This window comes from Dehalogenimonas sp. NIT-SK1, assembly GCF_055384165.1.
Map to the genome: position 1 here is coordinate 396,319 of NZ_AP042352.1, position 224,041 is coordinate 620,359.

General features: G+C 51.0%; 237 protein-coding genes, 2 tRNA genes, 1 pseudogene and 3 riboswitches (2 of these 243 running past the window's edge). Of the genes and pseudogenes, 137 read left to right on the forward strand and 103 right to left on the reverse strand.

The genetic code is table 11. The features are described 5' to 3' along the window. The 3 genes in view from ACZ48S_RS02110 to ACZ48S_RS02120 are tightly spaced (at most 53 nt apart) and all read right to left on the reverse strand, a layout consistent with a single transcriptional unit that may run on beyond the window. A protein-coding gene (locus ACZ48S_RS02110) for a GspE/PulE family protein (RefSeq protein ID WP_464213591.1) crosses the window boundary here: on the reverse strand, positions 1 to 311 show its start. The gene continues 2,095 nt to the left of window position 1, outside the view; the window shows 311 of its 2,406 coding nt (coding positions 1-311); its start codon is at positions 309 to 311; its stop codon lies beyond the left edge, outside the window. A 53-nt stretch (positions 312 to 364) separates the two neighbouring features. Further along, entirely contained in the window at positions 365 to 1,060 is a 696-nt protein-coding gene (locus ACZ48S_RS02115) for a LuxR C-terminal-related transcriptional regulator (protein WP_464213593.1), read from the reverse strand. Position 1,061: 1 nt separating this feature from the next. Further along, on the reverse strand, positions 1,062 to 1,301 hold the full coding sequence (locus ACZ48S_RS02120; RefSeq protein WP_464213595.1) for a helix-turn-helix domain-containing protein: 240 nt from the start codon (positions 1,299 to 1,301) through the stop codon (positions 1,062 to 1,064). Between the two features lie 188 nt (positions 1,302 to 1,489). On the opposite strand from ACZ48S_RS02120, the gene ACZ48S_RS02125 reads away from it, so the two are divergent. Next, the gene (locus ACZ48S_RS02125) at positions 1,490 to 2,479 is read left to right on the forward strand and encodes a tagatose 1,6-diphosphate aldolase (RefSeq protein ID WP_464213597.1); all 990 of its coding nucleotides are present in this window, start codon (positions 1,490 to 1,492) and stop codon (positions 2,477 to 2,479) included. A gap of 33 nt (positions 2,480 to 2,512) precedes the next feature. Here the strand turns inward: ACZ48S_RS02125 and ACZ48S_RS02130 are convergent, their stop codons facing one another. Beyond that, positions 2,513 to 3,604, reverse strand: a complete 1,092-nt coding sequence (locus ACZ48S_RS02130) for a hypothetical protein (RefSeq protein WP_464213599.1) — start codon at positions 3,602 to 3,604, stop codon at positions 2,513 to 2,515. Positions 3,605 to 3,746: 142 nt separating this feature from the next. Then, a complete protein-coding gene (locus ACZ48S_RS02135; protein ID WP_464213601.1) occupies positions 3,747 to 3,962 on the reverse strand; it encodes a hypothetical protein in 216 nt (71 codons plus the stop codon). Positions 3,963 to 4,063: 101 nt separating this feature from the next. Here ACZ48S_RS02135 and ACZ48S_RS02140 point away from each other — a divergent pair, with 101 nt between their 5' ends. Together ACZ48S_RS02140 and ACZ48S_RS02145 are read left to right on the forward strand one after the other, a co-directional pair. After that, positions 4,064 to 4,384 carry a Smr/MutS family protein gene (locus ACZ48S_RS02140; protein WP_464213603.1) on the forward strand — a complete coding sequence of 107 codons (321 nt, stop codon included), beginning with the start codon at positions 4,064 to 4,066 and terminating at the stop codon, positions 4,382 to 4,384. 571 nt (positions 4,385 to 4,955) lie between these two features. Then, positions 4,956 to 5,195, forward strand: coding sequence for a hypothetical protein (locus ACZ48S_RS02145; protein ID WP_464213605.1), 240 nt, complete (start codon positions 4,956 to 4,958; stop codon positions 5,193 to 5,195). Positions 5,196 to 5,245: 50 nt separating this feature from the next. On the opposite strand, the gene ACZ48S_RS02150 is transcribed toward ACZ48S_RS02145, so the two are convergent. Beyond that, positions 5,246 to 5,821: a deoxyuridine 5'-triphosphate nucleotidohydrolase gene (locus ACZ48S_RS02150; protein ID WP_464213607.1), complete on the reverse strand. Its 576-nt coding sequence runs from the start codon at positions 5,819 to 5,821 to the stop codon at positions 5,246 to 5,248. Here ACZ48S_RS02150 and ACZ48S_RS02155 point away from each other — a divergent pair. Beyond that, a complete protein-coding gene (locus ACZ48S_RS02155) occupies positions 5,820 to 7,076 on the forward strand; it encodes an MFS transporter (RefSeq protein WP_464213609.1) in 1,257 nt (418 codons plus the stop codon). The two genes, ACZ48S_RS02150 and ACZ48S_RS02155, sit on opposite strands and share 2 nt — an antisense overlap. On the opposite strand, the gene ACZ48S_RS02160 is transcribed toward ACZ48S_RS02155, so the two are convergent. Continuing rightward, positions 7,054 to 7,695: a YqaA family protein gene (locus tag ACZ48S_RS02160; protein WP_464213611.1), complete on the reverse strand. Its 642-nt coding sequence runs from the start codon at positions 7,693 to 7,695 to the stop codon at positions 7,054 to 7,056. The genes ACZ48S_RS02155 and ACZ48S_RS02160 overlap by 23 nt on opposite strands. A 63-nt stretch (positions 7,696 to 7,758) precedes the next feature. Here ACZ48S_RS02160 and ACZ48S_RS02165 point away from each other — a divergent pair. Both ACZ48S_RS02165 and ACZ48S_RS02170 read left to right on the forward strand, forming a co-directional pair. Further along, positions 7,759 to 7,831: transfer RNA gene (locus ACZ48S_RS02165), tRNA-Glu, on the forward strand. 185 nt (positions 7,832 to 8,016) lie between these two features. Continuing rightward, the gene (locus ACZ48S_RS02170) at positions 8,017 to 8,610 is read left to right on the forward strand and encodes a VTT domain-containing protein (protein ID WP_464213613.1); all 594 of its coding nucleotides are present in this window, start codon (positions 8,017 to 8,019) and stop codon (positions 8,608 to 8,610) included. Positions 8,611 to 8,968: 358 nt separating this feature from the next. Here the strand turns inward: ACZ48S_RS02170 and hpt are convergent, their stop codons facing one another. From hpt to ACZ48S_RS02200, 6 genes are all read right to left on the reverse strand, one after another. After that, the gene (gene hpt / locus ACZ48S_RS02175; protein WP_464213615.1) at positions 8,969 to 10,393 is read right to left on the reverse strand and encodes a hypoxanthine phosphoribosyltransferase; all 1,425 of its coding nucleotides are present in this window, start codon (positions 10,391 to 10,393) and stop codon (positions 8,969 to 8,971) included. A gap of 219 nt (positions 10,394 to 10,612) precedes the next feature. Beyond that, the gene (locus ACZ48S_RS02180) at positions 10,613 to 10,984 is read right to left on the reverse strand and encodes an ASCH domain-containing protein (RefSeq protein WP_464213617.1); all 372 of its coding nucleotides are present in this window, start codon (positions 10,982 to 10,984) and stop codon (positions 10,613 to 10,615) included. Next, positions 10,962 to 12,563: a PIN domain-containing protein gene (locus tag ACZ48S_RS02185; RefSeq protein ID WP_464213619.1), complete on the reverse strand. Its 1,602-nt coding sequence runs from the start codon at positions 12,561 to 12,563 to the stop codon at positions 10,962 to 10,964. Before ACZ48S_RS02185 ends, ACZ48S_RS02180 begins: the two co-directional genes overlap by 23 nt. A 357-nt stretch (positions 12,564 to 12,920) precedes the next feature. Further along, on the reverse strand, positions 12,921 to 16,043 hold the full coding sequence (locus ACZ48S_RS02190; protein ID WP_464213621.1) for an Eco57I restriction-modification methylase domain-containing protein: 3,123 nt from the start codon (positions 16,041 to 16,043) through the stop codon (positions 12,921 to 12,923). Beyond that, positions 16,012 to 19,395 carry a helicase-related protein gene (locus ACZ48S_RS02195; protein ID WP_464213624.1) on the reverse strand — a complete coding sequence of 1,128 codons (3,384 nt, stop codon included), beginning with the start codon at positions 19,393 to 19,395 and terminating at the stop codon, positions 16,012 to 16,014. Before ACZ48S_RS02195 ends, ACZ48S_RS02190 begins: the two co-directional genes overlap by 32 nt. Positions 19,396 to 19,638: 243 nt before the next feature. Further along, a complete protein-coding gene (locus tag ACZ48S_RS02200) occupies positions 19,639 to 21,120 on the reverse strand; it encodes a DUF2779 domain-containing protein (RefSeq protein ID WP_464213626.1) in 1,482 nt (493 codons plus the stop codon). Positions 21,121 to 21,303: 183 nt separating this feature from the next. Between ACZ48S_RS02200 and ACZ48S_RS02205 the strand changes: the two genes are divergently transcribed. Beyond that, entirely contained in the window at positions 21,304 to 22,281 is a 978-nt protein-coding gene (locus tag ACZ48S_RS02205) for a helix-turn-helix transcriptional regulator (RefSeq protein ID WP_464213628.1), read from the forward strand. A 71-nt stretch (positions 22,282 to 22,352) separates the two neighbouring features. Here the strand turns inward: ACZ48S_RS02205 and ACZ48S_RS02210 are convergent, their stop codons facing one another. Continuing rightward, positions 22,353 to 23,516: a pyridoxal phosphate-dependent aminotransferase gene (locus ACZ48S_RS02210; protein WP_464213630.1), complete on the reverse strand. Its 1,164-nt coding sequence runs from the start codon at positions 23,514 to 23,516 to the stop codon at positions 22,353 to 22,355. Between the two features lie 173 nt (positions 23,517 to 23,689). Between ACZ48S_RS02210 and ACZ48S_RS02215 the strand changes: the two genes are divergently transcribed. From ACZ48S_RS02215 to ACZ48S_RS02225, 3 genes are all read left to right on the forward strand, one after another. Next, positions 23,690 to 24,418 carry an NAD(P)H-hydrate epimerase gene (locus ACZ48S_RS02215; RefSeq protein WP_464213632.1) on the forward strand — a complete coding sequence of 243 codons (729 nt, stop codon included), beginning with the start codon at positions 23,690 to 23,692 and terminating at the stop codon, positions 24,416 to 24,418. Between the two features lie 109 nt (positions 24,419 to 24,527). Then, on the forward strand, positions 24,528 to 26,537 hold the full coding sequence (locus tag ACZ48S_RS02220) for a thioredoxin domain-containing protein (protein ID WP_464213634.1): 2,010 nt from the start codon (positions 24,528 to 24,530) through the stop codon (positions 26,535 to 26,537). 14 nt (positions 26,538 to 26,551) lie between these two features. Next, positions 26,552 to 27,298 (forward strand): Vms1/Ankzf1 family peptidyl-tRNA hydrolase, encoded by a 747-nt coding sequence (locus ACZ48S_RS02225; protein ID WP_464213636.1) that lies wholly within the window; start codon positions 26,552 to 26,554, stop codon positions 27,296 to 27,298. Positions 27,299 to 27,321: 23 nt separating this feature from the next. Here ACZ48S_RS02225 and ACZ48S_RS02230 read toward each other — a convergent pair whose 3' ends face one another. Beyond that, positions 27,322 to 29,106 carry a hypothetical protein gene (locus tag ACZ48S_RS02230; protein WP_464213639.1) on the reverse strand — a complete coding sequence of 595 codons (1,785 nt, stop codon included), beginning with the start codon at positions 29,104 to 29,106 and terminating at the stop codon, positions 27,322 to 27,324. Between the two features lie 162 nt (positions 29,107 to 29,268). Then, positions 29,269 to 29,946, reverse strand: a complete 678-nt coding sequence (locus ACZ48S_RS02235) for a class I SAM-dependent methyltransferase (protein WP_464213641.1) — start codon at positions 29,944 to 29,946, stop codon at positions 29,269 to 29,271. 146 nt (positions 29,947 to 30,092) lie between these two features. On the opposite strand from ACZ48S_RS02235, the gene ACZ48S_RS02240 reads away from it, so the two are divergent. From ACZ48S_RS02240 to ACZ48S_RS02265, 6 genes are all read left to right on the forward strand, one after another. Continuing rightward, positions 30,093 to 30,944 carry a GAF domain-containing protein gene (locus ACZ48S_RS02240; protein ID WP_464213643.1) on the forward strand — a complete coding sequence of 284 codons (852 nt, stop codon included), beginning with the start codon at positions 30,093 to 30,095 and terminating at the stop codon, positions 30,942 to 30,944. 111 nt (positions 30,945 to 31,055) lie between these two features. Further along, positions 31,056 to 31,361 (forward strand): metal-sensitive transcriptional regulator, encoded by a 306-nt coding sequence (locus tag ACZ48S_RS02245; RefSeq protein ID WP_464213645.1) that lies wholly within the window; start codon positions 31,056 to 31,058, stop codon positions 31,359 to 31,361. Between the two features lie 15 nt (positions 31,362 to 31,376). Beyond that, positions 31,377 to 31,592 carry a heavy-metal-associated domain-containing protein gene (locus tag ACZ48S_RS02250; RefSeq protein ID WP_464213647.1) on the forward strand — a complete coding sequence of 72 codons (216 nt, stop codon included), beginning with the start codon at positions 31,377 to 31,379 and terminating at the stop codon, positions 31,590 to 31,592. 35 nt (positions 31,593 to 31,627) lie between these two features. After that, positions 31,628 to 34,174 carry a heavy metal translocating P-type ATPase gene (locus tag ACZ48S_RS02255; protein WP_464213649.1) on the forward strand — a complete coding sequence of 849 codons (2,547 nt, stop codon included), beginning with the start codon at positions 31,628 to 31,630 and terminating at the stop codon, positions 34,172 to 34,174. Continuing rightward, positions 34,171 to 34,365 (forward strand): hypothetical protein, encoded by a 195-nt coding sequence (locus ACZ48S_RS02260; RefSeq protein WP_464213651.1) that lies wholly within the window; start codon positions 34,171 to 34,173, stop codon positions 34,363 to 34,365. The genes ACZ48S_RS02255 and ACZ48S_RS02260 overlap by 4 nt, the downstream gene beginning before the upstream one ends. A gap of 191 nt (positions 34,366 to 34,556) precedes the next feature. Beyond that, complete coding sequence (locus ACZ48S_RS02265; protein WP_464213653.1) at positions 34,557 to 34,997, forward strand: fibronectin type III domain-containing protein; 441 nt, start codon at positions 34,557 to 34,559, stop codon at positions 34,995 to 34,997. A 64-nt stretch (positions 34,998 to 35,061) separates the two neighbouring features. Here ACZ48S_RS02265 and ACZ48S_RS02270 read toward each other — a convergent pair whose 3' ends face one another. Further along, positions 35,062 to 35,724, reverse strand: coding sequence for a SurA N-terminal domain-containing protein (locus ACZ48S_RS02270; protein ID WP_464213655.1), 663 nt, complete (start codon positions 35,722 to 35,724; stop codon positions 35,062 to 35,064). 150 nt (positions 35,725 to 35,874) lie between these two features. Next, positions 35,875 to 36,669, reverse strand: coding sequence for a prepilin peptidase (locus ACZ48S_RS02275; protein ID WP_464213657.1), 795 nt, complete (start codon positions 36,667 to 36,669; stop codon positions 35,875 to 35,877). Between the two features lie 343 nt (positions 36,670 to 37,012). Here ACZ48S_RS02275 and rpsL point away from each other — a divergent pair, with 343 nt between their 5' ends. From rpsL to rpsI, 37 genes are read left to right on the forward strand one after another with little or no spacing between them, the layout of a single operon-like run. Next, positions 37,013 to 37,438, forward strand: a complete 426-nt coding sequence (rpsL, locus tag ACZ48S_RS02280; protein ID WP_464213659.1) for a 30S ribosomal protein S12 — start codon at positions 37,013 to 37,015, stop codon at positions 37,436 to 37,438. A gap of 37 nt (positions 37,439 to 37,475) precedes the next feature. Then, positions 37,476 to 37,949, forward strand: a complete 474-nt coding sequence (gene rpsG / locus ACZ48S_RS02285) for a 30S ribosomal protein S7 (RefSeq protein WP_464213661.1) — start codon at positions 37,476 to 37,478, stop codon at positions 37,947 to 37,949. Positions 37,950 to 37,989: 40 nt separating this feature from the next. Further along, positions 37,990 to 40,080, forward strand: coding sequence for an elongation factor G (fusA, locus tag ACZ48S_RS02290; protein WP_464213663.1), 2,091 nt, complete (start codon positions 37,990 to 37,992; stop codon positions 40,078 to 40,080). Between the two features lie 16 nt (positions 40,081 to 40,096). Continuing rightward, positions 40,097 to 40,405, forward strand: a complete 309-nt coding sequence (rpsJ, locus tag ACZ48S_RS02295; RefSeq protein ID WP_464213665.1) for a 30S ribosomal protein S10 — start codon at positions 40,097 to 40,099, stop codon at positions 40,403 to 40,405. An 11-nt stretch (positions 40,406 to 40,416) separates the two neighbouring features. Next, complete coding sequence (gene rplC, locus ACZ48S_RS02300) at positions 40,417 to 41,040, forward strand: 50S ribosomal protein L3 (RefSeq protein ID WP_464213667.1); 624 nt, start codon at positions 40,417 to 40,419, stop codon at positions 41,038 to 41,040. Beyond that, the gene (rplD, locus tag ACZ48S_RS02305) at positions 41,041 to 41,673 is read left to right on the forward strand and encodes a 50S ribosomal protein L4 (protein ID WP_464213669.1); all 633 of its coding nucleotides are present in this window, start codon (positions 41,041 to 41,043) and stop codon (positions 41,671 to 41,673) included. Positions 41,674 to 41,683: 10 nt separating this feature from the next. Beyond that, complete coding sequence (locus tag ACZ48S_RS02310) at positions 41,684 to 41,968, forward strand: 50S ribosomal protein L23 (protein ID WP_464213671.1); 285 nt, start codon at positions 41,684 to 41,686, stop codon at positions 41,966 to 41,968. A 2-nt stretch (positions 41,969 to 41,970) separates the two neighbouring features. Continuing rightward, positions 41,971 to 42,798: a 50S ribosomal protein L2 gene (gene rplB, locus ACZ48S_RS02315; protein WP_464213673.1), complete on the forward strand. Its 828-nt coding sequence runs from the start codon at positions 41,971 to 41,973 to the stop codon at positions 42,796 to 42,798. 8 nt (positions 42,799 to 42,806) lie between these two features. Beyond that, on the forward strand, positions 42,807 to 43,088 hold the full coding sequence (gene rpsS, locus ACZ48S_RS02320) for a 30S ribosomal protein S19 (RefSeq protein ID WP_464213675.1): 282 nt from the start codon (positions 42,807 to 42,809) through the stop codon (positions 43,086 to 43,088). Positions 43,089 to 43,102: 14 nt separating this feature from the next. Beyond that, positions 43,103 to 43,441, forward strand: a complete 339-nt coding sequence (gene rplV / locus ACZ48S_RS02325) for a 50S ribosomal protein L22 (protein WP_464213677.1) — start codon at positions 43,103 to 43,105, stop codon at positions 43,439 to 43,441. Further along, the gene (gene rpsC, locus ACZ48S_RS02330) at positions 43,441 to 44,370 is read left to right on the forward strand and encodes a 30S ribosomal protein S3 (RefSeq protein ID WP_464213679.1); all 930 of its coding nucleotides are present in this window, start codon (positions 43,441 to 43,443) and stop codon (positions 44,368 to 44,370) included. Before rplV ends, rpsC begins: the two co-directional genes overlap by 1 nt. A 27-nt stretch (positions 44,371 to 44,397) precedes the next feature. Next, on the forward strand, positions 44,398 to 44,835 hold the full coding sequence (rplP, locus tag ACZ48S_RS02335) for a 50S ribosomal protein L16 (RefSeq protein WP_464213681.1): 438 nt from the start codon (positions 44,398 to 44,400) through the stop codon (positions 44,833 to 44,835). Between the two features lies 1 nt (position 44,836). Further along, complete coding sequence (gene rpmC / locus ACZ48S_RS02340) at positions 44,837 to 45,034, forward strand: 50S ribosomal protein L29 (protein ID WP_464213683.1); 198 nt, start codon at positions 44,837 to 44,839, stop codon at positions 45,032 to 45,034. A gap of 6 nt (positions 45,035 to 45,040) precedes the next feature. Then, entirely contained in the window at positions 45,041 to 45,331 is a 291-nt protein-coding gene (gene rpsQ / locus ACZ48S_RS02345; protein WP_464214522.1) for a 30S ribosomal protein S17, read from the forward strand. Positions 45,332 to 45,333: 2 nt separating this feature from the next. Beyond that, positions 45,334 to 45,702: a 50S ribosomal protein L14 gene (gene rplN, locus ACZ48S_RS02350; protein ID WP_464213685.1), complete on the forward strand. Its 369-nt coding sequence runs from the start codon at positions 45,334 to 45,336 to the stop codon at positions 45,700 to 45,702. Between the two features lie 8 nt (positions 45,703 to 45,710). After that, a complete protein-coding gene (rplX, locus tag ACZ48S_RS02355) occupies positions 45,711 to 46,022 on the forward strand; it encodes a 50S ribosomal protein L24 (protein WP_464213687.1) in 312 nt (103 codons plus the stop codon). Beyond that, positions 46,023 to 46,568: a 50S ribosomal protein L5 gene (gene rplE, locus ACZ48S_RS02360; RefSeq protein WP_464213689.1), complete on the forward strand. Its 546-nt coding sequence runs from the start codon at positions 46,023 to 46,025 to the stop codon at positions 46,566 to 46,568. Between the two features lie 8 nt (positions 46,569 to 46,576). After that, a complete protein-coding gene (locus ACZ48S_RS02365; RefSeq protein WP_464213691.1) occupies positions 46,577 to 46,762 on the forward strand; it encodes a type Z 30S ribosomal protein S14 in 186 nt (61 codons plus the stop codon). 42 nt (positions 46,763 to 46,804) lie between these two features. Beyond that, positions 46,805 to 47,197, forward strand: coding sequence for a 30S ribosomal protein S8 (rpsH, locus tag ACZ48S_RS02370; protein WP_464213693.1), 393 nt, complete (start codon positions 46,805 to 46,807; stop codon positions 47,195 to 47,197). Between the two features lie 21 nt (positions 47,198 to 47,218). Next, positions 47,219 to 47,767 (forward strand): 50S ribosomal protein L6, encoded by a 549-nt coding sequence (gene rplF / locus ACZ48S_RS02375; protein ID WP_464213695.1) that lies wholly within the window; start codon positions 47,219 to 47,221, stop codon positions 47,765 to 47,767. Continuing rightward, positions 47,767 to 48,132, forward strand: coding sequence for a 50S ribosomal protein L18 (gene rplR, locus ACZ48S_RS02380; RefSeq protein WP_464213697.1), 366 nt, complete (start codon positions 47,767 to 47,769; stop codon positions 48,130 to 48,132). Before rplF ends, rplR begins: the two co-directional genes overlap by 1 nt. A 23-nt stretch (positions 48,133 to 48,155) precedes the next feature. Next, the gene (gene rpsE, locus ACZ48S_RS02385; RefSeq protein ID WP_464214524.1) at positions 48,156 to 48,668 is read left to right on the forward strand and encodes a 30S ribosomal protein S5; all 513 of its coding nucleotides are present in this window, start codon (positions 48,156 to 48,158) and stop codon (positions 48,666 to 48,668) included. Next, positions 48,661 to 48,843, forward strand: coding sequence for a 50S ribosomal protein L30 (rpmD, locus tag ACZ48S_RS02390; RefSeq protein ID WP_464213699.1), 183 nt, complete (start codon positions 48,661 to 48,663; stop codon positions 48,841 to 48,843). Before rpsE ends, rpmD begins: the two co-directional genes overlap by 8 nt. Next, positions 48,843 to 49,286, forward strand: a complete 444-nt coding sequence (gene rplO, locus ACZ48S_RS02395; protein WP_464213701.1) for a 50S ribosomal protein L15 — start codon at positions 48,843 to 48,845, stop codon at positions 49,284 to 49,286. Before rpmD ends, rplO begins: the two co-directional genes overlap by 1 nt. Then, complete coding sequence (secY, locus tag ACZ48S_RS02400) at positions 49,286 to 50,602, forward strand: preprotein translocase subunit SecY (RefSeq protein ID WP_464213703.1); 1,317 nt, start codon at positions 49,286 to 49,288, stop codon at positions 50,600 to 50,602. Before rplO ends, secY begins: the two co-directional genes overlap by 1 nt. 9 nt (positions 50,603 to 50,611) lie before the next feature. Beyond that, on the forward strand, positions 50,612 to 51,256 hold the full coding sequence (locus ACZ48S_RS02405; RefSeq protein ID WP_464213705.1) for an adenylate kinase: 645 nt from the start codon (positions 50,612 to 50,614) through the stop codon (positions 51,254 to 51,256). After that, positions 51,256 to 52,008, forward strand: a complete 753-nt coding sequence (map, locus tag ACZ48S_RS02410; RefSeq protein ID WP_464213708.1) for a type I methionyl aminopeptidase — start codon at positions 51,256 to 51,258, stop codon at positions 52,006 to 52,008. Before ACZ48S_RS02405 ends, map begins: the two co-directional genes overlap by 1 nt. A 13-nt stretch (positions 52,009 to 52,021) precedes the next feature. Next, positions 52,022 to 52,243 (forward strand): translation initiation factor IF-1, encoded by a 222-nt coding sequence (gene infA, locus ACZ48S_RS02415; RefSeq protein WP_338738068.1) that lies wholly within the window; start codon positions 52,022 to 52,024, stop codon positions 52,241 to 52,243. A 19-nt stretch (positions 52,244 to 52,262) separates the two neighbouring features. Beyond that, positions 52,263 to 52,376 carry a 50S ribosomal protein L36 gene (gene rpmJ, locus ACZ48S_RS02420; RefSeq protein WP_464213712.1) on the forward strand — a complete coding sequence of 38 codons (114 nt, stop codon included), beginning with the start codon at positions 52,263 to 52,265 and terminating at the stop codon, positions 52,374 to 52,376. A 9-nt stretch (positions 52,377 to 52,385) separates the two neighbouring features. Continuing rightward, complete coding sequence (gene rpsM / locus ACZ48S_RS02425; protein WP_464213714.1) at positions 52,386 to 52,775, forward strand: 30S ribosomal protein S13; 390 nt, start codon at positions 52,386 to 52,388, stop codon at positions 52,773 to 52,775. Positions 52,776 to 52,814: 39 nt separating this feature from the next. Then, positions 52,815 to 53,207, forward strand: a complete 393-nt coding sequence (gene rpsK, locus ACZ48S_RS02430; protein WP_464213716.1) for a 30S ribosomal protein S11 — start codon at positions 52,815 to 52,817, stop codon at positions 53,205 to 53,207. A gap of 6 nt (positions 53,208 to 53,213) precedes the next feature. Beyond that, on the forward strand, positions 53,214 to 53,837 hold the full coding sequence (gene rpsD / locus ACZ48S_RS02435; RefSeq protein ID WP_464213718.1) for a 30S ribosomal protein S4: 624 nt from the start codon (positions 53,214 to 53,216) through the stop codon (positions 53,835 to 53,837). 24 nt (positions 53,838 to 53,861) lie between these two features. Next, the gene (locus tag ACZ48S_RS02440; protein WP_464213720.1) at positions 53,862 to 54,872 is read left to right on the forward strand and encodes a DNA-directed RNA polymerase subunit alpha; all 1,011 of its coding nucleotides are present in this window, start codon (positions 53,862 to 53,864) and stop codon (positions 54,870 to 54,872) included. Positions 54,873 to 54,895: 23 nt separating this feature from the next. Then, positions 54,896 to 55,237, forward strand: a complete 342-nt coding sequence (rplQ, locus tag ACZ48S_RS02445) for a 50S ribosomal protein L17 (protein ID WP_464213722.1) — start codon at positions 54,896 to 54,898, stop codon at positions 55,235 to 55,237. Between the two features lie 6 nt (positions 55,238 to 55,243). Then, on the forward strand, positions 55,244 to 56,029 hold the full coding sequence (gene truA, locus ACZ48S_RS02450) for a tRNA pseudouridine(38-40) synthase TruA (protein WP_464213724.1): 786 nt from the start codon (positions 55,244 to 55,246) through the stop codon (positions 56,027 to 56,029). Then, positions 56,016 to 56,447 carry a 50S ribosomal protein L13 gene (gene rplM, locus ACZ48S_RS02455; protein WP_464214526.1) on the forward strand — a complete coding sequence of 144 codons (432 nt, stop codon included), beginning with the start codon at positions 56,016 to 56,018 and terminating at the stop codon, positions 56,445 to 56,447. Before truA ends, rplM begins: the two co-directional genes overlap by 14 nt. Positions 56,448 to 56,465: 18 nt before the next feature. Then, complete coding sequence (rpsI, locus tag ACZ48S_RS02460) at positions 56,466 to 56,861, forward strand: 30S ribosomal protein S9 (RefSeq protein ID WP_464213726.1); 396 nt, start codon at positions 56,466 to 56,468, stop codon at positions 56,859 to 56,861. A gap of 128 nt (positions 56,862 to 56,989) precedes the next feature. Here the strand turns inward: rpsI and ACZ48S_RS02465 are convergent, their stop codons facing one another. The 8 genes from ACZ48S_RS02465 to mtnP all read right to left on the reverse strand — a co-directional run bounded on the left by ACZ48S_RS02465 (position 56,990) and on the right by mtnP (position 66,092). Continuing rightward, complete coding sequence (locus tag ACZ48S_RS02465) at positions 56,990 to 58,057, reverse strand: bifunctional phosphoglucose/phosphomannose isomerase (RefSeq protein ID WP_464213728.1); 1,068 nt, start codon at positions 58,055 to 58,057, stop codon at positions 56,990 to 56,992. A gap of 1 nt (position 58,058) precedes the next feature. Further along, complete coding sequence (locus tag ACZ48S_RS02470; RefSeq protein ID WP_464213730.1) at positions 58,059 to 59,489, reverse strand: phosphoglucomutase/phosphomannomutase family protein; 1,431 nt, start codon at positions 59,487 to 59,489, stop codon at positions 58,059 to 58,061. A gap of 41 nt (positions 59,490 to 59,530) precedes the next feature. After that, the gene (metK, locus tag ACZ48S_RS02475) at positions 59,531 to 60,718 is read right to left on the reverse strand and encodes a methionine adenosyltransferase (protein ID WP_464213732.1); all 1,188 of its coding nucleotides are present in this window, start codon (positions 60,716 to 60,718) and stop codon (positions 59,531 to 59,533) included. Between the two features lie 20 nt (positions 60,719 to 60,738). Then, positions 60,739 to 61,995, reverse strand: coding sequence for an adenosylhomocysteinase (locus ACZ48S_RS02480; RefSeq protein WP_464214528.1), 1,257 nt, complete (start codon positions 61,993 to 61,995; stop codon positions 60,739 to 60,741). Positions 61,996 to 62,030: 35 nt separating this feature from the next. After that, positions 62,031 to 63,599 (reverse strand): bifunctional aminoglycoside phosphotransferase/ATP-binding protein, encoded by a 1,569-nt coding sequence (locus tag ACZ48S_RS02485; protein WP_464213734.1) that lies wholly within the window; start codon positions 63,597 to 63,599, stop codon positions 62,031 to 62,033. 10 nt (positions 63,600 to 63,609) lie between these two features. Next, entirely contained in the window at positions 63,610 to 64,065 is a 456-nt protein-coding gene (locus tag ACZ48S_RS02490; protein WP_464213736.1) for a hypothetical protein, read from the reverse strand. A 42-nt stretch (positions 64,066 to 64,107) separates the two neighbouring features. After that, the gene (locus ACZ48S_RS02495) at positions 64,108 to 65,133 is read right to left on the reverse strand and encodes a uroporphyrinogen decarboxylase/cobalamine-independent methonine synthase family protein (protein ID WP_464213738.1); all 1,026 of its coding nucleotides are present in this window, start codon (positions 65,131 to 65,133) and stop codon (positions 64,108 to 64,110) included. 83 nt (positions 65,134 to 65,216) lie between these two features. Further along, positions 65,217 to 66,092, reverse strand: coding sequence for an S-methyl-5'-thioadenosine phosphorylase (gene mtnP, locus ACZ48S_RS02500; RefSeq protein ID WP_464213740.1), 876 nt, complete (start codon positions 66,090 to 66,092; stop codon positions 65,217 to 65,219). A 371-nt stretch (positions 66,093 to 66,463) separates the two neighbouring features. Here mtnP and ACZ48S_RS02505 point away from each other — a divergent pair, with 371 nt between their 5' ends. Continuing rightward, positions 66,464 to 67,849, forward strand: a complete 1,386-nt coding sequence (locus ACZ48S_RS02505; protein ID WP_464213742.1) for a reductive dehalogenase — start codon at positions 66,464 to 66,466, stop codon at positions 67,847 to 67,849. Between the two features lie 61 nt (positions 67,850 to 67,910). Here the strand turns inward: ACZ48S_RS02505 and mtnA are convergent, their stop codons facing one another. Both mtnA and ACZ48S_RS02515 read right to left on the reverse strand, forming a co-directional pair. Beyond that, positions 67,911 to 68,915, reverse strand: a complete 1,005-nt coding sequence (gene mtnA / locus ACZ48S_RS02510; RefSeq protein WP_464213744.1) for an S-methyl-5-thioribose-1-phosphate isomerase — start codon at positions 68,913 to 68,915, stop codon at positions 67,911 to 67,913. Further along, positions 68,912 to 69,676 carry a class I SAM-dependent methyltransferase gene (locus ACZ48S_RS02515; RefSeq protein ID WP_464213746.1) on the reverse strand — a complete coding sequence of 255 codons (765 nt, stop codon included), beginning with the start codon at positions 69,674 to 69,676 and terminating at the stop codon, positions 68,912 to 68,914. Before ACZ48S_RS02515 ends, mtnA begins: the two co-directional genes overlap by 4 nt. A 302-nt stretch (positions 69,677 to 69,978) precedes the next feature. Here ACZ48S_RS02515 and ACZ48S_RS02520 point away from each other — a divergent pair, with 302 nt between their 5' ends. From ACZ48S_RS02520 to ACZ48S_RS02535, 4 genes are all read left to right on the forward strand, one after another. Further along, positions 69,979 to 71,400 carry a reductive dehalogenase gene (locus tag ACZ48S_RS02520; protein ID WP_464213748.1) on the forward strand — a complete coding sequence of 474 codons (1,422 nt, stop codon included), beginning with the start codon at positions 69,979 to 69,981 and terminating at the stop codon, positions 71,398 to 71,400. Between the two features lie 37 nt (positions 71,401 to 71,437). After that, entirely contained in the window at positions 71,438 to 71,722 is a 285-nt protein-coding gene (locus tag ACZ48S_RS02525; protein ID WP_464213750.1) for a dehalogenase, read from the forward strand. Positions 71,723 to 71,849: 127 nt separating this feature from the next. Beyond that, positions 71,850 to 73,859, forward strand: coding sequence for an excinuclease ABC subunit UvrB (gene uvrB, locus ACZ48S_RS02530; protein WP_464213752.1), 2,010 nt, complete (start codon positions 71,850 to 71,852; stop codon positions 73,857 to 73,859). Between the two features lie 132 nt (positions 73,860 to 73,991). Continuing rightward, complete coding sequence (locus tag ACZ48S_RS02535) at positions 73,992 to 74,570, forward strand: class I SAM-dependent methyltransferase (RefSeq protein ID WP_464213755.1); 579 nt, start codon at positions 73,992 to 73,994, stop codon at positions 74,568 to 74,570. 49 nt (positions 74,571 to 74,619) lie between these two features. On the opposite strand, the gene ACZ48S_RS02540 is transcribed toward ACZ48S_RS02535, so the two are convergent. Further along, positions 74,620 to 75,489, reverse strand: coding sequence for a universal stress protein (locus ACZ48S_RS02540; RefSeq protein WP_464213757.1), 870 nt, complete (start codon positions 75,487 to 75,489; stop codon positions 74,620 to 74,622). 140 nt (positions 75,490 to 75,629) lie between these two features. Between ACZ48S_RS02540 and ACZ48S_RS02545 the strand changes: the two genes are divergently transcribed. Further along, positions 75,630 to 76,061: a YkgJ family cysteine cluster protein gene (locus ACZ48S_RS02545; RefSeq protein ID WP_464213759.1), complete on the forward strand. Its 432-nt coding sequence runs from the start codon at positions 75,630 to 75,632 to the stop codon at positions 76,059 to 76,061. On the opposite strand, the gene ACZ48S_RS02550 is transcribed toward ACZ48S_RS02545, so the two are convergent. Further along, positions 76,054 to 77,145, reverse strand: a complete 1,092-nt coding sequence (locus ACZ48S_RS02550; protein ID WP_464213761.1) for a type IV pilus twitching motility protein PilT — start codon at positions 77,143 to 77,145, stop codon at positions 76,054 to 76,056. The genes ACZ48S_RS02545 and ACZ48S_RS02550 overlap by 8 nt on opposite strands. Positions 77,146 to 77,342: 197 nt before the next feature. Between ACZ48S_RS02550 and ACZ48S_RS02555 the strand changes: the two genes are divergently transcribed. Then, complete coding sequence (locus ACZ48S_RS02555; protein WP_464213763.1) at positions 77,343 to 78,884, forward strand: MFS transporter; 1,542 nt, start codon at positions 77,343 to 77,345, stop codon at positions 78,882 to 78,884. Here ACZ48S_RS02555 and acpS read toward each other — a convergent pair. The 4 genes from acpS to nuoE are packed head-to-tail and all read right to left on the reverse strand — an operon-like array spanning position 78,881 to position 84,275. Next, positions 78,881 to 79,243 (reverse strand): holo-ACP synthase, encoded by a 363-nt coding sequence (gene acpS, locus ACZ48S_RS02560; RefSeq protein WP_464213765.1) that lies wholly within the window; start codon positions 79,241 to 79,243, stop codon positions 78,881 to 78,883. The genes ACZ48S_RS02555 and acpS overlap by 4 nt on opposite strands. Beyond that, positions 79,240 to 81,915, reverse strand: a complete 2,676-nt coding sequence (fdhF, locus tag ACZ48S_RS02565; protein ID WP_464213767.1) for a formate dehydrogenase subunit alpha — start codon at positions 81,913 to 81,915, stop codon at positions 79,240 to 79,242. Before fdhF ends, acpS begins: the two co-directional genes overlap by 4 nt. Before the next feature lie 3 nt (positions 81,916 to 81,918). Beyond that, entirely contained in the window at positions 81,919 to 83,787 is a 1,869-nt protein-coding gene (locus ACZ48S_RS02570) for an NADH-ubiquinone oxidoreductase-F iron-sulfur binding region domain-containing protein (RefSeq protein ID WP_464213769.1), read from the reverse strand. After that, positions 83,778 to 84,275: an NADH-quinone oxidoreductase subunit NuoE gene (gene nuoE, locus ACZ48S_RS02575; RefSeq protein ID WP_464213771.1), complete on the reverse strand. Its 498-nt coding sequence runs from the start codon at positions 84,273 to 84,275 to the stop codon at positions 83,778 to 83,780. The genes ACZ48S_RS02570 and nuoE overlap by 10 nt, the downstream gene beginning before the upstream one ends. 156 nt (positions 84,276 to 84,431) lie before the next feature. On the opposite strand from nuoE, the gene ACZ48S_RS02580 reads away from it, so the two are divergent. Further along, a tRNA-Met gene (locus ACZ48S_RS02580) sits at positions 84,432 to 84,506 on the forward strand. A gap of 61 nt (positions 84,507 to 84,567) precedes the next feature. On the opposite strand, the gene thyX is transcribed toward ACZ48S_RS02580, so the two are convergent. After that, entirely contained in the window at positions 84,568 to 85,182 is a 615-nt protein-coding gene (gene thyX, locus ACZ48S_RS02585) for an FAD-dependent thymidylate synthase (protein ID WP_464213773.1), read from the reverse strand. A 115-nt stretch (positions 85,183 to 85,297) separates the two neighbouring features. Between thyX and ACZ48S_RS02590 the strand changes: the two genes are divergently transcribed. Beyond that, positions 85,298 to 85,516 (forward strand): hypothetical protein, encoded by a 219-nt coding sequence (locus ACZ48S_RS02590; RefSeq protein WP_464213775.1) that lies wholly within the window; start codon positions 85,298 to 85,300, stop codon positions 85,514 to 85,516. Positions 85,517 to 85,527: 11 nt separating this feature from the next. Continuing rightward, positions 85,528 to 85,902, forward strand: a complete 375-nt coding sequence (locus ACZ48S_RS02595; protein ID WP_464213777.1) for a metallopeptidase family protein — start codon at positions 85,528 to 85,530, stop codon at positions 85,900 to 85,902. Between the two features lie 6 nt (positions 85,903 to 85,908). On the opposite strand, the gene thiE is transcribed toward ACZ48S_RS02595, so the two are convergent. Continuing rightward, complete coding sequence (gene thiE / locus ACZ48S_RS02600; RefSeq protein ID WP_464213779.1) at positions 85,909 to 86,559, reverse strand: thiamine phosphate synthase; 651 nt, start codon at positions 86,557 to 86,559, stop codon at positions 85,909 to 85,911. A 6-nt stretch (positions 86,560 to 86,565) separates the two neighbouring features. Then, positions 86,566 to 87,627 carry an AIR synthase family protein gene (locus tag ACZ48S_RS02605; RefSeq protein ID WP_464213781.1) on the reverse strand — a complete coding sequence of 354 codons (1,062 nt, stop codon included), beginning with the start codon at positions 87,625 to 87,627 and terminating at the stop codon, positions 86,566 to 86,568. An 82-nt stretch (positions 87,628 to 87,709) separates the two neighbouring features. Further along, positions 87,710 to 87,814: riboswitch (TPP riboswitch) on the reverse strand. A 105-nt stretch (positions 87,815 to 87,919) separates the two neighbouring features. Between ACZ48S_RS02605 and ACZ48S_RS02610 the strand changes: the two genes are divergently transcribed. The 3 genes from ACZ48S_RS02610 to ACZ48S_RS02620 all read left to right on the forward strand — a co-directional run bounded on the left by ACZ48S_RS02610 (position 87,920) and on the right by ACZ48S_RS02620 (position 89,123). Next, complete coding sequence (locus ACZ48S_RS02610) at positions 87,920 to 88,294, forward strand: YtxH domain-containing protein (RefSeq protein ID WP_464213783.1); 375 nt, start codon at positions 87,920 to 87,922, stop codon at positions 88,292 to 88,294. 30 nt (positions 88,295 to 88,324) lie between these two features. Beyond that, positions 88,325 to 88,579: a YtxH domain-containing protein gene (locus tag ACZ48S_RS02615; protein ID WP_464213785.1), complete on the forward strand. Its 255-nt coding sequence runs from the start codon at positions 88,325 to 88,327 to the stop codon at positions 88,577 to 88,579. A gap of 196 nt (positions 88,580 to 88,775) precedes the next feature. Next, a complete protein-coding gene (locus tag ACZ48S_RS02620; RefSeq protein WP_464213787.1) occupies positions 88,776 to 89,123 on the forward strand; it encodes a nitrous oxide-stimulated promoter family protein in 348 nt (115 codons plus the stop codon). Between the two features lie 15 nt (positions 89,124 to 89,138). Here the strand turns inward: ACZ48S_RS02620 and ACZ48S_RS02625 are convergent, their stop codons facing one another. From ACZ48S_RS02625 to ACZ48S_RS02645, 5 genes and pseudogenes are all read right to left on the reverse strand, one after another. Continuing rightward, positions 89,139 to 89,513, reverse strand: a complete 375-nt coding sequence (locus ACZ48S_RS02625; RefSeq protein ID WP_464214530.1) for a PDZ domain-containing protein — start codon at positions 89,511 to 89,513, stop codon at positions 89,139 to 89,141. Then, a pseudogene (locus ACZ48S_RS02630) lies at positions 89,487 to 89,615 on the reverse strand (glutaredoxin family protein); the annotation flags it as partial. The pseudogene ACZ48S_RS02630 and the gene ACZ48S_RS02625, both read right to left, overlap by 27 nt. A 203-nt stretch (positions 89,616 to 89,818) precedes the next feature. After that, positions 89,819 to 90,961 (reverse strand): GuaB3 family IMP dehydrogenase-related protein, encoded by a 1,143-nt coding sequence (locus ACZ48S_RS02635; RefSeq protein ID WP_464213789.1) that lies wholly within the window; start codon positions 90,959 to 90,961, stop codon positions 89,819 to 89,821. A gap of 131 nt (positions 90,962 to 91,092) precedes the next feature. Beyond that, complete coding sequence (locus tag ACZ48S_RS02640; RefSeq protein WP_464213791.1) at positions 91,093 to 92,685, reverse strand: FMN-binding glutamate synthase family protein; 1,593 nt, start codon at positions 92,683 to 92,685, stop codon at positions 91,093 to 91,095. Positions 92,686 to 92,891: 206 nt separating this feature from the next. Beyond that, positions 92,892 to 93,260, reverse strand: a complete 369-nt coding sequence (locus ACZ48S_RS02645; protein WP_464213793.1) for a methionine-R-sulfoxide reductase — start codon at positions 93,258 to 93,260, stop codon at positions 92,892 to 92,894. Between the two features lie 73 nt (positions 93,261 to 93,333). Between ACZ48S_RS02645 and ACZ48S_RS02650 the strand changes: the two genes are divergently transcribed. Further along, a complete protein-coding gene (locus ACZ48S_RS02650; protein ID WP_464213795.1) occupies positions 93,334 to 94,536 on the forward strand; it encodes a MalY/PatB family protein in 1,203 nt (400 codons plus the stop codon). 6 nt (positions 94,537 to 94,542) lie between these two features. Here the strand turns inward: ACZ48S_RS02650 and ACZ48S_RS02655 are convergent, their stop codons facing one another. Then, entirely contained in the window at positions 94,543 to 95,484 is a 942-nt protein-coding gene (locus ACZ48S_RS02655) for a diacylglycerol/lipid kinase family protein (protein ID WP_464213797.1), read from the reverse strand. Positions 95,485 to 95,694: 210 nt separating this feature from the next. Between ACZ48S_RS02655 and ACZ48S_RS02660 the strand changes: the two genes are divergently transcribed. From ACZ48S_RS02660 to ACZ48S_RS02675, 4 genes are read left to right on the forward strand one after another with little or no spacing between them, the layout of a single operon-like run. Then, a complete protein-coding gene (locus ACZ48S_RS02660; RefSeq protein ID WP_464213799.1) occupies positions 95,695 to 96,171 on the forward strand; it encodes an HIT family protein in 477 nt (158 codons plus the stop codon). Next, complete coding sequence (locus tag ACZ48S_RS02665) at positions 96,168 to 96,419, forward strand: PLD nuclease N-terminal domain-containing protein (protein ID WP_464213801.1); 252 nt, start codon at positions 96,168 to 96,170, stop codon at positions 96,417 to 96,419. The genes ACZ48S_RS02660 and ACZ48S_RS02665 overlap by 4 nt, the downstream gene beginning before the upstream one ends. Further along, entirely contained in the window at positions 96,397 to 97,332 is a 936-nt protein-coding gene (locus tag ACZ48S_RS02670) for an ABC transporter ATP-binding protein (RefSeq protein ID WP_464213803.1), read from the forward strand. Before ACZ48S_RS02665 ends, ACZ48S_RS02670 begins: the two co-directional genes overlap by 23 nt. After that, on the forward strand, positions 97,329 to 98,090 hold the full coding sequence (locus tag ACZ48S_RS02675) for an ABC transporter permease (protein WP_464213806.1): 762 nt from the start codon (positions 97,329 to 97,331) through the stop codon (positions 98,088 to 98,090). Before ACZ48S_RS02670 ends, ACZ48S_RS02675 begins: the two co-directional genes overlap by 4 nt. A gap of 9 nt (positions 98,091 to 98,099) precedes the next feature. On the opposite strand, the gene ACZ48S_RS02680 is transcribed toward ACZ48S_RS02675, so the two are convergent. Both ACZ48S_RS02680 and ACZ48S_RS02685 read right to left on the reverse strand, forming a co-directional pair. Next, a complete protein-coding gene (locus tag ACZ48S_RS02680) occupies positions 98,100 to 99,497 on the reverse strand; it encodes an MBL fold metallo-hydrolase RNA specificity domain-containing protein (protein WP_464213808.1) in 1,398 nt (465 codons plus the stop codon). Between the two features lie 59 nt (positions 99,498 to 99,556). Then, positions 99,557 to 102,001 (reverse strand): DNA translocase FtsK, encoded by a 2,445-nt coding sequence (locus tag ACZ48S_RS02685; protein ID WP_464213810.1) that lies wholly within the window; start codon positions 101,999 to 102,001, stop codon positions 99,557 to 99,559. Positions 102,002 to 103,060: 1,059 nt separating this feature from the next. Here ACZ48S_RS02685 and ACZ48S_RS02690 point away from each other — a divergent pair. The 3 genes from ACZ48S_RS02690 (at position 103,061) to ACZ48S_RS02700 (ending at position 105,315) form a co-directional block, all read left to right on the forward strand. After that, positions 103,061 to 104,014: an IS110 family RNA-guided transposase gene (locus ACZ48S_RS02690; protein WP_464214532.1), complete on the forward strand. Its 954-nt coding sequence runs from the start codon at positions 103,061 to 103,063 to the stop codon at positions 104,012 to 104,014. Between the two features lie 505 nt (positions 104,015 to 104,519). Further along, on the forward strand, positions 104,520 to 105,101 hold the full coding sequence (gene ruvA, locus ACZ48S_RS02695; protein WP_464213812.1) for a Holliday junction branch migration protein RuvA: 582 nt from the start codon (positions 104,520 to 104,522) through the stop codon (positions 105,099 to 105,101). 22 nt (positions 105,102 to 105,123) lie between these two features. Continuing rightward, positions 105,124 to 105,315 carry a hypothetical protein gene (locus tag ACZ48S_RS02700; protein ID WP_464213814.1) on the forward strand — a complete coding sequence of 64 codons (192 nt, stop codon included), beginning with the start codon at positions 105,124 to 105,126 and terminating at the stop codon, positions 105,313 to 105,315. Positions 105,316 to 105,340: 25 nt separating this feature from the next. Here the strand turns inward: ACZ48S_RS02700 and ACZ48S_RS02705 are convergent, their stop codons facing one another. Further along, positions 105,341 to 105,994, reverse strand: coding sequence for a GyrI-like domain-containing protein (locus ACZ48S_RS02705; protein WP_464213816.1), 654 nt, complete (start codon positions 105,992 to 105,994; stop codon positions 105,341 to 105,343). 233 nt (positions 105,995 to 106,227) lie between these two features. On the opposite strand from ACZ48S_RS02705, the gene ACZ48S_RS02710 reads away from it, so the two are divergent. Together ACZ48S_RS02710 and ACZ48S_RS02715 are read left to right on the forward strand one after the other, a co-directional pair. Further along, positions 106,228 to 106,926 carry a response regulator transcription factor gene (locus tag ACZ48S_RS02710; RefSeq protein ID WP_464213818.1) on the forward strand — a complete coding sequence of 233 codons (699 nt, stop codon included), beginning with the start codon at positions 106,228 to 106,230 and terminating at the stop codon, positions 106,924 to 106,926. Next, entirely contained in the window at positions 106,907 to 108,022 is a 1,116-nt protein-coding gene (locus ACZ48S_RS02715; RefSeq protein ID WP_464213820.1) for a PAS domain-containing sensor histidine kinase, read from the forward strand. Before ACZ48S_RS02710 ends, ACZ48S_RS02715 begins: the two co-directional genes overlap by 20 nt. 563 nt (positions 108,023 to 108,585) lie before the next feature. On the opposite strand, the gene hisI is transcribed toward ACZ48S_RS02715, so the two are convergent. Both hisI and hisA read right to left on the reverse strand, forming a co-directional pair. Then, positions 108,586 to 108,936, reverse strand: a complete 351-nt coding sequence (hisI, locus tag ACZ48S_RS02720; RefSeq protein ID WP_464213822.1) for a phosphoribosyl-AMP cyclohydrolase — start codon at positions 108,934 to 108,936, stop codon at positions 108,586 to 108,588. Between the two features lie 55 nt (positions 108,937 to 108,991). After that, positions 108,992 to 109,699 (reverse strand): 1-(5-phosphoribosyl)-5-[(5-phosphoribosylamino)methylideneamino]imidazole-4-carboxamide isomerase, encoded by a 708-nt coding sequence (gene hisA, locus ACZ48S_RS02725; protein ID WP_464214534.1) that lies wholly within the window; start codon positions 109,697 to 109,699, stop codon positions 108,992 to 108,994. A gap of 205 nt (positions 109,700 to 109,904) precedes the next feature. Here hisA and ACZ48S_RS02730 point away from each other — a divergent pair, with 205 nt between their 5' ends. The 4 genes from ACZ48S_RS02730 to ACZ48S_RS02745 all read left to right on the forward strand — a co-directional run bounded on the left by ACZ48S_RS02730 (position 109,905) and on the right by ACZ48S_RS02745 (position 117,643). After that, the gene (locus ACZ48S_RS02730) at positions 109,905 to 115,283 is read left to right on the forward strand and encodes a PAS domain S-box protein (protein ID WP_464213824.1); all 5,379 of its coding nucleotides are present in this window, start codon (positions 109,905 to 109,907) and stop codon (positions 115,281 to 115,283) included. 66 nt (positions 115,284 to 115,349) lie between these two features. Beyond that, complete coding sequence (locus ACZ48S_RS02735; protein WP_464213826.1) at positions 115,350 to 116,186, forward strand: response regulator; 837 nt, start codon at positions 115,350 to 115,352, stop codon at positions 116,184 to 116,186. Between the two features lie 4 nt (positions 116,187 to 116,190). Further along, a complete protein-coding gene (locus ACZ48S_RS02740; protein ID WP_464213828.1) occupies positions 116,191 to 117,270 on the forward strand; it encodes a cobalamin B12-binding domain-containing protein in 1,080 nt (359 codons plus the stop codon). Continuing rightward, the gene (locus ACZ48S_RS02745; RefSeq protein ID WP_464213830.1) at positions 117,257 to 117,643 is read left to right on the forward strand and encodes a hypothetical protein; all 387 of its coding nucleotides are present in this window, start codon (positions 117,257 to 117,259) and stop codon (positions 117,641 to 117,643) included. Before ACZ48S_RS02740 ends, ACZ48S_RS02745 begins: the two co-directional genes overlap by 14 nt. Before the next feature lie 8 nt (positions 117,644 to 117,651). On the opposite strand, the gene ACZ48S_RS02750 is transcribed toward ACZ48S_RS02745, so the two are convergent. The 5 genes from ACZ48S_RS02750 to ACZ48S_RS02770 form a co-directional block, all read right to left on the reverse strand. Next, positions 117,652 to 118,599: a ribose-phosphate diphosphokinase gene (locus ACZ48S_RS02750; protein WP_464213832.1), complete on the reverse strand. Its 948-nt coding sequence runs from the start codon at positions 118,597 to 118,599 to the stop codon at positions 117,652 to 117,654. Positions 118,600 to 118,683: 84 nt separating this feature from the next. After that, on the reverse strand, positions 118,684 to 119,931 hold the full coding sequence (locus tag ACZ48S_RS02755) for a serine hydroxymethyltransferase (protein WP_464213834.1): 1,248 nt from the start codon (positions 119,929 to 119,931) through the stop codon (positions 118,684 to 118,686). A gap of 99 nt (positions 119,932 to 120,030) precedes the next feature. Next, positions 120,031 to 121,149 carry an HD domain-containing phosphohydrolase gene (locus ACZ48S_RS02760; RefSeq protein WP_464213836.1) on the reverse strand — a complete coding sequence of 373 codons (1,119 nt, stop codon included), beginning with the start codon at positions 121,147 to 121,149 and terminating at the stop codon, positions 120,031 to 120,033. Beyond that, the gene (locus tag ACZ48S_RS02765) at positions 121,146 to 121,526 is read right to left on the reverse strand and encodes a response regulator (RefSeq protein WP_464213838.1); all 381 of its coding nucleotides are present in this window, start codon (positions 121,524 to 121,526) and stop codon (positions 121,146 to 121,148) included. The genes ACZ48S_RS02760 and ACZ48S_RS02765 overlap by 4 nt, the downstream gene beginning before the upstream one ends. After that, the gene (locus ACZ48S_RS02770; protein ID WP_464213840.1) at positions 121,501 to 127,221 is read right to left on the reverse strand and encodes a PAS domain S-box protein; all 5,721 of its coding nucleotides are present in this window, start codon (positions 127,219 to 127,221) and stop codon (positions 121,501 to 121,503) included. Before ACZ48S_RS02770 ends, ACZ48S_RS02765 begins: the two co-directional genes overlap by 26 nt. Positions 127,222 to 127,369: 148 nt before the next feature. Here ACZ48S_RS02770 and ACZ48S_RS02775 point away from each other — a divergent pair, with 148 nt between their 5' ends. Genes ACZ48S_RS02775 through ACZ48S_RS02785 form a run of 3 tightly spaced genes read left to right on the forward strand, consistent with a single transcriptional unit; the run spans position 127,370 to position 129,937 of the window. Further along, positions 127,370 to 128,014, forward strand: a complete 645-nt coding sequence (locus ACZ48S_RS02775) for a uracil-DNA glycosylase (protein WP_464213842.1) — start codon at positions 127,370 to 127,372, stop codon at positions 128,012 to 128,014. 31 nt (positions 128,015 to 128,045) lie between these two features. Next, positions 128,046 to 129,683, forward strand: a complete 1,638-nt coding sequence (locus ACZ48S_RS02780; RefSeq protein WP_464214536.1) for a ribonuclease J — start codon at positions 128,046 to 128,048, stop codon at positions 129,681 to 129,683. Positions 129,684 to 129,724: 41 nt separating this feature from the next. Beyond that, on the forward strand, positions 129,725 to 129,937 hold the full coding sequence (locus tag ACZ48S_RS02785; protein WP_464213845.1) for a hypothetical protein: 213 nt from the start codon (positions 129,725 to 129,727) through the stop codon (positions 129,935 to 129,937). A gap of 72 nt (positions 129,938 to 130,009) precedes the next feature. Here ACZ48S_RS02785 and ACZ48S_RS02790 read toward each other — a convergent pair whose 3' ends face one another. From ACZ48S_RS02790 to ACZ48S_RS02800, 3 genes are all read right to left on the reverse strand, one after another. Beyond that, positions 130,010 to 130,468 carry an Hsp20/alpha crystallin family protein gene (locus ACZ48S_RS02790; RefSeq protein ID WP_464213847.1) on the reverse strand — a complete coding sequence of 153 codons (459 nt, stop codon included), beginning with the start codon at positions 130,466 to 130,468 and terminating at the stop codon, positions 130,010 to 130,012. A 242-nt stretch (positions 130,469 to 130,710) separates the two neighbouring features. Next, on the reverse strand, positions 130,711 to 131,208 hold the full coding sequence (gene ruvC, locus ACZ48S_RS02795) for a crossover junction endodeoxyribonuclease RuvC (RefSeq protein WP_464213848.1): 498 nt from the start codon (positions 131,206 to 131,208) through the stop codon (positions 130,711 to 130,713). Between the two features lies 1 nt (position 131,209). Then, the gene (locus ACZ48S_RS02800; RefSeq protein ID WP_464213850.1) at positions 131,210 to 131,962 is read right to left on the reverse strand and encodes a YebC/PmpR family DNA-binding transcriptional regulator; all 753 of its coding nucleotides are present in this window, start codon (positions 131,960 to 131,962) and stop codon (positions 131,210 to 131,212) included. Positions 131,963 to 132,088: 126 nt separating this feature from the next. Between ACZ48S_RS02800 and ACZ48S_RS02805 the strand changes: the two genes are divergently transcribed. Next, positions 132,089 to 134,731: a valine--tRNA ligase gene (locus tag ACZ48S_RS02805; RefSeq protein WP_464213852.1), complete on the forward strand. Its 2,643-nt coding sequence runs from the start codon at positions 132,089 to 132,091 to the stop codon at positions 134,729 to 134,731. A gap of 10 nt (positions 134,732 to 134,741) precedes the next feature. On the opposite strand, the gene ACZ48S_RS02810 is transcribed toward ACZ48S_RS02805, so the two are convergent. After that, entirely contained in the window at positions 134,742 to 135,158 is a 417-nt protein-coding gene (locus tag ACZ48S_RS02810; protein WP_464213854.1) for a hypothetical protein, read from the reverse strand. Between the two features lie 155 nt (positions 135,159 to 135,313). Here ACZ48S_RS02810 and gatC point away from each other — a divergent pair, with 155 nt between their 5' ends. Further along, entirely contained in the window at positions 135,314 to 135,601 is a 288-nt protein-coding gene (gene gatC / locus ACZ48S_RS02815; RefSeq protein ID WP_464213856.1) for an Asp-tRNA(Asn)/Glu-tRNA(Gln) amidotransferase subunit GatC, read from the forward strand. A gap of 68 nt (positions 135,602 to 135,669) precedes the next feature. Next, a complete protein-coding gene (gene gatA / locus ACZ48S_RS02820) occupies positions 135,670 to 137,124 on the forward strand; it encodes an Asp-tRNA(Asn)/Glu-tRNA(Gln) amidotransferase subunit GatA (RefSeq protein WP_464214538.1) in 1,455 nt (484 codons plus the stop codon). Between the two features lie 12 nt (positions 137,125 to 137,136). Here gatA and ACZ48S_RS02825 read toward each other — a convergent pair whose 3' ends face one another. Next, positions 137,137 to 137,610 (reverse strand): nucleoside triphosphate pyrophosphohydrolase family protein, encoded by a 474-nt coding sequence (locus ACZ48S_RS02825; protein WP_464213858.1) that lies wholly within the window; start codon positions 137,608 to 137,610, stop codon positions 137,137 to 137,139. Between the two features lie 45 nt (positions 137,611 to 137,655). Further along, positions 137,656 to 137,735: riboswitch (ZMP/ZTP riboswitch) on the reverse strand. Positions 137,736 to 137,812: 77 nt separating this feature from the next. Next, positions 137,813 to 138,088, reverse strand: coding sequence for a hypothetical protein (locus tag ACZ48S_RS02830; RefSeq protein WP_464213860.1), 276 nt, complete (start codon positions 138,086 to 138,088; stop codon positions 137,813 to 137,815). 394 nt (positions 138,089 to 138,482) lie between these two features. Between ACZ48S_RS02830 and ACZ48S_RS02835 the strand changes: the two genes are divergently transcribed. The 11 genes from ACZ48S_RS02835 to coaBC all read left to right on the forward strand — a co-directional run bounded on the left by ACZ48S_RS02835 (position 138,483) and on the right by coaBC (position 148,668). After that, positions 138,483 to 139,757, forward strand: a complete 1,275-nt coding sequence (locus ACZ48S_RS02835; protein WP_464213862.1) for a double-cubane-cluster-containing anaerobic reductase — start codon at positions 138,483 to 138,485, stop codon at positions 139,755 to 139,757. Between the two features lie 24 nt (positions 139,758 to 139,781). Further along, on the forward strand, positions 139,782 to 140,606 hold the full coding sequence (locus ACZ48S_RS02840; RefSeq protein WP_464213864.1) for an acyl-CoA dehydratase activase: 825 nt from the start codon (positions 139,782 to 139,784) through the stop codon (positions 140,604 to 140,606). Then, positions 140,607 to 141,185 (forward strand): sulfurtransferase-like selenium metabolism protein YedF, encoded by a 579-nt coding sequence (gene yedF, locus ACZ48S_RS02845; RefSeq protein ID WP_464213866.1) that lies wholly within the window; start codon positions 140,607 to 140,609, stop codon positions 141,183 to 141,185. Between the two features lie 46 nt (positions 141,186 to 141,231). Further along, complete coding sequence (locus ACZ48S_RS02850; protein WP_464213868.1) at positions 141,232 to 141,702, forward strand: YqhA family protein; 471 nt, start codon at positions 141,232 to 141,234, stop codon at positions 141,700 to 141,702. A gap of 68 nt (positions 141,703 to 141,770) precedes the next feature. Then, the gene (locus ACZ48S_RS02855; protein WP_464213870.1) at positions 141,771 to 142,556 is read left to right on the forward strand and encodes a sulfite exporter TauE/SafE family protein; all 786 of its coding nucleotides are present in this window, start codon (positions 141,771 to 141,773) and stop codon (positions 142,554 to 142,556) included. Positions 142,557 to 142,639: 83 nt separating this feature from the next. After that, positions 142,640 to 143,605, forward strand: a complete 966-nt coding sequence (locus ACZ48S_RS02860) for a magnesium transporter CorA family protein (protein WP_464213872.1) — start codon at positions 142,640 to 142,642, stop codon at positions 143,603 to 143,605. Between the two features lie 24 nt (positions 143,606 to 143,629). Further along, a complete protein-coding gene (locus ACZ48S_RS02865; RefSeq protein ID WP_464214540.1) occupies positions 143,630 to 144,307 on the forward strand; it encodes a queuosine precursor transporter in 678 nt (225 codons plus the stop codon). Next, positions 144,304 to 145,080: an MBL fold metallo-hydrolase gene (locus tag ACZ48S_RS02870; protein WP_464213874.1), complete on the forward strand. Its 777-nt coding sequence runs from the start codon at positions 144,304 to 144,306 to the stop codon at positions 145,078 to 145,080. Before ACZ48S_RS02865 ends, ACZ48S_RS02870 begins: the two co-directional genes overlap by 4 nt. Positions 145,081 to 145,098: 18 nt before the next feature. Continuing rightward, positions 145,099 to 146,706: an NAD(P)H-hydrate dehydratase gene (locus ACZ48S_RS02875; RefSeq protein ID WP_464213876.1), complete on the forward strand. Its 1,608-nt coding sequence runs from the start codon at positions 145,099 to 145,101 to the stop codon at positions 146,704 to 146,706. Further along, positions 146,690 to 147,460 (forward strand): type III pantothenate kinase, encoded by a 771-nt coding sequence (locus tag ACZ48S_RS02880; protein ID WP_464213878.1) that lies wholly within the window; start codon positions 146,690 to 146,692, stop codon positions 147,458 to 147,460. The genes ACZ48S_RS02875 and ACZ48S_RS02880 overlap by 17 nt, the downstream gene beginning before the upstream one ends. Before the next feature lie 32 nt (positions 147,461 to 147,492). After that, positions 147,493 to 148,668 carry a bifunctional phosphopantothenoylcysteine decarboxylase/phosphopantothenate--cysteine ligase CoaBC gene (coaBC, locus tag ACZ48S_RS02885; protein WP_464213880.1) on the forward strand — a complete coding sequence of 392 codons (1,176 nt, stop codon included), beginning with the start codon at positions 147,493 to 147,495 and terminating at the stop codon, positions 148,666 to 148,668. A gap of 6 nt (positions 148,669 to 148,674) precedes the next feature. On the opposite strand, the gene ACZ48S_RS02890 is transcribed toward coaBC, so the two are convergent. The 3 genes from ACZ48S_RS02890 to ACZ48S_RS02900 form a co-directional block, all read right to left on the reverse strand. Beyond that, the gene (locus ACZ48S_RS02890) at positions 148,675 to 149,076 is read right to left on the reverse strand and encodes a PLDc N-terminal domain-containing protein (protein ID WP_464213882.1); all 402 of its coding nucleotides are present in this window, start codon (positions 149,074 to 149,076) and stop codon (positions 148,675 to 148,677) included. 219 nt (positions 149,077 to 149,295) lie between these two features. Then, positions 149,296 to 151,281 (reverse strand): hypothetical protein, encoded by a 1,986-nt coding sequence (locus tag ACZ48S_RS02895; RefSeq protein WP_464213884.1) that lies wholly within the window; start codon positions 151,279 to 151,281, stop codon positions 149,296 to 149,298. A gap of 40 nt (positions 151,282 to 151,321) precedes the next feature. Beyond that, positions 151,322 to 152,545, reverse strand: a complete 1,224-nt coding sequence (locus tag ACZ48S_RS02900; protein WP_464213886.1) for an ATP-grasp domain-containing protein — start codon at positions 152,543 to 152,545, stop codon at positions 151,322 to 151,324. A 284-nt stretch (positions 152,546 to 152,829) separates the two neighbouring features. On the opposite strand from ACZ48S_RS02900, the gene ACZ48S_RS02905 reads away from it, so the two are divergent. Continuing rightward, positions 152,830 to 153,177, forward strand: coding sequence for a cupin domain-containing protein (locus ACZ48S_RS02905; protein WP_464213888.1), 348 nt, complete (start codon positions 152,830 to 152,832; stop codon positions 153,175 to 153,177). Between the two features lie 18 nt (positions 153,178 to 153,195). On the opposite strand, the gene ACZ48S_RS02910 is transcribed toward ACZ48S_RS02905, so the two are convergent. The 3 genes from ACZ48S_RS02910 to ACZ48S_RS02920 all read right to left on the reverse strand — a co-directional run bounded on the left by ACZ48S_RS02910 (position 153,196) and on the right by ACZ48S_RS02920 (position 155,946). Then, positions 153,196 to 154,641, reverse strand: a complete 1,446-nt coding sequence (locus ACZ48S_RS02910) for a HAMP domain-containing sensor histidine kinase (protein ID WP_464213890.1) — start codon at positions 154,639 to 154,641, stop codon at positions 153,196 to 153,198. Further along, a complete protein-coding gene (locus tag ACZ48S_RS02915) occupies positions 154,638 to 155,321 on the reverse strand; it encodes a response regulator transcription factor (RefSeq protein WP_464214542.1) in 684 nt (227 codons plus the stop codon). Before ACZ48S_RS02915 ends, ACZ48S_RS02910 begins: the two co-directional genes overlap by 4 nt. Positions 155,322 to 155,439: 118 nt before the next feature. Next, entirely contained in the window at positions 155,440 to 155,946 is a 507-nt protein-coding gene (locus ACZ48S_RS02920) for a DUF2680 domain-containing protein (RefSeq protein ID WP_464213892.1), read from the reverse strand. Between the two features lie 384 nt (positions 155,947 to 156,330). On the opposite strand from ACZ48S_RS02920, the gene rsgA reads away from it, so the two are divergent. Both rsgA and ACZ48S_RS02930 read left to right on the forward strand, forming a co-directional pair. After that, positions 156,331 to 157,431, forward strand: coding sequence for a ribosome small subunit-dependent GTPase A (gene rsgA / locus ACZ48S_RS02925; protein WP_464213894.1), 1,101 nt, complete (start codon positions 156,331 to 156,333; stop codon positions 157,429 to 157,431). A gap of 117 nt (positions 157,432 to 157,548) precedes the next feature. Then, on the forward strand, positions 157,549 to 157,746 hold the full coding sequence (locus tag ACZ48S_RS02930) for a hypothetical protein (protein ID WP_464213896.1): 198 nt from the start codon (positions 157,549 to 157,551) through the stop codon (positions 157,744 to 157,746). A gap of 66 nt (positions 157,747 to 157,812) precedes the next feature. Here the strand turns inward: ACZ48S_RS02930 and ACZ48S_RS02935 are convergent, their stop codons facing one another. Continuing rightward, positions 157,813 to 158,919 (reverse strand): aminopeptidase, encoded by a 1,107-nt coding sequence (locus ACZ48S_RS02935; RefSeq protein WP_464213898.1) that lies wholly within the window; start codon positions 158,917 to 158,919, stop codon positions 157,813 to 157,815. A 160-nt stretch (positions 158,920 to 159,079) separates the two neighbouring features. Here ACZ48S_RS02935 and ACZ48S_RS02940 point away from each other — a divergent pair, with 160 nt between their 5' ends. Continuing rightward, positions 159,080 to 159,694: a hypothetical protein gene (locus ACZ48S_RS02940; RefSeq protein WP_464213900.1), complete on the forward strand. Its 615-nt coding sequence runs from the start codon at positions 159,080 to 159,082 to the stop codon at positions 159,692 to 159,694. Here the strand turns inward: ACZ48S_RS02940 and ACZ48S_RS02945 are convergent. Next, positions 159,686 to 160,321: a nucleoside monophosphate kinase gene (locus tag ACZ48S_RS02945; protein ID WP_464213902.1), complete on the reverse strand. Its 636-nt coding sequence runs from the start codon at positions 160,319 to 160,321 to the stop codon at positions 159,686 to 159,688. The two genes, ACZ48S_RS02940 and ACZ48S_RS02945, sit on opposite strands and share 9 nt — an antisense overlap. A 194-nt stretch (positions 160,322 to 160,515) precedes the next feature. Here ACZ48S_RS02945 and ACZ48S_RS02950 point away from each other — a divergent pair, with 194 nt between their 5' ends. The 3 genes from ACZ48S_RS02950 (at position 160,516) to ACZ48S_RS02960 (ending at position 161,636) form a co-directional block, all read left to right on the forward strand. After that, the gene (locus tag ACZ48S_RS02950; protein ID WP_464213904.1) at positions 160,516 to 160,809 is read left to right on the forward strand and encodes a zinc-ribbon domain containing protein; all 294 of its coding nucleotides are present in this window, start codon (positions 160,516 to 160,518) and stop codon (positions 160,807 to 160,809) included. Positions 160,810 to 160,905: 96 nt separating this feature from the next. Next, positions 160,906 to 161,295: a fluoride efflux transporter CrcB gene (crcB, locus tag ACZ48S_RS02955; protein ID WP_464213906.1), complete on the forward strand. Its 390-nt coding sequence runs from the start codon at positions 160,906 to 160,908 to the stop codon at positions 161,293 to 161,295. After that, complete coding sequence (locus tag ACZ48S_RS02960; protein ID WP_464213908.1) at positions 161,292 to 161,636, forward strand: DUF190 domain-containing protein; 345 nt, start codon at positions 161,292 to 161,294, stop codon at positions 161,634 to 161,636. The genes crcB and ACZ48S_RS02960 overlap by 4 nt, the downstream gene beginning before the upstream one ends. Here ACZ48S_RS02960 and ACZ48S_RS02965 read toward each other — a convergent pair. Further along, a complete protein-coding gene (locus tag ACZ48S_RS02965) occupies positions 161,612 to 162,697 on the reverse strand; it encodes an alpha/beta hydrolase family protein (RefSeq protein WP_464213910.1) in 1,086 nt (361 codons plus the stop codon). The genes ACZ48S_RS02960 and ACZ48S_RS02965 overlap by 25 nt on opposite strands. 178 nt (positions 162,698 to 162,875) lie before the next feature. Between ACZ48S_RS02965 and ACZ48S_RS02970 the strand changes: the two genes are divergently transcribed. Both ACZ48S_RS02970 and ACZ48S_RS02975 read left to right on the forward strand, forming a co-directional pair. After that, positions 162,876 to 163,415: a response regulator gene (locus ACZ48S_RS02970; protein WP_464213912.1), complete on the forward strand. Its 540-nt coding sequence runs from the start codon at positions 162,876 to 162,878 to the stop codon at positions 163,413 to 163,415. A 40-nt stretch (positions 163,416 to 163,455) separates the two neighbouring features. Next, positions 163,456 to 164,973 (forward strand): PAS domain-containing sensor histidine kinase, encoded by a 1,518-nt coding sequence (locus tag ACZ48S_RS02975; protein ID WP_464213914.1) that lies wholly within the window; start codon positions 163,456 to 163,458, stop codon positions 164,971 to 164,973. Here ACZ48S_RS02975 and ACZ48S_RS02980 read toward each other — a convergent pair. After that, complete coding sequence (locus ACZ48S_RS02980) at positions 164,970 to 165,239, reverse strand: DUF167 domain-containing protein (protein WP_464213916.1); 270 nt, start codon at positions 165,237 to 165,239, stop codon at positions 164,970 to 164,972. The genes ACZ48S_RS02975 and ACZ48S_RS02980 overlap by 4 nt on opposite strands. 55 nt (positions 165,240 to 165,294) lie before the next feature. Here ACZ48S_RS02980 and ACZ48S_RS02985 point away from each other — a divergent pair, with 55 nt between their 5' ends. Beyond that, entirely contained in the window at positions 165,295 to 165,777 is a 483-nt protein-coding gene (locus tag ACZ48S_RS02985) for a CinA family protein (protein ID WP_464213918.1), read from the forward strand. A gap of 19 nt (positions 165,778 to 165,796) precedes the next feature. Here the strand turns inward: ACZ48S_RS02985 and rph are convergent, their stop codons facing one another. Beyond that, entirely contained in the window at positions 165,797 to 166,531 is a 735-nt protein-coding gene (gene rph, locus ACZ48S_RS02990) for a ribonuclease PH (RefSeq protein WP_464213920.1), read from the reverse strand. Positions 166,532 to 166,636: 105 nt separating this feature from the next. Beyond that, entirely contained in the window at positions 166,637 to 167,908 is a 1,272-nt protein-coding gene (locus tag ACZ48S_RS02995; protein ID WP_464213922.1) for a glutamate-5-semialdehyde dehydrogenase, read from the reverse strand. Positions 167,909 to 168,032: 124 nt separating this feature from the next. Between ACZ48S_RS02995 and proB the strand changes: the two genes are divergently transcribed. Genes proB through ACZ48S_RS03010 form a run of 3 tightly spaced genes read left to right on the forward strand, consistent with a single transcriptional unit; the run spans position 168,033 to position 169,770 of the window. Beyond that, a complete protein-coding gene (proB, locus tag ACZ48S_RS03000; RefSeq protein WP_464213924.1) occupies positions 168,033 to 169,175 on the forward strand; it encodes a glutamate 5-kinase in 1,143 nt (380 codons plus the stop codon). 14 nt (positions 169,176 to 169,189) lie between these two features. Then, the gene (locus tag ACZ48S_RS03005) at positions 169,190 to 169,462 is read left to right on the forward strand and encodes a hypothetical protein (RefSeq protein WP_464213926.1); all 273 of its coding nucleotides are present in this window, start codon (positions 169,190 to 169,192) and stop codon (positions 169,460 to 169,462) included. After that, on the forward strand, positions 169,459 to 169,770 hold the full coding sequence (locus tag ACZ48S_RS03010) for a hypothetical protein (protein WP_464213928.1): 312 nt from the start codon (positions 169,459 to 169,461) through the stop codon (positions 169,768 to 169,770). Before ACZ48S_RS03005 ends, ACZ48S_RS03010 begins: the two co-directional genes overlap by 4 nt. Before the next feature lie 134 nt (positions 169,771 to 169,904). Here ACZ48S_RS03010 and ACZ48S_RS03015 read toward each other — a convergent pair whose 3' ends face one another. From ACZ48S_RS03015 to ACZ48S_RS03045, 7 genes are all read right to left on the reverse strand, one after another. Further along, positions 169,905 to 170,162 carry an acyl carrier protein gene (locus tag ACZ48S_RS03015; RefSeq protein WP_464213930.1) on the reverse strand — a complete coding sequence of 86 codons (258 nt, stop codon included), beginning with the start codon at positions 170,160 to 170,162 and terminating at the stop codon, positions 169,905 to 169,907. A 21-nt stretch (positions 170,163 to 170,183) separates the two neighbouring features. Beyond that, entirely contained in the window at positions 170,184 to 170,594 is a 411-nt protein-coding gene (nusB, locus tag ACZ48S_RS03020; protein WP_464213932.1) for a transcription antitermination factor NusB, read from the reverse strand. Between the two features lie 25 nt (positions 170,595 to 170,619). Next, on the reverse strand, positions 170,620 to 171,369 hold the full coding sequence (fabG, locus tag ACZ48S_RS03025) for a 3-oxoacyl-[acyl-carrier-protein] reductase (RefSeq protein WP_464213935.1): 750 nt from the start codon (positions 171,367 to 171,369) through the stop codon (positions 170,620 to 170,622). Continuing rightward, positions 171,360 to 172,292, reverse strand: a complete 933-nt coding sequence (gene fabD / locus ACZ48S_RS03030; RefSeq protein WP_464213937.1) for an ACP S-malonyltransferase — start codon at positions 172,290 to 172,292, stop codon at positions 171,360 to 171,362. The genes fabG and fabD overlap by 10 nt, the downstream gene beginning before the upstream one ends. A gap of 35 nt (positions 172,293 to 172,327) precedes the next feature. Further along, the gene (gene rpmF, locus ACZ48S_RS03035; RefSeq protein ID WP_464213939.1) at positions 172,328 to 172,549 is read right to left on the reverse strand and encodes a 50S ribosomal protein L32; all 222 of its coding nucleotides are present in this window, start codon (positions 172,547 to 172,549) and stop codon (positions 172,328 to 172,330) included. A gap of 107 nt (positions 172,550 to 172,656) precedes the next feature. Then, positions 172,657 to 173,076, reverse strand: coding sequence for a YceD family protein (locus tag ACZ48S_RS03040; RefSeq protein ID WP_464213941.1), 420 nt, complete (start codon positions 173,074 to 173,076; stop codon positions 172,657 to 172,659). 177 nt (positions 173,077 to 173,253) lie between these two features. Then, positions 173,254 to 173,619 carry a DUF134 domain-containing protein gene (locus ACZ48S_RS03045; RefSeq protein WP_464213943.1) on the reverse strand — a complete coding sequence of 122 codons (366 nt, stop codon included), beginning with the start codon at positions 173,617 to 173,619 and terminating at the stop codon, positions 173,254 to 173,256. 196 nt (positions 173,620 to 173,815) lie between these two features. On the opposite strand from ACZ48S_RS03045, the gene ACZ48S_RS03050 reads away from it, so the two are divergent. Beyond that, positions 173,816 to 174,964, forward strand: a complete 1,149-nt coding sequence (locus ACZ48S_RS03050; protein ID WP_464213945.1) for an acyl-CoA dehydrogenase family protein — start codon at positions 173,816 to 173,818, stop codon at positions 174,962 to 174,964. A gap of 94 nt (positions 174,965 to 175,058) precedes the next feature. Here the strand turns inward: ACZ48S_RS03050 and purF are convergent, their stop codons facing one another. Beyond that, complete coding sequence (gene purF / locus ACZ48S_RS03055) at positions 175,059 to 176,534, reverse strand: amidophosphoribosyltransferase (RefSeq protein WP_464213947.1); 1,476 nt, start codon at positions 176,532 to 176,534, stop codon at positions 175,059 to 175,061. A 188-nt stretch (positions 176,535 to 176,722) separates the two neighbouring features. Between purF and xerD the strand changes: the two genes are divergently transcribed. The 6 genes from xerD (at position 176,723) to ACZ48S_RS03085 (ending at position 181,894) form a co-directional block, all read left to right on the forward strand. After that, positions 176,723 to 177,634 (forward strand): site-specific tyrosine recombinase XerD, encoded by a 912-nt coding sequence (gene xerD, locus ACZ48S_RS03060; protein WP_464213949.1) that lies wholly within the window; start codon positions 176,723 to 176,725, stop codon positions 177,632 to 177,634. Between the two features lie 29 nt (positions 177,635 to 177,663). Beyond that, on the forward strand, positions 177,664 to 177,939 hold the full coding sequence (locus ACZ48S_RS03065) for a hypothetical protein (protein ID WP_464213951.1): 276 nt from the start codon (positions 177,664 to 177,666) through the stop codon (positions 177,937 to 177,939). Positions 177,940 to 177,951: 12 nt separating this feature from the next. Then, positions 177,952 to 178,512 (forward strand): nitroreductase family protein, encoded by a 561-nt coding sequence (locus tag ACZ48S_RS03070; RefSeq protein WP_464213953.1) that lies wholly within the window; start codon positions 177,952 to 177,954, stop codon positions 178,510 to 178,512. Beyond that, the gene (locus ACZ48S_RS03075) at positions 178,512 to 179,060 is read left to right on the forward strand and encodes a stage II sporulation protein M (protein WP_464213955.1); all 549 of its coding nucleotides are present in this window, start codon (positions 178,512 to 178,514) and stop codon (positions 179,058 to 179,060) included. Before ACZ48S_RS03070 ends, ACZ48S_RS03075 begins: the two co-directional genes overlap by 1 nt. Positions 179,061 to 179,136: 76 nt before the next feature. After that, positions 179,137 to 181,206, forward strand: a complete 2,070-nt coding sequence (gene fusA / locus ACZ48S_RS03080; RefSeq protein ID WP_464213957.1) for an elongation factor G — start codon at positions 179,137 to 179,139, stop codon at positions 181,204 to 181,206. 184 nt (positions 181,207 to 181,390) lie between these two features. Next, positions 181,391 to 181,894, forward strand: coding sequence for a hypothetical protein (locus ACZ48S_RS03085; RefSeq protein ID WP_464213959.1), 504 nt, complete (start codon positions 181,391 to 181,393; stop codon positions 181,892 to 181,894). 75 nt (positions 181,895 to 181,969) lie between these two features. Here the strand turns inward: ACZ48S_RS03085 and ACZ48S_RS03090 are convergent, their stop codons facing one another. The 20 genes from ACZ48S_RS03090 to mobB all read right to left on the reverse strand — a co-directional run bounded on the left by ACZ48S_RS03090 (position 181,970) and on the right by mobB (position 201,532). Then, entirely contained in the window at positions 181,970 to 183,058 is a 1,089-nt protein-coding gene (locus tag ACZ48S_RS03090; protein WP_464213961.1) for an ABC transporter ATP-binding protein, read from the reverse strand. Between the two features lie 3 nt (positions 183,059 to 183,061). Continuing rightward, on the reverse strand, positions 183,062 to 183,778 hold the full coding sequence (locus ACZ48S_RS03095) for an ABC transporter permease (protein ID WP_464213963.1): 717 nt from the start codon (positions 183,776 to 183,778) through the stop codon (positions 183,062 to 183,064). Between the two features lie 9 nt (positions 183,779 to 183,787). Beyond that, positions 183,788 to 184,720: an ABC transporter substrate-binding protein gene (locus tag ACZ48S_RS03100; protein ID WP_464213965.1), complete on the reverse strand. Its 933-nt coding sequence runs from the start codon at positions 184,718 to 184,720 to the stop codon at positions 183,788 to 183,790. 74 nt (positions 184,721 to 184,794) lie between these two features. Next, a riboswitch (molybdenum cofactor riboswitch) is annotated at positions 184,795 to 184,943 on the reverse strand. Positions 184,944 to 184,988: 45 nt separating this feature from the next. Then, entirely contained in the window at positions 184,989 to 185,963 is a 975-nt protein-coding gene (locus tag ACZ48S_RS03105) for an electron transfer flavoprotein subunit alpha/FixB family protein (RefSeq protein WP_464213967.1), read from the reverse strand. Positions 185,964 to 185,973: 10 nt separating this feature from the next. Then, complete coding sequence (locus ACZ48S_RS03110) at positions 185,974 to 186,777, reverse strand: electron transfer flavoprotein subunit beta/FixA family protein (RefSeq protein ID WP_464213969.1); 804 nt, start codon at positions 186,775 to 186,777, stop codon at positions 185,974 to 185,976. 80 nt (positions 186,778 to 186,857) lie between these two features. Further along, complete coding sequence (prmC, locus tag ACZ48S_RS03115; RefSeq protein ID WP_464213971.1) at positions 186,858 to 187,679, reverse strand: peptide chain release factor N(5)-glutamine methyltransferase; 822 nt, start codon at positions 187,677 to 187,679, stop codon at positions 186,858 to 186,860. Further along, on the reverse strand, positions 187,676 to 188,746 hold the full coding sequence (prfA, locus tag ACZ48S_RS03120) for a peptide chain release factor 1 (RefSeq protein WP_464213973.1): 1,071 nt from the start codon (positions 188,744 to 188,746) through the stop codon (positions 187,676 to 187,678). Before prfA ends, prmC begins: the two co-directional genes overlap by 4 nt. A gap of 68 nt (positions 188,747 to 188,814) precedes the next feature. Next, entirely contained in the window at positions 188,815 to 190,395 is a 1,581-nt protein-coding gene (locus ACZ48S_RS03125) for a DUF5305 family protein (protein WP_464213975.1), read from the reverse strand. A gap of 72 nt (positions 190,396 to 190,467) precedes the next feature. Continuing rightward, a complete protein-coding gene (locus tag ACZ48S_RS03130) occupies positions 190,468 to 191,637 on the reverse strand; it encodes a signal peptidase I (RefSeq protein WP_464213977.1) in 1,170 nt (389 codons plus the stop codon). Between the two features lie 45 nt (positions 191,638 to 191,682). Beyond that, positions 191,683 to 192,288, reverse strand: a complete 606-nt coding sequence (locus ACZ48S_RS03135; protein WP_464213979.1) for a hypothetical protein — start codon at positions 192,286 to 192,288, stop codon at positions 191,683 to 191,685. Between the two features lie 66 nt (positions 192,289 to 192,354). Next, positions 192,355 to 193,041, reverse strand: coding sequence for a hypothetical protein (locus tag ACZ48S_RS03140; RefSeq protein ID WP_464213981.1), 687 nt, complete (start codon positions 193,039 to 193,041; stop codon positions 192,355 to 192,357). A gap of 23 nt (positions 193,042 to 193,064) precedes the next feature. After that, positions 193,065 to 193,754 carry a hypothetical protein gene (locus tag ACZ48S_RS03145; protein WP_464213983.1) on the reverse strand — a complete coding sequence of 230 codons (690 nt, stop codon included), beginning with the start codon at positions 193,752 to 193,754 and terminating at the stop codon, positions 193,065 to 193,067. Between the two features lie 265 nt (positions 193,755 to 194,019). Then, positions 194,020 to 194,661: a response regulator gene (locus ACZ48S_RS03150; RefSeq protein ID WP_464213985.1), complete on the reverse strand. Its 642-nt coding sequence runs from the start codon at positions 194,659 to 194,661 to the stop codon at positions 194,020 to 194,022. 16 nt (positions 194,662 to 194,677) lie between these two features. Continuing rightward, complete coding sequence (locus ACZ48S_RS03155) at positions 194,678 to 195,808, reverse strand: sensor histidine kinase (protein WP_464213987.1); 1,131 nt, start codon at positions 195,806 to 195,808, stop codon at positions 194,678 to 194,680. 144 nt (positions 195,809 to 195,952) lie between these two features. Further along, positions 195,953 to 196,513 carry a GTP cyclohydrolase I FolE gene (gene folE / locus ACZ48S_RS03160; RefSeq protein ID WP_464213989.1) on the reverse strand — a complete coding sequence of 187 codons (561 nt, stop codon included), beginning with the start codon at positions 196,511 to 196,513 and terminating at the stop codon, positions 195,953 to 195,955. Between the two features lie 10 nt (positions 196,514 to 196,523). Further along, positions 196,524 to 197,108: a flavin reductase family protein gene (locus tag ACZ48S_RS03165; protein WP_464213991.1), complete on the reverse strand. Its 585-nt coding sequence runs from the start codon at positions 197,106 to 197,108 to the stop codon at positions 196,524 to 196,526. 28 nt (positions 197,109 to 197,136) lie between these two features. Further along, a complete protein-coding gene (thrC, locus tag ACZ48S_RS03170; RefSeq protein WP_464213993.1) occupies positions 197,137 to 198,189 on the reverse strand; it encodes a threonine synthase in 1,053 nt (350 codons plus the stop codon). After that, positions 198,190 to 199,488, reverse strand: a complete 1,299-nt coding sequence (locus ACZ48S_RS03175; RefSeq protein WP_464213995.1) for a homoserine dehydrogenase — start codon at positions 199,486 to 199,488, stop codon at positions 198,190 to 198,192. It abuts the gene before it with no gap. A 21-nt stretch (positions 199,489 to 199,509) separates the two neighbouring features. After that, complete coding sequence (locus tag ACZ48S_RS03180; RefSeq protein WP_464213997.1) at positions 199,510 to 200,799, reverse strand: peptidylprolyl isomerase; 1,290 nt, start codon at positions 200,797 to 200,799, stop codon at positions 199,510 to 199,512. Between the two features lie 67 nt (positions 200,800 to 200,866). Next, complete coding sequence (mobB, locus tag ACZ48S_RS03185; protein ID WP_464213999.1) at positions 200,867 to 201,532, reverse strand: molybdopterin-guanine dinucleotide biosynthesis protein B; 666 nt, start codon at positions 201,530 to 201,532, stop codon at positions 200,867 to 200,869. 124 nt (positions 201,533 to 201,656) lie between these two features. Between mobB and ACZ48S_RS03190 the strand changes: the two genes are divergently transcribed. From ACZ48S_RS03190 to ACZ48S_RS03220, 7 genes are all read left to right on the forward strand, one after another. Then, the gene (locus ACZ48S_RS03190; RefSeq protein ID WP_464214001.1) at positions 201,657 to 202,436 is read left to right on the forward strand and encodes a fumarylacetoacetate hydrolase family protein; all 780 of its coding nucleotides are present in this window, start codon (positions 201,657 to 201,659) and stop codon (positions 202,434 to 202,436) included. A 150-nt stretch (positions 202,437 to 202,586) separates the two neighbouring features. Next, complete coding sequence (locus ACZ48S_RS03195; RefSeq protein ID WP_464214003.1) at positions 202,587 to 203,147, forward strand: cob(I)yrinic acid a,c-diamide adenosyltransferase; 561 nt, start codon at positions 202,587 to 202,589, stop codon at positions 203,145 to 203,147. Between the two features lie 17 nt (positions 203,148 to 203,164). Then, positions 203,165 to 204,256 (forward strand): fructose-1,6-bisphosphate aldolase/phosphatase, encoded by a 1,092-nt coding sequence (gene fbp, locus ACZ48S_RS03200; protein ID WP_464214005.1) that lies wholly within the window; start codon positions 203,165 to 203,167, stop codon positions 204,254 to 204,256. Between the two features lie 131 nt (positions 204,257 to 204,387). Continuing rightward, on the forward strand, positions 204,388 to 205,014 hold the full coding sequence (rdgB, locus tag ACZ48S_RS03205) for an RdgB/HAM1 family non-canonical purine NTP pyrophosphatase (RefSeq protein WP_464214008.1): 627 nt from the start codon (positions 204,388 to 204,390) through the stop codon (positions 205,012 to 205,014). Positions 205,015 to 205,146: 132 nt separating this feature from the next. Beyond that, positions 205,147 to 206,217: a sugar phosphate nucleotidyltransferase gene (locus tag ACZ48S_RS03210; protein WP_464214010.1), complete on the forward strand. Its 1,071-nt coding sequence runs from the start codon at positions 205,147 to 205,149 to the stop codon at positions 206,215 to 206,217. 31 nt (positions 206,218 to 206,248) lie between these two features. Next, a complete protein-coding gene (acs, locus tag ACZ48S_RS03215) occupies positions 206,249 to 208,231 on the forward strand; it encodes an acetate--CoA ligase (RefSeq protein ID WP_464214012.1) in 1,983 nt (660 codons plus the stop codon). Positions 208,232 to 208,334: 103 nt separating this feature from the next. Continuing rightward, entirely contained in the window at positions 208,335 to 208,754 is a 420-nt protein-coding gene (locus tag ACZ48S_RS03220; protein WP_464214014.1) for a rhodanese-like domain-containing protein, read from the forward strand. Between the two features lie 30 nt (positions 208,755 to 208,784). On the opposite strand, the gene ACZ48S_RS03225 is transcribed toward ACZ48S_RS03220, so the two are convergent. The 3 genes from ACZ48S_RS03225 to ACZ48S_RS03235 all read right to left on the reverse strand — a co-directional run bounded on the left by ACZ48S_RS03225 (position 208,785) and on the right by ACZ48S_RS03235 (position 211,609). Next, positions 208,785 to 209,564, reverse strand: a complete 780-nt coding sequence (locus ACZ48S_RS03225) for a carbon-nitrogen hydrolase family protein (RefSeq protein ID WP_464214016.1) — start codon at positions 209,562 to 209,564, stop codon at positions 208,785 to 208,787. 110 nt (positions 209,565 to 209,674) lie between these two features. Then, positions 209,675 to 210,376, reverse strand: a complete 702-nt coding sequence (locus ACZ48S_RS03230) for a response regulator transcription factor (protein ID WP_464214018.1) — start codon at positions 210,374 to 210,376, stop codon at positions 209,675 to 209,677. A 12-nt stretch (positions 210,377 to 210,388) separates the two neighbouring features. Then, positions 210,389 to 211,609, reverse strand: a complete 1,221-nt coding sequence (locus tag ACZ48S_RS03235; protein ID WP_464214020.1) for a PAS domain-containing sensor histidine kinase — start codon at positions 211,607 to 211,609, stop codon at positions 210,389 to 210,391. A gap of 123 nt (positions 211,610 to 211,732) precedes the next feature. Here ACZ48S_RS03235 and ACZ48S_RS03240 point away from each other — a divergent pair, with 123 nt between their 5' ends. The 13 genes from ACZ48S_RS03240 to ACZ48S_RS03300 all read left to right on the forward strand — a co-directional run bounded on the left by ACZ48S_RS03240 (position 211,733) and on the right by ACZ48S_RS03300 (position 223,712). Further along, on the forward strand, positions 211,733 to 211,945 hold the full coding sequence (locus ACZ48S_RS03240; RefSeq protein ID WP_464214022.1) for a hypothetical protein: 213 nt from the start codon (positions 211,733 to 211,735) through the stop codon (positions 211,943 to 211,945). A 219-nt stretch (positions 211,946 to 212,164) separates the two neighbouring features. Next, positions 212,165 to 212,731 (forward strand): manganese efflux pump MntP, encoded by a 567-nt coding sequence (locus tag ACZ48S_RS03245; RefSeq protein WP_464214024.1) that lies wholly within the window; start codon positions 212,165 to 212,167, stop codon positions 212,729 to 212,731. A 288-nt stretch (positions 212,732 to 213,019) separates the two neighbouring features. Further along, the gene (locus ACZ48S_RS03250; protein ID WP_464214026.1) at positions 213,020 to 213,484 is read left to right on the forward strand and encodes a 4Fe-4S dicluster domain-containing protein; all 465 of its coding nucleotides are present in this window, start codon (positions 213,020 to 213,022) and stop codon (positions 213,482 to 213,484) included. A 5-nt stretch (positions 213,485 to 213,489) separates the two neighbouring features. Further along, positions 213,490 to 214,107, forward strand: a complete 618-nt coding sequence (hisH, locus tag ACZ48S_RS03255; protein ID WP_464214028.1) for an imidazole glycerol phosphate synthase subunit HisH — start codon at positions 213,490 to 213,492, stop codon at positions 214,105 to 214,107. After that, on the forward strand, positions 214,104 to 215,396 hold the full coding sequence (locus tag ACZ48S_RS03260; protein ID WP_464214030.1) for an NAD(P)/FAD-dependent oxidoreductase: 1,293 nt from the start codon (positions 214,104 to 214,106) through the stop codon (positions 215,394 to 215,396). The genes hisH and ACZ48S_RS03260 overlap by 4 nt, the downstream gene beginning before the upstream one ends. Before the next feature lie 5 nt (positions 215,397 to 215,401). After that, complete coding sequence (locus tag ACZ48S_RS03265; protein ID WP_464214032.1) at positions 215,402 to 216,544, forward strand: class II glutamine amidotransferase; 1,143 nt, start codon at positions 215,402 to 215,404, stop codon at positions 216,542 to 216,544. Position 216,545: 1 nt separating this feature from the next. Then, a complete protein-coding gene (gene hisF, locus ACZ48S_RS03270) occupies positions 216,546 to 217,304 on the forward strand; it encodes an imidazole glycerol phosphate synthase subunit HisF (RefSeq protein ID WP_464214034.1) in 759 nt (252 codons plus the stop codon). A gap of 11 nt (positions 217,305 to 217,315) precedes the next feature. After that, complete coding sequence (locus tag ACZ48S_RS03275) at positions 217,316 to 218,821, forward strand: glutamate synthase-related protein (protein WP_464214036.1); 1,506 nt, start codon at positions 217,316 to 217,318, stop codon at positions 218,819 to 218,821. A gap of 1 nt (position 218,822) precedes the next feature. Beyond that, the gene (locus ACZ48S_RS03280) at positions 218,823 to 219,587 is read left to right on the forward strand and encodes a GltB/FmdC/FwdC-like GXGXG domain-containing protein (RefSeq protein ID WP_464214038.1); all 765 of its coding nucleotides are present in this window, start codon (positions 218,823 to 218,825) and stop codon (positions 219,585 to 219,587) included. A 21-nt stretch (positions 219,588 to 219,608) separates the two neighbouring features. Continuing rightward, on the forward strand, positions 219,609 to 220,271 hold the full coding sequence (locus ACZ48S_RS03285) for a response regulator transcription factor (protein ID WP_464214040.1): 663 nt from the start codon (positions 219,609 to 219,611) through the stop codon (positions 220,269 to 220,271). 67 nt (positions 220,272 to 220,338) lie between these two features. Next, entirely contained in the window at positions 220,339 to 220,623 is a 285-nt protein-coding gene (locus ACZ48S_RS03290; protein WP_464214042.1) for a DUF503 domain-containing protein, read from the forward strand. A gap of 1 nt (position 220,624) precedes the next feature. Further along, positions 220,625 to 222,946 (forward strand): DEAD/DEAH box helicase, encoded by a 2,322-nt coding sequence (locus ACZ48S_RS03295; RefSeq protein WP_464214044.1) that lies wholly within the window; start codon positions 220,625 to 220,627, stop codon positions 222,944 to 222,946. 52 nt (positions 222,947 to 222,998) lie between these two features. After that, complete coding sequence (locus ACZ48S_RS03300; protein WP_464214046.1) at positions 222,999 to 223,712, forward strand: hypothetical protein; 714 nt, start codon at positions 222,999 to 223,001, stop codon at positions 223,710 to 223,712. Between the two features lie 52 nt (positions 223,713 to 223,764). On the opposite strand, the gene ACZ48S_RS03305 is transcribed toward ACZ48S_RS03300, so the two are convergent. Next, positions 223,765 to 224,041, reverse strand: partial view of a glycerol-3-phosphate acyltransferase gene (locus tag ACZ48S_RS03305; protein WP_464214048.1) — the 3' end only. It continues 350 nt past the right edge of the window; only the last 277 of its 627 coding nucleotides appear in the window; the start codon falls outside the window, past its right edge — the gene reads right to left on this strand; the stop codon is at positions 223,765 to 223,767.

Sequence of the window (224,041 nt, forward strand, 5' to 3'; positions counted from 1 at the left end):
AACTGCTGCACCTCTTTAATAAGACTGGTGGGCAGGATAATGACCCGTTCACTGATGCCAGTGTCATAGGTCTTGTTGGCGAAGGTGAAAATGGCTGATTCGGCCTCTGCCTTATCTTTAAGATCCGCCATCACGGAAAAGGCGATGGTGCGCTGGGTGAAGCCGTCATTGCGGCGTGCCAGCAGGTCAAAATCATGCTCCAGGCCGGAGCGTCCGTTAAGCGCAGCCTGCTCGGTGACCTCATAGCCCTGGCCGCGGAGGTAGGGCGCCAGGCCTTCCGTTATCTTTTTATTTACCGTGGATACTGCCATTAATAAAACCTCTTAAATTAGTTAAACATATTATTTCCGTTGCTCAAAGCCGTTTAGTTTTCGGCCGGCGCACCGGTGTCCTTGCCCAGCGGAATGTAGCCGCGCCGGATGGCCAGCACGGCGGCGTGGGCGCGGTCATTGGCGTTGAGTTTGCGCAAAATGGCCGAGACGTGATTCTTGATGGTCTGCTCGCTTATTTTTAGTTCGGTGGCAATCTGTTTGTTGGTCAGCCCGTCAGTGACGCGGATAAGGATCTGGCGCTCACGGTTGGTCAGCGGCGTTACTACGTCCAGGTCACCGTCGCTTTCGGTCAGTTCCTGGAAGTTCTTCAGTACCTTGTGGGCGATGTTGGGACTGAACAGGCTCTCATTGATGGGGTATTCACCGCGGGAAGCGCGCTGGATGGTTTCCAGCAGCTCATCCGGGGTTGAATTCTTGCGGACGCAGGCCACCGCGGCGGTGCGGATTACCTCAAAAAGCTCGGTGTCGCCGGGGTCCGGTGAGAGGATAATTACCCTTATATTGGGGAAAACCCTCACAATCCGGCGTCCCAGTTCCAGGCCGTTCTGCGAAGTAAGGTCCGAACCAAGCAGAACCACGTCCGGCATGGCGGCTTCAATCTTATCCAGCGGAGAGTCTGAAGGGTCTGACTCTATGATTTCATACTCATCTTTATTGCTGAGGGCATGGGCCACACCGGAACGGAAAAAAGGCTGCTCATCGCAGATCATGACACGAATCTTGTTCATGCTATTCTCCTTGCTCGGCAGAGCCCTGGGCATCATCCGGCTGCCGGGTGTGACCCGACAGGAAGGCGTCAATATCTTCCCGGCGGAAGCGGCGGTCACCCCGGGGGCCCAGCTGGTAGGATTTAAGAGTGCCCTGGCTGCTCCAACGGCGGACGGTGTTGATGTGGACATTCAGGATGACGGCGACTTCACTGGTGGTCAGCATCGGCGTGACCCGGGGTTGATTAGATGTTTGCTCCATAACTCTCCAAACCTTTCTTTAACTCACTAAAAGTGACTAAATAGTACTATACATCAACCCAACCACATAAACAAGACCCTAATTAGTACCAAATAAAAATATTTTTTAATGTTTTTAAGTACCATAGTTTAGATTGTCCGGATTGCCCCGGGGTTGCTTTAAGGGATTGGGCGGGGCATAATCAAGGCATGGATATTAATTTGACCGTTGGCAAGATGAGGGGGCTGCAGCAGATAGCTGATGAGAACGGCCGGTTCATCATGACCGCCATGGACCACCGTGGTTCGCTGGAGAAAAGCCTGTGCGGCACTTCCGGCGAAGACTGCTACCGGTTGATGACCGAGTTTAAGACCGACCTCTGCCGGGCGCTGGCACCGGCTTCCAGCGCTGTGCTGCTGGACCCGATTTACGGCGCCGCCCAGGCGATAAGCCGAGGGGCGCTGCCCGGGGATACCGGACTGCTGGTCAGCGTGGAGGCTACCGGCTATGAGGGTGATAAAACCGCCAGGGTTACCCGCCTGCTGGATGGCTGGGGAGTGGAGAAGATAAAGAGGCTGGGGGCTTCAGCGGTGAAGATGCTGGTGTACTTCCGACCTGATTCCGGGGACCTGGCCTGGCGGCAACTGGCTACGGTGGAGAAGACGGCTTTAGAGTGCCGTAAATACGATATTCCTTTTTTGGTGGAGCCGGTCAGTTACCCGCTGGATGGGGAAGCCGCCGGAGACTATGGGGCCAGAAAGACGGAAATAGTGACAGCTACGGCGGAGATGATGACGGCGCTGCCGATTGACGTGCTCAAGGCGGAATTTCCGGCGGATATGAAGCTAATTATGAGTGATGACGCGCTGCTTGATGCCTGCCGAGCGCTGGACACGGCATCACGAACGCCATGGGTGATACTTTCCGCCGGGGCTGATTTTGATGTTTTCCGCCGCCAGGTGGAACTGGCCTGCCGCGCCGGAGCGTCCGGTTTCCTGGGCGGCCGGGCTATCTGGCAGGAAGCGGTAGAAATAAATGACCGGACGGAACGGCGGCGGTTTTTTGAGACCAACGGACTTGAGCGGCTGGAAGAGCTAATACGGCTTACCAGGCTCTACGGGCGGCCGTGGCAAGAGAAACAGGGAGCATTAAAGGGCGCAAAAGCACCGCTTGACGCCGGCTGGTACCGGTCTTATTAAGATAACCGTTGGGTGATGGTAGTTCTACCTCGGTTACTGCGCTGGTGAACTGAAGGCTACGGCATCCAGGTTGAAAACACCGTCCGAGTGATTGACCCGGGCGACTCCCGGCAGTTCAGACAGCATATCCAGAAGCAGCATGGGGCGCTCCAGTTTCAGCTTGATGACTACGCCTTCGGCGCTGCCGGCCACAGCGGTGAGCATACAGCCTTCCGTGCGATGCAGGGTTTCCCTGAGGGCGGCGACTGCCGGCGCGTTGAAGCCGGTGAGTTTTAGTTTATAGCTGCCCTCGGTAAATTCACGGCCAGCGGCGGGTTCGGACGGAGCCGAGGTTTCGGCTGTGGCAGACGTTGGTTCAATATAAGCCGCGGTTGCCGGTTCCACGGCCGGGACTGGGGATTTTTTAGCGGCCGCTTCCTTGGCCTGGCGCTCGGCCTCTTTTTGCGCCTTCTTTTCTTCTTCAGCTTTTATTTTGACCTGACGCTCGGCTTCTTTTTGGGCCTGCTTCTCAGCTTCGGCCTTTTCCCTGGCTTCCTGCTCCTGGCGCTGTTTATCCAGTTTAGCCTGACGTTCGGTCTCTTTTTGCGCCTTCTTTTCTTCTTCAGCCTTTATCTTAGCTTGTCGTTCAGCTTCTTTCTGGGCTTGCTTCTCGGCTTCTGCCTTTTCCCTGGCTTCCTGTTCCTGACGCTGTTTATCCAGTTTGGCCTGACGCTCGGCTTCTTTTTGAGCCTGTTTTTCTTCTTCAGCTTTTATCTTAGCTTGTCGTTCAGCTTCTTTCTGGGCTTGCTTCTCAGCTTCGGCCTTTTCCCTGGCTTCCTGCTCCTGGCGCTGTTTATCCAGTTTGGCCTGACGCTCGGCTTCTTTTTGCGCTTGTTTTTCTTCTTCAGCTTTTATCTTAGCCTGTCGTTCGGCTTCTTTCTGGGCTTGCTTGTCGGCTTCTGCCTTTTCCCTGGCTTCCTGCTCCTGGCGTTGTTTATCCAGTTTGGCCTGAAGTTCGGCTTCTTTCTGCGTTTTCTTTTCGGCCTCAGCCTTTTCTTTGGCCTCCTGCTCCTGGCGTTTCTTGTCCAGTTTGGCCTGTTGTTCAGCCTCTTTTCGGATGCGTTCTTCTATCTGTTTTTCATCCATAGCGCCTCTCCTTACGGAAATATGCAAGCCGTTTGAATGAAGTATAGGTTGCGGTTATAAGGGTGTCAATACCTTTCCGGTTATGCGTTTCACCCAAGCGCTGCCAGTGGCATGCTTTCTTGCTGGAGACCGGTACGGGTGCCTAGCGGCTGCCCAGGTAACAGTGCCAGTCCAGGTCCGGGGATGATTTTTCGGTACGCAGTTTGTCATCCGCGTTTTCCGGCAAAGGCAACTGAAAACCACTGCCTGACGGAAGCAGGTTAAATACCATCTGGCCGGAAGGGCCGGGCAGCAGCGCAGAAGGCGGATTGGCCGGGCTCAGGGATAATAGTTCCTTATTATCATATTTAGTGGCCATAGCTTTTCCCCTGTAATGAATATTATAAACCCGGGGGAGAGGCAATTGGAATAGGTTATCTAAAAAAAAGCGGCCAGGCGGCGCGGATGTTATAATCAGTCATGGCCCGCAGGAATAACCGCAAAAGCAGAAAACCCTCAGCCGCAGTCGGCAGGCCTTACCGGGATTTGGAAACCGCTCCGGAAGTTGATCTGCATGCCCTGACCGTGGTGGAAGCGCTGCCGGTGCTGGATGGTTTCCTGCATGATTCCTTCCAGGCGGGTCATTACCGGGTGCGGGTTAACCACGGCAAGGGAACCGGGGTGTTACGGACCGAAGTGAGCCGGTATCTCAGCGGGCATCCGCTGGTGCAGGATTACCGTGTCGCGGACCTGTGGCAGGGTGGCTCCGGGGTGACGGTGGTGGACTTGAGTTACAGATAAGGCTCTCTTTGCGGGAATTTCTAATAGCTAAGCGCTATGTAATTTCTAAATCCTAATATCGAATGTCTAAATGCTAAACAATATCTAATACTTAAATTCAAAGGTTCAAAAACGGTTAAGTAGTCAGAGGTTAGTAGTCAGTTTTCAGTTTTCAGTTGTCAGTAGTTTAGAGTTCTCAGTTTGATAAGTTCACAGTTATTAGTTGGCAGTGGTCAGTTACCCAAGTTAATAGTTTTCAGTTATCAGTTATACAAGGAAGTGGATTCCCGGCTTTCGCCGAGAATGACAGAGACGCCGAGCGGGAAATTCTAATATCGAAGCACTATATAATTTCTAAATACTAATATCTAAATCCTAAACAATATCTAATATCAAATGACCGAAAAGGGGAAGCGGGAAAATCTCAAATCTTAAGAACCAAAAAGCAAACAAATCCTAATATCGAATTTCTAAACGCTAAACAATATCAAATACTCAAATTCAAATAACCAAAATAGATACCGAGATTGCTTCGCTGACGCTCGCAATGACGTTGTTGGGGTACCGAGACTGCTTCGGCGGGAGCCTCGCAGTGACGGTATGGGACAGGGACGGGATGACCGAGATTGCTTCGCTGGGGCTCGCAATGACGTTAGACAGATTACCAGACCTGCTTCGGCGGGAGCCTCGCAGTGACGGTATGGGACAGGGACAGGATGACCGAGATTGCTTCGCTGGTGCTCGCAATGACTGGTGTGGTTCAATGACGGGTACGGTGTATGGATTATCCGTTTTCACGGGTAATGACAGAGTGGGGGTTAAGGTAATATAGAAAAAGCGTTTGGATTAGAGTTCTTGGGCTGCTGCGAGGAATCTGTGGGTTCAGGTGTTTTCGTTCAGGTAGATGCCGTTGTAGCCGGTGGTGGTGTTTGAGAGGCGGAAGAAGACCAGCTGCATCAGACGGGCGTTCTTTTCCAGGGTAATGCCGCCGGGGTTATAGACCACCATCAGTGACTGGGAGCGCCCTGAGTAACCGGCGTCCCATACCGCGGTATGGATGGCGGCGCCGCAGCGGAGCAGGCTGGAGCGGGTGCGTCCCAGGGCCATGACGTCTTCCGGCAGGCTGACCACCTCATTATAAGTGATGATATACTGGCCCTCCGCCAGGTGGATGCGCGCGTCTTCATCATAAGGCATAGCTTCAAGGGACGACAATTTACGGCCGGCATTATCCACCGGGATGACGCCGGTGCCCTCGATGCTGAAGACTTCCCGCAGCGTCAGGTCAATGCCGTTTGGCTGCAGCTGGCTTTCAAGGTCAAGATATTCGGAAAGCAAAGATGGAGACCCGCTGATGAGTTCCTTGAGTTCCTGTTGCGTCAAAGCGGTCATAACAGGCAAGTTTAGCATGGCAAGCCCGATTGTGAAAAGCAGGCCGCTCTGATAAAGTGTCGCCATGAAGCGGCTGAGATTTCCGTCACTCCGGGTGAGCGATTACCTGAAAATTACTATTCTCGGCCTGGGGCTGACGGCACTGTCGCAGAGTCTGCACGGGATAATCCTGCCGCTGAGGGTACTGGACTTTGTCGGCGAGACGGAAAAAAACACCGCACTGGGCGCGCTGACTTTTGTCGGGCTGATAATTGCCATGCTGGTCCAGCCGGTGGCCGGCGCTGTTTCCGACGCCACTTCTTCCCGCTGGGGCCGGCGCAAGCCCTACGTGCTGGGCGGCGGCATTGCCGTACTGGTGCTTATTTCCGGCATCGGGCTGGCGGAGAGCCTGACGGTGCTGTTTGTCTTTTACTGCCTGATTCAACTGGCGGCCAACACCGCCCAGGGACCGTACCAGGGCTACATACCGGAGATGGTGGCACCGAATCACCGCGGACGAGCCGCTTCACTAAAATCCCTGATGGAAATACTGGGCGGCGCGGTGGGTGTATTGCTCATCGGCCGGTTGCTTTCCGGCTATTCAGCCGAAGACAGCGGCGGGCTGTGGACGGCGCTGGCGGTGCTTTCGCTGCTGCTTACCGGTATTCTGTTTTATATCTGGCGACGGCTTGATGAACCACCGGTGCCGGTGGCGGTGGCCAAATTCAAAAACCCGCTTTTAAGCTACCGGTTCAACCTGAAGGAGGTACCGGGTTTCGGCTGGTTCCTGGGGTCGCGCTTGCTGGTTCTGATGGCCGGGGCGACCATACAGCAGTTTGCCCTGTATTTTCTGCGCGACGTTATTGGAGTAGCTGACCCGGCCAAAGCTACCGCCGGGTTCCTGGTGGTGGCGGTTGCCGGTATGGGTATTGCCGTCTTCCCCGCCGGCTACCTGGCCGACCGCTACGGCCGGGGAAGGCTTTCGCTCTGGGCGGCGCTGCTGGGCGCGGCGGGGATATTTATCATCCTGATATGGCCGACGATTAGCGCCATGTATATTGCCGCGGCGGTTACCGGTTACGCTACCGGTACTTTTGTGGTAGTCAACTGGGCACTGGCTACCGACCTGGTGGTCAGGGGCGAGGAAGCCCGCTACCTGGCCATCGCCAACATGGCTACCGCTGGCGGGGCGGCACTGTCCCGGCTAATCGGGCCGGTAATTGACTATTTCAACGGGGTTTCATTGAATATGGGCTACCAGGTGATGCTGACGGCGGCCATAGTGTATTTTGTGGCGGGCGGGCTGATGATACTCAAGGTCAGGCAGCCAGCCAGTCAATAACCTTCTCCCAGCCCAGCGCGCCGGCCCAGGCGAGCAGGATATACAGCACGCTGCGGCCGAGGAAACAGGCGACAAAAAACTTGCGCGCCGGAAAGCGTGCCACTCCGGCGGTAATACCGGCCACGTCAAAGACCAGCGGCGCCGCCGAGAGGGCGAAGATGGCCCACATGCCGTAGCGCTCCATCCAGCCGCGGATCCGCTGGTACCAGGCATGATGCTGCGGCACAACCGCCCGTCCGGAGTAGCCGGCCAGATACCCGGTCATTTCTCCGAAGGCCGCCCCGGCCGCGGCCAGCAGCCCGACCAGGGTTGGTGAAGGCAGGGTGGCTCCCAGGGCGGCCAGCACCAGGAAATTGCCAGCCGGCAGCACCACGGTGGCGTTGAGCAGGGCGCTGATGATGAAAGCACCCAGGTAGCCGTATTCCTTGAGCTGCCCGACCAGGTCCGGATTGGTGTTGTAGATGATCAGTACGCCGGCAACTACCGCGACCACGAAAGTTATGGAAAGAACCGGCAGCAGCCGCCGCTGCACCCATGAGCCGTTGGCGGAGGCGGGTACGGCAGCCGGCGGCGATTCTTCCGGTGAATCAGTATTATTCATCGGCTGCCATTTTAGCATAAACGCCGACTACTGTATGTTTGTCAGGCAGCGGTGTTTTTGCTATACTTCTACGGTTGCCTTGCCCCCATCGTCTAGAGGCCTAGGACAGCGGCCTTTCAAGCCGTCAACAGGGATTCGAATTCCCTTGGGGGCGTTCTCTTTTTTTATCCTTTCTTTTTCTTCCAGCCGGGGTTTGATTTCAGGTGATGACGCGCACCCCCGGCTACTGGCTTTTACCGGCGGCAAATATCATAATGGTATTTGGGCGCGGACCGACACTTTGCGGCTGGGAATGTTCGGTGAGCCGCATGCGGCCCGGCATCATAACGGAACGGGAAAATGCCAAAAAGAGAAAACATATTCGCGGTGATGGCCCTGGCTGTTACCCTCGGTCTGGTGGCGGCGGCGCTGCTTAACCGGGACAGCCTGGTGGATGTGGAGCGAATAGTGGCTTACAGCCTGGCGGGAGTGTTTATTACCACCCTGGCGGCCAACAGCCTGGTAAGCCTTACCCTTATTCCCATACCATACTACCTGGCGGTTGTCCTGCTGGCCAATACGCTGTCGCTGGAGTGGGGCATGATGGCGCCGGTTATGGTGGGTGTTACCTCGGCGCTGGGGGCTACCCTGGGTCAGACACCGACATTTGCCATCGGCTACGGCGGCAAGGATATTTCCCGAAGGATAATTTCCAGGTTTGACGGCCGGCGCTACCAGCAAGCCCTGGAACTGGTGGGCCGAAGGGGTCCACTTACCGCCTTTTTGATTTCGGCAATCATGAACCCAATCCATTTGCCGGTAACCATGGCGCTGGGAACGCTGAAATTCCCGCCGGTGAAATGGATTAGCCTGACCCTGGCCGGCAATATGGTCAAAAACCTGGGACTGGCCTTCATTGGCTACTATACCGTTGACTTCTTTCTACTGAGCTAGGAGCCAACCAGGACCACACTCAGCTGCCGTCAAAAAAGCCCGTTTGCTGTGATTTAGTTAATAATTCAAAGATTAAAAAGGCCGAAACAGCCCGCTCAATACTGCTGAACAGCTTTATACATTGTTGACAGGCAATAGGCGGGTGTGGAATCATTGTAATGTCCCAAGTAACCGATGCAATGGGAGAATCAGGAAAGCAAGCGGTTAGCTGGTCAAGCTGAAAGAGGAACTTATCAAAACCAAGATTCGTTCTGGATTTGGTTAAGGAAATCCCAGGTAAAGACCGTATAGCAAGCAAGTTTACTGGAAATTTCCCGGGGGCAGAGGCTACTTGGGACCCCTTTTTTTATCCGCAGCGCTAAGGCTCAGCGCCCGCTCCGCCCTTATGAGGGGCATCAATTTCCGGTATGGCTATATAGGGCAGATTGCGGTATTCCTCATGGAAATCCAGCCCGTAGCCGACGACGAATTCATCCGGCAGTTCAAAACCGATATATTTCAGTTCAGTATCTATCAGCCTTCGCGCCTTCCGGTCAAGCAGGGCGCATACGGTGACGCTGGCCGGCTGCTTGGATTTCAGGTAGTTCAGGATGTAGTTAAGGGTTATGCCGGTATCGACAATGTCTTCGACCAGGAGTATATGCCGGTCCTTGAGCGACAGATCAGCGTCTTTGGTTACCTTGACTCCGGCGTCTTTTTCCCCGCTGTAATAGGAAATGGCCATATAGTCAATTTCAACCGCCACGGTAACGCGACGAATCAGGTCAGCCATGAAGCACAGAAAGCCCCGCTGCACCCCGATAAGCACCGGCCGCAGTCCGTCGTAGTCAGCCGAGACGCGCTCGGCCATTTCCGCCACCCGCCGCTCAATATCAGCGCTGGTAAATAATATGCGCTTTATGCCGTGAGCCCTGGATTCTGCCAGCGGTCCGACCCCGTATTTGGCCAGCAGCTTCTCATAATCATTCTTATACAACAGGTTTATCTTGATACCCGGGTACTGCTGCTTGAAGAGGCGCACTTTACGGTTTTTCTGGGTCACCAGCGACTGCTTCATGGTGGTCAGCTCAATATAGGTGTCAATATCCGGCAGGAAAAAGTCCGGGGTAAACATCTCCACCGCGCCGCTGCTTTTTGACCCTATGGGGAAGGAGCGCGGCTCATAGGCCCAGGGTATGCGGTAGAAATCCAGCATCCGGGCAAATTCCCGCTCACTCTGGTGGGCGAATTCAGTCAGCTGCCCGGCCCCGGAAGCTCCGGCGGCATCAACGACTTTGCCCCCAGTATCCGCAGCTGAGGCACCGGAAAGCGCCATTCCCACCACCTGGGCCATGGCCTTGATGAAGCTGTTGTCCTGGTTATTCAGGGAAGGGACCTGCTTGAAATATACGCGCAGGGCGCCCAGCTGCCGGCCGCCGCGGGTGACATCCTGGCTGAGTATGGCGGCTATTTCCGCCTGGGCCGCCAGCTCCGGGTACTGCACTCGGGCGTCACCGGCGATATCGGTTACCAGCACCGGTTCATGATTACCGGACGCCAGCAGGCTTTTTTCAATATTCAACAAGCCCTTCTGCACGAAAAAAGGCGGCAGCTGCCAGTGGGCAGTGTGGACCAGGTTTTTTCCGGTGGCATCAGTAACCAGTATGGCGGCCCCGGCATCCAGGCAGCGAGAAGTAATGCGGGCCAGATGGCTCAGTTTGGCCTTGAGCGGCTTTTCCGCCTGAACAGCCGTCAGAGCCTGGCGCAAAGCCTTGTAATAAACGCGCTCCCGGCTAGGCGGCATCAGATACTCCCCTACAACCGACAGGCTCTTTTACTTCATAAAACGGCATACCACTATATAATAACCCAATATGGGGAGAATGGACATGGTTTTTTGTTGGGTGTTTTTGAAATAATTAAAGGAAGGCGGTGAATAGAGGAAAGGCGAGCTGGTTTTGAATGGGATGGGTGGCGATTGAAAAATAGTTCAGCAATGGGCTTAATAAAGTTATTTTGGATACTAAATCAAATATGCAAACGATTGAGGTGGAAAGGAAACCGAAAAATCTTTAAGTAACAACGGTGCATCATATTTCTTTGCTTTTTTTACTTTTATGGCGTATCCAATTTCCTTGTTAGCAAAATACTTTGAGAATAACTCTTCAGTAATTCCACCATATAAACCTGTCTTTTTCCAAAGAATTCGCGGTTTATCCTGGATAATACGATCAATTTCGAATTCACCAATGATTCGTTGAACAGGAGCGGATGAATAAACTACCACAGTTTTTATTTTTTCTTTATTGAAAATAGTACGACGGTATTCATACTGTTTTGAACCATTGAAGATTGTTTCAGCGTAATGTGGTTTAATCGACAATAAGACTTTCATCTATATTACACTCTTTCAAAATATCTTTTAGGTTTTGAACACTAATTGGCGTAAAACCCCTTGGTGCGCTTGTTATGTCTCTTATGATACCAAGTTCAATCAAACGCTGCATATTGATTCTTTTGGGAAATGTGACTGTATACAGAAAATTGATGATAAATGGGCGATTTTGTGCACTGTAATTCCATTGTGAAGAAAGTTCTTTATCAGTGAATACACTGCGCTTACGGCATAAGCGGATGAATTCTTCCTCTGACTGTATGTCGTCAATAACCTTTTCTACAATTCCACACGTCGTAACGACACCTTGATAGAAACCACCAGTACGATAAAAAACGATAATGTCACCGCTATTCAAGTCCCGTTCAATTGAACGAGAGACATAAACCTTCTTAATTGCATTACGGTGAGGGGCATTCTCAACAAAATCACTGGGTGACTCTGTCCGAAGAATTGAATCCGGAAAAAGGTCAGTATGGTATTCGGGATATATTGGGACGATAAAGCATCGCCCGGATGTAGAGAAAAATGGGTAGGTTGAGCGAGGATGGACTCTGTCGGCTGTTCTTGCAAAGGACCTGACATAAACCGACTCTGGTCCCCCAGGACTACTCTTATAACCATGGAAATGGAATCCAAATTCTTCAAGCAAATTGATTAACCTTTGCTGTTCAAGGCTTTTGTTGTAAATAGTTACATATATCTCATCGACTTTAAAGCGCAAGGCGTTGTCAAACACGATCTTTAAAAATCGTTCGCCTAATCGAAAACCGTTAAGTGCGACTTTAAACGTGCTGATCTTAAGGCGTTTCATCTTTGGGAGAGGCGGGGAAATGTCCGAGTAATCTTCGCTTTTATCCTCAGGTTTTACATACAGCACTGCAACGGGATGATTATTGGCTGAACAGACATACACTGTCTCATCAGCTTTTCGATTAAACCATTTCTCAAAACCTGGATAATCCGCCTTAAAGGAATTAAAAAATTCATCTGTTATATTAAGGTGTCCGAACATCTCTTTCTTAACTGATAAGACTTCATAGTCAGCTAAGTCTGGATTTTCGGTCGTTACTTTTTCGAGGAAGGCGTCAATCGAAAAGACTTTATCCGTGAGCCCAAGCAAAGCTGCTTTTTGGATAATTTTTTTGTCTTCCGTTATTAGGGCATCGACTCTACCGGCATGTAATTCATTGACGAGTAACGTGTCATTGTGGTCATTCACATGGTCATCCATTGATTTACAAATAGTTATCACGGTGTCCGCCATAGGTGCTTGGGTCTTGAGGATGTTGTAATTACCTAGCTTTACGTGGAACGAACGGCGCACCCGCGCGTCTTCGTGTTTCTCTATCTCAGTGACCGTTACGGGATGAATGCACTTTGTGTGTTGAAGGTTATCTAACCAGCGGAACAAGACACCGATATCTTCATTGACGACTGTCGCCGCCTCTCTATGGATTACGATATTGGTGTCTAAAAGGACTTTCATATTATTTCCTGCAATATTGATTCTGCCGTTTTTTGCTCTTCCTCCGTCGCGTCTGGATGAAAATGAATCTCCATCTGATGCTTTGGCCATTTACCCGTTTCACGGCGGATAAGAAAAACCAGTTCCCCTTCCACGGATTCAACAAAATTCGCATTCTCTTCTGGGAGGACCAGACCAATAATTCGGCTACGGGCAGGTGATGTCGCCATTTGTAACCGTGATAGCCATTATTACCGTCAGTTACGAACCCCATTTTCAGCCGGGTATTGATACTTTGAGTAGTCACCCCGACATAACTGATTTCATCCCCACCTCGTATCACATACAGTTTGGGTGTTTTATTCTTGGTATCCGGAAAAATGAAGTTCTTTTGCGCTTTCCCGTTGGCACCCACACATGAGAACCGTATCGGATCAATTTGTAATTGATAGGTGTTATAATTGTTCATTATTTTACCTTTCCCTCTACCACCTCCACTTCTGCTACGGTTAACCCATATAAATCATACACTATGTGGTCGATCTGCTTTTCTAATTTATTGACTACAGACCGTTTAATTGAATCGGAATGGTAATCTTCCGCTTGCGTGATAGTTAGGATTTGGTCGGCAAGTTGGGATAAAGTGTGTTTTGAATTCTCGTCGGCAATTGCCAAGGGCAGTTCTTGAATATTGCTCAAAACGATCTGAGGGAATGCTTGTTGATTCGTGATAAACGTTTCTTTTGCGTAATACGTCATCAGTTTGCTGTTCAGTATTGAAAGTACGTATTTCAAGTCTTCGCCTGTCATAATATAAATAGTACTCTCAACCAACTCAGGCGTGGTCGAGTATGTCGCACAAACACAGCTCCCAGTTCTCCTAATAAGAATCCTCGGGGTCACAAGATGTTTGCTCAGCACCTTCGTGCCACCCACAATCTCTAACTCTCCGTACGTTGTAAAATACTGATAGCGTAAACAGTATCGATCAATATTTTTACCGAGTAAGAAAGGAAGCTCGTCGGGTTTTGTGCTGGATACCCTCAAATGGTTTTCGCGATTTCTGACTACCATCCCTTTCGAAAAACTGAAATTCAAAGAAGCGAGTGGTTTCCCATGATTCAGAATTTTCCCAGCTATACTATTAGCGCTTTCACGCGTCTTCCAGACGTAGTAAGGAGAATTGATAATTTCAGATTTGTTAATCCTTTTTATCTCATTTACATACCCCTCCGAATCCATAAGGTAAACCGGAAAATCAGATTTTTTCGCATTTGAGGCTAAAAATACTACGCTACCGATAACAGATGAGTCAAAAACAAATTCATCGAAAATAACCAAACTATTTAAAGACTTTCCCCCATTAAACAGTTCCCTAACATTGGTATAGCTTCTTGTATTTGTTAATCCTTCTGGAACGATCATTACGATATTCCCAGAAGGGCTTACAAGTTCAAACCCCAACTCAATGAACAGAGCAAAGAGATTTTTCGATTGAGCTCCGTTTAGGGTTTTAAATCGCTTATTATATTCTTCCAATAGGTCTGCTTTATAGCTATTAACGGTTAGATTCAGGTATGGCGGATTCGCAATCACCACGTCAAATCCCCCATGTACACCAAACATCCATCCGGGTTCAAACCAGTCACTAGATTGGTTTTTAAAGGGTTGCCAATTTGCGAGGTATTGCGTCTGGGTTACTCCAGACCCCTTTATGCGAATGCTTGTACCGGAAAGATCTGTCTTTGTGAGATAAAGATGGCGGCGGTAATAATCAGCTAAGGTATCCTGTACATTTTGGAATTCACGGACCAAATCTTTCTTGCGTTCTCCAAAACTACTAAAGTATTCCCTACGTAACCTAGCTAGTTTTTCAATTGAAACATTGTCTTCGAACATCCCTAAGCCCTCAGTTTTTGGCAGTCCTCTCAGACTATTGGCTGCCAAAAACTTGAACTCTAGGTTGGGTAAGGGTTTGATACCGCGGTTTTTCAAGGTGTCATCATTGACGTATTCGTCAACAATAAGCGAAAGAAAACACCGTAGCTTTGCTATTTCAACGGCGATCTCTTGAAGATCAACACCAAATATGGATTCACGGATGGTAATTAATTTCCGTAGGTAATTCCAATTCTCCTGTGAAACACTTTCATTGACCATCTCTCTAAAAACGCTATCGAGTGATTCCAAGTAATGCCGCCGCCAAATTTCCAGCTTGGGGTCTATTTTTTCCAGCGCCAAAATAATACGGTGAAGGATACCCATCGGAAAAGCGCCGGAGCCGCAAGCTGGATCGATTACTTTAATTCCCTTCAATGCTTTAACGACAGCCTCTTTTTCTATCCCTGGCCAATCCCCTATACTATCTTCGTATGAAAGCAATTTGGTAAGCTTATCCTCACTCAGGTTTGTCGTTGTTTGGAGATATTGATTCAGAGACTGCTCCACCATGTAGTCCACAACTGTACGCGGAGTGTAGTAGCTCCCTGTGGCCTTTCGGGCTGTTTCTCCGGTTTCCGGGTTGACTTCAGCCAGGAGATTCTCGAAAATTCGCCCCATCATCTCCGGGTCAACCGACACTTCGGCATCAACAGTGGAGTTTTCATCTATCGTGAAGTTATACTGTTCTAACAGTCTGAAAAAATCGGTAAACCAATTATCTGGGATTGTTAACACCCAGTTGGGGTTATTGCTATAGTAGTCATCTTTATGGGGTTCAAAAAGGCCGCCGTTAAGGAACGGAATCCACTCATGCCCCGGAATGTAGGCGCTAAGATCTATTTTTCGTTTATTGGTAGGAGTATTCATAACTTCGAAAAATAAACGTTCCAACGTGGAATGATAGTAATGTTCTTTAACTGCCTTTGTGGATAAGGCATCGTCGGGAACAAGAGGAATCCCCGTCGGTGAGCGCTTATGCTTCAGGAACCAACAGAAAATGATGCGCCCAATGAGCCGTACGCTGAATTCTTCAAGAAATTTAGCATTTGCCGACCCGTTGTCCGGGAGGGTTAGTTCCCGCGGTTTGCCATCTTTGCCCGTCAAGCGGTAGAAGTACTGGGCTATTTGCTTGTAGAACTCCTTGTTGACCTTCTCCACTGAAAAGGCTTCTTTAATCTTTTCCAGGCTGGAATAATTACCCAGGCCAACCCGTTCCTTAAAGGTCTTATTGGTCTGTACGGTATCAACGAAGTAAGTAAAACGCCGGAAATTGCTGAAATCCCGATTGGGACCCTGGTACTGGGTATAGACCAGGCTGAAGCGGAACTGTTTATTATCTCCTTTGAAGATGAAGATGCCGCCGTCATAGCGGTTAAACTGCTTAAGCAGCTTCCGGGCAAATTCGTACTGAGCTTTCTTGCCGGAGCGTTCACTCAAGTTTTCAGCAACCTGAGCGGTGACTACGCAAAGCCTGTCAACGGTGGTGAATGAAATCTCACCCAATAGTACAGGTTTAATGAAGTGATCATGGTCCAACTCAATGGGCTGCTCCAGCTGCCGATAGGCATTGCTGACGCCGTTAAAAAAGTGATGAAGCGGCTCATCTGCCGCTCCCTGATCAATTACTCTCTGCAGTAGTTCCTTGCTCATGTAATAAACTCTCCGGTGTGTTCTGTACGGCGACGATGACCGTCTTGCCGACCTGGCCGGCACGCTTTTTAACTTCTTCTAAGTAGTTTTCACCTAAGTTGAAGCGTAATTCGTCTAACTTTTTTATGGTTTTTTTGCGTTTAGCGGCAACGGTTACATCAAGGGCGGCCAATTCACGAAGGGTGAAGTCCGGCAGGGTGCGGAAATCATTGATGTCCTCAATAAGAGATATGATGAAAGGCGTTAAAGACTCATAATCACCGGAACTATCATTCAAGATGGTTTTTAAGTTATTGTAAGCTTTCTGCTCAAAACTCTTGGGCGTGGCCGCGCCTCCAACCGGGGAGCGGTAGTTTTTGAGCGCCTGGTAGGAATCCCAATCAAAAACTTTACCGGGTAAGGCAGGTTCATCCGGTGAACACTCAATAAAGGTCAGCGCTTCCTGGAAAGAAAGCTGCCGCGGTTTTTCTTCATCCGGTGCGAATTGCCGGACGAACAGGCTGCTGGCGCGGCGGAAAAAGGCGGTTTGGCTGAATGAATCAGCCAGCTTGGACACCTTCAGCCGTTTGGGGAATTTGCTAACTTTCTGTTTAATCTCTTCGTCAATTTCCTGATAAAGCCGCCGCAAAGTAGTGTGGAAGCTTTCCTCTTCACCGGCTTCCGGGTTCAGCTGAACACGCCGGAAGAGTTCTGAGGCGGTGGGTTCTTCATCCGGTTCAAAAATCTTGGAATCTTCACCAAGTGCGTTATGGATGAGAAACATCTTTTGAGTGGCAATCTGGCGTATTCTGACGATGTCAGCCCCCTGAAGGGTGGGGAAAAAGTTGTAGATATAGAGTTTGTTGAACACTTTTTTGCTGACACGGTTGATACGGCCGACCCGCTGGATGACCCGGGTGGGATTCCAGGGGATGTCATAGTTGATGACAGCGCCGGCCCGGTTAAGGTTAAAGCCCTCTGACATTTTGTCGGTGGTCAAAAGGATCTGAATATCATTGCGGTTACGCCCGGTGAATGAGGTGTCAAAGTTAGCCAGGATTTCAGTAGCCTTTCCTTTGCCATAATCACCCTTTACGGCAATCAACCGGTCACCGTAGATGGAACGCAGATACTGTTCGACGTAAGCCACAGTGTCTATGTATTCCGAGAAAATGACCACTTTACGCTCAGGCTCGTCTGGGGAGTCCTTGATCTGTCTGATGGTTTCCAGGTCTTTAGCCAGGCGGGCCATCTTGGGATCGTTATCGGTCAGCTTGAGCTTTTCCAGTTCGGTAAGAACCTGATCCAACAATTCGATATCAGCATCAATATCAGCCAGGAAACGGTCCCGGTCGACAAAATCATCAAGTTCATAAACACGGCCCAATTTGGGGCTGATCTTTTCATCCAGTGTCGATTTAAATTCTTCAAGTGCCTCGGCCACCTCATCGCCGTCTAGGTCATAAATGCGGTTGAGCAGCTTGCGGTCAAGAATGTACTTGCCGTTGTTGTGGATAAACTGGCGGGCCTTAATGGCGATGCCCCGGAAATTGCGGACACTGTCACGGAAAGCGCCGAAGGAGCTTTCGAAGCGCTTGACCAGCAGGCGGCGCATGAAATCATACAGATTGGTCTGGCTTTGGGCTTGCCGGTTGCCTTCCTCATCCAAGGTATCCGGATCAGCATCCAACCCCACTTCATAGATATAAGGCCGGTAGATAGCGCCGGTGAAGCGGCCGTTTTCACCGAAATATTCAGTTATTACCCGATCATAGAAATCAGATTGTTCCTGTGTCAGTTCGAAGAAGCATTCCCGCGGGTCCTGGACTTCAGGCAGGTCTACCATCTCCTGGGAATACTGAGGGTCTCGCTTCAGGTCGATGCGGTTGCGCCGGATGGTTACTGGAGCGATGGTGTTTTTGATGCGCAGTGAAAGCGTCCGGGTGAGGTCATCCACTTTAAGAAGATCAACTTCACCTTCACCAAAAAGTTCAGCATATTGCAGCAGCGCTTTGTGACGGTTGCGTGGATTGGATGAGTTATGGTTCTTTTTAATGTTGGACAGTTTGGTGAATAGCGAATGATACTGCCGGAATTCCGCGGTTAAGTTACCATCAATGCTTAAGGTGGACTGCCCCGGTACGGCAAAAAGCTTCAGCAGGGCAAAAATATCTGCCGGTGTGTTGTTGAACGGGGTGGCTGAGAGCAGGATTACCTTGCGGCCGCGGCAGATGTTGGCCAGGTGTTCATAATCCTGGGTATCTTCATTACGGAAGCGATGGGCTTCATCAATGATAACGGTTTGAAAACCATCATGCTGACGGACCACATTAAAGGCTTTCTCCAGGTTCCCGGAAGAGTGGATTTCCCAAGAGTGCAGGCCGAAGTCTTCCTTGTACTTAACCCAGCCGGAGCGATTTCCATTCGTGTCAGTACCGCCGATGAGACCGGGCGGGCTGATGATAATGCCGCGTTTGCCGCATAACCCGGCAGCAGTCAGAGCGGCAATTATACTTTTTCCAAGGCCGACTACGTCAGAGATAATGACGCCGTGGTGGTCTTCTATAATCCGGATAGCCTGGGCAACAGCGTCAGTCTGGTAGCTGTAAGTCTTGTAGCCGGCATCAGACAGCAATTTCACCAGATAACCGTCAATGGTCTGCTGCTCCTGAATATCCAGGTAGGTCTGCAGCAGGAAAACGTATGCCTCATACGGAGTAATATGGGCTACCTGGGTTTCCCGGTTGATGGTTTCAATCAATTTGACCCGGATGGAATCATCTTCAGTTATTTTGACCGCTTTTTCCCAAAGTTCGTCGAAAAAGCCCTCTGCCTCAGCAAACCCGTAGTCTTTAATCTCAACGTTGAATTCACCCTGCCGGCTGAGTCCGGCGCTGGTCAGATTAGAACTACCGGTAACGATGGCTGAAGGCACCAGCTGGTCCGGAATGCGGAAAAGGTACAGTTTGGCGTGATTTGGTTCACGGGTTTTGCGGATTATCAGCCGGTTATTGATGATGGCATCGATGAAAAAGGAGACTTGTTCATGGAAGTCCGGGGTGTCGAATTCATCATTGTTGAAAGCATTCAGTAATGAATATTTGAAGTTCTGCCAGTGCTCCCGGCCTTCCAGCCGGCGGTTGTCACCGTATTCAATGATACCGTAGTTGTGCTGGTCAACGTTCAGGCCGACCAGGACTTTGATGGTAACGGCGGGGTTATCCTTCAGCGCCTGATATATTTCCCGCAGTCCGGAAAAATAAAAGAAACCGACCAGGAATTTAAGCTCTTCACTGCGACTGATAAGCTGTTTGAGCCGGTCGATCAGTTTTCTATTTTCGTCGTTGGTAATGAACAGGTTTTGTGGTGTCAATACTTCCGCCCGCCTGTTTTATTATTTACCTTTTGACTGATTGGGGCCATTATACGCAGGTATTTTCGGATTGTGAAGTAAAAAGGTTCATTATGAATATGGTACCACCCGCCAGTGACAGCTAGTGTGTCACAATTTTGCGCTGGAAATTAAATAACAGGCCGTGGAGCATTGATTGTAATAGTTTTTTTAAAATAAGGCCTTAAAATAAGTGTTTTTTGAGGTTTGTAAAAGTTTTTTGGACTATTCCCCTGCCAACCCCCGCAACCCATCCACCATCCCAATCATACCAAAAGTATCCTGCCCGCAATAAGCCTCCAGGTTGTGCCGGATTTCCGCTACCTCTTCCGGTGATAACTCACCAAATACCGACTGGTAGTAGCGCAGGGACGCGGTGCCGCCTTCCTGAATCTGAAGCTCTGAGTAGTCCAGCCCGGCGAGGGCAGGCATGACGTTTTTCAGCGAAGCCTTGCCGCACTGGGAAGGGTGGTAGTAATGGAAGGACTTGAAGGGGACGATGAGGTCAACAATGCGGTTAAGGATATTGTCAATTTGTTCCGAGTACTCCGGGAAAGCCAGGCGCAGCTCTTCCAGCCGCCCTTTTTCAAACGACTCATGATAAACCAGGATGCTGCCGGAATGGCCCAGGCAATCGGTCAGTTCCTTGATAAACCGCGGCCGGGGGTCATCCGGTGAGTTCGCCAGGAAGGAGAAGTGCCGCGGCTCCGCGCCGGAAGAGTCCACCAGGTGAACGGAGAATTGAAAGGGTATCTGCTGGTAGGGCGAGGTGCCGTTATAGAGAGGTACCGCGGTCTGGAAGGTTTCAAAGTCCATGAAATACAACGGGTACTCAAGACGCTCCAGGAAAGCGCCGATGGCCGCGGCATCTACGTGCGGCTGGTTGGAAGCGATGGCGGCGCACTGGATCTGCTGCTTGCCGTTGAGCCTGGTGCCGGGCGGCATATTGCTGAGGTGGGTGATGCCCTGCAGCAGCAGCTGCTCTCCCAGGGCTTTGCCGTAGTAAAGGGTCATGGGGTGATGCCGCGGCAGTTCCGCCCAGCATTCAGCCATGAGCGGGCACTCGTAGGGACTGGAGCAGCGGGAGCCGATGATGGCTTCCGGGCTGAAGGGGCTGCTCATGACCTCCAGCATTTCATCAATGCGTTCGTCCAGGCCGGTAGCGTATTCATCCAGGTCATCAGTGACGTCTTCAATGATAAATAAAGCTGCCGGGTCAATGCTGCCCTGTTTAACATAATTACGGTCAAGGTGCATCAGAAAGCAGCGATTGACGGCAAGCCCGGCCGCCTCGGCGCAGCGGCGCTGGAAGGCCAGGTCATTAAGGTGCTCCTGCTTGACCGAATTAGTGCTTTTGACCTCGATGATGTCCCACTCTTCATCACCGGCCGGCCGCAGGATGTCCACCCGGCAGTAAAGGGAACCGGCAGTCAGCCCGGCTTCAAATATGGGCAGGCGCCGGGACAGCAACTGCCGGGTTTTGGCCAGGTTTTCCTTGTAATCCTCACTGGCGGCGTCCAGACCGCCGGGGAAAAGAGACTGGGCCAGCAGCCCTACTTCCTGCCCCTGGGTCATGACGAACCGGGTGGACTCGTCATAGGCGATGCGGCCCCGTTCATTGGCGTCCACCCAGAGCAGGCGGGGACACTGCAGGCCCTTGAGGTACCTGGACTTGGACAGCAGCCGGGATTTTTTTCTATTCATCATAACTCGCTTAATCTTACTTTACTCAGGCACCATGGGCAAAGGTTTTAATAATCATCATTTCTGACAATGCTATTCTATCAGGGGGCTTTGACAGCTAGGGTGTCACTTTTCGCAAAGCTAAAAACACCGGACGGGTTGTCCGGCTGTAGTATAATGGGTTGATACTGTGCCCGGGAGGTGAAAATGAGCCCGAAGGAAGCCAATTATGACCGCCAAGCCCGGCTGACCAAGGTGGAGCACCTCTTGTGCCAGCACTCCTGCGGGCTGACCATCAAGCAACTGGCTGATTTATGCGGCGTCAGCACCCGCACCACCCGGCGCGACCTGATGGCGCTGGAAGAGACGATGGGCCTACCGGTGTGGCAGGACGGCACCCGCCGGGGCATTGAACCTTCTCACTACCTGCCGCCGATAAAGTTTTCGCCGCCGGAGGCGCTGACCATTCTGCTGGCGGTGCGGCTGTATCTGCGGCTGAGCCAGGGCAACGACCCGGATATGCTGGCCGCTTTCATCAAGCTGAATACCATCATGCCGGAGAGATTCCAGGAGCAGGTGAGTCTGACGCTGAGCCGGATGAGCCGGCAGCCACGGGAACCGCGCTACGGGCGGGTGCTCAGGGCGCTGTGCCAGTCCTTCCTGGAAGGGCGGAAGTGCCGCATAACCTACTGGACGATGGGCGATGACGAAACGACGGAGAGGGTGATTTCGCCTTATTCCATTGAGCCGGTGACCCAGGAGCGTTCCAGCTACGTGGTAGGCTGGTGCGGCAAGGCAGGCCAGGTCAGGACCTTCAAGGTGAACCGCATACTGGATTGCCGCTTGCTGGAGGAAAAATACCGCATTCCGGATGACTTCAACATTGACCGCTACCTGGGTGATTCCTGGGGCATATTTACACCGCCCGGCAAGCAGGTCAAGCGTATTGTCATTAAATTTGACCCAGATATTGCCCGCTACATGGATGAGATTCGCTATCATCCTTCACAGCAGACGCGGAAGCTGGATGACGGCAGCGCCGAGGTAACGCTGCGGGTGGCGGAGACGCCGGACTTTATCGGCTGGATACTGAGCTGGGGTGATCACGCCGAGGTGCTTGAGCCGGCGGCGCTGAGAAAAAAGATAAAGAAGACAACTGACGCAATGTGCGCCAAGTACCGGTGAGCAAATACCGGTGTGCCGGGGCTGATGGACCGCACAGCCTGATATCCGGGTAGTATAAGGATAGCTGGATTTTATCCGCCCAGTTTCTCCAGGCGACGGCAGGCTTCGGTTAATTCCGGGTCAGACTTGGCGAAACAGAAGCGGAGGAAGTTTTCTCCGATTTTATGCCGGAAGAAGGCGCTGCCCGGTACTCCGGCGACCCCCGTTTTTTCCAGGATATTTATAGCCTTGTCTTTCCCGGTTCGACCTTTGATACCGGAAACATCAGCCAGGACGTAGTATGAACCCTGGGGGACGCATGGTTTAAGGCCGGCATTTTGCAGTGAGTTACATATTAGATCCCGTTTTTTCTGATAGCTTTCACGCAGCGAAGAGTAATAGCTGTCCTTGAGTTCATCAATACCGGCGGCTACGCCGAGCTGCAGCGGCGCCGGGGCGCAGACATATACCAGGTCATTGAGCTGGCCGATGATGTCCGCCCAGGTACGCTGGGTGACGCAATACCCGATGCGCCAGCCGGTGACGTTGAATGTCTTGGAATAACCGGAGATGGTGATGGCGCGGTCGGCGATTTCCGGCAGCGCCATGGGACTGATGTGCGCGTTATTATCGTACAAAAAATATTCGTAGATTTCATCGGTGATGATTAACAGGTCATGCGCCGCGGCGAATTCAGCGATTATTTTTAATTCCGCCCGGGTGAAGACCTTGCCGCAGGGATTGCTGGGGGTGCATACCACAATGGCCCTGGTGCGGGCGGAAACCGCTTTTTCCAGCTCGGCCGGACTGAATTCCCAGCCCGGAGGGCGCAGGGTGACCAGCGAAACCGCCATGCCGAGCGTCTTTAAGGTATTGAAATGATAACCGTAATACGGCTCAAAGAGAATAACCTCATCGCCTTTATTCAGCATAGAAAGACAGGCGCAGTAAAAGGCGCCGGTGGCCCCGGCGCTGACGACTATCTCTGTTTCCGGGTCAGTGGTCACATTGTTGTATCGCCGCATTTTACCGGCAATGGACTGCCTTAACTCAATCAGGCCTTTGTAGTGAGTATAGCTGTTGAGGCCCTCACCGATAGCTGAGCAGGCCGCTTCGGCGACCTGGCGGGGCATGGGGGTATCGCACACGCCCTGAGCCAGGTTGATTCCACCGCGGGCGGCGCATTCAAGGGACATATTGCGTATTTCAGATTGGATAATGCTTCGGCCTAACCGGCTGGGATTTTGCGGCATCATGTTCCCCGGAGTTAAGATTTTTTGAGGTTTTTAAGGAGAAGCGACTGGGAGATGTTGGTTAAATCCTAGCTTTTCAGTGGGGCTGAGTCAACAGCGTCGACGCCAAAGCACCATTATCAGACCGGTGAACTCAGTGTGCTAGAATTAGTTTATCAAGGTCAAGGCGGGTACTTATGATAAAGCGTTTTGTTACCGATACCGGAATATACCTGGAGTCTATTGACGAGGCAGTCATGAGACGCCTGGATGAACTGGCCATTGGCAGCGCCGGCCCGAACCTGTACCAGATGATGGAGAACGCGGGGCGTGACCTGGCGGAGCTGACGCTGGAGCTGCTGGGTGATGACTGGCAGGACGCCAGGGTCATGGTGCTGGCCGGCGGCGGCGGCAATGGGGGCGGTGGATTATGCGCCGGACGCCATCTGCGCAACCGCGGCGTGAAGGTTGATTACTGCCTGGCGGATAAAAACAATCTCAGCGAGGTAACCGCGTGGCAGCTGAAGCTGATCAGAAGCGCCGGCGCCGGCGAGATAGAAGCGGAAGACCTCAAATTGGCGCAAAGCACGGTAATACTGGACGCGATAATCGGTTACAGTCTTAACGGGGCGCCGGAGGGCGCGGCTCGCGACCTGATAAGATGGGCCAATAACGCATCAGCCAGAATAATTTCACTTGACATTCCTTCCGGTATCGAAGCCGGCAGCGGCCGGGCGCCGGGTGAACACATCACCGCTGATGCCACGCTGACGCTGGCGTGGCCCAAGTCCGGCCTTCCACCGGAGAAAACCGGCCGTCTATGGCTGGGGGATATCGGCATTCCGGCATCAGTTTACCGTCAAGCCGGCATCAATTTTACAGCGCCATTCGGACGCCGCTACCTGGTGCCTCTCAGCGTGGTTTGACCGGATTCTAACCCCGCGTTGCTTCATGTTCATTCAGGCCGCCGTTGGCGCTCCGGAGTGTATAAGTTACACTTATATATGAGGCACGACACACCGAGGAGGCGAGATTATGTCCAATCACCTGAACGGTTCTACCAGCCCGTACCTGCTGCAGCATGCGGGTAACCCGGTGGAATGGTATCCCTGGGGGGAAGAAGCCCTGGGCCGAGCCAGGAAAGAGAATAAGCCCATATTGCTGAGCATCGGTTATTCTGCCTGTCACTGGTGCCATGTAATGGCCCATGAGAGCTTTGAAAACGAAAATACCGCGGCGCTGATGAACCGCGACTTTATCAATATCAAGGTTGACCGCGAAGAGAGGCCTGACATCGACCGTATCTACATGTCCGCTGTCCAGGCGATGACCGGTCACGGCGGCTGGCCTTTGACCGTGTTTCTGACCCCGGACGGGAGGCCGTTTTACGGCGGTACTTATTATCCGCCGGAGGACCGCCACGGTTTGCCGGCCTTCAGCACAATCCTGGAAGCGGTAGCCGAAGCTTTTAGGGAAAGGCCGTCCGAGGTAGAGAGTAGCGCCGGCAAACTGGTGGCTGCCATCCAGGAAAAAGCGGTCAAGACCACCGGCACCGCGTTAAAACCTGAACTGCTAAACCGGGCATACCAGGGGCTGGAGCAGGAATTTGACCAGCTTTCCGGTGGCTTCGGCGGAGCGCCCAAGTTTCCCCAGCCGCTGGTGCTGGATTTTTTGCTGCGCCAGTATGTTCGCACGAGTTCACCCCAGGTTCTGGAGATAGTGGAAAAAACACTGGAAGCAATGTACCGCGGCGGTATTTATGACCACCTGGGCGGTGGCTTTCACCGCTACGCGGTGGACGCGGAATGGCAGGTGCCTCATTTTGAAAAGATGCTGTATGACAACGCGCTGCTTTCCCGGGTGTATCTGCACGCTTTCCAGCTTACCGGCAAAGATGAATATCGCCTGGTGGCCGAGGATATATTTGATTATGTGCTGCGGGAGATGACTGACCCGGAGACCGGCGGGTTTTACAGCAGCCAGGACGCGGATTCCGAAGGAGAAGAAGGAAGGTTCTATGTCTGGACTCCGGAAGAATTGAGATCGGTTATCGGTGCCGGGGAAGAGTTTATGAAGCGCTTCGGCGTGACTGAGGGCGGAAATTTTGAAGGCCGAAATATACTGCATCTCAGCGGGGAATTTCGGGCGGAGCTTATGACTGGGGACCGGGATGGGAAGGAAAAGCTGCGACGGCACCGCCAGACCCGGGTTCATCCGGGCAAGGATACCAAGATACTGGTTTCCTGGAACGCGATGATGCAGGCCAGCCTGGCCGAGGCCGGCTGCGCCCTCAACCGGCCTGACTACCTTGAGGCCGCGGTACGCAATGCCGGTTTTTTGCTGGATAACCTGTTAACTGACGGTGAATTGCGTCATACTTCTTCAGTAAAAGAAGGGTTCCTGGAGGATTACGCAATGCTGGTCGAAAGCCTGTTGTGGCTGCACCAGGCAACACTGCAGCCGCGCTGGCTGCGGCAGGCGACACGATTGGCCGATTCTATGCTGCGGCACTTCTGGGATGAAAACGAATCCGCTTTTTATGATACTCCGGCCGGTATGCCGGGTTTGTTCAAACGTCCGCGGAGTTTCCAGGACGGAGCGGTGCCATCAGGAGCCGCGGCCGGCACTCTGGCGCTATTGAGGCTGGCCCGGCTGACTGACGGCCAGCGTTACTGGCAGACAGCAGGCAATGCTTTGCAGGGAGCAGCGGAGTACCTGGCGCGATACCCGCTTGGTTTCGGCCAGTGGCTTGCGGCGCTTGATTTTTACCTGGGTCCTCAGCAGGAGGTGGCTATTATCGGACGTCCCGGTGACCCGGCCGCTCTGGAGCTGGCCGGTACTGTTTGTCAGCTCTTCCGGCCAAATACGGTCGCCGCCGGGCTGGACCCGGATGATTCCGCCGAAATTTCTGATATGCCGTTGTTCCAGGAACGCGGCCTGGTAAACGGTGAGCCGGCGGCATATGTTTGCCGCAACTTCAGTTGTTTTCCGCCGGTGACCAAGCCGGAAGACCTGGAACAGATACTCGAATTAAATAACACCTGAGGGGTTCAGTTTTAATGCTGAAGGAAAAACACTATAGGCTGAGCCGGGCAAAGACGCTTGGATTGCTCGATAAGATAGATTCGATGGCGGGAGATGCCGTTTCACTGTATTTACCGGAAGGGACTTCCATGAACCGGGTTTTGAATTTGCCTGATGGTGAATTGCCCGCGGCGGAAATGCCGGCGAATATTGGAGAGATTATTGACCAGTCAGTTACCGGCGCGGTCTTGTTTTGGGGAATGGCCGGTAAGTACCTGGTACTGCCGCCTTTCCCTGTCAAGCAGGAATACCTGGCCAGTGGATATGAAACGGCGCCGCTGCGGGCCATGCTGAGCCAGGACTTGTTAATTGCCCTGGTACTGGTTCGACTGGGTTCTTACAGCGTCGGGACCGGCCGGGGTCAAACATTGATTAGAAGTAAAACCGGCCGGGGACTGGTGCATGGCCGCCACAAAAAGGGTGGTTCATCACAGGGGAGGTTCGTTCGTCATCGGGAAAAGCAGATAGAGAGCTTTATGGACCGGGTGTGCCGCCATGCCGGCGAGTTACTGGAGCCAGACACGCGGTCACTGGATTACCTGGTGTACGGGGGATCAAAGACCGCGATTCAGGCGCTGCGGAATAAATGCGCTTTTCTGAGCCGGTTTGACGGACAGTTGCTGCCGATGATGCTGGACGTTCCCGATCCCAACAAGGCGGTGCTGGAAAAAGCCTTGGCTGATGTATGGTCAAGCAGGGTCTTTGAATGGCACGCCGAATAAACTTCTGAAGCGGATTGCCGGGTTTAGTCCAGCAGGCGGGAGAAGCTATGGCAGTTGGCGCAGTCAAAGCCTTTTTCCTCCGCGTGCAGCTGGTGCATACGGTAGTAGCTCAAGCTCTGGTCTTCATTGTAGGTATGGCATTGCGAGCAGACAGCGTCAGCGGAATCTTTCAGCTCATAGCCCAGAGCTTTGAAGTCTATGCGGTCACCGCCTTCATGACAGGAACCGCACAGCAGGGCCTCTTCCTTGGGGGCTACCTGGTGGTTGAGCATCAGGTATTCATCAGCGATTACCCATTCGAAAGGTTCGTCGGCGCTGTATCCCATGTTTACCAGGCCAGCCCGGGCGGCGGCGTTGCCGTCTCCGGTCTTGAAGAAGACGCTGGTGTCCAGCGCAATCAGCTCATTAAGGTTGGTGGCATAAGGCTGCTCAGCCGTCTTGTATTTAAAGGCATACAGCTTGCTGGCCGGGTCATTTATGGAACCAAACGGCAGCGTGATTGAATAGTGGCAGGTATAAGGATTCAGTTGTGCCTGTTCATACATATTATAGGAGTAACCCGTTTTATTCCAGAAGAGATATTCCGGTACCAGGTCATTTTCCTTGGTCAGTACCGGCTCGAATTTATTGTGATATTCGCTCTCCAGCCATGTGCGGTGTGTTTCCGTGGCTTCATTGGCCGCACTATCGGCGGCGTCCTTGCCATAGATGGGGATGTGACAGGTCTGACAGGCAACTTTGTCAATGTGGTTGTTTATAGACTGGATGGCGTGGCCGGTAGAGGTGAGTTTTTCCTCATGGCAATCCACGCATTGGGGCACCGTAAGGGTATCGGATACCCGCAGGTCACTGCCGCGTCCCGGGGCGCGATGGTCTTCAAATATATGGCAGTCCACGCAGTCCAGGTCCGCGCCGGTGGAAGCCATGTGGACATCAAAGTTGATGTCGGTGGTATCGCCATGGGCCAGTGACAGGTCGCCGCGCTTGAGGGAGTCTCCGCCGCCGCCTTTGGCATGGCACTGCAGGCAATTGGATTTTTCCGGACGGTGGACCGTCTGGGCGGCTTCATCAATGGAAATGGACATTTTTTCAGTATCCGGCTGGAAGATGCCATTGACTTCAACCCGTTTGTATTCCTTCTGGTGGCATACCAGGCAGTCAATGTTTTCAAGCTGCGCCTGGGTGGCTTCCTGCTCCGGCTTTAAACCCAGGCCGACATGACAGTTGCCGCAGGTTTCCCAGTTGCCCATTATATTGATGCAGAAGGTGTTGAAGGAGCCGGCTATTTTACCCTGGACCAGTTCTCCGTCATTGACGCCCTGGGCGACCGAGAGATTGGTGCCTGCCCATTGATAGTGTACGGACTGGTGCACATCCTTTGCTTCGTCAATGTGGCAGGACAGGCAGGTTTCCGGCCCCTGCCAGGTAATATTTTCATGCGGGTCTTCGGCGAAAACGGAACTTATAGAGGTTACCAGTTTGCCGTTATTTTCCAGCCGGAGAGTAATTTCCGTACCGGCGGGATAGTGGTTTAAAGGCTGGGACCTGAAGCCGATATTTGAGGTGTGAACATCAGAGAAGTCACTGCTGTGGCAGACGCAGAGATATTCCGAGGTTTCGTAAGAGACAGTTTCACCGCTTTCATTGACCAGGGAGATGGTGCTGCCGGAAACACTTTCCAGTGTACCGGAAACCTGGGTCTGAGTATCATCTTCTTCTGAAGCGGCTGTGCAGCCGGCCAGGACTATTACAGTAAAGAAGGTAAAACCGGCGAGCCATCCGAGCAGAGATTTGGAGCGGTTATTCATTTTCTTCTCCTGTCCCTTATCTCGGAGTGGTATTATATCCAAAGATATATATACTGTCAATACGGCTGTAAATAATAATAGAAATACCACTTGGGTGTTGACGTATAAGTCCTAATACTATTGATATATTAAAGGAAATTAGCCGAAAATGGGTTCTCTTTACTATTCCGTTTTTTGCATCAGGGCAACGTTTTTGACCGGAAAACGGCAGGTCCAACCGAAACGTTCGGCTACCCGCTTAAATGTGCGCTCCCGATAGAATACCACGTGGGTCGGGTCGCGGCGGTAATGCCAGTTGGCGAACGCGGCGTCATCGGTTTGGAAACAGGTCATCAGAGCCAGGAAACCGCCTGGCCGCAGCAGGCTGTTGAAAAGCTCAAACTCCTCAGCCGGACGGTGGAAGTGCTCCGCCGTTTCGGTACAGGTAATGAAGTCATAACGCAGTTGCAGGGTGTTTTTGTCCGGGAAGAAAAGGGGGTCATAGATATTGACACGGTGTCCTTGTTCCTTAATTATTTCGGACAGGGTCGGGCCTGGGCCGCAGCCGTAATCCAAACCCAGTTGTTGCTCACCCAGTAAGTCCAGCAGGGGAGCGGCCAGCCTGGATAAGAAGCGGCGGTAATCCGGGTCATCCGGGCGGTTTTGGTGAAGTTGGTAACGCGAATGCTCTTCTTCGGCCGAAAGCCGGTCAGCCGGGGCCAGGAAGGTTGCATGACATGACCGGCAGCGGTAATAATCCCGGCCTTCCGCTCGAGTAAAGAAACTCACTGTACTGCCGCGGCATACAATGCATTCGGGTCGGCTAATTCCGGCGTCAACCGGCTTCCAGAGATTTTTCATAGGTGATGTATTTTAACAGCAAACCATTTGTTTCGGTAAGCATGTCGATGTTGGAACTATTGACAAATTAGTACTCAAGGTGCAATCTTAGATAATTAGGGACATTGATACTGTTTAATTTTTGTAATGGATAGGAAGCGGTAGTTATGGAGAAAGAGCGGCATATTAACAAAGGGAGACCTAATGAAAACGTTGAAGGCGTTGATAACCTAGCCGGCGCTTTAGCGGAAGCTACCAAGCGGCAGGCGGAAACCGATGCTTTGTTGAGAGCCACACAGGCGGTGCTCCGGCTAACTGATTTTCAAACTACCGCTCGGTCTATTTTTGACACGGCCAAAGAGATTATCGGAGCAGACAGCGGGTATGTAGCTCTACTGAGTGATGATGGGGCGGAGAATGAAGTTTTGTTTCTTGATGCCGGCGGTCGGCCCTGTACCGTGGACCCATATCTGCCGATGCCTATCCGCGGGTTGCGCAGCAAGGCATATAAGCACCAAGAGGTAGTTTATGACAACGATTTCATGCGCAGCCGGTGGGTGAAGTTTATGCCTGCAGGTCATGTTGATCTGAGTAACGTTCTTTTTGCCCCGTTGGTGGACAGCGGTAAGGCAGTAGGGCTGGTGGGCATGGCCAATAAACCCGGCGGTTTTGATGACAATGACGCCAAACTGGCCGGAGCCTTTGGCCGGCTTGTATCGATAGCGCTTATTAACTCACGGAATCATGAGCTTTTAAAAGAGAATGAAGAGCGGCTGCGGATAAAAAACCGGGAGCTGGAAGAGGCGCTGGCCCAGATCAAGTCACTGCGGGGGCTGCTGCCGATCTGCGCTTCTTGTAAGAAGATTCGAGATGATGAGGGCTACTGGCAATCGGTGGAAGGGTATATTTCCGCTCATTCTGAAGCTCAGTTCAGTCATGGTATATGCCCTGACTGCGTCCGAAGGCTGTACCCCGATATTGCGGAGCAGGTCCTGAAAAAAAGAAAAAAGAAGTCATAAGGCACCCTAGTATCCGCTTTTTATTTCAGTTTGTTTAAACAGATATTGATGATTTTGACTTGGCTATACTCCATGGTAGTATAGTGTATATTCTGACGATGAGGGTAGAAAGTGGCTGGTGAAGTGAGCAGCGAAAAGTATCGGTATATCGCCGAGACTGATTCACTCCTGGGCAGGGTGAAGAAGATGCAGGGCCAGGCCCGCGGCATTGAAAAAATGATATTGGAAGAGCGCTATTGCCTGGATATTGTGCAGCAGCTTACCGCGCTTTCAGCGGCGGCTGACGAGTTATCCTTAAAATTATTGGAAAGCCACATTGAGGGCTGTGTTGCCGGGGCGATCAGGGCAGATGCTGTTTCCGGAGAATCTCATATAAAGGAACTTATGAAATCCATCCGCAAGGCACTTAAACGGTAGCAAAAGGAGGCAATTATGACTGTTGCCATGATTTCAATACGGGGCATGAGCTGCAGCAACTGCGTCCGTCATGTTGAGAGTGCTTTGCGGGAACTACCCGGTGTAGAGGCGGTGACTGTTGAACTGGCTTCAGGTCGGACAAAGGTGGAATACCAACCCGAGATGGTTACTCTTGATGCTCTTAAAAAAGCTGTTGAGGATGCCGGTTATACTCCGATAATTGATCAATAGACCCCAGTAGGACAGCGTCCGGCTGCCGGAGATAAATGATGCCCAGGGAAAGTAAGAAAACATTACTGAATTTGTTTGTTGGCGGCATGAGTTGTGCCGCCTGCTCTCGTCATGTTGAGTCAGCCCTAAAGTCAGTTCCCGGAATCGGGGAGGTAACGGTCAACCTGGCTTTGGGAAGAGCGGCCATTGATTTTGATTCTTCACGGGCTTCTCTCAGCGATATAAAAAAGGCAGTTGAAGACCTCGGATATTCTGCTTCTTTCGATACTGCTAATCTGCAAGTAAGCGGATTGCATTGCGCTTCCTGTGTCCAGAATGTTGAACGCGCGGTTAAGAACATGCCGGGCGTATACAGTGTTATAGTCAATTTGTCTGCCGGCAGTGCCCGGCTTGAATACGCCCCGGCAGTGACGCCGCTCAAGGATATTATGGAGACTATCAAGCACCTGGGTTTCGGAGCGGTTGAGAAACTTGAAGGCAGGGCCGCGGCGGACCGGGAACAAACGGCGCGGGAAGAGGAAGTACGGCGGCAGAAACGCAATCTCATCGTGGCCTGGGTACTGGGCTTGATAGTGATGCTGGGTATGTTTCAGCCGTACTGGATACTGCCCGGTTTGGTACCGGAGTGGATGAATAACAAGATATTTCTTTTCCTGGTGACCACGCCCATTGTCTTCGGACCAGGCCGGCAGTTTTTTGTCAACAGCTGGAACGGGCTGCGGCGCGGCTTGACTGATATGAACCTGCTTTATGCCACCGGCATCGGGGCGGCGTATCTGATTGCGGTTATTAACACCTTTTTTCCTGAAGCCGGTTTCGGCGGACCGGAAGCAACTTTCTATGAAGCGGCGGCCTTGCTGACCGCTTTTATTATCCTGGGACGTTACCTGGAGGCGGTTACTCGAGGCCGGACTTCCGAGGCCATCCGCCGGTTAATGAAACTCCAGCCGAAAACCGCCAGGGTTATCCGCGGCGGTGCTGAAACAGAAATTCCGGCCGGTGATGTGGAACTTGATGATGTTGTTGTGGTTCGGCCTGGTGAAGCGTTGCCGGTGGATGGGTTAATTACTGATGGATATTCAGCAGTTGATCAATCTATGATTACCGGCGAAAGTCTGCCGGTAGAAAAGCAGATTGGTGATGAAGTTATCGGGGGAACCATTAACAAAACCGGAGCTTTTCATTTCAAGGCCACTAAAATAGGCAATGAAACGGCTCTGGCACAGATTATTAAACTTGTTGAGGATGCCCAGACAACCCGAGCTCCCATCCAAAAACTGGCGGACCGGGTTGCCGGGCATTTCATCATGGGCGTTCATCTTATAGCCCTGGCGGTATTTTTATTCTGGTTTTTTATCGGTTATGATCTCTGGTTTTCACCGGAAACACGGCTGATACTGACGCCCTATATCTTGACCGATCTTGGGGTTTTCGGGTTTGCTCTTTTGACTTCGGTTACGGTACTTATCATATCCTGCCCCTGTGCTCTGGGGCTGGCAACGCCGTCAGCCGTCATGGCCGGCAGCGGAAAAGGCGCGGAATACGGCATACTTTTCAAAGGAGCCGATGCCATGGAAGCCACTGCCCGCGTCCAGACGGTTATCTTTGACAAGACGGGTACGCTGACTCACGGCGAACCCTCGGTGACCGATGTGATCACCACTGGTGAATTTGACCGTGACAAGTTACTTGAATTTGCCGCAGTGGCTGAAAAGAATTCAGAACACCCGCTGGGAGAAGCCATAGTAAATGCGTACCGTGAATTATCCGGTGGTGAACCGAAGAACACCCTTAGTTTCAACGCCGTGCCCGGACAGGGGATAGAGGCCGGTTTTGAAGAATTTAATATCTTGCTTGGCAACCGTAAGCTGATGTCCAGAGGCAATATTGATTACAGGAAAATAGCCGCTGATGCGGAAAAACTGGAAACTGATGGCAAAACAGTAGTGTTTCTGGCTGTCAATGGACGCCTGGCCGGTCTATTGGCTGTGGCTGATACCATCAAGCCGACATCTGTTCGGGCGGTGTCTGAACTTAAGCGACTGGGTATCCATGTGGCGATGATTACCGGAGACAACCTCCGTACAGCGGAATTTATCGCCAGGCAAGCAGGCATTGACCGTGTGTTGGCTGAAGTATTACCGGAAGACAAAGGTAATGAGGTGAAAAAACTACAGGCGGCTGGATTCAAAGTAGCCATGGTTGGTGACGGTGTCAATGACGCACCGGCGCTGGCGCAGGCAGATGTGGGCATCGCTATTGGTTCGGGGACTGATGTTGCCAAGGAAACAGGACATGTTATTTTGGTTAAGGATGATATTCTCGATGTTGTGGCCGCGCTGCAGGTGGGGCGGCAGACGCTTGGATTGATTCGACAGAATCTTTTCTGGGCTTTTGGCTACAATACATTGGCCATACCTCTGGGGATGGGTCTTTTATATCCGTTTACGGCCTTAATGGTCAGCCCGGAACTGGCGGCGCTGTTGATGGCTACCAGTTCTCTTTCGGTAACGCTGAATACGCTCAGAATGCGGGGTTTCGTGCCTCAAATCCGCCGCGGAGGTTCCGGAGATAATTCATGAAGAAACCAGCTTTGGTTTATACTGGACTGTCATTGATTGGAGCTATTCTTTTTTACTTTGCCGCCTCAGACACTGATTATACGACTGTGGAAAGGGTCGGAGGGATGGTGTGGGTGTTTGTGCTGCTGATGATTATTCTGATGCCGGCGGTTTCGAACTGGACCAGGAGAAAAACGCCAAGAAGCTATTGAAGCATTGGATAACACCCAATTCCGTTTTATCTTGTTTCTGTATCAGCCTTATCAATTCCGGCATATTCCTTAAAGCACGGTGTAGTTATGCTGCCATTATTTAAGTATCAGGTTTGGCTTTTCAGGTGGTTAATTTTATAATCGAAAGCGGTTATTATATAAAAAGACAGATAATTTCCATAGAGGTATCAATGAAGATAAAAGCAGTTGGTTTGGTAGTATTTATGAGTGCCACTATGTTTTTTTCGGCTTGTTCCAATACTGACCAAGAAGTGAGTCCGACAGATAATTCAGTGCCAGTTACGGTATCCCAGGCTCCCTTGCAGCCTCAGGCTATTTCACCTGGTAGTTCTTCAGAAGAGGGAGTCAGTATTTCTACGCTCACACCAACACTGCATTGGTCGGGGGGATCTGCTTCTGATACCTATATTGTCGAAGTTTCCAAAATACAGGGTAATCAATTGATCGAAGTCTTCGGCACCGAACTGTTTGCTGATAATCTAACGCTTCCTTCCTGGGCTCTTGAACCGGATACGGAATATGTTTGGTGGGTATATGCTTATCATGGCTGCGGTCCGCTAAGCCCAAAATCAAATGTTTTATATTTCAATACCTGTGATTACGTTGACTAGGCAGACTTTCACAGCCTATATGAAAGATAGACACCAACGAATCTCATGAAAGATGTGGCGGGTATTACAGGAATATCTCTATATCCGCCTCTGTCCTGAGCCGCTCCAGAAGTTCATTCTTGGCGTTCTGATGCTTCTGCTGGGTCAAAAAATCAACAATTTGTGGTTCCAATTCCTCAATGGCCGGAGCTTCTCCTTCCGGGTACTGCGCTTTTAACTGTTCATAGTAATCATTGATTTCGGATTTTGACACCGCGAGGTCGCTTTCGCTTATTTCGTTTTTCAGATATTTTTCTATCAGCATTTCATTGGAGATATCTTCTTCCAGGTCAGATTCAGTCAATCCGTGTTCCTCAAGTGCCTGCTGGTACTCTTTTTCATTGTTGAACTGGGATTTTATCCCTTCAATCTGTTCTTCTAACACCTGAGAGTCAACCGTGATACCTTGTTCCTCCGCCTTTTGTCGCAGAATGACATTGTCTATCATTATATCCAGCAGCTGTTGCTTGACTTGTTCTAACTGGTCCTGATTTTCTTCGGTATTTAGGTCTTGGCCTTCCTGTTGATAACTGGTTTTTACCATCTCCAGCTGTTCTTGGAATTCCTGTTTAGAAATGGATTCTCCATTAACCTGGGCTACTCTTTCTATGTCGGCGCAGGCGCTGAAGGCTAGTATTGGTATTAATGCCAGGGTACCAAAACTTATTATTTTAAATTTTAAACGCATAGAATTATCCTTTCATGATGTTGCGGTAAATGTGGAGATGAGTGGGGTAGAATAGAAATAACAGTTTTTGTGGTTATACGCTAATACTATCAACCGTAACAGCCGGGTGTCACATGAGTCAAACCTATAGTTTGTATTATTAAAGGAAGGTTAACTAAGAAACAAGCCAAGGTACCAGTCAATAATACTATCGCCCCAAAGGAAGGTGATGAACATAGCCAGCGCCAAAAAAGGGCCGAAAGCTATGGCTTCGCGGCGGCCCTTGCGGCGAAAGAGCAGCAGTCCGATGGCCACCAAACCGCTGCCAACCCATGAAATTATTACGGCGGCGATTATGTTAGGCCACCCGGTGATGAGTCCGGCTAAAGCTGCCAGTTTAACATCTCCTTCACCCATGCCACCGCGGGAAACAATGTAAACAATAAGGAAAATAATAAAGCCGGCGACAGCACCGATGACGGCGTTCAGTAGGTTGGGGACTAAGTCCAACTGAGCTGAAAACAGGCTGATAACCAAGGCTACCAACATAGCGGGCAGGAGGATATTGTTCAAAATAAGCTGGTGTTCCATGTCGATGACGAAAATTACGATGGTTATGGCGGCATAGAGAAGCCCGATCCAAAGAAGCGGTACCAGGCCGAAATGTAAATAGAGTAAACCGAAGGCCAGGCCGGTAATCAGTTCTACCCAGAAAACCCGCGGCGGAATCTTTTCACTACAGGTGCGGCAGCGCCCGCGGAGCAACAACCAGGATAATATTGGAATAAGATCGGCAACGCTTAAGCGGCGGCCGCATCCGGGACAACGGGAAGGTGGAGTAATAACGGATTTTTCCTGCGGCAACCGGTCAGCCAGCACATTGATGAAGCTGCCGATAATAGTGCCGAAGATAAAAAATACAATGGCATAAGCTATTTCCATCATGGGTATTATAAATAGACTCATGATCAAATCCAAATGGCGCGTTTCTGAAGAGCGGTAAAAGGAATATTTGTTTCCTTCATAATGCCGGTTATGACTACGGGAGTAATTTGAGCTGATGATTTGAAGGTGGAGGGTTGCCCCATACTTTATTATGGGAACACTGTGGATTTGCCGGAAGTTTGCGTCGGGCAGGATTGCAGTGTTGACACTGGTCAGCTGAAGTGATACACTAACCGATTGTTTGCGGTTGTAACGCGCAAATGGCAGATGATGCGTATATCAGGCAGTCTGCCAGCGGGCTTGTTGAAGGGTGGGCTCGACCATCCTTTAAATTTTGTCCGGAGAAGGATAAGGAGCTAGACACATGCCGACGGTAAACCAGTTAATAAGAAAAGGGCGCCGCAAGACGGTTAAGAAAGCCAAAACACCGGCGTTGCATTATAGTTTTAACGCACTCAAGAACCGCAATGTTTATGGTGCCGGTTCACCACAGAAGCGCGGTGTGTGTCTCCAGGTTAAAACAACGACACCTAAAAAACCTAATTCAGCGCTGCGCAAGATTGCCCGTGTGCGCCTGTCCAATCATATGGAGGTAACCGCTTATATTCCCGGCGAAGGTCATAATCTCCAGGAGCATTCAGTGGTACTGATCCGCGGCGGTCGGGTTCCCGATCTGCCGGGTGTACGGTATCACATTGTCCGCGGGACCCTGGATACTGCCGGTGTGGCTAATCGAAAACGTGGACGATCCAAATATGGCGCTAAAGTAGCTAAAGCGGCCAAAAAATAAGAAAGGCTCCGATAAACAGGGAGGCAGATAAAGGAAGATGGCAAGACGTAATTCCAGCATCAAAAAACACCCGGCCGCGCCCGACGCCAAATACAACAGCGTTGTGGTCGCCAAGATGATCAATCGGTTGATGTATTCCGGCAAGAAGAGTACTTCCGAACGTCTGGTGTATGATGCCATGGATATAATAGCCGCCCAGGAGGGCAAGGACGCGGTTACGCTGGTTGAACAGGCGGTTAAAAATGTAACTCCGCTTATTGAAGTTAAAGCCCGCCGTGTCGGCGGTGCCAATTACCAGGTACCGGTGGAAGTACGCAGTGAGCGCGCTTTTTCACTGGCACTGCGCTGGCTGGCCAAATCATCGAGGGGCAGGACCGGCAAGTCGATGTCAGAAAAACTGGCCGCTGAGTTGAGCGACGCAGCCAAGGGATTGGGTTCAGCGGTTAAGAAGCGTGAGGAGACACACAAGATGGCCGAGGCCAACCGTGCCTTTGCCCACTACCGCTGGTAGGCAGGTAGTTTTCTCAGCTAAATAAGATAGAAACGAAATTATGACTCAAGACAGAACTTTTCAACTGGATAAAATACGTAATATAGGCATCATTGCCCATATTGACGCCGGCAAGACGACGACTACCGAGCGGGTACTGTTTTATACAGGCCGTACCCACAAGATAGGCAACATCGATGACGGCAACACGGTTATGGACTGGATGCAGCAGGAGCGCGAACGTGGCATAACCATTACCTCGGCGGCTACTGCATGCCACTGGCGTGAATATCGGATTAACATCATTGATACACCCGGGCACGTCGATTTTACCGCTGAAGTGGAGCGTTCGCTGAGAGTACTTGACGGCGGGGTTGTGGTCTTTGATGGTGTGGCCGGTGTTGAGGCGCAGTCAGAGACTGTATGGCGCCAGGCTAACCGCTACGGTGTGCCGCGTATTTGTTTTATTAATAAAATGGACCGCACCGGAGCTGATTTCTGGCGCTGTTTAAAGATGATAGAGGAACGCCTGAAGGCTCACCATATTACGGTGGTTATTCCCATCGGCAGTGGTGATACATTTGGCGGAGTAATAGACCTTATTTCCGGTAAGGCGTATAAAGAAGACGGCGATCCGGGGACTCCCGAGGCCGTGGAAATACCGCTGCCGGAATCTGAACGGGAACGGTACGAAGCCGCACGGCATCAAATGATTGAACGCTTGGCTGAAGTAGATGACGAGATTATGTGCGCTTACCTGGAAGGTGAGGATATTTCAGCTGAAGAGATAATTGCCGGTCTGCGGCGTGTTACCCTGAATAACAAGGGTATTCCGGTGCTTTGCGGCAGTTCTTTCCGCCAAAAAGGTGTCAAAGTACTGTTGGACGCGGTGATCAACTATCTGCCGTCTCCGCCGGAAATGCCTCCGGTTATGGGGATTGATCCCAAGACACAGGAAGAAATCAGCCGGCCGGTGAGCGATGACGCTCCCTTTTCCGCGCTGGCTTTCAAAGTAGTATCTGATCCTTTTGTGGGACGGTTGGTTTATTTCCGCGTGTATTCCGGTGTAATTAACGCCTCCGCCGGGGTCTATAACAGCACACGAGACCAAAGGGAACGCATTGGACGGTTGCTGGTGATGCATGCCAACAGCCGCGAAGAAGTAGGTAAAGCTGACGCCGGCTCTATTATTGCCAGTTTAGGGCTTAAAAATACATTTACCGGTGATACACTATGCGACGCCAGTCATCCGGTAGTACTAGAGAATATCACATTCCCCGAGCCGGTGGTTTCTATCTCAATCGAGCCTAAGACGCGCGCCGACCAGGATAAAATGGTTGATGCGTTGCAAAAATTGGCTGATGAAGACCCGACCTTTAAGGTTTCTTATAATGATGAAACCGGCCAGAATATTATAGCTGGTATGGGTGAGCTGCACCTTGACGTGCTGGTCAGCCGCATGCTGACTGAATTCAAGGTGGCGGCTAAAATCGGCCAGCCCAGAGTCGCTTATCGTGAAACTATTACTGCCGCTGCAGATGCCGAGGGCCGCTTCGTGCGCCAGTCCGGCGGCCGCGGACAGTATGGTCACGTCAAGATTAAAATAGAGCCGCTGCCCGATTCTACCGCTATTGAAGTTACGGATGATATCCGGGGCGGCGCCGTACCGAAAAATTATGTCAATGCTGCCGCCAGCGGCATAAAAGAAGCTACGGTGACCGGAGCTTACGCCGGTTATCCCATGGTAGGGGTTAAAGTAAGCATATATGACGGCAGCTTTCATGAAGTTGACTCCAGTGAGATGGCTTTTAAGACAGCGGGTTCCATGAGTCTGAAAGCGGCAGTGGCTAAAGCCAAGCCGGTATTGTTGGAGCCGGTAATGAAAATGGAAGTAGTCACTCCCGAAGAGTATATGGGTGATATTATCGGAGACCTTAACTCTCGCCGGGGTCATATATCTTCCATTGAACCGCGCGGCGATACGACTGTCGTGCACGCTTTAGTGCCTTTGGCAGAGACTTTTGGTTATGCCACCACCATAAGAGGTATTTCTAAAGGACGCGCCACTTCATCCATGGAATTCCACAAGTACGAGGAATTGCCGGCTAACATAGCCAAGACGGTTATGGAAGCCGAGGCAGCGACGAAATAGGGGATTATTAGAAAAGATGGGCAAACAAAAAATCCGTATCAAGCTCAAGGGTTTCGACCACAAGATTCTGGACCAGTCGGCGGTGCAGATTGTCGAGGCGTTGGAGCGAACCGGCGCCGTTATTTCCGGCCCTGTACCTTTGCCGACGCATATAAAAAAATACAGTGTTATCCGCTCCTCTTTCATTGACAAGGATTCCCAGGAGCAATTCGAGGTACGCACCCATAAGCGTCTTATCGACATTGTGGAAACAACCTCAAAAACTATTGACTCTCTTACCAGCCTGAATATGCCGGCTGGAGTCGATATTGATATTAAGCTATAGGAAGATAAGAGATGATTAACGGTATTATCGGCAAAAAGCTGGGCATGACCCAGGTGTTTAGCGCCGACGGAAAAATGGAACCGGTAACGGTGCTGCAGGTTGGTCCCTGCACTGTGGTGCAGGTTAAAACCCCTGAGCGTGATGGTTATACTGCCGCTCAGCTTGGCTATGGCCAGGATAATCGGCTTAACAAGGCTGAAAAGGGCCATATTAAGGAATTGGGAGACTTTCGCCATTTGCGGGAATTCCGTCTTGATGACCTTTCCGGCGTAGAAGTAGGCACAACAGTAGATGCCAGCCTATTTGCTGACGGCGAGTTGATTGACGTGACGGGCACTAGCAAAGGCAGGGGTTTTGCCGGTACGGTAAAGCGGCATGGCTTTGGCGGCGGGCCCAAGACCCATGGACAGAGCGACCGTCACCGCGCTCCCGGTTCAATCGGCGGAGCTACTACCCCCGGCCGGGTGTTCAAAGGTAAGAGAATGGCCGGACACATGGGTAATGAGCAAGTTACCGTCAGCCATTTGAAAGTGGTTAAAACCGATGTTGAGAAGAACCTGTTACTGGTAAAAGGCGCAGTGCCTGGAGCCAGGAACGGATTAATCCTGATTAAAAAATCGAAGAAGAGCAAATAAATGGAAATACCGGTTTACAACAGCAGCGGCCAAGTGGTCAAAAACTTAACGATAAGCGATGAGTTATTCGCCGTACCGATGAATGACGCGGTGGTGCACCAGGCAATGGTGGCACAGGCGGCCAATGCCCGTCAGGGCAGTTCCAGCACCAAAACCCGGTCTGAAGTTGCCGGCACTTCAAAGAAGATGTTTCGGCAAAAAGGCACTGGTGAAGCCAGAGCCGGATCCAAAAAGAGTGGTTTAAGGGCTGGCGGCGGCGTGATATTCGGGCCTAAGCCGCGTGATTATTCCAAGGCTTTGCCCAAGAAGATGCGTCGGCTGGCTATTCGGTGTCTTCTATCTGACAAAGTCAGCAATAGTGGTTTGAAGGTTGTCGAATCTTTGAGTTTCGAAGCGCCGCGGACTCGGGAGATGGCGGCGGTACTGGAGGCTCTGGAGATAAATTCTTCAGCTATTATCGCCACCGCCGGCGTCGATTCCCAGGTGGTTATGGCGGCGCGGAATCTACCCCGGGTGAAAACTACACCGGCTAATCAGCTCAATGTTGTTGATTTGCTGAAATACGATAAGCTCCTGTTGACGGAGCAGGCCCTGGAAGTCATACAGCAGGTTTGGGGCGCTGAGGCCGCCTAAGGAGACGAAGATGCAGATATTAGAAGTATTAAGACGCCCGTTGATAACTGAGAAGAGTTCCCGGCTACAGGAGACCGGAGTTTATGTTTTCGAAGTTGCTGACAAGGCGACGAAACCGCAGATTAAAACCGCAGTGGAATCAGCTTTTAAAGTAAAGGTGACCGCGGTCAACACGGTATGGGTTAAAGGGAAAGAAAAGCGCATGGGGCGCGGATACCACCGCACTCCGAATTGGAAAAAAGCGCTGGTAACTCTTCAGCCCGGCGATAAGATAGAGTTGTTTGAAGGGGTCTAGTTATGGCACTTAAGGCGTATAAACCAACATCAGCCGGTAGACGGCATCAGACCGGATATGATTTTTCGGTTATAACTAAAAGTTCTCCGGAGAAATCGCTGGTCAAGAGAGTTAAGAATAATGCCGGGCGTAATTCCCAGGGCAGAATGACCGTGCGCCATCGCGGCGGCGGCGCCAAAAAGCTGGTCCGCATTATTGATTATAAAAGAGATAAACTGGGTGTACCCGGACGGGTGGCTGCTATCGAATATGATCCGCACCGCTCAGCGCGTATCGCCTTGATATTTTATGCTGACGGGGAAAAGCGTTATATTATCGCTCCCCAGGGGCTCAAAATTGACGACAAAATTGTTGCCGCTCCTGATGCCGAACTAAAAACAGGCAATGCTTTACCGCTTGGTTCCATGCCGGGCGGTACCATGGTCCACAATATCGAGCTGGAACCCGGCCGAGGCGGAAAGCTGGTGCGTTCCGCCGGAGGTGCCGCGCAGCTAATGGCCAAAGAAGGAAATTACGCTTTGCTTCGTTTACCCTCCGGGGAAATGCGGCGGGTCAGGATTGAAGCTTATGCTACTATAGGGCAGATAGGCAATGAAGAGCACAAAACCATATCTCTCGGTAAAGCCGGGCGGAAGAGGTATATGGGCTGGAGACCCCAGGTAAGAGGTTCGGCTATGAACCCGTCTGACCATCCGCACGGTGGCGGTGAAGGCCGCTCGCCGATTGGTATGCCGGGCCCCAAGACGCCGTGGGGTAAGCCCGCTCTGGGTTATAAGACGCGTCAGAAAAACAAGGCGTCAGACAAACTTATTGTCAAGCGTCGGAGGTAATTGGATAAATGTCTCGTTCTGTTAAAAAAGGGCCCGCAGTACACCCTAAGTTGATGAAAAAAGTCGAAGAAGCTAATAAAGCCGGTAAAAAGGTGATGATCAAAACCTGGGCCCGCTGGTCAACAATACTGCCGGAAATGGTCGGTCTTAACTTCGGCGTGCATGACGGCCGACGCCACGTGACCGTTTTTGTTACCGAAAACATGGTCGGTCACAAGCTGGGCGAATTTGCTCCGACACGGACTTACCGGGGACATGCCGGTAAATCCGAGGTTAAGAGCAAAAGGTAAGAGGTTTTTAGAAAATGCAAGTAAAAGCAATATCAAAAAACACCGGAGTTTCGCCCCGAAAGGTTCGATTATATGTTGACCTGGTGCGGGGAAAGAAAGTTGGCGAAGCTCTGGCTATTTTAAAATATGTTCCGTCACCGACAGCAATGCTGGTAGCCAAGACGGTGAAATCAGCCGCTGCCAGCGCCGAGAACAATTATCAGATGGAACCATCGGATCTCAGGATTGCACAAATATACGCTGACGGGGCGCCGATGATGAAAAGGCACCGTCCACGGTCGCGGGGGCGGGTTTCGCCGATATTAAAGCGCTCAAGTCATATTACCGTCATAGTGGCGGACCAGGAGGGTTAATGGGTCGCAAAGTTCATCCGTATGCTTTCCGTATCGGGGCTATTAAGAGTTGGAACTCGAAATGGTACGCCGATAAGAACTTCTCGGAAAACCTCCTGGAGGACATGAAGCTCCGGCAGGCGATAAAGAAGAAGTACAATGATGCCGGGATTTCCAACGTGGAGATTGAACGTCAAGCTAATAAGGTTACGGTAACAGTGTCAACATCAAGGCCGGGCATTGTTATTGGCCGGGGCGGTCAGCGTGTCGATGAGATGCGGCGTTTCCTGGAAGGAATTTCCGGCAAACGAATTCAGCTCAATATACACGAAATAGGCCAGCCTGAGCTGGACGCTTACCTGGTCGCCCGTTCCGTGGCTGACCAAATGGAGAGGCGTATCGCTTATCGGCGAGCCATGAAGCAGGCCATGTTTCGCAGCCGGCAGGCCGGGGCGCAGGGCATAAAGATTAAATGCTCCGGACGCCTGGGCGGAGTAGAAATCGCCCGGCGTGAAGAAATGCACAACGGACGGGTGCCGCTGCACACCATACGAGCGGATATTGATTATGGTTTTGCCGAGGCCAAAACCGCGCTGGGGCGCATTGGAGTTAAGGTTTGGATTTACCGAGGTGAGATACTGCCCGAGGCCAAAACTGTGGTTGAAGAAGACTTCATTGCTGAAGCGCAAGCAGCAGCCGCGGCCGCGGAAACTGAGAATGACGGGCGGTATGATAATGAGGATATTGATGAAGCCAAACCAACCGATGATGCAGACTCAGGTGAGACGGCTAGTGAGCCGGTAAAACAGACCCGTGCCCGGAAGAAGCCAGCGACAGAGGCGGCGGTGACTGAAGCGGAACCGGAAAAAGCTGAAACAGCCGAAAGCGAAAAACCTAAGCGAAGGGTTCGCAAAAATACCGAAGAGAAAACTGAAGAGGCCGCTGGATAGACCGGCCTGAACAATTAGAGGGATACCATGCAGCAACCAAAACGTGTTAAATACAGAAAGAGCCATAAGGGTCACCGGCACGGGGAAGCGCAATCCGGTAACAAGCTAGATTTTGGCGATTACGGAATGCAGGCAACTTCTACCGCCTGGGTGACTGCCCGACAGATTGAATCAGCCCGGCGGGCAATGACCCGTTATATCAAACGTGGCGGGAAGATCTGGATTCGCATTTTTCCGGACCATCCGGTGACTAAGAAACCCGCTGAAACCCGCATGGGTTCCGGTAAAGGTTCTCCTGACCATTGGATAGCGGTTGTCCGGCGGGGACGCATGATGTTTGAAATGAGTGGTGTAGCTGAAGACGTAGCTCGCGAAGCAATGAGGCTGGCTTCCCACAAGCTTCCACTGCAGACCAAGTTTGTAGTTAAAGAAGCGGAAACAGCTGCGGTTGAGGAGGTGGCTTAATATGAAAGTAGAAGAAATTCGGGGGCTGTCGGGCGAAGAGATCCAGAAAAAATTGGATGAATCTTATCGTGAGTTGATGCAGCTGCGCTTTAAATTGGCAACCAAGCAGCTTCAGAATCACCGGGAATTACCGCGGCTTAAAAAACAGATTGCCCGTTTGAAAACGGTGCTGAACGAACGTTCTCTAGGTATAAGGTAGGATATGATGGAACAAAACCGTAAGATCAAAAAGGTTATCGGCAAAGTGGTTTCTGACAAAATGGATAAGACAGTCGTGGTGGCGGTAGAAACCCGACGGCAGCATCGTATCTATAAGAAATCATATAAAGTAGTCAAGAATTATAAAGTACATGATGAAAAAGGCGAAGCTAATTATGGCGATGTAGTTGAAATACTGCCCACCCGCCCAATGTCAAAGACCAAGCATTGGCGTTTAGGCAGAGTACTTGTCGCCGGAACGGTGGCTGAATCTGCCGAGGTTAAGGAGATCACCTAAAGATGATACAGGCATATACCAGATTAAAGGCGGCCGATAATACCGGTGTTAAGTCCTTAATGTGTATCAACGTTCCTGGTGGTACGCGCAAACTTCGTGCCCGTATCGGCGATGTTATTGTTTGTTCCGTTAAGCGGGCCAATCCCGATGCGGCTATCAAAGAGGGAACCGTAGTTAAAGCGGTCGTGGTTCGACAGGTTGCTCCATTGCGGCGGCCTGACGGGTCTTATATCAAATTTGATGAAAATGCCGCTGTAGTAATAAATGATAAAAATGAACCCCGGGGGACCCGGATTTTTGGACCGGTTGCCCGTGAACTCCGCGATAAAAAGTTTTTGAAGATAGTATCGCTGGCACCCGAGGTACTGTGAGGCTGAATATGAAAATTAAGAAAGATGATGAAGTATTGGTAATTGCCGGGAAAGATCGCGGTAAGAGCGGCAAAGTAAGGCAGGTATTGTCTGACTCGGATGGTTTGTTGGTTGAAGGTGTCAACATGATTAAAAGGCACACCCGGGCACGGGCTCAGGTTAAACAGGCCGGAATAATTGAGCGCGAAGCCCCGGTTCACGCGTCGAATGTAATGCTGTTGTGCGGCAAGTGCAGCAAGCCAGCCAGACTGGGGCGCCGTATTCTGGCTGATGGCAGTAAAGTGCGTTTCTGTAAATCCTGTGGCGAGGTAATAGATTAAATGGCTGGATTAAGGGAAAAGTATTTGAAAGAAGCCATTCCGAAGTTGCGGGAAACCTATGGTTACGGCAACATAATGGAAGTTCCCGCTTTGGAAAAAGTGGTGCTGAATGTCGGGGTGGGTAAAGAAGCGTCGACCAACCCTAAAGTAGTAGAGACTGTTCAGAACGACTTGACGGCTATTACCGGCCAGCATCCGGTAATAACCAGGGCGAAGCGCAGTATTGCAAATTTTAAACTGCGTGAAGGCATGCCGGTGGGACTGAAGGTGACACTGCGCGGACAGGGCATGTATAACTTCCTGGATAAACTGATCAGCGTAGTGCTGCCGCGTCTGCGTGATTTCCAGGGAGTGCCCAACGATGCTTTCGATGGCCGAGGCAGTTACGCTCTGGGGCTAAAAGAATATTCAGTGTTTCCGGAGATTGATTTCTCCAAAGTTGATAAATTACGCGGGCTCGAGGTATGTATTGTAACCTCGGCCAAGACGGATGCTGAGAGCAGGACCCTCCTCGAGGGACTGGGCATGCCGTTCGCTAAGGAATAGGGGAGGCTATGGCAAAAACATCCAAGATTGCAAAATCACGCCGGGTGCCGAAATATCCGGTACAGCAGCATAACCGCTGTCTCAAATGCGGGCGGCCCCGCGGATATATGCGCCAATTCGGCGTATGTCGCATCTGTTTCCGGGAGCTGGCTCTTCAGGGCAATATTCCCGGAGTCAGGAAATCGAGCTGGTAAAATGATGAAAAAATTAAATCGCTTAAATTCAGGGGGATTGGGATGACTGACCCGATTGCCGATATGCTAACCCGAATCCGTAACGCTACCATGGCCGGACATGAAACGACATTGGTACCGGAGTCACGGACTAAACAGAGTATTGCCAAGCTGTTGAAACAGGAAGGATTTATCTCCGGTTTTGAGCTGGTTGGTGAAAAGCCAAAAAGGCAAATGAAAGTATTATTAAGGTATGATGAAAAAGGAGTACCGGCGGTATCGGGATTGGAACGTGTTTCCAAACCTGGACTGAGGGTATATGTTCAGCGGGGTGAAATTCCGCGTGTTTACGGGGGACTGGGTATAACTGTTTTGTCCACTTCACGCGGTGTCATGACCGGCTATCAGGCCTGGCGCCAGGGTGTCGGCGGGGAACTTCTTTTAAAAGTCTGGTAATTAAGTCGAGGATTATATACGATGTCACGAATTGGAAAGTTACCGGTGGCCCTGCCCCAAGGGGTTAAGGTGTCCATCGACGGAAGCGAGGTGACGGTTGCCGGCCCCAAAGGGGAGCTGAAACGTACCTTTAATCCAGACATGAGCATCAAGCAGGAAGATGGTAAATTGCTGGTGGAGCGACCCACAGACGCGCCACAGCATCGGGCAATGCACGGCCTTACCAGGTCTTTGCTGAACAACATGGTCAAAGGTGTTGCCGAAGGGTACACCGTTGGACTGGATATCGTCGGTGTCGGTTTTCGAGCTGAGAAAGATGGTGAAAAACTGGTACTGAGGGTAGGTTACTCCCATAATGTGGAAATACCGGCAGTTGAAGGAATTTCTTTTGTGCTGGAAACGCCGACAAAGCTGAAAGTAGTCGGTATTGACAAAGAGCTGGTAGGGCAGGTGGCAGCTGAAATACGGGCTGTACGCAAACCGGACTCTTATAAAGGCAAAGGTATCCGCTATGCCGGCGAAACTATAAAATTAAAACCCGGTAAAGCGGTTGGAAAGGCGGGTAAATAATGGTTAAGAGTGATTCACGTTACGCCCGCATAGTGAGGCACAAAAGACTTCGCAAGAAGCTTCAAGGTACGTCGGAACGTCCCAGATTGTGTGTTTTTCGGTCACTGGAGCACATATACGTGCAGATTGTTGATGACAGCAGGGGCACTACCCTGGCTCAGGCTTCAACCTTGGATACTGGTCTAAAAGAGAAAACCGCCGATGCTGCCAAAACCGCCCAGGCGGAGATGGTGGGTCAGCTAATAGCCAAGCGGGCTAAGGACGCCGGTATTAAAGAGGTGGTTTTTGACCGTGGTGGATATCAATATCACGGCCGGGTAAAAGCTCTGGCTGAGGCCGCTCGCGCGGCTGGATTGTCGTTCTAGGAGGCGAAGTGGTTAAAGAAATAATGTCCAAGATAGATTCTCAGGAGCTGTCCTTAAACGACAAGCTCATTTATATCAACCGGGTAACCAAAGTGGTTAAGGGTGGTAAGCGCATGGCTTTTTCCGCTTTGGTCGTAGTCGGCGATGGAGAAGGTCACGTGGGGGTTGGCACCGGTAAAGCCAAGGAAGTTCCGGTGGCAATTGCCAAGGCCAGCGCTACCGCTAAAAAGAATTTGATCAAGGTCGAAATGAAGGGCACCACCATACATCATGAAGCCAGGGTCCGCTATGGCGGAGCCGAAGTCTTTTTGAAGCCGGCATCTCCTGGCACCGGCATTATTGCCGGAGGCAGTGTCCGGGCGGTGATGGAAACGGCTGGTATTAAAGATATTTTGACCAAATCCATGGGTAGCGCGAATAAAACTAATGTCGCCAGGGCGACAGTAGAGGCCTTGCGGCAGATCCGAGACCCCAAGGCAGTTGTAGCCAGACGCCGAGGTATTACCCAGAACGAGGAGGCTACGGCGAATGTCTAAACTGGCAGTTACCTGGGTCAAGAGTTCTATAGGTTATAGAGCAGACCAGAAAGCGACTATAGCGGCTCTGGGTCTTAAAAAATTACATCAGACAGTAATCCATCAGGATAATCAGGCTGTCCGGGGTATGATTCTAAAAGTCAGGCACCTCGTTGAAGTGGCGGAGGCAAAATAGTGAAAGAACACGAACTTTTCCCTTCCCCGGGCGCCCGTAAAGATCGCAAGCGGGTCGGCCGAGGGGACGGCAGCGGACACGGCACTTATTCCGGTAAAGGTTTGAAGGGCCAGAAATCAAGGGCCGGCGGTAATATCCACCCCAGTTTTGAGGGTGGCCAAAATCCGCTGGTGAAGAAGTTGCCGCAGAAGCGCGGTTTCGTCAACCCTTTCCGTATAGAATACGGCATTATAAATATTGGAGAACTCAACCGCTTTGAGGAAGGAACGGTTGTCACCCCGGAATTGCTGGTTGAGAAACGAATGTTGAAAAACACCAAAATGCCGATAAAAATTTTGGCTACCGGTGAACTTGACCGGTCGTTGACCATAAAAGCTAATCGTTTTACCGCGGCAGCTAAGTCCAAGATTGAGGCAGCCGGTGGCCAGGCAGAGGTAATCTAATGGCGGAGAAAATGGGTCGCCCCAAATTATTGCAGGCAATGATAGATGCTTTCAGCCTGCCGGACTTGCGGCGGCGCCTTCTTGTCGTACTGGGTATATTGGTAGCATTTAGAGTTATTGCCCATGTTCCCATGCCCGGAGTCGATTCACAGGCCTTATCAGACCTGATGCAGTCGAATGCTGTTTTAGGCATGCTGGATATTTTCTCCGGTGGAGCGCTGAGAAATTTCAGCCTGGTAGCGCTTGGTGTTTATCCTTATATTACCGCCAGTATTGTCATGACGCTGATGACGCCGGTTATTCCGGCTTTGCAGCGGCTTTCCCAGGAAGGTGAAGCAGGCCGTAATAAAATAAATGTGATTACCCATTGGCTGGTAGTTCCTCTGGCCGTGATGGGTGGATGGGGCCAGTTGGTACTGCTGCAGCGTGAAGGTGTCGTGGCAGCTTCAGAACCGCTGGTAACCGCAGCGATTATTATATCGCTGACCGCCGGTACTCTTTTCCTGGTATGGTTGGGGGAACAGATCACCCATTATGGTATTGGCAATGGTATTTCCATTATAATTTTTGCCGGTATCGTCGCCGGCCTTCCCGAGCTGATAGGGCAGGGTTTCCTCGCCCAGGATCAGCTGATTGGACTGGCTGTTTACGCCCTGATTGCTCTGGCCACTACGGCAGTGATAGTCATTTTCACCGAAGCCCACCGGCGTATTCCGGTGCAGTACGCTAAAACCGTTATCAAGAGCGGGCGTATGTATCGGCAGAGCGGTGCTTCACATATACCGTTGCGGGTTAATACCGCTGGCATGATTCCGCTTATTTTTGCTTCCGCGTTAGTTATATTTCCTGGAACAGTGGCCAGTTATTTTGCTAATCCAGCCGGCACTGACCCCAATTTCGCCAACACTATCGTAAATTGGTTCAGCCCAAACGCTGATCTGCCTATCGGGCTGTTTTACTGGGGTATGTTCTTTCTGCTGACGGTAGCTTTCGCCTTTTTCTACACCATGATTGTATTCCAACAGCAGAATCTACCGGATACTTTACAAAAGCAAGGTGGGTTTATTCCAGGCATACGTCCGGGCAAACAGACATCTAACTATTTAAATTTTGTCATACGTAATATAACCTGGGGAGGAGCCTTATTTCTGGGTTCGGTGGCTATTATGCCTTTCTTTGCCCGTGAGATAACCGGCGTACAAACGTTGCAGCTTTCGGCCTTCGGTATGCTTATCGTGGTCGGCGTGGTATTGGATACCATGAAGCAGTTAGAATCCCAGTTGGTAATGCGTCGTTATGAAGGCTTTATCAAGTAGGGTAATTTCATGTATAATGTAGTTTTTCTCGGAGCTCCGGGTGCCGGTAAAGGTACGCAGGCAGCTGTAGTGGCCGAAAAACTGAAGATGGCTCACCTGGCTTCCGGGGATTTGTTCCGCAAGGCTATTGAGCGGGATAATGAATTGGGAAGACAGGTTAAGAGCTACTTGGAAAAAGGTCAGTTGGTGCCGGACGTTCTTACCGTCGGCATGGTGCTTGAGCGCATTGAGGAGCTTTCTGATGTATCTGGGGTTATCCTGGATGGTTTTCCGAGAACTCTATCACAGGCTGAAGCGCTGGATGAGGCCCTCAAAGAGCGAGGAGAAAAAGTGGACCGGGCAGTGTATATCGCCGTACCGGAAGCAGAATTGGAAAAACGGTTGTCTAACAGGTGGGTTTGCCGAAGTTGTCAGGCTACTTATACCGGCGGTGACCGGGACGAATCGGAATGTTGCCGAAAATGCAGCGGAGAACTCTATCAACGTCCTGATGATAAGCCGGAAACAGTTAAAAAACGATTGGCGGTTTACTTTAAAGATACGGCGCCACTTATTGATTATTACCGGACGTCCGGTGTACTGACTGAAATTGACGGTCAGGGAGAAGTAAGCAAGGTAACTGACCGGATTATAACGGTGTTAGAAAAAGTATAATGGGGATTATTATAAAATCAGATCGTGAAATAGAGATTATGCGCCGTGCCGGACGTGTTGTCGGAACGGTGCTCAACGAGCTTAAAAACAGTATTAGGCCGGGGATGAAGACCAGTGAACTGGATAAAATGGCGGAAAAAATGATAAAGGCTCATGGGGCTGTTCCGTCTTTTAAAGGCTATCATGGTTTTCCCGGTTGTGTCTGTATATCGGTCAATGAAGAAATTGTTCACGGCATCCCCGGGGAAAGAGTGCTGCGAGAAGGGGATATAGTGTCACTGGATTTGGGCGCCATTGTTGATGGGTTTCACGGCGACGCGGCGGTTACGGTTGGCGTCGGGCGGATAACCGCCGAAGCATCTGCCCTGATAGCAGCTACCGAACAGTCTTTAAACGAGGGTATAAATGCCGCCCGGCCGGGAAAACGACTAGGCGATATAGGCGCTGCCATACAGCAATACGCTGAACAGCGTGGTTATGGAGTGGTTCGTGAATATACCGGACACGGCATCGGGCGGGAGATGCACGAGAAGCCTTCGGTGCCCAATTACGGAAAAGCGGGCAGCGGTGAGATATTAAGAAAAGGAATGACAATGGCTCTCGAGCCAATGCTGAATATGGGTTCATGGCGGACACGGGTTGGTCCTGATGCCTGGACGGTATCGACCGAAGACGGCAAGCTTTCAGCTCATTACGAACATACTATTGTCATCACCGACGGTGAAGCGGAGGTTCTGACGGCGGCCGGTTAAGCTGCTTGATATTATGCCTAAGAAAGATGCCATAGAGGTTGAAGGTACAGTCCTGGAGGCGTTGCCTAATACAACGTTTCGAGTAGAATTGGCTAATGGTCATGAAGTGCTGGCTCACATTTCGGGTAAAATGCGGGTGCATTATATTCGCATTCTGCCTGGAGACCGGGTATTGGTGGAACTGTCGCCTTACGACCTTACCCGTGGGCGGGTAACTTACCGTTTCAAGTCGTAGATAGTCAAAGGAGATAATTGTGAAGGTCAGAGCTTCGGTTAAAACAAGATGTGAAAAATGCAAGATAATCAGGCGAAAGGGCGTGGTCCGTAATATCTGCCCCAACGTCAAACATAAGCAGAGACAGGGTTAGGAGGCATAAATGGCACGTATTGCCGGTGTTGATATCCCCCGCAATAAACAGATTGTGTATTCCCTGCCGTATATTTACGGTATTGGTCTTACGCGGGCAAAAGAGATACTTGAGAGATTGAATATCGAACCTAATGTAAAGGTAAACGCTCTTACTGAAGAGGAGTTGAACAAGCTCCGTGAAGTAATTGATAAGGAATACCGGGTTGAGGGTGACCTGCGCAAAGAAACCACTCTTAACATTAAACGATTGACCGATGTAGGTTCATATCGCGGCATGAGACACCGCCGCGGTTTGCCGGCAAGAGGTCAGCGCACTCGTACTAACGCCCGAACCAGGCGCGGACCCAAAAAGACAGTGGCCGGACGCGGTCAGAAACGCGGTATGGCCAAGAAGTAATATGGAATTATGTTTAGTTATACCAATTAGGAGGCTTTAATGGCGACCAAGAAACGCACTGGCGTCAAGAAAAAAGAAAAGAAGAATATACCGGTAGGTAAAGCCTTTATACAGGCAACCTTCAACAATACTATTATTACCCTGACCGATCTCCAGGGTAACGCGCTGGCCTCGACCAGCGCCGGGAACGCCGGTTTTAAGGGTTCGAGAAAAAGTACCCCTTATGCGGCGCAGCTGGCGGCTCAGAATTGCGCTAAAAAAGCCATGGAGAGCGGACTGCGTCAGGTAGAGGTATTTGTTAAAGGCCCCGGTTCTGGAAGAGAAGGAGCGATCCGGTCACTTCAGACTTCCGGGCTGGTAATTACCGGAATCAGGGATGTGACACCTATACCGCATAACGGTTGTCGGCCCCCAAAGAGAAGGCGGGTGTAGAGTAATATGGCAAGATATTATTTAGCAGTATGTCGTCAGTGCCGCCGAAGCGGCGAGAAATTGATGCTCAAAGGCAATAAATGCCTGGCAAAATGTACTTTTGACAAGCGTCCCAAACCTCCCGGTCCGCAACCGGGGCGGCCGCGACGGATGTCTGACCGTGGAGTTCAGTTAAGAGAAAAACAGAAAATACGCTACACGTACGGAATGCTTGAACGACAGTTCAAAAGATTCTTTGCTGAGGCTGAAAGACAGCCCGGAGTTACCGGTGATACCTTCATGGTTTTGCTGGAGAGGCGCCTGGATAACGTTATCTATCGTCTTGGACTGGCTGATTCCCGCGCCCAAGCCCGACAGCTGGTGCGGCATGGACATATAGTGGTAAATGGACGCAAAGTGGATATCCCTTCATTTGTCGTTAAGGAATCCGATGAAATAGGTTTCCGGGAACAGAGCACCAAGAACCAGTATTACAAAAGGGTGCTTGAGGTTATTGAAACCAAAGCGGTCCCCGCTTGGTTGTCAATTGACCGGAAAACTCTTTCCTGTAAGGTAGAGGCCTTACCCACCCCGGATGACCTGGATCAAAAGCTGGATGCCCAGGCGGCGGTGGAATACTATTCACGTTAGCTTGGCTCTTAAGGAGGTTAGGCTGTGACAGATATTGCCCAGCCCGGAATAGAAATTAAAGAAATTGAAACAGGGTATGCCCATTATACCGTTGAACCCATGGAAAAAGGGTTTGGTACTACTTTAGGCAACGCCCTGCGCCGTGTGCTGTTAAGTTCGCTGACAGGCGCGGCGGTTACCCAAGTTCGTATTGAAGGTGTTCAGCATGAGTTTTCCCCGCTGCCTCATGCCAAAGAAGACACCATGAACTTTCTGCTCAACTTGAAAGGTCTGCGGCTCAAACCGCTGTCTGGAAGGCCGGGCCGTCTGGTACTGGACGTTAAGGGGAAACGCCAGGTAACCGCAGCTGACATAGATGCTTCCAGTGATTTTGAGGTAGCCAATCCGGACCTTTATCTGGCAACTCTCGATGATAAAGAAGCTCACCTGTATGTTGAGATGGAAGTCGAAATCGGACGCGGTTTTGCGATGGCTGATTCTCAAGAGAATCCGGTTATCGGAACCATTCCGCAAGATGCTATTTTTGGTCCGGTGGAAAAAGTAAATTATGAAATTGAGCCGGTGCACATGGGCCAAGAAATGAGCTATGAAAGGCTGCATCTGCATATCTGGACCGACCGAACAATCGATCCTTCTGACGCGCTTGCTCAGTCTGCCACAATTTTGACCAGTCAACTGCAGCCATTTACCGCTATTGGCAACGCACCCATAGCTCTGCCGGAGACAAAGCCGGAAAAGCTGACCATATCAGAAGAAAACTACAATATGCCTATTGAACAGCTTGACCTTTCGGTTCGTTCCCTGAATTGCTTGAGGCATGCCGGATTGACCACGGTAGGTGAATTGCTGAGCAAGGGCGTGGATGAGCTCATGGGATTGAGAAACTTCGGTCTCAAGAGCCTCAATGAACTGGAAGAACGATTGCAGGCTTATGGCTTATCTTTCAATCAATCTGATAGTGACGCAACGACGGATGAAACCGGTGCGGAATCAAATAACACTCAGCGTGAAGACGCTGAATCTACCACGGAGTAAGGTGAGATAAAATGAGACACGCTATGAGAAGCAAGCGGTTTGACCGTGATTCAGGCCAGCGCAGGGCTTTTTTGCGGGGTATGGTCACGGACCTGCTGGGCTATGAAAAATTGACCACTACGGAATCAAGAGCCAAGGAAATACGGCGATTGGCCGAAAAAATGGTAACCCTGGGTAAGAAAGGTGACTTGAATGCCCGGCGCCAGGCTTTAGCTTTCATTTATGATGAAAAAGTTGTTTCCAAGGTTTTTGATGATTTAGCCAAACGTTACGCTGACCGGGCCGGCGGTTACACCCGGATAACCAAGCTGCCCCCACGCCTGGGTGATGCCGCTCCCATGGCTATTGTGGAGTTGCTTAAGTAGTCTGAATTGGCTGCAGAAGATAAAATACAACTGGTTTTAACAATTGAATATGACGGGACGCATTTTCATGGGTCTCAAAGCCAGCGTCACGGACCTACCGTGCAGCAGGAACTGGAAAAAGCAATCGCGAAATTGACTGGTTCGCCGGCCAGGGTTAATTTAGCCAGCCGGACTGATGCCGGTGTTTCAGCACTAGGTCAGGTGGCCAGTTTTCGAAGCAAAAATGTTCCGGCGCTGGATAAAGTGCTGAGCGGGTTGAATCACTATTTACCGGATGATATTGCGGTGCAATCTGTGTATCTGACCCCTGAATCACTGGATGTGAGACGACATGCTGTAAGTCGTGAGTATCGTTACCGGATCTGGAACAGCCCGACACCATCCCCGATCGAGGAGAAAAGGGCTTACAGGGTGACCGGAACATTGGATACCGAGCTTATGAACCAGGCAGCCAGTCTGCTGGTAGGTACTCATGATATGGCAGTGTTTGCTACTAAACTCGGTCAAAGCACCAAAAACACTGTGCGGACTGTACATGAAGCCTCGGTGACTCGTAATGGGCGAGAGGTAGTGTTCCGGATGAGAGCGGTTTCATTTTTACCGCATCAAGTGCGGAATACCGTAGGGTCCTTGATACGAGTCGGGAAGGGAAGACTGACTATCGACGAATTCAAAGATTTGGTACGCGCTGGAGCACCGGGGTCAGCCGGGCCGGCAGTTCCCGGTCACGGTTTATGCCTGGTCAATATTAACTATTCAAAAGACTTGGGAGATTATGATGAAAACTTATAATGTGAAAGCGGGAGAGATTACCCGTGAGTGGCATGTTATTGATGCCGGCGGCAAAGTGCTGGGTCATGTAGCTGTAGAGGCAGCGCGTCTGCTTATGGGCAAGCATAAACCTTTATTCTGCCGCAATCTGGATACCGGTGACGGAGTAATAATTATCAATGCCGCTAAGATTGAATTTTCCGGAAAAAAAGGAACTGACAAGTTTTACTATCGACATTCGGGCTATCCCGGCGGTTTTCGCAAGGCCAGTTTGAATGAGATGATGAACAAGAAACCGACCTTCGCTTTGGAAAGGGCCATTCGGGGTATGTTGCCTCGTAACCGTCTGGGCGCGGCGATGTTTAAAAAATTGAGAATTTATGCCGGTCCCGATCATCCGCATCTGGGCCAGGTATCAACTGCCGGTGAAGGCAAATAGTAGCGAGGAATGACAGTAATGGAAAAGAAAACTTATTTTCAAGGCACCGGACGCCGCAAATCCGCGGTAGCTCAGGTTAGACTGACACCTGGCAAAGGAGCCATCATCGTGGATGGAAAACCCTTTGAGGAACGTTTCAACCGTCCGGAATACCTGCGTTCGGTGATGAAACCTTTTGAGGTAACTGAAACGGTAGGTAAATTCAGTGTGATGGTAAAATGTTCCGGCGGTGGCATTGCGGGTCAATCAGATGCTATTGCCATGGGGCTGGCCCGGGCACTGGTGGCTGTTGATGAGAACAATAAAGGCGCGTTAAGAGAGAACGGTTTATTGACTCGCGATCCGCGCACTAAAGAACGTAAAAAACCCGGCTTGAAGCGTGCCCGCAAGGCGCCGCAATATACAAAACGGTAATTCTAGAGTATTTCTGATACAGAAAAAGCCTTGGCCGAAAGAATGGCCAAGGCTTTTTTAGTAATTTAGATAATGGTATTAAAGCGACTCAATAGACGGATCTTTTCAAATCAGCAATATACAGTTGGTTAATTATTTCCGGCCAGCCGGTCTTTCAGGAAACTGATGTTATCTACCGGTGAAGGGTCAGTATTGTTGAGTAAAGCCAGGTAATAGCTGACATAATCCCCCAATAGAACCAGACTCATCATTTGAGCCAGCGGGCTTATACCGCGTCCGTCGGCGGAAACAACTCCAACCCCGGCGCGGACCAGTAATTCAGAGGTTATACTATAGCGCCTGATAATACGCTGGGAAAGGTGATTGGAGCGCAGCAGGATTACTGAAACAGACGGCAAGATTTCAGCCGGCAGCTGATATCCGGCGACAGCGTTATGGTTCAATTCCGGCAAAGCCTGGGCGAATGCCCACTGTTTTGAGTTTTCATTGAATTGAGTTTGCCAGCGGTAAGCAACCTCAGTAACGATTCCGGCACCGTAAATGACCGGGAGGTGCCCATGAAGCCGATAGGCCATTTCCTTGGCCAGATTATGGCTTACAGGCTTTGAGGGCTCGATTTTTTTGGCGAATTGCTCGCACACCATGGCCGCCTCAGATACCTCAGCGTCTTTGTCTTCAGCGAGATTTAACCGGATAATAAAATTCAAGAGAGGGAATACGCTCCATGCTATCGCGGCACGCGGCTGGGCCTTGTAGTTGAAAACAAAAGCGGGCAGGTTGTGGACTTTGGATATCTCTAGAAGTTTGCCGCCCGTGGTAATAATGAGTATTTTTGCTGCTGTATCAAGCGCCTGTTCAACAGCTGAAAGGGTTTCCTCGGTATTACCGGAGTAGCTTGAAGCAATAACCAGTGTCTTTTCATCCACCCATGACGGAAGAGTGTAGTCCCGGTGTATTTGGATCTGAGCTTTGGATTCTTCCAGAAGCAAGCGGCGTACCAAATCACCACCTATAGCGGAGCCGCCCATACCAAGTATCAGTATTTTATCAATGGACTGATATCTGGGCAGTTCAAATTGAGAGGCGGCCTGCCAGGCATCCAGGATAACCTCGGGCAACTCTCGTATCCGTTGCCCCATACCTTCGGGATCAAGCTTCTCATAGATGGCTTTATCGTCCAGTGTTATTTCGCTCATATTATACTCCCGCCAGTTTCTGTCCGGCTTCCAGCAGTCTCTTTACCCTGTCCATTGAATCCGCTTCAGCGTAGATGCGCAACAGAGGTTCTGTCCCGGATGCCCTGATCAGCAGCCAAGCGCCATCTTCGAAGGAAAAACGGAATCCGTCAATGGTATCTTTTTCGACTTTGTTGCCGTCGATTTTTTCTGGTAACGCCGCTTCCAGTCGGCCCAGGACGGCCTGGCGATCAGTTTCTTCGAAAGAAACATCGATGCGTTGATAATCGTGGGGACTGACCTTGGAGTATAGTTCATTTAACAGTTCGGAAGGTTTTTTTCCGGTACGGATCATGAAATCCAGAAAATACAATCCGGCCAGTATAGCATCCCTTTCCAGCACATGGTTTTTGAAACCGTATCCACCGCTCTCTTCACCGCCGATAATGGCGTTCTCCCTTTCCATCATTGGGGCAATGTTTTTGAAACCAACAGGCGTTTCAAAAACTGGTACCTGATACATCTGCCCCAGTTTATTCAGCATACCGGAGGTTGTAATCGTTTTAATGATGGCGCCACGCTGGCCGCGTGTCTGCAGTAGATACAGAGTCAGCAGAGACATCACTTGCAACTGGGTCAGGAAATTACCTTGTTCGTCAATGATACCGATACGGTCCGCGTCACCATCAGTAGCCAGCCCGGCTGCCGCTCCTTCTGCGGGCACCCGCTGTTTCAGTTCCTGGAGATTGTTACTAATTGGCTCCGGTTGCTGCATTCCCGGAAACGCCGGATTGATTTCGCTCCTGATTTCAACCAGCGGGTAATTGTCACCCAACAGTTTTCGAAAATAACCGGCACCGGCTCCGTGCATGGAATCAACTACAATTTTAATCCCTGAACGTCGAAGTGATTCCAGATCTAAGAGGTTTTGCAGTTGGTCAAAATAAGAAGGTGCCAGGTCAGCGTATTCCAGCAGACCCCGGTCAACTGCCTGTTTCTGACTGAGCCTGTCTGGAGGTTTCCTCTGTTCGAAAACGCTATTAATGTGGTTTTCAACTCTGGATACTTCAGAAGTCGCGGCACTGGAACCGGTGGGTGATTTAATTTTGAAGCCGTTCCATTGCGCCGAGTTATGACTGGCGGTTAGTACGACGGCGCCGCCAGCGTTTCGGCTCATTGTGCTGAAACTTACCACCGGAGTCGGGACAGGGCTGTCAGACAATATGACGCGGATACCGGCAGCGGTAATCACCGAGGCTGTTTCCAGGGCGAATTCCGTTGACAGGAATCTGGTATCGTATCCGATTACTATACCTCTAGCACCCAGGCCTGTTTCTTCCAGATAGCGGGCATAGCCCGCGGCGCATATCGCTACATTATCAAAAGTGAAATCACGGGCAATCAGTCCGCGCCAGCCGTCGGTGCCGAACTTGATAGGATTTGATACGTTCATGAGGCTCCTTGTCGCTTCCAGGTCGACTGCCCTATTTGTTGTTATATGCCGGCGTCCTTTTTCAAATTCGCGGCTTTATCAGTGTGCTCCCAGGGCAGATCTATGTCAGTACGTCCGAAGTGGCCATACGCCGCTGTCTGTCGATAGATGGGTCTTCGCAGGTCAAGATTTTCAATTATTGCCGCCGGCCGTAAATCAAAGTGTTTTTCAACCAGTTCCATTAATTTTTCCTGGCTGACTTTGCCGGTACCGAAAGTCTCCAGTGATACAGATAAAGGCTTGGCTCTTCCTATAGCATAGGCGACCTGCATTTCCACTTGGTCAGCCAATCCAGCAGCTACAATATTTTTGGAGACATAACGAGCCATGTAAGCGGCTGATCGGTCTACTTTGGTGGGGTCTTTACCGGAGAAAGCTCCGCCGCCGTGACGGGCGATTCCGCCGTAAGTGTCGACCAGTATTTTACGCCCGGTAAATCCGGTATCTGAAGCCGGACCGCCGACGATAAATCGACCGGTAGTGTTGACAAAGAAGTTGGTTTTGTCGTCCAGGAGATCAGCAGGGATAATGGGTTTGATAACTTGATAGACGATGTCTTCGTAGATTTTCGCCTGGGAAACGTCGTCATGCTGGGCACCGATAACTACTGTTTCAATACGGGCTGGCTTACCCCGCCGGTATTCTACGGTTACCTGGCTTTTACCGTCTGGTCGAAGATAGGGGATAATTCCTTCCTTGCGCACCATGGCCAGCTTACGGGTCAGACGGTGAGACAAAGCAATAGGCAGTGGCATCAACTCATCCGTTTCCCTGCAGGCGTAGCCGACCATCATTCCCTGGTCACCGGCACCGACAGCGTCCAGAGGATCCTGGGAGCCGGCTTTAGATTCAGCTGATTGACCGACACCGAGGGCAATATCCGGCGATTGCTTATTTATAGATACCATAACGCCGCATGACTGGTGGTCAAAACCATATTCCGGCTTTGTGTAGCCGATATCTTCCACCACTCTGCGAACCAGTTCAGGTATTTCAACGTATGTTCCGGTAGTTATTTCCCCCAAGATAAAAATAAGACCGTTGGTTACCGCCGTTTCACAGGCTACCCTGGCATAGGGGTCTCTGGCGATAATGGCATCCAGTACCGCGTCGGAAACCTGGTCACACATTTTATCCGGATGTCCTTCGGTGACCGATTCCGAGGTAAAGAGATATTTTTCAGAATCCATGCAACTCAGCATACTGCCTCCTAAGTTCCTTCATGCCAGCTTGAAAGGTATTTTTGTTGTTCCGGCGTCAGGGTGTCAATGGAAACACCCAGGCTTTTTAATTTAAGGTCGGCGACGTTGTTATCAATATCATTAGGAACCGGGTAAACGCCGGGTTCAAGTCCACCCCGTTTTTTAACCAGGTATTCCAGCCCCAGTGCCTGATTGGCAAAACTCATATCCATGACGCTGGCGGGGTGACCTTCGGCAGCGGCCAGGTTGATCAATCTGCCTTCACCCAGAAGATAAATCTTGCGGTCTCCATCTAGAGTGTATTCATCAACAAACGGTTTCAGGTTGCGTTTATTTTTTGCCGCGGCTTCCAGGCCAGGGAGATTGATCTCTGAGTTAAAGTGGCCGGAGTTGGCCAGGATGGCGCCGCTTTTCATCACGGAAAAGTCGCCAGTATCAATGACGTGCTTGTCACCGGTGACGGTGATAAAGATATCACCGGAAGCGGCAGCCTGCCGCATCGGCATAACGGCGAAACCATCCATTACGGCTTCGAGAGCGCGGACCGAATCTACTTCAACAACAATTACATGGGCCCCCATGCCCCGGGCGCGCATGGCGACGCCGTGACCGCACCAGCCGTAACCGACAACCACCACTTTTTTGCCGGCCCAAAGTACATTAGTAGCCCTGGTAATGCCGTCAAGCGTGCTCTGTCCGGTGCCATAGCGGTTGTCAAACAGGTGCTTGGTTTTGGCGTCATTAACCGCCATTATGGGATATTTTAATTCTCCATCCGCAGCCATAGCCCGCAATCGGATAACACCGGTAGTTGTTTCTTCAGTGCCCCCGATTACTTCATCTAAAGCTTCGGTACGTCTAGTGTGAAGTGTGGTAACCAGGTCGGCGCCATCGTCCACGGTCAGGTTCGGTTTGACGTCAATTGCCGACATAATATGCTTATAATAAGTTGTGTCATCCTCACCCTTTATAGCGTGAGTGGGTATGCCATAGCTGGCCAATGCTGCGGCGGTGTCATCCTGAGTTGATAGAGGGTTGGATCCGCATAACACCAACTCGGCTCCGCCGGCTTTCAAGGTCAGGGCGAGGTTGGCCGTTTCGGTAGTCACATGAAGACAGGCGGCAATTCGGATATCCTTAAAGGGTTTTTCTTTTTCAAATCTTTCGGTGATAAGTTTGAGCACCGGCATTTCGCGTCCCGCCCAGGCGATACGCTCTTTCCCGGCTGGGGCTAGCCCCGGGTCTTTTATATCTGATTCTGACAGCATGTGTAACCTTTCTTTCTTTAATATGGCTTTAACTAATCTCCATAAAGGCGGCTGATTATGAAACGCAGGTTTTCAATCACCGGTTTTTGTGTGTCAATTATAACATGATTACGGCCAATTGGCAGTTCTAAGACCGGCTCAGCCAGGGATTCCTGGCTCAGATACACACTCCAGTTTCCGTCAGACGAGGTGTTTTCATACCTGCGTCGTTCAAGGCGTTTTTTGTTGATGTCCTTATTCAGTCGGCATTCTATAACCATGGGTTCAGTGTGGTACTTCTGGGCCATTTCCAATGCTTTTTTCCGGTCTGCGTGCTTCAAAAAAGTAGCGTCTAGAATAACCGAATCCCCCTGGGAAAGCACCCGCCCGGCTTCATCTATCAGCGCGGAATAGGTTTTATCCGTCATTTCAGGGGTATAAATTCCGCTGTTTATATCTGTTCCGGTGGCATCATCCGGGGTCAATCCGGCCAGTTTTTTGCGAATAATGTCGGAAGAAATATGAGTCAAGCCCAGGTGGTGGGTTAATTCAGTTGCCAGAGTTGATTTGCCGCAGCCGGTAAGACCTGAGGTGATAAACAGTTGTGGGCGCGTCATGGTGTATGAAACGGCCAGATTAAAATAGCCCTCAGCTTTTTCCCGTTCAGTGTTTTTTTCCGCTTCCGGCACAAACGGATCGTCAAGTTTGAAGCAGGCTACTTTAGCCCTGATATGGGCCCGGTATGTCTGGTAAAAACGGAGCAAGTCCGCAAGACCATTATCCCCACTGCTTCGGCTGTACTCAGCAACAAAATTACGCCGCAGGTCAGCCCGCCCGTGCCGGTCCAGGTCCATGGCAAGGAAAGCTACCTCTGAGGCGGTATCACCGTAACGGAAGCGGTCATTGAATTCAATACAGTCAAAGACGCAGATCGCATCTTTATTAAAATTGACATGAGCTGAATGTAAATCACCGTGGCAGTCCCGGATATGTCCGCCGTAGACACGGCGCTCGAACAAGGATTGGTTATTCTCCAGGAAATGTTCAAAATATTTATCGAGCTTCTCAAACTGATGCTCACTCAGTGCCCGCCCAATATAAGGTCGGCTCTGCTCAAAATTTTCAGCTACATTCTTGCTGATTAAGTTCAGTGAGCCGAATTGGTTTATTTGCTGGTTGGTTTCGGCAGCAGTATGGAATTCAGCTAATTTGCGGGCAACGGCGGCTAGCATGTCGGGGGTCAGTTGGTCGCGCCGCAGCAACTGGTCCATCATGCCGTCAGCCGGCAGGCGTTTCATTTTTACGGCGTAGTCAATGATTTCACCGGTGCCGCCAAGACTTATTTTACCGGAAGCGTTATTTACTGTTATAAGCTCCAGATAAGTATCAGGGCACAATCGGCGATTGAGCTTCAATTCCTTTTCACTGAAAAACCTGCGCTTTTCAAGGGTAGAGTAGTCTACATATCCCAAGTTGACCGGTTTGCGTATCTTGTAAGCAAACCGGTTGGTTAACAGCACGAATGACATCTGGGTCTGAATAAGCTCTACTTTATCCAGTTTTTCTTCCGAATACTGCGCCGGGTCCAGCAGGGATTCAATGATTTCTGGCAGTTGGCTCATATATTCGAGATTATTCCGTGTCGGCTTTTTTGGTCGTTTTTCTGGTTGTTTTAGGTTTTTCCTCGGCTGTTGCAGCAGTGCCGGTTTTGGTTTTAGTGGTCTTTGCAGCCGTCTTCGTTTTCTTCACAGTTGGTTCAGTGTCATCGGTTTTGGCTGTCTTTTTTGTTTTTTCGGCCGCTTCGGTTTTAGCTTCGGCTACTGTCTTTTTGGCTTTGGTTGGTTTCTTCTCTTCCTTGGAGGTTTCAGCTTTTTTCGTGGCTGTTGCCTTTATTTTGGCTGTTGTTTTGGGTTTAGTTTCTTCAGCCGGTATGACGGCAGCAGTTTCTTCTATTTCATACTTGGTGCGAGCCGGTTTGGACGGTGATTTATACCCGCCTTCAGCCATACGTATGGCTCTTTCCCTTTCTTTAAGAACAGTCTTGCGTTTTTTGTGCTTGAGCTGAGCAATGCGCCTTTTTTTGTTCATACGGGTTTTTGTTCTCCTTGATTTATTTGAGCTGCCGCTGTATTACAGGTATCGGCTTCTCATGCGTGCAGACAGGTCTGCCGTCAGTTCTATAGCTCTAGCAGCGCCCTCTTCACTCATATAAGCCATTCCGCAACTGGGAGTCAGCAACCCATGCCGCAGCATATGGCGGAAATCGATGCCGAAATGGGTGAAAGGCGCCATGGCGTCTTCCAGGCGGTCCTGCAAACTGGCGGAGGTTTCTGAACTGACTTGTTTATCAGTGTTGGGGATAATCCCCCAGGCTATGGCACCACCGCGGTCCAGGAAACGCTTGATTTCCTGCGGATACAGTGCCAGTGAAGAGGCGTAATTGTAGGCATCGAAACTGATGACATCAAGATTCAAATCCGTTAAAAGAGTCCAATCCGTATTGCCGCAGCAATGGATGCCTTTTATGCCCTTAATCTCGTTCAATACTTCTGTCAATATTTGCTGGATGCGTTCCTTGGATAAGGGTAGATAAGCTGAACCGTAGGCGGTCAGCGCGGGTTCGTCCAGAAATATTATCGTGCGTTCTGAAATCCGGCACAGCCGTTGTTCCTGCCAGGCTATTTTCAGCGCCAGCAATTTGGCAGCAGCCTCGGCCAGGACTTCATCATAGATCAGCAAGCCTCCCGTTTCGTCCTTTATGGACAATCCCCAGCTAACCGGACCTTCAACCTGTCCCTTCACTCCTTTGGGTGACGGCGGGTGAATATTCAGGAAAGTGTGAAACCCAGCGGCGGCTTCCCTGCTGATGCCGTATTTTTCAGTATCGGTAACAATATAAGCTCCGTATAACGCTTCAAGTTCCCGCTCCCAATCCGCACCTCGGTCCATAACCGCTTCCTCGTCATTTATAACAAGACCAGGAAAGCCTTCCGCGTATTGATTGGTCATCAATTCCCGGCTGGAACGCTGCGGCAGTTGCGGCCATACCGGTAATTCGGTCAGGTATTTAGACACCAAGTTGCAGGCCGCTACCGCATCACGGTGCGGCATACTGCCTATCATGGTTGGAGTTAGATTAAATTCGGTATCTGCCATTGATTCTCCATTGCGTAAAACTGCTTCTATTTAACCATAAAAAGCATTGCCGGGGAAACAATCGTTATTTTGAGCCGGAGAAATTAACTGTCCAGGTATTTGCCGGCGATCAAATCCAGTTGCTCTCTGCGCTCCGGCGTAATAAGTTTTGGATCCGTGACGATAGCTCCCGCCAGGGCATTGGGGCAGCTGCATTTCTGGTCAATAGGCAACCTCCCTACGGCCAGTTTTATAATCTGCTTAGATATTTCCATATTAGCCTTGAGGGTGGCAATAATCATATCAACGGTTACCGGCGTTTCCTCTTCATGCCAAGCATCGTAGTCAGTGGAACAGGCAATAATGCCATAGCAAATTTCGGCCTCCCGAGCCAGTTTGGCTTCCGGTAAGGCGGTCATACCGATTACATCCACACCCCAGCTCTTATGCAGTCTTGATTCGGCTCGGGTGGAAAAGGCAGGCCCTTCCATGACTAAATAGGTGCCGTTTTTGTGTACTGTTGCGCCGGCCTGTCGGCCGGATTCGACAAGAATATTTCTCATTTCAGGGCAAAATGGTTCAGCGAAGCCGATATGGGCGGTCACACCCTCGCCAAAAAAGGTATTAATCCGCCGGCTTGTCCGGTCCAGCAACTGGTCAGGGATCAGCAAGTGACCCGGTGCCACTTCTTTTTTGAAGCTGCCGACGGAATTGATGGCAATGATGCGTTTTACACCCAGACTTTTTAAGGCCCAGATATTGGCGCGCACCGGAATTTCGGTTGGCATAATGCGGTGCCCGCGGCCATGCCGGGGAAGAAAGGCAACCCGGACACCCTCAAGGGTACCGGTAATAATAGAGTCACTGGGAGGACCGTATGGCGTGTTTACATTTATTTCTTCGATTGCGGTTAGGCCTTCAATATCGTAAAGTCCGGTACCGCCGATTACAGCCAATTCAACAGTGTTTAATTTTTTCAAAAATGCCTCCTTTTCAACTCAGAACAACCCAGGATAATGCCCCAGAAATACTACAAATCCAGGTAATTATATTACCAAGTATATTTGAATGCCAGTTGAATGGAGGCTACGCCTCGCATTAATAAACCTTATGCAATAGTAAGTAAACTATTATTATAAATACGTCTAATGGCGTATATGAGAATACTAAAAAGTAGGTTATAATAACATCTAAAGTTAATAATAAAAGCAACTAAAGTAGAATACATATAATATCAAGTGATGAGTTGGGAATAATTTAGGAGGTGAAAAATAATCATGACTTCCGGGAGAGACCGGATGACGGCGGGCAAGACCGCAAGCTAAATTAGTTAAATATTAAGGAGAATTAAATGTCCAAGTATCACACGACAGTATCCCGCCGGGATTTCATGAAAGGTCTCGGCCTGGCCGGTGCCGGTATCGGCGGCGCCGCCCTGGTAGCCCCCAGCTTCAATGACCTGGACGAGGCTATCTCACAGGGTATGACCTACACAAGACCCTGGTGGGCCAAATCGGTCGACAAGAGCACCACGGAAATTGACTGGGCCCAGATGAAGAAATTCAGCGAAGGCAACGCTCGTGGCCGCGGCAGCGAATATCTGCTGACCTATCTCACCAAGGAAGAGCAGGACGCCCGTAAAGCCCAGCTGGCAGCCTCCGAAGCCGCCTACCGCGCCGAGGCCAAACCCGGCTACGCCCTGCGTGACTATGCCTTTTCCAGCAATGCCAATCGTGGTGTTGAGTCTAATACATTCATCGGACCCAACGCTTCATCTTATGAGAAGTTAGGCTTCAGCAGCAAGTGGACCGGTACTCCGGAAGAGAACGCGGCCATGATTCGTTCTTTCGCCCGTTTCTCCGGCGCCATGTCGATCGGCTTCACCGAACTCCATGAGGACACCACCATGAAGTTCATGTATGAATACGGCCCTAACATGCGTCAGAAATACACCTTCGCCGATGTTGACGAACCGTCAGAAACCTCTGACGAACAGATTTACCCCCGCAAGTGCAAGTGGGTCATCACCGTGGTCAACCAGGAATCGCAATTGCTGTGGAAAATGAACCCCACCGCCCTGATGACCCAGATTCGCTACGGCCGCGCTCAGAACCTACAAGCCCGCGTCCAGGGTTTCGTTAAATCACTGGGCTACCACTGCCTGTCAGAGGGCGGCAACGGCACCGGCATTGCCCCGGCGTTTGCTGATGCTGCCGGCCTGGGCGAGCTTGGCCGCCACAACCGCTTCATCACCACCGAATACGGCTGCACTGTCGGTATCTTCCGTTATGTCACCGATATGCCGCTGCCGGATGAGAAACCCATTGACGCCGGCTTCCAGCGTTTCTGCAAGACCTGCATGAAATGCGCTGAGGTCTGTGGCGAAGGCGCCATCTCCTACGAGAAGGAGCCGTATTGGGAAGTCAAGGGTGAATGGAACAACCCGGGTAAAAAAGCCTGGTTTGAAGACACCCGCAAGTGCCGTGCCTTCAAGATGCTGCCCGATTCCTGCAACGACGGCAGCTGCCTGGCCATCTGCACTTTCACCAAGTTTGACAAAGCCAGTGTCCATGAAACAGTCAAGGCTGTGTCGGCTACCACCCCGCTGTTCAACAGCTTCTTCAAGACCATGGATGACTTCATGGGCTACGGCATGATGGACCCGGCTGACTTCTGGAATACACCGCTGCCGGTATTCGGTGTCCCCGGTGAAGCCGGAATCAATCACTATAAGTAAAAAAACGCTTAACAAAAGAGGAGGCTGCAATGCCTCCTCTTTTGTTATATAAGATAGAATATTAAACTTTCTTTATTCCTGTTTCGGTGATGAAACCTTTGATGAAGCGGGCAGGAGTAATGTCGAATGCCGGATTTCGGGCTTCTGTGTTTGCGGGGGATACCAGTTTCCCGGCCTGATGGGTGACCTCATCCGGTGAACGTTCCTCAATCACAATTTCTTCACCTGTAGCAATCCGGTTGTCAAAAGTACTGGAGGGAGCGGCAACGTAGAAGGGGACGCGGTTTTCTTGAGCCAGCACCGCCAGCGTATAAGTCCCTATTTTGTTAGCGGTGTCACCATTGCGGGCAATGCGATCGGCACCAACGATAACCATATCTATTTTGGTTTGACTCATCAAGTGACCGGCCATGGAATCGGTTATCAGCTTAAACGGTATATGTTCCTTTTTAAGCTCCCAGGCGGTCAGTCGAGCGCCCTGGCATAATGGCCTGGTTTCGGTTACCAGCACCTGTATTCGTTTACCCTGCTGGTGTGATTTAATGATAACACCCAACGCTGTACCGTACCCGGTGGTGGCCAGGGGACCGGTGTTGCAGTGAGTCATGATGGTATCGCCTTCATTGACCAAACCCGAGCCGTTTTCTACAATTCGCAGGGTTGATTCTAGTTCTTCAGTATGGATTTTTTCAGCCTCAGCAACCAGTGATTCTTTGGCAATTATCACTTCAGTAGCCATTTCTGCCGCAGCGTTCAGACGCTCAACGGCCATAAACAGGTTGCGGGCGGTGGGTCGGGTAGCGGCAATTTCAGCAACAATGCTTTTGTACTGAATCATGAACTCATTATACTCATGAGTTGCTATCTGCTGGGATCCTAAAGCAATACCGTAAGCAGCGGCTACTCCAATGGCTGGTGCTCCCCGTACCTTGAGTGATTTAATAGCTTCTGCTACCTGGTGGTGGTTGGCCAGTTCCAGATATATTTCACGGTGAGGAAGGCGTGTCTGGTCAAGAATCATCAGTCTATCACCCAGCCATTCCACTGGTTTATAACTTTCATTCATTCTGTTATTTTAATTCCTCCTATATAACTTTCGATATAGGCCTGAATTTCAAGTTTTCCGTTTTCGGAATATTTTTTGAAAATATCGCTGAGCTGATCAATAAAGCATGTAAAATTTTCATCTTCCCGCACTGGAGTAAAAGGCATGGAAAGAGAGTAGCCGATAAATGTTTCCCGGTCAATAAGGCGATGGTTTTTGAACAGCAGGTATTCAAAGTTGCCGTTCTTAAAGAAGCGATGATAAACCGAAGTAGCCGTGGATTGGCCACCGGTACCGAGATAACCGGGGCAGTATGTTTTTAGCAGGGCTTCATATTCCCGGCCAAACGGATAATCGGTTCGCCGGATATGCCACGCCAGGGCGACTTTTCCTCCAGGTTTCAGTATCCGCTGGAACTCCGTATGCGCACTGGTGATGTCGAAGTAGTGAAATGCCTGCCCGACTGTGATCAGATCTACGGTGTTGGATTCTAATCCAGTGTCTTCAGCCGAACCATTGATGATGGTAATGTTTTCAGTATCATACTGGTGAGCTGCCGCTGCCCAGCGCATTTTTTCATCCGGCTCTACTGCCAGGACGGTTTTGACATGAGGTGAAATCAATTCAGCCAGGATACCGACACCGCTTCCGATATCAGTGACAACCGCGTCCTTGGGCAATCGCCCCTGGTTTTTGAGATAGTTGATATATTCCGGCGGGTAGGAGGGCAGATATTTTACATAAGAATTTACTAGCTCCTCATATCGCCAATTGTTATTCAATGCGTTCACAGCAAATAACATTATATCAGACTAATATCGGTCAGTTTATATACTCAATAATATACAAAAGTAGCTTAGAAATATACTAAAGTATGTATACGAAATGCTTAGAACTTATAGTCCTTTAGGACGATGCGTGATTTTATATTTCACGGTACAATACATATTGTAATGATATAGAATGTTAATTATTATCGACATTACTTACAGGAGGATTTATGGTTCTTGACTTCCGGGAGAGACCGGGTGGCAGCGGGGAAGACCGCGAAAGAATAAATAAAGTTAAAGAAGGAATCTGCTAGATGACTAAATATCACAGTACAGTATCACGCCGTGATTTCATGAAGGGCTTAGGATTGACCGGAGCCGGTCTCGGAGCCGCGGCAATAGTGGCACCGACCTTTCATGACCTGGATGAAGTCGCCGCGAATTCAGGATCGACTTCAGGGCCGGGCGGTAAATTAAAGCGACCCTGGTGGGTATCCGAGCTGGACCACGGTCAGACCGCCACACTGGAGATTGACTGGAGCCAGGTGCAACGTCCTGACCGCAGCCAAATATCCACTTTCCCCAACCGCAGGAGCACTCATCCCAAGGCTATTTACAATCGGGAACACTATGATGAATTACAGAAAGAAGTCATTCATCATGCTGATCCCAACTGGGAGAAAGACAGCGTCCGTGACCTGGCGATTAACGGTGCTACCGGTGCTTTGAGGTTCTATGACTATTACTCCCCGGCTGGCAAGACTATGTTCATGGGTTACCAAAGAGCCTCTACACCGGAAGACCGCGGTATGGCTCGCTGGGAAGGCACACCTGAGGAGAACACTCAAATGCTGCGGCACGCCTTTAAGTTGTTCGGTGCCTCTGATTTTGGTGTGACTGTCCTGGATGAAAATACGAAAAAGCTTATTTTCGCCAAGGAATCCAACGGAAAGGCTTATAATTTCGTTAATGACGATACACTCGCCGAAACGGAAACCGAATACCGAATACCGCCCCGATTCAAATACATGATTACCTGGACGCACCAGGAAGCGACCGAACTCAATATGCGTAAGCCTTCCCAGCTCGGTTCCAGCGCTTCAAACCTGGCATACAGCCGGTTGCCCTTTATCTCAGTTCAGCTACAGGAATTTATCCGTGGTATTGGTTATCACGGTATCAACGCTTGGAGTGGTCAGATGGCTTCATCCAATCCATTCGGTAATTTGGCCGGAATTGGTGAGCACGCCCGCATGTCTTTTGTACTGGTGACACCAGAGCGTGGTTCGATGATTCGCGGTATGTGCCGCATGCTGACCGACATTCCCCTCGAACCAACCAAACCAATTGATGCTGGTATCTCCAGGTTCTGCTTGAACTGCAAGACCTGTTCCAAGTTCTGCCTGTTTGAGGCTTTGTCAAACGAAGATCCTTCTTGGGATCCACATGATCCCAATGAAACTGGGGTGCCTTACAGTCCGACTGGTTTCAAGGGCTGGAGGCTCAATACTGTTAATTGCACCAATTGTACTGCTTGTATGGCTTTCTGTCCGTTTAACGCCTCCGGCCGCTACAGTTTTATTCATGATTTTGTGGCCGGAACTTCTTCCGTTACCCCTATCTTCAACTCATTCTTCGCTCAGATGGAAGAGACCATGCATTACGGTAATAAATCTCCGGAATCATGGTGGAATAACCAGGAATACCTGTATGGCATTAATCCCAAGTTTATCTAAAATGAAAATACAAGCGGAAATTTAGAAGGAGTATCAAATGGAATTAACACCCTTATGGATTCTGATAGCTGTAGTGCTTACCCTGGGCATAGTTCAGTTGTTCAACTGGCTGAAACGCAATGACCTGAAGCCTGCCTGGTGGGTTTGGCTTGTAGGTGCAGTAGGCCTTCTGCTGGTTCTCATGGCTATTCAGCACTACGTGGGTACCCTGGAAGAGATGTATTTCACGGCAGCCTGGATGGGTGCCCTGATACTAGGTCTTCCCGGTGTTATTCTGCTGGCTATTTCCGGTTGGCGGATGGCTTCCAGCAAGAACGCCTGATTTACGGATTGGCGGATTTTCAGGTGGGAGAGGGTAACAATCTCTCCCACCTTTTTTTATTATTACGGCCTTCTGTTGAGACAAGTAATATTCGCCTTTGTGTTTTTTCTCTTATATAATCTGAATAATGAATGAGTTTAAACTGATATCTGATTTTGGGCTGATGGGTGATCAGCCACAGGCGGTGACAGCCTTAACCAGTGGTTTAAAAGCAGGTTATGAGGATCAGACACTTCTGGGCGTCACCGGCTCCGGCAAGACTTTCACCATGGCTAATATTATCGCAAGCGCCGGCCGGCCGGCTTTGATTATTTCACATAATAAAACGCTGGCGGCCCAGTTATACGCGGAATTCCGGGAATTTTTTCCACATAACGCCGTGGAGTATTTTGTCAGCTATTATGACTATTATCAGCCGGAAGCCTATGTGCCAGCGCGCGATATGTATATTGAAAAAGACGCTGACATCAATGATGAGATAGACAAGCTGCGACACGCGGCTACCAGAGCACTATTGTCGCGCCGTGATGTTATTATCGTGGCTTCAGTTTCCTGTATCTATGGCCTGGGTGAACCGGAAGAATACATGCAATTCATTCTCAGTCTGGAAAAGGGTGTCCGTTATCGCCGGGATGAGGTTATTCGTAAACTGGTAAATATGCAATATGAACGCAATGACATGGATTTTTCAAGATCCAAGTTCCGGCTTCGCGGTGATACCTTAGAGCTGCATCCGGCTTATGAAGAGACGGCATTAAGGGTTGAGTTTTTTGGTGACGAGATTGAACGTATATTGCGGATTGACCCGCTCACCGGCGAGTTGCTTGAGGAATTGAACATGGTGGATATTTATCCAGCCAAACACTTTGTTACCTCGCCGGAAAAATTGGCCAAGGCGATAGAGAGTATACAGAACGAACTGGATATACGTACCGCTGAATTAAAAAGCGCCGGTAAAGCATTGGAAGCAGCCAGATTAGAGCAACGGACCAATTACGACTTGGAAATGCTGCAGCAGGCGGGATATTGCAGCGGGGTTGAGAATTATTCCCGGCACCTGGCCGGACGTCCGGCACGGTCTTCCCCTTGGACATTGCTTGATTATTTCCCTCAGGATTATATTCTTTTTGTTGATGAATCCCATATGTCGCTACCCCAGATTCGTGGTATGTACAATGGTGACCGAGCCCGCAAAGAAATACTGGTCGATTATGGATTTCGTCTGCCTTCAGCTCTGGATAACCGGCCCTTGAATTTTTCTGAATTCAGACAGCGGGTGAACCAGGCTATTTATGTTTCCGCCACACCCGGACCTTATGAGAAAGAACATTCGCGGCAGACAATTGAGCAAGTGGTGCGGCCTACCGGGTTGCTGGAGCCGGTGATTGAAGTAAAGCCGACTACTGGTCAGATAGACGATCTGCTGGAGCAGATTAAGCTGCGTGTGGAACGAAAAGAACGCTGCCTGGTGACAACTTTAACCAAAAAACTGGCGGAAAAACTGGCGGAATATATCACCGAAGCTGGAATAAAGACACAATATCTGCATTCCGAGATTGATACGATTGAGCGGGTGGAAATCCTTCGCGATTTGCGGTTGGGTGTTTATGACGTTGTGGTCGGTATCAACCTGTTGCGGGAAGGGCTTGATCTGCCCGAAGTTTCACTGGTGGCTATTCTTGACGCTGATAAAGAGGGATTTCTACGGAGCGAATGGGCGCTTATACAGACAATGGGCAGAGCGGCGAGGCATATTGATGGGAAGGTTATCATGTATGCCGATACCATAACCGGTTCAATGGAGCGCGCTATAGCGGAAGTAAAACGCCGACGGGAGATCCAGGAAGCTTATAATATAGAGCACGGCATAACACCGCAGGGTATACGTAAAGCGATTAAGGATATTACAGAACGTGTTAGGGTTGCTGAAGCCGCTGTGGCGGAGCAGCCGGATGAGAGTTACCGGACCTCGCCTTTATCCAAAGAAGAACTGGCGCGGCTGGCCCGCGAGTTGGAAACGCAGATGAAAAAGGCGGCAAAGGTTATGGACTTTGAACGGGCGGCGCTTTTACGTGACCGGATCATTGATCTGAAGCGAGAACTTGTCGAGCCGGAGATAAAATCTAGTGACAGATGATAACAACAAATATGAAACCCGACAGGAGCGGCGGGAGCGAAGAAGGAAAGGCAGGAAGTCAAAGATGACACACCATGGGAAGTCCATAGTGCTGATATATAGAAGCAGAGTTGAAAAGAGAATTGGGAAACAATGATGGCTGATTCCAGGTTTGATGTCAGCAGGGCTTCAAAAATGGATAGTGAAGGGCGTATTGAAGAACTTCGTATTCCGGAACTGCTGCGCGAAATCGGGCATATAAGACCAGGAATGGTCTGCGTTGACCTTGGCTGCGGAACCGGAACTTTTTCTGTTCCCATGAGTACAATGGTCGGTTACGACGGAAGAGTATTTGCGGTGGATGGAAGCAGTATCATGCTGGATAAACTTAAGGCGAAGAATCCGGCGGCTAACATCAGTCTTGTTGAGAAGGATTTTATGGACACTGGTTTAACATCAGGCACGTCAGATTTTTGCCTGGCGGCTTTTGTTTTGCATGAAACGAATAACCCTCAGGCATTGATTGATGAAGCCTCCAGATTACTAAAACCAGGCGGAAGACTGTTGGTATTGGAGTGGCGCCCGGAGCTTGAGGCACCCGGTCCACCAAAGAAAATACGCATTTCCGTTGAGCGCTTGGCTGAGATAATGCGGCATGCCGGTTTCCAAAAAATCACCTGTCAAAACTGGACTGAAAAACATTATTGGGGAACCAGTATCAAGCAGTGTTAAGATCATTACCGGATAAAAAGCTTCTTCGACTCGGTTATACTTTGATCATTCAGTCATCTGACGGATGGACAACCAAAACCGGGGTTGTGCCGTACTGGATGATTTTTTCAGTCACGCTGCCGAAGACCCATCTTGAAAGACCGGACAGGCCATGGGTGGACATGGCGATAAGATCAATATTGTTTTCAGCGGCATAATTCAATATCAGTTCAGTAGCGGCACCGGTTTTAACCACGGTTGAAACGGAGAGGCCTTGATGGCGCAGTTCTTCCGCGCGGCGTTCCAGGAAACTGACGGCTTCCTGCTCAATTTCATTATCATTGATCGGCATGGTGTAAGCACCGAGGCCGTCAATGCTGGGCATATAACGCACCGGTTCTACCACCTGTATAAGCACAATTTCAGCCCGCAATACAGGAGCCATAGCGGAAACCAAGTCAATGGCTGCCTGACCGACACCTGAGCCATCCAAAGGAACCAGGACACGCCCGATTAGAGATTTTTGTTCCGGCGCCTTGGATTTTATCAGCAGTACCGGCTTATCTGTTGAATTAAGCAGTTTATTGGCGGTTTTGCCGATTTGGGCAGCACCCAGACCTGAGGCCCCATGGGCTGAAATTACTAGGATGGCGTCATTAATGGTTTTGGTGAAATTGGCAATTTCATCCACAGCTTTGCCTTTTTTCAGGTGGATCTGCCATGATCTATTGAGTTTGGGGTGCTCTTGCTGCAGACGCGTTTCCAGGAGAGATTGATAGCTCTGGTAAAGATTTGTCGTATCAGCAGAGCCGCTTTCATCAACAGATATCAGATGTATTTTAGCGTTTGATATCTGTGCGATCTCAAATCCGTAAGGCAGGGTGATCTCAGCGTCTTCGGAACCGTCCAGAGGTATTATCACGTTTTGAATCTGCATCATTGCTGCCCTCACCTTAATACATGTTGCTAAATGCCAGATATCGGACTATTTTTTTCAGTATAGCATTATTGTGGAGCCGGTACTATAAAAGCATTATAATAGCCGCTAGTACGCCAGTGTGGATTTTAGGGACTAGAGCGATGAGAAAAAATGAAGCCTCTTTAGTTTGTTTTTGCTGCGGGGTATGCTGTTCCAAATATCAAGCGCAGCTGCCTCTTTCGGAAGCTGAGATTATTTCGGATAAACTTGGGATGAGCTGGCTGGATTTCCAGACGCAATACCTTGATCCGGCGTGGCCGGGAGTCCAAACTGTTTTACTGAAACACCAAGATGGCCGATGTGTCTTTCTGGAACCTCAAAGTGACCATCGGTATTTTTTCTGCCGTATTCAATCCTATAAGCCCGCTGTCTGTCTATCATGGGAAGCTGATTTTACCAAACCGGATTGTCGGGAAGGGTTAGGGCGCTATTGGAAACTCAAGTTTGATGATGAAAATAAAGTAACGGGTGACGCTGCTGACATGGCAAATTTCAATGGTTTTATGAAACAGATTAAAGTGGATTTTATCTAGTTAAGTCGTGATTGACCTGTGCTGCCTTGGAGCCCAGGTATTTTTTCACTTCATTAGAATCATTGCAATATGCGAACAGGGTTTTAAGGCTTATTCTTCCATTCTTATACAGTTCGGCCAGGGACTCATCCAGCGTTATCATGCCCATTTCTCGATGAGTTGTAATGACATTGTGCAAATGGTGCACTTTACCTTCCCGCACCAGGCTTTTTACGGCTGCGTTGGCCAGCAGGACCTCTACTGCGGCGATACGACCAGGTCCATCAGCTCGGGGTACTAGTGCCTGGCAGGCTACGGCTATCAACAGTGAAGCCAGGCGGGTTTCGACTAAATGACGCTCATGAGGTGCGAAAAGATCGATAGTTCTTTCGATGGCTTGGGGCGCTGAAGGGGCGTGGGATGTTGAAAGAACCAGATGCCCGGTTTCAGCCACTGAAAGCGCCGCAGACGCTGTTTCCGCATCTCTTATCTCACCCAACATGATGACATCAGGATTTTGGCGTAAAACGTGTCTCAAAGCTGAACTGTAAGAAACAGTATCATCTCCGAGTTGGCGCTGGGTGATGGCGCACTTTATGCGATGGTGAACATATTCCACCGGGTCTTCAATGGTGATAATATGATGGCCGCCGTTTTGATTCATGTGGTGCACCATAGCGGCCAGGGTGGTACTTTTACCGCTGCCGGTGGGACCGGTGACCAATATTAAACCGCGGGGTTGACTTACCAGGCCTTTAAAAACCTGAGGAAGCTCGAGTTCATCAATGGTCAATATTTTCGGCGGCAGCAGCCGGATAGCCAGACTCATGCCGTTCATCTGCCGGGCGACATTACAGCGCAGGCGTCCAAAGTCATCAAGTGAATAAGCAAAATCCAGTTCTTTGTTCTGAAGGAATTTCTGGCGTTGCTCTTCATCGGTCAACTGGGTAAGGGCTACGTCAATATCATGGGCGGTCAGTATTTCCTGGCTGTCAAGCGCTTCCAGTTCACCGTCAACGCGTACCAAAGGGGGGCTGTCAATGACTAGTTGTAAATCAGAAGCATGAAGCTCACCGGCTTTTTTGATGAGTTCAATAACGTCCATATTTCCAGTTTAGTCCTAAAATATCCTGATTTCAATAGGTTTGGGAAAATAAATTTTGGAAAGTGATTGGTATTTTGTGGTTTCGGGCTGTAAATTTATCCAATTTATCAAGCGCAATGTGTTAATGCGTAACTTATAACGTGATACAATGGGCCGTTAATTACAGTATTCAGGCGCTGGCAGAGGCAAAGGTGGTAATGATAATCCGAAATAAGTGGGCAGTATTGACCGTGTTGTGCATCGCCCTGTTCATGGTCAATCTTGATGTCACCATTGTAAATATCGCGCTACCTGATATTATGGAAAACTTGCCGGCTTCACTGGCGGACGCTGAGTGGGTGCTCAACGCGTATGTAATGGTTTTTGCCATGCTTTTGATCACCATGGGCCGTTTGGGTGATATATTCGGCCGGAAACGGTTGTTTATCAGTGGGCTGGTAGTTTTTACCCTCTCTTCGTTCATATGCGGCATTGCTCAGGACATAAATTGGCTAATATCCGGACGGGCGCTGCAGGCGGTAGGCGGTGCCGCCATGATGCCGGCTACTCTTTCCATTCTCAACGTGACCTTTCAAAAAGGGCACCGTGGTTTAGCCATGGGTATCTGGGGAGCCTCGGCCGGCGCAGCGGCCGCTATGGGGCCGCTTATCGGGGGTGTACTGGTAGGCAACCTTGGTTGGCAGTGGGTTTTTCTGGTGAACCTTCCGATCGGCCTGGCAACGCTGGTAGCGGCAGTAAAAATCTTGCCTGAATCAAGAGATTCCAAAGTCAGTCGAAAAATAGATATTCCGGGTATCGCGGCCGCTTCTATATTTTTAGGTTCTCTCAGCTTTGCCTTGATTGAAGGACAGGCTTATGGTTGGACGTCACTACTTATCCTGAGTTTATTCGGTATCAGTGTTCTGGCCCTGGTTTCTTTCATTTTCATTGAAGCTAAAGGTCCGGCGCCGCTTATTCCCATCAGGTTTTTTAGGGATATAACTTTTTCCGCCGGTAATATACTGGGTCTTCTGGTAATGTTCTGTCTGGTGGGTTTTATATTTCTGACGGTAATTTATCTCCAGGCTGTCCGGGGTTTTTCCGCCATGGAAACCGGGCTTATCGTATTGCCGCTGCCACTGGCGCTGATGATAGTTTCGCCCTTGGCCGGACGTTTGGCTGACCGCATCCAGATGCGGTGGTTAATGTCGGCGGGAATGCTGATGGTGGCCTTGGCCTTCTCATTATTAGCTCAAGTAAATCCGGAAATTAGCGGCCAGGCCTTTATTGGACCGCTGGCGTTAGCCGGATTGGGGTTAGGTTTGGTCATGGCTCCCCTCAGCGCTATAGTCATGGCTTCCGCGCCGGTTGCCAGTTCCGGTGCGGCCTCGGGAATTCTTACTACTATGCGGCAAGTTGGGGCGACTCTGGGTATTACCGTGCTGGGCGCGATTCTGCAGTTCAATATGGTGAAGAATCTGCGGTTGTTCTTCGAAGGTGTTCCTTTTATGCCGCAGACAGCCAAGGATGCCATACTGGAGGGAGTTAGTCATGGCGGCATGGGTGTTGCGGTTACTAAAGACGCGCCAGAATTTTTAAAGCTCCTGATAGAACAGGTGATGACAGAACAATTCACTCTGGCTCTAAGCACAACATTAACCACGGCGATGTATATCTGTATTGTCGGGGCGATAGTTGCTTTGTTCTTGAATTATCATCCGCGGCGGCAACAGGAGCGCCTTGCGCCTCATAAGGGTTAAGCCACCAGCCCGGATACTACGGCGGCGGCATGCTCACGGCTATGGGACAAGCTGACCGCCAACTCACTTATGCCCATTTCCGCAGCAATAGATTTTGCCCGCCCATACAGCGTAATTTCCGGTCGCATGCCCGATTTGGAGATTATCTCGATATCATGGTAGACGAGTTCGCGGCAGCCCAAGGCTTTAACTGCGGCTTCTTTAGCGGCGAATCTGGCGGCCAATGATGGAGTATTATTACGGTAAAGCTCTATTTCCCGGTCGGTATAAATGCGCTTAAGAAAGGCAGACCCCCAGCGGTTGAGCGCTAGTTCAATACGGTGTATTTCGATAATATCAATACCCAGGTACTGTTTCATCGGTTCTTTGCTTTTTCTGCCTTTTCAAGACGTATGGCAGCCACTTTAAGTTCAGGTATTCCGGCAATGGGGTCAGTAGCCGGATTTGTCAGGAGGTTAGTAGATGTTTCCGGAAAATGGAAGGTCATGAATACTACTCCGGCTTTTAGGCTACTACTTACCCTGGCTGATGCGGTAACCGAACCTCGCCGTGAGCTGATTCTTATAGTATCGCCGTTGTTGATACCAAGCCTGTCAGCGTCTTCCGGTGAGATTTCTAAAATTTCATCAGGCTGAAGCTCTGTAAGTCCTTTTACCCGCCTGGTCATGCTTCCGGTGTGGAAATGATACGTGTTGCGTCCGGTGGTCAGGATTAAAGGGTAGTCTTTATCCGGCAATTCAACCGGCGGCCGGAATTCAACAGCTTGAAAACTTCCTTTACCGCGGTTGAAACCGGCAGCGTGCAGTATTGGGGTGCCCGGATGATCTTCGGCCGGACAAGGCCACTGCAAACCATCATTTTCCAGCCGTTTATAGGTAATTCCGGCATACAACGGGTTTATACTCCGCATCTCATTGAAAATTTGTGCTGGACCGGTATAGTTGAATCCTTTACCTCCGAGGCGTTTGCCGATTTCGGTCGTGATCCACCAATCCGGTCTTGATTGCCCAGGTGGCGGTACGGCAAAGCGGACTCTCTGCACCCGGCGTTCAGTATTAGTGAATGTCCCGTCTTTTTCAGCAAAACTTGCCGCCGGCAGGACAACGTGAGCCATCTCAGCAGTTTCAGTGAGGAACATATCCTGCACTATCAGCAGCTTAAGTTTAGAGAGGGTAGTCCTGACGCGGTTAAGGTTCGCTCCGGCAGAAGCAATGTTTTCACCGATTACATATAGAGCTTTTATCTCACCACGATCGATGGCATCCAGGGTTTCGGTCAAATTCAGTCCGGGTTGCTGTGGCAAAGATACTCCCCAGGCCTTTTCAAATTCAACTCTTGAGGCTACATCAATTACTTTCTGATATCCGGGGAATACATCCGGAAGAGCTCCCATATCGCAAGCACCCTGGACATTATTTTGGCCGCGCAGCGGATTGACTCCGCTGCCGGGTTTACCGATATTTCCGGTTAGCAAGGCCAGGTTTGCTACCATGCGGACATTATCTGTCCCGTGGCTGTGCTGAGTCAGGCCCATGGCGTAGAATATACCTGCCGGTTTTGCTGAAGCATATAAAGACGCCGCTTCCTGAATTTTGTCTAGTGATATCCCCGTTATCCTGGCGGCATTTTCAAGTTCAAAACTCCGGAGTGATTCGACAAGGTCAGTAAAATTATCGGTGTGATGGGAAATATAAGCTTCATCATACATCTTTTGGTCGATAATGATTTTGCATATAGCCGAAAGAAGCATCACATCGGTGCCCGGCGCCGGTTGCAGGAAAATGTCGGCTGAATTAGCCAATGGGATTTTAACTGGATTGATCACTATGAGTTTAGCCCCACTCTTAACAGCCTGTTTGAGTTCAAAACCGATTATCGGGTGAGTTTCAGTAGTATTGGCACCAATGACAAGGAAACACTCAGATTTTGCCATGTCATTGATTGAATTGGTCATCGCTCCCGATCCGAAAGCAGCGGCTAAACCGGCGACAGTAGGGCTGTGGCATAGACGGGCGCAGTGGTCAATGTTGTTGGTACCCAAAACGGCACGAGTCAGCTTTTGCGCAACGTAGTTATCTTCATTGGTTGCTTTTGCTGATGCGATGACAGCGATCTCTCCCGGTTGGTATCGAGCCAATTTGGAACAAACATATTCTAGCGCTTCATCCCATTCGGTCTGAATAAAATCAAGGCTATTTCTGATGAGCGGGTCGGTCAGTCTTTCCTTGTGGTGTACGAAATCTTTTATGCCGAAACGGCCTTTGGCACACAGCCTTCCTTTAGAAACCGGGTTAGAATGGTCACCTTCTACACCGATGATTTTATCGTCGCGTATTTGCAGCTTCAACCCACAACCAACCCCGCAGTAAGAGCATACTGTTGTAACCTGACGTTCGGCTTCAGCGTATTCGTTGGGAATTAATGCGGCTACCGGGCAATGAGCTACACATTCGCCGCAGGAACGGCAGTTGGTTTCCGAGAGTGGCATATCAGCGGCAGTACCTACCCGGCTCTGGTAACCTCGGTTAACAATCTCAATGGCGTTATTGCCGGTAATCTCGTCACAAGCGCGAGTGCAGCGACCGCAAAGGATGCAGTAATTCCGGTTTAAGCGGAAGAAGGGATTGGAGTCATCAATTGATTGAATTCGGCCGGAATGCGGTAATTTACGTTCAGTAAAACCAAGATATGCGGCCACTTTTTGCAGTTCGCATCTTTGATTTTTGACACAGGTTAGGCATTCCAGCGGATGTTCAGCCAGCATCAGGTCAAGAATAGAACGTCGGGCTGCTGTAAGTAGCTGAGAGTCCGTGCGAACCTTCATTCCTTCAGCAGCGAGTGTGGTGCAGGCAGTCAGCAAGCCTTTCATTCCATCAATTTCAACGATGCACAACCGGCAGCCGCCATAGGGCTTAAGGTCCGGAGCGTAGCATAAATTCGGAATATATATACCATTATCGAGCGCCACCTCCAGCACAGTCTGGCCTTCAACAGCTGAAATTTGGCGATCATTAATCGTGAGTTTCAACATAGTTTAAATTACGGCAACCGCGTCAAGTTTACAGGTATCCCGGCAAATACCGCAGCGGTTGCACCTGTCCTGATCTATGATCACCGGGGTTTTTTTGGCAACGAAAGAAATAGCTTGGGTGGGGCATTTATTTACGCATAATCGGCATCCGTTGCATCTCTCCGTTACTATTGAATAAGATATCAATGCCTTGCAGACACCAGCAGGGCATTTTTTATGATGAATATGAGCTTCATATTCATCAAGGAAATATTTAAGGGTAGTCAACACTGGATTGGGCGCAGTTCTACCGAGAGCGCATAATGAAGAACTTTTTATATGTCCGGCCAATTCTTCCAGCAGTGGTATATCATTCTGTTTGCCGTTGCCCTGGGTAATGCGTTCAAGTATGTTCAGCATCTGGTGGGTGCCAAGCCGGCAGGGAGTACATTTACCGCATGATTCTGACTGAATAAAAGACAAAAAGTAGCGGGCGATATCTACCATGCAAGTAGCTTCGTTCATGACGACCATGCCACCAGAACCCATAATAGCACCGGAATGCAGCAATGATTCATAGTCGAGGCGAGTGTCGAGCAACGCGGCAGGCAGACAACCTCCCGATGGTCCTCCGATTTGAACTGCTTTGAGGTTTTTGTTGTCCGGGATGCCTCCCCCGATGCCGAAAACAGCATCCCGTAGCGTTATTCCCATGGGGACTTCAATAAGCCCCATGTGGTTTACGTTGCCAGCCAGAGCAAAAACACTAGTACCTTTGCTTACAGCCGTGCCGACCGCCGCATAATCCGCGGCGTTGCCGGCCAGAATATAAGAAACCATGGCCAGTGTTTTAACATTATTAATGTTGGTGGGTTTACCCCAGAGACCGGCACTAGCCGGGAAAGGCGGGCGTGTCCGAGGCATACCGCGTTTGCCTTCAATGCTGGCAATCAATGCGGTTTCTTCACCGCAGACAAACGCACCCGCTCCTTCTTTAATTTGAATATCAAAGTCAAAATCGGTTCCCATTATATTATACCCAAGCAAGCCCATGTCCCGTGCCTGCTTTACGGCATGCTTAACGGTTGAAACGGCCAAGGGATATTCAGCGCGTACGTATATGTAACCATGTGTCGCACCCACCCCGTAGGCGGCAAGGATCAGGCCTTCTATCACCGAGTGTGGATCACCTTCCAGTATTGACCTGTCCATAAATGCACCGGGGTCACCCTCGTCAGCGTTGCAGATGACATATTTACAGTTACTTGAGGCATCATAACAGTACTGCCATTTGATCCCAGTAGGGAATCCAGCGCCGCCGAGCCCACGGAGCCCAGATTCCTTAATTTCGTCGATGACCTGCTGCGGAGTTAATCCGGTAAGCACCCGATGAAGGGCTGAATAACCGCCGCGGGCAATATAATGACCGATGCGAAGTGGATTAATGTAACCGCAGTTTCGCAGTGCGATACGTTTTTGTCCTTTAAACATGGGCATGTCTTCAAGAGAAGGAATCCCGTTCACCTTCCCTTTACCAATGGTGCAAAGTGCCAAATCAGGCCTGGGGTTGCCATTTACAATATAATCTTCAATCAATTGCCCGGCTTTTTCCGGAGTCATAAAACCGTAACTTATGCGGGGTTGACCGGATAAAACAATGTCCATGGTGGGTTCCGCATAACACATACCGAAACAACCGACCCGGGTTACTGTTGCTTTAATTTGAAGCTTTTCAAGGGTGTTATTGATCCCATCCAGGACACTCATGGCCCCGGATACCTTGCCGCAAGTTGCGGTGCCGATGAGAATATGAGGTACACAACTGTCAATAAGTGATTGCCATTCCGTTTCAGATTCAGCCTTGACGGTCGGGAAATCAAGTATTACCGACATTTGCAGCCCTTCCCCAGTTTCTGCTTCTTGGTAACGGCATCAAGCACGCGGGCAGCAGTTGTACGTCCGTGAATTTCATCATTAACCAGTATTACCGGTGCCAAAGCACAGGCACCCATGCAGGCGACGGTATCCAATGAGTATTCAAGGTCCGGGGTAGTTTCTCCAGGTTTAATTTGCAGATGCCGCTGAAGTTCATCGATAATCCGTTCTCCGCCGCCGACATGGCAGGCAGTGCCGCAACAGACTTTGATGCTGTTTCGGCCCGGGGGTTGAAATTTGAACTGAGTGTAAAATGAGGCGACGCTGTACACTGTGCTTTCAGAGAGTTTGAGGTATTCAGCGGCTGCAGATATCAGTTCTTCCGGCAAATAACCCACTTGATTCTGGAAATACTGCAACATAGGAATGAGTTCTGAGCGGTTGCGGTCGAATTTAGATGGGACCGATTTGAAAATATCTTGGAACAAAGGTTTTTCAGCCGTCATGTAACCGCCTGAACTGTTAGAATAACTCTAAGGGTAACTAATAATAAACGCCTGTATTATAGGTTATTAATCCTTTGGCGGCAAAGAGTTATTACTGCTTACGTTTAATTGTTTGACATTAAGCCACCAAAGATGCCATACTAAGTGGTTGTTTGACGCGGGGTGGAGCAGTGGCAGCTCGTCGGGCTCATAACCCGAAGGTCATAGGTTCGAATCCTATCCCCGCTACCAATGAAAGTAAAACAGGCACATTAAAAAAAGTGCCTGTTTTTTTGTTAGCTGAAACACCGCACTACAAATCACCGAATATCTTTGGCGCCTGAGCTTTCATTATTTCCTTGATGGCGTTGACCACAGCACGCATTTCGGGCAGCGCTGCCGGGCCGGATCGTAGGTTAATGATATGTCTTATTTCCCGGAAGTTCCAGGTGCAGATTATTTCCGTACTGCAGGCATTGGGCAGTACATAGCGGGCAATTTCTGCTTTTACTCCCGAATTTATCAATTTTTTGTAAGCATCCCAGGCGGAATTCATTGATTCCTGATATATGTCCGGAGCGCCACTGATTTCTCCCAGCTCGGGTGGGGTGATGAATTCGGCCGTAGTTTCTTTAACATACCGTTGACTGCGCTGTGAATAGGCGGCGATCCGGTGACGAACTAATTCGTGGGTCAATGCTCTGGATGCTCTAATAAAAAAAGTTGCCGAGGCATGTTCTACCAAGCTTTCATGACCCTGTTTGATCCTGGTCTGAAGCCAGTTTTCGTTGCTCCCCTGTTTATCACCACTGGCATAGCACAAACGGCCAGCCTGTTCGGTTAACTCTTCAGCGTCCGGGGTAATGGCCAGCAGTTTAACCTCAATACCGTAATCGATCATTATTACCTCGCTTGTTGAATCAGGCATTATAACATCGACTGACGCTGTTGGTCACGTATGGTTAATGGCAAAGCGTCCTGGTCGGGGCTTCATGAATCCGTGTTTTTAAAGGTGTTATAATGTTGCTTAATAGGTGGTATATATGCCGGATATTAATGATTATTTGTTGAAGTATCGTCAGGAAGAGTCTCAGCTTTTGGCCCGCAGGAAGAAACTATTGAGTCAGAAACTGCTGGTGGACCGTGTTTTCACAACCGAAGCTGTGCGGCAGCGTAAAGAACTTGAACAGGAACTGACGGCAGTTGAGCGGCGGATAACAGATATCCGCTTTATACTGGGAGAAAACACGAGTGCTAACTGAATGATTGATTTATGAACAGAGACCGCTTTTCGTCTTTAGTTGTTCGGGCATTGGATAATCTGCCGGAAGAATTCATAGAGTTGATGGATAATGTTGAAATAGTGGTGGATGACTATCCTGAGCCTCATCAACTTGATGGTGTTGACCGGAATGAGTTGCTGGGGTTATACGAAGGGGTGCCCTTAATTGAACGCGATACTAATTACAGTCTGGTATTGCCGGATAAGATAACCATTTTCCAGAAGCCCATAGAGTCATTCTGCTCATCAGATGAAGAAATTGTAAATCAGGTTGAAAAGACGGTGCGTCATGAACTGGCCCATCATTTTGGTATGGATGACGATGAACTAGACCTTATTGAGTCCGCATGGCAAGAAGAAACATAAGTTTAGTTATTGTCTTTTTGCCGCTTTTATGATTGCTCTGATTGTTGTTACTTTTTGTGGTATGTCCGGGGCACTGACCAGTTCGGAAACCATAGCCATATAACAGGTGCCAAGCCGGACCAATTCCGGAATATTTTCAGCCTTGATACCGCCGATGGCAACCACAGGCAGCCGGCTGTGCCGCAGCGCATAATCCAGCAGTGATATACCTCCGGGTTCCGCGGCATCGCATTTTGTGTTGGTATAAAAAACGGGGCCAACTCCCAGATAATCAATGTTCGCAGCACTTAAGGCCGTATCAATTTCATCGGTGGTGGTAGCCGAAAACCCTATTATTTTATCCGGACCAATCAAGTGCCTGGCTGCTTCCGGCGGTAGATCATTCGGCCCCAGGTGTAGTCCGTCAGCATCTGAAGCGACGGCTAGTTCCGCATCATCATTAATGATAAAACAGGCGTTGTGACGGCGGCATAACCGGCGTATATCCTGACACTCTTGGTGTTTTTGGTAACTGCTAAAGTTTTTTTCCCGATATTGAATAATCTTAATCCCGGCCTCCAGCAATTGTCGGGCTGTTTCAATATTATTTCGCCCCAATGAATGCATGCTTGACAGCACGGCATATATATCGGTATCCGGGAGTCTGTGCGGGCTCATTTATTCTTAATCCTCAGATGTACCGGCGGCTTTATAAAAAGCCCTCCAGAAAGGATCGACAATAGGGTGCTCTAAACTGGATTCCCTGCCTTTCTCAACAAGTGTCATGCCGGTTTCGGCAGGTGTTAATTCTCCGACTATTGAGGCGGGTATGTTTTTGCCGTTGAGCGCTTTTACAACTGAATCGGCCTTATGGGGCCGGCAGGTTATTATTAGACTGCCTTCACTGATGGAAGCGTAAGGGTCAATCTCAAATAGCTGACAGATCTCCATTATTCCATCCAGTACAACTATCTTGTCCTTGTCAATACGCGCACCAAGTCCGGCGGCATGGGCTACTTCAAAAAGTCCTCCCCAAATACCGCATTCGGTGGCGTCATGCATGGAAGTAACCCCATCTTCACGGACACCAACGGAAACCGCTGTCATGGCATCTTCGATGACAGACATTTGATAAAAAATCCCTTCGGCTTTGATGGCAAAATCAGCTCCGTATTTTTCGGCAATTATTCCAGGGAACATGGCAGCAAATATACCACAGGCTTCAATAGCCGGTCCTTTGGTTATGATTATGCTGTCACCGGCTTTAGCAAAACGCGGAGTAACATATTCATCTAGATTGCCTATTCCTACCATGGTTGCTCCCCCAACGAATGGGTAGTGGCACCCTTCATAACGGGCAGTGTGACCGGTGATTATATTGATATCCATTTTGCGGCATTCCTGATGAATTGTATCCCACATTATAGACAGTTCTTCTTTAGTTATCTCCATTGGTAGATTGAGGTCAATCGAAAGATATTTAGGCTTTAAACCGCTTGTAGCGGAATCGGATGCAATAATGTGTACCGCAAACCAGGCGGCCCGTTCCCAACCGTATTGCGGCACAATGAAAACGGGATCAGTAGTGAAAGAAACGGCCTGTCCACCGATTTCAGCGATGCCGACATCAACTCCATGTTGCGGACCGACCAGTGTTTTATCACTTGTTGCGCCAAGCCGGGGAAAAATTATCTCTTTAAAGATGTCCGGTGAAATTTTACCGATTTCCGGCATTTCTGCACTCATAACAGTTCTTCTCCTTTTTGATGACATGGAGTTAAACTTATGAGACTGAGGCGGATGAAAAAACCAGAAGACTATTCTTCTGGTCAAGTAATTGCTACTTCCCTACGCTCGCATTACCGAGACCAGGTTCCAAGGGTCGCCCTTACCAGACGGGACTCTCAGCCTCCAAGCTCCCCCAGTAACTATATTAAATTATGGTTATATGTTAACAGTTAGGCGTCAGCTTGGCAACCTGATGAATCCAGATGTTATAAATACAGAAAAGTTCGATTTAAAAGATTAGATTTGACAAGTGTATGATATAATATTATTAGGAATAAGTATTGCAGAATCTGAAAATACCGATAGGTTAAGAAATAACCTTGAGACTAGTTTAGCGTTGGAAATTACAAAACAGGGAGGTATAAAATATATGAGCAACAACTCCAGCAGTGATTTGATGTCAGGTTTGTTTACCGGATTGATTATTGGTATCGGCTTGGGTTTACTTTATGCGCCACGCTCCGGTCACGAGCTAAGAGATGACCTTAAACATCGTACGGCTGAGATTCGGGCTCGCGCCGAAGAATTGGGGGACCATTTGATTGATAGGGCAGAAGAGATAGGTGACGATGTCAGACACCATATCAAGAGGCCTAGTTTAAAGGTGAATGACACTGCTTGTTGATAAGGTTGGATATTGTAAAGGAGGTAAGCTATGAATAATGACACTATCAGTGGCTTGGTTTTTGGCCTTTTGGCTGGTACCGCTCTTGGCTTGGGTTTTGGTTTGTTATATGCGCCTCAATCGGGCCGAAGAACCCGTCGGGAACTGCAGAAGCAAGCTCACGAATTCCGTGGTAAAGCCGAGCACTTTAGCGACGTAGTTAAGAGTCGTGCTGAAGAAGTCGGGGATACCGTATCTAAAGGTGCTGAAAAGTATCGACGTGAAGTTAAATCCAAATTGGGTTAGTTGGATTTAACGGTCTGGAACAAGGTAGACACTCAACATTTAGGCCGGTTTGCCATTCATTAGAGACGGTTTACCAGTCAGTAAACGATTCGATAACTTGGCTAGTCGGGCTTGTCAGCTACGGGTGATTAGCACCTGATCAGCGGTGGTCCGGCTAACCAAGTATTATTTTCAGTCCTCGCCGATAGGTAATTATATGACAGAGCAGTCTCATGAAAATCTTGATGCCTTCCCCCGGCTCAAACGCGAAGCCGCGACCGTGGCTAAGATGATAAGTATGTATTGCCGGGATAACCATCGACGTCCAGAAAATTGCCCTGAGTGTCAAAAGTTAACCGAATATGCATTGAACCGATTGATAAAGTGCCCATTCGGTGAAGGCAAGACAGCCTGTTCAAAATGTCCTGTGCATTGCTACAAACCTGAATTACGCGAGCAGATAAGGCTGGTAATGCGATACGCCGGGCCTCGGATGACGACGCGGCATCCGGTAATGGCTATTCAGCATCTTATGGACCGGCAACGAAAGAAACCTTTAGAATAACACTAGCTATATCCATCAGAGTAACCCCTCGGCCTGATGAGACTCTCCAGCCCGGATGAACTTAATTTTTATTCGGGCTCCCTTTTGTAAATTTTTGAGCACCTTGTTCATATCCGCAGTGTTATTTATGGTCGTTGAGTTGAAGCCGGTGATGATGTCTCCGGTTTTTAAACCGGCAGAGGCGGCCGGCAAACCGGCGCGTACGGAGCCTATGTAGACCCCCTTTTCTGTTTTTAGACCATGCTTGGATGTATATAATTCAGCATCAGTAACGGAAGCACCGAATTGTGGCGCGGATGTTTTTGCCGCCCGGCTAAGGTGATATTCAAGTTGTTGTTGATTGAAGCCGACCACCAGGTTACCGTCTATTTCAGTTACCGGTACTGCCATTTGCCCGGTCTTGCGAGCGAGTTGCTGGGCGGCGACGGCATCTCGAGAAACATCAATCTCTTGGAAAGAAATACCTCGTTGTGAAAGGAACCCCTTCACGGTTCGGCAGTGTGGTCAGGTTTGTGTTGTATAGACAGTCACTTTCATAAGGTGTTTATTCCTCAGAAATCCTAAAATATACTCGCAGTTTTTACTAGATTACAAACAAATTATATCATAAATCTGGAATATGCCCGTGCTGTTGAAAAATGAAAAAAAGATGGGAACAATTCGTTCCCATCTTTTTTTACTGGCTGACCGGAAAGCTATACGCTGTTTGTTAACTGGTAACTCTTGCCTTCAGTTGTAATTGCTGGGGCGATAACCATTTCAGCCTGTTGCATTTCATTGATATTGGCTGCTCCACAGACACCCATAACGGTTTGCAGCGCGCCAACAAAATTTTGAGTGCCGTCAACGACAGAAGTAGGGCCGAATAATATTTGTTCCAAGGTGCCGGTGGTGCCGACTTTAATGCGGGTTCCTCGCGGTAGTGAAGGATGGGGATGGCTCATGCCCCAGTGATAACCCAGCCCCGGAGCTTCTTTAGAACGCGCTATAATAGAACCGAACATTGCGGCATCAGCTCCGGCGGCAATAGCTTTGCAGAAATCCCCACCTTTTTTGAAACCGCCGTCAGTTATTATGGCAACTCGGCGGCCGGTTTCAGCGAGGTACTTTTCCCTGGCTGCCGCACAGTCCATGGTAGCGGTGATCTGAGGTACTCCCAAACCGAGCACTTCACGGGAAGTACAGGCGGCACCCGGCCCAACGCCCACAAAAATACCGGATACACCTTCCCGCATCAGTTCCAGTGATGCTGAATAACTGACGCAATTGCCGACCACTACCGGAATATCTATACTGGCACAGAGTTCGGAAAAAATAAGCCCTCGGTAACTCTTTGAAACATGGCGGGCGGTAGTAACCGTAGAAGCGACTACCAGTATATCAGCTCCAGCTTCGGAAATTATCGGTGCTAATCGTTTGGCGTTTGCCGGCATAACGGCTACGGCAGCAACGCCGCCGCCATCTTTGACGGCTCTGATCCTTTCAGCGATCAACTCTTCTTTGATAGGTTCGGTATATATTTTCTGTAACAGCGCTGTTACTTCGGACTGAGGCGTTTCTGCAATCTGCGCCAACACGGCTTCAGCGTCATGATAGCGGGCTTGTATTCCTTCACCGTGAATTACCGCCAGCCCGCCTAATTTACTCATTCTGATTGCCATGTTTACATCTGTTACGGCGTCCATGGCAGCTGCTACCACCGGAATTTTAAATTCAATATCACCGATTTTAAAACTTACATCCGTCTGTTCGGGATTGATGGTTACGTCGCCGGGAACTATAGCAACTTCGTCGAATCCATAAGAACGGCGGAGCTCTTTAAATTGGGGATGGGTCATTCAGGCCTCCTTGTTTAAGGAAGAATTATAGCAACAACGAGTATTCATGGTCAATATTGTTAGGGGTAACTGGATAAAAAACCGGGTGTCCAGAATAGGACACCCGGTTAAAGTCAGGAACTTAATACAGGCTAACTGTCCAGTACATCCATAGCTTCCTGGCGGTATGCCTCCATGACGTAGGGGATACCGGTAACCTTGGCACATTCTTCGGTGAGTGACATAATCTCACGCCGGGTAATGGCCGGTAAGTTAAAACATCTAGCGCCAGCCATTAATTGTTGCAAGCCTACTTTGAGCTTTTCCGCGTAGCTGTAGATACCAATTGCTCCAAGCGGGATATTTTTAATCTCCTCGGCACCGACCAATTCTTTAACGTCTTCATAGTGAACAAAAATTTCTTCAACTGATGAACCGAATTGACCGACAGTGCGCGGTAATTTACCTTCAGCGAGCCAACCGGAGATATTTTTGCCGACCATTCCCGGTATCATCAAAGCCCTGCCCATACACACAGCTTTAGTGAATGGAGCACCGAGAGCCAATGCTTTGAATATGCCGTCTTCGCTGGAAAAGCCACCAGCAAAGGCTAAATCAGGTACTTTTTCACCTTTGTCGGATAGTTTCTTGGCAAACTCATAAGCTGCCGCGTGCAGGTAAAGACTGGGGACGCCCCATTCCTCCATCATACGCCACGGGCTCATGCCAGTTCCGCCCGGTGCGCCGTCGATGGTGAGAAGGTCAATTTTTGCCTTGGAACTCCATTTAATAGCCATAGCCAGTTCACGCAACGAATAGGCGCCGGTTTTGAGGGTTATCCGGGTAAAACCAATCTTTCGTAGGCGTTCAACCTCTTCCATAAAGCTCTCTTCACTGATGAATCCGAGGCGGCTGTGGCGTTCAAATTCCTTTAGTGATCCATCATTGAAGGCATCTACATTGACATGATCAGATGGGTCCGGAGTAACAATATAACCCCTGTATTGCAGTTCCCGGGCCCTTTCCAGGCTGTTGACTTTGATCTCACCACCGATGCACTTCGCCCCCTGACCCCATTTGAGCTCAATTGTTTTTAATCCATGCTTGTTATGAACGTATTCCGCTACCCCTAGACGTGTATCCTCGACGTTCAATTGGACTAGTATCTCACCCATGTCGCGATGATACCGATGATAGGTTTCTATACGGCGATCCATATCCGGTGATTTGGCTACTTTGCCGTTCGAGTCAATTTCCAACGCCGGGTCAATACCGCAAACATTTTCGCCGCAAACCAGGGTTACACCGGAAATAGCAGCCCCCACTGCAAAATGTTCCCAATATTTTCGAGCAATTTCGGTAGAACCGAGCGCACCGGTGAAAACCGGAACACGCATTTTGACCTTCTGGTCCCACCCGTATTCAGTGGTGGTATCCACGCAGGGGAATGTTGCGGTATCCGGGTCTGCCACAACCCCTTCGGCAAGACCACGTCCTCCAAAGGCATATCCCTGAATGTTTAGGTGGGAATAGTCAAGAGGATAATCTTTATCTGCTCCGGCTGTTACATTACCGAAAGGGCCGGGATAAATGAGTTCACGACCTCTGAAAGTAGATTTGAAGACCTCGCAGTTTCCGGTACAGTCATCGGTGCAGCGAGAACAAAGACCGCTCATGGGGACAACATTTTTGGAACGGTTGGTAGTTTGGGTGGCATCATTAGCGTTGGGGCGTTGTAGATTCATAGAAAAACTCCTTTATTGATATACTGATACGGCAATAGATTGCCGTATATAGACGGTCGTATTATTACCAGTATGTTACATGATTGTCAAGAATATTTTAGGTATTTGCTGTGACGGTTTGGTTTATTAATATTTGGCAATAGAGGGCTTAAGGGATAGTTTATTAAGCGCTGTGTTCTCTGAAACTAAAGAATTAAAATTTTCAGCTATATTCCTGTTTCAGGTATCAACTTAATGGAAAGGGAATTAACACAGTGCCGAGTGTTTTTAGGAGTAAAATTCTCTCCGGTAAAAACATGACCCAGGTGGCCGCCACAAGCGGCACAGAGTATCTCGGTCCTCCTTCCGTCGGCATCAGGGACTCGGGTTACTTGTCCGGGGATCTCTGCATCGAAACTGGGCCAGCCGCATCCGGAGTGGAATTTACTGTCTGATTGGTAAAGTGGATTATTGCAGCGGCGGCATACATAAGTTCCTGAAGTGACGGTATTTTCATACTCACCAGTAAACGGAGGTTCCGTTCCCTTATTGATAATAACGTCCTCTTCCTCAGGAGTTAGTTTGTTGTATTCCACTTTCATACCTCCAAGGTCTTATAATAATATTATTACTGCTCACTTCTTAAATCAATATAATACCGGAGAAATTATGATGAAATATGGTTTTGATCGGCTGATACCGCGCGTTGGTACCAATTCCGTTAAATGGGATATGAGAAAAGAAAAATTCGGGCGGGAGGATGTTATCCCGCTGTGGGTGGCGGATATGGATTTTCCGGTGGCGCAACAGATTACTGAAGCACTGCGGCGACGCACCGATCACCCAGTTTATGGTTATTCACGACCAGCCCAATCGCTTATTGATACTATCATTAACCGCCTGCAACTCAAATATGGCTGGACGGTTCGGCCTGAATGGCTGGTTTTTACTCCCGGTGTAATTCCGGCAGTAGCGGCGGCGCTGCGCGCTTACACTCATCCCGGTGACTCGGTGGTTATGGGTGCTCCGGTTTATCATCCATTCTGGTCAGTATTGCCGGATGCCGGGTGTAGAATTGCCGTAAACTCATTAAAACTGGAAAATGGTTGCTATAAAATGGATTATCAAGATTTAGTACGACATTTTACTTCCGATAGAAGCCTGTTTCGGTCGCAGCCGCCGGCAAAAGCGATGCTGTTGTGTAATCCGCATAACCCGGTAGGGAGGGTCTGGAGCCGGCAGGAATTGATGGAAGCTGGAAATATCGCAATAGAAAATGGAGCGGTGGTTATTTCTGACGAAGTTCATTGCGAACTGCTCTTTGACGGGGTGAAGCATACGCCGTTTGCCAATATATCGGATGAATTTGCTCAGAATTCCCTGGTATGCATGTCGGCCAGCAAGACATTTAACCTGGCTGGATTGGCAGCGTCGGTCATCATCATTCCGAATCCAAAATTGAGATTGGAATTTCAGCGCGCCCGAGGCGCTATCATGCCGCAACCGGATATTATGGCGATGACAGCGCTCGAAGCGGCTTTTCGTGATGGCGATGAATGGCTGGGACAACTTCTTGATTACCTGCAAGAAAATTTAGATTATTTGGTCAGCTACTTTAAAGACAGAGTCCCGGAAATTAAAGTTATAAAACCCGAAGGGACTTACCTGGTCTGGTTAGACTGCCGTGGCCTGGGCCTGGATAAAAAACAACTGCGGGAATTTTTCATTTATGAGGCAGGAGTGGGGCTGGATGACGGCAGTGCTTTTGGTCCCGGGGGAGAAGGTTTTCAAAGAATGAATATTGCCTGCCCTAAAGCAACATTGGCTGAGGCTTTGGAGCGAATCGAGAAAGCTGTCAAGGAATTAGGCTGAAATCATTTAGATAATAATATTCAATGCTCCGGGCAATAGTGACAACCGGAAAGCTCCTTCTCCGATTATTTCACCATCAGCTTGAAGCAGCAACCTTTCGGTGGAAGACAAAGTTATGGTGGCGGCGCGTTCAATTTTTACCTTGGGATGGGTGATATGAGTACCCCCATACACCCTGGGAAAAGCCTGAATAAGTTCCATTTTTCCGATGTCCCCGATAGTTAATACATCAAAGAGCTGGTCACCCATTTCGGCATCTGGGGCAACCTTCATGCCACCGCCGAAATAGTTGCCGTTGGCGATAATCACTGAAAGAGCCTGGTGAATCTTCTCTTCAGATTCATCACATTTAATACTCACCGGACGGTTGCGGTAACCGAAGAGAGTTGCGCCGACGCTTAAAAAATAGGATATCGGCCCGCGCAGAAATCGGGCTATCCGTTTTTTCGCTTCCGCCGCTTCAGCGTCAAAACCGACCCCGGCGGCATTGACGAAGTAACGCCGTCTTTCCTCTCCTTTGTCATTCCATTCTATTAAGCCGACATCAACCTTGAGTCTTTGGCGACTGAGCAGGTGATGGCAGGCTCGATTGGAATTGCGGGGAATGCCCAAAGACCTGACGAAATCGGAACCGGTGCCGGTATTTATGATACCCAGGTCAACCGGGGTGACCGGTTCAGCATATTGTGTTGCCGGCGGAGCTGACAAAAGGCCGTTCACTACTTCATTTATGGTGCCGTCGCCGCCTACGGCGACTACATATTTATAACCCTGACTTGATGCTTCCGCAGCCAGTTCAATACCATGACCTACCTGTTCAGTGAAGACATGGTCGTACTGGATAGCCAGTTTATCCAACTGGCTTTTGATACGAGGCCAGCGGCGGATGGTGGTTCCAGAACCCGCGGCAGGATTGACGATAATTTTTGTACGGTGTTTGTCGGGCATTTCCAGCCTCTCATGCCTATTGTCGAGTACCATGAATTCTACCATAACCCGGAAGTCTTGGTAGGCAATTCTATACTGGCCTAAAGACCAGTATAAAACACGACTGTTGACTATTGTTCACCCACTGTTTCAAAGATACTATATTGTTGCTTGACAGAATATTTAGCGAGGTATAGTATTTCGTAAAATAGCGAAATAAAAGGAAAATATATGGATCAACTTTGGGCGCCATGGAGAGCCAAATTATTTGAAAATCACAAGAGTGACGGCTGCATCTTTTGTGAATTACCGCAGCAGGAAGATGATGAAAAAACGCTTATCCTGTATCGTGGGAAAGAAGCGTTTATTATCATGAACGCTTATCCATACGCCTCCGGTCACCTTATGATAGTACCGTTCCGTCACGCCAGTCGTTTGTCCGAACTCACCTCTGATGAGAGACAAGAGATAATAGACCTGACCGCCATGTGCGAGGACGTGCTTACGCGAGGCATGAAACCAGAAGGCTTTAATGTCGGTTTTAACCTGGGAAGATCAGCCGGCGCCGGAGTGGATAAACATCTTCACTGCCATATTGTGCCGCGGTGGGTTGGTGATACTAATTTCATGCCGACACTGGGTGAAACCAGGGTAATCAATGAGTCACTGGAAGCGACCTATATAAAAATCAAGGAGTTAATGCCATGACTGATGAGACGCTGGCTTTAATCAAGGATCTGCTACCGCTGCTGATACCGATTATCATTATCGAGTTGGCGCTTCTGATTGTTGCCCTTCTGGACCTTTCCAAGCGGCAGAAAGTTAAAGGTGAGAGTAAACTGCTGTGGGTGCTGCTGATAATATTCGTTAATCTTATCGGTCCCATCGTATACCTGGTATGGGGTCGTCACGGAGAAGGTGAGGAGGGCCCGTATGATTCCGGTTATCAGAACTGAAAATCTGTCCAAGCGTTTCGGCGATATAGCGGCAGTGGACAATCTCAACCTGGAAGTACCGGACAAGGCTGTTTTTGGGTTCCTGGGTCCGAACGGAGCCGGTAAAACGACAACAGTAAAAATGATGATAGGTCTTTCGAGCCCGTCTGAAGGCCGGACTTTTATCGCCGGAGATGAAGTAGTGCCGGGTTCGGTGGATGTGAGACGAAATTTCGGTTTTCTACCGGATGTGCCGGCGTTTTACGATTGGATGACCGGCCGGGAATACCTCAAATTCGCCGGTGAACTCTACAATATAAGATACCCTGAACTTGGAAAGCGAATTGAGGAAATCCTTGATATCGTGGAGCTTAGAAAGGCCGGCAGCCGCAAGGTAGGGGGGTATTCCCGAGGCATGAAGCAGCGCCTCGGAATAGCCCAGGCCATGCTCCATAAGCCAAAAGTCCTGTTTCTCGATGAGCCGACCAGCGCCCTTGACCCCATAGGCCGCCGGGATGTACTGGACCTCATTGGTCGTCTGCAGGAAGAAGCCACGGTTTTCATGTCAACCCATATTCTGTCGGATGTTGAACGGGTCTGCGATTCAGTCGGCATTATCAATGAGGGCAAGCTGGTGCTTACCTCGACTGTGGAAGAACTGCGCAATAAGTATGCCCGCTCCGTCTTTGAAGTCGAGTTTGCCGAGGATTATGGAGAATTTATTACGACCCTGGAGAAGCAGACTTGGTTTGTAAAATCGGAAAGGATAACGGATAACTCCGGTACGGGGACGCGTATCACTACCAGCGACGTAGCCGCGGCGCGCCGGGAATTACCGCGCCTGATTGCCGCCAGCAATCTGACGCTGCTGCGTTACGAACTGACCCAGCCAAGCCTGGAAGATATATTTGTTGAGGTGGTAAAGAAGGCATGAAAGGTTTCAAAACTCTTTTATCCAAGGAATGGCGGGAGCAGTTAAAGACCTTTCGCCTGTTAATCGTGTCCGGTATATTCCTTTTTTTCGGGTTGCTGACGCCGGTAATGCTGAAATACCTGCCGGAAATTATAAAACTGGCCGGCGAGGACCTGGGTGGTATTACGATTCCGCCGCCAACCGCCCTGCAGGCGTTAACTGAATATTCGGCCACCGCTCTTCAGATGGGGCTGCTGGTGGCGGTGTTGATCAGCATGGGAGCCATCGCTGGAGAACGCCGCAGCGGTACCGCTGCCATGACTCTTTCAAAACCGGTCAGCACCGGCGCATTCGTGACAGCCAAGCTGCTGGCTCTAAGTATCAGTTTTATCATCGGGCTGGTTATCGGCGGCATAGGCGCATACGGCTATACCTGGATGCTCATTGGCGAGGGCAACCTGGGCGGTTTTATCGCCCAGAACGGTCTGATGGCGGTGTACCTGGTATTTTGCATAACCTTGACACTGATTTTTTCGGCGGTATTCAAAAACTCACTGGCTGCCGGCGGTGTATCCATCGCGGTGCTGCTCGGCACCTCGGGCCTGGGAGCGGTACCGTGGCTGGGAAGGGTTATGCCCGGCTCACTCAACAGCTGGGGCAACCACCTCATTTCCGGCCAGGGCGGTGGTGCTGAGTGGTTGGCGCTGGGGGTGACGCTGGCGTTCATAATCCTGGGTACTTACCTGGCGGCCCGGATACTCCAGGGCAAGGAAATCTAGGCGGCGGGATTACAACTCAAAACTGTCGCCGTAGACGGGCGCGGTTACCGGCCAGCCGGTGCGCTGCTTCAGTGCTTCGGTGAAAGAGGCGGCAGATTCTTCTTCACCGTGAGTGACGAAGATATGCCGCGGCGGCTTGGCCATGTGTGATGCCCAGTTTAATAATTCGCTGCGGCCGGCGTGAGCCGACAGACCGTGCAGTTGCTCTACGCGGGCATTAACATCATAGTACTGACCCAGTATCCGTACCGGTGAAGTGCCGCTGGTGATTACCCTTCCCAGCGTACCGCGAGCCTGGTAGCCGACGAAAAGGATGGTGCTCTCGCTCCGAGAGATATTACTGACCAGGTGGTGCTTGATACGGCCACCGGCTGCCATGCCCGAACCGGCGATTATAATGCTGGAACCCTTCTTTTTAGCGATTGCTCTTGAATCCGAAACCGACCCGGTCAGGGTTAATCCGGAGAACTCAAACGGCGATCCTTTTTTGTAATTGTCGATATCACCTCCCCAGAGTTCCGGGTGGCGACTGAAGATTTCAGTAAGCTTGATAGCCATGGGGCTGTCAACGAAAACCGGTATTTTGGGGATTTCTCCCTGTGCCCGCAGTAATTTCAGGTAATGCAGCAGTTCCTGGGTGCGTTCCAGGGCAAAAGCCGGGATAACGATGTTGCCGCCGCGGCGGACGGTATCATTGATGATATCCGCCAGCCGTTTTTTAATCTCCGAAGACGGCGGATGCTCCCGGTCACCGTAGGTAGACTCGACCACCAGGTAGTCCGGGGAGGCCAGGGATTCCGGCGCGTCCTGCAGCAGGCGTTCGGGACGGCCGATGTCGCCGGAAAAACAGATGGAACGAGCCTGGTTTCCCGACATAAATTCAAGCAACACCATGGCTGAACCCATGACGTGACCGGCATCAAAGAGGGTGGCTGTTATGCCGTCCAGTTTCAAAGGTTTCTCCCGCGGTATTGGGCGGAACAGCGGTACACAAGCCTGAGCGTCTTCAACCGTGTAGAGCGGGGCTTCTGGGTGCGGTGTCTTGCCGCGCCTACCTTCCCGGGTGTGACGTCGCTTTTTATAGTCCGCGTCTTCTTCCTGGATGCGCGCTGAATCCAGCAGCATTACCTCCGCCATTTCCAGGGTGGCGTCGGTGGCGTACACCGGACCGCTGAAGCCTTCCTTAACCAGCCTGGGCAGCAGCCCGCAGTGGTCAATGTGAGCGTGAGTCAGGAACACGGCGTCTATCTTTGACGGCTCAAGGGGCGAAGTGTCCCAGTTGCGGGAACGGAATTCGCGTTCCTGGTACATGCCGCAGTCAACCAAAAGCTGCGTCCGGGTATCTTCCAGGAGATACCTTGACCCGGTGACATTGCCGGCGGCGCCCAGGAAAGTCAGTTTAGGCATATTAATTATACAATAACCCAAAAACGTCAACGGCACAAATCAATGATTGGCGGCCGGTTCTAGTATTCATCATCCTGCGGTATTTCAGCACCGCCGTCGTCATAATCTTCCTCCAGGGCCTCCTTGACCTCGTCGGCCAGGCGGGCGGCGCGCGGATAGCCGATATGCAGTTTACGCTGCAGGAAGGAAGCGGAAATGGTGCCGGTATCCCGTGCCAGTTTCATGGCTGACTCAAACAGGGAATCCCGCGGGCGCACGGTGTCGGCGGCTGGACCGGACTGCGAGGGAGACGGAATATCTTCGATTCTAAGTATCGGCTCCTGGGGTTCCGGTGTCTGGCCGTTCCAGAAATAAACCAGCCGCTCGGATTCAGCGTCAGAGACAAAGCAGCCCTGAAGCCGCTTGGGTTTGGCGGCGTCGGTGGGCATGTACAGCATATCGCCCCGTCCCAGCAGTTTTTCGGCGCCGACCGAGTCCAGTATGGTGCGGGAGTCCACCTGGGAGGTTACGGCGAAGGAGATGCGGGTGGGGAAGTTGGCCTTGATCAGGCCGGTTATGACATCGACCGAAGGCCGCTGGGTGGCCACTACCAGGTGGATGCCCACGGCGCGGGCCATCTGGGCCAGGCGGCAGAGCAGGTGCTCCACGTCATCAAAGCCGGCCATCATCAGGTCAGCCAGTTCATCGATAACCAGCACCAGGTAGGGCATCTTTTCAGAATGCTTTTTGTTATAGGCGTCAATATTGCGCGCTGAAACCGCAGCCATCTGCTTATAGCGCCGGTCCATCTCACCGGCCAGCCATTTGAGAGAACCGATAGCCTTGTCCACGTCCACGATAACCGGCGCCGCCAGGTGGGGCATGGAATTGTAAGGCGTCAGTTCCACCCGCTTAGGGTCTATCATAATAAACTTAACTTCATTGGGAGTGTTGTGCATCATCAGGCAGCAGATGATGGCATTGAGGCAAACAGTCTTGCCGGAACCGGTAGAGCCGGCTATCAGCAGGTGGGGCATCTTGGCCAGGTCACCTACCACGGCTTCACCGCCGGCACCCTTACCCAGGGCCAGGGCCAGCGGCGACTTAGCCTGGAGTTTCTGGAAAGCGCTGGTTTCAATGACGGTCCGCATACTGACACTGCCCAGCATGGTATTGGGCACCTCTATGCCCACCAGGGACTTGCCGGGAATTGGAGCCTCGATGCGTATTGAAGGCGCGGCCAGCGCCAGCGCCAGGTCATTGGCCAGCGAAGAGATACGGTCAACCTTGACCCGGGTGCGCCCGGTTTCTATCTGCCGGGTAACCGGATTGCCGTCCTTGTCTTTCTCTTTAAGTTCCTTGACGCGGCGGTCCCAGCCGGGCTCGACGCCGAACTGGGTAACGGTGGGTCCGGCGTTTATCTGCACCACCGTACCTTCTACGCCATAGCTTCCCAGGGCATCTTCTATCATGCGGGCGCGCTGCTGATTGTCAGCTTCACCGTATTCAATTTCCGGGGTATAATCCAGGATTTCCACCGGCGGCAGGCGCCAGCCGTCGGAAGTCAGCAGCGCGGCGGTTTCACCGTATTTGCGCCAGACGTCCTGGGCTACCTGCTTGAGGTCACGGGTTTCTTCTTTTTCCTCGGCATCCGCTGAAGTTTCATCCGTGGTTTCATTCTTTTTAGCGGCAGCGGCGTCGCCCGGGGTGGTATCGGGTTTTTTAGCTGATGGACTTTCACCGGCGACCAGGGTCGAAGAAGGGATTGAGGTAGCTTCCTGGGGCAGCGGCGGTTTGGTCTGCGGCGGACGCGGGCGATCTCCGGGCAAAGCCATCCTTGAGGGGGCCTGGCGTGATACCTGGGGAGTTGAAGGGTAGGGACGGAAACTGCCTTCGAGATGGGGTGGAGTCTTATCCACCCGGAACGGACGGCTGATTATTCGGCCCATTCCTTTAACCGCTGACAGGGCAACAGCCGGCACCAGCAGGACAAAAGCCAGCAGCAACAGGCCGATAACTCTCAGCCAGCCACCGGCCCCGGTGTCCGAACCGATTATGGCCAGGCCGAAACTGCCGCCGGCGCCGCCGAGGGCCAGCAATCCCCAGCCGGCCAGGATAAGCAGGACAGACCCCAGCCAGCGGTACCAGTAGATGAAAGTGGTTCTGCGGGCAAAGGCGGCAACCGCTTCACGCTTAAAAACGGCGATGGCGATGATAATACCAAGTATGACCAGCAGCAAGCCCCAGCCGAAGACAGCCGCGGTGCCGGAAAAAAGCTGGTTGATAAAGGTTTCTACGGCAGTACGCTGCCAGATTAACAGCGCCGCCAGGAATATCAATACCAGCATCCAGACGAAAGCGGTGGCTCCGGCGCTCTGCTTGGTGGCAGTGGTGTTTTTTGCGGCTTTAGGCCGGGCGGTCCTGGCTGTTTTGGCCGGTTTTACCGGTTTGCGGGCGCTGCTTTTGACGACCGCTGAACGGTTCTTATTCTTGTTGCGGTTATTATCCTTCTTGTTAATTGACATAATCGGTTAGAGTTTATCAGCCGGCGGGGAAGTTGTAAAGGTTTTAGGTTGGTGATATGAGTAGTCAGTTTATAGTTTTCAGTTCACAGTGTTTTAGTAAAAAGTTTTCAGTGTTCAAGTTCTCAGTTTACAGTTATCAGCTGGGAAGAGGGAATTGTTTTTGTTTATGCAGGCCCGGTGCCGCCTCACAGAAACGAATCCCATTTTCCAGCTTTGAGATTTTTCGGCTCAATCGTGAGTCGTTTTGCCAATTCAAACATATTCAAATGATTCAAAGATTTTGATCCATAGTTGATAGTTAGTAGTTTTCAGTCATCAGTTTTCTTAGTTTATAGTTTATAGTTTTCAGTTCTCAGTTGTCAGTAGTTAGCAGTTTTTAGTTGGATAAGGAGTCGGGTTACCTGCTCGTGGCGAAATCCTAATATCGAATATCTAAGCACTAAACAATATCTAATACCAAAATTCAAATGGGGGAACGGTTTTCAGTTCTCAGTTTTCAGTAGTTAGCAGTTTTCAGTTTTGAAGATCAGGGCTTGGAAGGTGACTGGGGCAACCTGTGGTCAAAAAATCAATGGCTCTATTTTTTTGACAATATAATGGGGTTTGAGTTTCCGCGGGAGTTGAGGTACATTCAAATAATCATATATTAATGTGTATAAGATAGAACGCATGATAGCATATTAAGCCCTGTCGCGCAAGGGGTAAAGGTTACAGTTTTGGTCCACGGGGCGGGAAGCACTAATATCGAAATGCTAAACAATACGCAATGATCAATATCTAATGTCGAATATCTAAACCCTAAACAATAACAAATATCTAAATTCAAAGGTTCAAAAACGGTTAAGTAGTCAGAGGTCAGTAGTCAGTTTTTAGTCTTGTATCTTTAACTAGTAGTAAAATATCTGGTGACGGGAGACAGATCGGTAATATCTAGGTGCCCCAACACCGTAATTTAGCTAGGTCGTCTCCCGGATAATCCCGGAAAGCCCGGACAGTTGCAAGGGTTAAACAAGCCCGCATCTGCAAGGATGGGATAAGGGAAAAAGGAGATGCATGGATATGGAAAGTTTTGTCGGCATTGATATCTCTAAAGCCTCTGTCGATGTAGCGGTACACCAGAGCAAGGAACACTGGACCTTTACTAACGATGAAAATGGCATCAAAAAGCTGGTTAATCTGATGCGCAAGGTTTCTCCCAGCCTGATTGTCATGGAGTCCACCGGCAGCTATGAAGTCGCAGCTGCTTATGAGTTGGATGCCCGCGGCTATGCTGTTGCGGTGGTCAATCCCCGCCATATCAGGGACTTCGCCCGTTCTACCGGTCTGCTGGCCAAGACGGACGTCCTGGATGCCAGAGTTATCGCCCGCTTCGCCGCCACCATTAAGCCGGCACCTCGTGTCTTGCCGGATGAGGAGGCCCAAAGACTGGCGGCAATCATGTCCCGGCGCAGGCAGGTGGTAGCTATGTTGACAGCGGAAAAGAACCGACTGGGTCAAGCAAACCATAATGTAAAAGAACGGATTACGCAGCATATAAGCTGGCTGGAACAGGAGCTGGATGATCTCAATAAAGAATCGGGTAGTATGATAGAAACCAATCCTGAGTGGAAAGAGAAAAGTGATATCATGCAAAGCGTACCAGGGGTCGGCCGTAATCTGGCGCTTACATTGCTTTCGGACCTGCCTGAATTGGGTACTCTGAATCGGAAGCAGATTGCGGCATTGTGCGGTTTGGCTCCATTCAATCGTGACAGCGGGCAAATGCGAGGCAAACGGTCTGTCTGGGGAGGCCGGAGCAGCGTGCGTGCCGCTGTTTACATGGCAGCCTTTTCGGCTGTTCGCTGGAATCCTTTGCTCAAGGAATTCTATCAGCGTCTGGTGGACTCGGGCAAACGGCGCAAGGTGGCTATGGTAGCCTGTATGCGTAAATTGCTCTGCATACTGAACGCCATGCTGAAAAACAGGACTATTTGGAACGTCCAAATTATTCATCCGCTGGTTTCTTGTCCTTAGTTTTCATTACAGTTGCTAAATTCAAAGGTTCAAAAACGGTTAAGTAGTCAGAGGTCAGTAGTCAGTTTTTAGTCTATGGATTCCCAGCTTTCGCCGAGAATGACATACTGAGGGCTACCGAGATTGCTTCGCCGTAGGCTCGCAATGACTAGCCCGCTACGCGATAAACACTAATATCGAATATCTAAGCACTAAACAATATCTAATATTCAAATTCAAATGACCAAAAATGTGGGCTCGAGAAATCACGAATCTCAAGTTACAAATTACAGACAATATTCAAATACCAATGTTCAATATCTAAACAGGGTTACCAGAGAGAGTTGCGAAGGTACTTATACCTGATTGCGCGGCATTGGCAGGCTTTCATCATGGGGGGATATTCGTAGTTTTTTGTGAATATGCGCATGTTGACTATCAGTGTTCGGGGAAGCGGGTTTATCCTTGCCTTTTTAGTTTTTGTAGCGTAAATTAGTGCCGGTAACGCAATAAGCAAGGACGGATTATGATCGCGAGCCTGAAAGGCAAAGTAGAGATGATTGGCGCCGACTGGGCACTGATCAATGTCGGCGGCGTCGGCTACAAGGTTTACCTGACCACTTCCGCGCTCTCAGGCCTGAGCAACGCAGCTGAGGCGCGCTTTTATACGCATCTCCAGGTCAAGGAAGACGGGCTGACCCTTTACGGCTTTACGACTTTCGAAGAGCTGGGGGTTTTCGAGACGATGATGGATGTTTCCGGCATCGGCGCCCGGCTGGCGCTGTCTTTGCTTTCAGCCTTCAAGGCTGATGAACTGGCGACTATTATCGCTACCGGCAACGCTGATATGCTGTGCACCGTATCGGGAGTGGGCAAGAAAACGGCTTCCCGAATTGTGCTGGAATTGAAGGATAAAATCACCAAGACATGGGCATCCGCGCTTCCGGGCACCGGTTCGACAGCGGACAACGAAGTGATGGGAGCGCTGACCGCACTGGGTTACAGCGGAGCTGAAGCGGCCAGGGCGGTGATGGACCTGCCGAAGGATGGGGAGTTGTCCATCGAAGAAAAAATAAAGCTGGCCCTGGCGGGACTCAGCCGAGGTTAATTCGAAAATACAAGAGGGCGGAATGGCACATCATGAAACATGCAGCCGCTGCGGCGGCAGCGGGCAGACAGAGTGTCCGGTTTGCCGGGGTGAAGGACGGGTGAAATATCCGGGCAGCTTTGGGGGAGATCATACCTGCACCGCCTGCGGCGGCAGCGGGAAAGACCGCTGCCATGCCTGCGGCGGCAGCGGCACGGTAAAACTGGAAGACTAATACTGTCGGTTATCGCCAACCTGATTCAGGCTACCGGCTGGCGGATGATTGTTTTCAGTTTTTCCGGCGCGCCGCGCCGGGGGTCGGAAAGGTAGATTTCATGATGTTTCTGCAGCTGACCGTCGAAGCCGCAACCATTTTCCTTGATGAAACGGTGCAGGGTTTCTATGGTGGGTCCTTCAGTGGAATAAGGTCCGATGTGCAGCACTTGGGCGGCTCTGCCCTCATCCAATAACTCGAATTTAATTTTATCAATGGCACCGGGATTCTTCCTGCGGCGTACCGTGTCTACAGCCCGTTCAACCAGGTCAGCGGCTATGAAATCCGGCTGCGGCAGCAGGTAAATCCAGCGCCAGCATTCGCGGCGTCCCGCGGTGAAATCAGTCATGTCATCCGACCACCACAAACCTTCCAAGCCCATCACTTTGAAGTCTATTCCCAGCTCCTTTTTGACAGTGAATTTCAGAGTATAGGCAACCGGAAAAAGAGTTTCCATGGCCGCACCAGCCTCGGCTCCGTCAGGTGCGCCCTGTCCCTCAACCATAAGATAATTGAGCGGCGACACATCGACAAACACCGGTTGTCCGGCTTTGGCGCTGTAAAGGGATTTCAATTCTTTTTTCAGGTCCAGTTTAACGGTCATCAGAAAATACTCTGTCGGCTCCATGCCGGTAGCCATTATGATAGCCTTTTTACCCGGCGAGTCAAGCGTTGATTAAAATAACGGAGGCAACCGCGGCGGAGATAGTGATGGAAACGCCGAAGATAGCGTAAAAAATATTGAAGTTATCATAATAACCGCTGGTTAACCAAAAGTCCTATATCTTAAGGTCTAGTATTATATTGATTAAACTGTAAAGATATACTACAATTTAAGCGGGTCAAAAATTTGGACCTGAAGTGAGGAGAATAATGGCCAAAACACGAATACTAATCGCCGACGACCATGCGGTACTGCGTGAAGGGATGCGGCGGCTTTTCGACCAGGAAAAGGACATGGAAGTTATCGGGGAGGCGTGCGACGGGGAAGAAGCGGTAAGCCTGGTTGATGAATTAAAACCGGACATAGTGCTGATGGACATCGTGATGCCCAAGCTGACCGGCGTGGAAGCGACCAAACTGATTAAAAAGGTCAACCCGGCCACCTGCATCCTGATCCTGACGGCTTACTCCGACATACGCTACATCCTGGGGTTGCTGGAAGCCGGCGCCTCCGGATATTTACTGAAAAGCGCGCGAGCTGACGAAATCGTCGGCGCCATCCGGGCGGTGCGCAGCGGTGAGTCGGTGCTGGATTCACTGGCCACCCGAAAACTGCTGGAGAGGGTAGTTAACCTGTCCAAAGAAGTGCCGGAAGAAAAAGGCCGCGGCCAGCTTTCACCCCGGGAAATCGAGATCCTGCGGCTGGCGGCCAGGGGCATGAGCAACCGAGATATTGCTGAAAAGCTGGAGCTTTCGATGCGTACCGTGAAGGCTCACCTGTCCAACATATTCAACAAAATGCGATGTTCCTGCCGTACCGAGGCCATCGTCAAGGGATTCCGCGAAGGTTATGTGACGCTGGAAGACGTGCCGCAGGGTATAGAAGCCTATGAAAAAGAGAAGATCTAGCTGCGGTCTGCCTGACCAGGACTACCGGTATCTTTTTGAAAACGCCTCCGACGCCATCTGGGTTCAGGACCTGGCGGGTCAGATTGTGTATGCCAACCGGGCAACCGAAAAGATGACCGGCTACGAGGTCGAATCCTTGATAGGCCAGGATTTCCTGGAGTTTTTATCTGACGAGGAGTCATATGGAGTTGCCTGCGAGGTTCAGCGGACGCTGCTCGAAGGTGAAGAGTGCCAGCAGCCTTATGAACAGCGCATTGTCCGGGTGGACGGCTCACTGTCCATCTGGCGGGTGGCCACCAGCCTGCTGTGCGTTGACGGTGAAATAAAAGGATTCCAGCATATTGCCCGCGATGTTACCACCGAACGCAAAGCGCAGGATAATATGCGCTTCTATGTCCAGGAAGTGATACGAGCGCAGGAGGATGAACGCCGCCGGGTGGCGCGCGAGTTACATGACGAAGTTTCGCCGTCTTTGCTGCTGCTCATCCAGCGGATTGACGCCATTGTTTCCAACAGCCGACTGAAGCTTTCGGTGACGATGAAAGAAAGGATGGAAGACCTGCGGGTGCAGACGGTGGAAGCGCTGGAGAGCACCCGCCGCATCGCCCAGGACCTGCGGCCGCGCATACTGGATGACCTGGGGTTGATTCCGGCGCTGGAATGGATGGCCGATAATTTAATAAAAAAACACGGCATCGAGGCCAAAGTTACCATAAACGGCAACGAACGGCAGCTGCCGGCTGAAGTGCAATTGCTGCTTTTCCGCATCGTCCAGGAAGCCACCAACAACGTACGGAAGCATTCGGAAGCCTCGCAGGTGGAGATTAACGTCAGCTACGGTGAAGATAAGACGGTGGTTTATATAGCCGATAACGGCAAGGGTTTTGCCCTGCCGCAGCGGGTCAGCGACATGGCGGCTCTCGGCAAACTGGGCCTGGCCGGCATGCAGGAGCGGGCGCAGCTTATCGGCGGTGAGGTTAGCCTGAAAAGCGATCCCGGTCATGGTACGGTAGTTACCATTGAGGTGCCGAACCAGGGAATGCTGTGTGAACTGACAGCCAAGGAAAAGGAACTGGAAGCAAGGCTGAAGGTATAAGTGGTGGGAAATTCTAAGCACTAATATCTAAGCACTAAACAATATCTAATACTCAAAATTCAAATGACCAAAGAGTTCACAGTTGTCAGTAGTCAGTTATCAGTCGTTTAGAGTTTTCAGTTCTCAGTAGTTCGCAGTTTTCAGTTTATGGATTCCCGGCTTTCGCCGAGAATGACATACTGAGGGTTACCGGGATTGCTTCGCTGACGCTCGCAATGACTAGCCCGCTGGGCGGGAAATTCTAATATCGAATATCTAAAGACTAAACAATATCAAATATCCAAATTAAAATGACCAAAAAAGGGGACGCCGGAAATCTCAAATCTCAAGCACCATATAGCAGACAAATCCTAATATCCAAATTCTAAATGCTAAACAATATCTAATATCTAAAATCAAATGACCGAAACCGGGGAAGCGGGAAATTCCAAAGTTCAAACCCCAAGTGACAAGCAATATCAAAATTCTATTATTCAGTATTAAAATACAATCAGCTTGTCAGTAATAAAAAACCAGCCTGGAATAACAGGCTGGTTTTTTTGTGCTAGTTAATGTTTAGCGGGTTAGTCTTCGGTGGCGGTGACATGCTCCGGGATCAGTTTCTCGAAGAAACAGCTGGTTTCGCCGGTGTGGCAGGTGGGACCCTTGGGTTCGGCCTTGACCAGGATAGCGTCATTGTCGCAGTCCAGCCAGAGTTCCTTGACCATTAGTTTGTTGCCGGAGGTAGCGCCTTTATTCCACAGTTCCTGACGGGAACGGGAATAGAACCAGACGCTGCCGGTTTCCAGGGTGAGACGGGCTGATTCCTTGTTCATGTAGCCCAGCATGAGAACCTGACCGGTGCTGGCGTCCTGCACGATGGCGGCGACCAAGCCCTTGTCATCCAGTTTGAGACCTTTTCCTTTGACTGCCAATGTATATTATCCTCCAAAAATTTTATCTAACGGAAATTGCCGCGGTCAACGGCGGTTATTTTGCCAGCGCCTTCTTCAGGTCAATGGCGCCGGTGTAGAGAGATTTGCCGAGTATAGCGCCGGAGGCGCCGATGAGTTTAAGTATTTTCAGGTGGCTCAGTGAAGCTATACCGCCGGAAGCGATGACCGGTACTTTAACCGCCTGGATAAGCTCGTAAAGGGCGGTAAAGTTCGGTTCGGTAAGGGTTCCGTCCCGCGAAATATCGGTGAAAACAAAGCGCGCAACGCCCAGTTCCGCCATCTGCCGGGCGAAATCAACGACCGGGATATCGGTTTCTTCCCGCCAGCCGTTGACGGCCATTCTGCCGTCACGTCCGTCAAGAGATACTATGACGGCATCACCGTACTTGCGGCAGGCTTCCCGTACCAGTTCCGGGTTTTCCACCGCGGCAGTGCCCAGCACCACCCGGTCAACGCCGGTTTTCAGCAGCTTGCCGATGACGGCGGCGTCACGGATGCCGCCGCCCAGCTGGATGGGGACTACAGCCGACTGGGCTATCTGGGAGATGATATTGAGATTGACGGTTTCACCGGAAGCGGCACCGTCCAGGTCAACAATATGCAATCGGGGGGCGCCCATGGACTGCCACTTGAGAGCAACAGCAACCGGATTATTTGAATAAACAGTTTCCTGGGCATAGTCGCCCTGGAAAAGACGGACACAGCGGCCGCCGCGGATATCTATGGCTGGAATGATTTCGATGACGGGCACTCCCTTGATTCAGCAGTAATTGGAAACGGGGGATATTATAACATTAAGACAGGACAGCGGCCAATGAATGGGATTACACCAAAATTTTAGTATTTTAGTACAACCTTGGACAAAAGGCGTATAATGTAGAGTATATCGGTTTATTAAATCGGTGTTTGATAACTCCGAGGCTTAAATCTGCCGGCTGGAGATGACGATGGAAAACAGCAAAAAGTCCAAACCGGATCCTTCAGGCCAGAATTTGAATGGTATTTTCGAAGCGGACCCCGACGGAAAGCTAATCGTCGATAAAAAAGGCAAGGTGCTGCTGGCCAACCCGGCGGCAGCCAGGATTATGGACCGGGAACCGGCTGGTATTATTGGTCATTCATTTAAGTATCCACTGACAACCGGGCGGGACAGCGAGATACAGCTACTGAAAAGGGACGGCTCTACCGGCAACGCTGAAATGAGGGCGATGGCAACCCGGTGGCAGGGAAAGGATGCTTTCCTGGTGACACTGCGTGATGTTACCGGCCACCATTGGGTGGAAGAGGAACTGCTCAACCGCAACGCGACGCTGGCTGCCATTTTCGAAAATGCGCCGAACATCGTGATGCTGGTAAATGATGAAGGCCGGGTCGTCGACATCAACCGGGCGGGTATAGAGTTTGCCGGGCGGAAAAAGGAAGAACTGCTGGGACTGTTGGGCGGGGAAGTATTCCAGTGCCTTAACTCATTTGACGGCGAAGGCTGCGGCAAGAACGCCGAATGCACCGACTGCCCGGTGCGTTCCAGGGTAGAGCGTACGTTGGAGACCGGAGAGCCTATATATGACGAAGAAGGGGAGTTTGAAATCCGGCGGTACGGGGAAACGGTCAGGCTGCACCTGCTGATTTCCACCTCACCTATCAAAACCTCTGAAGGCCGGCAGGTGCTGGTGACGCTGACGGATATCACCAACAAGTACAAGATTGCCAGGGCATTGGAAACCAGTGAAAGGCACTATCATTTCCTGATGGATAACGTGCCCAGCGCGGTGTCCATCGTGCAGGACGGCAAAATAGTATTCGCCAACCGGAGAGTGGAGAAGCTTACGGGATATACCTTTGAAGAACTAATAGACATAAACGGATTTGACCTAGTGCACCCGGATGACCGGGAAAAGGTCAGGGAAAGATATCAGAAACGTTCACGGGGTGAGGCTGAGGTAAAAGCTTATTCGCTACGGATCATCAAAAAGAGCGGAGACACCGCCTGGGTGAGGAGACGGGTCAGTACCCTTGAATGGGAAGGAAAAGCGGCCATCCTGGTTATGGACGTGGATATTACCGAACGGATGAAGGCAGAGGAGGAAGCCCGCAAACGCCGTGAAGAACTGAACCTGATGCTTAACCAGGTGCCGTGTATCCTGTGGTCCATGGACACGGACTTGAGATACACTGCAGCTTCCGGTTCAGGATTGAAGACCTCCGGCAGGATTCCCGAAGACCTCATAGGCAAGACTATTTATGAATACAACAGGAAATTTACCGAATCATCTCATTTTGTAAAAGTGCTGAGAAAGGCCTTGAAAGGGCACTCTCAGACTATTGAAGAGCAATCAGTAAGCAATAACCGGACTTTCCAGGTCCACATGGAGCCGATGTACGGGGATGACGGACGGGAGATTATCGGCATTGTCGGTGTCAGTGTTGACGTTACCCAAAGTAAAGAAGCGGAACAGAAAACCAGGGAAAATCAGCAGAAGTACCAGACGTTATTTGAAGGCAGCGGCGACGCGGCATTTGTCCACCAGCCCAGCCAGGAAGGATTGCCGGGGAAATTTATTGAAGTCAACGAAGCAGCCTGCCGGCTGCTGGGATTCACCAGAAACGCGCTGCTAAAGATGAACCCGGGTGAGATTGTGCTCTGGGAGAAGGCCGGTGTAACACCGGCGGGAATCATGCAGCGTTTGCAAAGGGAAAAACGGATTATCCTGGAAACAGCCTTCAGGCACAAAGACGGGCATGAGATACCAGCGGAAGTTCATATCCACCTGTTTGAGTTAGAAGACAAACCGACAGTGTTAACGCTCGCCCGCGATATAACCGAACGAAAAAAAGCTGAAGCCGACCTGATAGAGCGGCAAATTGTATTAAGGAAAATGCTGGATGAAAGCCTGGAGATGGTCGGGTCGAAATCAGGCGCGATTGACTACGCCGGATTGACCGATTCAATGCGGGATATCTGCGGAGCAAAATACGGTGTTTTCAACCTATTTGATGAAAATGGCCGGGATTTTACAACGATGGCGGTATCCGGCTTCAGCGATGATCACCATTTGATTCCGGCGACACTCGGTTTCAAACTCAAGGGCAAGAAATGGAAATATGACCCGATCCGGGCAGGAAAGACCAGAGACAGGACAATTACCCGATTTGAATCCGTGCATGAACTTTCCGGAGCAGTGCTGCCGAAGATGGCGGTTCAGGCGCTGGAAAAAGCCTTCGGTACGGGAGAGACGTTTGTAGTCAAGATAAGCAGGCACGGGGTTACCGTCGGGGATTTTACCCTGTTCTTCGCAAACGGGGATACTTTAAAAAACAAAGAACTGGCTGAGCTGTTTGCCAATAACATAGGGCTGTATATTGATCGAAGAACAGCGGAAGAGGAATTGGAGCAAACCAAAGACCAGTTATCCAAGGCGGAGCTTTTTGCCGGTTTCGGACATTGGCAGATCAACCTGGCGGAAAAACCCGTGGAATCTTCACTGGGAGCCAGGGGTATTTATGGTGCCGGCGATAAGGAATTGACGCTGGCCGACATCAAGAAATTCCCGCTGCCACAATACCGCAAGACGCTGGATAAAGCGCTGGACGGGCTGGTGAAGCGGAATGAACCTTATGACTTGGAGTTTAAAATAACACGCGGCAGCGACGGCAACATACGGGATATACACTCGACCGCCGAATATGACAGCGGCAGCAATAAAGTTTTCGGCGTTATCCAGGATATTACCAAGCGCAAAAAAGCCGAAGAAGAATTACAGCGATATGTGAATGAACTGAAAGACCGCAACAATTTCATTCAAACAATCATTGATAACCTGCCGATAGGACTGGCTATCAACAGTATCGGTGACGGCAAAGCCACTTACATAAACAGCAAGTTTGAAGAGATTTACGGCTGGCCGAAGAAGGATATTACCGATATAAGCCGTTTCTTCGAAAAGGTTTATCCGGACCCGGACTACCGGAAGCAGATACAGGAAAGGGTGATGGCCGATATAGCCAGCGGTGACCCGGCGCGGATGGCCTGGGACAACATTGAGATTATCACCAAATCCGGGGAGAAAAAGATAATCAGCGCGGCTAATATTCCGATCCAGGAACAGGGGGTGATGGTTTCCACGGTGCGCGATGTTACGGCGCAGAAGAAGGCGGAAAGGGAACTAGAAAAGAGCAATGAACTCTTTTCCAACCTGGCCAGACTGGTGCCGGGAGTTGTTTATCAGTACCGATTATATCCAGACGGACATTCAGCGTTCCCATATTCCAGCCCGGGTATGAATGATATTTATGAATATTCTCCCGAAGAAGTCCAGGAAGACGCGTCTCCTGTTTTCAGTCGGTTACATCCGGATGACTACGACATGGTGAGCGAGGCTATCTTGGAGTCAGCCAAAACATTGAAGGAGTTCTTTTGTGAATTCAGGGTTATTCTGCCGCGGCAAGGATTGCGGTGGCGCTGGTCCCAGGCACATCCGCAACGAACGGATGACGGCGGGACTCTTTGGCACGGTATCATCTCAGATATCACCGAGCGCAAACAAGCAGAGGAAATAGTAAGAATTAATGAAGCCAGATACAAGGCTATTTCTAACTTAATCAATGATTTTGCCTTCTCCTGTTTGCGAGACAGCCAGGGAGAAGAGTTTAAAGTTGACTGGATAGCAGGGGCTGTGGAAAGAGTTTTGGGTTATCCTGACGAGTATATTCAAAAACAGGGCTGTTGGAAATTCGCGGTATATCCGCAGGATGTACCAATTTTTGATCAGAACATCACCAGGCTGCGACCGGGTGAAAAGGCAACCTTTGAATTAAGAGTGATTTCGAAGAGTGGGGATATAAAATGGTTAAGATGCCATGTCCGGGTTACTACCGAAGAAGAATTGCCGGGCAAACACAGGCTGCTTGGTGGGTGTGAGGATATCACCGAGCGCATCAAAGCCGAGGAAACACTAAGGGAATCAGAAGAAAAATACCGTCAGCTGGCGGAGAACACCGAGTCCATACCATGGGAATATGACGTCAATAAAGACCGATGGACTTACGTAGCTCCGCAGGTGGAAAGAATTACCGGCTATAGCTCTGAGGAATGGACAGACCTGAAATTCTGGACGGATCATATACATGAGCAGGATAGGGAGTGGGCGGCGCTGTATTGCGCTGACTGCACCAAAAAAGGACTGGCCCACACTTTTGAATACCGGTTTGTGAAAAAGAATGGGGATATTATCTGGCTGCGCGATATTGTTACCGTTGAAATGAAAGGTGCTCAGCCGGTGAAACTCCGGGGCATCATGTTCGATATAACCGAAACCAAGAACTCTGAAGAAGCATTGAAGGAGAGTGAGCAAAAATACCGAATAGTAGCGGATTATACCGATGACTGGGAATACTGGCTCAACAATGAAGGGAAGTTTGAATATATTTCACCGGCTTGTGAGCGGATTACCGGATATACGAGAGAGGAATTCATCAATAATCCGAAACTATATATGGATATTGTGCATCCGGAAGACCACAGGCGGGTAGCGAGCCACCTCAGCAGTCCGGACAACTGTAAAGACCATGGAGAATTGGAATACCGCATCATACGGAAGGACGGCGGAGAGCGCTGGCTAAGCCACAGCTGCCGCAAAGTGCAGGATGCGGATGGTAATTCCCTGGGACGCCGGGCGGCTAATACAGATATCACCGCGCGCAAGCAGATGGAAGAAAAGTTGAAAAACTCGGCTGAAGAATGGGCGACTACATTTGATGCCATAACTGACCCTATATCAATTATGGACACCGAAGGCCGGCTGATGCAGGTGAATCAAGCATATGCCAGGGCTTTTGGGCAAAAGCCCAACAAGCTTATGGGGCGGCATTGTTACGAAATCGCCCACGGAACAGACAAACCGATAGCGGACTGTCCGCTTCCCAAAACGCTGGAAAATAAAGAAGCTGTCATTGCCGAAATAAACGACCTGGGCAAAGGCCGGTTTACCCAGGTTACCACATACCCAGTTTTTGATGCCCAGGGCAAAGTAACCAGCGTTATCCACATCACTAAAGATATCACCGATCGCAAAGAAGCGGAGATTAACGAGCGCCAGCTGCGCGAGAAAGCGGAGATGTCCAGCAGACTGGCGGCGGTAGGTGAGATGGCAGCCGGCATCGCCCACGAGATAAACAATCCGCTGACCGGCGTTATCGGTTTCTCCGAACTGCTGCTGGGGCGGGAAGACATCCCGGAGGACATGAAGGAAGAGCTGACCATCATCAACGCCGGCAGCCAGCGGGTGAAGGATATAGTCAGAAGAATGCTCACCTTTGCCCGTCAGTAACAGCCGGTAAAGAGCGCCACTTCCATCACTGAACTGCTGGAAAATACCCTGGAGCTGAGAAGCTATGTGCTCCGGACCAGCAACATCGAAGTGGTTAAAGACTATACCCCGGACCTGCCGTGGGTAACGGCGGACGCCGGGCAGCTGCAGCAGGTATTTCTGAACATCATCGTCAACGCGGAATACGCCATGAAAAAGGAGCACGACAAGGGCGTACTGAAGGTAAAAACCGAAAAGCTGGATGATCATATAAGGGTCTCCATAACCGATGATGGTTCGGGTATGTCTGAAGAGATCAAGGCCAAGCTGTTCCAGCCGTTCTTTACCACCAAGGAGCCGGGAGAGGGTACCGGCCTGGGACTGCCGCTTTCGTTCGGGATCGTGCAGGAGCACGGCGGCAGCATCGAGGTGGACAGTGAAGAAGGCAAGGGAACTACATTCATGATTGACCTCCCGATAACCCCGGTGGAAGAGCTTGAGGAAAAACAAGAGCCGATTGCGGAAGAACCGGAGAGGAAGACGAAAAAACGAGCGCGAATCCTGGTAGCTGATGATGAGCCGACGGTGGGGGCACTGGTCAAGGCGGTGCTGGCTGATGAAGGGCATGAGGTTACCGACTGCCGCAGTCCCGAGGAGGCTTTCAAGAAGCTGGAAGAGAGCAGCTACGACCTGGTGATACTGGATATCCGGATGCCGGGGATGAGCGGCATAGAGCTATACGAAGAGATAAAGAAGCGCTGGCCGGAACAGGCGCAAAAAGTGTTGTTTTTGACCGGCGACACCTCCGACCTGGTCACCAGGGAATACCTTAATACCCACCAGGTGCCGTATATGGTCAAACCGTTTGAAAAACAGGAACTCAAGGATAAAGTGAGAGAAGTACTGAGCGCCAAGGAGGCATGAATTTTTGAACACAGGTAAATATATCGCCGAATACATCTACGCAAACCGGGATAAACTGGCGGAGGAAATCACGCGGTCACAGCAGCCGGAGCGAGCGGATGTGTCGCCGAAATTCGGCATGACGTTCGGTAAATACGTCGAGTATGCCCGCCATGACCTGCACCAGCTGGCCGAGGCGCTGATAGCCGGAGATTCCGGCCTTTTCAGCGCCTATAAGGTGTGGCAGCAGTCCATGATGCTGGGCCACAGGGTGCCGACATTCTTTGTGCAGATGAACATGGACGCCGAACAGGCGGCATTGAAAAAGTTTTTGCCTGAAGATCATAACGAACTTATCTCCGGTTATTTCAACGATGCCGCCGCGGCATTGCAGCAGGCCGGAGATTTCAGCCGGGTATTTACCGAGGAAACAGGGACCTACGGTGAAATGGCTAAACAGTACCTGGGACTGCTGCTGAGCGGAGACCGCAAGACGGCCGGCGAACTGGTGATGAAGGCAGTTGATGAGAACAGCATCGGCATTCCGGATTTATACCTGAAGGTATTTCACCCGGTGATGTATGAAGTGGGCAGATTGTGGCAGACGGGGCAGATTACGGTAGCCCACGAGCATTTCTGCAGTGCGGCGACGCAGCTGATAATGTCGGAGCTGTACCCCCGCATCCGCAAACTGTCCCCGAAACAGGACAAACTGGCGGTGGCTGCCTGCGTGGCCGGTGAACTGCACGAGATAGGGCTGCGAATGAGCGCCGACCTGCTGGAGATGGCAGGGTGGCGGACGATGTATATCGGGGCCAACACTCCAGCGGCCAGCATCATAGACATCGCCCGGGAGCAGAAAGCGCAGGCACTGGCGCTTTCCATGTGCCTGCCGTCCAACGGCCCGGCATTAAGGGAGCTGATAGCCGCGGCAAGGCAAGAGCTGGGTGAAGATATAAAGATAATAATCGGCGGCTACATCCTGGCGGCCAATCCCCAATACGCCGCTTCTTTCCAGGCTAACGGAGTGGTAACAAAAGCCGGCGAAGCACCGGAAGTGCTGAACAGATTAATGGATAAGGCGGCGACCAATGCCGGACAATGAAATAAACTATATGCAACAGCCGGAAGACGGCAAGTGGCACGAGGCCATCAGCGGCATTATGAATGAACTGGTAACGGTGAAACGGCAGCTGCAGCAGAAAAACGCGGAGCTGGAGGAAGCCCTGGCCCAGGTCAAGATACTCAAAGGGCTGCTGCCCATCTGTGCCAACTGCAAGAATGTACGGGATGACAAGGGCTACTGGCAGACGGTGGAAAGCTTTGTTTCCGCCCATACCGACGCTACCTTCACCCACGGTCTATGCCCGACCTGCGTCAGAAAGCTGTATCCGGAATTTGCGGACGAAGTCCTGAGGGAGTCCGACAAAGAAGCGGAAAAGGGTCAAGACCAGGGTTTCACCCCGAGCAATAACTAAAGCGTGATTCAGGAATCCTGCTGGAACATGGCACCGACAGACAGGCCGGTGTGGATGCGGTGGATGGCCTCGCCCAAAAGCGGGGCGATGGAGAGCACGGTTATCTTGTCCAGCTGTTTCTCCGGCGTCAGTGGCACGGTGTCGGTGACGATGACTTCCCTGACCGGTGAGGCAGCGATGCGTTCAATGGCCGGGCCGGAAAAAATGGGGTGGGTGCAGCAGGAGTAAACCTCGGTGGCGCCGGCCTTGAGCAGGGTATCCACCGAATTGGTCAGTGAACCGGCGGTATCAATCTCATCATCAACGGTCAGAGCGGTACGGCCTTCAACATCGCCGATGATATTGATGGTTTCAGTGCGGTCATCATTGCCTACGCGGCGCTTTTCAATAATAGCCAGGGGGGCGTTGAGCCGCTCGGCGAAGTCACGAGCCTGCTTGGTGATACCAATGTCGGTAGCTACCACCACCAGGTTTTCCAGGTTCATTTTCTTGACGTGGTTGGTTATCAGGTTGATGGCGGAAAGTTCGTCAACCGGGATATTGAAAAAGCCCTGTATCTGGGCGGCGTGCAGGTCAACGGTGAGGACGCGGTTGGCGCCGGATACAGTGATGATATCAGCAATGAGACGGGCGGTGATGGGGACGCGGGGCTGGTCCTTCTTGTCAGTGCGGCCGTAGCCGTAGTAGGGAATGACGGCGGTGATGCGGCCGGCGGAGGCGCGCTTGAGGGCATCAATCATGATCATGGTTTCCATGATGCTCTGGTTGACCGGCGAGGAAAAAGGCTGGATGACGAAGGTGTCCCGGTTGCGGACGTTGTCCATGATGCGGACGAAGGTATTTTCATTGGAAAACTGGAAAACCTTGCAGTTGCCCAGTGGAATACCCAGGTAGTCCACTACGGAATTGGCCAGGGCCGGATTGGCGTTGCCGGTAAATACCTTAAGTTCGTCCATAAGTTCAGTTCCTTCTAGACTCTAGATTTTTATTTCCAAGACCCGGTCAATTGAGGTTGCCGGCTTTTATTCTAGCACGCGGCTTCAGTCAGTAATACCCGGCACCGGGAAATCGGCGGTCAGTTCCCTGACCTCGGCGGCGACTCGAGTTTCGATTTCAGCGTTACCGAAGCTGCGGATGACCTGGTTAATCCAGTCCGCTATTTTGACCATCTCGGCCTGTCCGAAGCCGCGGGTGGTAACCGCCGGGGTGCCCAGGCGCATGCCGTTGGGAGAGGTGGGCTTCTGGCCGACGATGAAGGGCACGGTATTGCGGTTAACCACGATGCCGCAGCGTCCCAGCGCCTCTTCAGCCTCCTTGCCGTTGACACCGGCTTCTGTCAGGTCCAGCAGCACCAGGTGGTTGTCGGTGCCGCCGGAAATCAGGCGCAGGCCGTATTTTTCCAGCTCTTTAGCCAGGACGCGGGCGTTTTCAATCACCTGGAGGGAGTATTCACCGAACTCCGGCGCGGCCGCTTCCCGGAAAGCCACCGCCTTGCCGGCGATGACGTGCATCAGCGGACCGCCCTGGATGCCGGGGAAGGCGGCCGAATCCACGGCATGGGCATATTCCTCTTTACACAGCACAAAGCCGCCGCGCGGGCCGCGCAGCGTCTTGTGGGTGGTGGATGTGACGATGTCAGCCCAGGGCACTGGAGAAGGATGAACGCCAGCGGCCACCAGCCCGGCGATATGGGCGATGTCAACCACCAGCTTGGCGCCGACCCGGTCACAGATATGGCGGAAGCGCTCAAAATCAATGACACGGGGGTAGGCGGAAGCGCCGGCCATGATGAGCTTGGGCTGGGCTTCAAGGGCCAGCTTTTCCATGCCGGCATAATCAATGCGCTCGGTTTCCCGGTCCAGGCCGTAGGCGACCACGTTATACATCTTGCCGGTGAAGTTGGGCCTGGCGCCATGCGTCAGGTGTCCGCCGTGCGACAAGCTCATACCCATGATGGTGTCTCCCGGTTTGACCAGGGCGAAGTAGGCGGTCATATTGGCCTGGGCGCCGGAATGGGGCTGGACATTGGCGTGCTCCGCCTTGAACAGTTCCCTGGCGCGCTCAATGGCCAGGGACTCGATTTCATCCATGTTGTGGCAGCCGCCGTAGTAGCGTTTACCGGGATAGCCTTCAGCGTATTTGTTGGTCAGTGACGAACCCTGGGCCTGCAGAATAGCGCGGGAGGCGTAGTTTTCCGAGGCGATTAAATTGATGGTTTCCTGCTGCCGCGTGTCCTCCGCGGCGATGGCGTTATAGATTACGGGGTCATCAAAACGAAGTCTGGTCATGCGGTTTTTTCCTCACAGCTCAAGCCGCACAAAAGCGCGGCATGGGAATACCCGGCATTATAACAAAAATGGCGGGGGGGATGATAGTGGCTAACGGGTTCAGCCGCTGTTTTCCGCCTCCTGGTATGTCTGGAGGTACTTGCTCTCATGTTCATCCTGGTAATGGTCGCGGATGACCAGGATTTCATCCCAGCAGGAGCCGAAAGCGGCTACGACCGAAGGGTCGAAATGGGTACCGCTGCCTTGCTCAATCATGGCCCTGGCTTCTTCCGGGCTGAAGTCTTTTTTGCGATAGGGGCGTCGGGATGTAAGGGCGTCAAAAACATCGGCGATGGCAGTGACGCGGCCGGGCAGGGGGATATCCGCCCCTTTCAACCCTCGCGGATAGCCGGAACCGTCCCATTTTTCATGGTGGGAAAGGGCGATGGTGGCTCCAAGCCGGATGAATTCAGCATCACTGCCTTCCAGTATCCGGGCGCCGATTTCAGTATGGCGGCGCATGACCACCCATTCAGCGTCAGTCAGGGCGGCCGGCTTGAGCAGGATTTTATCGGGGATGCCGATTTTTCCGATGTCATGCATGGGGGCGGCGTACAGGATGGACTCCACTTCGTCCGACGGCAGGCCCATTTCCAGGGCGACGCGGGAGGCGAAATGGCTCATGCGCTTGATGTGAGCGCCGGTGTCCTCGTCCTTGTATTCAGCGGCGCGCGACAACCGGTAGATGGTATCCAGCGAGGCTGATTTTATCTTTTCAAATGCCCGGCGCAGTTCCTCGGTACGGGCGGAAACTTCCGCCTCAAGCTCTTTCTGGTAGTTGACCAGGTGGTCATTGTAGGCTTTAACCTTAACCAGGGAACCGAGCCGCGCACGGAGTTCGGTGGCGTCCACCGGCTTGGACAGGAAGTCATCAGCGCCGGCTTCCAGGGCTTTGACCCGGTCAGCCACTTCAGAAAGGGCGGTGACCATGACTACCGGGATGCGCGACATTTCCGGGTCCTGCTTGACCGCCCGGACTACGGCGAAGCCGTCAAGGCGGGGCATCATGATATCCAGCAGGATGACATCCGGCTGGACTTGCGGTATTTTATCCAGCGCGTCCTGCCCATCCACGGCCAGGAAAACCTGGTAGCCCAGCGGCAGAAGCATGGCCTGCATCAGGCGCCGGTTGCGGTCCTCATCATCAACCGCCAGGATACGGGCGGGTTTAGCTGTCATTTTTTACCTTTTGGTGAAAGTTTGTCTTCAATGCGGCTCAACAGGTCCTTGATGGCAAAGGGCTTGGTTATATAGTCATCGGCACCCATGGACAGCGCCATTCTCTGGTTCATGTCAAAGCCGACGGCGGTAACCATGATTACCGGGGTGTTTTTGAGTTCCTCAGACTGACGGATGACTTCCAGGGCGGTATAGCCGTCCATCTCCGGCATCATGATATCCAGCAATATCAGGTCCGGATTGTGTTTCTGGGCTTGTTTGACGCCCTCCCGGCCGTTTTCAGCGGTGATTACCTTGTACCCGGCCTTGGAAGCAACGGCGTCGATGAGTTTCAGCTGTAACGGGTCGTCATCAACGGCCAGGATGGTCTTTTTCATTTTTCCTCCGGTGTTTCTTCTGTTTCAGCGGCAGGGTGAAGCTGAACTTGCTGCCCCGGTTACGGCCTTCGCTCTCCACCCAGACGCGCCCGCCATGCAGTTCCACGATGCTCCTGGCCAGGGACAGGCCCAGGCCGGTGCCGGGGGTTTTGTCGGTTATCTGGTTTTTAACCTGGTAGAAGCCTTCAAATATTTTTTCCTGGTGCTCCGGCTCAATGCCGATGCCGGTATCAGCCACGCTGATGACTATATCCTGTTTGCCGGCGGACGCCGCGCCCAGGGTGATAGCCCCGCCGTCAGGAGTGAACTTGGCGGCGTTAGACAGCAGGTTAAATATTACCTGCCGGACGCGCCTTTCATCAAGCTCAAGCTCCAGAGATTCCAGCTCCGGCGCCACCTCCAGCCGCAAATCAATGTTATGCACCCGGGCTTTTTCTCGGATAACCATCATGCTGTGCTCCAGCATTTCCTTGAGTGGAGTGGGTTTTAATTCAAGTTCAACTTTGCCGGATTCCACCTTGGACAGGTCCAGTATATCATTTATGAGGGACAGCAGGTGCTGCCCGCTGGTGAGGATATCATTCATGTACTCGCTCTGCTGGGCGTTGAGCTTGCCGAAATATTCTTCCTGGAGAACCTGGGAGAAGCCGATGATGGCATTGAGCGGGGTGCGCAGTTCATGGGACATACTGGCCAGCATGTCGCTCTTGGCCTTGCTGGACATTTCCGCCGCCCTGGCCTCCGACTCCAGCTGCAGTGACTGCTTGTGCAGGGTGATGTCAACAATATAGCCGCGGATGTGGCGGCTGGCGGTGTCATAGAGGACATAGACCTCATAGACATTATTGCCGATGACAACATCAAACATGACCCACTGGTCGGGGAGTCCCGGCAGGTAGGACAGGGTAGCCAGCATAGCCCGCACCAGGGGATGGTCATGGGTGTTGCGGGTTATTTCCGGGAAAACCTGCCTGGTGGATGGGTTGAGATAGGTCAGTTCGCCTTCAAGGGAAACCTCGATGATGGGAATGGGGGAAAACAGGGGGAACGATGCCAGGCGCTGCAGCTCGTGTTCGGTCTGCTTGCGTTCGGTGATATCGGTAACGAAGGCCATGTAACGATTCGGACCAATCTTGACGGCGTTCATATAAATCCAGAATCGTCTATCATCTTTTTTCCGGGCGAGGAATTCGCCTTCAAAATGCCCCTTTTCCTTAAGTTCTTCAAAAATACGCAGCCCTTCATCCAGGTGCTCCGGGGCGGTAAAATCAGCAATCGAAAGATTCAGCAATTCCATCCTGGAATATCCGGAAATATCGCAGGCGGCAGGGTTGACTTCAACATAATTTCCGTTTTCATCTACGACAAAAATCCCAACCGGGCTTTTATCCGTGTAAGTCCTGAACTTTTTCTCGCTTTCCTGGAGCTTGGCCTCTTCTTGTCTGCGCCTGGTAATATCTTTAAAAACCACCACGGCGCCGGTAACTTTCCCCTGCTCATCATGGGTGGGAGTACTGGTATATTCCACGGGGAAGCTGGTTCCGTTTTTATGCCAAAACACCTCGTTGCTGACGTAATTTACGCTATCGGCAGCGTAGGAATTATAGATGAGGCACTCTTCTTCCGGATATGGTGAGCCATCCGGGTAACTATGGTGGATGAGTTCATGCTGATTCTGACCGATGAACTCCTGCGGTTCGTAGCCGGTCAGAGTACTGGCGACAGGGTTGATAAAAGTTGAGAGGCCTTCAAGGTCAACACCGAAAATTCCCTCCCCCGCGGAATCCAGGATCATTTGCTGGTGGCGCTGCAGATTTTTTACCGCGGTTTCAGTTTGCTTGCGTTGAATAGCGAAACTTATATGAGCGGCGATAGTTTGAGCCAGTTGGATTTCATCTTCGGTGAACCGGTGAGGCTTGCCATAATAAACCATGAATTTACCGAGGAGTTTTCCATCGTCACTCAGGGTTAAAGGGAAAAAGCCCAGAGATTTTATATCTTCCGCGGTGATTGCCGGTTCAAGATCGGCAAGTGAAGGTTCCCTGGCGATATCATAAACAAGATATGGTTCCGGGTTATTATCAGACTGAGTCCAGGGAGAATGGCCCTCGGTAACAGCCCGATACTTTTCAGATAGGCCTCGCCAGGCTTTGAAGCGCATTGTCCCGGTGGAATCAAAGGTTAGTAATGAGGCTTTTTCCGCTTCAAGCGTATCAATAACAATATCAATGGCTGTCTGGAATATTTCATCAAGGTCCCGGGCTTTATTAAGTGATGAAGTCAGCCGATAAATGGATTGCTGGCGTTTCTCGGCCAATTTTCTCTTGGTTATGTCCTGGACAGTACCGGACATCTTCAGGGCTTGACCGGATTGGTCGAAGACTACTTCCGCCTGTTCAGCAACATACCGGATTGATTTATCAGGCAGCATCACCCGGTGTTCAATATTATATGGTTTGCGCTTCTCCAGCGCATCATTAACCGCCTGATTAACCTCTCTCCGGTCTTCAGGGTGGACAAAGCTAATAAACTTTTTATATCCGGGCTTGAACTGCTGTGGTTTCAGGCTGAAAATACGGTAGATTTCATCCGACCAGTACAGGCTGCCGCCGGGAATATCCCATTCCCAGTTGCCGATGTGAGCGATACGCTGGGCATCAAGCAGACTTTCCCGGCTTGCTTCAAGTTCCTGTTCTGTATTCTTGCGCTGGGTGATGTCCTGGGCGACACCGATAAAGCCGGTGAATTCACCGTCAGCGTCCCGCAGGACGGAAGTCTTGATATTGACCCAGACCCGGCGGCCGTCCTTGCGCCGGCCCAGCCATTCACCGACGTAATCCCTGCCCTTGACGATAGCGTCCAGGTCAGCCTGGAATTGGCTCATATCCTGGTCCGGGTAAAGTTCCGTCGGCGACTTGCCCATCATTTCCCGCGCGGTATAGCCGAATATAGCTTCGGCGCCCTGGTTCCAGTAGGTGATAAGGCCCTGGTTGTCCGTAACAATGACGCTGTCACGGACATTTACCAGAATATTGGCATGGAAGAATTCTTCCTCCAGGAGGTAGTGGGCATGGATGATATTGGCCAGGGTATCGGCGACCGATTTAAGGAAGCGGTCTTCCTCCGGGTCACGCCGGTGCTCCGGCTCCAGGTATATGGTGAATACTCCCAGTACTTTTTCCCCATGCCTGATGGGGACGCAGTAGTGGCCGTGAGGCAGGGCTTTTTCGCGGACGTTTTCAATGCGGGTATCGTTTCCGGCGAAAACAACCGACTGCTCCTGGGCAGCCCGGCCGCAGAGGCACTGGCCGAAAGGCACTTTCTGGCAGAACTCTTTAATTTCATCGGTCTGACCATGGCGGGCTACCAGCTTCAGATAGGGCGGGTCGCCTTCGGTAAGGAAGATAGCGCCGCGGTTATCGGCGGCGAGCCAGGGAAGGGACAGGATCAAGCCCAGGGCGTCATCCAGGATTTCCGTCAGCGTACCCGGCCGCAGCGAGCGGCCCAGCAGGCTGCTGATGACATGCTGCAGTTCATAGTTGCGCTGGAGGGCCTGCTCCGCCTGCTGCCGTTTCTCCGTGTTATTATGGGCTTCCAGAATGTTGCCGGTCGTCAGTATCAAAGGCTCCAGGTAATCAATATCTTTCTGAGAATAGCCTTCCGGCCGGTTGGCAACGGCGATAACGCCGATTATCCGGCCGCGGATGGCGACCGGCAGGCCCAGGAAGGAAGTGATTTCCGGATGCCCCGGGAATACCGGGCGGCGCCACGGAAGTTCAGCCGGATTGTTGGACAACACGGGTCGGCCGGTGTCCAGAACAGCGCCGAGTATGGTATCCGGGTCACGGAACTCCATGTCCCGGGCTTTAGCCGCTACCTGACTACTGAAGCCGGCTTTATCATGGGCTACGGCGCGGACTTTCAGATAAGGGGCGGATTCTTTTTCGGAAACAGCCTCGGTGATGACACCCAACCGGCTGCCGGTTATCTTTATGACTTCATCAATCAGCGACTGGAACAGAGCTGACGGGTCAGCTTCAGTGATATAACGGTTCTGAGCCTGGCTGACGGCCTTTATCAGGCGGTGGGACTGCTCCAGTTCCCGGGCGGACTGCAGGCGTTCCAGTTCGGTTCCGGCGCGGTCTGCGAAAACCCGCAGCATTGATTCAGCCAGCTTCGGTTCCCGCAGGGGAGCGCTGTCCATGACAACTATAATGCCGATGACCTCTTCAGACTGGTTACGCAGCGGCACTCCCATGTAGCTCTGGATATTCATTTGCTGCAGCATGAGGTCATCCGGGAAATCATGCTGGACATGTTCGGTATAGAGACAGACACGGTCCCGGGAAACCAACCGGCAGGGAGTGCTTTCCAGGTTATAGGTGAAATTTTCCCCGAACTCATCCCCTGACCAGAAGCTCAGGGTCCTGACCTGGTCCGGCTGGTCACCGGTCAGCCGGCCGACAAAGGCATAGCTGACGTCAAGCCCCTGGGCCAGGTTTTTAACCAGGGAGTGGAAGAAGGCTTCCCCGGTATCCCGGGCGGTGCTTTTAATGATTGAATTGAGCGCTGACTCGGCATGTTTGCGGCTGGAGATATCGCCCATGCTGCCCAGCATGCGGTAGGCGCGCCCGTCGGCGTCGGACAGGAAGCGACCGGTTTCACCGATGTGAATATAGGAGCCGTCCTTGCGGCGGAAACGGTATTCCATGTCAAAAACAGCGCAATCCCGGCGGCTCTGTTCCAATGCCCGCAGGGTGGATTCACGGTCATCCGGGTGAACCATGTCTTCCCAGGCCTTGATATCGACAGCGGCGAATTCTTCAGGAGTGTAGCCGGTGATGATTTCAACGGCGCCCTGCCAGTATATTTTTCCGGACAGGACATCATAGTCATAGATTAGTTTGCCGGTCTGCTCCGCGGTTACGCGGTAGCGCTCCTCACTTTCAATAACCCGGGCTTCCGCCTGCTTGCGCTGGCTGATGTCATGGCCGATGAGCTGAACCGCTGGAGCGCCCGAATAGTAAACCGAGTGGCCGGCTATTTCCACCTCAATTTCAGCGCCGTCAAAGCGGAGCAGCTTTTCCTCAAGTACCGGCACGATGGTTCCAGCCTGGAGCACCTCGTGGATGCGGGATTCTATCCGGGGCCACTCCGCCGGCGGAATGAAATCAGACACCTGGCGGTGGTAGAAATCAGACCGGCTGGAGGCCCCCAAAAGTTCAACCGCGGCCTGGTTGGCGTATTTGATTTTTTCAGCGTCAAATATGAGCACCATGTAGGGCAGGTTTTCCAGCAGGTCGCGGTACTGTTGTTCCGACTGTCTCAAGCGGCTGCCGGATTGCTGGTTGTTGATTATCAGCCGGCAGATGACCCAGGCGGCGCCGACAATCAGCAGGAGTTCCAGGAGGTAAAACAGGGAATTTTGCTGCGTCAGGTGGAGATAGGCGTCCCAGGCCAGGGCCGGGATGCCGACCAGGGTTACAGCGATGCCGGTGCGCCCGCCGAAGTACCAGGCGGCCAGGGCGACGCTGCCCAGGTAGAGAATGCGCTGCAGGGAGAGCAGCACCATGTCCCAGCCTTCACTGAAGTTAAATAAAGGAACTTCATGCAGCGACAGAAGATACAGCAGGGCTACGGCGGTAACCAGATACCAGGCGAAGCGGTTTTTTCTTAAAGTTCTCTTAGTTGTCAAAGCTGCAGTTCCCCGTGGCCGAGACTAACTTGGATAATCCTAAAACATCATGAAGTCAATATCAAATCAGGGGGCTTCCATTGACTCAGGTAAGGGCTAGTGTTAATATGCCTTTGAATGATGCTTCAACGTGTTGCCGGGATAGAAAATGGCTGATGCCGCCGCGCTTGAGGCGGTAGCCGCCGAAATAAGCCGGTGCCGAGGCTGCGGCCTGGCGGAAGCGCGCACCTGCGCTGTACCGGGCGAGGGCAGTCCGGAGGCGGAGATAATGTTTATCGGCGAGGCGCCGGGTTTCAACGAAGACCGCACCGGACGACCGTTCTGCGGGGCGGCGGGGCAGTTTCTGACGCAGCTGATTGAGTCAATAGGCCTTAAACGGGAAGACGTATATATAGCCAATATTATAAAATGCCGGCCGCCGGGCAACCGTGACCCGCTGCCGGAGGAAATAGCGTCCTGCAAGACCTGGCTGGACCGGCAATTGGAGATAATAAAACCGAAAATAATAGTAACACTGGGCCGCTTCTCACTGGGCCGCTTTTTCCCGGGCATGACTATCAGCCGTGTTCACGGCCAGTCAAAGAAATGCGGTGATTATACCTGTTTTGCCATGTATCATCCGGCGGCGGCGCTGCACCAGGGCAATTTAAGAGCAATTATTATGGCCGATATGGCCAAATTACCGAAATTACTTGAGGAAATAAAACAAAGTGAACAATCAACCCCAAAACAAACCCCGGCGGCGGAACCAGCCGTCCGGCAGCTCGACCTCTTCGGCTCATCCCAAGGCTAAGGGGAACACGCCCAAGGGCGGCAAACTCCGGCTGATTCCCCTGGGCGGCCTGGGTGAAATAGGCAAAAACATGATGGTGATGGAATACGGCAACGACATCATCGTCATTGACTGCGGCCTGATGTTTCCGGAAGAGGATATGCCCGGTGTTGACCTGGTGATACCGGATGTCAGCTACCTGGTGGAAAACAAGGACAAGGTACGCGGTATTATTATTACCCATGGTCATGAAGACCATATCGGGGCGCTGCCCTATGTGCTGCCCCACCTGGACGCGCCGATTTACTGCGCGCCGCTGCCTCACGGGCTGATCAGCGTCAAGCTCAAGGAGGCCAGGGTAAAGACCAACAACGAAGTCATAGAGATCAAGGCCGGGGATACCATCAAGCTGGGAGTGTTCAGCATCGAATTCGTGGCCATGTGCCATTCAATACCCGATGCAGCCGGCCTGATTATCCGCACGCCGCTGGGCACTATCGTTCATTCCGGCGATTTCAAGCTGGACTACACCCCGGTGGACGGCAAGCCTTCCAACCTGGCCCGCCTGGCCCAGGTTGGGGCTGAAGGAGTTATGCTGCTGCTGGCTGATTCGACCCATGTAGAGATACCCGGCTATACACCGTCCGAAAGAGTAGTGGGAGAGACGATTTCCGCTATCATGTCCACCGCCAAGGGCCGGGTGCTGGTGACGACTTTTGCCTCGCTGGTGGCCCGCATTCAGCAGGTGATGGACGCGGCGGTTCAGTTCAACCGCAAGGTGTTTATTGCCGGCCGGGGCATGAAGGAAATTGTAAAGATGGCGCTGCGGCTGGGTTACATCAAGGCGCCTGACGGACTTATCGGCGAGCTTTCCGAGATGAACCGGCTGCCGCCCAACCGGGTGGCGCTGATTACCACCGGTTCCCAGGGCGAGCCGACTTCGGCCATGGTTCGCATCGCCAACCGGGAGCACCGCGAGGTGCAGATCAAAAAGGGCGACACGGTTATTATTTCAGCTTCGCCCATACCGGGCAACGAGTCCGTGGTGGCTAAAACTATCGACAGCCTGTTCAAACAGGGAGCCCAGGTTTATTACGACCGAGTTGCCAAGGTTCATGTCCACGGCCACGCGGCCCAGGAAGAGCTGCGGCTGCTGCAGAGTTTGATAAGGCCGAAGTATTTTATACCGGTGCACGGTGAGTATCGGCACCTGAAGCTGCATTCGCAGCTGGCGGAGCAGATGGGGGTGCCGGGCGAGAATGTATTCACCCTGCAGGACGGCGACATCCTGGAGCTGACGGCCAACGGCGGTAAAATTGTGGGACATGTACCGGCGGGCAATGTGTATGTCGATGGTATTTCGGTGGGTGATATCAATGGAGTAGTGCTGCGCAACCGCAAGATGCTGGCCCAGGACGGGATAGTGGTGGCTATTGTGACCCTGGACGCTGAATCCGGACACCTGGCGGTGAAGCCGGACATTGTTTCCCGGGGTTTTGTTGACCCGGATACCGGCAAAGGGATTTTGGACGGCAGCCGGGACCTGGTTACAAAGATGTTTGAACAGGAAGCGCAGCGGGTATCGGATTCCGCGGTTATTTCCAACCGGGTGCGCGATTTGCTTTCCCGGTATTATTATGAACAGACACGGCGGCGGCCGATGGTGCTGCCGGTGCTGGTTACTGTCTAGACCGGTTTTTGCGCCGGACCAATCGCAGGAGGAATACTGTAATGACCGGAGGTGACAAGGTGCTGAAAACTCTGCTGGGAGTGATGTGCGGCATTATCGGGGTGTTGATCCTGACCGGCATCGTACTGGAAGTTGAATATTTGGCATGGGCGCAAGACAGCTTTATTGCCCAGGTATTTGTAGCCCTGGTGGGCCTGGCGATGATTCACATCGGTTACAGGCTGATAACTTCAGTCTGGACGGAAAAGAAATAAAGCTGCGGCAATAAAAAGAAACAGGAGCGCTGAATAGACGCTCCTGTTATTTTTTTCGGGAGTCAGGGGGATTTACTTGGATTCGATGGTCTTGGGCTTGTCCTTTTCCACCGCGACCTTGATTTGCTTCTTCTTTTTCTCTTCAGCGGTGGGCAGGGTTACGGTCAGGATGCCGTCGGCATAAACCGGCTTGATCTTGTCGGTGTCAACCGTATCCGGCAGGGACAAGGCCCGGTAGAAGGTGCCCCAGGCGCGCTCGCGAACCAGGTAACCGCCCTCATCAACCTCTTTGTCTTCTGAACTCTGGCCCCGGAGGGTGAGTACATTGTTTTCCACCGAAACTTCAATGTCATCCGGCTTTACCCCGGGCAGGGATGCCTTGACAATAATCTCATCCCCCTTGCGGGCGACATCAATCGGTATGTTCCAATGTTCCGCCTCATCCGGCAGGTTGAAGCCGCGCCACAACCTGTTCAAGGCCCGGTCCATCTGTCTGAATTCCTGGAATGGATCCCATCTTTGCAGTGCCATATTTGTACCTCCTTTTTGTTTTTTATAATGTTTCAGATGATGTTTGGCTAACAATCATCTTCGATTAATATAATAACAAACTTAACAAAAAATATCAAGAAAGTTCAAAAGAAATGGCAGCAATTCAGGGTAAATGAGCGGTGTCAGCCGCGATGTGAATTAGCTATAATCTCCATGGGGCGCAACGGGATGACGGTATATGTCCAGTGTAGCGGCGGGAGTTAAGGATGGAGTAAATCCGGTCAGACGCCGCGGTCAACAACCGCGGAAATCTGGCGCTCCTGGACGTGGCACAGGGCGCAGGCCAGGGCGTCGGCAGCGTCGGGGGTGGCCGGCGGTTCGGTGATGTTAAGCTGCAGCATGACCATGCGGCTTACCTGGTCCTTGGCGGAAGCGCCGAAGCCGGTTATATGCGACTTGATGCGAGCCGGGGGGTATTCAAAAACCTCCAGCCCGGCGTTGGCCGCGGCCAGGATGGCAACGGCCTGGGCTTTGCCGATGGCCAGCGCTGAACGGGCATTTTCCGAGAAAAAGGGGGTTTCCACGGCGGCGCAGCCGGGTTTATAGGAGCTGATGACTTTTTCCAGTTCCGAATAGAGATGTTTGAGCCTTTCCGGCATGGAGAGTTTGGCGGAGCAGTTGATAGTGCCGCAAGTGACATAAAGTACCGCTGAGCCTTCAGCGTCTATGATGCCGTAGCCCAGGTGCCGGGTGCCGGGGTCAATGCCCATGATTCTCATGCTAACCGGCCTGGAATTTCTCGACTACCGCCGGGTCAAAGTCCGCGTTGGAATAGACGTTCTGTACGTCATCCATTTCTTCCAGCCAGGTCAGCAGTTTCAGTACCTGCAGGGCGGTGGGCTCGTCAAGTTCAACCAGGGTCTTGGGCTGCATCTCAATGCCGGAATTTTCTATTTCCAGACCCTTGGCTTCCACCGCCTGGCGCACTGCTTCCAGCTGTTCCGGGGCGGTCAGGACTTCCAGGTATTCGTCCTGGGGTTTGACGTCTTCAGCGCCGGCATCGATGACCTCAAGGGTGAGTTCATCAGCGTCAGCACTGCCGATATTTACGGCGATGCTGCCCCGGGGGTCGAAAATCCAGGCGACGCATCCGGCCTCGCCCATGGAGCCGCCGCTCTTGGAAAAGAAGTGGCGGACTTCCTGGATGGTGCGGTTGCGGTTATCGGTAACCGCCTGTACCAGCACCGCCACTCCGCCGGGACCATAGCCTTCAAGGGTCAGTTCCAGCAGGCTTTCGCCCTCAAGCTGGCCGCTGCCTTTCTTGATGGCGCGCTCAATGTTGTCGTTGGGCATGCTGGCGTCCTTGGCCTTCTGCACCGCCAGCCGCAGCCTGGCGTTCATGGCCGGGTCCGGGCCGCCTTCCTTGGCCGCCAGGATAATCTCTCGCGAAAGCTTGGTGAAAAGCTGCCCCCTCTTGGCATCGGCGGCGCCCTTCTGGTGTTTAATGGTAGCCCATTTTGAATGTCCGGACATATATTTTCTCCTTGCGGGTAAAGTTCTGGCGGGGTTATTCTAGCACGTTTTAGCCGGTTAGCTGAAAGGCGGTTACTAAAGATGATAGAATAGACCATTATTCACTGCAACAAGGAATTTGCTGTTATGACCGAAGCACCCAATCCCGGATTGCCGAAGGCTTACGAACCCTCACAGGTGGAAGACAAGTGGTATCGATTCTGGATGGAGCGGGGGTATTTTAAGCCCCGGACCGATTCTGAGCAGGAACCCTTTACCATCATAATGCCGCCGCCGAACGTAACAGGAGAACTGCACCTGGGCCATGCCCTGACGGCTACCCTGGAAGACATCATGACCCGCTGGCATCGGATGAAAGGAGCGCCAGCGCTCTGGCTGCCGGGGGTGGACCACGCGGGCATCGCGGCGCAGGTAGTAGTGGAGCGGATGCTGGCCAAGGAAAACAAGACCAAATATGACCTGGGCCGGGAAGCTTTTACCGCGCGAATGTGGCAGTGGGCTAATTCCTGCCGTGATACCATCCGCTCGCAGCACATGCGGCTGGGCGCTTCCTGCGACTGGGACAGGGAAGTGTTCACCCTGGATGACGGCCCTTCCAAGGCGGTGCGCACTACTTTCAAAAGCCTGTATGACCAGGGTCTGATTTATCGCGGCGAACGCATCATCAACTGGTGCCCACGCTGTCATACGGCTATATCCGACCTGGAAGTTGATCATAAAGACCTTTCCGGGCACCTGTGGCATATCAAATATCCGCTGCTGGATGAACCGGATAAATATGTTATCGTGGCTACCACCCGCCCGGAGACGATGCTGGGCGACACCGCGGTGGCGGTTAATCCCGATGATGAGCGCTATAAAGCACTGGTAGGCGGTAAGCTGAAGCTGCCGCTGATGGAGCGGGAAATACCGATTGTGGCCGATGACATCGTGGATATGAGCTTCGGCTCCGGAGCGGTTAAAACCACACCTGCCCATGACCAAACCGATTTTGACATTGCACAGCGGCACGGTCTGCCGCTGGTAAATATCTTTGACCAGGACGCGAAGATGAACGATAATGCCGGCCGTTTTGCCGGTATGGACCGTTATACCGCCCGCAAGCTGGTAGTTGAGGAGCTGGATAAACTGGGACTGCTGGTCCGGGTAGAGGATTACGGGCATTCGGTGGGTCACTGCCAACGCTGCGCTACGGTAGCCGAGCCTACCGCTTCCCACCAATGGTTCGTCAAGATGGCGCCACTGGCCGAGCCGGCTATCGCTGCGGTCAAGAATGGTGAAATACAGATTTTGCCGGAGCGTTTTACCAGGGTGTATCTCAACTGGCTGGAAAACATCCGTGACTGGTGCATTTCCCGGCAGTTGTGGTGGGGGCACCGCATACCGGTGTGGTACTGTGAGGAATGCGGCCAGACGATTGTCAGCATAGAAACGCCGGCTGCCTGTCCGGGCTGCCGCTCGTCAAAGCTGGAGCAGGACCCGGATGTGCTGGACACCTGGTTTTCCTCGGGTTTGTGGCCGCATTCGACGCTTGGATGGCCGGATGATACCGACGACCTGCGACGCTTCTATCCCACCAGCGTCATGGAAACCGGCTATGACATTTTATTTTTCTGGGTAGCCCGCATGATTACCATGGGGCTGCACAACACCGGCAAGGTCCCCTTCCGCACCGTTTACCTGCACGGGCTTATTCGTGATGAAAAGGGTGAAAAAATGAGCAAGGTCAAGGGCAATGTGCTTAATCCGCTGGCCCTTATCGATCAGTATGGCACCGACGCCCTGCGCTTCGGCATTACCACCGGCAATTCACCCGGCAACGATATCAAGCTGTCGCTCAACCGGCTGGAAGCTGGACGCAACTTTGCCAACAAGCTGTTCAATGCTGCCCGATTTGTGATCGGCTACCTGGATAAATCCGATATCAGCCCGGTGGAGATGAAAAATCTGCCGGCGGAAGACCGCTGGATACTGTCACGGCTGGCCCGCGCTACCGGTCAGGTAGAAGATTTCATGGGGGACTTCCAGTTCGGCGAGGCGGAGCGGACGATTCATGACTTCGTCTGGGGCGAGTTCTGTGACTGGTATATTGAGATGGTCAAGGGTCGACTGCAGTCCGGAGAAGGCCTTTCACCACTGCCGGTGCTGCTGAAGGTGCTGGACAATTCGCTGCGGCTGCTGCATCCTTTCATGCCTTTTGTGACCGAGGAAATATGGCAGCACCTGCGGCCATATCTGCCGGGAGTGCCGGATTCAATTATGATTGCCGAGTATCCCCAGGCTGAGCGCGAAGTTGAAGACGCCACCGCTGAGGATTTCATCGGGGGACTGACCGAAGTAGTCAAGGCCATCCGCAACGTTCGGGCTGAACATAAAGTTGAAGCCGGGCGCTGGATAGCGGCGGAGCTTCACGCCGGGCCGAAAGCAAAGGAACTGGAGCCTTACCGCGGGGTAATTGAAATGCTGTCCCGTGCCCGACCGCTGTCGGTAATCAGCGACCGTATCCAGGCGGAAAGCGATGATGAAAAACTGGTGCTGGTGCTCAAGGACGCTGAACTGGTGCTGCCGCTGTCCGGCATGATTGACCGGCAGGCTGAAGCCGCCCGTGCCGCCAAGGAACTGGCTGAGGTGGAGTCACAGGTAGAGAGGCTGTCTGCCATGCTCAGCAAGGAGTCCTTTGTGTCTAAAGCGCCGGAAAAAGTGGTGGCCAAGGAACGAGCTAAGCTGGAAGCGCTGCGGGACAAACTGAAAAGGCTGAAAGGCGGCTAGCAGGGGTTCTTCAACCGACTGCTGAGGATTTAGCCGGGATTTTCGAGTCCCGGTAGATGATGGCGCTGCCGCCTATTATCAATAGATTACTCACCCAGTGAAATATTAAGCTAATCGTTAAGCCGGTCCTGGCCAGGATATGCTCGACATTCATCAGTATCGTTATCAGGTTGAAAATCAAGAAAAAACTGAAAAGTATAAGGCTGATCAGGCTGCCGGCGCGGGGCTTCTTATGAACAAAAAAGATTACCAGCGCCATCAAAATTAACATTGAGATTAAGCCGGCCAGCGGGACCATAAGAAATGATTCGGGGAGCTGGCCTTCAAGCGTAATGAGCCTGACCAAATTGAAGGCGCTCCGGAATATCATAATACCGAATCCGGCTATAATCAGCAGCAGTCCGAGGCGTTTCTGGTTGCTGGTCATTGATTCAAATAATCTCCTGTTGAACAACTTAATTATAGCACCAGGCAGCAACCACATCGGCCGGATATATTATTGTCAATTTTCAGCAGTCAGTTAGCACCGGGGGAAACAGGCGTTTTTGCCCGCTTCGGCCGCTGATGCTATAATCCAGCGATATGGAACTTTCCAGAGAAGAAGTACTGCACATCGCCCGACTGGCTCGGCTGGGCATCGGAGACGAAGAAGTGGACCGTCTCCAGGGGGAGCTGTCCGATATTCTGGGCCACTTTACGGAACTGCAGCAGGTTAATACGGATGGTGTATTACCGACCGCGCATACGGTAGCCCAGAGCAACGTCATGGGTTGCGACGAGGCGGAGCCGTCGCTGCCGGTTGACGAAGTGCTGGCCAACGTGCCCGACTGTGAAGGCCGGTTTATCCGCATCCGGCCGGTGATGGAATAGCAAACAGCATTACCGCGAATACTGAATAGAGTTAAATTGCATCAGGCAAATAAGGAAAAAACTTGTCAATAGACGTCAGTAAGCTCACCATAGTTGAAGCCGGAAAGCTGCTCCGGGATAAAGAGTTGTCATCGGTTGAACTGACCGGCGCCTATCTTAAGCGTATTGAGGCAGTTGAGCCCAGGGTTCAGGCCCTGATGACGGTTACAGCTGAAGCGGCAACGGCACAAGCTCAAGAAGCCGACCGGGCTATCGACCGCGGTGATGCCGCAGCGATGACCGGTATTCCGGTCGTATTGAAGGATGTACTCTGTACAAAAGGCATCCGCACTACCTGCTCATCTAAAATGCTGGAAAACTTCGTGCCGCCGTATGACGCCGGCGTGGTGGAGCGTTTGCGCGCCCGTGGCGCGGTTATTATCGCCAAGGCCAACATGGACGAGTTCGCCATGGGGTCATCAACGGAAAATTCGGCCTTTTTCACTACGCATAATCCTTGGGATCTCAAAAGAGTACCCGGCGGTTCCAGCGGCGGCTCAGCGGCCGCGGTTTCAGCCGGTGAAACCCCGGCAGCGCTGGGATCTGATACCGGAGGCAGCATCCGCCAGCCGGCCAGTTTCTGTTCCGTTACCGGCCTGAAACCGACTTACGGGCTGGTTTCCCGCTACGGGCTGGTGGCTTTCGGCTCATCACTGGACCAGGTGGGACCGCTGACCCAGGACGTGGCTGACGCGGCGGTGATGCTTAACGCTATTGCCGGTTATGACTCCCGGGATTCAACTTCGGTGCCGCAGCCGGAGACAGACTATTACGGCTGCCTGGACGGCCAGGTCAAAGGCCTGCGCCTGGGGGTGCCCAAGGAGTATTTCGGCCAGGGAGTAACACCGGAAGTTTCCGCCGCGGTTACCGAAGCGCTTAAAGTTTATGAACAAATGGGCTGCACCGTCGAGGAATGCTCCCTGCCGACTACCGGCTACGCGCTGGCGGTTTATTATATTATCGCTCCTTCCGAGGCTTCGGCCAACCTGGCTCGCTATGACGGGGTGAAGTACGGCTTTTCCTGCCAGGATGCCGGCAGCATGTGGGAAGCCATGGAGAAGACCCGCGGCATTGGTTTCGGACCGGAAGTCAAGCGGCGCATAATGCTGGGCACCTACGCCCTTTCAGCCGGATACTATGACGCCTGGTATGTGAAAGCACAGAAAGTGCGCACCGTTATCCGGCGGGAGTTTGACGCGGCTTTCGAGAAATATGATGCCCTGATCACGCCGACGGCGCCGACGGTGCCGTTCAATATCGGTGAAAAAGCGGCAGATCCGTTCTCCATGTACCTGTCGGATATCTGCACCATTCCGGTTAACATCGCCGGGCTGCCCGGCATGTCATTGCAGGCCGGGTTCGCAGATGGACTGCCGGTCGGCATGCAGATTATCGCCAAGCCGTTCGCCGAGAAAACCATTCTCAACCTGGGTTACGCTTTTCAGCAATCCACCGACTGGCATCGGCGACGGCCGCAGCTTTAATCCGGCGCCATTTCAGGCGTTATCGCTTTGGTATAAACCCTTGGTCTTATTCTGCTGGATAATGCGGTAAAACTCACCGTTGACGTCAGCGCCTTTTTCCTTCAGTACCCGTTCGGTCATTTCAACGGCATGAGCCAGGTCCAGGAACTCGTGCAGCCACTTATTATAATCCTCAGGGTTTTTTCGGTAAGCCTCGGTGAACTCAGTGTATTCCTCCGATATCTTGGCGAACTGGTGGGCCGGGGTGAAATGGCCGCGAATACGGGGGAACTTGAAAATCTCCTTTACAGCGCTGAAGTGGCGCTGGAAAATGTATTTGTCGACATACCAGAAGACGGTGGCCAGGATAAACTGGTTGAGCAGGAAGGCGGGGAAAGTGGCGATACCGAGCTGGTCAGCCAGCAGCACCTGCACCAGCGCTCCGGCAATTCCGGACAGCAGAATCCAGCGTCCGAAGACGTACACAAACCATTCCCTGGAAAACATGAGTTATCTCCTTTCCGCCGGGCAGAAAATAAAAAGACCGCCCGAGCATGGTGCCCAGGCGGTCGGCTTCGGCCTAATCGCGCTCCCTGTGGTGAACTCCACTTCCGCCAGTCGCGCGACAGCTTATTATACTACACTATATGATTGAGACAGCCGGCTGTCAAACATTTTCTGACCGGATATATCCGGCGGTCAGTTAATTTTAGCCGTATCTGTCAACGATGGCCTCGGCGTAGAATCCGGCCCATTCCGCCTCAGGCGCCCGAAGCGAGCGCTCTTTTTCCAGAAGCGGCAGGAGAGCGGCTAGGTCATCAGCGGTTAAGCTGACCGCCAGTTTGCCGGCCAGTTCCGGTTCCAGTTTCTCCGCGTACCACCTGGCCCAGTCAGCGTCCCGGCCGTTGACCATGATGAAGGCGCGATGGTGCGCGTTGCCCACCCGGCGCAGTGATTCGGTTACTTCTTGAAGCAACTTATCCATGATTACATTATAACGCGAGGATGGCGGCAGCCAAAATTTCTCCTGCTACGGTAAGTACTAATACTTTTGACCGATAGCAATCAGGTGCAGTATAATCGTTGAAATTTCAACCAGCCTGGGAGGAGGTGATAAGTATGTCCAGAGTACCTTTCCATCGCCGTACCTGACGGAGTGGACTGACGGCGCGGGTACCGCGCCACGGGACTGCTTGTACCTCCATTCCGCCGGGATGATCGTGATTTAGACGGTTAACTATTTTTTGTTCAATTTAGCGGCCGGAGGCTACTCGGCCGCTTTTTTGCGGGTGTTTTGGCCCGCAGCTTGAGTCCGGTCGGCAGTCCTGCTCGAAAAGCATTTATCTCCCCGGTAAAAAAACTTCGAGAGGAAACTGCAAGTGACATTAAGCGATAATGAAAAGATGTGGTCGGAACTTGGGATTGACCTGGATTCCCATGGTCAGTTGATGAACGCCTTAGGACCGATTTACCAGGAAATTTATCTCAGCCAGCCGAACCGCCCGCAGGGAATGGGTTTTTATGATTTCGTGGTTGGTGATATTCACGGCATCAGGGTCAAGGAACTGCGGGAGCACGCCAAGGAAGGCGGCAAAGTAGTAGCCACTTATTGTGTTTTTGTGCCTGAAGAATTCTGCTGGGCAGCCGGAGCCATCCCGGTCAGCCTGTGCGCCGGTACCCAGTTTTCCATTCCGGCGGCCGAAGAAGTGCTGCCGCGCAATACCTGCGCCCTGATCAAATCTTCATACGGCTTCAAACTGGGACGGCTGTGTCCCTATGTCCAGGTGAGTCATTTAATTGTGGGAGAGACCACCTGTGACGGCAAGAAAAAAATGTTTGAAATGCTGGCCGAGCAGCAGCCGGTTTATGTGATGGAAGTGCCCAATAAGCGGGGCGAGGCCGGTCGCACGCTGTGGCAGCGGGAAGTCAGGGATTTCAAGGCCAGGATCGAAGAGCTGACCGGAAATGAAATTACCATGGATAATTTATCTACAGCGATAAAAAAGGTCAACGCCCGACGCCGTCAGTTCCGGCGGTTGTCCGAACTGCGGGGGGCCGACCCGGCGCCGATATCCGGCAAGGACGCGCTGCTGGCAACCCAGATTTCCATGTATGACGATGTTGAGCGCCAGACCCAGATGATCACCGCGCTTAACGACGAACTGGAAGAGCGCGTCAAAAAAGGGGAAGGCGCGGTACCCAAAGGCGCCAAAAGGATCCTGATATCCGGTTCCCCCATGGCTATTCCCAACTGGAAGCTGCATCATATTGTAGAAAGCTCAGGGGCGGTTATCGTCGGCGAAGAATCCTGTACCGGTTCGCGTTTCTATAATGAACTGGTGCCTGAGGGCGCGGGCAGCCTTGATGAGATGATTACCGCCCTGGCCGAGCGTTATCTGAAAACCAACTGCGCCTGTTTTACGCCCAATTGTGAGCGAACGGAAGATATAGTTCGCATGGCCGGGGAGTTAAAGGCTGACGGTGTGATTCACTACAATCTGCAGTTCTGTCATACCTATGCCAACGAAGCCATACAGGTGGACCGGGCACTGGAGCAGGCCGGAATACCGCTTCTGCGGGTGGAGACCGATTATTCCGATGAGGATACCGGTCAGCTCAAGACGCGAGTTGACGCTTTCCTGGAGATGCTTTAGCAGCTGTCAGTCAAAGGTATTCATTTGCCGGTCGCGACCGAGAATCGCAAAGGAGATTCAATACTTGAAAGTGAGAAGCAAAACCAAGTGATAACCGCGGGATTGGATGTCGGGTCTCGTACCATCAAACTGGTGCTGTTTGATGGCGGGGTCAGGTCATCGTCGGTCATAGATTCCGGGTTGAAACCGATGGAGAGATGCCGCAGGCTCCTGGGTAACAAGAAATACGACAAACTGGTGGTTACCGGCTACGGTCGGGATTTGGTGGCGCCGGAATTGTCCGGCGCCACCATTTCCGAGATATCCGCCCAGGCCGCCGCGGCCAGGTTTCTTTTTCCCGACGCGCTGAGCGTGATTGATATCGGCGGACAGGATTCTAAGGTTATTCGGCTGAATGAAAAGGGCGGGGTGCTTAAGTTTGAAATGAATGACCGCTGCGCCGCCGGCACCGGCAAGTTTTTAGAAATAATGGCCGGGGCGCTGGAACTGACCATGGAAGAATTTGCCCGGACGGCTATGGAAACCGGCCGTACGGTTACCCTTAACTCGCTGTGCACTGTTTTTGCCGAAAGCGAGGTAGTTTCCCTGATCAATAAGGGTGAAGACGCCCAGGCTATTGCCCGTGGGTTGCATCATTCAGTGGTTACCAGGGTAGCGGCTATGGCCCGGCGGGTAGGAGTAAGCGGACGTTTAATTTTTTCCGGCGGCGGAGCCAAAAACGCTTGCCTGGCAAGGCTGCTGGAAGATAAACTTGGTATTAAAATTACCGTGCCTGATGAGCCGCAGATTACGGCGGCGCTGGGGGCGGCTATCATGGCCGCTGACGGCAGGAACCAGAAGGAGAATTAGATGCCCGAAATGATAGATGCCCGCGCCAAGCCGTGCCCGCAGCCGGTGCTGCTGGCCGGTGAGGCCCTGAAAAGACTGAGTGAAGTGGTGGTCATAGTAGATAATGAGGCGGCGCGACAGAATGTGACCAAATTTGCCGGTAAACAGGGGTGTGAAGTCACGGCTGAGGAGAAAAGCGACGGCGTGTACTTGAGGATAGTAAGGACGGCGGCCTGCGCTGTGGCCGATGACGCGCCGGCGGGGGGGATAGTGGTATTTATCGGATCTGATATCATCGGGCGCGGCGAAAATCTTGAACTGGGAAGGCTGCTGATGCAGAGTTTTCTGAATACGCTGCAGTCTTTGCCGGAGCGCCCGGAAAGCATAATATTTATGAACAACGGGGTGAAACTGGTGGCTGAGGATTCCAACGTACTGGGTGAACTCAGGCAGCTGGATGATGACGGCATGGAACTCCTGGCCTGCGGCACCTGCCTGTCCCGGCTGGGCCTGTCTGACCGGGTGGCCATCGGCCAGGTATCCAATATGTTCACTATCGCCGACGTGATGATGAAGGCGAGCCGGGTGATAAGCCTGTAAGCCGCCAATAATGCTATAATCCGGACTGAAGGCGCGGCCAAACTGAATGAAAGACAGCTTATTGAAAAGCATACTCGAGAAGAGCAAATATGTTACCCTGGTAGCCGTTTTTTCCCTGCTGGCGGCCTCAACCGTCGCTTTCCTGCTGGGATTGGTTCAGTCTGCCAGAATCCTGATTGACCTGTTTGCTGATTTCAGTATCAGCGGCACTGATATTATACCGCTGATCGAGATAATGGATGTATTTCTCATCGCCACGGTGCTGCTGATCTTCGCCTTCGGGCTGTACGAACTATTCATCGGCAGCCTGGCACTGCCGGAATGGCTGATTATCAAGAACCTGCACCAGCTGAAAACCAAACTGAGCAGCATCGTAATAATGGTGATGTCCATAATTTTTCTGAAACACCTGGTGCAGTGGCAGGACCCGGAGGGAACGCTGTTCTTCGGGCTGGCGGTGGCCATGGTAGCCGCGGTTTTGATTGCCTTCAATAATGTCGGAGACAAAAAAGACTGATAAACTACCGGTGCACGGCGCGGACGCGATATTTATGAACAGTACTCACGATATTCCCCGGCGGCAAAATGGGTGAACCGCTAATCAGCGGCGGCTGGCTGCTGCCGGCTGTGCTGGTACTGATGGGGCTGCTGGTGGGCGTCTATGGCACGCTCATCGGCGTTGGCGGCGCTTTACTGCTGGTGCCGGCCATGATTTTTCTCTATCCGGACGCTGAGCCGCTGGCCATTACCGCCATATCACTGTTTATTGTCCTGATAAACGCCTGCGGCGCTGTTTTTGCCTACTCTCGGCAGGAGCGCATTGATTACCGCAACGGGCTGTTATTCGCCGCGGCGACCATTCCCGGGGTAATCCTGGGAGTGTGGACGCTGCAGTTTGTGCCCCGTGACGTTTTTTCAGTGCTGTTCGGGGTGATGATGACGGCTATTGCCGCGGCGCTGTTGCTGCGGCAGGCACCGGCGCCGCAGCAGGCGGTCAACGGCCGGTTTGATTATAACCGGCCGTTGGGAGTCGGCTTAAGCATGGGAGCCGGCTACCTGGCCGGACTGCTGGGCATGGGCGGCGGAATTATTCATGTGCCGGTGATGACTTATATCCTGCGTTTTCCGACTCATATCGCCACGGCTACATCCAGTTTCATCCTGATGTTCACCGCGGCGGCTGGAGTAGCCATGCACCTGGGCCAGGGCAACTACGGGGCTGAATGGGATATCATACTGTGGCTGGGGGCAGGGGTGGTCGGCGGTTCCCAGGCCGGGGCTCTGCTTTCCCGCCGGCTTCACGGCCGGATGCTGATACGTTTATTGTCACTGGCACTGGTGATAACGGGGATACGGCTTATAACCGGTTAGGACGCGCGGCGGCGGGTTTGTGTCAAGGCGCAAAACTTGTGCTAGAATAGACCGGCAAAATCCTGAATATCAAGGCTGAAGATATGCCCCGCAAACCCTTTTCTAAAACCAGGAAAAATCAGGCGGCTGCCGGTCCAACAATGGAGCGGGTGTCTTACGGTACCTTTACCTGGACCAATATTGAAAATCCGACCGAACAGGAAACAGCCTACCTGGCGGAGAACTATCCCTTCCATCCTCTTGACCTGGACGATGTGCTTTCCAAGCGGCAGCGTCCCAAGACCGACGAATACAAGAATTATTTATTCTTTGTACTGCATTTTCCGGTATACAACAAGACGGAACAGGTACTGGGGCCTTCCCAGGTTTCGGTTTTTATCGGCAAGGATTACCTGATTACCCTGCATTCCGGCAACCTGAAGCCGCTTTCCAAGCTTTTCCGGGAGTGTGAAATAGACGAAGAATCACGTCAGGAGTATTTCAGCTATGGGCCGGGATACCTGCTTTACCGCATTATTGACCGACTGGTTGACTACTGCCAGCCGATAGTAAATAAAATACTGGAAAACACCGACACTATTGAAGACGAGATTTTCACCAGCCGCCGTGACGGCACGGTAAAAGACATATCCGCTTTGCGGCGCGATATAATATCCTTCAGGCGAACTATATGGCCGATGCGTACGGTTATCGCCGGACTGGAACCGAAACTACGCCCTTACACCGACCAGGATATGAGCGTATATTTCGGTGACCTTTCAGACCACGTGGATAAGATCTGGGACGGCCTGGACGAAACCAAGGAGGTCATTGAAGGTCTTTCGGCCACCTTTGACTCCATGTCATACAACAACTACAACTCCGGCATCCGCACCCTGACCATCTTTGCCACCATCACCTTACCGGCGCTGATTGTGGCCAGCATTTACGGCATGAATATCGACCTGCCGTTTCAAAAAGCGGAGCACCCTTTTCTTATCGTCATGGGCATTACACTGGGGCTGTCGCTGCTGACGGCATATATTCTGCGACGGCTCAAGATTATCTGATTCACTGCGAAGGAAATGTCTGATTTGAAAATATCCTACCGGCTGGTGTTTATTGCCGCGTTGTTTATCACCTGCCTGATTACGGCCAATATCGTTGCCGTGAAGCTCATCGACATCGGCTGGGATATTGTACTGCCGGCGGCTATCCTGGTTTTCCCTCTCAGTTACATCATCGGTGATATCCTGACCGAGGTTTATGGTTTTGCCTGGGCCCGCCGCGTAATATGGCTGGGCTTTTTATGCAATTTGGTTTTTGTTTTCTTTGTCTGGCTGGCCGGCCTGATGCCCGGCGCCGTGTTCTGGGAAAACCAGCAGGCCTATGAAACCATCCTGGGTTATACGCCGCGGCTGCTGCTGGCTTCCTTCTGCGGCTACCTGGCCGGTAGTTTCAGCAATGCCGCGGTGATGTCGCGCATGAAGATCCTTACCCGCGGGCGCCACCTGTGGAGCCGCACTATCGGGTCGACAATTGTTGGTGAAGGCCTGGATTCAGCGGTTTTTATTACCATAGCTTTCGTGGGGACACCGGCTTTTGCCCCGGTGTTGATCCTCTATCACTGGCTGGCTAAAACACTGATAGAAGTGGTGGCTACGCCGCTGACTTACAAGGTGGTCAATTATCTGAAGAGGGCGGAAGGAATTGATGCCTATGATAATGGCGTCAGCCTTAATCCTTTCGCCGGAGCCGGGGCGGAAAAATGAAAGTACGATTCCTGGGAACACATAATGTGGAGACGGCCGCTACCGCTATGAGCTGCGTCCTGGTGGATGACACGCTGGCGCTGGACGCGGGCTCGCTGACGCGGAGTCTTTCACTGGAGCAGATGCAGGAACTGACGGCGGTGCTGCTGAGTCACGGTCACTTTGATCATGTCCGGGATATTCCGTCACTGGGGATGAATCTGTACCTGAATGGCGGCAGCCTGGACCTGTACGGCAATAACGGAACCCGGGAAAACCTGGAGTACTGCCTGATTAATGGCACGATGTATTCCCGGTTCCTGGAAAAGCCGGCCGAAGCGCCGACCTTCAGGTATCACCTGGTAGAACCCGGAAGCAGTTTTAAGGTTGGCAGTTATGAAGTACTGACGGTGGCCACGCCGCACTCCGTGCCTTCCCAGGGTTACCAGATAACGGCGGACAGCGGCCGCAGGCTGTTTTATACCGGTGATACCGGACCCGGATTGTCCCGCAGTTTTGAACAAGTGGACCCGAACCTGATGATTGTCGAACTGACCGCGCCTTCGCGTTTTACCGAGTTCTTCGCTTCCGCTGAAGGACAGCATCTGACGCCGGAGCTGCTGCGTCGGGAACTTGAGGATTTCCGAAAAATGAAAGGGTACCTGCCGGAAGTAGCCTGCATCCATATGAGCCCTTCCGTCGAGAGCGAGATCGAACGGGAGATTAAAGAAGTGGCGGCGGAAATGAAAGCCCGGATATACCTGGCCGGTGAAGGCCTGGAGCTGGCCGTTTAAGAACCCCGCTGAAGTGTATTGACCGCCGCACAGGCCGCTGGTACACTTCAAAGCATGAAGCTGGTAACCGCCGCCGAGATGAGGGTGCTGGAAGAGAGAGCCGCCAGGCGCGGTATCTCCGCCGCTGAACTGATGCGGCGTGCCGGCCGGGCTTTAGCTGACCAAGTCACCGAGGTCTTCGGGCCAATTGCAGGTAAGAATATAGTGTTAATGGCTGGTCCCGGCAACAATGGCGGTGACGGCCTGCTGGCGGCGGTTGATCTGAAAGACAAGGGCGCGGGAGTCAGTGTTTACCTGCTGACCGAGCGCGCTGTCGATGACGCGGTGTTACGGGAGGTTCGGCAAAACGGCCTGGAACCGATAGACGCTGTCCGCGGCGAAGGGCTGGAACTTTTTCGAAATTCACTCTCCGGTGCCGATATGGTAATTGACGCCATATTCGGTACCGGCAGCTTGCGTCCGATTGACGGCATTATCGCCGAGCTAATGGAAATGGTTTCCCGAGAAAAGAGGAGCCGCCCGGAAATGATAATCGCGGCTGTTGACCTGCCTTCCGGGCTTAACGCGGACAGCGGGGCGATTGACCCGGCAACGCTTCAAGCTGATTTGACGGTTACCCTGGCCAATCCCAAGCGGGGTCTGTTTCTTTATCCCGGTGCCGCTTATACCGGTGATGTCAGTTTGGCTGATATCGGCATCCCGCAAGGGACCGACTGCGATATAATGACGGAACTGCTGACCGAACCGGGAGTGGCGGGTCTGCTGCCGGAGCGTCCTGAAGATGCCAACAAAGGTACTTTCGGCAAAGTGCTGACGCTGGCCGGTACTCCGGAGTTCTGCGGCGCCCCGGTATTAACCTGTCAGGCCGCCGGCCGCGCCGGCGCCGGACTGATAACCCTGGCCGCTTGCCGCAGTCTGCATCCGATATTCGCCGCCAAACTGACCGAGGTTACTCATCTGCTGCTTCCTGAGAACAGTGAAGGCGAGCCGGCTCCGGAGGCGGTAAGCGTTATTGCCGGGCGATTGCCGGAATATGACGCAGTTGCCATCGGCCCGGGACTGGGACGGGACGCGGTTATTTCACTTTTGCTGAACGGTGTACTGGCTGCCATGCCGCCGGGTAAGAAAGCGGTATTGGATGCCGACGCGCTCAACATACTGGCGATGGATAAGGAATGGTGGCAGAAACGGGATAATAATTATGTATTGACGCCGCATCCGAAGGAAATGGCGCGGCTGACCGGACTTACGGCAGAACAAGTACAGCAGGACCGGCTGGGCATCAGCCGCCGCTACGCCGAATTATGGCAGATGACGGTGGTTTTAAAGGGCGCCCATACTGTCATTGCCGCTCCGGACGGCCGGGCGGCGGTTTCGCCCTTTGCCAACCCCGGATTGGCTACCGCCGGTACCGGTGACGTGCTGGCCGGTGTTATCGCCGCTTTGCTGGCCCAGGGCCTGGATGAATTTGACGCCGCTTCTGCCGGAGTTTATATCCACGCCGCGGCCGGTGAACTGGTGAGAAATGAGCTGGGCGAATGCGGTATGATTGCCTCAGACCTGCTGGGGCGGATACCCGGGGCCATCCGGTCAATTAAGGAGAATTGTAATGCTGCTGGCCATTGATATCGGTAATACCAGCATATCACTGGGTTTTTACGAGGGTGATAAGCTTAAACTCAGCCTGCGGGTGGCCACGGTAATCCATCGACTGACGGATGAATACGCTTCACTGCTGCTGCACCTGCTGCAGGTCAACAAGATTGACCCAGCAACTATTGATAAAGTAGCCCTTTGTTCCGTAGTGCCGCCGCTGACCGAGGCTTTTGAAAAACTGTGCCGGCAGTATCTTCGGGTTGAACCACTGATAATCGGCGCCGGGACAAAAACCGGTGTTAAAATAAGGATGGATAATCCCAGGGAAGTCGGCGCTGACCGCATTGTCAACGCCGCTGCCGCTTTCAACCTGTACCGGAAAGCCTGCATCGTTGTTGATTTTGGTACCGCCACCACCTTTGATACCGTTTCGGCATCCGGCGAGTACCTGGGCGGCGCCATCGCCCCGGGAGTGGCTACCGCGGTTGAAGCCCTGTCTGTGCGCACCTCAATGCTGCCGCGGATTGAGCTGCAGCGGCCGGAAAAAGCCATCGGCACTTCCACGGTAAAGGCCATGCAGTCCGGCCTGGTATTCGGCTACGTGGGGCTGATCGAAGGAATAGTGGGGCGCATCCGGGCGGAATTGCCGGAAGGCAAGGCGACAGTTGTTGCTACCGGCGGCTATGCTGAACTCCTGGCCGCCGAAACCGGAGTCTTTGATGTGATAAATGCTGACCTTACCTTGTACGGTCTGCGGCTGATATACTACATGAACCGGGCTTGACCGGCAGTGTGCGGACTGATTAGGAGTCTGAGATGGTACTAAAAGATAGAAATATAGTCCTGGGGGTAACCGGGTCTATCGCCGCTTACAAGGCGGCTGATATTGCCTCCAAACTGGCACAGACGGGTGCCAGGGTTGACGTCCTGATGACCGAATCCGCCGGGCGTTTTATTGCCCCGCTGACCTTTGAGGCCATCACCGGCCGCCGGGTGGTTACTTCCATGTGGCTGAATGAGGGCGGTCATCCAATCAGTCATATCTCGATAGCTGAGGCAGCAGACGTATTACTGATCGCTCCGGCCACCGCCAATACCATCGCCCGGCTGGCTTACGGCTTTGCCGATGATATTATAGAAGCCACGGCGCTGGCTACACGAGCCCCGGTAATTGTTGCCCCGGCGATGAACTCCAATATGTATGAACACCCGGCTACACGGGAAAATATTCAGAAACTAAAAGACCGCGGCGTCAGCATCATAGAGCCGGATTCCGGCCATTTAGCCTGCGGATCCCAGGGCAGGGGACGGCTGGCTGGTGTTGAAACCATTATAGATATTGTTAAACAAACGCTGGCCCGCGGCACTGAACTGGCGGGCAAGACGGTGGTTATTACCGCCGGCGGTACTCGCGAGCCGATTGACCCGGTGAGGTATATCGGCAACCGTTCATCCGGCAAGATGGGTTATGAACTGGCGCTGGTCGCCCGGAACCAGGGGGCTGAGGTCAGACTGATTACTACGGTTGAATTGTCGCCCGCCGCCGATATTGAGGTCATCCGGGTAGAAACCGCCGCCGAGATGTTTTCGGCGGTCAAAACGGCGGTCAAAGGCGCTCACGCCCTGGTCATGGCGGCCGCGCCGGCTGACTATCGGCCGGCGGATGCGGCCGCAGGCAAGATAAAAAAGGACAGCCGACCGTTAGAACTCAAACTAGAGCCGACCGAGGACATACTTTCAGGAGTACAGGGTGATTTCATCCGGGTGGGCTTTGCCGCCGAGACCGGTGATTTAATAGACAATGCCCGCAAAAAACTGACAGCTAAGAAACTCGACCTTATTGTGGCCAACGATGTTACCGAACCAGGTGCCGGTTTCTGCGGCGATAATAATAAAGTGACTTTACTGTTCAAAGACGGGCGGGTGGAAGACCTGCCGCTCATGAGCAAACGGGAAGTGGCGGAGAGGGTGGTGGGGGAATTGGGGAAATAATCCCCTTTACTTCCCCAATTCCGCGATCCGTTGCCGTCTTCGGGTAAAGAAATAAAGAGCGGCTCCAATTACGTTGGTGGCCAGGATAATGATTACCCAGGTAAGTTTATCGGTGCTGTTCTTTTCCTCATATACAGCACATTCACCCAGGGTTATTATCCAGAAGGCCAATATGATCAGCCCCACAGCGCCAGCGCTTATTGCACCCAAGATGAATAGGGGATCAGTGCGGTAAGCGAAGGCGATTACTACGCCGCAGAGCCATGAAACACCAAACAGTGCCAGTATGAACGACATACTCTTGGCCATCCATTCCTGGTGCCGGTTCATCAGGTTATATCCCAAAATAACCATACCTATGCCGAGGGCCGATACGATAAGCAATACGAGAATGCCAGCTAAATCCAAAATGCCTCCTTCTTAATTAAATCTTCCCTTCGTTAAAACGTCTTTATGCTGAAAAAGTTAGCTTCCTTAAAGAAGCGGTATTGTTCAACATTTGTTAATAACTTAATATTGACAACCATGACGAAATTGTAGGCCCGGGAGGTGTGTTGTTCAATGGTATAAAGAAGGGATTTTTACTGGTCTTTCGGGCAGGTTGGCGGCCGGAGGCTTAAGGTAAAATCAAGTGATCAGGCGCTCGCGAGCCCAGCTGTCCGCGGCCATGGCGGTAATCCGTTCAATATCTTGCTGGTCAACGGCAGTTGGATCACCTTCTTCACGGTGGTCATAGTGAAACAGGTACAACCGCGAAACGAATTCAGCGAAACACAGGGACGACTCGCCGAAGCGTTCGCCGTGACCTTCAGTGGAAACCTGGATACCACCGCCCCAGTTTTGCCCGCTGTCATTGTTGGGGTTGAAAAAATAAACCCGCATAACTTCTTCAGGGTCAAAACCGACGCGCAGGATGGTTATGGCGTGCCATCCAAGGAACCTGGCCATGCTGTCCGTGCTGGCGATGCCGGCCGGCTGGGGGTTGACCACCGGGATGTTGCCGTTGTACAGCGGATGGTAGCAGGCATAGAAGCGGCGGATGAAAGCTTCATAATCCTTCAGCTTACCGGTATGGATATCCACCGCTATAGAAAAATCCCGACCGACCCACCAGCCGTGAAACTCGGGATTTACCCACTTGTGAACATCTTCGCCCCGGTCAGCGCATAGTTCACCCATGCGCTGGTAAATGGCGTCAAGATGGGGAACGATGATGGTGGAGACCGCGTCCAGGTCACTGAGTATTCCGTTCCGGCGGGAATAGGGGATAAGTTCGGCGGAACTGAGCGGCTGACCTTCAAAATATATGGTAACGTCATTGTCCCTGGCGGCGCAGGCAATCAGCTGCATCAGGTAGTTGGGCGAATTGTCCGACCACATGGATAAAGCCCGGACCGACTGGCACATGGGATTGTTGCCCTGGCCGGGTCCCAGCGGCTGTCCCAGCAGGCTGATGACGCCGGACAAAAGCAGAATGCGCGGCTCCACGGTATTTCCGCTGATGTGGTTAAGTCTTTCTATGGTGAGTGGATTGAGGGGCAGATATATCTGTCGCCACAGGGCCAGGGCGACTGAGCTGGTGTAAAGAATTCCGCGTTCCAGCAGGCCGTACAGCCCCAGGATAACCTGGGCGGTTTCCGGCCGAACCGCCTCATCAATCAGGCGATGAACCAGGAGCTGGTAGCTCAGCAGGCTGTCATTTCCAGTGGTGCTCAGTCCCAGGCAGGTACCAACCAGTTCATTGTGTTCCTGGCGTATAAAATGCAAAAAAACCGCGTGATAGGGTGATACCAGCCCGGTGTCATGCATGGCGCGGCTGAACCCCAGGGCTTCATTGCGCAGCGCCTGGGCATCCATACTTTGGAGTCTTTCCCGATAAGGCTCCAGCCCCGGGTCTTCCTGGCAGCCGCGGGTAGGGCCGTACAATGAGCTGATAAGCCTTTCGGCACCCAGGTTCTGCCCTATATTTATGGTTCGTTCGGCGTCATTAAGATAGATGGAAAGCTGGGTAATCATCTGCTTGATGTGAGTGACCTGGATGGGGCGCTGGGCCAGCAGGCGCCATATTTCACTGATAAGTTTATCTATGATGTTGCCGTAACCGATCTGTTCGGCGACGAAGGCAAAGTTGTTGATTACGGCTTCGACGTTTTTGCCCAGGCGTATGCGGTCAGCTTCATTCAACTGGCCAAAAACCAGCGACAGGTTCAGCGCCAGGGACTGGGAGAGGAAATGGCTGGCCAGTTCCGGGGATAAACGCGGGTGACGATAGTAATCATTGGCCACAGCCGCGAAGCGCAGCTGGCTCAACAGTTCCAGTATTATTAAGTTTGTTTCTCCGGTCTTAATGGTGTTGGCGGCCATGATTGACTGCAGGCGTTCCGGGTGCTGCCAGTCACTGTCCTGGAATATGCCGGCTTCTTCCAGGTCTTTGATGCGTTCATAGATGACCCGGGTGCCGCCCTCCAGAGACATCAGCCTCCGGCAGATATCCAGGGTGGAGTGTATCCTGGTAGATTTGGCGAAACTCCTGGTGTCCCGAAGAGTCACAACGGCATCATCCAACTGGGCTGTCAGCGCAGGCAGTCTGCCTGCTGAATCTACCTTAGTCATTTATTACTCACTATCAAATGTTAAACGTACCCGGCTATGGTTAGACGTAGTAATCAAGCTCTTCCTGGTTTAAAAGGAGCTGGCGCATGTAGTCAGGGTCACTGCCGAAGAAATAAACCGAACCGTAATGATTGCCGAAAGCTACCCGCTTGGATACCTTGGTTTCTGCCGGTGATTGCAGGTCATGGTGTTCATAGTAAGAGTCATTTTCCGTTTCCGCCGGTATTTCCAGCTTGGATATGACTCGGCGGCGCGGGTAAACCAGGAAACAGCCGGCATGGCCTTTGGCGTCAACGACTTTCCCGGGGAAAAAGGCCTCTATTTCCTCCTCGGTTGCCTTTGGGTCGCTGGCCAGGACATGGGCCTGATAGGCGTTGAAGCCATATGCCCGCTCAATAAGTTCAAAAGCGTTGCCGCCGGGAACGCGGTAGGCGACTTCACCGAAGAATAGCTGTCCGTCATTGGTGATGAAGTACTCGGGGTGAATAAGGCCGTAATCGATATCAAAGGCCTCAATGAGCTTTTCAATTTCCTGGGTTATCCGTGGCCGCCATTTTTCCAGGCGGGGAGAGGCCGGAAGGAAAACGGAATAACCCAAGTGGACGTATTCCGAAATATTCAGGAAGCGTATTTTACGATTATGGATGAATACCTCACAGGCGAATTCCAAACCGTCGAGGTGACTCTCCAACAAGGCCGGGTATTCATCACTGTGAATATTTTCCACGTCTTCTACGGTGCGGATTACCCGGTGCCCCAGGCAGCCGGCCTTGTCAAACGGCTTGAAATGGATGGGGTCGTTGGGATCACCGTCCAGTTTAAGCAGAGCCTGGTTGACCCGCTTCAGGAAATGGATCACATCATTTGGGTTATGGGCTTCTTCAAAGATGCCTACCCTGATGCCGGCCAGCTGAGCCCGGCGCTTCATCAGGGATTTATCCCGGAAAAGCAAAGCTTGATTAAACAGGGACGGTTTTTTCATCAGTACGGAATTGATGGCTCCGGCCCACTCAACGGTTTCCTCAAAAAGAGGTACGGCTACCTCCACTCCTTTTTCCTGCAAGGTCTGCGTCAATTCATAGGAGCGTTCATTGAGTCGGTCGAAATCCCACGGGACAAAGGGAATATTATTTTTTCGGGCGTAATCAGTCGCCCATTCAGGGGCAACCACTACGTAGGGGCGATTGAATCGGTCGATAGCGTCAATAGCCCGCAGGCTCCAGCCCAGCAGGGCGATTTTACTGATGTCCGGGTTACTAGTCATAATATTTTATTCTCCTGCCTGGAAATCGCTGTATTTAAAATCAACTGAAGAAATCAAGAAATTTTCAATCTATTACATACTGATTTTCCACAATATACCTATAAACCATACACAGCCGGACAACAAAAGGCAAGTATTTAGATAATATGTGTTAATAAAAAGCAATGAAGTTAAGGTATGTTTGTTGCGGTAGATGGGTTAACGACTCCGGTCAGTTGATGAGTAACTTGCGGTGTAAATATGATAAACTGGATTTTAATGATTTTATGATTGAGAGGTTCCGCATGTCAGCACAAGATGAGGTCATCGGCAGGGCGCTGGATCTGGCCGGCTTGATAGAATATCAACCGGGCGCGGTGGTCAGCCGTACCCTGACCGATAAGCCGGCCGGCACTATCACCCTGTTCGCCTTTGATGCCGACCAGGGTTTGTCTGAACACTCAGCGCCGTTTGACGCCTTCGTATATGCAGCTGATGGGGAGGCTGAGGTGGTCATTTCCGGCAAGACGCATGAACTGGAAAAGGGACAAATGATTATAATGCCGGCTAATGAGCCGCATTCTCTGCGCGCCGTATCTCCTTTTAAGATGCTGCTGGTCATGATCAGGTCAGCACAGCAGGGAGCGGCCTGACAACCGGAAAAGGGATATTCAGCCGCCGGCGGTTTCGACCGGCAGGGAAATGGTAAAAGTGGTGCCCTGTCCGGGGGCGCTGGTTACTTCAACCTGCCCGTGGTGAGCCTCAACCATTTGTTTGACGATAGCCAGTCCCAATCCGGCGCCGCTGCCTTCAGCGTGAGCCCGGGAATCCTCGATGCGGTAGAAACGGTCAAAGATGTGAGGCAGTTCATCCGGGGCGATGCCCTCACCGGAATCGGCGACCTTGATATCAACCATCCGGCCGGTGTCTGACGCTGAACTTCCCAGAGTGATATTGATGCTCCCCCCTTCCGGGGTGTGGCGCAGGGCGTTGGAAATCAGATTGGCCAGCACCTGTTCCAGCCGTACCCAGTCCCCCGGCACCGTCGGCAATTCGCCCGGATTGTGGAAGTTAAGACCGATATTCTTGGCATCAGCCAGGGGGCGGAACTGCTCCAGCTTGCGGTGGACCATGTCTCCCAGGTCAATGGAAGATATATCGAGTTTTAATCTGCCGGCTTCGGCCAGCGACAGGTCCCGCAGGTCGGCAATCAGCCGGGTCAGCAAAGCGGATTCCCCCTTTATAATGCCGAGCTGGCGCTCGTCGGTAGGCAAGACGCCGTCTATCATGGCGTCCACCGTACCGTTGATAACCGTCAAAGGTGTTCGCAGTTCATGGGCGACATCAGCCAACAGGCGCTTGCGGGCTTCTTCACTTTTTTGCAGGCTGACGGCCATGGCGTTAAAAGACTCCGCCAGACGTCCGGTTTCATCTTTAGAACCTACCTTCACCCGATGCGAGAGATTTCCGGAGGCGATTTGTCCGGCACCGTTACTCAGTGCTTTTAAAGGACGGCTTATCTGCGCGGCCAGGAAAGCGGCTATGAGAATGGCAACGGCTACGGCTATTGCTCCGGCCAGCCACAGCCATCGATTGGTCTGCTCCAGGAAATCGGCCTCGGCGTTGGTTACTACTACCGTGGATTCGCCATCGTTAATCATGCCGCCCGGCCCCATGCCGCCGCTGCCCATGCCGCCGCCCATCCCGCCGGAACCGGGCGTATGTCTCAGGTAAAAATAGCGACCGATTACCGTATTGGGGTCAGATAGTTCAATGGAATGGCCGCCGCTTAAACCGGCCTGGTTAATGGTGGAACCAATAAGTTCACCGCTAGTATCCCCGATGATGCTGCCGCCGGTGTCCGCCAGTACCAGCCGGTCAGTGTCAAAGATCAGCAGCGAAGGCAATACCTCGTTGACGCCATCCCAGCTCGCCTCATTTTGCAGGTAATACACGGCCAGCGAGTTGCTGATGGAACTGGCATACATCGGGTTTGAAGATACATAGCTCTCAAATTCGCTTTTGGTGTACTGATTGGTCAGCAGCGCCATTATGGAAACGGCGACAACGGCCACCAGCACCAGCGCGGAACCAAGTTTAATCGCCAGGCTGTTCAACGGCTTATCTCCATTTTATAGCCGGCGCCGTAGACGGTGTGAATGTATGAAGGTTTTTCCGGATCAGGTTCAATCTTGCGGCGGAGATTCTTGACATGGCTGTCTATGGTACGGTCATATCCTTCATAAGCGTCACCCTGAATACGGTCCAGGATTTCAGCCCGGGAAAAGACCCTTCCCGGATGGCTGGCCAGCAGACGAAGCAGGTCAAATTCCATGGTGGTCAGGTCAATGGACTTTTCTCTGATGGCGGCCTGGCGGCGTTCAGTATCAACTACCAGGTCGCCAGCCCTGATTACCGGCGGAAAAGAATTCGGTCCCGAGCGACGCAGGATGGCTTTTATCCTGGCCACCAGTTCACGGGCCTCAAAAGGTTTAGTAACGTAGTCATCGGCGCCCAGTTCCAGACCCACTATCTTATCTGTCAGTTCATCCCGGGCGGTGAGCATGATAATGGGTGTTTCCGATTCGCCGCGAATGATGCGGCAGACGTCATTACCGGAAAGCCGCGGCAGCATCAGGTCAAGCACAATAAGGTCCGGTTTTTCCCGGCGGAACATTTTCAGCGCTGTTTCGCCGTCCGAGGCGGTGACTACCTGATAATTTTCTTTTTCCAGGTAAGCCCGGACAATATTGATGATTTTCTGCTCGTCGTCAACAACCAGTATTTTTTTTGTCATATTCATAATATAAACCTGGTGGGGGCTTTGCCGCAATCTTTTGTTAAATAGCCGGACGGCGGGCCCGGAGGCCAGCCGTCCGGCGGGTCAGGGATCAGGTTTTGGTGAGGGCGGCTGTCTAGCGGCGCATACCGCCGAAGCCGGCTTTAGCACCGCCGGGTCCGGCGGTTTCACCGGTCAGACCCGCGCAGGCACCCGTGCCTCTTGGAGCGACGTCAGAGTTAATCCTAGTCAGGATACTCTGTTCCATGTTCTGGAGCATGAAATCTGCCTGTTCCTGGGTAATCCGGCCTTCTTCTACCGCGGCCTGGAGAATCTCCTGCCGCTGTTCCAGCATGGCTGAAACCAGGGCATCTTCACTTACTCCCTGGGCAGCGGCGATTTCCGCCAGTGTTTTGCCTTCCAGGCGCAGTTCATAAAGCTCTTCATGGGTCAGTCCCAGTACATCCGTAATGACGACTGAATTGCCTCCGAAGGCGCCTTTGAAGCCTCCGCCCATCCCTTCTCCGGTACAGGTGCCGGGGACTACGGCCGGTTCATCCGCGGCAAAAGCCGCAGTGCCGAACCCAGTGGCCAGAGCCGCTACGGTCAGGGTTACCGCTGCGATCTTCCAATTCTTTTTCATTTTTGTCACCACCTTTCAATATGTATTGGTTATATTCTCATGATAACAAGCGATTATGGAGATAATATGGAGACGATTTGTTGATTTTGAGGAGATGATTAAGTTGCCGGCTGTTGACCTGTTGACGCCTCCGGCGGGCGGTGCTAATATTTGATGGTTAATCAAGTAGTAACAGGAGGGATATTGATGGCTGTATTTAATACCGCGATTGCTGCGTCTTATCCTTTCGGGTCTGCCGGTTGACTTGCTGAAAACTTGATAATGTTCAGGGTTTAGTCAGGCCGCTCCGAAGGGAGCGGCTTTTTTAATTACGAAAAGCCGCGGACGACAGCCGCGGCTTTTGATTTTCCAGGTAACGCTATACATTAATGGAGATTATTCAAGTTGAGTGATTCAAAAATTACTACGATCGAAGATATGGGTTGGGATGAGTTTTTTGCCGCTAATTTTCGGCTCGCCGGTATCACCGGACAGTTCCCGGTTAGAGTTACGGCGGAATCCCGCGGGTTATGGCTGGTCCGCAGCGAAGACCGGGACTACCGGGCTACGGTTTCAGGCAGGCTGCGCCATGACGGCGGAATATTCGGCATTGGGCAGCCTGCTGTCGGAGACTGGGCCGTCTTTAAGCCGGACACCGATGGCGACAGCGGGGTTATTCACGCCGTGCTGCCGCGAAAAAGCAAGTTCACCCGTAAGATGGCTGGAGAAAAGACCGCTGAGCAGATTGTGGCGGCCAATATTGACACCGTATTTATTGTCAGCGGTCTTGACGGCGGTAGGAACTTGAACATCAGGCGCATTGAACGATATCTTACCCTGGCCTGGAGCAGCGGAGCCTCACCGGTATTGCTGCTTAACAAAATCGATATTTGCCCCGATTACGCCATTCGGCTGAGAGATGTTGAGGTTATTGCCATGGGTGTGCCGGTACACGCGGTTTCAGCCAGAGACGGCAGCGGAATAGATGAGCTGCGTGGTTACCTGGGTTACGGCAGGACGGTTGCCTTTATCGGCTCCTCGGGTGCCGGTAAGTCCGCCCTCACCAACGCCTTGACCGGCGAGGAAAAACAGAAGACCGGTGAAGTCCGCGCTGACGACCTTGAAGGACGGCATACCACTACCCGGCGGGAGATTTTTTACGTCCCCGGCGGTGGGATGGTGATTGATACTCCGGGTATGCGGGAACTGCAGCTGTGGGCTGGTGAGGATGACCTGAACAACACTTTTTCAGAAATTGCTGAATTGGGACGTGGATGCCGTTTTAATGACTGCACTCACACCGGTGAACCCGGGTGCGCGGTACTGCGGGCCGTTGACAAAGGCCAACTCGATAATGGGCGTCTGAATGGTTACCACAAGCTGAATAAAGAACTGGAACACCTAGCCATGAAAGAAGACCAGCTGGGACGTCTGCAGCAGAAAAAAGAAGGGAAAAGGTTTTCCAAAATGGCCAAGAACCTGCAAAGGTATAATCTTAAAAAATAACCGTTCTCTGGTATATGGAGGAGGCTCCAGGCAGGTGACTTAGGTTACTTACTTCCGGAAGAGGGTCAATTAAAATGTGGCTACATGAATAAAAAACTATACGGAGGTAAATCTGATATGTACAAGATAAAGAGTTGCCCTCGTTGTCATGGCGGCGACATATTCAGCGCCAGCGATGAATACGGCTCTTATGAGCAGTGTTTTCAATGCGGCTGGGTTAATTACGGCGGTAAGGTATTAACCCAGGAAGAAGCCCAGGCTGAGAAAAAAGTACCCGTTGGTTCCGGTTCCAGAGAGGGCAGGGGCAGACGTTAAGTACCAGGCGTGAATTTTAAAGCGGGGGCGCATGAATAATGCACCCCCGCTTTTTTTGTCGGAAGCTTAGATATCAATGACAAAGGCCCCGTTTTGATACAGCAGTTCCCCATCGACTTTTATCTCGCCGCCATTACGCAGGTCGCAGACCATGTCCCAGTGAATAGCGGATTCATTTTTAGATCCGGTTTCTGGGTAACCCGCTCCCAGCGCCAGGTGGAAACTGCCGCCTATTTTTTCATCAAACAGGATTTCACCGGTGAATTTGCTGATGCCGTCATTGGTGCCGATAGCAAATTCCCCCAGGCGCCTGGCGCCTTCGTCCGTATCAAGGGTCCGCAGCAAAAACTCCTCGTTTTTTTCAGCCGTGGCTTTTACTACCCGGCCTTTTTCAAACCACAGCCGTACTCCGGTTACTTCCCTCCCGTTTTCTATGGCCGGATAGGAGAAATAGACCTGTCCGTCAGCGCTGTTTTCAACTGGTCCGGTGAATACTTCTCCGTCAGGAATGTTGAAGCGACCGTCGCATTTAACAAAACTGCGGTCTTCTATTGACAGCTTGAGGTCAGTTTCTGACGCGGTTATATGGACCTGCCTGCGACCCTTGAGCCAGTCTATTACTTTCTGCAAACGATGGCTCTGGGCTTCCCAGTATTTTATTGGGTCTTCCGTGTTCGGCATACAGGCGCCGTACACAAAGTCCTGATATTCTTCCAGGCTCATTTCAGCGTCCTGGGCCATTGCGTTAGTTGGGTACGGGGCGACTACCCAGTTGAACTCACCGGCGGCAGACCTTTTCATCATCGTTCGCATCAGGTCGGTGCGGGCGCGGTCAAACATAACCATTTTTTGAGGGTCAATGTTGGAGAGTTTTTTGGTATTTTCTTCAGCCAGGATGGCGAAGCGGGCGTCATAATTTTCGGAAACGTGCCGCTGTGGCTGATGGATGAATTCGAGCTGCTCGTCAGAGCCGTAGCGATACAGCAGGTCATCAAAGTCACCGCGGGGCATAACAAAAGGGTGGCCGCCGGCCTTGAGGGCTTCAAGGTAGATGGCGCGGGCCAGCGGCATAGCGGCCGCCGGGGTATTGATGACTGCTTTATCACCAGGTTTTATACGGGTTGAATAGCGGACTAATAATTCGGCCAGCTTTCGGACGCGGGGATCGGCCATTTTCAGCCTCCTTTGGTTCAATTGACTATATTTTAAACCTTAATTGTTCACTCGGCAAAAGGTGAATTGGTATATTCAAATATATCGGCACCTGAATCAGATAATATTTAAGCAGGCTTTTCAGGTCTGATATACTTAAATTGACGGTGCTGGAGGTGTTATGTTTTCAAAGATCATAAGGGTACTTAAAATTGAACTGAAGCTGGGTTACTACCTGATACTATGGGTCCTGCAACGGAAGCGGCCTGTTGAAGGGGAGCACACTTATCACCGAAAGTCCGCCGTCATGGCGTTGACCTTTGCTTTTCTCTTTGTAACTCCGGCGGCTATTCTGCTGCTGGCATTTATTTTAGCCCAGGAATGGCTGACCTGGACGCTTAGCATACTGGCTTTTTACGCTCTGTACTGGACCCTGGGGCTTTACGCTTCAATGGTAGCTTTGCCTCACCTGATGAAAGAAGACGGATTCCTCATTCGCTACGGTGTGCTGTCTTATGTTTTTATTCCTTACAGTGATATTGAATCCGCCGAACTCAGCTTAGAGGGCATCGGGCAGAAGGGTGACGGCGTCAAATTCAGCAGTGATGAACCGACGGTGTTTTTCAGCGTGGGCAGCACTACCAGGATTAAAGTTTCGCTGAAGCAACCGGCGACTCCGGTATTATGGGGTAAAAAGACAGTCCCGGTGGATAGTGTATTCATCAACGCTGACCGGCCTGATTTGCTGGTAGAGGACCTTAAGCGACGTCTGCCCGGCAGCAGTGACCTAGGATAACCTGGCTTTTCGCCTGAACAGAGACAGGATTTCTTCAGCGGTGCTTTGGCTGCCGACCGGTACTTCTATTACCGGTACACCGTGCTCACGATAGTGATCAATCAGCGGAATGGTTCTTTGATTAAAGATATTCAGCCGGTCAATGACTTTTTCCAGTTCATCGTCTTCCCGGCTGCCGCGGTCTCCACCGGTATCCTGCCTGATTCGTTCCAGCACTGTTTCCGGAGTGCATTTCAGCAGCAGCAGCGCTGTCACGCGGATACGGTTACGCAGAGCCATGGCCTGTCCGATATGCCGCGGCAGGCCGTTCATTATTACCATGTCTCGGGGGGAGCGGATATTACTGTTAATAAAACCCGCCAGCAGCTTGTCGGCAATAGAGAAATGGCGGTCTTCCAGCAGGGTGCCGTGAAAAAGTGATTCGTTGATTATTCGCAGTTCCTGCAGAATCAGTGAGCCGTCGGGACTGGCAGAATAATGGCGCAGACTCTCTCCAAAATCAAAATGAAAACAGCTTCTGCCATGCAGGCCGGTTTTCTCAATCAGTTTTCCCAGCGGTGTTTTTCCGGAGCCGGTGGGGCCAATGATGACCAGGGCGTCCGGAAGTGTCTGTTTGCTTCGATTCATGGTTTTGGACTGTTTTACCTTGTTTAATTGGTCTGAATTCGGTTTCGGTTTGGTTACGGTTGACAGTAAGCGTGAGCCGTGGCATACTCTAGTGCGGTTGAAAGTTGGTGTCTCAATCGAGAATGGTGAATGCCATGGTTCGGATGACCTGACCGTAAACCAAAGTATATATCAAAAAGGAGCAAGAGTCATCCATGGCCGAAGACAGAACCATTCAATGCGCTGATTGCGGAAGCGATTTTACTTTCAGCGCCTCGGAGCAGGAATTTTTCAATTCAAAAGGGTTCACCAATGACCCCAAACGTTGTCCTTCCTGCCGACAAGCACGCAAGCAAAGCCGCGGCGGTGCCGGAATGGGTGGCGCGCGCCAGATGTTCCCCGCTGTATGCGCCGCCTGTAATAAAGAGACCGAAGTCCCCTTCGAACCCCGCAACGGACGGCCGGTGTACTGCAGCGATTGTTTCGCCAGCCAGAAAACAGAATATTAATAAAATATAAGCGCAAGACTGAAAAGAGGCAGCATGCTAATTTTGGCATGCTGCCTCTTTTTTGTGTTTATTGGATGAAGGTCATAAAATAGCACCATGAATCTTCTCCTGCTGATTGGTGCATCCGGGGCAATTGGAGCGATTTCAAGGTACGCTCTTTCCGGGGCGGTTTATTCCCTGATGGGACAGGGATTTGCCTATGGGACCCTGGTTGTCAACATCCTGGGCAGTTTTCTTATAGGTTTGGTTATGCACCTTGGCCTGACCACGGATATCATGTCTCCTCATTTGCGCACCGCCCTTACCGTTGGGTTTTTGGGGGCTTTTACTACCTTTTCCACTTTTAGCTATGAAACCGTTCAATTCATTCACGAGGGCGCATGGGGCGCCGCGGCACTTAATATACTGACTAATGTGGCTTTGTGTATTATGGCGGTACTGGCCGGACTTTATACCGGAAGACTGATTGGCGGAGGTGTCTCATGAGAAAACTGGAAGGTGAACAGGTGCTGATGCGCATCTTTGCCGGCGAGGCCGATACTGTTTCCGGGAAGCCTTTGTATATGGCCCTGCTGGAGCTTTTTATGCGGAGCGGTTTAGCCGGGGCTACCGTACTGCGGGGTATTGCCGGCTACGGGGCGCGCAGCCGTATTCATTCCGCTCACCTGCTGCGTCTTTCCCAGGATTTGCCTATAATTGTTGAACTGGTGGATACCCAGGAAAATTTGGACAATGTGTTGCCGGAGATAGAACGGATAATGGATGATGGTTTAATAACCATGGAGAAGGTAAGAGTCCTGCGCTACGGGTCAACATCGGAAATGTAGAGTGCCAATGCCGGTGATTTATGCGACAGGACGGCCTCAGCGGAAATGTCTTTTTTAAGGTAGAGATCAAAAAAGGCCAGCGAGTATTCATTTATTGTCATGAGTTGTTCATCTTTTTCGTTGGCAGCCGGTACCCAGCCCAGCCCGGCGTCAGTTTCCGAGAAGGTAAAATGGTCGGCGTTACTGAGCACCAAATAATAATATGGTTGATTAATTTCATCTTCAAGATGCCACATCGATTCTTCCGGTCGGTTGAGCAACAGGTCATAATCTCCGCGCATTGACATAACAGGGATGTCAATACTGGTTATGTTTTCTTCATATGGGAAGATTGGTGAGGACAGCAGTAATGCCGCTTTCACGCGCGGGTCCATTTTTTCCGGGTCGGGGTGGGCGCCGATGAGTCCCAGTGTAGTCAGGCCGCCGAAAGAATGCCCGCCCATGCCAATGGCTTCCGGGTCAATACCCTGGAAAAACATGGACTCAGGCCGGCTGTTTTCACCCAGCATATAATCGAGTAACGCGGAAGCCAGCGGCAAACGGAAGGTATCAAAATATTTTTCATAGGTTGTATGCAGGTAGCCTTCTATGCCACTGTCAGATGTATAGTCGTCAAAGTTGATAAAGTCGAAAAGGCTTGACCAGATGCCGTCATCAAAATGAACTGAAGCCACGATATAGCCTTCACTGGCCAGTTTTTCCTTGAGGAACAGGGACTGCATTTCCGAGGCGTTGAATCCGTGATTGAAAATTATAAGCGGATATGGAGCTGCGCCCCCCGCCAATGCTCCGTCAACCGCCAGGTAGCTGCTGGTGTCTTTGTAATAATTGTACTTTTCAGCCGTTTCACTTGATGGGTACCAGACAGCAGCGTCAGCCGTCCGTATCTGCCCTGAAGGTTCCTGATAATTAAGTTCGAAGGTATGCAGGCCGACCCGGTGGTTTTGCTCCGGCAGCGGGTATTCCCCCGGGGACGGTAAAAATTGAAACAGGACAATAGCCAACACCACTATTGAAAGACGCTCGACAGCGGCTAGTCCCAGCATGATTTTCAGACTCATTCTGATATTATAGCATGGCAGCAGTAGTCGACATAATATGATAAATATGGTTATTGATTTCTAATGTTGGACGCGAGCGAAAAGGGACTAAAACCCGAAATAACTTGACGCAAATTGTCTAAAATAGTATATTCATCTCCATTATACACAAAGGTGTTAATAATTAAGGAGGTCTCTTATGCCTGAATTAATGACTGTACGTGAAACAGCGGAGTACCTGCGGGTAACGCAAAAAACCATTTACCGGCTGCTGCAGAAAGGCACTATTCCGGCTCTCAAGGTAAGTCACAGCTGGCGCTTTGATAAAGCGGCAATTGATGACTGGCTGCGTTCTACCGCGGTAGGCGCTAAAGCTACCATACTGGTGGTGGATGATGACCAGACTATAAGAGACCTGTTTAAGGATATCCTGGAAGACGCCGGACACAATGTTGTCACAGCCGGCAGCGGGGCCGAAGCGCTGGAATATATCAAGGCTAAAGATTTCGCCCTGGTTTTCCTGGACCTGAAGATGCCCGGTATGAACGGCGCTGATGTGCTGCGTAAAATAAGAGCTATTGACCCTGATTTACCGGTTACCATTATCACCGGATTCCCTGACAGTGAAAATATGGCCCAGGCCCTGGCCCAGGGGCCTTTCGGGGTGATGAACAAGCCATTCGGGGAAGCTGATGTTTTGAACGCCGTGAAGAGTTTTATCCGTATTGACCGAAGCTGACGCTCAAGGTTACAGTCTTATACGGAGGAATTGGTAAAGCATGGCAAATACGGAGACTGAAAAAAAGACGCCAAGAGACCAGGCATCACAATTACTGCTCAGTGACTCGGTCAACACATTCCGCACCATGTTTGAACGTACCGGGACAGCCAAAGCAGTCCTCAACAAGGAAGGCATAATCGTGATGGCCAATCATACTCTGGCGCGATTGGTTGACCTGAGCGTCCAGGAAATTGAGGGCAAACATTCATGGTTTGAGTTTGTAGCCGAAGCAGACCGTAAAAAAGCCCTGGAATACCACAACCTGCGGCGCAGTCATCCGGGGCTGGCACCGGAGAGGTATGAATTCGTACTCATTGACCAGAACGGGGGCAGTCATGATATTGAATTAAATGTGGCTGTTTTTCCCGGTACCGATTTGTCTTTATTGTCCTTGATTGAAGTTACTCATTTAAAAACAGCCCAGGAGATGGGTCGTCTAACCCGGTTTGCTGTTGAGAATGCCGGTGAATCTATTTTTTGGTTGAACGAAAAAGGCGCTGTCCTTTATGCCAACGCCGCCGCAACCCGGCTGCTGGGTTATAACCTGGGAACCATGATGTCGCTCAATATCAAGGATATTGATGTTGAAACTTCCAGCCGGGATTGGAAGAAATATGTTGCTGAACTGAAAAAAAGGGATTCCCTGGTTTGGGAAACTGAATACCGTCGGGTAGACAGCCGGGTAATCCCGGTGGAAGTGCTGCTGAACTTTATTCAGTTGGGGGACAAAGGCTATTACTGGGCTTTTGTCCGCGACAATTCCGAACGGCTGCAAGCTGCTGAAAGAGAAAAACAGCTTCAATCCGAACTTAATTTATCCGGTCGTCTGGCTTCGGTAGGAGAATTGGCCGCTGGTGTAGCTCATGAGATCAACAATCCATTGACTGGTATTATCGGGTTTTCCGACAGGCTGCTGCGGAAGTGCAATGACGAAAAACTGACGGTTGATATCAAGCGTATTCATTCTGAAGCTCAGCGGGCGGCCAAAGTAGTGCAGAATCTGCTGACTTTCGCCCGGCAGCGAGAGCCACATAAAGGTTCGGTGGATATCAACGAGATTATAACCGAAGCCCTGGAACTGCGTGAATATGAACTTCGGCAGAACGGTATTAAAGTAGTTACTCATTTGGCAGATTTACCGGGCTACTGGGCCGACTATTATCAGCTGGAGCAGGTTTTTGTCAATCTCATCATCAACGCTGAGCAGGCAATGATGAATGCGGGTAAGGGAGACAAGCTGATAATCACCACCGGTGAGATGGATGGCTATATTGTGGTTACTATCGCTGACAACGGCCCGGGAATAAAGCGGCAGAATTTGGAAAAAGTATTTGACCCGTTTTTCACTACCCGCGGCGATTGCGGCGGCACCGGGTTAGGCCTTTCCATTTGCCATGGTATTGTACAGGAACACAACGGGCGGATCACCGCTACCAGTGAACCTGGGCAAGGGACAACTTTCACCGTATCACTGCCGCTTAAAACCGGCAATGAGGAACATCGGGCTGAAGCTTAGTCCAGCAGTTTTTTCCGGACTTCGGTTTCTTCAATTCCATTGAAAACAACCACCTTGTTCCTGGATGTATGGCCTCGTATAATGCGGATCTGATTTTCTTTGAGCCTGGTTTTTTCGGCCAGCAGACTTATCAAGGCCTGGTTGGCTTTACCTTGTTCCGGTGGGGCGGTGAGTCTGACTTTTATGCCGTTGCCGTATTCACCCGAGATTTCATTTCTGCGGGCTCCGGGCTGAATACGAAAATTGATAGTTGAATCACTTGTCATTTTATTTGGTCCGGTTTGTTATAATAACCTCTGATATTGAGAGAGTATAAAGTAATTGACTGATTTGGAAAAGCAACTGGGTGAACTGCTGATAAAGCAAGGCCTGAGCATAGGTACTGTCGAGTCGGCTACCGGTGGGCTCATAGCCGCCCGGATTATTTCAGTTCCCGGGGCTTCGGATTATTGCAAGGGCGGCATAGTCGCCTATCACAATGAAATTAAAACGGGACTGGTGGGGGTGGAGTATTCGGCGCTTTTGGTTTATGGCGCGGTCAGTTCTCAGGTAGCGGAACAGATGGCTGGTGGAGGACGCCGGGTATTAGGAGTGGATATATGCCTGTCGGATACCGGTATTGCCGGTCCCGGCGGGGCGGCGCACAAACCGGTTGGTTTATTTTATATCGGACTGGCAACGCCATGGGGCACCTGGAACCGGAAATTTGTATTCAAGGGCAAACGGGAAGAAAATCGACAGGCGGCGGTCAAGGCGGCGCTGGAATGGGTGATAGAGACACTTTCAAGGCGCCTTAATTCTTAAGTGATTAACCATCAATGGGTTACGGTTGTTGCCTGGTTTCCTTCAGAGCCTGTGATTGGATTTCGAAAAGCTGCTTGATGCCCTTATCAGCCAAATTCAGTACAGCATCAATGGTATCCCGGGAATAAGCCTTTTTTTCGGCAGTTCCCTGTATTTCAATAAACTCTCCCCTGGAGTTCATTACCAGATTGAAATCGGCATCAGCGCCGCAGTCTTCATCAAAAGCCGGGTCCAGTAGCAGATTCTGGTTATTGATGCTTACGCTTACAGCGGCTACCTGGAAGGTTAACGGCATCTGTTTGATTACGCCGAGTTTTACCAGCCTGTCAAAAGCCAGATAAAGGGCAACATAACTGCCGGTGATGGCCGCGGTCCTGGTACCGGCATCCGCCTGTATTACGTCGCAATCGACGACGAAACTACGTTCGCCCAGCAGTGACATATCTGTTACCGCTCTCAGTGACCTGCCGATGAGCCGCTGGATTTCCTGACTCCGCCCGGATATCTTGCCCTTTGCAGAATCACGCGGGGAGCGGGTGGTTGTCGATCTCGGCAGCATGGAGTATTCAGCTGTTACCCAGCCGGTGCCGGAGTTTTTCAGAAACTGGGGGATCCGGTCTTCCATGGATACGGAGCAGATTACCCTGGTTTGTCCCTGTTCAATAAGCACCGAACCTTCGGCATAGGGTTGAAAACCGGGATTTATTTTTACCGGACGAAGTTCGTTGGGCGCGCGGCCATCTATTCTTGACATTGATTTCCCTTTCTTTAGCTATTTGAAGCTGCAAGCAGTCCTTTTTTAAGATCGCCGCCACTGGCGTTGAATGAGAAAACTGGAAACAATCGATAATGTTTACGGCTAAGGGCGTATCTGGCCTGAGCCGTAAACAAGCCATTTGTAACTGGTTATTTCCTTCAGTCCCAGAGGTCCGCGGGCATGCATTTTCTGGGTGGAAATACCAATTTCCGCCCCCAAACCGAACTGGGCTCCGTCAGTGAAGCGGGTGGAGGCATTGACATAAACCGCTGCCGCGTCAGCTTCGTTAAGAAAACGCTGAGCATTGGTGTAATCTTCAGTTAATATTGCTTCCGAATGGCCCGAGCCGTATGCCGCGATATGTTCCAGGGCCGCATCGATTGAATCAACCACCTTGACTCCGGCGATAAGCGCCAGGTACTCACGGCCCCAGTCTTCATCCTGGGCTGGAACAATATTCAGGCCCTTACGGTCAGCCAGGATTGATCGGGCTTTATCATCACAGCGCATTTCCACCCCGGCCTTTGCCCACTCTGCCGCGATTCCCGGCAGGAAAGCCTCGGCGATGTCTTTATGTACCAGCAGGGTATCCATGGCATTGCAGACCGTGGGACGCTGCACTTTGGCGTTATAGGCAATGGCAATAGCGTCATCAATTTTAGCGGTTTCATCGACAAAGGTGTGGCAGACACCGATGCCACCGGCAACCACCGGTATGTTAGATGTTTCTTTGACAGATTTAATCAGGCCGGCACCGCCGCGGGGAATAACCAGGTCGATATACTCGCTCATGTGAAGCAGGGTAGGAACCAATGCTCTGTCGGTGTTGTCAATGAATTGGACGGCGGCAGAGTCCAATCCAGCCCTGTCCAGGGCATCGTGGATAATACTGACCAATACGCGATTGGAGTTTATGGTTTCTTTTCCGCCGCGCAGAATGACAGCATTGCCTGCTTTTAGACACAAGGCGGTAATATCCACGGTAACATTAGGCCGTGATTCGTATATGGCCGCGATGACGCCGAGCGGCACCCTTTTTTTACCGATCACCAGGCCGTTGGCAAAAGTGCGCATGTCAAAAACTTCACCTACGGGATCAGCCAGGGAAGCGATGCCCCTGACATCAGCGGCAATAGCTTTAATGCGCGGTTCATCAAGGACCAGTCGGTCCAGCATGGCATCGCTCATGCCGGCGGCTTTGGCTTCAGCCTGGTCAGCGGCGTTGGCCTTAATAATATCAGTCCGTCGGTTTTCCAGGTCATCGGCGATATATCGCAGGGCGGTATTTTTTTTCGTCGTTGTCGTACAGGACAGTTTACGGCTGGAGACCTTAGCCTGGCGGCATTTATTCTCTAATTCTTTTTCAGCATTCATGCTTTATCCTTGTTTCTCGGCTGGTTTAATTATAGTTTAAGCGTTAATCCGAAACAACCGGCAGGTATAAAAGCTTCGTGCGGATGGCCTGTCTGCCTTGTCCCTTCGGGAAGGCGCTGTTATAATGACCAGCAATTCAGCTACTGTTATGACGAAGAAAAACTGCTACCACCGCGTTGTTATCAAGCTGGGCACCAACCTCCTGACCGGAGGCAGCGGCCGGCTTGATGAAGTTATTATGACCGGACTGGTCTCCCAGGTCGCCAAGTCAGCTGCCGAAGGTATTGAGGTGGTGGTAGTTACCTCCGGGGCTATCGCCGCGGGTAAAGAAAAACTGGGACTGTACAAGAAAACCCGGGATATTCCTTACCGCCAGGTAATGGCGTCTGTCGGTCAGAGCCGCCTCATGAACGTATATGAACTTCTTTTCGGCCAGCACGGGCTTACTGTCGCCCAGGCTCTGCTGACCCGGACTGACCTCAATGACCGGTCCGGATATCTCAATGCCCGCAATACGCTCCTGGCTCTCATGGAGTTGGGAGTCATTACCCTGGTCAATGAGAATGACGTGGTAGCGGTGGATGAGATCCAGGAAGCCAAATTTGGGGATAACGATAACCTTTCCGCCATGGTGGTAAATCTGATTGAAGCTGATCTGCTGCTGATGCTGACCGACATTGACGGTCTTTACGACAGTGATCCTCGGAAGAATACTCAAGCTCGCCTTATAACGACTATTGAAAAAATAACCCCGGAAATTGAAGCGCTGGCCGGGGGAACCTGGAGCGGCGCCGCAGTGGGCGGTATGGTGACTAAATTGGAAGCGGCCAAACTGGCTTCCGCGTCCGGCGCCAGGGTGGTTATCGCTTCCGGTAATGAAGCCGATGTTATCAGCCGCGTTATAGGCGGCGAGGAACTGGGTACTCATTTTTTACCTCAATCCGAACCGGATGCCCGCCGGCGCTGGCTGCTATCGGGTCTGTCAGTTCGGGGACGTATTATTCTTGACGCCGGCGCATCTGAAGCTGTCCGTCGCTGCGGCAGTCTGCTGCCGGCGGGAGTTACCGACGCAGAGGGTTCCTTTAAAAGAGGTGATATCGTCCGTCTGATTGACGCCAGCGGCAGCATGATGGGTTACGGGATAGTTAATTATAACGCCGGGGACGTGTTGCGGATTAAAGGTCTTCATTCCGGTAAAATATCCGGTGTTCTGGGCTACGATTATGGCTCAGAGGTCATCCATCGGAATAATTTAGCAATTTGTTAGAAGGGAATTGAATAATGGAATTGGGCAGGCTGTATAATCACGGCGGTGAGGAACTTCTGGGAGAAGTAGAATATCACTTGCAATGTGACAATCAGAGCGGTTGGTGGGGGGAGCTGATTTTTGTTGAGTACACCCGTGTTCCGGACGGTTCCGGATATTATATTGAGTTGAAAGATGGCCGTTGGGGAGCGTGTTCCATTAAAAAGCGGGTCAATAAAGCCGTTCACGGCATACCGCCGCGTTATTACTTCTATTTCCGCGGTGTCGGCCGCTTAGAAACGGGATGAGCATTCAATACAGCGGGGGTATAGCCCGGCTGTACGCTAAGGATATTGAAAAGCCGGTAGCAGATATCCGCTATCAGATGATGTCAACCCAGGGTACCAAATTTACCCGGATGAGGTGGTGGGGAGATTTTTTTTCGTCCAAAGAACTTAAAACCCTGGGTGAATTTGTAATGGAGTTTGATGATGGTCAGCGAGGGAATGTAATAGTGTTTGCTACAGGGGTACCTCAGACAAAGTCAGGGCGGTTTCAATATTCTTTCAACGGGCGCGGCCAGTTGTCCGGGTTGCGCGGACGCAATAGATCATAAAATTCCATAAAGGCCTTGAGTGTCCGGGGCTCCAGAAACTGACACGCCGTTTTTTTCTGGTAAGATGATACGCTTTCTATGGCGCTGCGCCATATTGAATGAACGCACGACCAGTGAACGCGCAAAAAATAATATTAGTCGGTAACGCCTTTACCCTTCAGGTACTCTACTACGTCTTTAACGGTCAAGAGTTTTTCCGCTTCTTCGTCCGGGATTTCAATTTTTGCTTCCGGCGTACTGAATTCTTCTTCAAGAGCCATAATCAGTTCAACCAGGTCAAGTGAATCCGCTCCAAGATCATCGGTGAAGCTGGACTCCATGTTAACGTCCTTGTCTTCGACGCCCAGTTGTTCAATTCCGATTTTTTTAACACGTTCGAAAATTGTTGCCATCCTTTTTGCCTCCGTTATTTGTTATTCCGGCCGGGCCAGCGCTGCTACTGAACTCAGTACACCATTTATAAATTTGGCGGAACTGTCCGCGCCAAATTCCTTGGCCAGTTCCACCGCTTCGCTGATTGATACCCTTACCGGGACATTATTATCGTGTAAAACTTCATATATTGCAAGCCTTAGAATATTTCGATCAACCGGCGCCAGTTGCGAAAGGGGATAAGCGGGAGCCAGTTTATGAATCAGTTCATCGGCTTCTTTTTGATTTTTGGTGGTACCTGATATGATCGAACGGGCGAACACTTCCTGTTCCGGCGGCAGTTCATTGGCCTCCAATTGGCGTTCGATTACTTCTTCAACCGGATGGCCGGTTAAATCCACTTCGAAAAGGGCTTTCAGAGCGATGATGCGGGCTTCATGACGTTTCGGCATAGTGTTTTTTGTATTCAACCCCTGATTAAAGGGTCATGCCGCCGTCCACGGTCAGCGTTTGACCGGTAATGTAACGCGCTTCATCGCCAGCCATGAAGGCTACGGCAGCCGCGATATCATCAACGGTTCCCAGTGAAGCCAGCGGGATGCGCTTGATAAGAGCTTGATGAGCTTCCTCTGAAAGACCGGCGGTCATGTCGGTAGTGATAAAACCCGGCGCAACGGCGTTCACAGTAATATTGCGTGAAGCCAGTTCTTTAGCCATTGTCTTGGTGAAGCCGATGATGCCGGCTTTTGAAGCGGCATAGTTTGCCTGTCCTGCGTTGCCGCTGAGTCCGATGATACTGGAGATATTTATAATACGTCCGCCGCGGTTTTTCAGCAATGGTTTGAGAGCAGCACGACTGCACAGGTAAACACTTTTCAAATTGGTATCCAGCACAGCATCCCAGTCATCTTCATTCATCCGCAACAGCAGATTATCCCGGGTAATACCGGCATTGTTTACCAGGATATCAAGCCGGCCGAAAGTAGAGATGGTCGTTTCAATCAGTTTTACCGCATCAGCGTATTTGGAGACGTCACCAGCCACGGCAATCGCCTGACCACCGGTAGAGGTAATTTCCGCGGCTGTCTTTTCAGCACTGTCGGACAAGCTGTTGAGCACAACAGCGGCTCCTTCCGCGGTCAAACGCAGGGCAATAGCTCGACCGATACCCCGTCCAGCACCGGTTACTACCGCTGTTTTGCCGTTGAATCTACCTTTTAATTCCAAGTTCCAGCCTGCATATTCTTTATGGATTGCGCCTGTGAAATATTCATGGTGCGGACATCCCGGTTAATGCGGCGGATTAACCCGGTCAGTACTTTACCTGGGCCAATTTCGACGAAAGTACCGACGTCTTCATTAATCATGTATTCAATTGATTTCTGCCAGAGAACGCTTTCCGTGAGCTGTTTCAGCATTTCTGAGCGGATTTCAGCGGCTGTAGTAATAGGCTTTCCGGTGGTGTTGGCAATGACGGGGATAGCGGCATCTTTGAGGTCAAGTCTTTCCACTACCCTGGTCAATCCTTCAACCGCGGATTCCATCAAAGGAGTGTGGAATGCCCCGGATACCGCCAAAGGGACTACTCTGGCTCCTTTGGATGTTAGTTCCCGTGATGTTTGACTGATTCTATCCTGATCGCCGGAAATGACCCATTGTCCGGGACTGTTGTAATTGGCGATATAAACGCCGTTTTTCTCCACTATGGCAGTCAGACCGGCCTCATCAATCCCCATCACCGCAGCCATAGAGCCGGGGTTCTGCTGGGCTGCCAGCTGCATCAGGCGGCCACGCAATGCCGCAAGTTGAACCGCATCAGCGAAATCGAGCGCTCCGGAAGCAGCCAGGGCTGTATATTCCCCAAGTGAATGGCCAGCTACAAAATCCGCTTGCGGCAATACATCCATATCGCGCGCCGCTGTAAGAGCGGCTAGACTTACGGTAACAATAGCCGGCTGAGCGATGGCGGTTTCCTTCAGTTTATCTTCAGGGCCATCAAAACATAGTTGAGAAATGGAGAAGCCCAGTCGGTCATCCGCGGCTTGGAATACGGCACGCGCGGTATCAAATTCATCAAATAAATCCTGCCCCATACCGGGTGCCTGGGCACCCTGGCCGGGAAAAACAAAAGCCAGTTTGGGCTTGTCCACCTGGTTATCCCCCCGATTGTTACTGGAACTGTTATTTACTGTTGTTCTTTCTTGGCTTTTTCAGCTTTCCGCTGAACCCTGCCTTCAATATCAAGAACGTTGCGGCCGTTATAATTGCCGCAGGCGGGGCAGGCGCGATGAGGCAGACATGGCTGGTGGCATTGTTTGCACTCCGTCAGTTGCTGTTCTTCCAGTGCCAGGTGACTGCGGCGCTTGCCCTGTCGGGCTGGGGTAGTCTTACGCTTGGGTACGGCCATTTTTTACGATCTCCGTTTTCATTATTACTTTAATTATATTTTTTACTGCTTGAATAATATAGCATAAACCGGGCGGTTCGGTCTGCCTGCCGATATTGCGGTTGGATTTATTTTAGAATGCCCTCGCATTTTTCACGACATAACGGTTTCATTGGAATCGATAATATCGAGTATTGCCTTATGGCTTCACTTAAATCCATCACATGGTGTTCGTCTATTATGAAGTCTTCGTCTTCAGTTTCTATTTCCATCGGCAAACCGCTGGTTATATCCAATACCGGGAAATACTCCTCTTCAAATTTTACGTCCAGCAGACAGTCAAAATCTTCCAGGCATCGGCAGCATTCCTGCGGCAGAGTAGTATTTATATCCGCTTTTACCAATATCGAACGGTTGGTGCGGGTCAGCCGGATAAAGCCTTTGATACTAGCCGTATGGCCTTCAATGTCTAACTTTTCGTCAAGTTCATAATCCCGGGTGGTGCCGATGGGTGATTTCTCCAGTTGTGCCACATTGATTTCCAGCACGTCACCACCTCCACAAGATGACTATTATAGAGAAGATGGGGTTATTAAGCAAAAAATGGAGCGGTCATGGCCACTTCGAAAATTAAATAATACGGCTAAAGAGTATGTTTCTGTACTTTAATTGTTGAATGTCCGGGGTTAGTAATATTATCACGGAAGACAAATCAAACATTCCGCTTACTGGCTGTCCGCCTGATTGTTTTTTGCGCCTCGCCGGTGGTGATGCCTGCCGTGTTTTTCGATGCCGGCAGATTTTATTACGAAGCTGCCGCCGTTGATGCGCAGCGCTTTTCCCTGGGTTATGGCTTCAGCAATATGGCGGCGGGCTTTGGAAAGCACGCGCTGAAAGGTGGGGCGGGAAATACCCATGTGGCGGGCGCATTCTTCCTGTTCCATGCCCTCCATATCTTTGAGACGGACAGCTTCATATTCTTCAACCGGCAGTTCCACCTCTTCGATCTGGCGTAAAGGGATGCCCGCCGGTTTGAAATAGACGACCCCGGGCATATCGGCAACGGTGCGGTGTTTTTGCGGTCTGACCAACTAATGATTCTCCGATTAAATATGAACCAATGTCCATAATAAGAGGAGAAACCGGTGCTGTCAACCTAATATTAACCCGGAATCACCGTAGTTCATGACGCCGGGGTTATCTACTTGAACAATCCTTCAACGAAGGCCTATAATAGCCTCAATTATTGAGCGAAGGTTCAACAAATCAGGTTTTTAGGAGCGGTTTGTGGAATATTTTTTGGATGAACTTCAGACCACAGTAAAGGATTTAGCCCGGACGATAGCCAATGAGAAAGTGCTTCCGGTTCGCGCTGAGTTGGATGAAAAGGAAGAGTTCCCGGCCGGGATAATGAAGGAAATCGCTGATTCCGGTTTATTCGGTATTGCCATACCGGAGGAACTTGGGGGCATTGGCGGCGGCGCTTTTGAGCTGTGCCTGGCGACTGAGCAGCTTGCCCGTGTCTGCGGCGGCATAGCCGTCTCCTATGCGGCCAATTTCCTGGGTTCGGATATTCTGATTGATAACGGCTCAGCTGAGCAGAAAGCCCGTTTCTTGCCGGATATTGCCAGCGGCGCCAAATTATGCGCTTTCGCCATTACCGAAGAGACAGCCGGTTCTGACGCCGGAGCGGTTAAGACCACGGCACGGAAAACAGATAGCGGATATCTTTTAAATGGCAGCAAGCGATTCATCACCAACGGTGGTGATGCTGATATTTACACCGTGATTGCCTGTACTGACCCCGGCAAGGGGGCTCGGGGGCTTTCAGCCATTATTGTTGAGAAAGGAACGCCGGGTTTTACTTTTGGTCGAAAAGAAAAAAAGATGGGTATCCGCGCCTCATCTACCCGGGAACTGCTGTTTGATGATTGCCTGGTTCCGTTCGAAAATATCATTGGTAAAGAAGGCATGGGGTTTTTTTATGCCATGAAACTCTTTGAAAAATCCCGGCCCGGCATCGGCGCCCAGGCCTTAGGTATTGCCCAGGGCGCTTTTGAAGCGGCAATGGAACACGCCAAGAGCCGGGTTCAATTCGGTGAGCCGGTTTTTAATTTCCAGGCAGTACAGCATATGCTGGCCAATATGGCCATGGATATTGAGGCTGCCCGGTCTCTGATTTACGCCAGCGCTCGGACAATAGATTCCGGTTTACAGAAAAGCGGCAACATGGAATCCGCCATGAGCAAGGTGTACGCCTCTGATGTAGCCATGAAAGTAACAACCGATGCTGTCCAGATATTGGGCGGAGTAGGTTATATGCGGGATTATCCGGTGGAAAAAATGATGCGCGACGCCAAGATTACTCAATTGTATGAAGGTACCAACCAGGTACTGCGCAATATAATTGCCAGTGAATTGCGGAAAAGGTACTAGCCGGAACATTCATTTCACAAAAAGATAGCGAAGGACGGATACCGCCCTTATTGCTTGTTCCATTATACGACCAGATGGTAATGCCGCGGCTCGGTCAGTAATTGACCGCCGGTACTTCTTCAGCGTCAAAATCCAATACTCGGTTGGATTTATGCTTGTTGAAATTCATGCCTTCCATGGCTAGCTTGTCCATTTCCAATTGCACCGGAACAGGATATTCTCCGGTGAAACAAGCCAGACAGAAATTATCTTTGGGGGCACCCACGGCACGGATCAGCCCGTCAACACTGAGAAAGCCCAAAGAGTCAGCGCCGATAAAATCACGGATTTCATCAACGCTTTTCCTTGCGGCGATGAGTTCCTGCCGGGTAGCCATGTCAACACCGAAGAAGCACGGGTGACATATGGGCGGAGCGCAGACGCGCATATGAATTTCTTTTACTCCGGCGCGCTTCAGCAGCTTGATAACCTGGGGCGTAGTGGTGCCCCGGACTATGGAATCATCCACCAGAACAATGCGTTTGCCGCTGAGGACCGATTGCAGCGGATTGAATTTGAGTTTGACGCCCAGGTCCCGGATGCGCTGGGTAGGTTCAATGAAGGTTCGGCCCATGTAGCGGTTTTTAATGAGGCCTTCAGCCGGCGGGATGCCGCTTTCCAAAGCATATCCGGCTCCAGCGGCCGTGGCTGAGTCCGGCACACCTACCACCAGGTCAGCATCAACCGGAAATTCCTTGGCCAGTTCTGCGCCCATTGCCTGACGAGCCGAGTATAGCAGGCGATCATTCATAATACTGTCCGGCCGGGCAAAATAAATATATTCAAAAATGCATAACGCACGCCGGCCGGAATTTTCTTTATAACTTTCAACGCCGTTGCCGTTGATGCGGATAATCTCCCCCGGCTCTATTTCCCGAACCAGCTCAGCGCCTATGTGTCCCAGCGCGCAGGTTTCGGAAGCTACTACCCAACCGGTGCTGCCCATTTTGCCCAGGCATAGCGGACGGACTCCTAATGGGTCCCGCATAGCGTACAGGGTGTCGTTGGTTAGAATGGTGCCGGAATAGGCTCCCAGCAGGCGCCCCATGGCGTGGCGTAGACGCTCGGTCAGGCCGGAATAGGGAGCGGCCATAATCAGATTGGCGATGACTTCAGAGTCAGTGCTGGTGTGAAATTTATAATCCAGGTCTTCAAGTTCCCGGCGCAACTCCTGGGCGTTGGTAATATTGCCGTTGTGTGCCAGTGCCATCTGGTTTTCACCTTCACCGACAATAATCGGCTGGGCATTATGCGAGCAGCTGGAACCGGCGGTGGAATAACGGTTGTGACCAATGGCGATATGGCCTTTGAGGCGACTGAGCGTTTTTTCTGAAAACACCTGGGAAACCAGCCCCATGCGGGTGTGGAAGTGAATGGTCTTGCCGTCGGCGGTGGCAATGCCCGAAGATTCCTGTCCGCGGTGCTGCAGGGCGAACAGGGCGAAGAATGAAATATGGGACACATCTTCGTTCGGAGCATAGATACCGAAAACGCCACACTCTTCCTGTGGTGAATCGGTCAGTGGGTTCATTGGCCCTGTCACTTAAACAATTATAAGCGCTTAAGCCTATGCGGTCAACGTTATAAACAGCAACTGGAGCCCCGGCAGCCTTTGCCGGAATATGATGAAAGGCTTTAGCTCACAAAGTATATCGCTTGACCATTTGTGTAGTTATGTTAGAATACATAACAATAAATACCCGTAGCTGAGGTAATTGAATGAAAGCCGATGTTGATAGTTTTTTAAATTATCTGATTGTGGAAAAAGGGTTTTCCGGTAATACAAAAGACGCCTATCATAATGACCTTTACCAACTGGCTGATTTCGGAGCGCGGTGCATGAAACAGCGCGGCGACCAGGACCTCTGGGACAACTTCAGCCGTCAGGATATGCTGTCCTATCTGCTGGATCTTAAGGAACGGAACTACGCGGTAACCACTGTCGTGCGCAAAATCGCCGCGGCTAAAAGCTTTTTCGGTTTCATGGTTGAGGAACAGAAAGTGCGTCGAAATCCCACTGAAAACATTGAATCACCCAAGGTGGGCAAGCCATTGCCGGACGCGGTTTCGGTGGCTCAAGTTAAAATGCTGCTGGAGCAGCCTACCAAAACCGGCCGGCCGGAAGCCAAGAGAGATCGGGCCATGCTGGAGATGCTTTACGCCAGCGGTATGCGGGTCAGTGAATTGATTGGACTGAATGTGGATGACGTGGATTGTGATGAGGAGCAGGTACGCTGTTTCGGCAAGGGCGGCAAGGAACGGATAGTACCTATCCATCCCCAGGCAGCCCGTTTTGTTTATGAGTACATCAATGAGGTTCGGCCAAGGTTGCTGCGTGATGAAAAAGAACAGGCTCTGTTTTTGAACCGCCGGGGGGAGCGTCTTACCCGCCAGGGATTGTGGCAGATACTAAAGGAATATGCCAGGACTTCCGGCCTGGATGGACTGATAACACCGCACACGCTGCGGCACAGTTTTGCCACTCATATGCTTAACGGCGGCGCTGATTTGCGCTCGGTTCAGGAGCTGCTGGGACATGCCAATATCTCCACCACCCAGATATATACCCATCTAACCTCAGAACATATCAGGCGGGCTTATGACAGCGCCCATCCAAGGGCCCGAAAATAGGAACATTACATCAAAGAACAGGAAATTAAATGGCTGATAAATATTCACGTAAAAAATCCAAGAAGAAAAAATCTCCAGCTGCCAGACAACCTCATAATACGGCACTGCAGATGAATCAATCCGATCAGGCGGTTAGCCCCGTGGTCCCCGCAGAAACCGTTTCCTCAACTCAGGCAGCGGTTACCGGATCCGGCAACAGACAACCGGTTCCATCTATCAACTTGAGCGCTGAACTCAAAAGAGTAGGATTCCTGGGTGCTTCACTGCTGGGAGTATTGATTGTAATGGCGCTGCTGCTGCGTTAAAAAGGAGCCGCTATGGACGTAATACAGGCTATCAAAACCAGGCGCAGTCACCGGCAATATACGGATGAAGTGGTAACACAGGAGCAGCTGGATACAGTTATGGAAGCTGCCCGCTGGGCTCCATCCTGGGCCAACAGCCAGTCCTGGTATTTTGTGGTAGTTATAGATAAGAGCCTCAAATCAAAAATCAGTCAAACCATGACCGGTAATCGAGCAGCTCAGGCGGTGCAGCAGGCTCCGGTTCTCATCGTGGCCTGTGCCGAGCCCGGGCAATCAGGCTGTTTTGACGGGGTACCGGTTACAGATAAAGAATGGTCATGGTATATGTATGATGTCGGCCTGGCTATGCAGAATATATCCTTAGCCGCTCACGCGCTGGGCATGGGTACGGTTCACCTGGGGCGGTTTGACGCCGCCGCTGTTGGCGCAATCATCAAACTGCCGCCACAAATGACGGTGGTAGCCATGACACCCCTGGGTCATCCGCCGTCTGACGCCAGTCCGGTTGCGCCGCCGCGCAAAGCGGTTGAAGAGATTGTTTCTTATAACACCTACGGGTTGTCAGCTGAATAATGCTGAGGCGTTTCCTGTTAATATCCGGGATGATATTTTTGGGCGGCATGCTGCTGGGAGTCTTCTTGCCGTTGGATGTCATTTCTGAGGAACTGACACTGTTTGATGATTTCACGGAAGAGGCCGCTTCTCTGACCGGTTTGGGCTTGTTCTTTTTTATACTTACCCAGAATGCTATGGCCTTTGCCACCGCTTTTTTCTTCAGCCCGCTGCTGCTGCTGGTGCCAATAGGTTCACTGGTACTTAACGGGGCCATGATTACCGTAGTAAGCCGCATGGTTCTGGAAGAACAGTCAGTAGGGTTCCTGGCTGTAGGACTGCTGCCCCACGGCATTATCGAAATACCGGCTTATATCCTGGCCATGTCGGCATCACTTGCTTTTGGTGTTGTCCTGATGAGGGGTGTTTTTCAGCCGGCTTACCGAGGTGAAGTAGGCGCACGGGTAAAGCAATTGGTACGCTATCTTGTGGTGGCTCTGTTGCTGCTGATTCCGGCGGCTTTTATTGAAAGCTTTGTTACCACCATGCTGCTTGATATGTTTAATTAAGCCGCCGGTTAATTTGCCCAGTTGCCTTTGGATAGTTATAATAGCCCCCAATGACTAAATACAGGGCAGGTGACATATGGAGAACTTTGGTATAACCAATATCCGTAATGTGGCGCTCCTGTCGCACAGCGGCGCCGGAAAAACTACGCTGGCAGAAGCCATGCTTTTCAGCGCCGGCGCCGTCAGCCGGATGGGCAAAGTAGATGACGGGACGACAAGCTCGGATCACGAACCTGATGAGGTAAAGCGAAAGATCAGTATAAATCTTTCGCTTTTGCCTTTTATGTGGGGGAATAACAAAATCAATATTCTTGACGCGCCGGGATATGCGGATTTTGCCGGTGAAGCTCGTTCTGCTGTCAGTGTGTCCGAGTCTGCCGCCATTGTAGTGGCGGCGTCTTCCGGGATTGAAGTCGGCACCGAGCAGTCCTGGAGCCTGGCTGAAGCAGCCGCGTTGCCCCGCTTTTTCATAATAAACAAAATGGACCGTGAGAATGTCAATTACGATACGGTGGTGGAAGCGCTGCAAGCCAGGTTCGGCCTTAAGTGTATACCGCTGACGGTACCTATCGGGTCTTTCAAAGATTTCAGCGGTGTTGTCAATGTGCTGACAATGAAAGCCTTTAACGGGACTCATCCGGCAAAGGAAGAAGCCATTCCCGCTGAGATGGAAGCTGCGGTCAAGGAATACCGGGAGCGTCTGGTTGAGGCGGTAGCGGAACAGGATGATGTATTGATCGAAAAATTCCTGGGCGGTGAAGAGATTAATGACGAGGAGTTAACCGCCAGTTTGAAAAAAGCGGTGGCTGACCGGTCCGTGGTGCCGATACTGGCCACCTCAGCGCTGACCAACACAGGAGTGGATTCATTACTTGATTTCATCGTCAACTACGCTCCGTCACCCGAGGGGCGGGAAGTAGCCCTGGCTGACGGAGGCTCTTTTCAATCCGCCGAATCCGGTTCTCCAGCGGCGCTGGTGTTTAAGACTACGGCGGATCCATATGTTGGGAAGCTAACTTATTTTAGAGTTTTCCGGGGGGCGATATCGTCAAATTCACATGTCTGGAATAGCGTCAAGAAGGCTGATGAGCGTATCGGGCAGATTTACATAATGCGCGGCAAGACACAGGAAGCGGCGACCCAAATCGGAGCCGGTGATATCGGCGCGGTAGCCAAGCTGGCGGTTACTACCACCAATGATACTCTGGCTTCCCAGGAGTCAGCGGTTACCATCGCTCCCATCGTCTTTCCACCGCCGTCCTATTCCGTAGCGGTGCATCCGAAATCCAAGGCCGACGTTGATAAACTGGGACAAGCCATTACCCGGCTGCTGGAGGAAGATCCCACACTGTCGAGCCACCGGGACGGTGATACCCATGAGACCATTGTATCCGGTCTGGGTGATACCCAGATGGATGTTATGGCGGAAAAAATGAGCCGCAAATACGGCGTGGCGGTGGACCTTAAACCACCACGGGTGCCGTACAAGGAGACCATTACCGGATCGGCTAAAGCCGAATATAAACACAAAAAACAGACCGGAGGCCATGGACAGTATGGGCACGTAGTGCTAGAGGTAGAAGCACTGCCTCCAGGCAGCGGCGTGGAATTTGTTGATAAGGTTGTTGGTGGTGCCGTGCCGCGGAACTATATTCCGGCGGTGGAAAAGGGCATCAAAGAATCCGTGCAGGAAGGCGGCGGCCTGGGATTCCCCATTGTTGATGTGAGGGCTACCCTGGTTGACGGCAGCTTCCACGCGGTGGACTCTTCAGAAATCTGTTTCAAGATTGCCGGGTCTGGCGCTCTTAAAAAGGGTATGGAAACCGCCGGGCCGATATTACTGGAACCGGTGGTTTCGTTAAAAATTACAGTTCCTTCGGCTGTGGTCGGTGATATTATTGGCGACCTCAATACTAAGCGGGCCCAGGTTCAGGGAATGAACCCCGACGGGGAATTTACCACTGTCGAAGCCATGGCCCCTCTGGCTGAAGTCCAGCGTTACGCTATTGACCTGAAAAGCCTGACTCATGGGCAGGGACAGTTCACCATGGAATTTGACCACTATCAGCAGGTGCCGGCACACCTTACCCAGAAGCTGGTGGAGGAAAGAGCGTCCGAGATTACAGCCGCTCAAAGCAGTCACTGATAGGCAATTGAAAAAGGTATTGCTTACTTAGACAAAGCGATAAGCAATCAGGAGAGAGGCCATGGTCTCTCTCCTTTTGTTTGCCGCCGAATGATTTTGCTTAACAACTGTTTCCCTATTGTTGGCTGCGCTGTAAGATTGACATCTTTTAGACCGCCGGTATAATGAGGTCGGCGGCAAGTAAATGCCCGTAAGATGCGCCGCGTCATCAATTTCAGTAAACAGAGGTTTGTTTATGGATGTCTGGTTTGAAGGATACAGAACGATAGAATGCAGTCTGAATAGAGTAAAGGCAGATATTAACAACATTGGTGACCATTATTTGGGGCTTACCAGTTTTCTGCCCAACTTGACCAGTGTTGAAATACTGGAACAGGGTAGTGATTTTGTGGTCATCAAAACCAATGAAGGCATTACCAAACGCGTTAATATCAATAAACGCGTCAAACCGGATATTGTGGTCGTGGAATATGATGAAGAAACCCAGACCGGCTCAATGCTTACGACCAAGGCTCACTTTACCGACAAGTTCACCAGACATGGCGCGACGGTTAATCATCGTACCCGGATTAGCCGATTCAAGGCACCGGGATTACTGGGTTTTATCTATCGGAAGCTTGGAAAAACGAAAACGGGGAACGCTTATTTATCCGCATACAAGACTTACCTGGAGACACGGATTAGCTGAAACCTCGGTATCTTTTTTCAAATAATCTACTGACCAACCCGAACCAGCTCAGGGTAAATTCCTACTTCCCACTAGTCAGACAGCACAGGCTCCACGGGCTGAATGGATGGCGGTGGCTTTCAGTTTGGCAAAAACCTGTTTGCCGATAGCCAGCTCCAATTCAGTGGCCGCTTGTCGGGTGACAAGAGCCATCAGCTTCAACCCACCGCAGTCCAGCTCCAGCCTTACCAGAGGGTTGACCAGGCTGAGACGAGTGATGGTCCCCGTGAAATGGTTACGGGCACTGGTTCTATCGTCACTGATTGATATCACGACATCTTCCGGTCGGATGAACAGGTCCACGATATCACCCGGCTGGAAGTTGCCTACCGCCTGAACCGGCAGCCCGGACACTGAGGCGGTAAATAAACCGTTATCAGCGGCGGTTATTTCCCCGTTCCATATGTTTTCCACGCCGATAAATTCCGCTACGGTGCGGCAGGAAGGAGCCATGAAGATATCATCGGCTTTGCCGAGCTGCAGCAATTCACCGGCCACCAGTACCCCAATGCGGTCAGATAATCTCTGTCCCTGCGCCAGGTCATGGGTGGTCATCACTACGGTCAGTCGGTGCTGTTTAATAATATCGGTAACTAAATTCTCCACTGCGGTGGTGGAATTGGGGTCTAGATTGGCGGTAGGTTCGTCCAGGAACAGCACCTCCGGTTCACTGGCCAACGCCCGGGCCAGCGCCACGCGCTGAGTTTCACCTCCGGATAATGTTTTAGCCTGGCGGGACGCATAATCCTGCAGATTGACCATGGCCAAAGAATCCATTACCCTGGATTTTATTTTGTCATTATTCAAGCCCCGCCACCGGAGCGGCTGAGCTACGTTTTCAAAAACACTTGAGGCGAATACCAGGGGATTCTGATGAACGAAAGACATGCGGCGGCGCAGGGCCAGCCGTTGTGAATGGGTTTCCGCCTTTTCTCCATTGATAATGATTTCACCTGCTGCCGGTGTCTCTAACAGGTCGAGCACCCTGATAAGGGTGCTTTTTCCGGCGCCGCTGGGTCCTATTATGCCCAGGGTTTCCCCGGAGTCAATCGTAATATTGATATTTTTCAGCACCGCGGTATGACCATAACCGTGGCTCAAATCGCGGGTTTCAATAATACTCATAAATTAATCTGTGGCTTTTATTTTAATCTTGGCTTCCCGTTGCTGCAGCCAGCCCAGTCCGAAGTTTATCAGCAGGGCTATGGCCAGCAGTATTATACCCAGGGCTATGGAAAGCTCGATGTCACCCCGGCCGGTTTCCAGAGATATGGCAGTGGTCAGTACCCTGGTATAACCGCTGATGTTGCCGCCGATCATCAAGGCCAGACCGACTTCAGATATCGCCCGGCCGAAACCCAATATGACAGCGGTAAAGATTGCAAAACGGGCTTCTTTTAGCATCAGCAAACCCATCTGAAGGCGGTCAGCGCCCAGGGCAACGGCAGTTTCCCTGGTCAGCCGGTCAATTCCGGAATGTGCGGAAATGACCAGCCCCAGCATCAGGGGGGTTACCAATAGTGCCTGACCGATAACCATAATGGTTGGTGTGAACAGCAGGCCCATTTCACCCAGTGGTCCTGCTCGTGAAAAAAACAGGAAAACCAGCAGGCCGACCAGAACTGTCGGAAGGCTGAAAAGGGTATTGATGAAGCTTATCAGGAAACGTTTGCCGGGGAAGGAATTGTGGAAAATGACCGCGCCGAGCGGCAAGGCAATGATGGCGGCGATGACACTGGCGGTCGCTGAAATACTCAGCGACCGCCAGGAAATCTCAATGACATCCGGATCGAGCGATATGATCAGCTCGATGGCTTTTTGCAGTCCTTGCCAGATTGCTTCCAATTAAATCCTTCAGCTCGTAGGTTCTTCACCGTAGGTAGGCGTAAACAACGGGTCTCCGTAATCCTTAACGCCGTACTGCCCAATGATATCCTGTATTTCATCGGTCATCAACCACTCAGCCAGAACCTGGGCTGCTTCCGCGTTTTTTACGCCCGGTACATTTTCAGGGTTGACTGGTATGGCAGAATATACATTCAGTAAAATAGCGCCACTGTCAACCAGGGCCGCAAGGCCGGTATCACCCTTGTAGGCCAGGAAAGTTCCCATGTCGGATACGGTGTAACCACCCAGTTCACTGGCCATCAGCAGAGTTGGTCCCATGCCGCGGCCGGCCTCAACATACCATTCACCTGAATTGGTGATATCAGTATAATCATAACCGGCAGCTGCCCAAATAGCTTTTTCCTTGGAGTGAGTTCCGGAGCTGTCACCACGGGAAATAAAGCTGACTGACTGTGTTTCTTCCAGTTTCTGGAAAGCTTCCTCCGGTGAAAGCCCGGCTATGCCGGCCGGGTCATCCGCCGGACCGACAATAACAAAGTAATTACTGGCAAAAGCATAGCGTTCAGTGCCGTAGCCGTCGGCAATAAACGTAAGTTCACGGGCCTTGTCGTGAACGGTGATTATATCGACATCACCTCGTTTGCCATACTCCAGGGCAATGCCGGTGCCGGCATACAGCACGTCCAGTTCAACCCCGAATTCATCTTCAAATTCAGGTTCCAGTAACGACCAGAGTCCGGTGTCATAAAGACTGGTGGTGGTGGCGACTCTCAGCCTGACGCTGGGGTCGAGAATGCTGAGCCCCTCATCGGTTGTGGTCGGGGGTGGGGTGTTAGTAGGGTCAGGGGTTGAGTTTTCGGTAGCGCATCCCGTTGTGGAAGCCGCAACCAGAATTATCGAGAATATAAAACCGGAGAGCTTAAACCATTTCTTTTTCATAAAAACCTCATTAATTATTACTTAGAGGCAATAAAAAACACCTCTCTTAGAGAGGTGTGCGGCCATACGAAGCTTCAGTCATGGTTTGCTCTCCTTTCCAAATCACGGGAGGCCCGGTCGTTTCCAACGGAACCCTCGGGGCGGGTATTATCCCGCCCGCCGGTTTTTTTGCCATGCCCTCTGAGAAGGGTTTAGGCTCCAAAACTCGGAGACATCTATTTGATTATCAACTATGCTAACACAAGGTACTAGTACCAGTCAAAAAGTTCTACTTCCCGGTTAATTCCCTTATTTTTTCCGTGAAAGCGGGCAACACCTTTTTCCAGTCACCGACGATGCCGTAGGTAGCGGATTTGAAGATGTTGGCTTCAGGGTCCTTGTTGATGGCGACAATAGTCTTAGCCCCGGAGATGCCCGAAAGATGCTGGGATGAACCGGAGATGCCTACGGCGATATAAAGGTCCGGAGCGATTATCTTGCCGGTAATGCCTATTTGTCCGCTGTCCGGCCACCAATCCTGGTCACAGGGCGGGCGGGAGGCACCGACGCTGGCGCCAAGAATGTCGGCCATCTGCTTCAGATGCTCAAATCCCTCCGGTCCGCCCATACCCCGGCCGCCGCCGATGACGATTTTGGAGTCCTCAATTTTAGAACCTGTTTCAGCAACAGCAACCCTTTCAATTATCCGGATGCCGGAAGGTGATTCGGGGCTGTCCATCTCTATTATTTCAGCGGTGCCCTCTCCGGGAGATGCCGGGTTAAATGCCTTGGGACGGATGCTGACTATCTCGGGTTCTGTCTCAATGGCAAAGTCAGCCAAAGCGTTACCGCCGTAGACGGGCCTGGTATAGATTGTCCGGGAGCCGTCTCGGCTGATATTAATAACATCGGTAATCGCGGCGGTCTGGAGCGCGGCCGCCAGCATGGGAGCGAGGTCTTTGCCCAGGTCGTTTTCCGCTACCAGGACAAAACGGGGGGTAAGGCTGCTGATGGCACGGGTGATATTTATAGCGGCAGCGTCAGCGGTTATGTTTCCAGTTTCAACAACAAAAACTTTCCCGGAGCCAAATTTACCGGCATCAGCTCCGGCGGCCGCGGCGCCGCTTCCAATAACGACAGAGCCTACTGTTTCGCCGGAATCCGGCGCTATTAGCCGCGCCGCCGCGAAAAGCTCAGCAGCGACCGGTGCCAGCTTGCCGTCCCTTGCTTCTGTTACTATTAAAATGCCTGTATTATCGCTCATGTTTATCCTCTTAAATCAATTTCAACTGCCGGAGTTTATCAGCCAGTTTGACACCCTGTTCTTCAGGAGTGTCACCGGTGATCATTTCACATTGGGTTTCCCGCTGCGGCTGATAGAGTCTCAAGAGTGTAACCGGCTGGCCGTCAGCGCCCGCTGAAATGTTATCGGCGCCTATGTCAGCGGCATTCCAGTAAAGCGGCTCCTTCTTTTTAGCCGCCAGCACGCCTTTGATATTGGGCAGCCGCAGCTTGCCCAATTCCCCGGAAATGGTGACTATGGCCGGAAGCGGTGCTTCGACAATTTCATAGCCTTCAGAGGTTATTCTTTCAACGCGCAATTTACCATCCGTGGCTTCCACTTTGCGGGCACGGCTGACGACCGGCAGATCCAGGGCACCTCCCAGTAAGATGCCGGTTTGTCCGGCATCCCAATCCGCTGCCTGGCGGCCAAGGAGGATAATATCAAAATGACCGGATTTATTGACAGCCAGGGATAATAACCGGGCGGTAGTGTTGCTATAAGTGTTGTCAAAGGACGGGTCTTCCAGCATGATAAGCTCATCGGCGCCTAAAGCCAGTGTTTTCTTAAGCAGCTCTTTATGCAAACCGCTGCCCATGCTGAGAACTTTCAGCCGGCTGCCGGGGCAGGCGTCTTTCAACCGCAGACCGGCTTCCAGGGCGTGTTCGGAGTAGGGGTCCATTACCGGAGCTAAGCCAGCCGGCGGGACTACTTTTTTAGCTTGGGCGTCAATTTTAAAGCTGGCCGGTGGAATTTCAGGGTCGGGGATTTGTTTAACCAGGACTAGAATGTCCAAAACTGCCTCCATGGTAATTATTGAACGAATGGTCAATGATGTTCTTAATTTATCATCGCAACCGGCGGCGGGTCAAATTATTAGACCCGGGTAACAGCGAGACGCTCCAGCGGAATGAGGTCTTTTATAATATCGGTATAGCTGCCGGGCAGATGCCGATTGATTATGTTTTGTATCTCAACCGCCTGACCGGTGCCGAATTCCAGCAGCATCCAGTCCGGCTGGCGTTCCTGTTCAGCTACCTGACGCACCAATGCGCGAATGATATCCAGCCCGTCCTGACCGCCGTCAAGAGCCGTCTGCGGCTCAAAGAGATTCCCGTGAGCCTCTTTTGAAGGAACGTAAGGCAGATTGGCGCAGATGATATCAAAATGCTTGTCCCTAATACTCAACATCAAGTCACTCTTGATAAATTCAATATTAGCGCAACCTAGACTGGCAGCGTTGTGTTCCGCCAGGACCAGCGCTTCGGTGGAAACGTCAACCGCAGAAACGGCTGCGTGGGGCAAGTTTTTGGCCAGGGCAACTGCCACGGCACCCGAACCGCAGCCGATGTCGGCAATTAACGGATTGGGATAAGCGCCGGCAATGCCAAGCGCTTTTTCTACCATTATTTCAGTTTCCGGCCGGGGGATGAGCGCCGATGAATTGACCTCAAAGTCCAGCCCGTAAAACTCCATGTGTCCGGTCAGGTACTGTAGCGGTTCTCCGGCGTGAAGCCTTTCTAGAAGAACAAAATATTCAGCAGCAGAGCTGTCCGGGACTGGCTGGTCCAAGCGGGAGTATAATCCGGCGCGAGTTAGACCGGTAACATGTCGCAGTAAGATTTCAGCTTCCAGGGTAGCAGTGGGTCCGGAAGGCAGGCTTTTTGCACCCTGTTTCAGCAATTCGCCGAGGTTCATAAGCCAGCGGATTGCAGCAGCCGGGCTTGCTCGTCGGTAGCCAGGGCATCAATGATATCGTCCAGGTAGCCCTCAAGTATTTTAGGCAGATTATGGACTGAAAGGCCAATGCGGTGATCGGTCAGCCGGTCCTGGGGGAAATTGTAAGTGCGGATTTTTTCTGACCGTTCGGCAGTGCCTACCTGCGCCCGGCGGGCGTCGATTATTTCGCTGTCCTGCTTTTCCTGCTCCATGGCCATCAGGCGGGCTTTGAGTACCGACATGGCTTTCTGGCGGTTTTTCAGCTGGGAGCGTTCTTCCTGGCAGGCTACAACCAAGCCGGAAGGCAGGTGGGTCATGCGTACCGCGGTAGCAACTTTGTTGACGTTCTGACCTCCGGCGCCGCCGGAGTGATAAATGTCTATGCGCAGGTCTTCCGGCTTGACGTCAATTTCCACGTCTTCCACCACCGGCAGGACAGCAACAGTGGCGGTGGAAGTGTGGATGCGGCCCGCGGCTTCGGTTACCGGCACCCGCTGTACCCGGTGAACGCCGCTTTCATATTTCAGCCGGCTGTAGACATCCTCACCGTCAATCTCGAAAACCGCTTCCTTGAAAGTACCTCCGGATGATTCGGTAAGGTCAATAACATCGACTCTCCAGCCTTTCATCTCGGCGTATTTGGTGTACATGCGGAAAAGATCACCGGCAAATAGCTTGGCTTCGTCGCCGCCGGTGCCGGCGCGGATTTCCATAATGATGTTGCGCTCCGCATTTGGGTCCCGGGGCAGCAAGGCTAGCTTGATATCCTGGTGGAGTGTCTCCTGCTGTTTCTGGAGCTGGTGGTATTCTTCCCGCGCCATCTCCAGCATTTCTTCATCGGTTTCGCTCTCCAGCATGTGCTCAGTATCAGCTAAGGACTGGGTAACAGTCTTGTATTTACGATAAAGGTTAATCAGGTCCTCCATGGAGGACCGTTCCTTAGCCAGCTTGGTTAACAGGCTGATGTCCGAGGCTACGGACGGGTCAGCGATAGATTCTTCTATTTCCTGATAGCGCTTTTCTATATCTTCAAGTTTATCCAGCATAAGTGTTTATTATAGCACGGGGAGCGGGGGTTCTCATCCGAGGTATGGGGGCAATGTGCTGCGTACAATCAGGCGCAGAGAGCCTGGTATTCATAACGGGTAAAATTATCCAGGACCTGGTAGTAGTGACAGCCATGTTCATGACGATACAATATTGTTTTTCCGGTTTCACCAGCGATATTGACCAGGTCGTCGAGTGAATTAACGCTGACAATAATATCATCTTCACGAACCGCAGGCAGGCTGGCTACTTTGATGATCAGACCCTTATATTTTCGCAGCGATTCATGGGCTTGTTTATCCGGCGCGGCAAGGCCCGGTGGTCTGTATTTTAGATAGAAGAAAAGAAGAGGGGCGGCGAATACAAGCAAACCAATACCGAACCACAGGAACATGGATCGGGCGGCGGATACGGTCAAGGATGTCCAATTGGCGATAAAGTAATTGTCACTAATCTCGGTTGTTTGAATAGTTCCGTTTTTGATCGTCTGCAGAGTGTCTCCCCAGTTAAGAACTCCGCCGCTTACCGGGGCTTTCATGGCAGAGGTAAATATTTCATTTATATTGCCGTATTTGGTGTTTCCAGTGACTGATGTTTCAGCGATAACATATAAAAAATAGTTTTCGGCACTGGTTCCGGTTTCAGAGCGGATATCCTCAAGTAACTGCAATAAATCTGCCAATTTAAGTTCAAAGGAGACATTGAAGTCATCGCTTACCGGCTTCAAGGGAAGTAATGTTACGTTTTTGGTCCATATATTGGGGTTTTCTACCTGGGCGTAGACTTTGACGGTACTGTTAATATCTGTGATCGGTTCGGTTGTTTCTAATGAGTAGCTGAAATTTAAATCCATACGGTCAACCAGCCTGGTGAAAAGAGTATCCTGGGAACCGATGGTCCTCTGTGTCGGCGGGGGTGGCGGCGTATACAGCGGTGGAGGCTGGAGAGTGCTGGTATCAAACAGGGAATTGGGTACCAGGTTAACCGCGTAATCAAAAATACCTGAATTCACCTCATCCTTTTTGGCACGTTCGTTGCTTATCTCAATAAAGGATTTGGTCAGGACCAGCGGCAGGGATTGTGAAAATACGACCTCATCATCAGTTTCCAACTCAACCAATAGTGTCACCCTGCGGTCATTGGTGGTTACTTTTATCTGTTTATCAATGGTGTCAAAAACTGACTGAATATACTGGGGGGTAAGCTCAAACTCAATATCAAATTCGCGGCTGCCGAGTTGTCCTAGGTTCATTTCCGTTACCGGTATTACTTTTTGCCAAAGGTCTTCGTGTTCCAGTACCGCGGTTACGGTGGCCTTTGTAGGCAGATGGGACAAGGTAGAGGTGTAAAAGGAATAGGTAAAATCAATTGTTGATACTATACTCATGAAATAAACCGGGTCAGCTGGTGGCTCCGGGTCTGTTGCCGGCTCCGGACCAAGCAAATATGAAGGATTGAGGTAGGCAGTATAGTCAAAAGTGCCGGTATGCTGATAGGCAACCAGGTCAACAGTATCTTCCTGTTCCAAAGGCATCATCCGGGCAACGGTGTATCCAACCAGGCTGATAATAACCAGTATTAGCAATGTTACCGATACAGCCTTATTGAGTCGGCTTCCTAATAGTTTTTTCAGACTAACAATGTCCATAATATTCACTGATTATCAGCATAAACTACGGTATGTCTAATTACAATACCCCAATTTTAGTTTCCAGAAAAATCAAAGCCCGAACCAACTTCGGACATAGATGGCTATCCAACCGATTTTAGGAATGGTGAAGGCGGCTTTACCTTTTACCTGCTCAGCAACTACCGGAGCTGAATCAACCGCGTCATTCGCGTCACCCTTGGTAACAAAAACGGGTCCGTTTGGTGATTCCTCAATGGAGACCACCCGGTGCATTACCGCAATTTTACCCTCCTGAAAGCGGATAACATCCCCCTCTATTATTCTTGAGGCTTTGGTATCGGCGATGATGACCAAATCACCTACATTGTATTCCGGAGACATGCTGCCGCTGATAATTAGTGATGGCCTGACCGGGAAGATACCGACGGAGAACCAGATGATAACCACTGCGGTTATGGTGACCGCTACCCAGCCAAGGGGGAAGGAATTGCTGTCGGAATAACGGCTTTTTGTTCTGCGGCCGGATAAGTTATTGACATAATTCTGCACCAGAATAAAGCCGGTAATAGGGATGGCTGTATTGATCAACCCTTTTATGGCCCAGGGCAAATCAGGGAGAATGGGAGAGAACCACCAGAAGGCCTGGAGAATTCCCATATAGGTAAATGAAGCCCGGGCACCACCGTAATAAGCCAGCACCGTAGCCAGCAGACTCTGAGCCAGGGCGGGGATCAAGTCCGCGTTAACAGTGCGAATGGATTCAGTGGTAAAGCCCAAACCGGTTATTTTCGACAGCGGTATGGTCAAAAAAGCGAATAATAAACCGACAAATAAAATACCGGCAGTCTGGTGTTTGGCAGCAAAGCGACGAACAAGCCAGGCACGGGAAATTTCCTTGCTTAATAATATAGACACAACCAGGATGAAATTGAAAAAGATGCTCCTGGCATCAAAATTATATGGGCTGTCACCGAAACCAGTGAATAGCCCACCGACAAGCTGAAGGGATAAATGAAACAATCCGAGCAGCAAAGCCATGACCAATATAGGGGTTTCTATGCGGAATTTGCCATTGTTGATATTCTGCCGCGGCAATAAAAGAAGTACAAAAAGGAATAGAAGAACCCATAATAAAGGCTGAATAACATAATTAGTTGTAAAACTGCCGAAAACCGTGTCCGGGAAGAAGTTGACGAAGGCGTATATGCCGAGCAGCAATACCAGCAGCAAAGAGGTAATAAAACGAAAGTTGGAAATCATGAATTAAATCTAATACTGGTAACTAGAGTTGTCAATAGGGTAAATTTATACCAATAAGACGTTCAAAGCCTCGCACAGGTTTTTCATTATGGTGTACTGTGCCTTGGTTGGTGAAGTACCAAACTTAATTTCAATGGCATTGAGTATCTGCTGCAGATTAGGTGGTGGTGAAGTGGGCAGCGGTGTCAGCCCAAGGTAATTGCCGGAATCATAGTTAAATATGTTGTGGGTAGTGGTCAGGAACAACCGACCGGATACGGCGTTGAGCCTCAAGGCCATATATTGCCGCAGGAATTGCTTTTCAGCAATAGGTCCCTCTCCGTCATCAAATACTTTTTCCACATCAGCCCAGTCAACCAAACCGTAATGCACGGCTACATCAGGCACCAGCCACTGTGAAGCGGCATCCACGCTGGCGCAGAAATCCAGGAGCTGCTGTGGGGTATATTTGCCGGTCTTCTGAGCGGTTTTCCAAAAACCCGGGCTGCCTTCCTGCTCAGTGCTCCAACCGCCGGTAGTTACAGTCCCGTTAACCCATATCTCATCGGTCCAGGCGGCAGCGCCGATGGTCATGGAACCAAGCCCAACAACCAGTGCCAGACCCAGGACGGCTATTTTATTGGTGAGGTGGTTATTTCTTCTGGTTTTCATTTCTCTCCGCCTTCCGACCGGGTGATGAATTCATCACCCGGTCGATTGACGTTTCAGCATCTGCCTTTACTCAATAGCTGGGGTTGGCAATGGGTATTCATTCCATTGAACACCGACGATGGTTATGGTGAAAGTAAAAGTGCTGCTTTGCGGGCAGGGCTGCAGGGTGTGGAACCAGATACTATGTTCGGTTCCTCGTTCACCTGGTTCAATTTGCTGTCCGAATGATTGTTCATTCCACCAGACTTCAAAATCAGCATGGCCATCCTGGTTGAAATCAAAATCTGCTTTGGCATCGGTAGTAATCCATTGGCCGTTGATTACCAGATGGTCAATTTTCAACGGGATCGTACCGCAGTTCATGGGATAGAATGATAACTCATTGAAGTTGCAGGGATATACATTGTGAAAGGTTACCTGCAATGTTTCATTATCACCATCATCATCCAGATCTACGCTCATGCACTCACCCCAAGCGACATTTTTGTCGAGATTCCAAAAATAGTCGTTGACTTCCGGGTTATATACGAATCCGGGCAGACTTGTGAAGTCCGGGTCATCGGTAGGGAAATCACCTCCAGGATTAACTGGAGCATCATCATCCAACAGATTACATCCAGTGAATTGCCAGCAAAGCTCTCCAGTAGCTACGGTGCCGCCGACGTAAAGCTCGTCTGTCCAGGCGGCATAGCCGACACCCAGTCCGCCGAGGGTCAGGATGCTGATAAGGCATATTATACCTAACTTTTTCATAGTATCCCTCCTAGACAAGATAGTCAGCTAACGCTGTCGTGAGTATAGAGTTCACCAGTGAATTCGTTCCACTGGATTACCTGGATGCCGCCGGTGAAGGAACCGGTGAGATTCATATAGTTATTATCCTGCGGGATGTGGATGTGAAGCTCAAGATAAACCAAGTCACCATCATGCATCTGCAATCCTAGGTCAACCGGTGCTCCAGTTGCGTCTCTAGCTTCGAGCCAGATACCCCCGGCATCAGGGTTGGTGGAATCATATCCCTGGTTCCATAGGTCTACCAACCAAGCATCATCTGAACCTATCCAAGCAAAGTTGATTTTGGCGGGTATACTGCCATCATATCGTAGTACCATATCAACGTAGAAATCCTGGCAGGGGAATAGGTTGTCGAAAGTGAATATTACACCGTCCCCATCTTCATATTGCGGGTTTAAAACCGCAGTAGCAGTGGATACTAACAGCCCTGGGTCAGGTATTGCAGGTTGTCCATCGGCGGGTACGCCGTCAACGGTATGAATATATACTAGATCATCCGTAATCAGGTCCTTCCATACTTCAGTCCCTGATAATTCAACAATGTTTATATCCACGTCTCCCGTATTAACTGTTCCCTCAATATAAATCTCATCCGTCCAGGCGGCATAGCCGACACCCAGGGCGCCAAGAGCCATGACCAGCGTAATCAGAAGAAGTCCAATCTTTTTCATTTTCTTTCTCCTCCTTTTATTTTCCAAAGCCTCCAGCCGCTTTTGGGCGACCGATCGACCAAGGCCGGGGTTGATAGTATTTTTCAACCTAAATACATACTAGGCAGTACTAAAGTAAGGCACAAGTCGTTTGAATGGTGATTTTTTCTTAATCATTTTGATGACATTTGTAAGCAAAATGATTAAGCTCAATGGCTACAAGTGGGGATTAGGCAGGTGCTTGAACGGAAAACAGAGGGTTATAATTGGTGAAGATATTTATTAATTAAGAGTTGTTGCAGCTGATATTATGCCGGGTGGCATAAGCAACCGCTTCGGCACGGTTGCGCAGATGGAGCTTTTCCAGCAAGCGCCTGAGATAGGTACGGACAGTACTCTCACTGATGAACAGCTGGGTGGAAATTTCATTATTGGTGTAGCCTTCTCCAACAAATCTCAGCACTTCAATCTCCCGATTGCTTAGATTCAACTCATCGCCGTTGCTATGTTTCATTCGGAACTCGGTAACCAGGTTGCCTACCATATTGGGGGATAAAATGACTTCACCGTTGTATACCTTGCGTACGGAATCGACTACTTCCTTGATACTGACTTCTTTTAATAAATAACCCTGGGCTCCATACCTCAAGGCTTTGAGCAGGTCATCTTCCCGGTCAGATATGGTAAGTACCAGCACTCTTGTGGCCGGTAACTTATCAACCAGGTTGGCCAGGGCGGTAAGTCCGCCGCCACGGGGCATGATGATATCCAGTAAAATGACATCCGGCTCAAGTTTAAGCGCCAGACGCACCGCTTCCTCGCCGTCACACGCTTCACCGACTATATCCATGTCTGGTTCGGCTTTGAGAACATTAGCTAAACCGTTGCGCACAATGGCGTGGTCATCAGCAATTAATATCCTGATCATGTTACCTCCAAGCGCTTCAGTTATTGGCCGGGATACAGACCTGTACCTCTGTTCCCATACCGGGCATACTTATAACACGCAAATGTCCGCCGACAGACTCAGCTCTTTCCTGCATTACCGTTAATCCGTGAGAACTGTTAGCGTTCTTGAATTGGTAAAAAGCTATGGCATCAAAGCCGCATCCATCATCATTGATACTGACATTAAGATGGTTATTTTCCGGAGCGATGGTAACTTTGACATTCCTGGCGTCGGCGTGTTTGCGAACATTTGCTAAGGCTTCCTGGCAGATACGCAGTAGTTCAATTTCCGCCGTGGTAGAGAGTTTATGAGCGCTGGGTATGACAGAAAGCTGAAATAAAATACCGGTATTTTGTCTTAAATGCTGTAGATACTGCCTGAGATTGGTGAGGAATTCGCCATTTCCGGTGTATTCACGCAGCAGTTCCAATGATTCCCGGGCATCATAACGGGCTTCTTCGGTAAGCCGGAGCAGCTCTTTCACCTCATCAAGCTCGATACCCATTGTCTTCAACCTGTTTTCCAGCAGCTGGCACTGCCAGCAAAGGCCGGACAGGGTTTGCGCGACGCCGTCGTGAAGTTCCCGTGAAAGCCGCTGTCGTTCAGTCATTATGAATTGACTCTGCATTTGATGGCGAAGATTGGAATTAACCAAATATGGCAAGACGGCAATAAGGCAGGCGGAAATAAAATACACCAGGAGAAAAGAAGAATCCACAAGGCTGAAGTGACGCGAATACCAGGGGTTCATCAGGTGAGAAGAGGTAATGATTATCATTGAAATAACCGCGGTAGCGGCGGTCGGCCTGGCGCTTAAAAACAAGGAAGCTGAAAGAAGCGGGGTTAGAGAAAACAGGACAAAAGGACTAGCCATTCCACCGGTCAGGAATAGAAGCATGGCGGAGAATGCCAGGTCAACTGCCAGCAGAGAGCTACTACTCCAACCACGGTAAAACCACCCAGTAGGGTGTAATGATTTGAAAAGGCTGTATAAGGCAGCAATCAGCAGTAAGGGGAAGCTGCCAGGCAAATCATCAGAAATAGGGAAGGAATCCAGTTGCACGGCAGCTACCACCAAGGTTAAAAGGCGGAAAGCGCCAAGCAGATACCTGCCACTGATTTTCATATATTTGCCTGTATTATTGATATTCTTACTGAATATAAGAGGATAAATAAGGAAAAATTAGTAAAAATATCTACTAATTACAGAATAGTCCGCGGAAAGGTCGATGTCAATAGCCCCATATCAAATTGAATAAATGTAAAGTGGTTACTGAATAAGCGACATAAATTCAGCGCGGGTGGCTGGACGGCGAGCGAAACCGCCCCGAAGGGCTGAGGTGATTACGCTGGAGCCGGGTTTTTTGATGCCGCGCATGGTCATGCACATGTGCTCGGCGGTGATGACCACTCCGACGCCGTCCGGGTGAAGGCCTTCCACAATAGCATCGGCGATTTCCGTTGCCATGCGTTCCTGTATCTGGGGGCGGCGGGCAACGGTTTCCACTACCCGGGCCAACTTGGAGATGCCGACGACGCGGCCATCTCGGCCGGGGACGTAGCCGATATGGACTACTCCGGAAAAGGGCAATAAGTGGTGTTCACACATGGAGTGGAAAGGGATGTCTTTCAGGATGACCATCTCCCGATGACCGAGTTCATAGCCTACCTTGAGGTCATCGGCCGGGTTCTTATCAATGCCGCTGAAGATTTCAGCATACATCCGGGCGACGCGCTGGGGGGTCTCCCGCAGACCTTCCCTCTCCGGGTCATCACCGATGGCTTTAAGCATCTTCTCAACGGCGGCGGCGATGGCATTCTGATCAATCACTTTTAAACTCCTAAAAGTTGTCCGGTCGAGAGAACTTTTCTCGCTCCCGCGCCTCAACCACGGCTTGAAACCGGGTGATGTATTTGTCATTGCCCATGTAGAAGGCCGGGGTAAGCTTTTTTAAATTAAGAATATCATCGGTGGCGAAATACTCGTCCGCGGTATGCACAGCCACGATTTCACCAACCAGCAACTGGTGGTCACCGAACCGGCGGTCCTCTACCAGTTTGCACTCAAAGGCGGCGTAGGCATCAGTCAATATGGGGGTGTTGCTTTTCAGGGGAGTTTCCCGGCTGATATTAAAAGCGGCGAATTTATCAACATCACTGCCTTTGCTGCCGCCCAAAGCCGCAAGCAAGCCGGCGCTGGAAGCAGGCAGGAAATTGACGCTGAACTCTTTGCTGCGGGCAATCATATCGTAGGTGTGCCGCTTGGGAGCTATTGATACACCGAAAAGCGGCGGGCTGAAAGACAAAGGGGTATGCCAGGCGGCAACCATGGCATTGGCGCGGCCGTCATCGAAGGCGCCGACTACCGCGGCCAGACGGGGATAATGCTGATAGAAAGCACCGATTTCCTCTGAGATCTTTTTCATATCCGGTTACCTCCGAGTTTGATTTCGGCTACCAGCCCAGCGCTTTTTCTACCGCCGACAGTTCCGGCGGAATTTCGTTGAATTCTCCTGAAAAGCCTTTAATGGCTGTATCGGCATCCTTGAGACCGCTGCCGGTAATCACGCAGACAATCTGCTCACGGCTGAAATCGTGCCCCTGCTGCTGTAACTTGAGCAGACCGGCCAGGGACGCGGCGGAAGCAGGTTCACCAAAAATCCCGCCGCGTTCAGCCAATGTGCGGTATGCCTGGAGTATCTGCTCATCTCTGACCATATCTATCAAACCGTCAGACTCGTCACGCGCGGTCTCAGCCTGCTTCCATGAGGCGGGGTTGCCGATGCGGATAGCAGTAGCAATTGTTTCCGGGTTTGTTACCGTGTGTCCAAGAACTATGGGGGCGGCACCTGATGCCTGAAAGCCCATCATCCTGGGAACTGTAGAAACAACACCGGTATCACGGTATTCTTTGAAGCCTTTCCAGTAGGCGGTAATGTTGCCGGCATTGCCTACCGGCAGAAAAAGACGGTCCGGTGCCCGATTAAGCATATCACAGATTTCAAAAGCCGCGGTTTTCTGGCCTTCAATTCGATAGGGATTAACGGAATTTACCAGGGCAACCCGGCGTTTTTGGGTCATTTCACGCACCAGTCGGAGGGCATCGTCAAAATTCCCGTCCACCATAACAATTTTGGCTCCGTAGACAATGGCTTGAGCCAATTTGCCCAGGGCTATCTTACCATTGGGTATGATTATTACCGATTCAATACCCGCGGCGGCAGCATAAGCCGTGGCCGAAGCTGAGGTGTTGCCGGTGGAGGCACAGGCTATGGCCTCATAACCCTCTTCCAGCGCTTTGGCGACAGCCATGACCATGCCGCGGTCTTTGAAAGAACCGGACGGGTTGCAGCCCTCTAGTTTAAAATAAAGCTCTCCGACATTAAGTTCCCGTTCCAGCCGGGGTGAGCGCACCAGGGGGGTGTCACCCTCTCCCAGGGTGATTAACGGTGTCTTTTCGGAAACCGGAAGATACTTGCGGTAATTAGCCAGTACGCCATTTTTCATCTAAAGACCCACCCGGATAATATTGACCGCCTTGATGCAATCCAAAAGCTGCAGGGCTTCAATCGCACGGCGTATGGCTGATTCACGGGCTAAGTGCGACATGATAACCACCTCAGCGGATTCGGAGGCTTCATCCACTTCCTTCTGGAGCACCGAGGCAATGCTGATGGCGTTATCATTAAAAATTGTCGCTACCTCAGCCAGGACACCGGGCTGGTCAGCTACGGTGAGCCGGAAATAGTACTGGGTTTTAATTTCACTGGCCGGCAGCAGGCGTTTCTTGCCATCCAGCCGCCATCGCATTCGGTTGCCGACACCCAATGCTTTATCCTGAGCCGCTGCCATGATATCGGCGATCACCGCCGAGGAAGTGGCTGAAGGGCCGGCGCCTTCGCCGGAGAATATAACGTCACCGACCAGGTCGCCATTTATCAGCGCAGCATTATAAACACCGTCTACCTTGGACAAGAAGTTATCGTGGGGCAGCAGTACCGGGTGAACGCGCAGTTCTACTTCGCCATCATCAGCTTTAGCGATGGCCAGTAATTTTATGACGAATCCCAGCTCTTTGGCATATGTGAAATCTTTGACTTCGAGGCGGGTTATTCCTTCGCGAAGAATATCATCCGGCTTGAATTCAGTACGGAAAACCATCATGGACATGATGGCCAATTTATATATTGAGTCGTATCCTTCAATATCATTAACCGGATTACGTTCGGCGTATCCCAATCCCTGCGCTTGACGCAAAGCATCAGCGAACTCAATACCCTCAGAGTCCATCTGGCTGAGGATGTAATTAGTGGTGCCGTTGATGATGGCGTAAATACCTTTAATGTTGTTGGCCGACAGGTCGTACTGCAGCGGTTCCAGCAGCGGAATACCGCCGCCTACGCTGGCTTCAAAGCGCAGACTTACATTATGCTGGTGCGCAAGTTCCAGCAATTCCGCGGCGTGCTTGGCAATTACTTCCTTATTGGAGCTGACAACGTGGCGGTTGGTGGAAAGTGCCCGCGAAAGGTAATGGAAGGCCGGGAACTCACCGCCGATGGCCTCAACGATTATATCGATGTCGGGAGTATCGAAGAATTCATCATCGTCAGTGGTGAAAAGACCCGGAGGGAATTCCGCGATTATCGGCCTGGTCATATCCTGGGAGGCGACCTTTATCTTTTTCAACTCTACGGAACAGCCAACCTGTTCGGCCAGTCGATCGGCACGGTCACGCAATCCGCGGGCTACGGCGCTGCCGATAACGCCGATTCCGATAATTCCAACACCTATACTTTTTTCACTCATATCAACCAAGTCATCCTTTATCTAATTAACAGATTGTTCAGCAATGAGGTCCTTAAGTTCGTCAGTAAGCTCTATTCTTTCGATAATATTGTCCGGGTTATCAGCCAGTTCATCCAGCCAGTCAGAAAAAGCCCGGTCCAGCAGTTTTGCCCGGTTATCATCTGAATATTCGCGGTCTTCTTCAACAGCGGATATCTTGTAAAGCCAATAGGCGCCGGTGGTGCTTGTGTCCTCAGATTTAATGGGCGGGCTGATCGCGTCAACTTCGGTATCCTCATCGAAAACATAATCAGCAAAAGGTAAACTACCATCGTCATCCGGGTTCAATAGACCCAGGTCGCCGTCCTCAGATTTGGAGGCGGTATCCTGGGACATATCTTCAACCACAGCGGCAAAATCCTCGCCGTCAAGCAAACGCTGACGGGCTTCCTTCGCTTTTTCAATGGTGGGCAGCAATATGCCGAAGACTTGGACCTGAGTCTCTTCTTCGACCTGCTGTCTGTCCGTTACCTTGACTATCCAGTAGCCCAGGTCTTTGCTCTTGGCTTCGTCATAAAAATAACCAATGTCGCCGGCAGAGGCTGAATCCACCTTTTCATCCAATCCGTCCGCTTTTAACAGCTCATCAAGGAAGCCGGGAGGATTAAATCCCATATCGCCTTTATTTTCTACGGTTGTTTCATCCAGGGAAAGCTCCTCGGCGATATCGGCAAAGCTTTCACCAGCCTCCAGGCGAGATTTAACTGTTTCAGCCTGTTCGGAACTTTCAAGCAGCATAACCAAGCTCCGGCGCTGTTCTCCTGAAGTGGGGACAATGTTTTCAAAATGATCTTCATTAAGTTTCTGGTACAGCAGTGAACTAAAGACTATATCCCGGGTGACCTGATTATCATCAAGTTCAGCTTCGTTTATCCGCTCTTTCACTTCCTTATCACTGACAGTAATACCCATCTCCGTCGCTGCTTCTTTCATCAGCTGGTTCTGTTCTATCTGGTCCAGAACCATATCAATGTATAAATAGGCATAGGTAGATTCACCGCCGGTGTAGAAATTTACCATTTTGGATACGTATGCCGCGTTGTAATCAACACCGTTAACGGTGATAATCGTTTTCTGCAACGGCAGATAAACTGGAACCAGCCACGATACGATTGCACCGATGCTGATAACGAGCGTCACGGCACCCACGATCCCCATGCTGACCCAGCGGGTTATTTTCTGCTGTTTTTTTTGTTTGGCCAGTTTTGACTGAGCCTTTTGCGAGAGGACTATATGGGGGTGGGCATGTTTCTTGTGCTTCTTTTTAACCAAGTGAAAGGACCTCTTTTCTCATAATATACCGAACAATGCTATTTTAAACGAAACCATCCGGCTGAAGTTAGCCGGATGTGTCGGCTTCCCGTTTTTTTAATCTAATCTCCAGCCATCTGACCGCCGGTATTCCTTTTAGGCTGGCTGCCATGGCTTCCGTTATATTGGCGATGAACTCCCGGGGGAAGGCTGACAGTTTTATCTCCGCTCCGTTAACCAGCAGACTGACGCGCTGTCCCTGGGGCAGGATATAGTTTTTCTCCAGGAAGTCCGCCATGGATACGATGTCATTTACGTCAAACATCCGGGGAGCGCTGCCGGGATATTCACCTGAGGTAACTACGGCAACTTTACTTTTCAGGTTTTCCAGGGGCTGACCGATTCCATGCCGCCAGACCTCGATTTTGGGTGCAGCGGATTGTTTAAAGCCCTCGGCGATTACCAGGTCATATTCATCGCCCAACAAACCGGCTATGGTGTCCAATGATGGTTCATCATTGGACGGTATGGTTAGAACCAATGCATCTTTGGCGCAGGCGACGGTTGCTCCGGCTCCAGCCGCGAGATGGCGCTCCGTATCCTTTTCCGGGTTGTCGGCATGATAATGCCGCGGTACATGCTTAACGGTAGCTGACTTATAGCCGCGGCGGCTAAGCTCCGGAAGCAGTTTTTCCAGATACCCGGTCTTGCCCGATTCGGAATGACCAACGAATGCCACGATGGGTGCGCTCATATATGCTCCTGAGAAAATACTGTTCCATTATAAGTTTTAGGCAGCCGGCTTTGCAAAAATACTTTATTCTCTGCCGCAGTTCTGGTTGTATGTTATGGAGACTAAAGGTTAAAATGCTACCATAATGAATATTGTCAGGTTCAAAGACCCCGATGGCATCGAGCGTTACGGTGCTATTGAAGGCGACAGCGTTATTGAAATAGCCGGTACGCCGTTTAAAGGGAGTGATTATTCGGGCCGGGTTTTCTCTGTCGAAACTGTCGATATGTTGGCTCCCTGCATGCCCAGCAAGATAGTATGTCTTGGCGTTAATTATCACGGGCATGCCAGTGAGATGGGGCACAAGGTACCGGACGCACCGCTTATTTTTCTTAAACCTTCAACCGCGGTGATCGGCCCCGGCGCGTTGATTCGCTATCCGGAGATTTCCCGCCGGGTTGACTATGAAGCGGAACTGGCCGTTGTAATAAAAAAGCCGGCCTGGAGGGTAAGCCAAGATGATGCTGCTGAGTATATACTGGGTTATACATGTTTTAATGACATAACAGCCAGGGATTTGCAGCAGCAGGATGGGCAATGGACCCGTGCCAAGGGTTTTGATACCTTCGCGGCCATCGGGCCCTGGGTGGCAACTGATATCGATGTTTCCAGTGTGAATATTGAAACCTATTTAAATGGAGAGCGCAAACAGCACGGCAATACCGCCGACCTGATCTACGGCATTGACTACCTGGTTCACTTTATTTCCCATGTAATGACATTGTTGCCCGGTGATGTTATCGCTACCGGGACTCCCAGCGGCATAGGCCCCATGCAGGCGGGTGATACCGTGGAGATTAAAATTGAACACGTCGGCACTTTGCGCAATAAAGTGATTGCCGCTGAGCAGGACAATCATTATTAAGGTTTCAGCAATAAATCAAAAACGTGCAAATTTGGGAAATGGTGGTACTTATTTCCAGTTGACACTTTTAGACGCGGCTTGTTAAACTTGAAATGTTGTACAGTTACAGTCTTGTTTTACTATATATGATACCCTATGCGGAGGCCGGTTTTGACCCAGCTCGAATCACCAGATAAAGGTTATAAATTAGAAAAAGGTCTGGTGAATATTTTTACCGGTCATGGAAAGGGAAAAACATCAGCCGCCATAGGCACCGCAGTGCGTGCCGCCGGTCACGGCCTTAAGGTTTATATGGTTTTTATGATGAAAGCCAATGAGGCCTTTGATCACGGGGAATTTAAAATCCTCAAGGCCCTGCCTAATGTAACTATTGACACTTTCGGGCAACGGGGTTGGGCCAAGCGGGGCAATGTGAAGCCGGAACATCGAGAACAGGCTCAGAAAGCTCTTAACGCGGCCGTTGCAGCCATGAATGATGGTTATGATCTGGTAATCCTGGATGAAATTAACGGCGCTATTGCCAGCAGCCTGGTCGATCTTGAAGAGGTGGTCAAGCTGGTTGAGAATAAGCCGGAGAATGTTGAACTGGTGCTGACCGGAAGATACGCTGATCCAAAACTGGTACAGATGGCCGACCTGGTATCTGAGGTACTGATGATCAAGCACCCCCTTAATGAAGGAATTCGCGCTCGCAAGGGCATTGATTACTAACAGTTGGAGGAAAACCCATGAAGGTAACCCTGAGTGTCATAAAGGCTGATATCGGAGGTTATGTCGGGCATTCCGATGCCCATCCCGATTGCATCTGTGCAGCCGACTCCGCCCTGGCCAAGGCTAAAGAAAGCGGTTTGCTGATTGACTATCATGTAACCAAATGCGGTGATGATTTACAGCTTATCATGACTCACCAGAAGGGTGAGAATAACGCAGATATACATGAGATGGCATGGGATACATTTGTGTCATGCACTGATGTTGCCAAGAAGCTGAAATTATACGGTGCCGGCCAGGATCTATTGACCGATGCCTTTTCCGGCAATATCAAGGGAATGGGGCCTGGAGCGGCGGAGATGGAGTTTGAAGAGCGACCTTCGGAACCCATTGTTGTTTTTATGGCCGATAAGACTTCATCCGGCGCTTGGAATATTCCACTGTATAAGATGTTTGCTGACCCATTCAATACCATTGGTCTGGTGATCGCTGAAAATATGCACCAGGGTTTCCAGTTTGAGGTGCATGATGTAAAAGAAAGCAAAAAAATCACCTTTACCACACCGGAAGAGATCTACGATATGCTGGTTTTTATCGGAGCGGCTAATCGTTATCCGATCAAATCGGTATATACCCGAGGCGGAGAGATAGCAGCTTCTTCCTCAACGCAGAAACTAGCCTTTTTAGCTGGCCGCTATGTCGGCAAGGACGACCCGGTGTGCATAGTTCGCTGCCAGGGGTCATTCCCGGCTGTCGGTGAGGCTCTGGAGCCATTCGCCAAACCTTATCTGGTTGAGGGCTGGATGCGCGGGTCCCATTACGGACCGTTGATGCCGGTGAGTGTGGCTGACAGTCTGCCGACCCGCTTTGATGGACCGCCCCGGGTAACGGCGCTGGGATTCCAGCTGTCCGAGGGAAAACTTGTGGGACCGCGTGATTTCTTTGCTGACCGATCCTATGATAAAGCCAGGGAAATGGCCAATGATATGGCTTATATGATGCGGGAACACGGACCTTTCGAACCCCACCGTTTGCCGCTTGATGAGATGGAGTACACCACTATGCCGCAGGTTTCCCGCAAACTTGCCGGGCGTTTTGAGCCTATTTAACGAGCAGTAATAATACTGGGGAGATAATAATCAGTTTCCTTTTTTCGGCAATGAAGTAAGTTGAAAAAAGGGAACTGTTTTTTTACTAATATTGTTTGTTTTCTCAGGTGGGAACGAATAGGGGTTTAAAATTGGGAAAAGAGTACACGGAATTATTGTTAGCTACCACCAATCCCGGAAAAATAAAGGAATATTCCAGGTTGCTGGCCGGATGTGGTTACCGACTGGTTACACCGGCTGATAAGAATATTGATATTACGGTTGCCGAGACTGGCCTCACATTTCAAGAAAACGCAATATTAAAAGCCGCAGCGTATGCTCAGGCATCAGGTCTTTTAACACTGGCGGATGATTCCGGTTTGGAAGTTGAAGCATTGGGAGGAGAGCCGGGAGTATTATCGGTGCGCTATGCCGGTTACAATACGACTGATGCCGAGAGGAACGAATTACTTCTGCGTAGATTAAAGGATATACCGGAAAAATTACGCCGAGCCCGTTTTCGATGCGTGATAGCCCTGGCTGACCCGGGCGATGACATAGGACAAACAACTGAAGGTGTCTTGGAAGGCCGCATTGCTGACTTTCCCAAAGGAAGCAACGGCTTTGGATACGACCCCATTTTTTTCATTCCTGAACTCGGTTGCACACTGGCTGAGCTTGCCTCGGCGGATAAAAACAGGCTCAGTCACCGGGCCAGGGCTGCTGAAGAAGCCAGCCGGATACTCAAGCAGTTATCGACTAGAGGAAAGCATCACTAGCACCCGTGCAATTGATTCCGATTGGTATTAACGCTTGATTTAATGGTATTAGTTCCTATAAGATAGTTGTGTCCCGCCAGTTAAGTTCCAATAAATTGATATTGAATTGTTGGAGGACGGACTCTGCAGCCTATGAAAGCGCTGATACTAGTAGGTGGCCTTGGAACGCGGTTGCGTCCGCTGACCGTTAATACCCCTAAAGCGATGATGCCGGTAACTAATGAGCCCTTTATGGCTCATGTCGTGAGGCATCTGGCCGAGCACGGGGTGTCCGAAATTATTCTTACCCGCGGCCACCTGGCGAGCCGTATGGAAGAATATTTCGACCATTGCGGCACTTATGGGGTGAGTATCACTTATGTCGATGAGCCCCGACCACTTGGAACCGCCGGCGCGATCAAAAACTGCGAGAGTTGGTTAAAAGACAGCGCCTTTTTTGTTCTTAACGGAGATATTTATTCAGATATAGATTTTTCAGCCATGAGGAGTTATCATCGGCAGAAGCATGCCCTTGCTACCATAGCCCTTACCCAGGTTGATAATCCCTCGGCATTTGGACTGGTGGAAACCGGGGATGAAGGGGAAATCCTCCGCTTTATTGAGAAACCCGAACCTAGCCAAATAACCACACGGATGATTAACGCCGGCTGTTATCTGCTGGAACCTGAAGTTTTGAATCACATTGAACTTGATACTGTTGTCAGCATCGAATGTGAAACTTTTCAGCACCTGCTTCAAAAAAAATTACCATTTTATGGTTTTGATATCACCGGCAACTATTGGATGGATATGGGGAGCCGGGAAAAATATTTTCAGCTCAATATGGATGTTTTAGAGCGTTATAAAAATTTCGAAAAGACTGTTGGGAAAGATGTAACTATAGACCCCTCAGCCGCCATTACCGGCCGGGTTATTATTGGTGACCGATGTTGTGTTGAGGCTGGGGCGGCAATTAATGGGCCTACGATTATCGGCAATGATTGCAGGATTGCCGCCGATGCCTGTATCAGCAATTCAGTTATATGGTCAGGAGTACATATCGGGGCTTGTTCCAATGTTAAGGAATCCATAGTCGCCGACAATTGTGTTATCGGTCCTGACAGCTTGTTGCAGCAAGCCGCGCTAGCCGATGGTATTTATACCACTTCCGGAATTTCTCTATGCCACACTAACGTATGGCCGGGTAGCATTTTGGATAATTAACTTAAATCATATATAAGAAAGGAAGGACATTATGACAAAAAAAGATTCCCGCGTAGCCCATTTGCCTACTGGCAGCTACTACACTCCGACCGGCGATTATGACGAGATGTATCGTCGCTCCATTGAAGACCCGGAAGGTTTCTGGGCTGAACAGGCGCAGAGCCTGGATTGGTTCAAACCATGGGAGAAAGTACTGGACTGGGAGGCTCCTTATGCCCGCTGGTTTGTCGGGGGTAAACTAAACCTGTCTTACCAATGTCTCGACCGGCATATGAAGACTGAAACCAAGAACAAAGTGGCTTTTTACTGGGAAGGTGAATTGGGGGACAGCCAGGTAATTACCTACGCTGAGCTGCATCGCCTGACCAATAACTATGCCGGCGCTCTGAAACGCATGGGTGTTGGACGGGGTGATAAAGTAGCCCTGTACCTGCCGATGATTCCAGCTCTGGCGGCTTTTATGCTGGCCTGTTCTCGTATCGGAGCTGTCTTTACCGTTGTTTTCTCCGCTTTCTCCGGACAAGCCCTGGCTGACCGTGTTGAAGATGTTGAAGCCAAGGTTATCATTACCTCTTCTGGGATGCATAGACGGGGCAAGGTGCTTCCTCTCAAGGAAAACGCTGTTGAGGCGGCTGAGAAATGTCCATGTGTCAAAAATATTATCGTTGTTAGACATACTGGTCATAAAGTCGAGATGGATCCAAAAAGAGATGTCTGGCTTGATGATATATTACCCAAAGAGGACGAATACATAGAGCCGGAATCAATGGATTCTAATGACCCTCTGTTCGTACTATACACATCCGGCAGCACTGGTAAGCCCAAGGGGATATTGCACGGCACCGCCGGCTATTCGTTGTGGATTGCCAAGACCCTGCAGTGGGCTTTCAATACCGACTCCAGCACCGTCTGGTGGTGCACTGCTGATATCGGCTGGATCACCGGTCACAGTTATGTGGTTTATGCTCCGTTGGAATTGGGCTTGACTTCAGTGATGTATGAGGGGGCGCCGGATTATCCCGGAATAGACCGCTGGTGGGCCATAATCGCCAAATATGGCGTCACCACCTTCTACACTTCACCCACCGCAATCCGCATGTTCATGCGTCACGGGGAGGAATGGCCGGCCAAGCATGACCTTTCTTCTCTGAAAGCCTTAGGTTCCGTAGGGGAGCCGATAAATCCGGAAGCCTGGTTGTGGTACTATCGGAATATAGGTCACGAGCGTATTCCTATCTCTGATACATGGTGGCAAACTGAAACCGGCGGTTTTATGATTACTCCCAGCCCAGGTATTCAGCCTCACCCATTAAAACCGGGTTCGGCTACCAAACCCATGCCTGGAGTATTACCGGCTGTGCTTGACCCCGACGGCAAGGAGCTGCCCAATGGAGAGACCGGGTTTATTGTTATTAAGAGACCGTGGCCGGGCATGCTGCTCGACATTTATCAGAATTCAGAGCTGTATCAGAAAACCTACTGGTCACGTTTCCCCGGCTATTATCTTCCGGGCGACTTCTGTATGAAAGATGAGGACAACTACCTGTGGTTGTTGGGCCGGGCTGATGAGGTTATCAAGGTAGCCGGCCATCGTATATCTACCGCTGAGTTGGAAAGCGCCATAGTCGGACATTCAGCTGTAGCTGAAGCGGCAGCCTGTTCCCGCCCGGATGAAGTAAAGGGTGAGGCAATCATTTTGTTTGTTACTCTGCGAAAGGGAACTAACCCCTCTTCAGAGATCAAGACAGAGCTGACCCGGCACCTGCGAGCTACTATTGGAGCGCTGGCTACTCCTGAAGAGATATTCTTCGTAAATCTACTGCCCAAGACGCGCAGCGGCAAGATCATGCGGCGGCTGCTTAAAGCGGTGGCCACCGGCGCCGGTGTGGGTGATACCTCGACCCTTGATGACGGCGCCTCTATTACCGAAGCTCAGGCCGCTTTTGACGAACTGACGAGCAGCGCTCATCGCTATAAGACTTCCGAAAAGAAACCGGACATAAAAGGAGACTAGCTTTTTGCCGGCCTGAGACTGAGCGGGGGCGGGTATTACCCGTCCCCGCCGTTTCTTTTTGAACTTGATAACAAAATTGAATATGCTTACTACACTAAGGAGAATGAACTTGAAAACAATAATAATGATGATATTGGCGGCAACTTTAATACTGCCTTTGGCCGCCTGCGGTGGGGATAATCCTGAGGGCCAGATTACCCGTGAAATTTCTCCGGCAGAAGCTTATACGATGATACAAGAAAACCTGGCCAGCGATGACTTTGTTCTTCTGGATGTTCGTACAACTTCAGAATATGAGGCGGGGCACATAGCAGGCGCCGTACTGCTGGATTTCAACAGCGGTAATTTTGAAAATGAAGTAGATTTACTGGACAAAAACAATAAATACTTAATTTACTGCCGCACCTCCAATCGTTCCGGTCAAGCCTTGAGCGTAATGAAAAACCTGGGATTTATGGAGGTTTATGACCTGGATGGCGGTATAGTCGCCTGGGAAGCTGCGGGATATCCTACAACCAAATAACGTTAGCCGTGAATACAGATGAATTGGGAATTAAGTTAATGGGATTACGGTAAATTCTGCTTGTAAACTATGGTTTTTAGCCATATCCCACTCAAACAACAATATAGCGGGTTCAGCATCTGAATATTCCATTAATCTGTGGCCGTTAACAGCGACGATGCTTTCGCCCCAGCTGAAATCAAGCTCCGGTTCATTTCCGGTGCGGTTGCATACCCATATGGGCAAACCTGTTTCCTCGCTGCGTTTTTCCCAGCAGCCTTCAGGGGGACATGGTAATGGAGGCCATGCGGCTGGGGATATCAGTACCTGGGCTCCTTTTTCCTTGAGTTCAGCGGCGAATTTAGGTCCCCAGGTATCAGCACAGACTAATATTCCGGCTTTCATACCGTCACACGCGATAACATTCACTTGGCTGCCAGCGGAAGCCCAGGCTTCAGCAGTATGACCGGAACTGATGCCCATTTTGCGGTGGGAACCGACGATTCCGTCCTTTTTACTGATAGCGTAAACGGTATTGTAGAGATTTTCGGAGGTTTTATCTCTCTCCTGATAACTCAGAAATAATGTAATCCCCAGTTCCGCTGAGAGCTTAATCATTTCTTGCAGCCAGGAGTCGGGCTGGGGTTCAATCCAATCGGTTCCGATTCTCTTGGCAAAATGATACCCTGGAATAAAGGTTTCCGGTGTTACTGCCATAACCGCGCCTTGCGAAGCGGCCATTTTAACCGCATTTTCAATGATTTTACGGTTGGCGTTAATATCACCTAAAACCGGCTTGAGATGAAGGAGCGCCACTTTGTATTGGCTCATATATCGGTAATTATCTTCCGTATTATAATATGATTTCACTTAGACCGGCGCACGGCAAAACACCATCGCCCCGTACTGTGATATAAGGCTTAACCTGGTAAAAGGTTTGTTTACTCAGGTTTAGCTAATTGGTAGCCGGCGCCAATCTTGGTGAGTATAAGCTTTGGGTCAGATGGATTGTCTTCGATTTTTTCTCTTAAATGCCGCACATAAACTTTGAGGCTTTCTGCCGCGCCCGGGTATTCTTCTCCCCATAACGCTTTGGCCAGGGTTGAATGGCTGACCGGATGGCCGACTGTTCTCATTAACTGGCTCAAGACAATACCCTCAGTTCGGGTAAGGTTGATGCGACGGCCATTCAGGTTAAGGTCACGCACCGAAGGACCGATGCTCATATTGCCGACGGTCAACGGTAATTCATCATTCGAGGTTTCATGACGTCTTAAGATAGCTTTCACCCGGGCCAGCAGTTCCATTTGTCGGAACGGTTTAATGATGTATTCATCGGCGCCTAATTCGAGCCCCCGTACAATATCAGCCTCTTCTCCCCTTGCGGTCAGTATAATCACCGGTACGTGGCTGAATTGTCTAATCTCTTTGAGAACGTTAAAACCGTTGGTGTCGGGTAAGCCTAAATCCAAAATCACCAGGTCCGGGTTGTTTTTTTCGACTAGACTGATGCCTTCTTCACCGGAAGGACTGGATAAAAATGTTGATTGTGCCCAACGGATTTTAAAAGTTAGAGTGACGGCTTCTACGATTTCCGCATCGTCTTCAATTAATACTACGGTCAGTTCAGGTTTATTCATCATTACTCTCCGTTTTTATTGGTTATTGGACAGCGGTATAGTAAAGTAGAATGTGCTGCCGTGTCCTTTTTTGCTCGTGAACCAGATTTCACCGCCATGCAGAGATATTAACATCTTACATAAGGTCAGTCCAATCCCCATTCCGTCGTTGGAATCGTTGTCGCTTTCCACCCGGTAATAGGGTTGGAAAATATTAGACTGTTCCGGCAGGTCAATACCCCGGCCGGTATCAGCTACACTTAGCTGAAGCATTTTACCACTTACTTTGGCCCCCAGGGTAATTTGTCCGCCGCGGGGTGTGAATTTGGCTGAATTATTAAGCAGGTTGAGCAATACCTGTCGCAGTCTATCTTCATCAGCCATGACGAACGGTAAATTATCAGCAATTTCCAATTCCAGTGATTGCTGCTTACGGTCAAATTGTGGTGATACTTCAGCAGCCAGGTCCAGAAGAAGTGGTGATATATCCAGTGGCTGTATACTTACTTTAAGAACCCCCATCTCACCCCTGGCGAAATCCAACAGGTCATTAATACGGCGTTCGAGGTTTAGCGCTCCTCGATAAATATTACCGGCCAGCCGAAGCTCATCCTCATTGTCCAGTAATTCCAGCAGAACCTCTCCGGAGGCGATCATCGGAGTGAGTGGTGTTTTTAGTTCATGCACTAGAGAACGGGTGAAATCAATACGTTTACTTATCTCGTTTTCCAGTGCCCGCCGCAATTCCTTTTCCCGGTTGTAAAGCTCAGTGAGTTCAGATTCAGCCTTTTTTCTAGCTGATATATCGCGGACTACCGATAGTATTACCTGTTTTTTACCCAAGGTGAAAACATGGGAGTTGATTTCAACAGGGAAAATATGACCATCGCGGGTCTTATGGGATGATTCAAAGGAGCCGTGTTTATCTTTAAGCAGGCGGCTCATAATAGCCGCCGATTTCTCTGGAGAATCCATTGAGAAATCGGTTAGTTGAAGTTTGGTGATTTCTCTAATAGTATATCCCAACCGCCGCGCAGCCGCCTCGTTAGCTTCGATCAATTCCGCAGGCATGCCGTTTTTTATTTCCCAAAGAAAAATAGCGTCATTGGCATTGTGGAAAAGCTTACGGAACTTTTCCTCGCTCTCTTTGAGGGAGCGGTATTCAGCTGTTTGGGACGCTTTATATTGAGCTAATTGTTGATGCAGTTGTTCGTTTTCCGCAATTAGATCAGCATGTGTTTTGTGGTTATTAACCATAATAAGTTACATTATACAATAATATAATGGTATTGACATCAGTATAATTTAAACAGCTGAGGGTATTTATTCTTGAATACTAGTGAGATACTGCAATGCAGATGCGGTGATTGTTCGGAGGCAGTGAGAAAGCAATGCAACAGCGCCCGTGTTCGTGAGCTTGTGACCTGGGTGCTGGATGAGTCAGTCGAGGTTGATTCATTACCGGTGCTTTTCTGTCGGCGCGGTAATAAGGTACCGTCCGGTAATATTTTCCCAAACAATAAATGTCTTTGTGTTGATTGCGAATTGTCGCCGGGCGGTGTTTTATTCTGCGAATCCGCTGAACTTAAATAACGCTTGCTGGCGATATGCCGCACAATTTTAATCGGGCTGATTCAACGATAATTATACAGCTTGAGTATTGCAACAACACAAGAGTTCGGTACGGCGTTCTGAAAAATGCTGAAGATGCCGCTTCGTAATACCATGTAAAGTAAATCAAAGAATGATGGCTCCCTTTCTCCCTCCAGGTTTGTAATATGAATTGAGTATCTGATAGACTGGCTGACACCTATGGACTTTTTTGCGGTTTTATTGATAGGGCTCGGTCTTTCCGCTGATTGTTTCGCGGTTGCAATCAGCGGCAGTGTCAGTATGGGCAGCGCTCTTGACCATAGTAAACGGATTAAAGTCGCTGGGTATTTTGGTTTTTTCCAATTTGCCATGCTAATTGCCGGTTTTGCCGTCGGCAGTTCAGTGGTCGGTTTGATTGAAAGTTTTGATCACTGGGTTGCCTTTATATTGCTCGTTTTTATCGGGGCAAGAATGATAAAAGAATCATTTGAAACCGGAAACAGCAACCGGGAAGCCTTTGATATAAGCCAAGTCAAGACTTTATTGGGCTTGTCTGTGGCGACAAGTATTGATGCACTGGCGGTTGGTTTGACCTTTGCTTTTGTGAAGGTAGCTATTATTCCAGCTGCGTTATTTGTGGGGATCGTTTGTTTTTGTGTTTCACTGGCTGGTTTCTTGATTGGCAAGCGTTTGGGCAATTTAATCGGTAAGAGGGCAGAACTGTTAGGCGGTTTGGTATTAATCGGAATCGGGGTGAAAACACTGTTTGAAGGCCTAAATGCTTGAGCGACCGAGTTGGAGATTCAACTAAAATATGTTTAAATTAAATTTTCCGTATGCCGTAATTTGAGGGATTACGCCGTTATTTATATTTGAAAATAACGGCAAATAATAATATAAAGTGCCGTTATATAAGCAAAGTACAATAGTAACAGTGATTTGTGCCCGGTACGATATCTGGCGAATAACCGGTAATAAGTTTGAAATATACGGTGTTATCAGCTATAATATGTAACAATTGATGAAATATTTATATGGTAAAAGACTGCCGTATTTTCGGCGCAGCAGGGGTGTATGAAAAAGATCTATATACGCAAAGAGGTTTGTATCGGTTGCGGGCTTTGCCGGGTTTATTGCGCTACCCAGCATTCCGACTCAAAGGACATCTTAAAGGCATATCGTAAAGAGTCACCCAAGGCGGTGCCCCGCTTGAAGGTAGAACGTCAGAATGAAACCAGCTTCTCTGTTCCATGTCGCCACTGCGATGAGCCTTGGTGTGTTTATTCCTGTTTGACCGGGGCAATGAGCAAAGATCCGAAAACTGGAGTTGTAACTTCAGACCCCGATAAATGTATCGGTTGCTGGACATGCGTGGTTTCGTGTCCGAATAGTGCTTTAATTAAAGATAAGTTGACCAAAGTTGTAAAAAAATGTGACCTTTGTCCCGACCTGGAAATTCCCGCCTGTGTAGCCAATTGCCCTAACGAGGCGATCGTGCTCATCAATGATGAAAATACTCAGACAGCCGAGAAAAAATAGATATTATGATCTCTATTATTGATTATGGAGCCGGCAATTTGAGGTCAGTCTTCAACGCTGTGTCTCTGCTGGGTTATCAGGCCGCAATTACCAGTGACCCGGATGAGGTAGTTGAGGCTGACGCGGTAATTTTGCCGGGTGTCGGCGCTGCTGCGGATACTGTAAAGTCCTTGAAGTCCAGGGGGCTTGATAAAGCCATATTGGAACTCAACCAGCGAAAGACGCCTCTATTTGCTGTATGTGTTGGGCTTCAGGTTTTGTTTGAGGATACTGAAGAAGGCGGTGGTTGTCCGTGCCTGGGGCTGCTGCCGGGCAGGGTGCGTCGTTTGCCCCCGGGACTGAAAGTACCCCATATGGGTTGGAATCAAGTGAAACAAAAACAGTCCAGCTCGCTTTTTGAGGGTATCGGCGATAACGGCTATTTTTATTTTGTCCATAGTTACTATGTTGAACCGCTGGATCAGAATAATGTTGTTGCGGTAACTGATTATGGTCTGAGCTTCGCTTCAATGATAACCAGTGATAATATCACGGCAACACAGTTTCATCCTGAAAAGAGCGGCCCGACAGGGCTCCGAATGTACGACAATTTTTTGAAGACAATAGGTAGGGTAAATCAATGAAAACCAAATATCTGATTATCGGTAATTCAGCCGGAGGCGTGGGGGCTGCGGAAGCCATACGAGAAATTGACCCGGACGGTTCAATGACTATCGTTGGTGAGGAGCCTTATCCTGCGTATTCACGTCCTCTCATTTCTAAATATGTCACCGGTGAATATGACCCTGACGGGATGAGGATAAGACCGACCGACTTCTACCAAAAAAAAGATATCGATCTGCGCCTGGGTCATAAGGCCTACAAGATGGATATTTCAAAAAGCACAGTGACTTTGGACGATGGGTCTGAAATCGGATATGAGAAGCTGTTGCTGGCGACCGGGGGCAAGCCGATCATTCCTAAAATGGAAGGTATGGGCAAGGCGGGTATTTTTAATTTCATAAACCTGGCCGACGCTAAAAAACTGGAAGAATATCTGCCGGAAGCCCGCCGGGCGGTGGTTATTGGGGGTGGCCTGATTGGAATCAGCGCTACCGAGGCCTTGGTCAAACGTGGTTTGAAGGTTACTGTGGTGGAAATGAAGAATTATATTCTCAATACCATCCTGGATGAGCCAGCCGGTCGGGTAGCCGAGTACGCGGTTAAAAAGTATGGAGTCAATATAATGACCGGTCGGACAGTGGCAAAAATCATGGGCGAAGACAAGGTCACCGGCGTGGTGTTCGATGATGGACACGAAATGGTCTGTGATATGGTGGTGGTTGCCGTGGGCGTTTTTCCGCGGGTTGAACTAGCCCAGACGGAGGAAATCAATATCAACAGGGGTATTGTAGTTGATAATCATATGATGACCAGCGTGACCGATATTTATGCCTGCGGAGACGCCAGTGAGGCTTATGATTATGTTTATGGCGCCGGCAGATTGTCTCCAGTGTGGCCTAACGCTTATATCGGCGGAAGAGTGGCTGGTTACAATATGGCCGGATTGCCGACTAAATATCGCGGCGGCACTGCGATGAATTCGCTTAATTATTTTGGTCTTGAACTGGCTACGGCCGGTATGGCTTCTCCTCCTCCGGAAGGTGAATATGAAGTGTTAACCCAGGAGAGGGATGAAGTTTATCGGAAGCTGATAGTTAACAGTGAAGATAAATTAGTCGGTATGATTTTTGTCGGTGATATCGACAAAGCCGGCATATACTTCGGCTTGATGCGCGACCGGATAAAGGTTACGGCTTTCAAGGACAAGTTGTTGGCTGATGATTTTGGTCTGGCACAACTGCCGCGGGAGATTATTGAAGAAAGATTGACCGGGGCGACCGCTGGCCGGGTGAAAACAGGGGAGAATTAAAACAGATGAAGGATCTAACCAGTGTAAGCAATACGTTCGGTGATGGCAAGGTCATTGATGCCTGCTCTATTTTTGGCATGATGGATACCTCCGGTAAGTGTTTCTCCGGCAAAGACATAACTCGTGCTATCGCCAATATGCATGACCGCGGCAACGGACTGGGGGGTGGTTTTGCGGTTTATGGTCTATATCCGCAGTATCCGGATTATTATGCCTTCCATATCATGTATGATAGCAAGGAAGGCAAGGCCAGCACCGAATCTTTCCTAAATGAACATTTCAATGTGCATCATTCGGAAGAGGTGCCGACCAAACCGGTAGCGGTTATCAAGAATCCGCCGCTGGTTTGGCGGTATTTTTTGGATGCTGATAAAGCATCACAGGATGCCAAGATTTCCCCGGATGATTATGTTGTTTCCAAGGTAATGGAAATCAATACCCGCATCGAAGATTCATATGTTTTTTCTTCCGGGAAAAATATGGCCGCTTTTAAGGGTGTTGGTTACCCGGAGGAAATTTCCGAGTATTTTTGCCTGGAAGATTATACCGGCTATCTATGGACCGCTCACGGGCGTTTTCCGACTAATACTCGCGGATGGTGGGGCGGGGCGCATCCGTTCAACATTTTGGATTGGACAGTTGTGCACAATGGAGAAATATCTTCCTACGGTATAAATCGTCGCTATCTAGAACAATTCGGATATCACTGCACACTTCAGACGGATACTGAAGTAGTGGCTTACGCCGTTGACCTTTTGGTACGTAAGCATAACTTACCTGTTGAAGTGATGGCCGAGATTTTTGCGCCGCCATTATGGGCCGAGATTGAACGGCGCCCTCCGGAGCAAAGGGAACTACTGACGGCATTGCGTCAGGTTTATGGAAGCTTGCTCATGAATGGGCCTTTTACCATTATTATTGCTCATGAAGGGGAAATGATAGGTCTGACCGATCGTATCCGTTTACGGCCGCTGACTGTCGGTGAAAAGGGCAGTATGCTATATCTTTCCAGCGAGGAATCAGCTATTCGCCTGATTTGCCCGGAATTGGACAAGGCCTGGATTCCCACTGGAGGACAGCCGGTTATCGGTTCACTGAAGCATCCCATCGGCGGGAAAAAAGAAACCATAGCTGGTGGAGTGGCCTGAAGTGTTGACGCGACGGATTATTCCCTGCCTGGATGTTACCGGTGGGCGAGTGGTTAAGGGGCAGAGTTTTCTTAACTTGCGTGATGCCGGTGACCCGGTTTCACTGGCCCAGTTTTATTATGAACAGGGGGCCGATGAGCTGGCGTTCCTGGATATAACGGCGACAGTGGAGAGCCGGAAAACGATGGCGTCCATCATTTCAGAGCTTTCCGGAAAGGTATTCATGCCCTTAACCGTCGGAGGAGGCATTCGTACCATTGATGATATGCGCCAGATGCTGCTTTCCGGAGCGGATAAGGTAGCTATTAATACAGCGGCAGTAGCCCGTCCGGAGCTGATTACAGAAGGTGCAATAAAATTCGGCAGTCAGTGCATTGTGGTTGCTATAGACGCTAAAAGAGTTAATGATAATCAATGGATAGTGCGAACTCATTCCGCCAGCCAGGAATCAGGTCTTGACGCGGTCGCCTGGGCAAAAAAAGCCGCAGAGATGGGAGCCGGGGAGTTACTGGTTACCAGTATTGACAGTGACGGTCATCAGCAGGGGTATGACAATGAACTGAACCGTATTATATCCGAGGAAGTATCGGTGCCGCTGATTGCTTCCGGAGGAGCCGGGACCCCGGAACATTTATATGATGCATTAGTCAAGGGCAAAGCGGATGCCGTTTTGGCTGCCAGTATTTTCCACTATGGAACCTATTCCATCAATGAAGTTAAAGATTATTTAAGCCGTAAAGGCATTACTATCAGGCAATAAGGAGCCAGCAGATGAGAACTTTGGTACCCGCAAAATTTATTGTTGAACGTAATCCGGATAAATGTATTAAATGCCAGGTTTGCGTCAACCAGTGCAGTTTTGACAGCCACTACTATGATGCTGATGACGATGATATAAAATGTCGCGACGGCAAGTGTATAGGTTGTCACCGCTGTGTGCTTTTTTGCCCGACTAATGCCCTGGTTGTCCGGCGCAATCCATTGGAATATAAGGAAAACTCCGGATGGAAGCCAGAGTATATAGAAGATATACAGAAACAGGCAGAGCAGGGAGGAATGCTGCTGACCGGTATGGGTGCTGATAAAACACCGCGCATCTACTGGGACCACCTGGTCCTTAATGCCTCCCAGGTTACCAATCCTTCCATCGACCCGCTCCGGGAGCCTATGGAAATGCGTACTTATATCGGCAGCAAACCGGATAACATCGAGATTGACCCTGATACAGGTGGTCTGGCCACAAAGATAGCGCCTCAGGTGAAACTGGAAGTGCCCATTATGTTCGCTGCCATGAGCTATGGCGCGGTGAGCCTTAATGTGCAGGAATCGCTGGCCCGGGCGGCCACCGAGGTCGGCACTATGTGGAATACCGGAGAGGGCGGTCTGCACCCTTCACTAGTCAAATATGGGGATAATACGATTGTGCAGGTAGCCAGCGGAAGGTTCGGAGTGTATTCTGATTATCTGCGTTCCGGCCGGATAGTCGAGATCAAAATAGGCCAGGGAGCCAAACCGGGCATTGGCGGACATCTACCGGGTGAGAAGGTATCGGCTGAGGTTTCTTTGACTCGTATGATCCCGCAGGGAACCGATGCTATTTCACCGGCGCCGCAGCATGATATCTACTCCATTGAAGACCTTTCTCAGCTTATATACGCGCTGAAAGAAGCGACCAATTATGAAAAACCCATATCGGTTAAGATTGCCGCGGTGCATAACTCACCGGCCATTGCCTCCGGTATGGTCAGGGCGGGAGCTGACATGATTGTGCTCGACGGCGTCAGAGGGGCTACCGGAGCGGCTCCCAAGGTTATCCGTGACAATGTGGGCATTCCCATAGAACTGGCTCTGGCCGCGGTTGACAGTCGTCTTCGCGCGGAAGGGATACGCAACCAGGCATCGCTGGTAGTTTCCGGCGGGATACGCTCTTCCGGGGATGTTGCCAAGGCTATCGCCCTGGGGGCTGACGCGGTCAACATTGGTACGGCTGCACTGGTAGCGCTTGGTTGCCGGCTTTGTCAGCAGTGCCATACAGGCAAATGCGCCTGGGGACTGTGCACTTCAGACCTTAAACTGACCAAGAGAGTAAACCCGGAAATCGGCGCTAGGCGGGCGGCTAACCTGCTGCGCGGCTGGTCGCTGGAAATCAAAGATATGCTGGGTGGCATGGGTGTTAATGCCCTGGAAAGCCTACGCGGTAACCGGTTGCATCTGCGTGGTTACGGACTCACCGAGAAAGAGCTGGAAATTTTAGGCGTAAGGATGGCTGGCGACTAATATGATAGAAACAACAACTGGCCCCAAAGCGGTCAAGATAGATACTACGGATGTTTATTACCGCGACTTGAATAAACGCTTGCGGCAGCTGGCCGATGAAGGCGTGGAACGCGTTGAATTGGAGAATGTGTGCGGCCAGCGATATATTGCCACCGATCTGTCGCGTCCTATGGAGTTTACTATCAAAGGAACACCCGGTAATGACCTGGGGGCTTTCATGAACGGTTCCCGCATTGAGGTCTTCGGTAATGCCCAGGATTGCATGGGCAATACCATGAATGCCGGTGAGATTATCATTCACGGTCATGCCGGAGATATATGCGGCATGGCAGCCCGCGGGGGCAAGATATTTATCCGTGACTATGTCGGTTATCGCGCCGGCATACATATGAAAGAGTATAAAGACAAGAGATCCGTCATGGTTGTCGGCGATACCGGCCAGGACTTCCTGGGAGAATATATGGCTGGAGGGGTGCTGGTGGTCCTGGGGCTTGGCCTGAAGGACGGTGAGAAGCATAAAGCCAGCTTTATTGGCACCGGTCTCCATGCCGGGGTAATATATATAAGCGGGGGTTTTGAACCCCACCAACTGGGTAAAGAAGTAGGTGTGGCGGAACTTGAAGACTCGGACTGCCAGGTGCTTGAGGGTTTGGTTAAAGAGTATTGTGGTCACTTTGGAGGCGATCCTGCCCAGATTATGGAGCGGAAGTTTACCAAGCTGTATCCCAAGACACTGCGTCCCTATGGTCGAATGTATTCCTACTAATCCCTTTAACGTATGTAGATTTTGTTTAAAATACTAATACTGGCTGAAGAAACCGACAAGACCCGGGAACTTAAAACCCGTCTTTCCAGGGAAGGTTACGTTTGCACTCTTGAGAATCCCGGTGACGCTCCGGCTGAACAGGCAGCCGGGCACTCTCCCCGGCTGGTAATTTTAGACGTTCCGACCGACGGTGAATGGCCGGAACTTGAACTGAAGAATCCGGAAAAACAGCCATATTTTGTCCTGATGCTGTTCCGCCATCGCCTGTCCGAATTGGTTGCCGAAACCGGCGCTACTGATTTTGTCCTCAAACCTTTTGATATTGATGAACTGCTGGCCCGCATCCGCAGAATCGCTTCCAGAGCGGATGCCGCTCCTTCAAGTGATATTATATCAGCCGGTGAGTTGACGATTGATATTGCCAGATGCGAAGTTACCATTGGCGGGGCGCTGGTAGAGCTTACCTTTCGTGAATATGAGCTACTGAAATTCCTGGCTTCCAACCGGGGACGAGTATTCAGCCGTGAAGTACTACTTGATAAAGTCTGGGGTTATGATTACTTCGGCGGTGACCGTACCGTTGATGTTCATGTACGTCGGCTCAGGGCTAAAATCGAGGAATTCGGCCAAGTCTATGTCGAAACGGTGCGTAATATAGGGTACCGTTTTAAGCGTAATATTTAGCCGTCACCGGTGAGAAATCCCTTTCAGGGCAGCTTTATCCGGTAATAACACGACAGGTGGTTGATACATGAACGTAGGTGTTATGCAGTTTCAGATCAAGTTACCTGAAAGTCATTCTCTCAAGGAAAAAAGAAAAATTGTGCGTTCACTGGTAGCCCAAATCAACAACCGTTACAATGTTTCCGCGGCTGAAGTTGACGGCAATGATCTTTGGCAGACGGCGGTTATTGGGGTAGCCTGTCTGTCCAATGATAAGCGCCATACCAATGAGGTGCTTAATAAGGCCCTCCATTTCGCCTCCGGCTATGACCTGGAAATGATGGAGTCAAACATCGAGATTATTGATTATTGACGTGGATATCAAGGAATTTGTCACATATCTTATCGCTTCCTCGGAAGCAGCCGGCCAGTTAGCCCACCTGGAAGTGATACCGCCCCGTTCAGCGGAATACGCAGACTTAAAACAACCGCTGCATCCCAAATTGGAATCATGCCTCAAGGCACAAGGGGTATGGCCGCTTTACCGGCATCAGGCTATGGCTGTTGACGCGGCTGTTGCCGGTAATAACGTGTTTCTGGTTACTCCGGCGGCTTCCGGTAAAAGCCTGGGCTACTACCTCCCGGTTATGCAGTCATTATCGTCCAGTCCGGCAGCCACCGCGTTATACCTGGCTCCGACCAAGGCGCTGGCACAGGACCAGCTGCGGCACATCGAAGAGCTGTTCTGCCCTGATGTTATCAAGCATACTGAATTTGCCGCTTTCGATGGCGATACGCCTGGTATTGACCGGGCGGCCATACGGCGCGATACCCGATTCCTGTTATCTAATCCGGATATGCTGCATGTCGGTATCCTGCCCAACCATCAGAACTGGCGGCGCTTCCTGTCCAATTTAAAATACGTTATTATCGACGAAGCCCATCTTTACCGCGGTGTATTCGGGTCACACCTGGCTCTTCTACTGCGGCGGCTGCGGCGCGTTTGCCGGCGTTACGGCTGTACTCCCCAGTTTATTATGACCTCAGCGACTATCGGTAATCCACAAGAGTTCGCGGCGGCGCTGACCGGCCTGGAGTTTACCGTTATTGAAAGTGACGCCTCACCTTACGGCGGCAAGGATTTTATGCTTTGGAATCCGCCGCTTACCGATGCGGCCAAAAACCAGCGGCGCAGCGCTTCCGCTGAAGCTACGGTTCTGTTTGCTGACCTGGTCGCCCGCGGTATACGCAGCCTGGTCTTTACCAGAACACGGCGCCTGGCCGAGGTGGTATTTGTCAACACCAGGGAGCGCCTGGCCGGCAAGGCACCGGAAAAGGCCAGTAGGATAAAGGCCTACCGAGCCGGCTATATGGCCGAAGACCGGCGCCGGATTGAAGCTGAACTGTTTGGGGGTAAGCTGGACGGGGTGGTGGCTACTTCCGCCCTGGAGCTTGGTATAGATATCGGTTCCCTGGACGCCACTGTTCTTACCGGTTATCCGGGATCCATAGCATCGGCCAATCAGCAAGCCGGCCGCAGCGGCCGCACTCAGCGACGGTCGCTCAGTATAATGGTAGCCCGCAACGACCCGCTGGACCAGTATTTCATGCGCCACCCGGAATTCTTTTTCAGCAGCGCAGCAGAGGCGGCGCTGGTCAACCCTGACAACCGATATATCGCGGCTGGTCATCTATTGTGTGCGGCCTGGGAGTATCCTCTGTCGGCTGCTGATGCCGAATTATTCGGGGCCGGCTACCGGGATAACCTGAGTAAGCTTTTAGAACAGGGTCTGCTCAAGGAGCGGCGATCCAGTTTCTATCCGTCTGCTGAAGTCGCTTATCCGGCCGGTGAAGTCAGTTTACGGGGTTCAGGAGGTAATGATTACACGGTCATTGACCGAGGCACCGGGGCTTTCCTGGAAATGCTGGCATCCGAAACCGCTTTTTTCCAGCTTTTCCCCGGGGCCATATACCTGCACCAGGGCGAATCCTATATTGTGCGTTCGCTTGATACGGATACCCGTACCGCTCATGTTGAGTTGACGGATGAAGCCTACTATACGGAGAGCAAGGATATTACCGAGCTGGAAGTAAAAAAAATAACTCGCTCGGGATTTATCCGCGGTGTTCCGGTATACCTGGGGGAAGTGGAAGTCACTGTTACTGTTATCGGATTCCGGCGCAAAGCCCAGTTTACCGAGGAAGTGCTGGGTGAAGAGCCGCTGACGCTGCCACCGCAGCGGTTTAATACGGTGGCGCTGTGGTTTGAAATACCGGACAGCCTGATTGAGGCCGTGGATTCGCTGAAGGGGAAATTGGATTTCAGCGGCGGGCTGCACGCGCTGGAACACGCGGCTATTGGCATTCTGCCACTTTATGCCCTGTGCGACCGCAACGACATTGGCGGCGTGTCTACAGTACTGCACCCGAATACCGGTACGGCCACGGTTTTCATCCATGACGCCCATGCCGGCGGGGTGGGCATTGCCGAGAAAGGGTATGAGATGATAGTGCAGTTATGGGAAGCGGCACTTAAGACGGTAGCTGAATGTCCTTGTGAAACCGGCTGCCCGGCCTGCATCCAGTCACCAAAGTGCGGCAACAATAATGAACCGCTGGATAAAGCCGCTGCCGTGTTTCTACTGCGAAATATGCTGGGTGTCCACAGTGAATCCGGCGACGATCAAGTTGCATAAGTTTTTACAACCCCCGGGTTTTATGAAATAATGTTAGATTGTGAATTTTAAGATGGAAAAGGATTTATTTCGCAACCGACAATTCTGGCTGATTACCGGATTAGGTTTGGTATTTATCCTGGCAGTCTATATTGACCTGCTGCGAGGCCAGGTACCGGTAGGCGATGAAGTTCAGCTGGCTTTTTTCGCCCTGCAGCAGATAGTTTTCCTGACTGTGGTGTCACTGGCTACCTTCCGCTTCGGTCTCAATATTGGTTTTATCTTCTGGGCTATCCTGGGGGCTGTTACGGTACCGTATGCCATCGTATTTTTGACCTCTAACTGGCATCCGTACCTCCTGCTGGAAATGCTCATTATCGGACTGGTAGGCCTGGGTGCCGTTGGATTGATTAACGGCTATGAGCAGGGTAAAAAGCGGCTGCTGGAATACCAGCGGACGCTTGAAGATAAAGTCCGGGACCGCACCCGTGACTTGAGCGAGGCCAACTACGCGCTGGAGAAGGATATAGTCAAACGCAAGAAAGTTGAAGCCGAGTTAAGGGAAGCCCTGGCCGAAGTTAAAACGCTGTCCGGACTGCTGCCCATCTGCGCCAACTGCAAGCAAATCCGTGACGACAAGGGTTACTGGAGCAGCGTGGAAAAGTATATCAGCAATCATTCCGAGGCGGAGTTCACTCACGGCATCTGCCCGGACTGCCTGTCCAAACTATACCCCAGTTATTACGGGCCTGACGGCAAAAAGAAGAAACGCCAAAATAAGGCATAAAGCATACTAAATCTCTTCTGCCGTATTCATATTCGGCTTTGTAAAAGCCCGCTCAGCGGCGGTCACGGATACTTTTACGGAATACCGCGTCACGGAAACCGGTTGATTTCTCACCTATCTGCCTGACTCTCATTATGTACTGCAGCCCCGGTATCAGCAGCAGCAGAAGGGTATAAACCAGGTAAAGCGTCGAGTCATAAATCAGCCAGGCGGCGAAAAAGAAAGTTACGAAGGCGATGCTGTAGCTGAGAGTGGGGAATTTGGTTATCAGCAGGAATATCCCGAAAGCGGCCAGGTAAATAGGGATTCCCCACGGCATCAGGTAAGCC

What these genes read in the sequence shown, in the direction of transcription:
- ACZ48S_RS02880 (WP_464213878.1), top strand. Translation starts at nt 146,690, where the DNA reads ATGCTGCTGGCCATTGATATCGGTAATACCAGCATATCACTGGGTTTT.
- rpmD (WP_464213699.1), top strand. Translation starts at nt 48,661, where the DNA reads ATGTCTAAACTGGCAGTTACCTGGGTCAAGAGTTCTATAGGTTATAGA.
- map (WP_464213708.1), top strand. Translation starts at nt 51,256, where the DNA reads ATGGGGATTATTATAAAATCAGATCGTGAAATAGAGATTATGCGCCGT.
- ACZ48S_RS02155 (WP_464213609.1), top strand. Translation starts at nt 5,820, where the DNA reads ATGAAGCGGCTGAGATTTCCGTCACTCCGGGTGAGCGATTACCTGAAA.
- ACZ48S_RS02745 (WP_464213830.1), top strand. Translation starts at nt 117,257, where the DNA reads ATGCCGGACAATGAAATAAACTATATGCAACAGCCGGAAGACGGCAAG.
- prfA (WP_464213973.1), bottom strand. Translation starts at nt 188,746, where the DNA reads ATGCTGGATAAACTTGAAGATATAGAAAAGCGCTATCAGGAAATAGAA.
- ACZ48S_RS02625 (WP_464214530.1), bottom strand. Translation starts at nt 89,513, where the DNA reads ATGGCAGTACCGGTAACTGAAATAGACGGTAACCTGGTGGTCGGCTTC.
- ACZ48S_RS03010 (WP_464213928.1), top strand. Translation starts at nt 169,459, where the DNA reads ATGAGCATTCAATACAGCGGGGGTATAGCCCGGCTGTACGCTAAGGAT.
- ACZ48S_RS02710 (WP_464213818.1), top strand. Translation starts at nt 106,228, where the DNA reads ATGGCCAAAACACGAATACTAATCGCCGACGACCATGCGGTACTGCGT.
- ACZ48S_RS02785 (WP_464213845.1), top strand. Translation starts at nt 129,725, where the DNA reads ATGACCGGAGGTGACAAGGTGCTGAAAACTCTGCTGGGAGTGATGTGC.
- rpmC (WP_464213683.1), top strand. Translation starts at nt 44,837, where the DNA reads ATGAAAGTAGAAGAAATTCGGGGGCTGTCGGGCGAAGAGATCCAGAAA.
- ACZ48S_RS03005 (WP_464213926.1), top strand. Translation starts at nt 169,190, where the DNA reads ATGGAATTGGGCAGGCTGTATAATCACGGCGGTGAGGAACTTCTGGGA.
- fusA (WP_464213663.1), top strand. Translation starts at nt 37,990, where the DNA reads ATGACTCAAGACAGAACTTTTCAACTGGATAAAATACGTAATATAGGC.
- ACZ48S_RS02555 (WP_464213763.1), top strand. Translation starts at nt 77,343, where the DNA reads ATGATAATCCGAAATAAGTGGGCAGTATTGACCGTGTTGTGCATCGCC.
- rpmF (WP_464213939.1), bottom strand. Translation starts at nt 172,549, where the DNA reads ATGGCCGTACCCAAGCGTAAGACTACCCCAGCCCGACAGGGCAAGCGC.
- ACZ48S_RS02570 (WP_464213769.1), bottom strand. Translation starts at nt 83,787, where the DNA reads ATGTCGGTAATACTTGATTTCCCGACCGTCAAGGCTGAATCTGAAACG.
- rpsH (WP_464213693.1), top strand. Translation starts at nt 46,805, where the DNA reads ATGACTGACCCGATTGCCGATATGCTAACCCGAATCCGTAACGCTACC.
- ACZ48S_RS02115 (WP_464213593.1), bottom strand. Translation starts at nt 1,060, where the DNA reads ATGAACAAGATTCGTGTCATGATCTGCGATGAGCAGCCTTTTTTCCGT.
- ACZ48S_RS02800 (WP_464213850.1), bottom strand. Translation starts at nt 131,962, where the DNA reads ATGTCCGGACATTCAAAATGGGCTACCATTAAACACCAGAAGGGCGCC.
- ACZ48S_RS02615 (WP_464213785.1), top strand. Translation starts at nt 88,325, where the DNA reads ATGAATAATGACACTATCAGTGGCTTGGTTTTTGGCCTTTTGGCTGGT.
- ACZ48S_RS02505 (WP_464213742.1), top strand. Translation starts at nt 66,464, where the DNA reads ATGTCCAAGTATCACACGACAGTATCCCGCCGGGATTTCATGAAAGGT.
- ACZ48S_RS03145 (WP_464213983.1), bottom strand. Translation starts at nt 193,754, where the DNA reads ATGAAAAAGATTGGACTTCTTCTGATTACGCTGGTCATGGCTCTTGGC.
- ACZ48S_RS02525 (WP_464213750.1), top strand. Translation starts at nt 71,438, where the DNA reads ATGGAATTAACACCCTTATGGATTCTGATAGCTGTAGTGCTTACCCTG.
- ACZ48S_RS02550 (WP_464213761.1), bottom strand. Translation starts at nt 77,145, where the DNA reads ATGGACGTTATTGAACTCATCAAAAAAGCCGGTGAGCTTCATGCTTCT.
- xerD (WP_464213949.1), top strand. Translation starts at nt 176,723, where the DNA reads ATGAAAGCCGATGTTGATAGTTTTTTAAATTATCTGATTGTGGAAAAA.
- ACZ48S_RS03065 (WP_464213951.1), top strand. Translation starts at nt 177,664, where the DNA reads ATGGCTGATAAATATTCACGTAAAAAATCCAAGAAGAAAAAATCTCCA.
- ACZ48S_RS02870 (WP_464213874.1), top strand. Translation starts at nt 144,304, where the DNA reads ATGAAAGTACGATTCCTGGGAACACATAATGTGGAGACGGCCGCTACC.
- gatC (WP_464213856.1), top strand. Translation starts at nt 135,314, where the DNA reads ATGGAACTTTCCAGAGAAGAAGTACTGCACATCGCCCGACTGGCTCGG.
- ACZ48S_RS02470 (WP_464213730.1), bottom strand. Translation starts at nt 59,489, where the DNA reads ATGAACGTATCAAATCCTATCAAGTTCGGCACCGACGGCTGGCGCGGA.
- ACZ48S_RS02200 (WP_464213626.1), bottom strand. Translation starts at nt 21,120, where the DNA reads ATGATGAATAGAAAAAAATCCCGGCTGCTGTCCAAGTCCAGGTACCTC.
- ACZ48S_RS02935 (WP_464213898.1), bottom strand. Translation starts at nt 158,919, where the DNA reads ATGGCCGATCCCCGCGTCCGAAAGCTGGCCGAATTATTAGTCCGCTAT.
- ACZ48S_RS03100 (WP_464213965.1), bottom strand. Translation starts at nt 184,720, where the DNA reads ATGAAAAAGAAATGGTTTAAGCTCTCCGGTTTTATATTCTCGATAATT.
- ACZ48S_RS03275 (WP_464214036.1), top strand. Translation starts at nt 217,316, where the DNA reads ATGAGAACTTTGGTACCCGCAAAATTTATTGTTGAACGTAATCCGGAT.
- ACZ48S_RS03190 (WP_464214001.1), top strand. Translation starts at nt 201,657, where the DNA reads ATGAATATTGTCAGGTTCAAAGACCCCGATGGCATCGAGCGTTACGGT.
- ACZ48S_RS02270 (WP_464213655.1), bottom strand. Translation starts at nt 35,724, where the DNA reads ATGCGTTTAAAATTTAAAATAATAAGTTTTGGTACCCTGGCATTAATA.
- ACZ48S_RS02150 (WP_464213607.1), bottom strand. Translation starts at nt 5,821, where the DNA reads ATGGCGACACTTTATCAGAGCGGCCTGCTTTTCACAATCGGGCTTGCC.
- ACZ48S_RS03085 (WP_464213959.1), top strand. Translation starts at nt 181,391, where the DNA reads ATGCCCGTAAGATGCGCCGCGTCATCAATTTCAGTAAACAGAGGTTTG.
- ACZ48S_RS02130 (WP_464213599.1), bottom strand. Translation starts at nt 3,604, where the DNA reads ATGGATGAAAAACAGATAGAAGAACGCATCCGAAAAGAGGCTGAACAA.
- thrC (WP_464213993.1), bottom strand. Translation starts at nt 198,189, where the DNA reads ATGAAAAATGGCGTACTGGCTAATTACCGCAAGTATCTTCCGGTTTCC.
- ACZ48S_RS03140 (WP_464213981.1), bottom strand. Translation starts at nt 193,041, where the DNA reads ATGAAAAAGTTAGGTATAATATGCCTTATCAGCATCCTGACCCTCGGC.
- rplF (WP_464213695.1), top strand. Translation starts at nt 47,219, where the DNA reads ATGTCACGAATTGGAAAGTTACCGGTGGCCCTGCCCCAAGGGGTTAAG.
- ACZ48S_RS02210 (WP_464213630.1), bottom strand. Translation starts at nt 23,516, where the DNA reads ATGATGCCGCAAAATCCCAGCCGGTTAGGCCGAAGCATTATCCAATCT.
- ACZ48S_RS02495 (WP_464213738.1), bottom strand. Translation starts at nt 65,133, where the DNA reads ATGGCAGATACCGAATTTAATCTAACTCCAACCATGATAGGCAGTATG.
- metK (WP_464213732.1), bottom strand. Translation starts at nt 60,718, where the DNA reads ATGGATTCTGAAAAATATCTCTTTACCTCGGAATCGGTCACCGAAGGA.
- rpsD (WP_464213718.1), top strand. Translation starts at nt 53,214, where the DNA reads ATGGCAAGATATTATTTAGCAGTATGTCGTCAGTGCCGCCGAAGCGGC.
- ACZ48S_RS02170 (WP_464213613.1), top strand. Translation starts at nt 8,017, where the DNA reads ATGCCAAAAAGAGAAAACATATTCGCGGTGATGGCCCTGGCTGTTACC.
- ACZ48S_RS03265 (WP_464214032.1), top strand. Translation starts at nt 215,402, where the DNA reads ATGAAGGATCTAACCAGTGTAAGCAATACGTTCGGTGATGGCAAGGTC.
- crcB (WP_464213906.1), top strand. Translation starts at nt 160,906, where the DNA reads ATGAATCTTCTCCTGCTGATTGGTGCATCCGGGGCAATTGGAGCGATT.
- ACZ48S_RS03280 (WP_464214038.1), top strand. Translation starts at nt 218,823, where the DNA reads ATGATAGAAACAACAACTGGCCCCAAAGCGGTCAAGATAGATACTACG.
- ACZ48S_RS02260 (WP_464213651.1), top strand. Translation starts at nt 34,171, where the DNA reads ATGAAGAAACCAGCTTTGGTTTATACTGGACTGTCATTGATTGGAGCT.
- ACZ48S_RS03250 (WP_464214026.1), top strand. Translation starts at nt 213,020, where the DNA reads ATGAAAAAGATCTATATACGCAAAGAGGTTTGTATCGGTTGCGGGCTT.
- rplV (WP_464213677.1), top strand. Translation starts at nt 43,103, where the DNA reads ATGCAAGTAAAAGCAATATCAAAAAACACCGGAGTTTCGCCCCGAAAG.
- ACZ48S_RS02225 (WP_464213636.1), top strand. Translation starts at nt 26,552, where the DNA reads ATGCTGAAGGAAAAACACTATAGGCTGAGCCGGGCAAAGACGCTTGGA.
- fusA (WP_464213957.1), top strand. Translation starts at nt 179,137, where the DNA reads ATGGAGAACTTTGGTATAACCAATATCCGTAATGTGGCGCTCCTGTCG.
- ACZ48S_RS02810 (WP_464213854.1), bottom strand. Translation starts at nt 135,158, where the DNA reads ATGACCAGCAACCAGAAACGCCTCGGACTGCTGCTGATTATAGCCGGA.
- ACZ48S_RS02965 (WP_464213910.1), bottom strand. Translation starts at nt 162,697, where the DNA reads ATGAGTCTGAAAATCATGCTGGGACTAGCCGCTGTCGAGCGTCTTTCA.
- ACZ48S_RS02680 (WP_464213808.1), bottom strand. Translation starts at nt 99,497, where the DNA reads ATGCCTAAACTGACTTTCCTGGGCGCCGCCGGCAATGTCACCGGGTCA.
- ACZ48S_RS02180 (WP_464213617.1), bottom strand. Translation starts at nt 10,984, where the DNA reads ATGAAAGTCTTATTGTCGATTAAACCACATTACGCTGAAACAATCTTC.
- ACZ48S_RS02760 (WP_464213836.1), bottom strand. Translation starts at nt 121,149, where the DNA reads ATGACAGCTAAACCCGCCCGTATCCTGGCGGTTGATGATGAGGACCGC.
- rpsS (WP_464213675.1), top strand. Translation starts at nt 42,807, where the DNA reads ATGTCTCGTTCTGTTAAAAAAGGGCCCGCAGTACACCCTAAGTTGATG.
- ACZ48S_RS02860 (WP_464213872.1), top strand. Translation starts at nt 142,640, where the DNA reads ATGCCCCGCAAACCCTTTTCTAAAACCAGGAAAAATCAGGCGGCTGCC.
- rpsE (WP_464214524.1), top strand. Translation starts at nt 48,156, where the DNA reads ATGTCCAAGATAGATTCTCAGGAGCTGTCCTTAAACGACAAGCTCATT.
- ACZ48S_RS02125 (WP_464213597.1), top strand. Translation starts at nt 1,490, where the DNA reads ATGGATATTAATTTGACCGTTGGCAAGATGAGGGGGCTGCAGCAGATA.
- mtnA (WP_464213744.1), bottom strand. Translation starts at nt 68,915, where the DNA reads ATGAATGAAAGTTATAAACCAGTGGAATGGCTGGGTGATAGACTGATG.
- nusB (WP_464213932.1), bottom strand. Translation starts at nt 170,594, where the DNA reads ATGCCGAAACGTCATGAAGCCCGCATCATCGCTCTGAAAGCCCTTTTC.
- ACZ48S_RS02775 (WP_464213842.1), top strand. Translation starts at nt 127,370, where the DNA reads ATGGCTGATGCCGCCGCGCTTGAGGCGGTAGCCGCCGAAATAAGCCGG.
- ACZ48S_RS02220 (WP_464213634.1), top strand. Translation starts at nt 24,528, where the DNA reads ATGTCCAATCACCTGAACGGTTCTACCAGCCCGTACCTGCTGCAGCAT.
- prmC (WP_464213971.1), bottom strand. Translation starts at nt 187,679, where the DNA reads ATGAACCTCGGCGAATTGCTGAAACAGGGTGCAAAAAGCCTGCCTTCC.
- ACZ48S_RS03225 (WP_464214016.1), bottom strand. Translation starts at nt 209,564, where the DNA reads ATGAGCCAATACAAAGTGGCGCTCCTTCATCTCAAGCCGGTTTTAGGT.
- rplP (WP_464213681.1), top strand. Translation starts at nt 44,398, where the DNA reads ATGCAGCAACCAAAACGTGTTAAATACAGAAAGAGCCATAAGGGTCAC.
- nuoE (WP_464213771.1), bottom strand. Translation starts at nt 84,275, where the DNA reads ATGACGGCTGAAAAACCTTTGTTCCAAGATATTTTCAAATCGGTCCCA.
- ACZ48S_RS02805 (WP_464213852.1), top strand. Translation starts at nt 132,089, where the DNA reads ATGACCGAAGCACCCAATCCCGGATTGCCGAAGGCTTACGAACCCTCA.
- ACZ48S_RS02255 (WP_464213649.1), top strand. Translation starts at nt 31,628, where the DNA reads ATGATGCCCAGGGAAAGTAAGAAAACATTACTGAATTTGTTTGTTGGC.
- ACZ48S_RS02755 (WP_464213834.1), bottom strand. Translation starts at nt 119,931, where the DNA reads ATGACCAGACTTCGTTTTGATGACCCCGTAATCTATAACGCCATCGCC.
- hisH (WP_464214028.1), top strand. Translation starts at nt 213,490, where the DNA reads ATGATCTCTATTATTGATTATGGAGCCGGCAATTTGAGGTCAGTCTTC.
- ACZ48S_RS03070 (WP_464213953.1), top strand. Translation starts at nt 177,952, where the DNA reads ATGGACGTAATACAGGCTATCAAAACCAGGCGCAGTCACCGGCAATAT.
- ACZ48S_RS03125 (WP_464213975.1), bottom strand. Translation starts at nt 190,395, where the DNA reads ATGGACATTGTTAGTCTGAAAAAACTATTAGGAAGCCGACTCAATAAG.
- ACZ48S_RS02250 (WP_464213647.1), top strand. Translation starts at nt 31,377, where the DNA reads ATGACTGTTGCCATGATTTCAATACGGGGCATGAGCTGCAGCAACTGC.
- ACZ48S_RS02975 (WP_464213914.1), top strand. Translation starts at nt 163,456, where the DNA reads ATGGCAAATACGGAGACTGAAAAAAAGACGCCAAGAGACCAGGCATCA.
- ACZ48S_RS02945 (WP_464213902.1), bottom strand. Translation starts at nt 160,321, where the DNA reads ATGAATCGAAGCAAACAGACACTTCCGGACGCCCTGGTCATCATTGGC.
- ACZ48S_RS03130 (WP_464213977.1), bottom strand. Translation starts at nt 191,637, where the DNA reads ATGATTTCCAACTTTCGTTTTATTACCTCTTTGCTGCTGGTATTGCTG.
- ACZ48S_RS02895 (WP_464213884.1), bottom strand. Translation starts at nt 151,281, where the DNA reads ATGACTAAGGTAGATTCAGCAGGCAGACTGCCTGCGCTGACAGCCCAG.
- ACZ48S_RS02545 (WP_464213759.1), top strand. Translation starts at nt 75,630, where the DNA reads ATGAGAAAAAATGAAGCCTCTTTAGTTTGTTTTTGCTGCGGGGTATGC.
- ACZ48S_RS02240 (WP_464213643.1), top strand. Translation starts at nt 30,093, where the DNA reads ATGGAGAAAGAGCGGCATATTAACAAAGGGAGACCTAATGAAAACGTT.
- acpS (WP_464213765.1), bottom strand. Translation starts at nt 79,243, where the DNA reads ATGAAACAGTACCTGGGTATTGATATTATCGAAATACACCGTATTGAA.
- ACZ48S_RS02675 (WP_464213806.1), top strand. Translation starts at nt 97,329, where the DNA reads ATGAAAGGTTTCAAAACTCTTTTATCCAAGGAATGGCGGGAGCAGTTA.
- rplD (WP_464213669.1), top strand. Translation starts at nt 41,041, where the DNA reads ATGGAAATACCGGTTTACAACAGCAGCGGCCAAGTGGTCAAAAACTTA.
- ACZ48S_RS02650 (WP_464213795.1), top strand. Translation starts at nt 93,334, where the DNA reads ATGATGAAATATGGTTTTGATCGGCTGATACCGCGCGTTGGTACCAAT.
- ACZ48S_RS02235 (WP_464213641.1), bottom strand. Translation starts at nt 29,946, where the DNA reads ATGAAAAATCTCTGGAAGCCGGTTGACGCCGGAATTAGCCGACCCGAA.
- thyX (WP_464213773.1), bottom strand. Translation starts at nt 85,182, where the DNA reads ATGCCTGATTCAACAAGCGAGGTAATAATGATCGATTACGGTATTGAG.
- ACZ48S_RS02215 (WP_464213632.1), top strand. Translation starts at nt 23,690, where the DNA reads ATGATAAAGCGTTTTGTTACCGATACCGGAATATACCTGGAGTCTATT.
- ACZ48S_RS02960 (WP_464213908.1), top strand. Translation starts at nt 161,292, where the DNA reads ATGAGAAAACTGGAAGGTGAACAGGTGCTGATGCGCATCTTTGCCGGC.
- coaBC (WP_464213880.1), top strand. Translation starts at nt 147,493, where the DNA reads ATGGTACTAAAAGATAGAAATATAGTCCTGGGGGTAACCGGGTCTATC.
- ACZ48S_RS02705 (WP_464213816.1), bottom strand. Translation starts at nt 105,994, where the DNA reads ATGGCTACCGGCATGGAGCCGACAGAGTATTTTCTGATGACCGTTAAA.
- ACZ48S_RS02640 (WP_464213791.1), bottom strand. Translation starts at nt 92,685, where the DNA reads ATGAATCTACAACGCCCCAACGCTAATGATGCCACCCAAACTACCAAC.
- ACZ48S_RS02830 (WP_464213860.1), bottom strand. Translation starts at nt 138,088, where the DNA reads ATGGATAAGTTGCTTCAAGAAGTAACCGAATCACTGCGCCGGGTGGGC.
- mobB (WP_464213999.1), bottom strand. Translation starts at nt 201,532, where the DNA reads ATGAGCGCACCCATCGTGGCATTCGTTGGTCATTCCGAATCGGGCAAG.
- ACZ48S_RS03235 (WP_464214020.1), bottom strand. Translation starts at nt 211,609, where the DNA reads ATGGTTAATAACCACAAAACACATGCTGATCTAATTGCGGAAAACGAA.
- ACZ48S_RS02310 (WP_464213671.1), top strand. Translation starts at nt 41,684, where the DNA reads ATGCAGATATTAGAAGTATTAAGACGCCCGTTGATAACTGAGAAGAGT.
- ACZ48S_RS02660 (WP_464213799.1), top strand. Translation starts at nt 95,695, where the DNA reads ATGGATCAACTTTGGGCGCCATGGAGAGCCAAATTATTTGAAAATCAC.
- ACZ48S_RS02855 (WP_464213870.1), top strand. Translation starts at nt 141,771, where the DNA reads ATGGGTGAACCGCTAATCAGCGGCGGCTGGCTGCTGCCGGCTGTGCTG.
- ACZ48S_RS02940 (WP_464213900.1), top strand. Translation starts at nt 159,080, where the DNA reads ATGTTTTCAAAGATCATAAGGGTACTTAAAATTGAACTGAAGCTGGGT.
- fdhF (WP_464213767.1), bottom strand. Translation starts at nt 81,915, where the DNA reads ATGTTGAAACTCACGATTAATGATCGCCAAATTTCAGCTGTTGAAGGC.
- ACZ48S_RS02620 (WP_464213787.1), top strand. Translation starts at nt 88,776, where the DNA reads ATGACAGAGCAGTCTCATGAAAATCTTGATGCCTTCCCCCGGCTCAAA.
- ACZ48S_RS02825 (WP_464213858.1), bottom strand. Translation starts at nt 137,610, where the DNA reads ATGTTTTCCAGGGAATGGTTTGTGTACGTCTTCGGACGCTGGATTCTG.
- hpt (WP_464213615.1), bottom strand. Translation starts at nt 10,393, where the DNA reads ATGCCGCCTAGCCGGGAGCGCGTTTATTACAAGGCTTTGCGCCAGGCT.
- ACZ48S_RS03090 (WP_464213961.1), bottom strand. Translation starts at nt 183,058, where the DNA reads ATGAGTATTATTGAAACCCGCGATTTGAGCCACGGTTATGGTCATACC.
- ACZ48S_RS02850 (WP_464213868.1), top strand. Translation starts at nt 141,232, where the DNA reads ATGAAAGACAGCTTATTGAAAAGCATACTCGAGAAGAGCAAATATGTT.
- rph (WP_464213920.1), bottom strand. Translation starts at nt 166,531, where the DNA reads ATGTCAAGAATAGATGGCCGCGCGCCCAACGAACTTCGTCCGGTAAAA.
- ACZ48S_RS02900 (WP_464213886.1), bottom strand. Translation starts at nt 152,545, where the DNA reads ATGACTAGTAACCCGGACATCAGTAAAATCGCCCTGCTGGGCTGGAGC.
- ACZ48S_RS02275 (WP_464213657.1), bottom strand. Translation starts at nt 36,669, where the DNA reads ATGAGTCTATTTATAATACCCATGATGGAAATAGCTTATGCCATTGTA.
- ACZ48S_RS02535 (WP_464213755.1), top strand. Translation starts at nt 73,992, where the DNA reads ATGATGGCTGATTCCAGGTTTGATGTCAGCAGGGCTTCAAAAATGGAT.
- ACZ48S_RS03260 (WP_464214030.1), top strand. Translation starts at nt 214,104, where the DNA reads ATGAAAACCAAATATCTGATTATCGGTAATTCAGCCGGAGGCGTGGGG.
- ACZ48S_RS02670 (WP_464213803.1), top strand. Translation starts at nt 96,397, where the DNA reads ATGATTCCGGTTATCAGAACTGAAAATCTGTCCAAGCGTTTCGGCGAT.
- ACZ48S_RS02995 (WP_464213922.1), bottom strand. Translation starts at nt 167,908, where the DNA reads ATGAATGCTGAAAAAGAATTAGAGAATAAATGCCGCCAGGCTAAGGTC.
- ACZ48S_RS02730 (WP_464213824.1), top strand. Translation starts at nt 109,905, where the DNA reads ATGGAAAACAGCAAAAAGTCCAAACCGGATCCTTCAGGCCAGAATTTG.
- ACZ48S_RS02120 (WP_464213595.1), bottom strand. Translation starts at nt 1,301, where the DNA reads ATGGAGCAAACATCTAATCAACCCCGGGTCACGCCGATGCTGACCACC.
- ACZ48S_RS03150 (WP_464213985.1), bottom strand. Translation starts at nt 194,661, where the DNA reads ATGATCAGGATATTAATTGCTGATGACCACGCCATTGTGCGCAACGGT.
- rplN (WP_464213685.1), top strand. Translation starts at nt 45,334, where the DNA reads ATGATACAGGCATATACCAGATTAAAGGCGGCCGATAATACCGGTGTT.
- rpsK (WP_464213716.1), top strand. Translation starts at nt 52,815, where the DNA reads ATGGCGACCAAGAAACGCACTGGCGTCAAGAAAAAAGAAAAGAAGAAT.
- ACZ48S_RS02490 (WP_464213736.1), bottom strand. Translation starts at nt 64,065, where the DNA reads ATGAACAAAAAAAGGCGCATTGCTCAGCTCAAGCACAAAAAACGCAAG.
- ACZ48S_RS02915 (WP_464214542.1), bottom strand. Translation starts at nt 155,321, where the DNA reads ATGACAAAAAAAATACTGGTTGTTGACGACGAGCAGAAAATCATCAAT.
- rplC (WP_464213667.1), top strand. Translation starts at nt 40,417, where the DNA reads ATGATTAACGGTATTATCGGCAAAAAGCTGGGCATGACCCAGGTGTTT.
- ACZ48S_RS02920 (WP_464213892.1), bottom strand. Translation starts at nt 155,946, where the DNA reads ATGAAAAAGAATTGGAAGATCGCAGCGGTAACCCTGACCGTAGCGGCT.
- rpsM (WP_464213714.1), top strand. Translation starts at nt 52,386, where the DNA reads ATGGCACGTATTGCCGGTGTTGATATCCCCCGCAATAAACAGATTGTG.
- ACZ48S_RS03230 (WP_464214018.1), bottom strand. Translation starts at nt 210,376, where the DNA reads ATGATGAATAAACCTGAACTGACCGTAGTATTAATTGAAGACGATGCG.
- ACZ48S_RS02140 (WP_464213603.1), top strand. Translation starts at nt 4,064, where the DNA reads ATGGCCCGCAGGAATAACCGCAAAAGCAGAAAACCCTCAGCCGCAGTC.
- ACZ48S_RS03300 (WP_464214046.1), top strand. Translation starts at nt 222,999, where the DNA reads ATGGAAAAGGATTTATTTCGCAACCGACAATTCTGGCTGATTACCGGA.
- secY (WP_464213703.1), top strand. Translation starts at nt 49,286, where the DNA reads ATGGCGGAGAAAATGGGTCGCCCCAAATTATTGCAGGCAATGATAGAT.
- ACZ48S_RS02685 (WP_464213810.1), bottom strand. Translation starts at nt 102,001, where the DNA reads ATGTCAATTAACAAGAAGGATAATAACCGCAACAAGAATAAGAACCGT.
- ACZ48S_RS02190 (WP_464213621.1), bottom strand. Translation starts at nt 16,043, where the DNA reads ATGAGCAAGGAACTACTGCAGAGAGTAATTGATCAGGGAGCGGCAGAT.
- ACZ48S_RS02135 (WP_464213601.1), bottom strand. Translation starts at nt 3,962, where the DNA reads ATGGCCACTAAATATGATAATAAGGAACTATTATCCCTGAGCCCGGCC.
- ACZ48S_RS03135 (WP_464213979.1), bottom strand. Translation starts at nt 192,288, where the DNA reads ATGAAAACCAGAAGAAATAACCACCTCACCAATAAAATAGCCGTCCTG.
- ACZ48S_RS03165 (WP_464213991.1), bottom strand. Translation starts at nt 197,108, where the DNA reads ATGAAAAAGATCTCAGAGGAAATCGGTGCTTTCTATCAGCATTATCCC.
- ACZ48S_RS03245 (WP_464214024.1), top strand. Translation starts at nt 212,165, where the DNA reads ATGGACTTTTTTGCGGTTTTATTGATAGGGCTCGGTCTTTCCGCTGAT.
- ACZ48S_RS02665 (WP_464213801.1), top strand. Translation starts at nt 96,168, where the DNA reads ATGACTGATGAGACGCTGGCTTTAATCAAGGATCTGCTACCGCTGCTG.
- rpsG (WP_464213661.1), top strand. Translation starts at nt 37,476, where the DNA reads ATGGCAAGACGTAATTCCAGCATCAAAAAACACCCGGCCGCGCCCGAC.
- acs (WP_464214012.1), top strand. Translation starts at nt 206,249, where the DNA reads ATGACAAAAAAAGATTCCCGCGTAGCCCATTTGCCTACTGGCAGCTAC.
- ACZ48S_RS02655 (WP_464213797.1), bottom strand. Translation starts at nt 95,484, where the DNA reads ATGCCCGACAAACACCGTACAAAAATTATCGTCAATCCTGCCGCGGGT.
- ACZ48S_RS02540 (WP_464213757.1), bottom strand. Translation starts at nt 75,489, where the DNA reads ATGATGCAGATTCAAAACGTGATAATACCTCTGGACGGTTCCGAAGAC.
- ACZ48S_RS02230 (WP_464213639.1), bottom strand. Translation starts at nt 29,106, where the DNA reads ATGAATAACCGCTCCAAATCTCTGCTCGGATGGCTCGCCGGTTTTACC.
- ACZ48S_RS02405 (WP_464213705.1), top strand. Translation starts at nt 50,612, where the DNA reads ATGTATAATGTAGTTTTTCTCGGAGCTCCGGGTGCCGGTAAAGGTACG.
- ACZ48S_RS03075 (WP_464213955.1), top strand. Translation starts at nt 178,512, where the DNA reads ATGCTGAGGCGTTTCCTGTTAATATCCGGGATGATATTTTTGGGCGGC.
- ACZ48S_RS03015 (WP_464213930.1), bottom strand. Translation starts at nt 170,162, where the DNA reads ATGGCAACAATTTTCGAACGTGTTAAAAAAATCGGAATTGAACAACTG.
- rplX (WP_464213687.1), top strand. Translation starts at nt 45,711, where the DNA reads ATGAAAATTAAGAAAGATGATGAAGTATTGGTAATTGCCGGGAAAGAT.
- ACZ48S_RS02185 (WP_464213619.1), bottom strand. Translation starts at nt 12,563, where the DNA reads ATGGCCAAAGCATCAGATGGAGATTCATTTTCATCCAGACGCGACGGA.
- rpsQ (WP_464214522.1), top strand. Translation starts at nt 45,041, where the DNA reads ATGGAACAAAACCGTAAGATCAAAAAGGTTATCGGCAAAGTGGTTTCT.
- ACZ48S_RS02605 (WP_464213781.1), bottom strand. Translation starts at nt 87,627, where the DNA reads ATGAGTGCAGAAATGCCGGAAATCGGTAAAATTTCACCGGACATCTTT.
- ACZ48S_RS02970 (WP_464213912.1), top strand. Translation starts at nt 162,876, where the DNA reads ATGCCTGAATTAATGACTGTACGTGAAACAGCGGAGTACCTGCGGGTA.
- uvrB (WP_464213752.1), top strand. Translation starts at nt 71,850, where the DNA reads ATGAATGAGTTTAAACTGATATCTGATTTTGGGCTGATGGGTGATCAG.
- rpsL (WP_464213659.1), top strand. Translation starts at nt 37,013, where the DNA reads ATGCCGACGGTAAACCAGTTAATAAGAAAAGGGCGCCGCAAGACGGTT.
- ACZ48S_RS02365 (WP_464213691.1), top strand. Translation starts at nt 46,577, where the DNA reads ATGGCAAAAACATCCAAGATTGCAAAATCACGCCGGGTGCCGAAATAT.
- rpsJ (WP_464213665.1), top strand. Translation starts at nt 40,097, where the DNA reads ATGGGCAAACAAAAAATCCGTATCAAGCTCAAGGGTTTCGACCACAAG.
- rplR (WP_464213697.1), top strand. Translation starts at nt 47,767, where the DNA reads ATGGTTAAGAGTGATTCACGTTACGCCCGCATAGTGAGGCACAAAAGA.
- ACZ48S_RS02930 (WP_464213896.1), top strand. Translation starts at nt 157,549, where the DNA reads ATGTACAAGATAAAGAGTTGCCCTCGTTGTCATGGCGGCGACATATTC.
- ACZ48S_RS02265 (WP_464213653.1), top strand. Translation starts at nt 34,557, where the DNA reads ATGAAGATAAAAGCAGTTGGTTTGGTAGTATTTATGAGTGCCACTATG.
- ACZ48S_RS02690 (WP_464214532.1), top strand. Translation starts at nt 103,061, where the DNA reads ATGGAAAGTTTTGTCGGCATTGATATCTCTAAAGCCTCTGTCGATGTA.
- rplE (WP_464213689.1), top strand. Translation starts at nt 46,023, where the DNA reads ATGGCTGGATTAAGGGAAAAGTATTTGAAAGAAGCCATTCCGAAGTTG.
- ACZ48S_RS03290 (WP_464214042.1), top strand. Translation starts at nt 220,339, where the DNA reads ATGAACGTAGGTGTTATGCAGTTTCAGATCAAGTTACCTGAAAGTCAT.
- ACZ48S_RS02485 (WP_464213734.1), bottom strand. Translation starts at nt 63,599, where the DNA reads ATGAGCCAACTGCCAGAAATCATTGAATCCCTGCTGGACCCGGCGCAG.
- ACZ48S_RS03210 (WP_464214010.1), top strand. Translation starts at nt 205,147, where the DNA reads ATGAAAGCGCTGATACTAGTAGGTGGCCTTGGAACGCGGTTGCGTCCG.
- ruvA (WP_464213812.1), top strand. Translation starts at nt 104,520, where the DNA reads ATGATCGCGAGCCTGAAAGGCAAAGTAGAGATGATTGGCGCCGACTGG.
- fbp (WP_464214005.1), top strand. Translation starts at nt 203,165, where the DNA reads ATGAAGGTAACCCTGAGTGTCATAAAGGCTGATATCGGAGGTTATGTC.
- ACZ48S_RS02465 (WP_464213728.1), bottom strand. Translation starts at nt 58,057, where the DNA reads ATGAGCGAAATAACACTGGACGATAAAGCCATCTATGAGAAGCTTGAT.
- ACZ48S_RS02790 (WP_464213847.1), bottom strand. Translation starts at nt 130,468, where the DNA reads ATGGCACTGCAAAGATGGGATCCATTCCAGGAATTCAGACAGATGGAC.
- ACZ48S_RS02905 (WP_464213888.1), top strand. Translation starts at nt 152,830, where the DNA reads ATGTCAGCACAAGATGAGGTCATCGGCAGGGCGCTGGATCTGGCCGGC.
- ACZ48S_RS02590 (WP_464213775.1), top strand. Translation starts at nt 85,298, where the DNA reads ATGCCGGATATTAATGATTATTTGTTGAAGTATCGTCAGGAAGAGTCT.
- rplB (WP_464213673.1), top strand. Translation starts at nt 41,971, where the DNA reads ATGGCACTTAAGGCGTATAAACCAACATCAGCCGGTAGACGGCATCAG.
- purF (WP_464213947.1), bottom strand. Translation starts at nt 176,534, where the DNA reads ATGAACCCACTGACCGATTCACCACAGGAAGAGTGTGGCGTTTTCGGT.
- ACZ48S_RS03155 (WP_464213987.1), bottom strand. Translation starts at nt 195,808, where the DNA reads ATGAAAATCAGTGGCAGGTATCTGCTTGGCGCTTTCCGCCTTTTAACC.
- ACZ48S_RS02750 (WP_464213832.1), bottom strand. Translation starts at nt 118,599, where the DNA reads ATGGACGAACTTAAGGTATTTACCGGCAACGCCAATCCGGCCCTGGCC.
- ACZ48S_RS02205 (WP_464213628.1), top strand. Translation starts at nt 21,304, where the DNA reads ATGAGCCCGAAGGAAGCCAATTATGACCGCCAAGCCCGGCTGACCAAG.
- rplQ (WP_464213722.1), top strand. Translation starts at nt 54,896, where the DNA reads ATGAGAAGCAAGCGGTTTGACCGTGATTCAGGCCAGCGCAGGGCTTTT.
- yedF (WP_464213866.1), top strand. Translation starts at nt 140,607, where the DNA reads ATGCCCGAAATGATAGATGCCCGCGCCAAGCCGTGCCCGCAGCCGGTG.
- ACZ48S_RS02765 (WP_464213838.1), bottom strand. Translation starts at nt 121,526, where the DNA reads ATGAAAAAGACCATCCTGGCCGTTGATGACGACCCGTTACAGCTGAAA.
- ACZ48S_RS02595 (WP_464213777.1), top strand. Translation starts at nt 85,528, where the DNA reads ATGAACAGAGACCGCTTTTCGTCTTTAGTTGTTCGGGCATTGGATAAT.
- rpsI (WP_464213726.1), top strand. Translation starts at nt 56,466, where the DNA reads ATGGAAAAGAAAACTTATTTTCAAGGCACCGGACGCCGCAAATCCGCG.
- ACZ48S_RS02520 (WP_464213748.1), top strand. Translation starts at nt 69,979, where the DNA reads ATGACTAAATATCACAGTACAGTATCACGCCGTGATTTCATGAAGGGC.
- ACZ48S_RS02950 (WP_464213904.1), top strand. Translation starts at nt 160,516, where the DNA reads ATGGCCGAAGACAGAACCATTCAATGCGCTGATTGCGGAAGCGATTTT.
- ACZ48S_RS03105 (WP_464213967.1), bottom strand. Translation starts at nt 185,963, where the DNA reads ATGAGCGATAATACAGGCATTTTAATAGTAACAGAAGCAAGGGACGGC.
- rplM (WP_464214526.1), top strand. Translation starts at nt 56,016, where the DNA reads ATGAAAACTTATAATGTGAAAGCGGGAGAGATTACCCGTGAGTGGCAT.
- infA (WP_338738068.1), top strand. Translation starts at nt 52,022, where the DNA reads ATGCCTAAGAAAGATGCCATAGAGGTTGAAGGTACAGTCCTGGAGGCG.
- proB (WP_464213924.1), top strand. Translation starts at nt 168,033, where the DNA reads ATGACCAGCAATTCAGCTACTGTTATGACGAAGAAAAACTGCTACCAC.
- ACZ48S_RS02635 (WP_464213789.1), bottom strand. Translation starts at nt 90,961, where the DNA reads ATGACCCATCCCCAATTTAAAGAGCTCCGCCGTTCTTATGGATTCGAC.
- ACZ48S_RS03175 (WP_464213995.1), bottom strand. Translation starts at nt 199,488, where the DNA reads ATGAGTGAAAAAAGTATAGGTGTTGGAATTATCGGAATCGGCGTTATC.
- ruvC (WP_464213848.1), bottom strand. Translation starts at nt 131,208, where the DNA reads ATGAGAATCATGGGCATTGACCCCGGCACCCGGCACCTGGGCTACGGC.
- ACZ48S_RS02980 (WP_464213916.1), bottom strand. Translation starts at nt 165,239, where the DNA reads ATGACAAGTGATTCAACTATCAATTTTCGTATTCAGCCCGGAGCCCGC.
- ACZ48S_RS02700 (WP_464213814.1), top strand. Translation starts at nt 105,124, where the DNA reads ATGGCACATCATGAAACATGCAGCCGCTGCGGCGGCAGCGGGCAGACA.
- rpsC (WP_464213679.1), top strand. Translation starts at nt 43,441, where the DNA reads ATGGGTCGCAAAGTTCATCCGTATGCTTTCCGTATCGGGGCTATTAAG.
- ACZ48S_RS02715 (WP_464213820.1), top strand. Translation starts at nt 106,907, where the DNA reads ATGAAAAAGAGAAGATCTAGCTGCGGTCTGCCTGACCAGGACTACCGG.
- ACZ48S_RS03220 (WP_464214014.1), top strand. Translation starts at nt 208,335, where the DNA reads ATGAACTTGAAAACAATAATAATGATGATATTGGCGGCAACTTTAATA.
- thiE (WP_464213779.1), bottom strand. Translation starts at nt 86,559, where the DNA reads ATGAGCCCGCACAGACTCCCGGATACCGATATATATGCCGTGCTGTCA.
- ACZ48S_RS02160 (WP_464213611.1), bottom strand. Translation starts at nt 7,695, where the DNA reads ATGCTAAAATGGCAGCCGATGAATAATACTGATTCACCGGAAGAATCG.